Consider the following 230,686-nt stretch of genomic DNA (forward strand, 5'->3'; position numbering starts at 1 on the left):
GGGGCCGACAATGGGTACACGCCGACGGGGCAGCGGAGGGAGGTGTGGTGCGTGGCAGGCGACCCGGGGCTCTTCGGCCCCCGCTCCGTGACCTGGCAGATGCACAGTGACCCGATGATGTGGATCGCGGGCATCCGTGCGCTGTACCTCCAGGCGCTGCACCCGCGCGCGGTGCGCGGTGTCCTGCAGAACTCCGACTTCCGGCGGGACGCCTGGGGCCGGCTGATGCGGACCGCCCGTTTCGTCGGCACCCTCACCTACGACACCACCGACGCCGCCGAACGGGCCGGTGCCCGGGTCCGCCGCATCCACCGCCTGCTGTCCGCCACCGATCCCGCCACCGGCGAGCGCTACGGCGTCGACGAGCCGGACCTGCTGCTGTGGGTGCACTGCGCGGAAGTGGACTCCTACCTGCAGGTCCTGCGCCGCTCCGGCTACCCTCTCGGCGACGCCCACGCCGACGCCTACCTCGACGAGCAGCGCGAGAGCGCCCGGCTCGTCGGCCTCGATCCGGCCGCCGTGCCCGGCAGCCGGGCCGCGCTCGCCGCCTACTTCGCCCGCGTACGGCCCGAGTTGGCGCCGACCCCCGAGGCCCGCGAGGTGGACGACTTTCTGCGCAGGCCCCCGACCCCGGCCGCCCTCGTACCGGCCCGCGCCCTCCTCTGGCAGCGGGTGGCACAACTCGCCTACGGCACACTCCCGGCGTACGCCCACGAGCTCTACGGACGTCCCGCGCCCCCGCCCGCCACCGTCACCCGGCGGCTCCGGGCCACCGGCCGCCTCCTTCGCGCCATCCCGCCCACGATCCGCTGGCAGCTCCCGCCCCGGCACATCCTGCGCGCCGTCGCGCGCCTGGGTCCCGGCACCCGCCCAGCGCCCTACAAGCTCCGCCCGTCCGCCGCCATACTGGACGGGCCGAAGGACGCGCAGGGGGAACTGCGCGGCTGACCACGGGGGACGGGGGCGGCGATCCATGGTGGTGGAAAACAGACTGATCCAACGGCGGTACCGGCTGCTCGGCACCATCGGGCGCGGCGGCATGGGGGAGGTGTGGCGGGCCCGCGACGAGTCGCTGGGGCGGCAGGTCGCGGTCAAGTGCCTCAAGCCCACGGGGCCGCGGCACGAACCGTCGTTCCTGCAGGTGCTGCGCGAACGTTTCCGCCGCGAGGCCCGGGTCGCCGCCGCGCTCCAGCACCGCGGCATCACCGTCGTCCATGACTTCGGCGAGGACGACGGCACCCTCTTCATCGTCATGGAGCTGCTCAGCGGCCGTAACCTCAGCCAGCTGCTGGACGACAGCCGTCGCCAGCCGCTGCCCGTGCCCGACCTCGTCGAGATCGCCGAGCAGGTCACCGCCGCGCTCGCCTACACCCACGAGCAGGCCGTCGTGCACCGCGACCTCAAACCGGCGAACATCGTCCGGACCGCCGACGGCACGGTCAAGATCTGCGACTTCGGCATCGCCCGCCTCGGCCACGACATCGGCTTCACCGCCCGCCTCACCGGCACCGGCGTCGCCATGGGCAGCCCGCACTACATGTCGCCGGAACAGATCGGCGCCCACGGCGTCGACCACCGCAGCGACCTCTACTCCCTCGGCTGTGTGCTCTACGAGATCGCCACCGGCGTGCCCCCCTTCGACCTGGGCGACGCCTGGGCGGTGCTCGTCGGCCACCGCGACCTGGCCCCCGAGCCGCCCCGCACGCTCCGCCCCGACCTACCCGAGGTCTACGAGCGCATCATCCTCGACCTGCTCGCCAAGGACCCCGACGACCGTCCCAGGGACGCCGGCGAACTGGGCAAACGCCTCGCCGACGCCCGCCGGCCGCAGCCCGCGCGGGACGCCGCGGCCGGCCCGGACGACCTGACGGTCCCCGCCCCGCGGCTGCCCTCCTGGACCCGCGGGATGACCCTCGGCTCGCCGGCGGGCCCCGCCCGGCGGCCGTACGGACACCCGGTGGACCGGGCCACCACGGTCCTCACCGACACCTGGACCGGCGGGTGCGAGGCGCGGAGCGGCGAGGAGTCGCCGCCCGCCGGCATCGCCAGCCCGGCACCGCCGGACGACCGCCGCGCCACCCTCGCCGCGCTGGCCGGCCGGCACACCGCCGCACTGGACCTCGGCCGGCTGGGCCGCTGGGAGGAAGCGGGCGCGGCGCACCGCGCGCTCGCCGCGGAACGCGAGCGGCTCCTCGGCCCCGACCACCCCGACACCCTCACCAGCCGCCTGGAGGCCGGCCACGCCCTGGGCCGTCTCGGCCGGAGCTTCGAGGCGCACCAGATCTACGCCGAGGTGCTGGCGGGCCGCGAGCGCGCGCTGGGCCCCGACCACCCCGACACGCTGAGCTGCCGGCACCACGTCGCGCTGAACCTCGGCCGGCTGGGCCGGCTGGAGGACTGCCGGGCCATGGCCCACGAGGTGGCCGGGGCCCGCGCCCGGGTGCTCGGCGCGCACCACGCCGACACCCTCGCCACCCGCTGCGAACTCGCCCACGTCCTGGGACGGCTGGGCCTGTGGACGGAGGCGCTGCACACCTACCGGGACATCGCGGCCGCGCGCACCGCCGCGCTCGGCCCCGAGCACCCCGATACCCTCTCCGCCCGCTACGAGGTCGGCATCGGCCTCGGCCGGCTCGGCCGCAGCGGCGAGGCCCTGGCGCTCTACCGCGACCTGGCCGCCGCCCGTACCCGCGCCCAGGGCGCCGACGATCCGGAGACGCTGCGGGCCCGGCACGGCCTGGGCGTCAACCTCGGACGGCAGAACCGCTGGCAGGAGGCGCTCGCCGAGGCCCGTGAGGTCGCCGCGGCACGTGCCAGGGTCCTCGGCCCCGACCATCCCGACACCCTGGTCAGCCGCCGGGAGACGGCCGTGGCGCTCGGCTGGCTCGGCCGCTGGGACGAGGCACTGGACCGCTACCGCGAGGTCGCCGACGCCCGCGAACGGGTCCTGGGCGCCGCTCATCTCGACGCCCTGGCCAGCTACGGCGACCTGGCCCAGTGCCTGGAGCAACTGGGCCGCGCGGACGAGGCGGCGGCCCTCCACCGCCGGGTCGCGGCCCTGCGCCGGGAGCGCGCCGCCCGCCGGGGCGCCGGTCAGTCCGGGGTGACGCGGTAGAGCACCGTGCTGTGCGCGGGCACCTCACGCGCCACGATCGTGCCGTCGCTGTCCGTCCGGCGGCCGGTGACCAGATCGTGCAGCCGGTAGGAGTCGGCGTCCGGCAACCCGGCCGTGTCCGCCGTGACCGACAGCGTGCGCGGCGTGTCGCCCGAGTTGAACAGGGCGATCGCCCGGTCGCCGTTCTTCAGCGGCTTGGCCAGCACCGCGGAGCCGTCGTCCTGCTGCACGACGGTCCCCTGGATGCCCAGCGCGTCCTGGTCGACGGCGATGACCTTCTTGTTGCCCAGCACCTTGCGGGCCGCCGCGGACAGGCCGCCGACATCCGTGCTGGAGATCAGCGGCGCCGCCATCATCGCCCACAGCGACATCTGGCTCTGGATCTCCTGCCGGGTCAGGCCCGTGTCGCCGGCCAGCAGGAAGTCCGGGTCGTTCCAGCGGCCGGGGCTCTGCAGGTTCGCCAGCCGGGCGTTGTAGCGGAAGTTGTAGACGATGGACGACCACTTCGCGGCCGGGGTGCTCTTCTGGAGCGCCACGTCCCGCCCGCCCCGCCACAGGTTGCCGAGCTCGGCCGACCAGCCGATGACCCGGTGCCAGACGCTGTCGCCGGCGAACTGGAAGTAGGCCGGCGCCGACACCGAGAAGGTGATCGGGCGGCCGGAGTCCCGCAGCGCACGGCTCATCTGCCCGTACAGGTCCCGGTAGGTCTCCTCCTTGGTGTGCCCCGGGGCGACGGGCACATTGCAGCCGTCCGCCTTGACGTAGTCGACCTTCCAGCGGGCGAACAGCTCCGCGTCTTCCCGGAAATGGCCGAGACTGCCCGGATATTTCTCACAGGTGAGGGTGCCGACGTCCTCGTAGATCCCGAACTTCAGCCCCAGCCGGTGCAGCTCCCGCCCGAGGTGGGCCATGCCGTGCGGGAACTTCGCCGGGTCCGCCGTCAGCTCCCCCCGGGGGCCGCGCTGCCTGCTCATCCAGCAGTCGTCGACGGTGACGGTGCGGTAGCCGCGCCGCGCCAGACCCGAACGGACCAGCGCCCGCGCATTGTCGAGGACGACCTTCTCGTTGATGTCGCACATGTAGTACGACCAGTTGTTCCAGCCCATCGGGGGCGTCGGGGCCAGGTTCGGATAGGCCCCGGCGGCCGTCCGGGCGCCGGGCGCACGGCCCGTACCGGGGGCGGCGGAGGCGGGCGCGGGGGCCGCGAGCAGCCCGGCGGAGCAGGCGGCGACGGCGGTGAGTCCGGCGAGGGTGCGGCCGATGCGGGGTACCGACGAGTGGGACACGGGTCACCTCACGGGTGGGCGGGACGGCCTGCGAAGAGGGCGGCGACGGTGGTGCCGGGGCGGAGCACGGCCGGACGCTAGGAGCAGCCCCATGCCCGGTCAAGAAGCCGCACCGGCCCGGGTGAAGGTTTCAGCCGCCTGCACTCTGGCGACCGGGATCACCGCGTGCTACCAAGGGGCATGCCGGAACGGACTTCGTATGACGCGGTCATCGTCGGCGGCGGGCACAACGGACTGGTGGCCGCCGCCTATCTCGCACGCGCCGGGCACAGCGTGCTGGTGCTGGAGCGGCTGGACCACACCGGTGGTGCCGCCGTGTCGACCCGGGCGTTCGCCGGGGTCGACGCCCGGCTGTCGCGCTACTCCTACCTCGTCAGCCTGCTGCCGCCGAAGATCGTGCGGGATCTCGGGCTGCGCTTCGCGGTCCGCAAGCGCACCGTCTCCTCCTACACGCCCACCGTCCGCGACGGCCGCCCCACCGGTCTCCTGGTCGGCGGCGGCGAGGACCGGACCCGCGCCGCCTTCGCCGAACTCACCGGATCTGAGCGGGAGTTCGCCGCCTGGCAGCGCTTCTACGGCACCACGGCGCGGCTCGCCGAGCGCGTCTTCCCCACCCTGACCGAGCCGCTGCCGACCCGCGCCGCGCTCCGCGCCGTGGTGGACGACGACGCGACCTGGCACGCCCTGTTCGAACGCCCCCTGGGGGAGGCGGTCGAGGAGACCTTCGCCGACGACCTGGTCCGCGGGGTGGTCCTCACCGACGCCCTCATCGGCACCTTCGCCACCGCCCACGACCCGTCGCTGCGTCAGAACCGCTGCTTCCTGTACCACGTCATCGGCGGCGGCACCGGCGACTGGGACGTCCCCCTCGGCGGGATGGGCGCCCTCACCGACGCCCTCGCCGACGCCGCCCGCCGGGCCGGCGCGGAGATCGTCACCGAGTGCGCGGTGACCGGCATCGCGACGGACGGCCGCGGCGCGGAGGTGACCTGCGAACGCGGCACCGTCGGCGCCCGCCGGGTCCTCGTCAACGCCGCTCCGCGCGAGCTGGCCCGCCTGCTGGGCGAGGCCCCGCCGCCACCCGCCGAGGGCGCCCAGCTCAAGGTCAACATGCTGCTCACCCGGCTGCCGCGGCTGCGGGACACCGGAGTGGACCCGCGGGAGGCCTTCTCCGGCACCTTCCACATCGCCGAGGGCTACGATCAGCTGGAGAGCGCCTACCAGCAGGCCGCGTCCGGCGCCCTGCCCGCCTCCCCGCCCTCCGAGATCTACTGCCACTCGCTCACCGACCCCTCGATCCTCGGCGCCGACCTGGTCCGGCAGGGCTACCAGACGCTCACCCTGTTCGGCCTGCACGCCCCCGCGAGCCTGTTCACCGCCGATACCGCCGACCACGCAGCCACCCGCGACCGCCTCCTGGCGGCCACCCTCGCCGAACTGGACCGTCACCTCGCCGAGCCGCTCGCCGACTGCCTGGCCCACGACGCCGACGGCCGCCCCTGCATCGAGGCCCGCTCGCCCCTCGACCTGGACCGCGAACTCGGCCTGCCGGGCGGCAACATCTTCCACCGCGACCTGGCCTTCCCGTACGCGGACCCCTCGGACGAGGACCGCGACGGCACCCGGTCCGCGGCGGCCCGCTGGGGTGTGGCGACCACCCACCCGAACGTGCTCCTGTGCGGTGCGGGCGCGGTGCGGGGCGGGGGAGTGAGCGGCATCCCCGGGCACAACGCGGCGATGGCGGTGCTGGAGGAGGGGTGAGGGGCGGGCGCCGGCCGCTCTCCCCGGCCCGGCATGTTTCTGACGCTGCATCAGAAACTCTCTTCCCTCGTACGGCCCGCTGCGGCATCCTGCGCCCATGCAGACGGAGCTGAGCAACGCCCTGGGAGTCGAGCACGCCGTCTTCGGGTTCACACCCTTCCCCGCGGTCGCCGCGGCGATCACCCGGGCCGGCGGCTTCGGGGTGCTCGGCGCGGTCCGCTACACCGCGCCGGACGAACTCGCCCGCGACCTGGACTGGATGCAGGAGCACACCGACGGGCTGCCCTACGGGCTCGACGTGGTGATGCCCGCCAAGAAGGTCGACGGCGTCACCGAGGCCGAGATCGAGGCGATGATCCCGCAGGAGCACCGCCGCTTCGTCACCGACCTCCTCGACAAGCACCAGGTGCCGCGGCTCGCGGAGGGCGAAACATCCGGCTGGCGGATCACCGGATGGATGGAGCAGGTCGCCCGCACCCAGCTCGACGTGGCCTTCGACTATCCGATCAAGCTCCTGGCCAACGCCCTCGGCTCGCCCCCGCCCGACATCGTCCGGCGCGCCCACGACCACGGCGTCCTCGTCGCCGCGCTCGCCGGCAGCCCGCGCCACGCCCGCCACCACAAGGCCGCCGGCATCGACATCGTCGTCGCCCAGGGGTACGAGGCCGGCGGCCACACGGGCGAGATCGCCACCATGGTCCTCACCCCGGAAGTGGTGGCCGCCGTCGATCCGCTGCCGGTCCTCGCCGCGGGCGGCATCGGCACCGGCGAGCAGATCGCCGCCGGCCTCGCCCTCGGCGCCCAGGGCGTCTGGCTGGGCTCGCTCTGGCTGACCTGCGAGGAGGCCGATCTGCACTCCCGGCGGCTGACCGCGAAGCTGCTCGCCGCGGGGCCGGGCGACACCGTCCGCTCCCGCGCCCTGACCGGCAAACCCGCCCGCCAACTGCGCACCGCATGGACCGACGCCTGGGACGGGCCGGACGGCCCCGGCCCCCTCCCGATGCCGCTGCAGGGACTGCTGGTCGCCGAGGCCAACTCCCGTATCCAGCGGTACGAGGTCGAGCCCCTGCTCGGCACCCCGGTCGGCCAGATCGTCGGCCGGATGAACAGCGAACGCAGCGTAGCGGCCGTCTTCGACGACCTCACCCGCGGCTTCGAGCGGGCCGTCGACCGCATCAACCGCATCGCCGGACGTGCCTGATCCCGAGGAGGACAGCGGAATGACCCACGACTCCCCACCGCCCAACGGCTTCTGGGCGCAGGCCACCGCCGACCCGGACCGCAGGGTCCTGATCGCCCCGGACGGCGAGCAGTGGACCGCCGGGCGGCTGCACGCCGCGTGCAACCGGCTGGTCCACGGCCTGCGCGCGGCGGGGCTGCGGCGGGGTGACGCCTTCGCCGTGGTCCTCCCCAACGGCGTCGAGTTCTTCACCGCCTACCTCGCCGCCTCCCAGGCCGGTTTCTACCTCGTTCCCGTCAACCACCACCTGGTCGGCCCGGAGATCGCCTGGATCGTCGCCGACTCCGGGGCGAAGGTGCTGATCGCGCACGAGCGGTTCGCCGAGGCGGCCCGGCAGGCGGCGGACGAGGCGCACCTGCCCGCCTCCCACCGCTACGCCGTCGGGGCGGCCGACGGCTTCCGGCCCTACGCCCAACTCCTCGACGGACAGCCGGAGTCCGCGCCCGGCGACCGCACGCTGGGCTGGGTCATGAACTACACCTCGGGCACCACCGGACGCCCGCGCGGCATCCGCCGGCCGCTGCCCGGCACCGAGCCCGAGGCCGCTCACCTCGGCGGATTCCTCGCCATCTTCGGCATCCGGCCGTTCGACGACAACGTCCATCTGGTGTGCTCGCCGCTCTACCACACCGCCGTCCTGCAGTTCGCCGGCGCCTCGCTGCACATCGGCCACCGCCTCGTCCTGATGGACAAGTGGACGCCGCAGAGCATGCTGGCCCTGATCGAGGAACACCGCTGCACCCACACCCATATGGTGCCCACCCAGTTCCACCGGCTGCTGGCCCTGCCGGAGGAGACCCGCGCCGCGTACGACGTGCGCTCGATGCGGCACGCCCTGCACGGTGCCGCGCCCTGCCCCGACCACGTCAAACGCGCGATGATCGAGTGGTGGGGCGACTGCGTCGAGGAGTACTACGCGGCCAGCGAGGGCGGCGGCGCCTTCGCGACCGCCGAGGACTGGCTCAAGAAGCCCGGGACGGTCGGCAAAGCCTGGCCGATCAGCGAACTGGCCGTCTTCGACGACGACGGGAACCGGCTGCCCCCGGGCGAACTCGGCACCGTCTACATGAAGATGAGCACCGGCGGCTTCCGCTACCACAAGGACGAGGGCAAGACGGAGAAGAACCGGATCGGCGACTTCTTCACCGTCGGCGACCTCGGGTACCTGGACGCGGACGGCTACCTCTTCCTCCGCGACCGCAAAATCGACATGATCATCTCGGGCGGGGTGAACATCTACCCCGCCGAGATCGAGTCCGTCCTGCTCGCCCACCCCGCGGTCGCCGACGCGGCCGCCTTCGGCATCCCGCACGACGACTGGGGCGAGGAGGTCAAGGCCGTCGTGGAACCCTCCGAGGGCCACCTGCCGGGACCCGAACTGGCCGCGGAGATCATGGCCCACTGCGCGCGGCAGCTGGCCGGCTACAAACGGCCCAAGTCCGTCGACTTCCTCGCCGCCATGCCACGCGACCCCAACGGCAAGCTGTACAAGCGCCGGCTGCGCGAACCGTACTGGGAGGGCCGCGAGCGCGCGGTGTAACGGGCGGTCCGGGACCCGGAGCCCCGGACGGGCGGGAGGCCGCCGCCCCGGGCTCCGGTCGGGTGGCTTGACCGGCGGTGCGGGGCGGCCGAGGATCGCGCCATGACGCCAGCGCGGAGCAACACGGTCGACGGAGTCCTGCGGCGCAGCGCCCGGCGGGTGCCGGGGCGGACCGCGGTGCGGTACGCCGAACGGGCCTGGACCTACCGCGAGCTGGACGACGCGGTGAGCGCCGCGGCCCGGGTGCTGCGCGCCGACGGCCTACGGCCCGGCGACCGGGTCGCCTCCTACGGCCACAACTCGGACGCGTACCTGATCGGGTTCCTGGCCTGCGCCCGCGCCGGACTGGTGCACGTTCCGGTCAACCACGGCCTCACCGGCGAGGACCTGCGCTATCTGCTGGACCAGTCGGGCAGCGCCCTCGTCCTCACCGACACCGCCCTCGCCCACCGGCTGCCGGACACCGTCCGCACCATGCCGCTGTACGGGGCGCCGGACGGACTGCTGGAGCGGCTGGCGGCCGGCGCCGGGGCGGGCGCCGACGAGGGGCCGGCCGGCGAGGGGCCGGGTGCCGGCGGGACGGGCGCCGACGGGTCCGGTGCCGCCGGACCCGACGCCGCCGGGCCGGCGGCCGAGGTGTCCGACGAGGCCCTCGTCCAGCTCCTCTACACCTCGGGAACCACCGCCCTGCCCAAGGGCGCGATGATGACGCACCGCGCCCTGGTGCACGAGTACACCAGCGCCGTCGTCGCCCTCGACCTCAAGGAGACCGACCGGCCGCTGCACTCGCTGCCGCTCTACCACTCCGCGCAGATGCACGTCTTCCTGCTGCCCTACCTGGCGGTGGGCGCGGAGAACACCATCCTGGACGGGCCCGACCCCGACCGGATCTTCGACCTGGTGGAAAAGGGCCTGGCCGACAGCCTGTTCGCGCCGCCGACCGTCTGGATCGCGCTGTCCCGCCACCCCGGCTTCGCCACCCGGGAGCTGAGCGGGCTGCGCAAGGCCTACTACGGTGCCTCGATCATGCCGGTACCGGTCCTGGAGCGGCTCCGCGCCCGGCTGCCCGGGCTCGCCTTCTACAACTGCTTCGGGCAGAGCGAGATCGGGCCGCTGGCCACCGTGCTCGGCCCCGGGGAACACGAGGGCCGGATGGACTCCTGCGGGCGCCCGGTGCTGTTCGTCGAGGCGCGGGTGGTGGACGAGGAGGGCCGGGAGGTGCCCGACGGCACCCGGGGCGAGATCGTCTACCGCTCCCCGCAACTGTGCACCGGCTACTGGGACAAGCCCGAGGAGACCGCCGAGGCGTTCCGCGACGGCTGGTTCCACTCCGGCGACCTCGCCGTCCGCGACGCCGAGGGCTATTTCACGGTGGTCGACCGGGTCAAGGACGTCATCAACTCCGGTGGCGTCCTGGTCGCCTCGCGCCAGGTGGAGGACGTGCTCTACGAGCATCCGCAGGTGGCCGAGGTCGCGGTCATCGGGCTGCCGGACGAGCGCTGGATCGAGGCCGTGACCGCGGTGGTCGTACGGCGCACGGACGGCACGGGCGGTGCCGGGGACGCGGGTGGCGGGCAGGGCGTGGGGGAGCAGGAGCTGATCGAGGCGGCCCGCGCCCGCCTCGCGCCGTTCAAGGCGCCCAAACGGGTGATGTTCGTGGACGCGCTGCCGCGCAACGCCAGTGGCAAGGTCCTCAAGCGGGAGCTGCGGGAACGGTTCGGCGCGCCCTGAGCCGGGCGGGGCCCCGCGCGCGGAAGGGCGGTTGTCAGTGCCCCCTGCCATCCTGAGAAACGGCGGGCACCAGCCGTGCACGTCACCATCCGTGCGACGGAGGAGCACCCATGCTGACGACCCACTACGTCCCGGGCACACCGAACTGGCTGGACCTCGGGGCCCCCGACATCGACGCCGCCGTCTCCTTCTACGGCGCCGTGTTCGGCTGGACCTTCCAGTCGGCCGGCCCGGACTCCGGCGGGTACGGCTTCTTCCAGCTCGACGGCCGGACGGTGGCAGCCGTCGGCCCGCTGATGGACGAGGGTGCGCGGTCCGCCTGGACGGTGTACTTCCACACCCCCGACGCGGACGCCACGCTCACGTTGGTGGAGCAGGCCGGCGGCACGGTGCGCGTCCCCCCGATGGACGTCTTCACCGCGGGCCGGCTGGCCGCGTTCACCGACCCGACGGGCGCCGAGTTCGCCGTGTGGCAGCCGGGCGACGTCCAGGGCCTGGACACCGTCATGGAACCGAACTCCCTGTGCTGGACGGAGCTGTACACCACGGACGCGGCCGCCGCGAAGGACTTCTACCGCTCGGTCTTCTCCTGGAGCCACCAGGACATGCCGATGGGCGGGGACATGATCTATTCCGTCGTCTCCGCGCCGGGCGGCGGCAAGGGCGACGACACCGGGCACGGCGGCATCATGCAGCTGCAGAAGGAACACCTGCAGGCCGGCTCGTCCTCGGAGTGGCACCCGTACTTCGGCGTGACCGACTGCGACGCCACCTTCGCCGCGGCCACCGGCCAGGGCGCCACGGTCCTGATCCCGCCCGTGGACGCGCCGGGCGTCGGCCGGCTGGCGATGGTCAAGGACCCGGCGGGAGCCCCGTTCGCCCTGATCAAGGGGGACCCGACCCTGGCCTGAGCCGCCCCGCCGCCGGTCCGCACCTTCCCCGCCCCGAAAATGCCGGGCCCGCGACGGCCGCAACGCCTATCGTCCCCCGGGGCGGTGGCACGCGTTCCGCTTGGCGGAAGGAAGCGCATGCCGCCGCCGGGCGGAGAGCGCGCGGCGAGCAGAGCACGCCGCACGACGAGCGAGACGGCGGCACGGCCACGCCGCAGGACGGAAGAGGCAGGCGCGGTGGAAGCAGGACGGCAGGAGTGGTGGACGGCCTCGGGAGTCAGGCTGCGCCGGGTCTCCTCCGGCGCCGGGCGCGGAAACTGGCTCTTCGTGCCCGGCGGACCAGGACTCGGCTCCGAGTCCCTGCACGGCCTGGTGGCGGCGGCCCGGGTCCCCGGAACCGCCTGGCTGGTCGATCTGCCCGGCGACGGCTCCAACCGTGACGTCCCAGCGGTCCCGGCCGACCCCTACGCCCACTGGCCGTGCGCCCTCACCGAGGCCGCACGGGCGCTGGACGAGGTGGTGATGGTCGGACACTCCACCGGAGGCATGTTCCTGCTGTCCGTCCCGGAACTCGCGGACCACCTCGCGGGCCTGGCGCTGATCAGCAGCGCCCCGCACGCCGGATGGCGCCCCGCCTTCGCCCGCTACGCCCAGGACCACCCGCTCCCGGACGTCGACGCCGCGGCCGAGCGCTACGCCCGACAGCCCGATGACCGGACCCTGCGTGACCTGACCCTGGCCGCCGCGCCCTGGAACTTCACCCCGTCCGCGTCCGCCGAGGGCCGGGCCCTCCTGACCGGCCTTCCCTACTGCCATGGCGCGGTGGCCTGGGCCGACGCCCACTTCGACGACGACTACCGCGCCCGCTGGACACCACACGCCCTGCCCACCCTGATCGTCAGCGGCGACCAGGACCGCATCGTCGACCAGCGCCTCTGGCGGGACGAGCCCGGCTTCCACGGCCCGCACATCGCCCACCACCGAATCGGCGGCGCCGGCCACTTCCCCTGGATCGAGAACCCCGGCTCCGTCCGCACGGCCTTCGCCGACCTCGCCGCCCGCCTGCCCCGGACGACCTGAGCAACCACAAGGTTTCCTTCGGCTACGCGGACGAGAACGCGCCGGTGAACCAGGTCGCGACCGACCGGGCGGCCTTGGAGGCGACCACCACCTTCCACAGCTGGAGTCCCTCGTGAAATTGCCGGCGACGCGTCATCACCCGTGCTTCTAGGCGCCAGCAGAACCCTCTATTGGAGTGATGTCCGAGTCGGCGGCAGGCTGGAGCGCATGGCGAAAGCGACAGCTGGCAAAGCGAAGAAGGCCGAGGTCAGGGCCGCGATAGCGGCGGAACGGCGAGAACTGGCCGACCTGTTGGACACGCTGCGGGCCGACCAGTGGGACGGGCGGAGCCTGTGCGGGGGATGGCGGGTTCGGGAGGTCGCGGCACATATGTCGATGGGGTTCCGGCTCTCCCTGCCCGCGACGCTGGGCGAGTTGGCCAAGGCGCGCGGAAACCTCCACCGCATGACCGACCGGGTCGCGCGCCGGGACGCGGCCGCCCATTCGCCCACCGCGCTCGCCGCCTTCCTGCGGGACAACGCCGACCACTCCTGGACGCCACCGGTCGGCGGGCTCCCGGCGGCGCTCGGCCACGACGTGGTGCACGGGCTGGACATCACCGTCGCCCTCGGCCTCGACCGGCGCGTCCCCGAGGACCGGCTGCGCATCCTGCTCGACGAGATCCGGCCCAGCGGCCTGAGGTTCTTCGGCGCGGACCTCGACGGCGTGCGGCTGTGCGCCGAGGACCTCGACTGGTCGTACGGCTCCGGCTCGCCGGTGTACGGCCTCGCCCAGGACCTCCTGCTGCTGGCCTATGGCCGCAGAATCCCGGGCGGCCGGCTCCGAGGAGAACCGAGCGGCCGCTTCACCGGTCCGGCCAAGGGAGCCTGAACCGTGCGCACCCGGCTCCTCCTGGCCGTCTCCCTGCTGTCCACCGGTCTGCTCGCCGGCGCCTTCGGCTACGGCGCCGCCAACCTCGTCCCGACGTTCCACGCCGTGCCGATCGGCATGCGGCTCGACTTCCATACCGAGCTGATGGAACGCAACGGGATCACCATGCAGGCAGCGATGGCGGTCTCGGCTCTCGGCGCCCTCGCCCTGGCCGCCCTGACACGCGGCCGGGCCCGGGTCCTCGCCGCGGCGGCAGGGCTCCTGACTGTCACGTCCTTCCTGGTCACCCGGTTCGGAAACGTCCCGATCAACGGCCGTATCAAGCAGTGGGCCGCCACCTCGCCGCCCGCCGGCCATGCGGAGATCCTGCGCCGCTGGGACCTGTGGAACGACGTTCGTACCTGCACCGCCACTGCGGCGTTCGCCGTCCTGATCCGGGTGGCCCTGAGGCATGCAGGCGCACGAGCAAGCACCTCGGAACCCGCGACTGAAACGCGTCGGAACCCGTGAGGGTCGTCTCGACGACCGGTGCGTCAACGGCCCGCCTGCCCGTACGGCGGCAGGAGCCAGCCACCAGTCAACGAAGCCCGCGCCAGGCCGTCTCCGCCCTCTAGTCCCGCGGCCGGGCGTCCACGATGCGCTTGATCTTGCCGACCGAGCGTTCCAGGGTTTCCTGGTCGACGATCTCGACCTCGACCGAGACGCCGATGCCGTCCTTGACCCCGCGTGCGATGAGCCCGGCGGCGACCGTGCGGGTCTCGGGAGTGGTGTCCGGGCGGGCCTCGGCGCGTACGGTCAGGTGGTCCATCCGGCCCTCCCGGGTCAGTCTCAGCTGGAAGTGCGGGGCGACCCCGGGCGTCCGCAGCACGATCTCCTCGACCTGTGCGGGGAAGAGATTGACCCCGCGCAGAATGATCATGTCGTCGCTGCGGCCGGTGATCTTCTCCATCCGGCGGAAGGCGGCCCGCGCGGTGCCGGGCAGCAGCCGGGTCAGGTCACGGGTGCGGTAGCGGACGACCGGCATGGCCTCCTTGGTGAGGGAGGTGAACACCAGCTCGCCGTGCGCCCCGTCCGGCAGCACCTCGCCGGTGATCGGGTCGACCACCTCCGGGTAGAAGTGGTCCTCCCAGATGTGGAGCCCGTCCTTGGTCTCCAGGCACTCCTGGGCGACGCCCGGACCCATCACCTCCGACAGGCCGTAGATGTCCACGGCGTCGATGGCGAACCGCTCCTCGATCTCCCGGCGCATCTCCTGCGTCCAGGGCTCGGCGCCGAAGACACCCACCCGGAGCGAGGTCGTACGGGGATCGATGCCCTGGCGCTCGAACTCGTCCAGCAGGGTGAGCATGTAGGACGGCGTGACCATGATGATCTCCGGCCGGAGGTCCTGGATGAGCTGCACCTGCCGGCTGGTCATCCCGCCGGACGCGGGGACGACCGTGCAGCCGAGCCGTTCGGCGCCGTAGTGGGCGCCCAGCCCGCCGGTGAACAGGCCGTATCCGTAGGCGACATGGACGGTGTGTCCGGGGCGGGCGCCGGCCGCGCGGAGGGAGCGCGCGACGACGTCCGACCAGTGCGACAGGTCGCGGTCGGTGTAGCCGACGATCGTCGGCCGGCCCGTGGTGCCGCTGGAGGCGTGGATGCGGCGCACCGTGTCCTTCGGGACGGCGAACATCCCGAAGGGGTACTGGGCGCGCAGATCGTCCTTGACGGTGAACGGGAAGCGGGCCAGATCGGCGAGCGAGCGGCAGTCCCGCGGATGCACCCCGGCCCGGTCGAAGGACTCCCGGTAGAACGGGACGTGGTCGTAGGCGTGCTGCAACGAGGCGCGCAGCCGTGTCAGTTGCAGGGCGTGCAACGCGTCCGCGGAGAGCCGCTCCGCTTCGTCGAACGTCTCACTGCCCGTAGCCGCTTCCGGCATGGAGTTCACCGCCTCGTGTCCCTACCGATCATTCGGTAGCCGCATGCTGATCCAAGTAATCAGCGCGCGGCGAACACGTCAAGGGGCGTGGCGCCGGTACCTCCCGGGTAGCGTCCAGCGCATGAGTGACGTCCGGAAAGTGCAGGTCGGTGAGGTCCAGCTGGCATACCGAGTGTGGGGAGAGGAGGACGCGCCCCCGGCCGTGCTGCTGCACTGCCTCGGGGAGGACGGCGAGGACTGGCGCGGTGTCGTCGGCCGGCTCGCCGGCACCCATCGGGTCTACGCCCTCGATCAGCGCGGTCACGGGCTCAGCGACTGGCCCGGCGAGTACGGTTTCGCCCGCTGGCGCGACGATGCGGCCGGTTTCCTGGAGGCGCTCGGCCTGGCGCGGGTGACCCTGATCGGGCACTCGATGGGCGCGGTGGCCGCGCTCCTGCTGGCGGCGGAACGGCCCGAGCTGGTGGACCGCCTGGTCCTGGAGGAGGTGCCTCCGCCGCTGCCCGCCGACCCGCCGCAGGAGGTGCCGGAGCAGCCGGCCGGCCCGCCGTCGTTCGACTGGCCGGTCAAGACCGCGGTGGTGGCCGAGCGCAACGCGCCCGATCCGCGGTGGTGGGAGGCGCTCGCGAAGATCACCGCCCCGACCCTGGTCATCGCCGGCGGCGACTCCGTGCTCGCCCCGGCGGAGCAGCGCGCCGAGCTGGTCGAGCGGATCCCCGACGCCCGCCTGGTGACGGTGGAGGGCGCCGGTCATCTCGTCCACGAGGAGCGTCCCGGGGAGTTCCTCGCCGCGGTCACCTCGTTCCTCGCACCGCAGTCGTAGCCCGCCGCGCGGCCGGGGGTGCCGCCCTCGCCCGGCTCTTCTAGGGTCGAAGCCGAATGCCGTCCGCTGGATTCCCCGGAGGTTCCGGGGTTCGAGAGAGGCCGAACCGTGCAGCTGACCCGCTCGATGCGCAGCGCCCTGGCCGTCGGCGCGGCCGCGGCCGTCCTGTGCACCGGAACCGGCGCGGCCACCGCGGCGGCGCCGGTGCACCCGGTCGCCGCGGCGCCCGGCCACCCGGCCGCACCGGCCCCCGCCACCGCGCACTCCCCGAACGGCCCGCTCCGGCCGCTCGCCGCGCTGTCGGCCGGGCGGCTGGCCACCGGCGATCTGGTGGCCGCGGCGAAGTGGGGCACCGACAGCCCGATCGACGATCCGGCGCGCGAGCGGGAGGTGCTGAGCACGGTGGCGGACCAGGCCCGGCAGCTGGGCGGCGACCCTGCCGTCACGGTGCGGGTCTTCCGGGACCAGATCGAGGCCAACAAGGCCGTGCAGCGCGGGCTGTACCGCCGGTGGGACGCGAACCCGGGGCAGGCGCCCACCGAGCGGCCCGACCTCCAGGAGGTCCGCAAGGAGATCAACCGCGTCAACGGCGCGCTGGTGCGGGCGCTGGCCGGCTCCGCCCGCGCCCGCTCGGCGCCGTCCTGCGCCCCGCGGCTGGCCGCGGCCGCCGTGCGCGTACGCCAGGAACGGCACCTGGACGGACTGCACACGGCGGCCCTGGCCCGCTCGCTGCGCTCGGTCTGCGCCGGAACCTGACCGGCGGCGGCCCGCCAGGACCGGCTCGCCCGGCCCGGCCCGCCGCAGGGCCGGGCGTCGTGCCCCGTCCGTCTGCCCGTAGGCGCCCGCCCGTCGTCAGCGGCGGCCCGGCCGGGCAGGGCCCGGGGCGCCCCGCCCGCCAAGCCGCCCGACTCAGCCCGTCAGCCCGCCCGCCGCCACCGCTCTCGCCCAGCGGTAGTCCGCCTTGCCGCTGGGCGAACGGCGGATGTGGTCGGTGAAGACGACGGCACGCGGGATCTTGTACCCGGCCAGCCGGTTCCGGCAGTGCAGCTGCACGCCCGCCAGGTCCAGCGGTCCCGCGCCGGGACGCAGTTGCACCACGGCCGCCACCCGGTTGCCCCACCGCGCGTCCGGCACGCCCGCCACCAGCGCGTCATAGACGTCCGGATGCGCCTTCAGGGCCTGCTCGACCTCCTCCGGGTAGACCTTTTCCCCGCCGGAGTTGATGCACTGCGAGCCCCGGCCGAGGACGGTGACGATGCCCGCCTCGTCCACGGTCGCCATGTCGCCCAGCAGCACCCACCGGTCCCCGCGCGCCTCGAAGAACGTCTCGGCGGTCTTCTTCGGGTCGTTGTAATAGCCCAGCGGGACGTGTCCGCGCAGCGCGATCCGGCCCACCTCGCCGGGCGGGGCCGGCTCGTGGGTCGCCGGGTCCACCACCGCCGTACGGGCGTTGACGTGCAGCCGGAAGCCCTTGGCGGGGCCGGAGTCGTCGGTGGCGGTGCCGTTGAACCCGGACTCCGACGAGCCGAAGTTGTTGAGCAGCATGACCTGCGGGAGCAGCGCGGCGAACTGTGCGCGGACGGTCTCGGAGAGGATCGCGCCGGAGCTGCTGACGCTGAACAGCGAGGAGCAGTCGGTGCCCTTGAGCGGCCCGGCGAGCGCGTCCACGAGCGGACGCAGCATCGCGTCACCCACCAGCGAGACGCTGGTGACCCGCTCCCGCTCGATGGTCCGCAGCACCTCCTCGGGCACGAACTTGCGGTGGATGACGACCTTCTGGCCGAAGTGGAAGGCGATGAACGCGGTGAGGGTGGAGGTGCCGTGCATCAGCGGGGGAGCGGGGAAGAAGACGATGCCGTCGCCGCCGGCCGCGACCCGCTCGGCCAGCTCCCGCGGTCGCCGCACCGGCTCGCCGGTCGGCGCCCCGCCGCCCATCCCGGCGAAGAAGAGGTCCTCGTGGCGCCACATCACGCCCTTGGGCATACCGGTGGTGCCGCCGGTGTAGATCACGATCTGGTCGTCGGCCGAGCGCGGCCCGAAGCCGCGCGCGGGGGAGGCGGCGGCCTCGGCGTCCGCGAGCGCGACGGGCGCGATCGGCGGCTCGGGGGCGCCGGCGGGCGGGGTGCCGACCCGTACGAGGTGCCGTAGCCGGGGTGCCTGGGGAAGCGCGGCGGCCACCCGCGCGGTGAACTCCGCGTCGAAGACCAGCGCCACCAGGTCGGCGTCCCGGTAGAGGTAGACCAACTCCTCTTCGACGTACCGGTAGTTGACGTTCACCGGGACGGCCCGGATCTTCAGGCAGGCGTAGACGGCCTGGAGGTACTCGACGCCGTTGTAGAGGTGCAGCCCGACGTGCGTCCCCGGGCCGATGCCGCGCTCTTCGAGGTGGTGGGCCAGGCGGTTGGCGGCGCGGTCGAGTTCGGCGTAGGTCAGCCGCCGTTCGCCGCCGGTCCCCGGATGGTCGACGTACACCAGTGCCTCGCGGTCGGGGACCGTGTCGACGATCGACTCGAAGAGGTCGGCAAGGTTGTACTCCACGTCTCCTCCAGACCGGGCGGCGTCGGCTTGGCGGTCATTAGAGCGCCGCCGGAAGGAGCAGGGAAGGGCCGTGGCGAAGAAATCTGACTACCTGTCAGAAAGGTCTTGAAGTCGGTGTGCGGCTCCTGCAACCTGTTCTCCGTCGTGAGACGGGAGGACGGAATGGGCAGCACGGAACATCTGTCGGCGGAGCGCGCCGGCGCGACACTGGTGCTCACCCTCAACCGGCCGGAGGCGAAGAACGCGCTCTCGCTGCCGATGCTGGTGGGCCTGTACGACGGCTGGATCACCGCCGACGAGGACGACACGATCCGCTCCGTCGTCCTCACCGGCGCCGGCGGCACCTTCTGCGCCGGCATGGACCTCAAGGCCCTCGCGGGCGACGGCCTGACCGGCGAGCACTACCGCGAGCGGCTGCGCGCCGACCCCGACCTGCACTGGAAGGCGATGCTGCGGCACCACCGCCCCCGCAAACCCGTGATCGCCGCCGTCGAGGGCCACTGCGTCGCGGGCGGCACCGAGATCCTCCAGGGCACCGACATCCGCGTCGCCGGCGAGAGCGCCACCTTCGGGCTCTACGAGGTCCGGCGCGGCCTGTTCCCGATCGGAGGTTCCACCGTCCGCCTCGCCCGCCAGATCCCCCGCACCCACGCCCTGGAGATGCTGCTCACCGGCCGGCCCTACCCCGCGCGCGAGGCCGAGCGCATCGGTCTTATCGGCCATGTCGTCCCCGAGGGGACCGCGCTGGACAAGGCCCTGGAGATCGCGGAACTGATCAACGGCTGCGGCCCGCTCGCCGTCGAAGCCGTCAAGGCATCCGTCTACGAGACCGCCGAGATGACCGAGACCGACGGGCTCGCGGCCGAACTCGCCCGCGGCTGGCCGGTCTTCGACACCGCCGACGCCAAAGAGGGCTCCCGGGCCTTCGCCGAGAAGCGCCCACCCGTCTACCGGCGCGCCTGACCCAAGGAGCCCCGCATGCCAGAGGTCCTCACGGCACCCCTCGTCGTGGAATTCCCCTTCACCCGCTCGCTCGGACCCGTCCAGAGCGCCTTCCTCACCGGGCTGCGCGAGCGCACCGTCCTCGGCGTCACGGCGAGCGACGGCCGGGTGGTCGTCCCGCCCACCGAATACGACCCGGTCACCGCCGAGGAGATCCGCGACCTGGTCGAGGTCGGCACCAGCGGCACCGTCACCACCTGGGCCTGGAACCCGTCCCCCCGCCGCGGCCAGCCGCTCGCCACCCCCTTCGCCTGGGTCCTGGTCCGGCTCGACGGCGCCGGCACCGCCCTGCTGCACGCACTGGACGCGCCCGGCCCCGACGCCGTACGCACCGGCATGCGGGTCCGGGTCCGCTGGGCCCCGGAGCGCACCGGCGCGATCACCGACATCGCCTGCTTCGAGCCGGACGACGGCCCCGCGGGCGACGGCCGCCCGGTACCGCACAGCGGCGCGTTCGACGACCCCGTCACCCAGATCACCCTCCCCGCCCGGCTCGACTACACCTACGCGCCCGGCCGCGCCCAGTCCCGCTACCTCCAGGCGCTCGCCGAGCACCGGATCGTGGGCGAGCGCTGCCCCTCCTGCGACAAGGTCTACGTCCCGCCCCGCGGCGCCTGCCCGACCTGCGGCGTCGCCACCGGCACCCAGGTGGAGGTCGGCCCCCGCGGCACCGTCACCACCTTCTGCATCGTCAACATCAAGGCCAAGAACCTCGACATCGAGGTCCCCTACGTCTACGCCCACATCGCCCTGGACGGCGCCGACCTGGCCCTGCACGCCCGCATCGGCGGCATCCCCTACGACCGGGTCCGCATGGGCCTGCGCGTCGAACCCGTCTGGACCGAGGACAGCCGCTTCCCCGACCACTACCGCCCCACCGGCGAGCCCGATGCCGGCTACGACAGCTACAAGGAGCTGATCTGATGCGCGACGTCGCCGTCGTCGCCTTCGGGCAGAGCGATCACGCCCGCGACAGCGCGGAGACCTCCGAGGTCGAGATGCTGATGCCGGTGCTGCACGACGTGCTGGAGCAGACCGGCCTGGCCGCCCGGGACATCGGCTTCACCTGCTCCGGCTCCTCCGACTACCTCGCCGGCCGGGCCTTCTCCTTCACGATGGCCCTGGACGGGGTCGGCGCCTGGCCGCCGATCTCCGAGTCCCATGTCGAGATGGACGGCGCCTGGGCGCTGTACGAGGCCTGGGTGAAGCTCCTCACCGGCGAGGCGGAGACCGCACTCGTCTACTCCTACGGCAAGTCCTCGCCGGGCAGCGTCCGCGACGTCCTCACCCGCCAGCTCGACCCCTACTACGCCGCCCCGCTGTGGCCCGACGCCGTCGCGCTCGCCGCCCTCCAGGCCCAGGCCCTGATCGACGCGGGACTCACCGACCCGCAGGAGCTGGCCGGTATCGCGGCCCGCAGCCGCGCGGCCGCCGCCACCCACCCGCACGCCCAACTGCGCGGCGAGGTCCCCATGGGCGAGACGCTCGTCGCCCCGCTGCGCACCGGCGACTGCCCGCCCATCGGCGACGGCGCGGCCGCCGTCGTCCTCGCCGCCGGCGACACCGCCCGCCGGCTGACCGACCGCCCCGCCTGGATCCGCGGCCTCGACCACCGCATCGAGGCCCACGCCCTGGGCGTCCGCGACCTCACCGACTCGCCCTCCACCCGGCTCGCCGCCGAGCGCGCCGGCGCCTTCGAACGGCCGTTGGACACCGCCGAACTGCACGCCCCCTTCACCTCCCAGGAGGTCGTGCTGCGCCGCGCCCTGCGCCTCGACGCGCCGGACAGCACGGTGTGCGTCAACCCCTCCGGCGGCGCGCTGGCCGCCAACCCCGTCATGGCCACGGGCCTGATCCGCCTCGGCGAGGCCGCCGCCCGCATCCAGCGGGGCGCCTCCGACCGCGCCCTCGCCCACGCCACCTCGGGGCCGTGCCTGCAGCACAACCTCGTCGCCGTCCTGGAAGGTGAGTGATGAGCAAGGAACCCGTGGCCGTCGTCGGTGTCGGCCAGACCAAACACGTCGCCGCGCGCCGCGACGTCTCGCTCGCCGGACTCGTCCGCGAGGCGGCCCGACACGCCCTGGACGACGCCGAGTTGACCTGGGCGGACATCGACGCCGTGGTGATCGGCAAGGCCCCCGACTTCTTCGAGGGCGTGATGATGCCCGAGCTGTATCTCGCCGACGCCCTGGGCGCCGTCGGCAAACCGATGCTGCGGGTGCACACCGCCGGTTCCGTCGGCGGCTCCACCGCCCTGGTCGCCGCGAACCTCGTCGCCGCCCGCGTTCACCGCACCGTCCTGACCCTCGCCTTCGAGAAGCAGTCCGAGTCCAACGCCATGTGGGGCCTGTCCCTGCCGATCCCCTTCCAGCAGCCCCTGCTCGCGGGCGCCGGCGGCTTCTTCGCCCCGCACGTCCGCGCCTACATGCGGCGCACCGGCGCCCCGGACACCGTCGGCTCCCTGGTCGCCTACAAGGACCGCCGCAACGCCCTCAAGAACCCCTTCGCCCACCTCCACGAACACGACATCACCCTCGAAAAGGTCCAGTCCTCGCCGATGCTCTGGGACCCGATCCGCTACTCCGAGACCTGCCCGTCCTCCGACGGCGCCTGCGCGATGATCCTCACCGACCGCACCGGAGCCGCCCGCGCACCGCACCCGCCGGCCTGGGTGCACGGCGGTGCCATGCGCAGCGAACCCACCCTCTTCGCCGGCAAGGACTTCGTCTCCCCGCAGGCCGGCAAGGACTGCGCCGCCGACGTCTACCGGCAGGCCGGCATCACCTCCCCGCGCCGGCAGATCGACGCGGTGGAGATGTACGTGCCCTTCAGCTGGTACGAGCCGATGTGGCTGGAGAACCTGGGCTTCGCCGAGGAGGGCGAGGGCTGGAAGCTCACCGAGTCGGGCGTCACCGAACTCGACGGCGACCTCCCGGTCAACCCCTCCGGCGGAGTGCTGTCCACCAACCCCATCGGCGCCTCCGGGATGATCCGCTTCGCGGAGGCCGCCCTCCAGGTGCGCGGCCGGGCCGGCGACCACCAAGTCGAGGGCGCCCGGCGGGCGTTGGGGCACGCGTACGGCGGCGGCTCCCAGTTCTTCTCGATGTGGCTGGTGGGCGCCGACGCGCCGGCCACCTGACACCCGGCGGGAGCGGGCGCGCCGCGTCGGCGCGCCCCTTCCCCGACCACCACTCCACCACCACTCCACCGCCTCGCCACGTCCCCTGTCCGTCCCCGGACACTGTGGTTAGGCTGACCGCGGACGACGAACCGGGAGGAGCGGGACACGTGACCGACAGCATCACCGAGCAGCGGCTCGTGGGCGGGCCCAGGCCCGATCTCGACCTGACGCAGGCCGAGTGGCAGTCGAGCACCCAGGGCGTGGGCGGCGTCGAGATCGCCTTCGTCGAGGGCTATATCGCGATGCGCAACCGCCGAAGCCCGGAGATCCCGGCGCTGATCTTCACCCCCGCCGAGTGGCGGGCCTTCGTCCTCGACGCCCGCGAGGGCGAATTCGATCTGACCTAGAACGTTCCGGCGCCTCGTCGGGAAGACGACGGCGCCGGATGGGAGCCTCCTCGCGGCCGGGCCCGCGAGGAGGGCGCGCCTGCCACTCACCCGACCACTCCGGCGCGCGCGTCAGGTGAGCACCACACACCCGCGCCGCCGCAGCGCCGACACCGCGTCGGCCGCGTCATCCACGCGGTTCCAGCGCAGATCCAGCTTCTCCAGCGACGGCAGCCGTGCCAGCCACGGCGGCAGCGCCTCGATCCGGTTCCCGCGCAGGTCCAGCCGGCGCAGCAGCGGCAGCGCGCGCAGCGCGTCGGGCACGTGGGGGAGCGCGTTGTCCCGGAGCTCCAGCACCCTCAGCTCGCGCAGCTCCGCGACGCCCGCGGGCAGCCCGGTCAGCGCGTTGCCGCCCAGCCACAGCTCCCGCAGCCGCCCGAGCCGTCCCAGCGTGTCGGGCAGTGCGGCCAACTCTGCCTGCTGCGCGCGGAGTTCGACCAGCCCGGCCATCCCTCCGAGCGTCGCCGGCAGCACGCCCAGCGGATTCTCACCGACGTTGAGATAGCCGAGCCGGTCCAGATCGCCCAGGGTGTCCGGCAGGGCGGTGAGCCGGTTGTCGTGCAGGTAGAGGAAGCGGGTCAGTCCGGTGAGCGCACCGATCTCGTCGGGAACCGCCGTCAGCGCGTTGTGACCGAGATCGAGGGTGTGCAGCGCGCGCAGCCGGCCGAGCGCCTCCGGGACCTCGGTCAGCGCGTTGTCGGCCAGGATCAGCACCTCCCAGTCCGCACGCCGCCAGACCTCGGCGGGCACCACACGCAGGCCCGCCTTCCAGAGGTTGAGAACGGGCGGTGCGGTGGAACCGGGACGGGGCATGGAGCGGTCTCCTCGGGAATACGGTGCGGGAGCGCCGGCTAGGGCCAGGCGAGCAGTTCGGGCGGCGCTGTGTGCGGCCGGCAAGCCAGGCGGCGAGGGCTCGCTGACGGTGACCGCCGGCGCGCCCGCGTCACCGTACCGCCGGGCGAAGGCGTACGGCCTCGGCCGGTGGCGTGTGCGTGCCCGTCACGGCCACAGGAGTTCCTTGCGCCAGCCGTCGTCGTCGGTCCGGTGGTAGGCCAGCCGGGTGTGCTTGCGGTGCTTGTCGCCCTGCCAGAACTCCACCGACTCGGCGTGCACCGTGTGCAGCGTCCATCCGGGCGCCACCAGGCCGGGTTCGCGGGCGAGACGGGCCGCCGACTCCGCCACCGCCGCGCCCCTTGGTGCTGGCGCGCTGCGCGGCGAACCGCCAGCCGTCCGCGTCGATGTCCTTGAGGATCAGTGTCCGGGCCGAGGGATTGCCGTCGGCGCCGGCGGTGGCGACCGTCATCGCGTGCGGCTCGGGGACCTGCGCACGTACCGCGCCGAGCAGCCAGGCGGTGAACAGGTCCACCGGACCGTCGGGCGTCTCCAGCGGATCGAACGCGGGCAGGTCGCCCGCGAACACCGGGAGATCACGCAGGAGTTGACGCACGTCGGCCATACCGCCCCCTCAGCCGCCTAATGGTTGATCGCGACGCTACCATTAGCGCCATGACCGCAGCACGGCTCGCCCTCGAACTCGCCGTCACCCTCCGCCATGACGGCCACGGCGGCGTCGCCGACGACCTGGCCGGGCCGGAGGGTCTCGCGGTCTGGCTGCGCGAGCGGGCCGCACCGCTGGACCGCGCGCCCGGCCCCGCCCTCCCGGACGAGGCGCTGCACACCGCCGTGCGGGAGCTGCGGGCCGCGGTCCGGTCACTGTTCGCCCGCGCCGTCCGGCCGGGCCCGCCCAGCTCCGCCGACGCCCACCGGCTGCTCCCCGAGGAGGAGGCGCTGCGCCGGCTCAACGCCGCCGCCGCGCTCGTCCCCACGGTGCCCCGGCTCGCCTGGGAGCCCGGCGCACAGCCCGCCGTGCGGCACCACCCGGCGGGCTCCGCGCCGCCCGCCGACCGGATCGTCGCGGCCCTGGCCCGCGCCGCCCTCGACTTCCTCACCGGCCCCGACCTGGCGCTGCTGCGGGCCTGCCCCGCCCCGCGCTGTGTGCGCTACTTCGTCAAGGACCACGCCCGCCAGGAGTGGTGCACCCCCTCGTGCGGCAACCGCGCCCGGGTCGCCCGCCACCACGAGCGGCGCAGGGAAGGACGGACCGGCGCCCCGTAGGGTGGTGGCATGACGGGCGAACGTGATCTCCGGGCCCTGCTGAGCGGGATGCGTCCCGAGCGCAACGAGGGCCGCTTCGTCTTCGTGAGCGTGCCCGGCGCGGTCCCCGACGGACTGACGCCGGTGGTCACCGTCACCGAGCCCGAGGGCCGCACCCTCGTCGTCCACCAGGAGGAGGCCGACCGCGCGGGCCTGGCGTACGACTACGTCGCCGGCTGGATCATCCTGCGGGTGCACTCCGCGCTGGACGCCGTCGGACTGACCGCCGCCGTCGCCACCGCCCTCGCCCAGGCCGGCCTCAGCTGCAATGTCGTCGCCGGTTTCCACCACGATCACCTCTTCGTGCCGCACGCCGCGACCGACGAGGCGCTGCGCCGGCTGCGGGCACTGGCCGACCAGGCATGACGACCGGCGGCGGAGGCGGGGGCGGCCGCGCGCACGGGGCGTCGTTCACCCCGACGCCCGCGCCGTGTGCCCGGCCGGGCCACGTACGATGGCGGCATGTCCTTCCTCCGCCGCCGCAGCGCAGCCACGCCCGCCGGGCCTGACTTCGACGTCCTCGCCATGGACCCCGGGGACTGGCCGGGCAATCTCGGAGCCGGGCTGCTGCCCGCGCCCGACGGGAGCTGCCAGGGCGTCTTCCTCCGCTACGACCTGTTCGGCGGCCGCGGCCCCGCGATGATCATCGGCAATCTGCCGGAGGGGTCCCCCGCCCGCGAGCTGGAGGACGACCAGGTGCCCTTCGAGGTGGCCCAGCTGCTCGCGGCGCTCGGCAACGACGAGCCGGTGACGGTCGTCGAGAGCGAGGACACCCCCGTGATGCACGAGGACAACCTGCTGATCGTCAAGCGCATCAAGTGCTCGGAGAGCCGGATCTCCTGCGCCCAGTTCGACCGCAGCGACGGCGTCCTGGTCACCATCGCCAGCTGGGACCGGCCGATCACCGACGACCTCTACGCGCTGCTCAAGCCGCTGCCCGCGGAGCTCTTCCAGCAGGGCTGAGCCCCGGCGCGGAACCGGAGCGGACACCGTCGCGCCCGGTGGACGGGAGACCGTCCACCGGGCGCGACGCGCTCACCCGGTCGGTGTGCCCGGACGGGCTCAGGAATCCGAGCGGCGCACGTCGACGTCGGCCGCCCGCACATAGCCGACCCGGTGCCCGAGCTGGATCTCGTAGTAGACGTCCTCGCCGTGCACGATCGCGTGCTGGGAGAGGTCGAAGGTCGGCGCGTAGAAGTAGTCGCCCTTCATCCGGTCCCCGACGACGTACTTCTGGCCGGCGGCGAGCTTGTACGGCAGGGGGGAGACCGCCTGGTACGGCACCCCGGCCGGGTACGCCTCCTTCTCCGGGTACGCGCGGCCGTAGACCGGGATGTCCTCCCGGCCGGCCTTGGGCGTGGCGATCATGCCCTCGGCGTTCACCGCCGTCGGCGCGTGGTGCGGGTTGCGGAACCACGCTTTCTGCCCGAGGTACCAGATGGCCGTCCAGTCGCCGGACCGGCCCGCCACCGCGAACCGCTGCCCGGTCGAGGCACGGGCACCGGTGTCGTTCACGCCCGTGGTCGAGTCACTGCCGTTCGGGTGCAGCCCGATGTCCTTGACCAGCGGTGCGTCGGCGTCCGGCGCGGTGTGCAGCCGCACCGCCGCGGAGCCGTGCGGCGCGCAGGGGTCGCCGGCCTTCTCGCAGCCCGTGTAGACCGGCTTGTTCCCGGCGTAGTCCGGGCGGATGGTGACCAGCCCGCCGTGCGCGCCCGAGGTGGCCTTGAAGGGCTTGCCCAGCAGCGAGAAGTAGTGCGCCCAGTCCCAGTACGGGCCGGGGTCGGTGTGCATCCCGGCCACGGTGGCCGTGGTCGTGCCGGGCACGTTGTCGTGGCCCAGGATGTGCTGCCGGTCGAGCGGCACGTCGTACTTGCCGCTCAGGTACTTCACCAGCCGGGCCGAGGCGCGGTACATCGCCTCCGTGTACCAGGCGTCCGGCGCGGCGAGGAAGCCCTCGTGCTCGATGCCGAGGGAGTGCGAGTTGATGTACCAGTTGCCCGCGTGCCAGGCGACGTTCTTGGCCCGCATATGCTGGGCGATCAGGCCGTCCGAGGAGCGGATCGTGTAGTTCCAGGACACATAGGTGGGGTCCTTGATCAGCTTGAGTGTGGTCTCCCAGGACCCCTCGGTGTCATGGATGACGATGCTGCTGATCCGCAGGTCCTCGGGCCGGTCCGCCTTGTCGTGGTTGCCGTAGTCGCCGTCCCCGAACTCCTCGTACGGCGCCGGGACCGACTCGCAGGCGACGCTGTCCGGGCACTGCGGCGCGTGGCCGGCCCGCCCCGGCGCCGCCTTCGCGGCCGGCGTGCCGAGACGTTTCTGCTGCTGGGCGTCGGGGGCCAGGCCCGGCGTGGCGGGGAGCGTGACCCGCTGTCCCGCGTCGGTGGTCCGCGTCTGGCCCCGGCGCATCACGTCGTAGACCTCGTCCGCGAAGGCCCGGCCGCCGCGCGTACTGTCCTGGCCGCCGTAGCGCGCCACCGCCTCGTACCACCGCGCGGGGTCGCCGCCGGTGGCGTGCCCCAGCTTGCGCTGCTCCGCGGCGAGCAGCGCCGCCCCGCCGAGCACGTTCGCCGCCGGGTCCCTCCGCAGCCGCTCGGCCGGGAGCCCCGCCAGCGTGGCGGCCGTCGTCAACGTCCGCAGCCGGGCCGGGAGTCGGGCGGGCAGCGCGGCCCGCTTCGCCGCCGCGGACGGCACCTTCTTGCGGGGCCGCGCGCCGTCGCCGCGGGCGTCCTCGGAGCCCTGGCTGAACTCCGGCGTTCGCGTCAGCGCGGTGCGGGCATCGGTGAGGTGCATCGGACCGTAGCCCCCGGCGACGCTGGGTGCGCCGCCGTGGGCGTCCCAGCGGGACTCCAGATACGAGACGCCGAGCAGTACACCGCGCGGCACATGGAAGCGGGCGGCGGCATCGGTGAAGGCCCGCTGCAGTGCGTCCGACCGGGGCTGGCCTGCGTGCGCGGACGGCGCTCCCGACAGCGGCAGCAGCAGGGCCGCCGCCGCGACGGCGGTGACGGATCTGCGCAGGGCGGGGCGGTGGAATCTCTTCTCGTCTTCCGGGGCGGATCCTCGCAAAGCAACCTCCTCGAGCCGGCCCGAGCCGGGGCGGTGTGACGGTGGGTGCGCAAACGGCCGCACGGGCGGGACCCGAGACTAGAGCCCCCGTCGGCTTAGAGCTATACGTTTGCCGAGGGTCCGTCAATCACCGTGCCGTCTTGGGATTCCGCATGTCAGGGCATCTCCAGAGGAGCCTTCCCGGACAGCTGCCCGGCCTGCGGGGCGTCAGTGGAATGGACCAGTCACCGGACCCGGGCGGCGGGTTCGGCGTGGAGGCCCGGCCGGGAGAAGAGGACCGGGCCCGGAGGCGTACATGGGTGAGCGGCGCACCCCGTACCCGGGCGCGCCGCTCACAATCCCCCCTTGCGGTGCCGGTGGTATCCGGCACCTGTCGGCGGTCAGCGGGTGCCGACCGCCGCCCGCACCGCACGGCGCGCCATCTGGCAGTCGTCGTGCAGCCGGCGCAGGAGCAGCCGCTGCTCCTCGCCCGCCGCGGGCACACCGGGTAGTCCCGGACCGGGTGTGCCCGTCGGCGTGGGTTCGCGCATGGTGCGCTGGACCGCGGTCTCGTACCGCCGGATCTCGCGGGTGAGCACCAGCATCAGATTCACCAGGAAGGCGTCCCGCGAGGCCGGTCCCGCGTTCTGGGCGAGCTGGCTGATCTGCCGTCGGGCCACCGGGGCGTCGCCGAGGACGGACCACAGGGTCGCCAGGTCGTAGCCCGGCAGGTACCAGCCCGCGCTGTCCCAGTCCAGCAGGACCGGGCCCGCGGGGGAGAGCAGCACGTTGTTCAGCAGCGCGTCGCCGTGGCAGAACTGGCCCTGGGTGTGCGACAGACCGTGCATCAGCTTCTGCAGGTCACCCAGGTCCCGGTCGGTGAGCAGCCCCAGGTCGTGGTACCGGCCGATCCGGCCCGCGTAGTCGAGCGGGGTGTCGAACAGCCCGGCCGGCGGGCGCCAGAGGTTGATCCGGCAGATCGCGCTGAGCGCCGCCCGTACGTCCGCACGGGGCGGCGCCTCGGACGGGTGCCGGGTCAGCGCCGCGACCCGGCCGGGCATCCGCTCGACGATCAGCGTGCAGTTGTCGGGATCGGCCGCCACCAGCCGCGGCACCCGTACCGGCGGACGGTGCCGGACGAATGCGCGGTATGCGCTTATTTCCTGCCGGAACCTCTCCGCCCAGGCGGGGGACTGGTCCAGTAAACACTTGGCGACCGCGGTCATCCGGCCCGTCGTGCCGACGAGGAGGACGGACCTGCTGCTGCGGCGCAGCACCTGCACCGGGTTGAACTCGGGGCAGATGCGGTGCACCGAGGCGACGGCGGCGCGCAACTGGGCGCCCTGGGGGCCGGACAGGTCGAGTCTCCCGCTGAGCGGCTGGGAGCCCGTCGTCCCCTGCATCCGCCGGGTCCGGCCGCCGGGGAGACCGGTGACCGCCCCCGCGGAAGGCGTGGGGTCGAGATACGGCCCGCTTCCCGTGGGGTGCGGGCGGTACGGCCGGGTGGGGGCGGTCACGGCGGACGATGCTGCATACATGGGTGAAACAGATCCCTTCGTGCGCCGGCGAGTTGCGTGCGCTCCCCGGCCCGGTGGTGGGAACCCGTGAACGGGCCCCGTGCAGGAGGCCGATCCAGGGTCCCCGTGAGGGGCGCGCACCCTGGGGAATGCGGTCCCGCCACCAGGCCGGGGGCGGCATATCTACAGAACACGTGCCTGCGGGTGGCAGACCATCTGGCGCACCCTGGCGAACCCTGGCGAATGACCACAGCCCATGTCAGCGGCCGTTACTGTCAACTCAGTCGAGGAACCTGGGGGCTTGACGTGGACAGGCAGCCGAACACCCGTCTCGCGGACCTTTTCGGCCTGGCCGGCTGGTCCAAAGGAGAGCTGGCGAGAATGGTCAACCGGCAGGCGGCGGCCATGGGCCATCCGCAGCTGGCGACCGACACCTCGCGGGTACGGCGCTGGATCGACATGGGGGAGACCCCGCGCGACCCGGTGCCCAAGGTGCTGGCTTCCCTGTTCACCGAGCGCCTCGGCCGTGTCGTAACCATCGAGGACCTCGGGTTCGCCAGAACGGGTCGCTCGGGGAAGCGGCAGGCCATGGACGGTCTGCCGTGGGCTCCCGAACGGACCGCCGCGGTCCTCACGGAATTCACGGGAATGGACCTCATGCTCAACCGACGCGGCTTGGTGGGTGCGGGCGCCGCACTCGCCGCGGGCTCCGCACTCACCGGCGCCATGTACGACTGGCTGCACACCGCCCCGGCCCCGGCCGGCGCCGCAGGCCACCCCGACCCGTACTCCTCCGATTCCCTCGACGCACTCGACCAGATCGGCCTCGACCGCTACGAGGCGGCCCCGGTGGGGTCCCAGGAGATCGACGCGCTGGAGCGCTCGGTCGAGGTGTTCCGCGCCTGGGACGCCGCCCGCGGGGGCGGGCTGCAGCGCAAGGCCGTGGTGGGCCAGCTCAACGAGGTGGGCGGCATGCTCGCCTACCGCCACCCCGACCACCTGCAGCGCAGGCTGTGGGGGGTGGCCGCCAACCTGGCGGTGCTGGCCGGCTGGATGTCCCATGACGTGGGCCTGGAGCCCACCGCCCAGAAGTACTTCATCATCGCCGCCCATGCGGCGCGCGAGGGCGGCGACCGTCCGCGCGCCGGCGAGGCCCTCTCGCGTGCCGCCCGCCAGATGGTGCATCTGGGCCGCCCCGACGACGCGCTGGACCTGATGAAGCTGGCCAAGTCCGGCTCCGGCGAGGAGACCCTGCCGCGCACCCGCGCCATGCTGCACACCATCGAGGCATGGGCGCAGGCGTCCAAGGGCAACGGCCAGGCGATGCGCCGCACCCTGGGCGAGGCGGAGGACCTCTTCGTCTCGGACAAGGGCGATGTGCCGCCGCCGAGCTGGATGCAGATGTTCGACGAGGCGGATCTGCACGGCATGCAGGCCCTGGCGTTCCGTACGCTCGCCGATCACGATCCGGCGGCCGCCGGGATCGCCCAGGACCACGCCAAGCGGGCGCTGCGGCTGCGGGAGAACGGCCGCCAGCGGTCGCAGATCTTCGACTACATCTCGATGGCCTCGGCCTGCTTCATCGGCAACGACCCCGAACAGGCCGACCGCTACGCCCGGTTGGCGCTGGTGTCCATCGGGGAGAACTCCTCGCACCGCACCTGGGACCGGCTCCGCGAGATGTTCCGGCTCACGGGGCAGTACGCCGGCTACGGAAAGATCCAGGACCTGCGCGAGGAGATCCAGCATGTCCTGCCGAAGGCGAAGCCGAAGACCAAGGAGTCGGGCCTCGGACCCGGAATCGGCACGGGCCTGGGAGCGAACTTCTCGGCCTGAGGGGTGCGGACGGGGCGGGTGTGACGGTACGTCACCTCTGAGTGCGGCGTCCTCCTCCGTCTCGCCGCCTCACCCGTCGAACGCCGGTACGCCCGCCGATGCCTCCGGGGCGGCCGGCTCCGGATCCGCCGGTCCGCCCGCCGCCACCGCGGTGTGCGTCAGTCGCCGACCCTGGCGACCAGCACGCACGCGTCGTCCTCGCGCTCGGTGCCGCCGAACTCCTCGACGACGATGCGGACGCTGTCCTGCGCACTGCGGGCCGTGGCGAACCGCGGCGCCAGGGAGAGGAGCCGCTCGGTGCCCTCGTGCAGGGCGTCCGCGCCGTGCGTACGCCGCGGGACCAGGCCGTCGGTGTGCAGAACGAGCAGGTCACCGGGCTCCAGCTGCTCGGTGTGCTGGGTGTAGACCGCACCCGACGTCGCCCCGAGCAGGACACCCTCGGGCGGGTCCAGCGCGCGCCCCGTGCCGCCGCGGAACAGCAGCGGTGCGGGGTGCCCGGCCTGGGACCACTCCAGGGTCCGTGCGGCGGGGTCGAAGCGGCCGCACAGCGCGCTGCCCAGCGCCGGCTGCGCGGCGGTGTCCAGCAGTTGGTTGAGGAAGCACATCAGGGGTCCCGGATGGTGTCCGGCGACCGCCATCCCGCGCAGCGCGCCCAGCACCATCGCCATCCCGGACGTGGCGGTGGCGCCATGGCCGGTGAGGTCGCCGACGCTCAACAGGGTCGTGCCGTCCGGCAGTTGCAGTGCGTCGTACCAGCCGCCGCCGACCAGGGCACGGGTGCCGGAGGGAAGGTAGCGCCCGGCGAGGTCGAGGGCGACCGGGCCGCCCTGCGGGAACCGCAGGGAGCCGCGCCACGGGGGGAGCACGGCCTCCTGCAGTTCGACCGCAAGCCGGTGCTCGGTCTGCGCGATGTGCCGCTCGCGGTGCAGCGAGTCACGGGTCTCGCGTACCGCCTGCTGGCTGCGGCGCAGCTCGCTGACGTCCCGCAGCACGGCCCACATGCAGGCGGTGCTGCCGTCGGCGTCGAGCACCGGCTCGCCCACCATGTGCACCGTGCGCAGACTCGCGTCCGGGCGCACGATGCGGAACTCGCCGTCGATCGGGCGGCCGTCCACCAGGCAGTCGGTGACCATCGTGGCCAGCCCCTCCTGGTCGTCGGCGTGGACCAGGGACGGCAGCTCGTCGAGGGTGAGCGGGCCGTCGGACGGCGCCCTGCCGAACATCGCGAACAGCTCGTTGGACCAGCTGACCTCGTCGGTGAGGAGGTTCCACTCGGCGCTGCCGACCCGGCGCAGCAGTGAGCCGCGCTCGGGTGGCGCGCTCTCCTCGGCGGCCGGCGCGGATCCGGCCTCCGGTCCGGCCTCGTCGGCGCTCTCGGCGGGCAGGCCCTCTCTCAGCTGGTCGAGGTGGCCCCCCAGATCGTCGAGGTGATGCACGGCGAGATCGCACAGCGCCCGCTGCCAGCGCAGCTGCGGGTCGGCGGCGAGTCCCGGGTCCGCCGCGGACTCCCTGCGCACCGCGTCGAGGTCGCCGCGCAGGCGGCGGGCCTGCGTGATGAGTGACTCGACCGTGTCGCGCTCGGGGGGCCGGTCGGCTGGGTGATCCGCGAAGAGAGGGGACGGCATGACGTACTCCGTGATCAGGCGGCGCCGGGCTGAAGGGCCGGTAACGACTGTTGCACAGGCGGCGACCGTCCGTAAGGGATTTGGCACTACCCGATACGGTGGTGCACCTGGCATATGCCCCCGGCGTTCCGGGGCAATCCCGGGGCGAATCGGCGGAATGACAGCTTCCAAGCTAGGCTTCGGCCGCCGTCAGCAGGCGCTTCCGCCGATCCATGGTGGGAACGAGGCTTACGGCCCGCGGTCACCGGCAAGAATGCCGGTCAGCGGAAATCCCGTTGCCAGCCTGCCCCCCGCACCGGATGCTGACCTCATGTTCGATCCAGACATAGCGCCCAGTGGCACCCTGCTCGGCCTCCTGCAGCGAGGCCGCGGCGACGGGACCCTGCATGCCCTCGCGGCGCCGCGGGCCGAGGCGCTCGCGGCACTCAACGACAGCGTGCTGCGCGATCCCCGCCGCGACTGGCAGGTCGAGAACCGCTCGCTCTACTACGCGCGCCTCTACATGCAGCTCGACGGCGGCCTCGAAGAGATCGAACGCCACCTCTTCCACCCCGACGACCTCGTCGACACCGGCGAGGAGCGCACCGGCCTCGCCCTCGCGGTCCTCGGCCACCTCGCCGCCTACGGCAGGGACGCCGCCCGGCTGCTGCTGCGCAGCTACGCCGCGGCCGGCAGCAACTGGCGCTGGGCCCTGGACGAGCTCGCGCTGCGTGACGACGACGCCGGGCTGATGACGCTCGCCCCCGCCGTCCTCGCCCGCTTCCCGGAGACCGAGGAGGGCGACGGTGCGCTGGCCACCGCCGTCCGCGACGCCTTCGAGCCCCGGCCCTGGCGCCTGTGGGCCGAGGACCCCCGATACGGCACGCGGCTGGCCGCCGCCGGGGAACAGGGCTCCTTCGACCGCTGGCAGCGGCAGCTGCGCCCCCGCGGGCCGCGCCCCGGCTGGAGCGTGACCGAGATCCTCCAATGGGCCGAGCCGGGCCCGGAGGAGGCCCCCGAGGAGCACCGGCACGCCGCCGCCGCCCGCTGCCTGGCCGCCGTCGCCGCCCCCGAGGACCGCCCCGAGCTGCTGCGCGCCGCGCGCAGCGCGCCCGACGGGGCCCGCGCCGCCGTGCTCCATCACCTCGCCGAACGCGGCGACCCGGACGCCCTCGACCTGATCGAGGACGCGGTCGTCGACCCCTTCTCCTCCGAGCGGCTGGTCTCCGCCGCGCTCGCCGCCTTCGCGCGGATGCGCAGCGTGGCCGCCGTCGTCCGGGCCCGGGTCTGGGCACCGCGCGCCGACCTGCTGGGCTCGGCCGCCGCCGCCCTGCTCGCCCGCCGCGGCGGCCGGCGCGACGCCGAAGCGGTGCTCGCCGCGCTGCGCCGGACCGTCCGCGAGGAGGGCCCCGACGCGGACGGGCTGTGGGACCTGGTCGACGGCGCCGGACGCCTCGGCGTCGCCTGCGCCGCCCCCGTCCTGCGCCACCTCTACCGCGAGACGTCCTCCTCCCACCTCCGCGGCCGGGCCGCCGCCGCGCTCGCCGCCACCGACCCCGGCTTCGCGGCCGGCTTCGCCGTCGAGTGCCTCTGGGACTGCGAGGAGACCACCCGCGAACTGGCCGCCCGGCACGCCGCCACGGGCGACGACCGGGTCGTCGAACAACTTCGCCGGCTGGCGGCTGATCCGGCGGAGGAAGCCGAGGTACAAACGGCTGTGCGTAGCCGGATCGGCCCTGAGGCCTAGGTTTCTCCCACGTCTTTGTCTGACCCGCCGCGGGTTCCGCTGCGCTTTGCCTTGCCCCGTTTTTGGCTTTCCCGCCGTGAGGGTTTCTCTTTGTTCGCCTGCGGCGGGCGGGGTCCGCTGCGCGGGGCTGTGGGTGCGGTGACGGGCCGGAGGGGCAGGGGTGTGGGACGTAAAGCGAAGCAGTCCGGACACCCCCACCCGCGCAGGCCCGTCGCCGGCACCCGAAACGCCCCGCGCAGCGGACCCCGCCCGCCGCTGGGGGTACCTCCCACGCCCTTTAGGCAGTGGGGGAGCAACGGCGAGCGCACCGCGGTAGCGGGCGAAGATCGGCGAGCAACAACCACGGCGGGAAAGCCAAAAACGTGGGAAGACGTTCCCCCGGAGGAAAGCTCACCGTGACCCCCTCCACGCACGGCGCGTCGACAACAGCGGTATGCGTGTCGCCCTGGTCACCGAATCCTTTCCGCCCGATGTCAACGGCGTCTCCCACTGCGCCCTGGAAACCGTCCGGCACCTCGTCCGGCGGGGGCACGATCCGCTCGTGATCGCCCCGTTCGGTGGTGCGTCGCCGGCCACCGGTACGTACGAGAGTCCCTGCCCGGTGGTCCGGGTGCCGTCGATGCCGCTGCCCGGCTATCCGCAGGTGCGGATCGCGCTTCCCGGGCGCCGGCTGTCCGCGGCGCTCGACGGGCACCGGCCCGATCTCGTGCACCTCGCGAGTCCGTTCGTGCTCGGTGCCCGGGGGATGGCGGCCGCCGCCCGCCGCCGGGTGCCGGCGATCGCCGTCTACCAGACCGACCTGGGCCGCTATGCCCGCACCTACCTCGGCGGCGGCGCGGCCACCGCCTGGCGGCGCATCCGTGCGGTGCACGGGGCCGCCGACCGCACCCTGGCGCCCTCCAGCGCGGCGCTGCTGGACCTGACCGAGCACGGCGTGCCGCGGGTCCACCTGTGGCCGCGCGGCGTCGACTCCGAGCGGTTCCACCCGGGGCGGCGCGACGCGGTGCTGCGCAGCTCGCTCACCGCGGGGCGGGAGCTGCTGGTGGGGTACGTGGGGCGGCTCGCGCCGGAGAAGGACGTCGGGCTGCTGGCCGAGACCTCGCGGCTGCCGGGGGTGCGCACCGTCGTCATCGGTGAGGGCCCCAGCGCCGCCGGGCTGCGGACCACGCTGCCCGGGGTCCGCTTCCTCGGCCGCCGGACCGGCGACGAACTCGCCCGGCTCTACGCCTCGTTGGATGTCTTCGTCCACACCGGCCCGTACGAGACCTTCTGCCAGACCGTGCAGGAGGCGATGGCCTCCGGGGTGCCGGTGGTGGCGCCGCGGGCGGGCGGTCCGCTGGACCTGGTGGACCACGGCCGTACGGGGCTGCTGGTGACACCGGGTGACGGCGGGGCGTTCCGGGACGCGGTGCGGGTGCTGGCGCGCAGCGCCGAGCTGCGGGTCCGCTACGGTGCCGCGGCCCGCCGGGCGGTCGAGGACCGCACCTGGGAGGCCGTCGGCGACCAGCTCCTGGGCCACTACGAGGCCGTGCTCAGCGACCGGACGGCGGTGGCGGCATGAGCGCCCGGCGCGGCCCCGGGGCGGGTCTGCGGATCGTCCGGATCGCCAACTTCGTCACCCCGGCCTCCGGCGGGCTGCGCACCGCGCTGCACGAACTCGGCGCGGGCTACCGGGCCGCCGGGCACGAGCCGGTGCTGATCGTGCCGGGCCCGCCCGTGGCGGACGGTTCGGCCGGCCCACGCGACGAAGTCACCGCGCAGGGACGGGTGATCACCCTGCCGGGGCCGAGGCTGCCGGGCAGCGGCGGCTACCGCCTGCTGACCGACCGCCCGCGGCTCCAGCGGCTGCTGCACGCGCTGGCCCCCGACCGGCTGGAGGTCTCCGACCGGACGACGCTGCGCTGGACGGGGGAGTGGGCCCGCCGGGCGCGGGTCCCCGCGGTGATGGTCTCGCACGAGAGCGTCGACGGGGTGCTGCATACCTGGGGCGTACCGCGGCCGGTGGCCCGTGCCGCCGCGGACCGGCTCAACCGCCGTACGGCGCACGCCTACAGCCGGGTCGTGTGCACCACCGACTGGGCCGCGGCGGAGTTCACCCGGGCCGGGGTGCGCAATGTGGTGCGCGCGCCACTCGGCGTCGATCTCGCCGCCTGGCACCCGGACTGCCGCAGCGCTGAGCTGCGGCGGCGCTGGGCGGGCCGGTCGGAGGTCCTGCTGCTGCTCTGCTCCCGGCTGTCGCAGGAGAAGCGGCCGGGGCGGGCCCTGGACGCGCTGGCGGAGCTGCGGCGGCGCGGGGTGGACGCGACGCTGGTGGTGGCCGGTGACGGGCCGCTGCGGGCCCGCCTGGAGACCCGGGCGCGGACCGAGCGGCTGCCCGTGGCGTTCGCCGGGCATCTCGCCGACCGGTCCCGGCTCGCCGCGCTGCAGGCCGGTGCCGATGTGGCCCTGGCGCCGGGCCCGGCGGAGACGTTCGGGCTGGCCGCGCTGGAGGCGCTCGCCTGCGGCACCCCGGTGGTCGCGAATGCGGGGTCGGCGCTGGCGGGGCTGGTCGGCGGCGGTGGCGACACGGCGCTCGACGACGGGCCCTCGTTCGCCGACGCGGTCCAGCGGGTCCTGGCCCGGCCGGAGGCCGCCCGCCGCGCCGCCGCCCGGCGGCACGCCGAGGGCTACGGCTGGCAGCCCGCCGTCGCGGCCTTCCTGGCGGCGCACGACGCGCCGTCGCCGCTCGGCAGGCCGGTCGCCGCCCGCTCGGCGCCGTCCCCGGCCGGCCCGCTGGGCGGGTGGTGACGGTGCGTACCGAGGGGGAGGCGGAAGGAATGCGGGCGCCGGACGGTGGCCGGTTCCCGGTCCGCTTCGTGGCGCTGGGTGATTCGCTGACCGAGGGGCTCGGCGATCCCGTGCCGGGCGGCGGCTGGCGTGGCTGGGCGCCCCTGCTCGCCGGGGCGATTGGCGAGCGGCCGGGCGGCGTGGAGCTGGTGAACCTGGCGCGCAGCGGGGCGCTGGCGGCGGAGCTGGCCGAGCGGCAGCTGCCCCTGGCGCGTGCGCTCGCGCCGCGCTTCGCCTCGCTGGTCGTCGGCGCGAACGACACCCTGCGCGCGGCCTTCAGCATCGAGCGGGTCGCGGCCGCGCTGGACCGGGCGCACGGCGCGCTGAGCGCCGACGGGGCCGTGGTGCTGACGGCCTGTCTGCCCGATCCGGGCCGGATGCTGGGGCTGCCCGCGCCGCTGGCGCGCCCGCTGGCCCGCCGGATGCGCGCCGTGAACACCGTCGTCCACGTGGTGTCCGCGCGCCACCGGGGCGTGCATCTGCACCTCGCGGAACACCCGTGGGTCGCCGAGCGCGCCTGCTGGAGCGTGGACCGGCTGCACCCCAGCGAGCGCGGCCACCGGCTGCTGGCCCGCGGCTTCCACGGTGTGCTGGCCGCCGCCGGCCTGCCCGTCGGGCCGCCGCCCGCGCTCACCCTCGACGGCCCGCCGCCGACCCGCGCCGGATCCGCCCGGTGGATGGCGACCCGCGGCACCCGCTGGGTCGCCGACCGGTGCACGGACCTGCTGCCCGGCCTGCTCGGGCTGGCGCTCCAGGAGTGCCGGCACCAACTGGCGGGGTCCGGCCGGCTGCTGGACGCCGCGGCCGACCGTGCCGCGCAGGCCGCGCTCGCCGCCCTGGCCGGGCCGGACGCGGACGCCGGCCCGGCCGGGAAAGCCGCCGCCACGGCGGGGGGCGCTGCGACAATGGCGGGATGACGGGACGCTGGGAGTTCTGGATCGACCGGGGTGGCACGTTCACGGACGTCGTCGGCCGCAGGCCGGACGGACGGCTGGTCACCGGAAAGCTCCTCTCGCACCACCCGGAGCGCTACCGCGACGCCGCGGTGGCCGGCATCCGGATGATGCTGGGGCTCGGCCCGGACGAACCGGTGCCCGCCGAACGGGTCTCCGTCGTCAAGATGGGCACCACCGTCGCCACCAACGCCCTGCTGGAGCGCACGGGCGAGCCGACCGTGCTGCTGATCACCGAAGGGTTCCGGGACGCGCTGCGGATCGCCTACCAGAACCGGCCGCGGATCTTCGACCGGCACATCGTGCTGCCGGAGGCGCTCTACGACCGGGTGATCGAGGTGCCGGAGCGGATCGGCGCCCGCGGTGAGCCGGTCCGGCCGCTGGACGCCGACGCGGTCCGCCGGGCGCTGATCCGGGCCCGCGCGGACGGCCTGCGCAGCGCCGCCGTCGTCCTGCTGCACGGCTACCGCCACGCCGACCACGAGCGGGCCGTCGCCGAGCTGGCCAGGCGGGCCGGGTTCTCCCAGGTCAGCTGCTCGCACGAGGTCAGCCCGCTGATGAAGCTGGTGCCGCGCGGCGACACCACCGTGGTCGACGCCTACCTCTCGCCGATCCTGCGCCGCTACGTCGACGAGATCGCCGAGCAACTCCCCGGCATCCGGCTGATGTTCATGCAGTCCAACGGCGGGCTGCGGCAGGCCGCGCACTTCCGCGGCAAGGACGCGGTGCTGTCCGGGCCCGCGGGCGGCGTCGTCGGCATGGTGCGGGCCGCGGCCGAGGCGGGCGGCCACGACCGGGTGATCGGCTTCGACATGGGCGGCACCTCCACCGACGTGTCCCACTACGCCGGGGAGTTCGAGCGGGTCTTCGGCAACGAGGTCGCGGGCGTACGGATGCGCGCCCCGATGATGGACATCCACACCGTCGCGGCCGGCGGCGGATCCGTCCTGCACTTCGACGGCCGCCGCTACCGGGTCGGCCCCGATTCGGCCGGCGCGGACCCGGGACCGGCCTGCTACCGGCGCGGCGGCCCGCTCACCGTCACCGACGCCCAGGTGATGCTCGGCCGTATCCAGCCCGGCCACTTCCCCGCCGTGTTCGGGCCGGACGGCGACCGGCCGCTGGACGCCGAGGTGGTCCGCGCCCGCTTCGCCGAGCTGGCCCGGCGGGCCGCCGCCGAGACCGGGGACGACCGCGGCCCCGAGGAGGTCGCGGCCGGGTTCCTGGACATCGCGGTGCTCAACATGGCCAACGCCGTCAAGAAGATCTCCGTCCAGCGCGGCCACGACATCACCCGTTACGCCCTCGTCAGCTTCGGCGGCGCCGGCGGCCAGCACGCCTGCGCGGTCGCGGACGCGCTGGGCATCGGCACGGTGCTGGTCCCGCCGCTGGCCGGGGTGCTCTCCGCGTACGGCATCGGGGTCGCCGACGCCACCGCGATGCGCGAGCAGGCCGTCGAGGCGGAGTTCACCGACCCGGCGGCCGTCGCGCGGGTGCACGAGGCGTGCGAGGCGCTCGCCGGACAGACCCGGCGAGAACTCCTCGACGACGGCGTGCCGGACGCCTCGGTCACCACCCGCGCCCGGGTGCTGATCCGCTACGCCGGGACCGACTCCACCATCGGCGTCCCGCTCGCCGACGCCGCCACCATGACCGACGACTTCGTCCGGGCCCACCGCGAGCGGTACGCCTTCACCATGGACAAGCCGCTGGTGGCCGAGGCGGTGTCGGTCGAGGCGCGGGGCGCGGCCGGCGGCGCGGGCGGCCACGAGACGCCGGCGGGCAGCCGGGAAGGGGAGCCGGCGCCGGCCGCCACGGTACGGATGTACACGGCCGGCCGGTGGCGGGACACCCCCCTCCACCGCCGCACGGACCTGCGCCCCGGCGACACCCTCACCGGCCCGGCCGTCATCGCCGAGGAGGACGCGACCACGGTCCTCGAACCGGACTGGCAGGCGGCCATGGGCGAGGGCGGGCACCTCGCGCTGACCCGCGTCCGGCCGCGCACCGGCCGGACCGCGGTCGGCACCGGCGCCGACCCCGTGATGCTGGAGGTCTTCAACAGCCTCTTCATGGCCATCGCCGAGCAGATGGGCGTCCGGCTGGAGCACACCGCGCACTCCGTCAACATCAAGGAGCGCCTCGACTTCTCCTGCGCCCTCTTCGACGCCGACGGCAACCTCATCGCCAACGCACCGCACATCCCCGTGCACCTGGGCTCGATGGGGGAGTCCATCAAGGAGGTGCTGCGGCGCCGGGGCGGCGAGATGCGGCCGGGCGACGTGTACGCGATCAACGACCCGTACCACGGTGGCACCCACCTCCCCGACGTCACCGTCGTCACCCCCGTCTTCGACACCGAGGGGAGCGAGCTGCTCTTCCTGGTGGCCTCGCGCGGCCACCACGCCGAGATCGGCGGCATCACCCCGGGCTCGATGCCCGCCTTCAGCCGCACGGTCCAGGAGGAGGGCATCCTCTTCGACAACTGGCTCCTGGTGCGCGACGGCGAGCTGCGCGAGCGCGCCACCCGCGAACTGCTCGCCGCCGGCCCCCACCCCTCCCGCGCGCCCGACGCCAACCTCGCCGATCTGCGCGCCCAGATCGCCGCCAACGAGAAGGGCATCCGGGAACTGCGGCGGATGACCGACCAGTTCGGGCTGGACGTCGTCCGGGCGTACATGGGGCACGTCCAGGACAACGCCGAGGAGTCGGTGCGGCGGATCATCGCGCGGCTGTCGGACGGCAGCTGCCGTTACGAGACCGACAGCGGCGCCGAGATCCGGGTCGCGCTGACCGTCGACCGCGCGGCCCGCGGCGCCGTACTGGACTTCGCCGGCACCTCGCCCCAGCAGCCCGGCAACGCCAATGCGCCCAGCTCGGTGGTGATGGCGGCGGTGCTGTACGTCTTCCGCACCCTGGTGGCCGACGACATCCCGCTCAACAGCGGCTGCCTCAAGCCCGTGGAGGTCCGCATCCCGGAGGGCTCGATGCTCGCGCCCGTCTTCCCGGCGGCCACCGTCGCGGGCAACGTGGAGACCTCCCAGGCGGTCACGGGCGCGCTCTACGCCGCGCTCGGTGTCCAGGCCGAGGGCTCGGGCACCATGAACAACGTCACCTTCGGCAACGACCGGGTGCAGTACTACGAGACCGTCGCCAGCGGCTCGGGCGCGGGCGACGGCTTCGACGGCGCGGACGCCGTGCAGACCCATATGACCAACTCCCGGCTCACCGACCCCGAAGTGCTGGAGTGGCGCTACCCCGTCCGCGTCGACGGCTTCGCCATCCGCGCCGGCAGCGGCGGCACCGGCCGCTGGCACGGCGGCTGCGGCGTCGAGCGCCGGCTGCGCTTCCTGGAGCCGATGACCGTGGCCCTGCTGACCAACCACCGCAGAATCGCGCCGTACGGCATGGCGGGCGGCGCCCCCGGTGCGCTGGGCGCCAACCGCGTGGAGCGGGCGGACGGTTCGCGGGTGGAGCTGGCGGGCTGTGACGTGGCGGACGTCGGCGTGGACGACGTGCTGGTGCTGCGCACGCCGGGCGGCGGCGGATACGGGGCGGCGGACGAGGACTGACGGCCGCTCGCCCGCCTCCGCTAGCGCATCCGGACGAAGCGGACCGGGGTCCCCGGTACCGCCTGGGCCGCGGGGGCCAGATGGCGCTCGGGGACGACGCCGACGACCGGGTAGCCGCCGGTCGTGGGGTGGTCGTGGAGGAAGAGGACCGGCAGGCCGTCGGGCGGGACCTGGAGGGCGCCCAGGGGCATGCCCTCGCTGGGGAGTTCGCCGCCGCGGGAGCGCTCCAGGGGCGGGCCCTCGGTGCGCAGGCCGATGCGGTTGCTGGCCGGCGAGACGCGGAAGCGGCCGGTGGCGAGGGTGTGCAGACCGGCGGCCGTGAACCACGCGTCGCGCGGGCCGGGCAGGAACGGCAGGACGAGCTCCGTCACCGGGCCGGGGTGCGGCACCGCGTCGGCGCCCGCGGCCGGGCCGTACGGGGCGCCCAGCGGGAGCACCGCGCCCTCGGTGAGCGGGTCGGGGCCCAGGCCGGAGAGCAGATCGGCGGAGCGGCTGCCCAGGACCGGTTCGGTGTCGATGCCCCCGGCGAAGGCCAGGTGGGAGCGCAGGCCGTGGGTGGCGGGACCGACGTCCAGGACGGCGCCGGCCGGGACGCGCAGCGGCGCGCCCCAGGGGGCGGGGCGGCCGTCGACCGTCACCGGGCAGGGCGCGCCCGTGACGGCGACGGTGGTGGCCGTGCGGAGTCGCAGGGCGCAGCCCGTGAGGGTGGTCTCCAGAGCGGCGGCGGAGGCGGGGTTGCCGACCAGGCGGTTGGCGAGCCGGTGCGCGGGCTCGTCGAGTGCGCCGGCCCGTGGCACGCCGAGGTGGGCGTGGCCGGGCCTGCCGAGGTCCTGGACGGTGGTGAGCGCACCGGCCCGGACGACCGAGAAGGCGCGGTCGGTCATCAGGTGGTCTCCCGCGGGACGAAGCGGACACGGGTGCCGGGGGCGAGCAGCGCGGCCGGTTCGCGGCGCGGGTCCCACAGGACGGTGTCGGTGGTGCCGATCAACTGCCAGCCCCCGGGGGAGGAGCGCGGATAGACACCGGTGTACGGGCCGGCCAGGGCGACCGAGCCGACCGGGACCTTCGTACGGGGGGTGTCCCGGCGCGGTACGTGCAGCGGCTCGGGCAGCCCGGTCAGATAGCCGAAGCCGGGGGCGAAGCCGCAGAAGGCGACGCGGAACTCGGTGGCGGAGTGCCGCCGGACGACCTCGTCGGCGGTGCAGTCCCACAGGGCGGCGACATCGGCGAGGTCGGGACCGTCGTAGCGGACCGGGATCTCCACGGCGGGCCGGTCGCCGGCGCCGATCGGCGGAATGTCCCAGGCGGCGAGCTCGGCGAGGAGCCCGCGGGGGTCGGCGAGACCGTCGAGGAGCACCGTACGGGCGGCCGGCACGATCTCGCGCAGCGGCGGCAGGGCGCCGTCGGCGGCCCGGCGCAGCAGTTCGGCGTGCAGCGCCTCGACCTCCTCGGCGCTGTCCAGCTCGATCAGCAGGCCGTGTTCGCCGACCGGCAGCGGCCTCATACGAAGCTCCGGATGTGCACGCCGGCCGCGGCCAGCTCGGACCGTACCCGCCGGGCGAGGCCGGCCGCGCCGGGGGTGTCGCCGTGCAGGCACAGCGAGCGGGCGGTGATGCCGACGCGGTGGCCGTGGCGGGAGGTGACGGTGTGGTCGCGGGCCATGCCCAGGGCCCGCTTGACGACCTCGTCGGGGTCGGGGACGACCGCGCCCGGTTCCCGGCGGGGGACGAGGGTGCCCTCGTCGGTGTAGGCGCGGTCGGCGAACGCCTCGCCGACGACGGGCAGCCCGGCCCGCCGGGCGGCCTCGTGCAACTGTGAGCCGGGCAGCCCGAGGACCGGCAGGCCGCCGCCCGCGGCGAGGATGCCGTCGACGACGGCTCCGGCCTGCTCCTCGTCGTGGACGCAGCGGTTGTAGAGCGCGCCGTGCGGTTTGACGTAGCCGACGCGGGCACCGGCGGCGCGCGCGAAGACCTCCAGCGCGCCGACCTGGTAGGTGATCTCGGCGGACAGCTCGTGCGGCGGCACCTCCATCGCGCGGCGGCCGAAGCCGGCCAGGTCGCGGTAGGAGACCTGGGCGCCGATGACCACGCCGCGCCCGGCGGCCAGTTCGCACACCCGGCGCATGGTGGCCGGGTCGCCGGCGTGGAAGCCGCAGGCGACGTTGGCGCTGGTGACGACGGAGAGCAGGGCCTCGTCGTCGGTCAGCTGCCAGCGGCCGAAGCCTTCCCCGAGGTCGGCGTTGAGGTCGATGACGGGAGGGGCCGCCGGGTCGCTCATGTGGGTCCGTTCCATGGGGCTCGGGGCCTGGCCGGCGTGGGGGAGGCACCGGTGCGACGGCCCGTGCGCGGGCAGGGGGCGGGCGGGGACGTGCCGGCCGGCCCGTATCCGTAGTGGCTCTCCCCCGAGGGCACTCGGGCCGACCGGCGTCGGGGACAACGTAGAGGATTGTTCAACGATCCGACAAGAGGTGTTCGGGGCGCGATCACGGATGCGTTGTTTCGTTCTCCCATCTGGGATTGACTTTCGCTCATACGACTCCGGACGGCCCCGACTGCCGCCCGGTACGGCGCGAGAACGGGGAGCGGTATGGCGGGCGGAGCGGCGAAGAACGACCAGGGGCGGCTCACCGAGGTCGCGAGCCTGGAAGGCGACCGCGCCCTGCTGGGGCGCTCCAGCACGGCCGAGCGGGTCGCCGACATCCTGCGCGACCGGATCACCGAGGGCTACTTCCCGCCCGGCGCCCGCCTCTCGGAGGAGAGCATCGGTGGCGCGCTGGGCGTCTCGCGCAACACGCTGCGCGAGGCGTTCCGGCTGCTGACCCACGAGCGGCTGCTGGTGCACCAGCTCAACCGCGGGGTGTTCGTCCGGGTGGTGACGGTCGAGGACCTGGAGGACATCTACCGGGTGCGCATGCTCGTGGAGTGCGCCGCGGTGCGGGGGCTGGGGCCGGGGCCCCACGGTGCCGCCGTGACCGATGCCGTCGCGGCGATCGAGGCCGCCGTGCGGGCCGGTGAGGCCGCTTCCGACAGCCGGGAGTGGCAGGCGCTCTCGACCGCCAACATCCGCTTCCACCAGGGCATCGTCGCCCTGGCGGGCAGTCCGCGCACCGATGAGCTGATGCGGGGTGTGCTCGCCGAACTCCGGCTGGTCTTCCACGTCATGGCCGACCCCCGGCGCTTCCATGCGCCCTATTTGACCCGTAATCGGCAGATTGTGGAGGCGCTGCAGGCGGGCGACACGGCCGAGGCGGAGCTGCTGTTGCTGTCGTACCTGGAGGACTCGCGCAGCCAGCTCTCGGGGGCGTACGCGCAGCGCATCGCGGAGGGGTGAGGGCCCCGGGGCCGCCGTGCCGCCCCGGTGGCGTCCCGCGGGGTCGGCCCGAGATCCGCTCCCGCAGACCCCTTGTCGAATCGTTGAACAATCGCCTAGCCTCCGCTGCAATCTCTTCCTCTCCCCACGGACCTGTGGGGTTCCCCGTACGCGGAAGGCGGATCCATGATCGTGCTCCTCGGTGTGCTCGTGGTCGTGATCGGCTTCGCCACGAAGCGCAATCCCCTGCTGGTCGTGGGGGTGGCCGGCATCGCGACCGGCCTCCTCGGCGGGCTGTCCCCGGGCAAGGTGCTCGCCGCGTTCGGCGACGGCTTCGCCGGCAGCCGGGCGGTGACGATCTTCGCGATCACCCTCCCGGTCATCGGCCTCCTGGAGCGCTACGGCCTCCAGGAGCAGGCCCGCCGCCTCATCGCCCGGTTCGCCAAGCTCACCACCGGACGCTTCCTGGCGCTCTACCTCGGCCTGCGGCAGATCGGCGCCGCGGTCGGACTGACCAATGTCTTCGGCCACGCCCAGACCGTGCGCCCGCTGGCCGTCCCGATGGCCGAGGGCGCCGCCGAGCGCAAGTACGGCCAACTCCCCGAGCGGACCCGGGAGAAGGTCCGGTCGTTCTCCGCCAGCGCGGACAACGTCGGCCTCTTCTTCGGGGAGGACGTCTTCCTCGCCGTCGGCTCGATCCTGCTGATCACCGGCTTCGTCAACACCACCTACGGGACCCACCTCGAACCGCTGCAGCTCGCGCTGTGGGCGATCCCCACCGCCGTGTGCGCCTTCGTGGTCCACGGCTGGCGCCTGCTGCGCCTGGACCGCCAGTTGGAACGCGAACTGCTCACCGCCCACGTCCACGACACCGCCGCAGTGGAGGCCGCCCAGTGATCAAAGCAGAGTGGTTCTACTGGCTGGTCGGCCTCAGCTTCCTGGTGATGGCCTCCCAGATGGTCACCGACCGCAGCAACCCCAAGCGCTTCGGCACCGGCGCCTTCTGGGGCCTGATCGGCGCCGGATTCATCTACAGCAGCTGGGTCGTCACCAAGCAGGCCCCGGCCGAACCCCTGGGCGCCGCGGTGCTCGTCATGGCCTGCCTGGCCGGCTTCGGCTTCACCGGGCGCGGCACCCCGCGCACCACCACCCCCGAGCAGCGCACGGCCAGCGCCGTCAGGTTCGGCAACCGGCTGTTCGTCCCCGCGCTCACCATCCCGGCCGTCGCCATGGCCTGCGCCATCGGCGTCAAGCACCTGACCTTCGGGGGCGAACCGGTCCTCCAGGAGGGCAGCGAGACCATCCTGGGCCTGGGCATCGGCGCCGTCGTCGCCCTCGTCGTCGGCATGATCATGCTCCGCGAGAAGCGGATATCCGTGCCCGTGCAGTCCGGCCGCTCGATGCTCGAAGCGATGGGCTGGGCGATGCTGCTGCCGCAGATGCTGGCCACGCTGGGCGCCATCTTCCAGGTCTCCGGCGTCGGCGACCAGGTCGGCAAGCTCACCACCGCCGTCCTGCCCGAGGACTCCCTCTACATCGCGATCGTCGTCTACTGCGTGGGCATGTTCGCCTTCACCATGATCATGGGCAACGCCTTCGCGGCCTTCCCCGTGATGACCGCCGCTGTCGGCTGGCCGGTCCTGATAGGCCACTTCGACGGCAACCCCGCCGCCGTCCTGGCCATCGGCATGCTCGCCGGGTTCTGCGGCACCCTCGTGACGCCCATGGCCGCCAACTTCAACATCGTTCCGGCGGCCCTGCTGGAGTTGAAGGACCAGTACGGGCCCATCAAGGCGCAGTTGCCCACCGCGGGAATCCTGCTCGGCTGCAACATCCTGATCATGGCGCTCTTCGCCTTCTGACCCCCGGGCCCACGGCGCCGCACCCCGCGGCACCGTGGGCCCGCCGCATCCCGCCCCCGCCTCCGACGCCGGACGCACCCACCGCACCGCACCGAGGATGACCGTATGACCCGGGTACTGCTGACCGGATTCGCACCCTTCGACGGGGAATCCACCAACCCCTCCTGGCAGGCGGTCCGCGCCGTCGCCGACGAACCGCCCAGCGGCATCGAGGTCTTCGCCGCCGAGCTGCCCTGCGTCTACGGAGCCTCGGTGGCGGTGCTGCGCGCCGCGATCGAGGAGACCCGCCCCGAGATCGTGGTGTGCGTCGGCCAGGCCGGCGGCCGCCCCGACATCACCGTGGAACGCGTCGCCCTCAACGTCGACGACGCCCGGATCCCCGACACCGCCGGAGCCGAACCCGTCGACGAGGCGATCGTGCCCGGCGGCCCCGCCGCGTACTTCTCCACCCTGCCGGTCAAGGCGTGCGTGGCCGCCGTCCGCGCCGCCGGACTGCCCGCCTCCGTCTCCAACACCGCCGGCACCTTCGTCTGCAACCACGTCTTCTACGGCCTCGCCCACCTCATCGCCACCGAACTGCCCGACCTGCGCGGCGGGTTCGTCCACGTGCCCTACGCGCCGGAGCAGGTCGTCGACCGCGCCCAGCCCTCGCTGCCGGCCGACGCGGTCGCCCGGGCCCTGCGGGAGATCGCGGTCACCGCCGCGCACACCCGCACCGACCTGCGCATTGCCGGCGGAGCCACCCACTGAGCGCCGGCCGGGGCTCCGGCACGGGGACCCGGGACCTGGCCGCCGGCCGCCGCGGGCCACGCCGTAGACTGACGCGCCGGCCCGGCGAGCGGTCCGTCAACGGATCCACCGGCGGTTCCACCCATGAGCGGATCCGCGCCGTTTCGTCCGTTGTCAGTGCGAGCGCCTACTCTGTGCGACGTGACTTTTTCCGCCCCGGGGGCCGCTGCGCCCCAGCTCAACGGGCCGAACCGGCCCGCGCCGGGCCCGGCCGCCGACGAGGGCCTGGCCCGCCGGCTGCGTGCCCTCGCGTGCACCGCGCCGCTGCACGACCTCGACGTGCGCAAGGCCAACCTCGCGGGCGAGTACGGCGGCTACGCCATGGCGGAGGTGGCGCTCGCCGTCATCGACCTCGTCACCCTCAACATGGACTTCGACACCGGAGCCGACCATGAGGAGATAGTGGCGAAGGTGCTCCCGCGGGTCGCCGCCCAGGCGCCCCGCCGCCCCACGGGCGAGCACGAGCGGGTGGCCCGCTGGGTGCTGGAGAACCTCATCAACGTCGGCAGCGTGGACCGCGGCTTCCGGGCCGTCTACGGCACCTTCACCACCGAGGGCCAGTACGTCCGCCGCGACTACGACTTCAAGCTGATCGAGGAGGTCCCCGGCGCCGGCGGCACCGTCTTCCTGCGGGCCACCGACGAAGCGGTCAACGTCCTGGTCGGCGCGCTCGACACGGACGTCACCAGCGCCCAGATCGCCGCCGAGGTCAAGCTGGAGGTGCTGATCAGCCGCGGCCGGCTGGCCGACGCCCAGCTCGCCGCCGAGCAGGCCCGCTACCGCACCGTGCAGTACGCCGAGACGCTGCGCAGGACCCTGGACGCCACCCGCCGCAACGTCCGCGCCGTGGACTGGCTGGAGACCGTCCCCGACATGATCAACGAGGCGCTGGACCACGTCGCGGACCGCTACCGCCACGAGAACGCCATCCTCACCAACATCCGCAAGGCCCGCGACGAGACCGAGGAGCCCGAGCACAAGCGCCGCGCCGCCGAACTCGTCGACATCGTCAAGGACTGCATCCGCCGCCACACCCAGCTCCAGTCCCGGCTGCTGGAGGCCGGACCGCTCTTCCGGGCCGAACAGGACCGGCAGGCCTTCGCCACCCCCGTCGCCCGCTCCGGACTCGACCTCTACGGCCAGCTCGTCGCGCCCCTGCTGCCGCTCCCCGCAGAGCAGGCCATCCGCGTCACCGACGCCTTCTTCACCCACGGCACGGGCCTGCGCACGCCCTCCGCCGTCCGGGTCGGCGACCTCGTCGAGGTGCTGCTCACCCCGCCCGTGGAGCGCGAGCACCTCGGCGCCGAGATGCCCGAACCCGATCTGGTGACGACGCCCGACGACAGCCGCTTCAGCGAGGCCCAGCTCGACGCCGCGATGGCGCTGCTCGACCTGCCCGCCGACGCGCCCCGCAGGCTCTCCGGGCTCCTCGCCGAGGCGCGCCGCGGCGACCCCGAACTCCCCTACCTCGTCGCCCTGCTGGCGGTGCACGCCGCCAGCCCGCCGGTCGGCACCGCCTACCGCCAGGGCGAACAGCAGCTGCTGTTCGCCGTCGACGACGGCACGGAGCTGACCGACCCCGAGTTCGGCGGCGCCGACCTCATCGTCGGCACGGCCCTGCTGGACTCCGCCGGCATGGCGGCGGACCGTTCGGAGGTGGCGTGATGGCGCCTTGCCACCCCGCCGGGCGGCCCGCGAGCGGTGCGGCGCGCCCGGCCCGGCAGAGCCCCGGCGCGCCGGGCGGCGGCCCGCCGCGGTGCCGCGCAGAGATGACCGAGACCGTCCCCCGCAAGGAGCTTGTTCCGTGACCCAGTACGACGAGGCGCCGCAGCCCGACCCGGCGTCCGGGGCCGGTGAACCGGGCTGGGGCGCACCCACCGCCGACGCCGGCCCGGCCGCGGCCGGGCCCTCCCCCCACCTCTCGGCCCCGTTCGAGCAGGGGGCGCCCCCGCCCCTCAGCCCGGCCGACGCCGCCGACGCCGCACGCCTGGTCTCCTTCGGCCTCCAGCCCAAGCTGCTGCCCGCCCGCGACGCCGAGTACGGCGACCTGCTGCGCCGCTACCGCGACGAGCCGGCCTTCGCCCGCCTCGCCGACGCCGTCGCCACCGGCCTCGGCCTGGTCGTCCTGGAAGTCTCCACCCGCGCCGGGATGGCCGTCACCGCCGACGAGGACTCCGTCTTCGCCGTACGCATGGGCGACTACGCGCGTCGCGCCTCCGCCGACTCCGCCGACCGCTTCCTGCACGGCCTGGCCCATCTCGCCGTCGCCGCACTGGCCTTCCCGCGCCCCGAGGACCTCGCCGACGACGGCTACATCGGCCGGATCACCGTCAACGGCGTCGACGCCTTCGTCCGGCAGGCCTGCCGCCGCCTGGAGGAACGCGCCGAGCAGGAGGGCGAGAACACCGACCCGGCCACCGACGCCCCCGGCCTGGAGTCCGCCTGGCGGATCTACGCCCGGCGCAGCGCCACCGGCGCCACCAAGGACGCCCGCCGGCTCGCCGGTTCGACCACCGGCATCATCGCCAAGGCCGTCACCTTCCTCGTCGACTCCGGCTTCCTGCAGCGCACCGGCGACGACTCCGGCGGCGCCTACCGCACCACCGCCCGCTACCAGCTCCAGGTGCGGGACATGGCCGGCAGCGCCGCCATGGCCGAGCTGCTGGAGCTGGGCATCGTCCCGGTCGCCGACGGCGGCGCCGCGCTGCTGCCGGGCGAGGACACCGACGACCTCGACCTGGTCTCCGACGCCGGCCTCCCCTTCCACTCCGGATGACACCCCGCCCCCACGGCCACTGACTTGCCCGACCTCCCCACACGACAACGAGAGTCCGCCATGTACGAGCTGTCCCGGGTCCGCCTCTACTCCATCGGGCCCGCCGGTGCGCGCTACGCCGACACCGTGCTGGACCTGCGCGGAGTCGGCGCGCCCGTGCCCCGACCGGCCCCGGCCCAGGCGGACTTCTTCGAGGACGAACCGGTCGGCCCGCCGCGCCGCCCGGCGCCCGCCGGCGTGCTCTTCCTGGAGAACGGCGGCGGCAAGTCCGTCCTGCTCAAGCTGATCTTCTCGGTGATGCTGCCCGGCCACCGCAACACCCTCGGCGGCGCCAGCTCCGGCGTCCTGCGCAAGTTCCTGCTCGCCGACGACTGCGGTCATGTCGCCCTGGAGTGGCAGCACGTCCTCACCGGCGAGTCCGTGGTCGTCGGCAAGGTCAGCGAATGGCGCGGCCGGCAGGTCTCCAACGACCCCCGGAAGTTCGCCGAGGCCTGGTACAGCTTCCGGCCGGGCCCGGGGATGAGCCTGGACTCCCTCCCCGTCGCCGAGGCCACCGTCGTCCGCCCCCGCCAGGAGAGCGGCGAGGGCAGCTCCGGAGCCCAGGGCCGACGGCGCACCATGAAGGGCTTCCGGGACGTCCTCACCGAGGCCGGGAAGAACTACCCCAACCTGGACGTGGTCTGGGAGGAGGGCCACGAGCGCTGGAACGTCCACCTCGGCGAGCTGGGCCTGGACCCGGAACTCTTCCGCTACCAGCGGGAGATGAACGCCGACGAGGGCGAGGCGGCCGGCCTGTTCGCGGTCAAGAACGACTCGGACTTCACCGACCTGCTGCTGCGTGCCGTCACGGACACCCGTGACACCGACGGCCTCGCCGACCTCGTGCACGGCTTCGCCCACAAGCTCGGCAGGCGCGCCGAACTCACCGCCGAGCGGGACTTCACCGCCGGCTCCCTCGACCTCCTCTCCCGGATCGCCGACGCCGCCGAGCAGCGCGAACGCGCCCGCGAGGTGCACGCCGGGGCCGAGCGCCGTACCCGCGCCCTCGCCCAGCGGCTGCACGCCCGGGGCACCGAGGAGCGCGGCCGCGCCGCCGAGCTGGCCGAACAGGTCGCCGCCGCGGCCCATCGCGTCACCGACGCCGAGCGCGTCCAGGAGCGCCGCTCCCTGGTCTCCGCCGAACTCGCCTACCGGCACGCCTCGCTGGCGCTGGCCGCCGCGGAGAAGGGCGCCGCGGCCCAGCGCCGCGAACTCAACGACGCCCGGACGCTGGCCAGCGCCTGGCAGGCCGCCGAGACCGCGCTGCGCCACCGCGCCGCCGCCGACCGCTCCGCGCGGGTCGCCGCAGCCATCCGCGAGGCCGAACGCGACGCCGCCCCCGCGCTCGCCGCCCGGGCCACCGCCGCCGCCGACCTGGTGCGTGCCCTGCACGCCGCGGCCGAGGCCGGCGAGCGGGTCGCCAACGAGGAGGAGGAACGCTCCGCCGGCCTCCAGGAGGCCGGGGAGTCCGCGCACCGCGACGCCACCACGGCCGCCACCCACGCCCAGCGCGCCCGCAGCGAGGCCGACCACCTCAAGCAGCGGCTGACGGAGGTCGCGGAGGAGACCGCCGAGGCCGTCCGGGCCGGCTGGCTGGACGACAGCGCTCCCGACGCCGACCCGGCCCGGGCCGCGCTCGCCGCGTCGGACGCCGAGAAGACCGCCGTCGAGGCGTGGGACTCGGCCCGCGAGACCGCCCGGCAGGCCACCGACCGCGCCCGGGAGGCCACGGCGCGGCACTCCGCCGCCGAACTCACGGCGGCCCGCGCCGAGGACGCAGCCGAGGCCGCCGAGCGCGCCCACGACGCCGAGCGCCGCGCCGCCGAGTCGATCGGCGCCGAGCAGCGGCTCGCCGACCTCCTCGGGCTCCCGCAGTCCGAGACCAAGGCCCTGGGCGTGCCAGGACCCCGTACGGCGACCCCGGACGCCGACCGGACCGCGCCCCGCCGCCCCACCGCGGGACCGCTCACCGCCGAGGAACTGGACCGTAACGCCGACGAGCTGCACGAGCTGCTGGAGGAGGGCGTCACCGCCGCCGAACGGCAGCTGTTCGACCTGCGCACGGCCGCCGCCGACGACGCGCGGATCCTCGGCGCGCTGGGCGACGGCGGGCTGCTGCCCCCGGGGCCCGATGTGCTGGCCGCCGTGGAGTACCTCGGTGAGCACGGCGTCCCCGCGCTGCCCGGCTGGCGCTATCTCGCCCAGTCCGTCGACCCGGCCGACCACACCCGGGTGCTCGCCGCGCGGCCCGAACTCGTCGACGGCGTGATCATCACCGACCCGGACACCCATGCGCGGGCCCGCGAGGTGCTCGCCCAGGCCGCGCTGCTGCCGCGCTCCGCCGTCGCGGTGGGCACCGCCGCCGCGCTGCTCGCCCCCACGCCCGCGCCCGAGGAGCAGGACTCCGGCGTCTACGGCGTTTTCCTCGTAACGCCGAACCCGGCGATGCACGACGAGTCCGCCGCCGACGAGGAGCGGCAGGCGCTGCGGGCGCGCGCCATAGAGCGGGACGAGGAGATCCGGGCGCTGGCCGCGCGGCTCTCCGGGGACCGCGCGCTGGCCGCCCGGCTCGGCTCCTGGCGCGCGGGCTGCCCGGCCGGACGGCTCGGTGAACTGGCCGCCGCGGCGCAGGAGACCCGTACGGCTGCGGACGAGGCCGCCGCCGAGCTGGCCGAGGCCCGTGCCGCCCGCGCCGAGACCGAGGAGATCGCGGCCGAGGCCACCCGGGTGCGGGACGAGCGGCAGGAGAGCGCGCAGCGCGCCCGCCGTGCCGCGGACCTGCTGGCCGGGCTCGCCCACCGGCTGCGGGAGCGGGCCTCCTGGCAGTCCCGGATGCGCGAACTCGTCGATGAGGCGGCCGAGTTGGAGGCCCGCGCCGAGGAGTGCGTGGACCGCGCGCGGGCCGCCGACGAGGACCGCAGGGCCGCCCAGCGCGCCGCCGACGACGCCCGGCGCACCGCCCGCGCGCTGCGCGCCGAGCGCGCCGAGATCGCCGGTGTGCCGGACGAGGTGGGGGAGGCCCCGGAGGGCGCCGGCACCTCGCTGCCCGCGCTCCGCGAGGCCTACCGCGCCGCCTCCCAGCTCTACGAGAAGGTCGGCGTCGGCGCCGACCTGCGCGCCGAACAGGCCCGCGCCGAGGGCGACGAGAGCGCCGCCCTGGCCGAACTCAACCGCCTCACCAACAAGGTCCGCACCCGTGCGGAGGCCCTGCTGGAGAGCCCGGACGCCGCCGACGGCCCGTCCCGCCAGGCCGCCGCGGCCCGCGCCGAGTCGCTGGTGCACATGCTGGAGACCCGCGCCTCCGCCGCCAGTGAGCAGCTCGGCCGGCTGCGCGGCGAGGCCGAGCGCCTCGCCCCCACCGACGGCGAGGCGCACACCGAGCTGCCCGACGATCTGGTGCCCAAGGACGCCGACCGCGCCAAGGAGCTGCTGCGCACCGCCTCGGCCGAACTGGCCACCGCCAGCGAGGCGCTGGAGGCCGCCCGCGGCCGCCACGAGGAGCTGCTGCGCGGCCACCGCGCAGCCGAGGACGCCGCGAGCGGCTTCGACGAGACCGCCGCCCTGCTGCGCGACCTGCTCCGCGACCACCAGGACACCGAGGACACCGGCGACGGGCGGACCGAGCCGTACGCCGGCCGGCTGGCCGAGGCCCGGCAGGCCGCCGCGGAGTCCCGCCGCTCGCTGCGCGGCTGCGCCGCCGACCTCTCCACCGCCGAGTCCGCGGTGCGCGAGGCGAGCGACATCCTCGTCCGGCACGCCAACTCCACCCGCTACGAACAGGTCCGCACCCCCGCCCGGCAGCAGATCCGCGAACTGCCCGCCGCGGCGCTGCCGGACCACGCCGCGAAGTGGGCGGAGGCCTTCGCGCCCCGGCTGCGGGTGCTCACCGACGAGCTGGAGCAGCTGGAGCGCAACCGCGACTCCATCGTCGACCGGCTGCGCGGGCTGGTCGAGTCGTCGCTGACGACGCTGCGCTCCGCCCAGCGGCTGTCCCGGCTGCCCGAGGGGCTGGGGGAGTGGTCCGGGCAGGAGTTCCTGCGGATCCGCTTCGAGGACCCCGACCAGGCCACGCTCACCGAGCGCCTCGGCGAGGTGATCGACCAGGCGACGAGTGCGGCCGTCAAGAAGAACAGCGATCTGCGGCGGGACGGGATGTCCCTGCTGCTGCGCGGGGTCAGCGCGGCGCTGCAGCCGCGCGGGGTGGCCGTGGAGATCCTCAAGCCGGACGCGGTGCTGCGCGCCGAGCGGGTGCCGGTCGGGCAGATGGGCGATGTCTTCTCCGGCGGCCAGCTGCTGACCGCCGCCATCGCCCTGTACTGCACGATGGCGGCGCTGCGGAGCAACGACCGGGGCCGCGACAAGCAGCGGCACGCCGGCACGCTGTTCCTGGACAACCCCATCGGCCGCGCCAACGCGACCTATCTGCTGGAACTCCAGCGCGCCGTCGCCGACGCCCTGGGCGTCCAGCTGCTGTACACCACCGGCCTCTTCGACACCACGGCGCTCGCGGAGTTCCCGCTGGTGATCCGGCTGCGCAACGACGCGGACCTGCGGGCCGGGCTGAAGTACATCAGCGTCGAGGAGCACCTGCGCCCGGGGCTGCCGCAGCCGGACCCCTCCGGCGAGGCGGTGCACGGCCAGATCACGGCGACGCGGATGTACCGCCGTCCGGAGGAGCAGGCCGCCGAGGAGCCGGACCCGGCCGGCGGATGAGCCGCGGCGCGGGGGTCCTGCGGGCGGTCACACCACGACGACCGACCGCAGGACCTCGCCGCGCCGCATCTTCGCGAAGGCCGACTCGATGTCGTCGAGCGCGATGGTCTCGCTGATGAACCGTTCCAGATCGAGCTTGCCGCTCAGGAACAGGTCGATCAGCACGGGGAAGTCGCGGCTGGGCAGACAGTCGCCGTACCACGACGACTTCAGCGCGCCGCCGCGCGAGAAGAGGTCGAGGAGCGGCAGCTCGATGCGCATGTCTGGGGCGGGCACGCCGACCTGGACCAGGGTGCCGGCCAGATCGCGCATGTAGAACGCCTGCCGGTAGGTCTCGGGGCGGCCCACCGCGTCGATCACCACATCGGCGCCGTGTCCGCCGGTGAGCGCGCGGACCGCCTCGACCGGGTCCGTACCGCGGGAGTTGACGGTGTCGGTGGCGCCGAACCGCTCGGCGGCGTCCAGCTTGGCGTCGTCGAGATCGACGGCGATCACGCGCCGCGCACCGGCCCGGGAGGCGCCCGCGATGGCGGCGTTGCCGACCCCGCCGCAGCCGATCACGGCGACGGTGTCCCCGCTGCCCACACCGCCGGTGTGCACCGCGGCGCCGTACCCGGCCATCACCCCGCAGCCGATCAGTCCCGCGGCCTCCGGGCGCGCCGAGGGATCGACCTTCACCGCCTGCCCGGAGGCGACCAGGGTCTTCTCGGCGAAGGCCCCGATGCCCAGGGCCGCGCTCAACTCCGTTCCGTCCAACAGGGTCATCGGCCGGGCGGCGTTGCGGGAGTCGAAGCAGTACCAGGGGCGGGCGCGACGGCAGGCCCGGCACTGTCCGCAGGGCGCCCGCCAGGCCAGCACCACGTAGTCGCCCGGTGCCAGGTCCGTGACGCCGGGCCCGACCTCCTCGACGACCCCGGCCGCCTCATGGCCGAGGAGGTACGGGAAGTCGTCGCCGATCGCGCCGTCGCGGTAGTGCAGATCGGTGTGGCACACCCCGCAGGCCTGCACGGTCACGAGCACTTCGCCCGGGCCGGGGTCGGGGACGAGGATCGGCAGCACCTCGACGGGGGCGCCCTTCTTGAGGGCGACGACGGCGCGGGCTTCGTGCGGCATGTCTCACTCCTAAAACAGCGCCTGCGGGGCGGCAGGGGCGGGTAGCACGCGTGAGGTGGCACGGATGCCTGAGGGGGGTTGGAGTGGTGCGCGGTGCTGGGAGCCGGGAAGAGCGGGGACCTGCGGACCTGGGAGCCTGAAGACGTGGGAGAACCGGGCAAACCGGGGCAGGGGGACAGCAGTGGAGGACGGTCCACCCCTGCCACCGTGTTGCCCATAGTGCGCCGGGTTGCGCTATAGGAGACATGCTGGAAGTCGGGTCAGGGATCCGTCAAGGGGGATTTTCCGCTGGCCGCCTCAACCCGCGTAGCCCATCAGGCGGGAGAGTTCCGCGGCCGCCTTCGCCGCCCGCTCCGCGAGCTCCGGCAGCAGCTGACGCTCCATCCGGTACGCCGGGCCGGAGAGGCCGATCGCGCCGATCACCGCGCCGTCATGGGCCCGTACCGGCGCCGCCACCGCGTTCAGCCCGATCTCCAACTCCTCGCTGGTGCAGGCGAATCCGTCCTCCAGCACGGCCGTCAGCTGCTCGCGCAGACCGGCCGCCGTGGTCAGGGTGTGCTCGGTGAACCGCGGCAGCTTGCGGGTCACCAGGGTCTCCCGGCGCTGCGGCGGCAGATGCGCCAGCAGCACCTTCCCGCTGGCGGTGGCGTGCAGCGGGGTGCGGCGGCCCAGCCAGTTGTACGCGGTGACCGCGGCGGAGCCCCTGGCCTGCATGATGTTGACCGCCGCATCACCGTCGAGCACCGCGATGTTGGCGGTCTCCCCGGTGTCCGCGGCGAGCGCGCGGCACACCGGCTGGCCCTCCTGCGAGATGTCCAGCCGGATCGCGGCGGCGCCGGCCAGCCGCAGCACCCCGGCGCCCAGGTAGTACTTCCCGCGGTCCCGCTCCTGCTCCACCAGCCCGCGGTTCTCCAGCACCCCGAGGATCCGGAACGCGGTCGACTTGTGGACGCCCAGCTCCTCGGAGATCTCGGTCACCCCGGCCTCGCCCAGCTTGGCCAGGATCTCCAGCACGCTCACCGCACGGTCCACGGACTGGACGGATCCCGCCCCGCCGCGCCGCTCCTCGGACCGGTCGCCGGTCGTATCGGAAGTGTTCGACATGGGTCTTTGCGTCACCACCCGGTGGCCCCGCGGGGCACGTCTGAGGGCATCTGCCGGGAAGCCCTTGACGGCCCGCTCCCCGGCTTGGATTCTGTTGCGCATCGCGCTCTGCGATGCGTTATTCAGAACACATGATACCGATCAGCGAGAGGGGGGCCAGATGATTCCCGTCTGCCGCGTCGAGGACCTGCCCGAGGGCGAGTCCGTACGGATCGAGATCGACGGCGTCACGCCGGTCATCGCGGTCTTTCATGCCGAGGGCGGCTACTACGCCCTCGACGACACCTGCAGCCATCAGGACGCCGCGCTCTCCGACGGCTGGGTGGAGGGCTGCTTCGTCGAATGCCCCCTGCACGCGGCCCTGTTCGACCTGCGCACCGGAGCCCCGGCCTGTCTGCCGGCCCGCCGCCCCGTGCGCACGCACGAGGTCAGCGTCCTGGACGGCATGATCCATGTCCGGCCCGCCGTGAGGGAAGAGGCGGTGGCGTAGATCTCGGGTGCGGCGGGAGGCCGCCGGGCAACCGTTCCTCCCGCCCGGCCGCTTTCCGTCCGGCCGCTTTCCGTCCGGCCCTTCAGGCGGCCGCCCGGTCGATCCTCGACGGGCCCTTCCGCGCTTCCCTGCGCCGCTGCCGGCGCGCCCTGCGGCGCTCGCGGCGCAGCTCCCGGGCCGTACTGCTCGGCTGAGACTGAACCCCGTAGCGCTGCACCCACACCTGACGGGTCACCCAGACGTCCAGGACCGCCCAGGTGGCGACCACGGTGCCGGCGACCGTGCCGAGCACCGCGGGGAACGCGAACCAGGAGCCCGCCAGGGTGCACAGGAACGCCACCATCGCCTGGACCAGGGTCACCGCCACGATGATGACGGCACGCACCGCGGCGGTCCGCACCGGATCCGCCATCCGGCGCCGGACCGCCGGTTCCTCCTGCCACAACGGCTCTCTGCCGGTGTCCATGAACGCGTCACACTCCCCGTATTCTCCCCGTGTGTCCGACTCCTCGGTAGCTGCCCGGATTTCGCCGGGTACATGCCCCTGGCGTCGCACCCCGTCCCTCCTCATGGTCACGTACCCGGGCCGCATGAAGTGCCCTGGATGCAGACCAAAACCGGCCAACCGTCCGGCATTCCGCCGCGCGGTGGGAGGCGGCCCGGGGCGCCGGCGCGGGCGGGTTGTCCGGGAATCGGTGGACAACTCGGGACGATCCCGCTCCGGCCGCTTCCCCGGCGTCAGGAGAGGTCTTCGGCTTGGTCACCCGAGAGTAGTAGGCTCGCGCCGTTTGTTGACGGAACACCACCCCCGTGCGCCGGGGTTGTCGTAGGGGAGGCCATGCGCTTTCGCGGGAAGTCGGTCCGCCGGAAGATCGTGGCGTTGCTGCTCGTACCACTGGTGTCCCTGACGGCCCTGTGGGCGTTCACGACCTATCTCACCGGTCGTGAGGCGAACCAGCTGCTGGACGTCGGCAACGTCGTGAAGAATCTGGGCTACCCGGTCGAGGACGTCATCCAGACCCTCCAGCAGGAGCGCCGGCAGAGCCTGCTCTACCTCGCCGACCGTCGCGGCGCCAACGCCCTCGACGAGCTCCACCGGCGGACCAGGGCCACCGACGACGCCGTCACCCAGCTGCACGCCGACATCGACCCGGGCGACCTGCGCGAGGACCTCAGCGACTCCAACCGCGCCCGGATGAACGGCGTCCTCAAGGGCCTGGGCACCCTCGGCTCGCTGCGCTCCCAGATCGAGCACAACACCGTCTCCCGCGACGAGGCGATGGAGAGCTACAACTCCCTCGTCGACCCCGGCTACGACTTCCTCGCCGCGCTCCACGCCCTGGAGAATGTGGAGATGGACAAGCAGGCCAGGGCACTGGTCAACATCACCCGGGCCCGCGAGGCGGTCTCCCGCGAGGACGCCCTGATGTCCGCGGTGCTGCTGTCCGGCAGCATGAGCAGGCGCGATGTGCGCACGCTGTCCGACCGCGTCGCCGAGCGCCGCGTCCTCTACAGCACCAGCCTGCCCGCCCTGCCCGCCAAGGACCGCGGCCTCTACGAGGACTACTGGCGTTCCGCGAAGGCCCGCGAACTGGCCTCGTACGAGGACCGGGTGATCGCGGCCGGCGCACAGGACGGACCGCACGCGGTCAACGCCGAACGCTGGAACAGCGCGGCGCGCAAGGTGCTCGGCGACCTCCAGCGGATGGGCAAGGACGCCGCGGACCGCTACCAGGAGCGCGTCGCCCCCATCGCCATGAACGTCCTGCTGAAGGCGGCCATCGCCGGCATCCTCGGCTTCGTCGCGCTGCTGGTCTCGGTCGTCGTGTCGTTCCGTATCGGCCGCCGGCACGTCCGCGACCTCATCCGGCTGCGCAAGGCCGCCCACGACGTCGCCGGGGTGCGGCTGCCGAGCGTCATGCGCCGGCTGGCGGCCGGCGAACAGGTCGACGTGGAGACCGAGGCCCCCCGGCTCGCCTTCGGACCGGACGAAACCGGCCAGGTCGGGCAGGCGCTCCACACCCTCCAGCGGGCCGCGATCGAGGCCGCCGTCAAACAGGCCGAAATGCGCCGCGGCGTCTCCGAGGTGTTCGTCAACCTCGCCCGGCGCAGCCAGGTCCTGCTGCACCGCCAGCTGACCCTGCTCGACGCCATGGAGCGGCGCACCGAGGACACCGGCGAACTCGCCGACCTCTTCCGGATCGACCACCTGACCACCCGTATGCGCCGGCACGCGGAGGGCCTGGTCATCCTCTCCGGCGCGGCGCCCTCGCGGCAGTGGCGCAAACCGATCCAGCTGATGGACGTGGTGCGCGCGGCGGTCGCCGAGGTCGAGGACTACGAGCGGATCGAGGTGCGCCGCCTGCCCCGGCTCGCGGTGGAGGGCCCCGCGGTGTCGGACCTCACCCACCTGATCGCCGAACTCCTGGAGAACGCCACCGTCTTCTCCCCGCCGCACACCGCCGTCCAGGTCCTGGGCGAGCGGGTCGCCAACGGCTACACCCTGGAGATCCACGACCGCGGCCTGGGCATGGCCCCCGACCTGCTGCTGGAGGCCAATCTCCGGCTGGCCGAGACCCCCGAGTTCGAGCTGTCCGACACCGACCGGCTCGGCCTGTTCGTGGTCAGCCGGCTCGCCCAGCGGCAGGACGTACGCGTCTCCCTGCAGCCCTCGCCGTACGGCGGCACCACCGCCGTGGTCTTCATCCCGGCCACGCTCCTCACCGAGACCGCCGCCGGCGGCCGCGAGGACGACGGCCCGGCGCGGGACGGCCTGCCCGGCGGCCCCGTCGGCAACGAACTGGAGCACGCGGCGGGCAAGCTGGCCGCGCTCGCCCAGGAGCCGCCCCAGCGGGAGCGGCGTGTCCCGGCCGTCGTCGACGGACCGGTCGAACTGGAGGCGCCGCTCGGCCCGGACGAGCGGGGCCCGGCCGACGACGAGGACCGCCTCGTCCGCCGGCGGGACCGCGGCCGACAGTCGCCGGCCGCCCCCGACGGCCCGGCCGCCGCACCGCGCGGCATCGCACCGGTGCCGTCCGTGCCCGACGGCGAGCAGCACCAGCAGACCCGGGACCAGGCGCCCGGCGGACTGGCGCCCCTGCCGCGCCGCCACCGCCCGCCGGTGCTGGTCTCCGACCACGGCCGGACGGTCGACGACCGCGAACCGCACGGCAAGCGGGCGGCCGGGCGCCCCGGCTCCGGCTCCGGCGAGCGGGCGGCCGAGCGCGGCGACACCGCCGAGCGGGCGGGCGCCACCGAACGTGCCGACGCCGCCGACCGGACCGACGCCGCCGAGCCCTCCGGTTCCGGTGAACGCCCCGCCGGGCGTGCCGCGTCCCGGCCGTCGTCGTCCGCCGCGTCCCAGGACCCGGCCGCTGACGGCGCCGGGACCGCCGGGGACGGGGAGGCGCCCGCGCCGACCACGCCCAAGGGCCTGCCCCGCCGGGTGCGGCAGGCGAGCCTCGCGCCCCAGCTCAGGACCGACCCCGCGGGGCAGGCCGAACCGGACCGGCCGGACGCGCCGCCCGCCGACGACCGCGACGCGGAGCAGGTCCGCGCCCGGATGGCCTCGCTCCAGCGCGGCTGGCAGCGCGGCCGCCGCGACAACGGCGACGACCCGCGCGGCACCGGAACACCGCCGGGCGACGACCCGGCCGCCGGCGGCACGACGGCCGGCAGTACCGTCCCGGGCCCCGGCACGGGCCCGGACACCACAGACCGGGACAGCACAGACCCGGGTGCCCGTGACACGGCCACGCACCACGGCACCGACACGGGCGCCACAGCACCACCAGGAACCACATCGGGAGGGGACGGTCCATGACCGCACCGAAGGCAGCAGCTTCCACCGCACCGGTCTCGGGGAGGGGATCCGGTGAGCTGAACTGGCTCCTGGACGAACTGGTCGAGCGGGTCGGCTCCATCCGCAAGGCGCTGGTCCTCTCCAGCGACGGCCTGGCGACCGGGGCCTCGAAGGACCTCACCCGCGAGGACGGCGAGCACCTGGCCGCGGTCGCCTCCGGCTTCCACAGCCTGGCCAAGGGCGTCGGCCGGCACTTCGACGCGGGACACGTCCGGCAGACCATGGTCGAGCTGGACGAGGCGTTCCTGTTCGTCAGCGCGGCCGGCGACGGCAGCTGCCTGGCCGTGCTGGCCGACGCGGACTCCGATGTCGGCCTGATCGCCTACGAGATGACGCTGCTGGTCAAGCGCGTGGGCACGCACCTGGGCACCGCGCCCAGGTCCGGCCTGACCACCTGAGCACGACGAAGGCGACGTCATGAGCGAGCAGGACGGCCGGACGGCGCGGGACCGGGAGACGGCCCGCTGGTTCGACGACGACGCGGGCCCCGTCGTCCGGCCGTACGCCATGACGCGCGGGCGCACCAGCACGGCCGCCGAGGGGCGCCTCGACCTGATCGCGCTGGTGATCGCCGAGAGCCGCGCGCAGGAGACGGTCGAGGACCAGACCCTGTCGCCCGAGCATGTCGAGATCGTCGAGCTGTGCCGGCAGGAGCCGCTGTCGGTCGCCGAGCTGGCGGCCGAACTCGACCTGCCTGTCGGCGTCGTACGGGTCCTCATCGGGGACCTCCTCGATGCCGAGCTGGTCCATGTCAGCAGGCCGGTGCCGCCGGCCGAGCTGCCGGACGAGAAGGTGCTGCGCGAGGTGATCGACGGCCTGCGCGCGCTGTGACCCGCGGGGCCCGGTGGCCGCCGTCGTACGGAACGCGCTTCCGGGGCGGCGGCCACCACGCGTCGGCCCAGGGGGCTACTTCGGCCGCGCCCGCTCCCCGGGGTGGGCGCCGCCCCGAACGCCCCGGCTACGGTGCCTGTTGAGCAACCGTCAACACGAGGAGATGCGCCGCCATGGCCACGGACGACACCCCGGCACCCGTCGAACACCTGGAGATCCAGGCCGGACCGCACACCTACGACGCCCTGGCCTGCGGCCCCGCCGACGGGGAGTTCGTCCTGCTGCTGCACGGCTGGCCCGAGTTCGCCGACTCCTGGAGCGCCGTGCTGCCCGCCCTGGGCGCGGCCGGCTACCGCGCCGTCGCCGTCGACCAGCGCGGCTACTCCCCGCGCGCCCGCCCGCCCCGGACCGCCGACTACGCCGTCCCCGAACTCGTCGCCGACGCCCTCGCCTTCGCGGACTCCCAGGGCGCCGGCCGCTTCCACCTCGTCTCGCACGACTGGGGCGGCATGGTCGCCTGGGCGCTGGCCGGCGCCCACCCCGAGCGGCTGAAGTCCCTGACCGTGCTGGCCACCCCGCATCCCGACGCGCTCAACCGGGCCGCCGCCGAGGACCCCGACCAGCACCACCGCCTCGACTACGTCCGCTTCTTCCGCCGCGACGACGGCGCGGCGGAGACCGCGCTGCTCGCCGACGACGCCGCCCGGCTGCGCGCCGCCTACGCCGGCAAGGTGCCCGCCGCCCTCGTCGAGCGCAATGTCCGCCGGCTCTCCGCCCCGGGCGCGCTCACCGCCACCCTCAACTGGTACCGCGCCCCCGAGTCGGTCATCTCGGTGCCCGCCGGCCGGATCACCGTCCCCACCCTGTTCCTGTGGGGCAGCGAGGACACCGCTCTGGGCCGCCTCGCGGCCGAGTCCACGGGGGAGTGGGTGGACGGCCCGTACCGCTTCGAGGCCCTGGAGGGCGCCAGCCACTGGCTGCCCGAAGAGGTCCCGGACGTGGTCACGCCCCCGATCCTCGACCACCTCGGACGGCACCACGTCTGACGCCGCCGGCGCCGCGCGGGGCCGGGAGCGCCCCGGCCCCGCGCGGCGCCCTTTGGGGCGGCTTGGCCGCCTCTGCCCCGGCACGTCGCCCCGGGCGTGACCCATCTCAAGTGGGCGCCGTGCCGAGCACGTTGTACCGTTCCCTTGCACCTGTTGGCCCGTGCGCCGACGCGCGGGTACCAAGCGTGAGCTCCACCCGTATACACGGCAATTCAGGAGAAGAATCCCATGGCCTTCGGGCGATCCGATCGCCGCCGACGGTCCGCCGCCGTCGAGCCGGTGACGCTCAAGATCCTGGTCGCGGGCGGCTTCGGGGTCGGCAAGACCACTCTGGTCGGTGCCGTCAGCGAGATCAAACCCCTGCGTACCGAGGAGCGCCTGACCGAGGCGGGCCGGCCGATCGACGACCTCGACGGGGTGGAGACCAAGACCACCACCACCGTCGCCATGGACTTCGGGCGGATCACCGTCAACGACGAACTGGTGCTCTACCTCTTCGGCACCCCGGGCCAGGACCGCTTCTGGTTCCTGTGGGACGAACTGGCCCGGGGCGCGCTCGGCGCCGTGGTGCTGGCCGACACCCGCCGGCTGGCGGACAGTTTCTCCGCCATCGACTACTTCGAACGGCGCGGCCTGCCCTTCACGGTCGCCGTCAACTGCTTCGACGGCGCCGACCGCTACCCGCCGGAGTCCGTCCGCGACGCCCTGGACCTGGACCCCCAGGTCCCGGTGGTGCTCTGCGACGCCCGCCAGAAGGACTCCGCGCGCGACGTGCTGATCTCCGTCGTCGAGCACGCGATGGAGACCGGCGCCCGGCGCCGGGAGCCCGCGCTTCCCTGACGGGGCGCGGGCGGTACGGCCCGTACCCCGCCGTCCGGGGTACGGGCCGTACGTCTGTCCCCTAGGTCGCCGAGCCGTCCTCGGCCAGCCAGCCGAAGCTCCGCTCCACGGCCTTGCGCCAGTGGGCGAACTCGCGGTCGCGGGTCCGCGCGTCCATCCGCGGTGTCCACTGCGCGTCCTGCTTCCAGTGGGTCCGCAGCTCGTCCAGGTCCTGCCAGACGCCGGTCGCCAGCCCGGCCGCGTACGCCGCGCCCAGACAGGTGGTCTCCGAGATCACCGGGCGGATCACCGGCACGTCCAGCACATCCGCCTGGTGCTGCATCAGCAGGCTGTTGGCGGTCATGCCCCCGTCGGCCTTGAGCCGGGTGATCCGCACACCCGAGTCCTGGAACATGGCGTCCACCACCTCGCGGGTCTGCCAGCTGGTCGCCTCCAGTACGGCGCGCGCCAGATGCGCCTTGGTGACGAACCCCGTCAGACCGCTGATCACGCCGCGCGCGTCGGAGCGCCAATAGGGCGCGAACAGGCCGGAGAACGCCGGGACGACATAGGCGCCGCCGTTGTCCGGGACGCTCGCCGCCAGCGGCTCGATCTCCTCCGCCGACGCGATGATGCCCAGCTGGTCGCGGAACCACTGCACCAGCGCGCCGGTGATGGCGATCGACCCCTCCAGGCAGTAGACCGGCGCCTCGCCGCCGAGCTGGTAGCCCATCGTCGTCAGCAGCCCGTTCTTGGACGGGACCGGACGGTTGCCGGTGTTCAGCAGCAGGAACGAGCCGGTGCCGTAGGTGTTCTTGGCCTCGCCGACGCCGTAGCAGGTCTGGCCGAACACGGCCGCCTGCTGGTCGCCGAGGGCGGACGCCACGGGCACGCCGTGCAGCTGCCCCACGGCCGTGCCGTACACCTCGGCCGACGACCTGATCTCCGGCAGGATCGCGGCCGGGATGTTCATCGCCGACAGGATCGCCGGATCCCACTGGAGGGTGGAGAGGTTCATCAGCATCGTGCGGCCCGCGTTGGTCACGTCCGTGACATGCACCCCGCCGTCGATGCCGCCGGTCAGGTTCCAGATCAGCCAGGAGTCGATGGTGCCGAAGGCGATCTCGCCGCGCTCGGCACGGGCCCGCAGCCCCGGCACCTCGTCCAGGAGCCAGGCCGCCTTCGGCCCGGAGAAGTAGCTCGCCAGCGGCAGTCCGGTGGCCTCCCGGAAGCGGTCCTGGCCGTCGGCGCCGCCGAGTTCGGCACACAGCTGCGCGGTCCGGGTGTCCTGCCAGACGATCGCGTGGTGGACCGGCCTGCCGGTGGCCCGGTCCCACAGCACCGTGGTCTCCCGCTGGTTGGTGATGCCCAGCGCGCTGAGCTGGTCCGCCCGCAGCCCCGCCCTGGTGAGCGCCCCCGCCACCACGGCCTGCACCGTCGACCAGATCTCGGTGGCGTCGTGCTCCACCCAGCCCGGCTTGGGGAAGATCTGACGGTGCTCGCGCTGGTCGACGGCGACGATCGCGCCGCCGTGGTCGAAGATGATGCAGCGGCTCGACGTGGTGCCCTGGTCGATCGCGGCGACGTACTTCTCGCTGTGCTCCGTCATGCCGTCACGCCTCCTGACGTCCTGGTGAGTGGGTACAGCGGGGTCCGGTCCCGCGGGTGCCTCCGGGGGCGGGCGTCCCCCGGGGAGGTCAGAACGCCGCGTTGTAGACCAGACCGGACAGCACCGCGCCGATCAGCGGCCCGGCCACCGGTATCCAGGAGTAACCCCAGTCCGAGGAACCCTTGTTGGGGATCGGCAGCAGGGCGTGCACCAGGCGCGGCCCGAGGTCGCGCGCCGGGTTGATGGCGTAGCCCGTGGGCCCGCCCAGCGACAGCCCGATCCCGACGACCAGCAGGGCGACCAGGAGCACATTGATCCCGGAACCGTAGACCCCCACGTGCTCGCCGGGGACCTGGCCGATGCCGATTCCTTTGTTCTGGCCGAAGAACAGCAGCGGCAGCACCAGCCCGACGGTGGCGATGATCTCGGTGACGAGGTTGGCGGCCGGATTGCGGATCTCCGGGCCGGTGGAGAAGATCCCCAGCGTCGGCTGGGCCTTGTCCGCCTCCGCGTTGGCGGCGAACTGCGCGTAGTACAGCGCCCAGGCCAGCACGGCCCCGATCGCCGCACCCACCATCTGCGCCAGGATGTACAGCGGCACCTTCGACCACTCGGTGCCGCCCGCCACCGCCGAGCCGAGCGTCACCGCGGGGTTGAGATGCCCGCCGGACAGCGGGGCGGCGGTGTAGGCGCCGGCGAGCACGCCCATGCCCCAGCCGAAGGCGATCACGACCCAGCCGGCGGCCCGCGCCTTGGAGTAGTGCAGGGTGACGGCGGCGCACACACCGGCCCCGAAGAGTATGAGTACGGCGGTCCCGATCACTTCACCGACGACGATGTCCCCATTGGAATACATGGCGGCTCCTTGGCCCTCGCCCGGGGACGTCCCCCGGTCCTCCGTGCAGGGTGCGTGCCACCGGCGGGCAGCGGAGTGCCGCTGCCACCCGGCCGGGGTGCCTGAGTGCGGCGATGCCGACTGGCATCCGGAAGTGTTCACCGGTGATGAGGGGGCGTCAAGGTCGCGGACAGCGCGGGATGCCGACGGCCGGCGACCGGGGGAGCGGGACCGTGCACCGCGCCGTCAGGCCCGCCGCCCGCCGCCGCTCACCGCACCGCGACCACCGCCGACCCGTGCCCGAACAGCCCCTGGTTGGCGGTCACCCCCACCCGGGCGCCCGCCACCTGCCGCGCGCCCGCCCGCCCCCGCAACTGCCAGGTCAGCTCGCAGACCTGGGCGATGGCCTGGGCCGGCACCGCCTCGCCGAAGGAGGCCAGACCCCCGCTGGCGTTCACCGGCAGCCGCCCGCCCAGCGCCGTCGCCCCGTCCCGCAGCAGCTTCGCGCCCTCGCCCGCGCCGCACAGCCCCAGATCCTCGTACCACTCCAACTCCAGCGCGGTGGACAGGTCGTAGACCTCGGCCAGGGACAGGTCCTCGGGGCCGATCCCGGCCTCCTCGTAGGCGGTCTGCGCGATCGACGCCCGGAAGCCGGTCTCCGGCTCCGGTACGGCGGCCGCGGAGTCGGTGGCGATGTCCGGAAGGTCCAGCACCGTCCGCGGATACCGCGGGGTGGCGGTGGAGACCGCGCGGATCCGCACCGGATCCGTGACGCCGTGCCGGCGGGCGAAGTCCATGCTGGTCAGGACCAGTGCCGCGGCACCGTCGGAGGTGGCGCAGATGTCCAGCAGCCGCAGCGGATCGCACACCACGGCCGACGCGGCGACCTCCCGCGCGGTGACCTGCTTGCGGTAGCGGGCGTACGGATTGGCCGCGCCCGCCGCCGAGTTCTTCACCTTGACCCGGGCGAAGTCGTCGGTCGTGTCGCCGTACAGCTCCATCCGGCGGCGCGCGTACAGCCCGAAGTACGCCGGGTTGGTGGCGCCCAGCACCCGGAACCGCAGCCAGTCGGGATCGTCGGGCCGGTCGCCGCCCGCCGGGGCGAAGAAGCCCTTGGGCGCCGCGTCGGCGCCCACCACCAGGGCCACGTCCGCCATCCCCGAAAGGATCTGCGCCCGCGCGGTGCCGATGGCCTGCGCGCCGGACGCACAGGCCGCGTAGACGCTGGTCACCCGCGCGCCCTGCCAGCCCAGTGCCTTGGCGAAGGTCGCGCCCGCCACATAGCCGGGGTAGCCGCCGCGCACGGTGTCCGCGCCGACGATGCTCTGCACGGCGCACCAGTCGAGCCCGGCGTCCGCCAGCGCCGCCCTGGCCGCCTTCGTCCCGTACTCGACGAAGCTGCGCCCCCACTTCCCCCAGGGATGCATCCCGGCGCCCAGTACGGCCACGTCTCCGGCCATGGCCAGGTCTTGGGCCATGCCCATGTGGCCGGAGGAGGCGGTGTCAGGGTGCTCTGGGCCTCCCCCTACCCGCCGCCCACCCGCGCCCTTGGTCTTTTCCCCACCGCCCACGCCCCTTCGGGGGGTGGGCGGGCGTAGAGATGCGGTCTCCGCCCGCGGCCCGTCGCTCGCGCCCTCCGCCACACCCCCCGAACCCCGCCCGCACGGCCGCCAATGCCACGTCGTCCGCACGTCGCCGCCGTCCCCCTCGCCCCCGTCGACGGTCCCGGGAACCAGCTCGACCTCCATGCCCACGCACAGATCCGCGGCGCGGACGCCCGGCGCAGCCTGCCCGAGGACCACCATCCGTTCCTCCGTCAGCTCCACGGCGACCAGGGCGTACGGCCGCCACTCGGCCTCCGGATCGGAGACGTAGGGGGAGGGCGGACGGTAGCGCGCGTCGGTGTAGGACCAGACCGTGCCGCGCCGGGACAGCTGCACGTCCGCCAGCTCGTCACCCCCACACGCGGGGTTGCGGCAGAAGGCGTCCTCGCGGGGAAAGAACACCGCACCACAGGCTCGGCAGCGCGTCCCCAGCAGCCAGAAACCCGCCGCGTCCTGATCGAACCACCCCGGCACCACCGGCTTCCGTGTCTGTGCCACAGACCCTCCCCGGAACTTGACCGAACTGACCGAACTGACGGCATTGGCGAAACTGACGAACCGTCAGGAGTGTGACACGCTGCCGCCCCGCACGGAACCCCGGTACAGTCGCCGGGCGATCAAGCCGTTCACGAGGGGGAGCGCCCGTGACCGAAGCCGCCCGTACCGACGCCCGTCCCGCCCCCACGGCAGCCGCGCCGCCCGCCGTACGGCTCACCGCCGTCACCAAGGAATTCGGTGCGCTGCGTGCCGTCGACGGCGCCGAGCTCACCATCGGGGAAGGTGAGTTCTTCTCCCTCCTCGGCCCCTCCGGCTCGGGCAAGACCACTCTGCTGCGCTTGATCGCCGGCTTCGAACGGCCCGCCTCGGGCCGTATCGAACTCGCCGGCCGCGAGGTCACCGCACTTCCGCCCAGCCGCCGCGACGTCCACACCGTCTTCCAGGACTACGCGCTCTTCCCCCATATGACCGTCGAGCAGAACGTCGCCTACGCGCTCACTGTCGCCGGGGTGCGCAAACCCGAACGCCTCGCCCGTGCCCGTGCGGCCCTGCGTACCGTACGCCTCGACGACCACGGCCCGCGCCGGCCCGACCAGCTCTCCGGCGGCCAGCGCCAGCGCGTCGCCCTGGCCCGTGCTCTGGTCGACGCCCCCGGGCTGCTGTTGCTCGACGAACCCCTCGGCGCTCTCGACCTCCAGCTGCGGCAGGAAATGCAGCGGGAACTCCAGCGCATCCAGCGCGCCACCGGGGTCACCTTCCTCCTCGTCACCCACGACCAGGAGGAGGCGCTGACGCTCAGCGACCGCCTCGCCGTGCTCGACCGCGGCCGTATCGTGCAGACCGGCTCGCCGCTGGAGATCTACGACCGTCCGGCCACCGCGTTCGTCGCGAGTTTCATCGGTACCACCAACCTGCTGCGGGACCAGGCCGCGGTCCGTGTGATCGGCGCCCCGGGCACGTACAGCCTCCGCCCCGAGCGCATCCGGGTCGTCGCTCCGGACGACGACCCGAAAGATGGCCCGAACGGCGGCCCGGCCGTCGCCCCGGGGCCGGGGGAGCGGTGTGTGCCCGGCAGGATCACCGAGATCGCGCACGTCGGTGCCCACACGCGCGTGGTGGTCCGCCTCGACGCAGGCGACGACCAGCTCACCGCCGTGCGGCTGAACTCCACGGACCTGCCGGACGCCGCCCGTCCGGGCGCCGCCGTCCATCTGCTGTGGAACGCCGCCGACGCCCTACCGCTGCCGGACTGAGGCCGCTGCCGGGCTGAGGCCGGTGTCCGGCGGGGCTCGCTGCCAGGAGAGGCCGATTCCCCGGCTCAGGCACTTTTTCCGCCGAGGCCGGTGCCGCCTGGGGGATCGTCGTACAACGCACCGGGGCGCATCCCGGTTCCCGACGCGCTCTGGTGGCAGACGGTCAGCTTCCGGATACTGGCGGGGCTCGACAGCCGTGTGCGACAGCGGGAGTTCACCATGCGCAATGCGAATCCGTGGAAGGCCGCAGTGGCGGCCGGGGTCCTGGCGCTGGTCGCCGCCTGCGGCTCCGGCGGCGGAACGCACGACGGGGGAGTCGCCGAACAGCGGAGCGTCGGCAAGGGCGAGGGCCGCGTCGACATCATCGCCTGGGCCGGATACGCCGAGGACGGCTCCAACGACCCCAAGGCCGATTGGGTGCACCCCTTCGAGAAGCAGACCGGCTGCAAGGTCAACACCAAGACCGCCGGGACCTCCGACGAGATGGTCTCGCTGATGAAGACCGGCCAGTACGACACCGTGTCCGCCTCCGGCGACGCCACCCTGCGCCTGATCGCCGCCGGGGACGTGGCGCCCGTCAACACCCGGCTGGTACCGAACTACCGCGACATCTTCAGCGGCCTGAAGATGCGCCCGTTCAACTCCAAGGACGGGAAGATGTACGGCATCCCGCACGGCCGCGGCGCCAATCTGCTGATGTACCGCACCGACAAGGTCTCCCCGGCCCCCGACTCCTGGAAGGCTGTCTTCGACGGCGCCGCGAAGTACGCGGGCAAGGTCACCGCCTACGACTCGCCCATCTACATCGCCGACGCCGCCCTCTACCTGATGAAGACCCGTCCCGCACTCGGCATCAAGGATCCGTACGCCCTGGACCGCACCCAACTCAACGCCTCCGTGGCCCTGTTGAAGAAGCAGCGACAGCAGATCGGCGAATACTGGAGCGAATACCAGAAGGAAGTCACCGCCTTCAAGGGCGGCGACAGTGTCCTCGGCACCACCTGGCAGGTCATCGCCAACACCGCCGCCGCGGAAAAGGCCCCCGTCAAGGCGGTCCTCCCCAAGGAGGGGGCCACCGGCTGGTCCGACACCTGGATGGTGTCCGCCAAGGCCGCCCACCCCAACTGCGCCTATAAGTGGCTCAACTGGATCGTCTCCCCGAAGGTGAACGCCCAGGTCGCCGAGTACTTCGGCGAGGCACCCGCCAACCGCAAGGCCTGCAAGGAGACCGCCGACCCCCGGCACTGCGACGTCTACCACGCTGATGACGAGTCCTACTACCGCCGCGTCCACTTCTGGACCACCCCCGTCCCGCAATGCCTCGACGGCCGCAAGAACGTCAAGTGCACCGACTACGCGGAATGGACCCGCGCCTGGACGGAGATCAAGGGCTGAGCGCGGGCACCGGGTGTCCGCCACGAACCATGAGCCCCGCACCCGCGGCCGGCTCGCCGCGCTCCTCGCCCCGCCGCTCCTGTGGCTGGTCCTCGCCTACCTCGGCTCCCTCGCCGTCCTCCTGCTCTCCGCCTTCTGGACCACCGACCCCTTCACCTCGGATGTCGTCCACACGTGGACCACCGACAACTTCCGCGACATCCTCACCACCCCCGTCTACCGCACCGTCGCCCTGCGCACCCTCGGTATCGCCGTCGCCGTCACGCTCCTCGACGCCCTGCTCGCGCTGCCGATGGCCTTCTTCATGGCGCGGGTGGCGGCCGGCCGGCTGCGCCGCGCCCTGCTGGTGGCCGTGCTGACCCCGCTGTGGGCCGGCTATCTGGTCAAGGCGTACGCCTGGCGGGTGATGCTCGGCGAGCACGGCATCGTCAACGCGGCACTCGCCCCGCTCGGCCTGCACGGCCCCGGATACGGCACGGCCGCCGTCGTGCTCGTGCTCGCCTACCTCTGGCTGCCGTACATGATCCTGCCGGTCCAGGCCGCCCTGGAACGGCTGCCCGCCCACCAGCTGGAGGCCTCCGCCGACCTCGGCGCGGGCACCGTGCGGACCCTGCGCTCCGTAGTGGCCCCCGCCGTCCGTCCCGCGCTCCTGGCGGGTTCCGTCTTCACCTTCTCGCTCTCCCTCGGCGACTACCTCACCGTGCAGATCGTCGGCGGCCGCACCCAGCTGCTGGGCAATGTCATCGGGTCTCAGGTCACTCTCGATCTGCCGCTCGCCGCGGCGCTCTCCGCGGTTCCGGTCGCCCTCGTCGTCTGCTACCTCGCCGCCGTCCGCCGGGCCGGCGCGCTCGACTCGCTCTGACCGGAACCGAAGGAGGCAGCCGGATGCACCTCACCCGCACCGCCCGGATCGTCCTCGGCTGCCTCACGGCTGCCGGTCTGGCCCTGATCTACCTCCCCCTGCTCCTGGTCCTGCTCAACTCCGTCAACGCCGACCCCTCGTTCGCCTGGCCGCCCCGCGCGCTGACCGGCGAGTGGTGGAGCCGCGCCCTGCACAGCGCGGGCGCCCGCGACGCCCTGTGGACCTCGCTGCGGGCGGGCCTGGGCGCCACCGCCGTCGCCCTGCTCCTCGGCTCGCTCGCGGCCTTCGCCGTGCACCGCCACCGCTTCTTCGGACGGCAGACCGTCTCGTTCCTGATCGTGCTGCCGATCGCCCTGCCCGGCATCGTCACCGGCATCGCCCTCAACGCCGCTTTCCGCACCGTCCTCGCGCCGCTGGGCATCGGCTTCGGACTCTTCACGGTCGTGGTCGGCCATGCCACCTTCTGCGTCGTCATTGTCTTCAACAACGTCGCCGCCCGGCTCCGCCGCACCGCTCCGTCCCTGGCCGAGGCCTCCGCCGACCTGGGCGCCCGCCCCTGGCAGACCCTGCGGTACGTCACCTTCCCGGTGCTGCGCCCGGCGCTGTTCGCCGGCGCGCTGCTGGCCTTCGCGCTCTCCTTCGACGAGGTCGTGGTGACCACCTTCACGGCGGGCGCGGGCACCAAGACGCTGCCGATCTGGATCTACGAGAACCTGGCCCGCCCCCACCAGGCGCCGGTCGTCGATGTGCTCGCCGCGCTGCTGATCGCCCTGTCGGTCATCCCGGTGTACGCCGCCCAGCGGCTCTCGTCGGACACCGCGGGCGGTCGGCTCTGAGCGTACGGACCGGCGTCCGGCTCCCGGCCGGCGCGCGCACGAGGACGCTGGTTCCCCGAAAGGGTGACTCCGCGGACTTCCGTCGAACCGGACGCGGTCCGGCCGCGTCCCTCACAGCAGGGTCCGGGGCACGGGATCGACGGGGGTGATTCGGTGCCCCGGCCCGTCGGCGGCGTGCGCGCCCGGTCAGTGCCGTACGAGCGACCGCCGTGCCACCGGGAAGTCGAAGTAGGTGTCCGGGAACGTCTCCGGGGTGAAGGTGTAGTGCCACCACTCGTACGGGTAATTGACGAACCCGGCGCGCTCCATGCCCTCCTTGAGCAGCAGCCGGTGTGCCCGCTGCGGGCCCTTGATCCGCGGGTCGAGGGTGTGCGCCAGCGTGTCGAAACAGTCGAAGCCGGTGCCCATGTCCAGCCCGTTGTCCGGGAAACGGGCCGCCTTCGGGCCGTAGCACGACGACAGCGGCTCCCCGGGGACGTACGGCCGGGTGGGCAGGGCCGGCAGCCGCACCAGCGTCAGATCGAGGGTGCTGCCCCTGCTGTGCCCGGACTTCTCCGCGATATAGCCGTCCCGGAACAGCACCGACTTGTCGACCCGCGGATAGAACTCGGCCTTCATCCGCTGGTCGCCGAGGTCCTTGGCCCAGCGCACGAAGTGGTCCACCGCACGCTGCGGCCGGTAGCAGTCGTAGACCTTGAGGGAGTACCCCCGGCGCAGGAACGAGCGCTGTGCCCGGTGCAACGCGCGGGCCGCGTCCCGGGTCAACAGGCACATCGGCGCCCGGTAGCCGGTCACCGGCACCCCCATGAAGTCGTGCGGGGTGGCGTAGCGCATCTCCTGAATGATCGTGGGGTCCACGTCCCGCAACGCGACGAACTCCCGTGGCGCCTTGGGGTCGTTGGACGCGGGCGATGACGGCGACGGGCGGTGCGGGACGGTGCCCGCCGCCGCGCCCGAAGGCACGGCGGCGACGGCGATCAGCGCGGCGGCAGCGGCGGCGAGGCCGCGCAGCGCGGCAGCAAGTCTGGGCATGGACACCGTCTACCAGCGCCGCAGCCGGAGGGGAAGCCCCACCGGGCAACCGTCCGCGGCCCAAAGGGGCGCCGCAACCGCCCCTCCCCCCAACCGCTCGCCGCGCCACCGTCCGCAGAGCCGCCCCGCGGAGCGACCACCCACGGCGCCAACGGCCCTCCGTGCCCGCCCCGCAGCGCCGCCCCCGCCCCGCTACCCCTCCGCCCCGCCGTCCACCCCCCGCACCCGCACCGGATACCCCACCGCGCCCCCGTCCCGCCGCTCCACGACCACCCGGTCGTCCTCCCGCCGCGAGGTGAAGCGTTCCACCGTCGGCCGCTGCCAGCCGTCCCCGGCGTCCGGCACCACCAGCCCGCTGCCCCCGCGCCCGGCCGCCGGCGCCCACACCTCCAGCTCCGTCCCGCCGTCCGCGCCCGTCACGGGCAGCACCGCACCGGCCCGTGCCAGCACCGGAATCCGCGACAGCGGCGCCTCCACCCACACCTGCCCCGGGCCGTCGTACGCCCGCCCGGTCGCCGTGTCGTACCACCGTCCGCGCGGCAGCCGCACCGGCCGCCGGGTCACCCCCGCCGCCAGCGCCGGCGCCACCAGCAGCGCGTCCCCGAGCAGGAAGGCGTCCTCGCAGTCCCGCAGCGCCCGGTCCCGCGGCGCGCTCCACCACACCGGCCGGACGTAGGGCGCGCCGGTCAGCCGCGCCAGCTGGCCCAGCGTCCCGAAGTACGGCAGCAGCCGCTGCCGTTCGCGCAGTGCCCCACGGGTGTGCTCCAGCACCTCGTCCCCGTACTCCCACGGTTCCCGTCGCCCGGCCCCGATCGCCGAATGCGTACGGAACAGCGGCAGGAAGGCCCCCAGTTGGAACCACCGCAGATACAGCTCGGGGGACGGCACCCCGGAGAACCCGCCGATATCGGGACCGCTGTACGGCACCCCGCACAGCCCCAGCCCCAGCACCAGTGACAGCGAGGCCCGCAACCCCGCCCAGCCCGTCGCCACATCGCCCGACCAGGAGCCGCCGTAGCGCTGCATCCCGGCCCAGCCCGAGCGGGAGAAGAGGAACGGCCGCTCGGCCGGACGCAGTTCGCACAGCCCCTCGAAACCGGCCCGTGCCATGGCCAGCCCGTAGACGTTGTGCGCCTCGCGGTGGTCGCCGCCCCGGCCCTCCAGGGCGTGCCGTGCCGAACGCGGCAGCGTCCGCTCCCCGAACGCGGTGAACGAGACCGGCTCGTTCATGTCGTGCCAGACGCCCGAGAAACCCTGCGCCAGCCGCTCTCCATACAGCGCACCCCACCACTTGCGCACCCGCGCATCGGTGAAGTCCGGGTACACCGACTCGCCCGGCCACACCACCCCGCGCACCTCGCGCCCCCGCGCGTCCCGTACGAAGGCGTCCGCCGCCGCCCCGCTCTCGTACACCGCGTCCCCCGGCTCCGCCTTCACCGCCGGATCCACGATCGACACCAGCCGCACCCCGTCCGTCCGCAACTCCCGCGCCAGACCCGGCAGATCCGGATAGCGCTGCCGGTCGACGGTGAAGACCCGGTGCCGGTCGAAATGGTCGATGTCCAGATGGACCGCGGACAGCGGAAGCCCGCGCTCCCGGTAGCCGGCCACCACCCGGCGCACCTCCTCCTGGCCGCCGAAGCCCCAACGGGCGTGCTGGTACCCCAGCGCCCACCGGGGCGGCAGCGCGGGCGCCCCGGTCAGCGCCGTCCAGCCCTGCAGCACCCGGGCGGGCGTGCCCACCAGCACCCAGTAGCGCAGCGGCCCGCCGTCCATCCGCAGTTCACAGGTGCCCGGCCGGTCGTGCCCCGAGCCCGCGCCCTCCGCGCCCTCGCGCAGCGACACCCGGCCGTCCCAGGAGTTGTCGTGGAAGACCAGATGCGTACCGGCGTCCGCCACCACCAGCTGCACCGGCATCGTCAGCGACAGCGGATCGTCCCCCGGCCCGAAGGCGCCGCCCGGATCGGTGTTCCACAGCCGGTACACCCCCTCCCGCAGCCGCGGCCCGTGCGCCCGCCCGCCGAGCCCGAAGAACCGGGCGTCGGCGGCGACCTCCGCCCGCTGCACCCAGCGCGAGGCGCCGTCCCCCTCGGCCCGGCCGTCCGCGCCCTCCCCGGTGACGCGGTCCCACCAGCGCGGCGGCAACTCCCGCCGCAGCACCGCCCCGCCCGGCGTCCGCACCTCCACCGCCCCGTGCCGGGACACCACCACCAGCACCCGCTCGGAGACCACCCGCCAGCCGCCCTCGGTATCGGGCTCCAGCACCGCCCGCGCGTCCACGTCCGGACACGCCCCGGCCAGCGCGTACGACGGTTCCGGCCCGGCGCCCTCCCAGCCGCAGAACACCGCACCGCCCGAGGCCACCCGCACCCGCAGCGACGACCGGGCGAAGTGGATCACCCCGCCGCCCGGCTGGGGCTCCGCGCCGCGCGCCGCCCCCGGTACCCGCGCCCGCTCCGCGCCGCGCCGCGGCAGCGCCAGCGCGTCCGCCCGCCGCGCCCGCCACGCCGCACGCACGGACCGTAGCCCCTGCGCCGGCCCGATCGCCTTGATCATCCGTACCGACCGCACCAGATCCCGCCCGTCCATGCCGGTCAGCCTGCCATTGACGGCCGGGTGCGCGGGCACCGTTCAACTGCCGTTCACCTGCACAGGGTCACGCTCGGCCACCCTCGGGCCCGCGGATCGTCACCCGATGGCCGAATCCCGCCGAATGTCCCGCCGCGCACCGCGGAACCAGTTCCTCCGACGTGCCGCCACCACACCCGCCACCCCCCGAATGTGGGCGGCCCACCCTGGTGCCCGAGTCGATCACGTGGCATCGTCCAGGCAAGCCGTGTCACGCGCACACGCCCAGCGACTGGGCCGGGGGACCCCCACCGCTGTGCGCGCCCGACGCCCACGACGCGTACCGCCCGGGAGCCGCATCATGACCACCGCACCGCAGTCCGCCCCGCAGCCGGAACCCCTCTGGCAACCAGGCCCGGACCGGATCGCCGGCGCGCAGGTCACCCGCTTCCACACCTGGGCGGCCGCGCACCACGGCGCGCCCGCACCCACCCCCGGCGACCCCGCCACGAGCTACGCCGCCCTGCACCGCTGGTCCGTCGACGACCTCCCGGCCTTCTGGCAGGCCACCGCCGAGTGGTTCGACGTCCGCTTCGCCACCCCGTACGACACCGTCCTCGCCGACCGTGCGATGCCCGGCGCCCGCTGGTTCCCCGGCGCCACCCTCAACTACGCCGAGCACGCCCTGCGCGCCGCCCAGGACCCGGCCCGCGCCGGCGACCCCGCGCTGCTGTACGTCGACGAGACCCACGAGCCCACCCCCGTCACCTGGGCCGACCTGCGCGCCCAGGTCGGCTCGCTGGCCGCGGAACTGCGCCGCCTCGGCGTCCGCCCCGGCGACCGCGTCAGCGCCTACGTCCCCAACATCCCGCAGGCCGTCGTCGCCCTCCTCGCCACCGCTGCGGTCGGTGCCGTATGGACCTCCTGCGCCCCCGACTTCGGCGCCCGCAGCGTGCTCGACCGCTTCCAGCAGACCGAACCCGTCGTCCTGTTCACCGTCGACGGCTACCGCTACGGCGGCAAGGAACACGACCGCCGCGACACCGTCGCCGAACTCCGCGCCGAACTCCCCACCCTGCGCGCCGTCGTCCACATCCCGCTGCTCGGCACCCCCGCCCCCGAAGGCGCCCTGAACTGGTCGGACCTGACCTCGAACGACACCGAACCGGTCTTCGAACAGGTCCCCTTCGACCACCCGCTGTGGGTCCTGTACTCCTCCGGCACCACCGGCCTGCCCAAGGCCATCGTCCAGTCCCAGGGCGGCATCCTCCTCGAACACCTCAAGCAGACCGGCCTGCACTGCGACCTCGGCCCCGACGACCGGTTCTTCTGGTACACCTCCACCGGCTGGATGATGTGGAACTTCCTCGTCGCCGGCCTCCTGGTGGGCGCCACGATCGTGCTCTACGACGGCAGCCCCGGCCACCCCGACATCTCCGCCCAGTGGCGGGTCGCCGAAGCCACCCGCGCCACCGTCTACGGCACCTCCGCAGCGTACGTCATGGCCTGCCGCAAGGCCGGCATCCACCCGGCCCGCGACCTCGACCTCTCCGCGATCACCTGCGTCGCCACCACCGGCTCCCCGCTCCCGCCCGACGGCTTCCGCTGGCTGCACGACTCCTTCGCGGAAAGCGGCGCCGACCTCTGGACGGCCTCGGTCAGCGGCGGCACCGACGTCTGCAGCTGCTTCGCCGGCGCCGTCCCGACCCTCCCGGTCCACATCGGCGAACTCCAGGCCGCCTGCCTCGGCACCGACCTGCAGGCATGGGATCCCCAGGGCAAGCCGGTCACCGACGAGGTCGGCGAACTCGTCGTCACCAACCCCATGCCGTCCATGCCCACCCGCTTCTGGAACGACCCCGACGGCACCCGCTACCACGACAGCTACTTCGACATGTACCCCGGCGTCTGGCGGCACGGCGACTGGATCACCGTCACCTCCCGCGGCAGCGTCGTCATCCACGGCCGCTCCGACTCCACCCTCAACCGCCAGGGCGTCCGCATGGGCTCCGCCGACATCTACGAGGCCGTCGAACGCCTCCCCGAGGTCCGCGAATCCCTCGTCATCGGCCTGGAACTGCCCGACGGCGGCTACTGGATGCCGCTCTTCGTCCACCTCGCCCCCGGCGCCACCCTCGACGACGCCCTGCGCGACCGCATCAAGCGCACCATCCGCGAAGAGCTCTCGCCCCGCCACGTCCCCGACGACATCATCGAGGCCCCCGGCGTCCCGCACACCCTCACCGGCAAGCGCATCGAGGTCCCCGTCAAGCGCCTCCTCCAGGGCACCCCGCTCGACAAGGCCGTCAACCCCGGCTCCGTCGACAACCTCGAACTGCTCCGGTTCTACGAGAACGTGGCCCGCGACCGCGCCGCCGACCACGCGCAGTAGGCCCCCGCCGCGCCGGACCGCCGGGCCACCCACGCCCTCCGGTCCGGCGCCCGGCCGCATTGTCAGACCCCCCGATTACTCTCGGTGACAAGTGAGGTTCCGGCCGCCGGCGCGCACACCACGCCGGCGCAACGCACCCAGGGGGAGTCATGACATCCGCATCCCGGCACACCGACCCGTCCACCGCCCGCCGCGCACTACGCCGCGAAATCCCCAGCAGCGCCGCCGTCCTGGCCGACGAACGCGACTTCACGGCCATGCGCCGCTACCGCACCTTCCCGTTCGACGACCACCGCAGCTACCTCCGACAGCTGGAGACCCTGCTGCGCCGCCTCGCCGCCCAGGGCGTGCTCACCACCGTCAGCCTCTTCGACCCGGCCGCCTACGAGAAGTACTGCGCCGACCTCGCCCTGGACCCCGACCGTCCCGACAGCCGCAGCCGCTACACCGCCGAAGCCGCCCGCACCGGCGCCACCCTGACCTACCAGGGCGAACCCCTGAGCCAACTGCTCCCGTTACTCGTCGAGGAAGCCGACCGCCAGGCCACCTGGGACCACGCCTCCGGCGTCCTGGCCCGCGCCGGCCGCTGCGACGCGTGCGGCGACGACCTCGCCCACGCCGCCTTCGCCCGCGCCACCCAGGCCCTCCAGGAACTCCTGACCTCCCTCGGCGACGGCACCCACCACCTCGTCTGCTCCGTCGCGGCCGCCGAACCGCCCCTCCTCGCGGTCCTGCACGCCACCGGCGACGACGGCGCCCGGCCGCAGCTCGCCGAATCCGAGACCCTCGTCTTCTGCACGGTCCTCGCCGCCGGCTTCGCCCTGCGCGCCCCCGGCGGCCTCGTCTCCCGCACCACCACTCCTCCCGCCGCCCGCACCGCCACCAGCGACGGGCCCCGCGAAACGGTCCGCGGCTGGGCCCTCGGCGACTCCTGGCTGCGCCCCCTCGGCGCCGCCGAGGTCTTCACCGCCTACTGCACCGACGCCGAAACCGGCGAGCCCATCCCACCCGAGCACGGCGTCGACTACGCCCCCGGCCTCCCGCTCACCACCCCACCCGACCCCCACCACCACTGACCACACCACCCACCCGGCGCACCAAAGACAAGGGCCGCCCCGTCACAAAGGGCGGGACGGCCGTCACCACTCCGGCGCCGCACGGCACCGCGCCGGATCACTCCCCGGAGAGCACCGCCTGCGCGGCGGCCCGCGCGTCCTCGGCGCTGTCCGCGGCACGGGCCGCGGCCGCCGCCCGCTCGCACTGCGCCAGCGTGTGCTTGGACAGCGTCGCCCGCACATACGGAATCGACGCCGCACCCATCGAAAGGCTGGTGACACCGAGCCCCGTCAGCACGCACGCCAACAGCGGATCCGATGCCGCCTCACCGCAGACACCACAGCTCTTGCCCTCGGCCTTCGCCGCCTCGGCCGAAGCCGCCACCAGATCCAGCAGCGCAGGCTGCCAGGGATCCTGCAGCCGCGAAACCGCACCCACCTGACGGTCCGCCGCGAAGGTGTACTGCGCCAGATCGTTGGTCCCCAGCGAAAGGAACTCGACCTCCTGCAGAATCGACCGCGCCCGAAGCGCCGCGGACGGAATCTCCACCATCGCCCCGAACTTCGCCCGCAGCCCGGCCTCCCGGCAGGCATCGGCGAACGCCTTGGCGTCGGCCCGGTCCGCCACCATCGGCGCCATGACCTCGAGGTAGACCGGCAGCCCTTCGGCCGCCCTGGCCAGCGCCGTCAGCTGCGTCCGCAGCACCTCCGGATGGTCGAGCAGGGTCCGCAGACCCCGCACGCCCAGCGCCGGGTTCGGCTCGTCGGCCGGCGTCAGGAACTCCAGCGGCTTGTCGGCACCGGCGTCCAGCACCCGCACCACGACCCGCCCCTCGGGGAAGGCCTCCAACACCTTGCGGTACGCATCGACCTGCTTCTCCTCGGACGGCGCGTTCTTGCTGTCGTCCAGGAAGAGGAACTCCGTACGGAAGAGCCCGACACCCTCCGCCCCGGCCTCGACCGCCGCGGGCACATCACCGGGACCACCGACATTCGCCAGCAGCGGCACCTTGTGCCCGTCGGAGGTGGCACCCGGCCCGGACGACGCCGCCAGCGCCGCCCGCCGCTCCGCCGCGGCCTGCTCCAGCGTCGCCCGCCGCTCGGCGTCCGGCTCGACGAAGACCTCACCGGTGCTGCCGTCGACGGCGATGACCGTGCCCTCGACCAGCTCACCCGCACCCGGCAGCGCGACGATCGCCGGCACCCCCAGCGCCCGCGCCAGAATCGCGCTGTGGCTGGTCGGCCCGCCCTCCTCGGTCACGAACCCGAGCACCAGCGTCGGGTCCAGCAGCGCGGTGTCGGCCGGCGCCAGATCCCGCGCGATCAGCACATACGGCTCATCGCTGTCCGGCACACCCGGCATCGGCACACCCAGGAGCCGGGCGACGATCCGGTTGCGCACATCATCGAGGTCGGCCACCCGGCCCGCGAGGTACTCACCGGCACCGGCGAGCAGCGCCCGGTAGGCGGCGAACGCGTCGTACACCCCGCGCTCGGCCGTGGAGCCGACGGCGATCCGCCGCTCGACATCAGCCATCAGCTCGGGGTCCTGAGCCATCAGGGCCTGCGCCTCCAGTACGGCCTGCGCCTCACCGCCCGCCAGGTTCCCCCGCGCTATCAGGTCGGCGGCAACAGCTTCCACGGCCTGGCGGGCACGCCCCTGTTCGCGCTCCGCCTCGTCCGCCGGAATCTGCTTGGCCGGCGGCTCCAGGACCGCCGTGCCCATGTGCCGCACCTCGCCGATCGCCACACCGTGGCTGACGCCGACGCCTCGCAGCGTTGTCTCCATTGCACCCGTCTCCGGTTGATGCGGCGGACCGGGCCGCCGCGTTGGATGTCGTACCTGCCGTACGGGACGGCGCCCGGCTACTGCCAGGAGAAGAGCTGGTCGCCCGCCTTGATGTCGCCGGCCTCGCTCACCTCGCCGAGCGAATCGGCAGTGGCCTCCAGCGCGACGACCGGGCACACCGGCGACTTGCCGGCCGCCTCGACCGCGGCCGGGTTCCAGCGCACGATCTCCTGCCCACGAGCGACGGTGTCACCCTTGTTCACAAGCAGCTCGAAGCCCTCTCCGTTGAGCTGAACGGTGTCGATCCCGAGGTGGGTGAGCACACCGTGCCCCTCGGAGTCGACGACGACGAACGCGTGCGGGTGCAGTGATACGAGAACCCCGTCGACGGGCGAAACAGCGGTGGACGGTTCACGAACGGGGTCGATGGCGGTACCGGGACCCACCATCGCTCCGGAGAACACCGGGTCGGGCACAGCCGCGAGTCCGATGGCGCGTCCTGAAAGAGGGGACGTCACGGTGGTCATGGGAAGCCTCCCAGGGGTGGAGATTCATCAGGCCGCCGTCACTACCTGTCCTGGACGGCGCACCGTTCAGAAGCGTAAGTCATAAGAACTGACGGTTCCGCATGAGAGACGCCGGTTGCCCACCGCGCGTCATGCCGAATCGATTTGCCTCGCCCACAGCAGGGCTGTACTGTCTGAGACCTGCCCCAGACAGCCAGGACGCAATCAACTGCGTCCGGTTGAGGTGGGCGGCACTCCCAGCGTCTTGATCGCGACTCAAGAATTGCGCGCTTCTGCTTGTCTGCAGAAAAGCAGCGGTTCGAAAGCCGAAAAGGGCCTGATAGAGTGTGAAACACCGAAGGGAAGCGCCCGGAGGAAACCCGAGAGGGAATCCAAAGGAAGCGTCCGTTCCTTGAGAACTCAACAGCGTGCCAAAAGTCAACGCCAGATATGTTGATACCCCGTCCGCCGGAACATTCCGGTGGATGAGGTTCCTTTGAAAAGCCCACCACGGCCCCATGGGTCGGGGTGGCACACACAGCGAGGACGCTGTGAACGACCGGACCTATTCCGTCTGGTTGTTCCGCTCTCGTGTGTGTTGACCCGATTACGGGTAAACATTCACGGAGAGTTTGATCCTGGCTCAGGACGAACGCTGGCGGCGTGCTTAACACATGCAAGTCGAACGATGAACCTCCTTCGGGAGGGGATTAGTGGCGAACGGGTGAGTAACACGTGGGCAATCTGCCCTTCACTCTGGGACAAGCCCTGGAAACGGGGTCTAATACCGGATACGACCTCCGACCGCATGGTCTGGTGGTGGAAAGCTCCGGCGGTGAAGGATGAGCCCGCGGCCTATCAGCTTGTTGGTGGGGTGATGGCCTACCAAGGCGACGACGGGTAGCCGGCCTGAGAGGGCGACCGGCCACACTGGGACTGAGACACGGCCCAGACTCCTACGGGAGGCAGCAGTGGGGAATATTGCACAATGGGCGAAAGCCTGATGCAGCGACGCCGCGTGAGGGATGACGGCCTTCGGGTTGTAAACCTCTTTCAGCAGGGAAGAAGCGAGAGTGACGGTACCTGCAGAAGAAGCGCCGGCTAACTACGTGCCAGCAGCCGCGGTAATACGTAGGGCGCAAGCGTTGTCCGGAATTATTGGGCGTAAAGAGCTCGTAGGCGGCTTGTCACGTCGGATGTGAAAGCCCGGGGCTTAACCCCGGGTCTGCATTCGATACGGGCAGGCTAGAGTTCGGTAGGGGAGATCGGAATTCCTGGTGTAGCGGTGAAATGCGCAGATATCAGGAGGAACACCGGTGGCGAAGGCGGATCTCTGGGCCGATACTGACGCTGAGGAGCGAAAGCGTGGGGAGCGAACAGGATTAGATACCCTGGTAGTCCACGCCGTAAACGTTGGGAACTAGGTGTGGGCGACATTCCACGTCGTCCGTGCCGCAGCTAACGCATTAAGTTCCCCGCCTGGGGAGTACGGCCGCAAGGCTAAAACTCAAAGGAATTGACGGGGGCCCGCACAAGCAGCGGAGCATGTGGCTTAATTCGACGCAACGCGAAGAACCTTACCAAGGCTTGACATACACCGGAAAACCCTGGAGACAGGGTCCCCCTTGTGGTCGGTGTACAGGTGGTGCATGGCTGTCGTCAGCTCGTGTCGTGAGATGTTGGGTTAAGTCCCGCAACGAGCGCAACCCTTGTTCTGTGTTGCCAGCATGCCCTTCGGGGTGATGGGGACTCACAGGAGACTGCCGGGGTCAACTCGGAGGAAGGTGGGGACGACGTCAAGTCATCATGCCCCTTATGTCTTGGGCTGCACACGTGCTACAATGGCCGGTACAATGAGCTGCGATACCGCGAGGTGGAGCGAATCTCAAAAAGCCGGTCTCAGTTCGGATTGGGGTCTGCAACTCGACCCCATGAAGTCGGAGTTGCTAGTAATCGCAGATCAGCATTGCTGCGGTGAATACGTTCCCGGGCCTTGTACACACCGCCCGTCACGTCACGAAAGTCGGTAACACCCGAAGCCGGTGGCCCAACCCCTTGTGGGAGGGAATCGTCGAAGGTGGGACTGGCGATTGGGACGAAGTCGTAACAAGGTAGCCGTACCGGAAGGTGCGGCTGGATCACCTCCTTTCTAAGGAGCATCTAGACGGCCGCAAGGTTGTCCAGAGCCACTACGTCGGCAAACGTCCGACGGTGGATAGCTCATGGGTGGAACGTTGACTATTCGGCACACTTGATTCTCTGGAAGTTAGTACTGCTTCGGCGTGGAACGCATCCGGGAGGTCGAGTGGGCCGGGCACGTTGTTGGGTATCTGAGGGTACGGACTGTTGAGTCTGGACCTTCGCGATGCCGGCCCCAGTGAACTCAGCCTTCGGGTTGGGGTGGTGGGTGGCTGGTCGTTGCTTGAGAACTGCACAGTGGACGCGAGCATCTGTGGCCAAGTTTTTAAGGGCGCACGGTGGATGCCTTGGCACCAGGAACCGATGAAGGACGTGGGAGGCCGCGATAGGCCCCGGGGAGCTGTCAACCGAGCTTTGATCCGGGGGTGTCCGAATGGGGAAACCCGGCAGTCGTCATGGGCTGTCACCCGCTGCTGAACACATAGGCAGTGTGGAGGGAACGCGGGGAAGTGAAACATCTCAGTACCCGCAGGAAGAGAAAACAACCGTGATTCCGGGAGTAGTGGCGAGCGAAACCGGATGAGGCCAAACCAGTTACGTGTGATACCCGGCAGGGGTTGCGTGGCTGGGGTTGTGGGATCTCTTTTCTGCAGTCTGCCGGCTGTGGGACGAGTCAGAAACCGTTGGTGTAGGCGAAGGACATGCGAAAGGTCCGGCGTAGAGGGTAAGACCCCCGTAGCTGAAACATCAACGGCTCGTTTAAGAGACACCCAAGTAGCACGGGGCCCGAGAAATCCCGTGTGAATCTGGCGGGACCACCCGTTAAGCCTAAATATTCCCTGGTGACCGATAGCGGATAGTACCGTGAGGGAATGGTGAAAAGTACCGCGGGAGCGGAGTGAAATAGTACCTGAAACCGTGTGCCTACAAGCCGTGGGAGCGTCGCACAAGGACTTGTCCTTGTGTCGTGACTGCGTGCCTTTTGAAGAATGAGCCTGCGAGTTTGCGGTATGTTGCGAGGTTAACCCGTGTGGGGAAGCCGTAGCGAAAGCGAGTCCGAAGAGGGCGTTGAGTAGCGTGCCCAAGACCCGAAGCGGAGTGATCTAGCCATGGGCAGGTTGAAGCGGAGGTAAGACTTCGTGGAGGACCGAACCCACCAGGGTTGAAAACCTGGGGGATGACCTGTGGTTAGGGGTGAAAGGCCAATCAAACTCCGTGATAGCTGGTTCTCCCCGAAATGCATTTAGGTGCAGCGTCGTGTGTTTCTTGCCGGAGGTAGAGCACTGGATAGGCGATGGGCCCTACCGGGTTACTGACCTTAGCCAAACTCCGAATGCCGGTAAGTGAGAGCGCGGCAGTGAGACTGTGGGGGATAAGCTCCATGGTCGAGAGGGAAACAGCCCAGAGCATCGACTAAGGCCCCTAAGCGTGTGCTAAGTGGGAAAGGATGTGGAGTCGCAGAGACAACCAGGAGGTTGGCTTAGAAGCAGCCACCCTTGAAAGAGTGCGTAATAGCTCACTGGTCAAGTGATTCCGCGCCGACAATGTAGCGGGGCTCAAGCACACCGCCGAAGTCGTGTCAATGCAGTAATACTCCTAACGGAGGCTGTGTTGGGTAGGGGAGCGTCGTGTGCCGGGTGAAGCAGCCGTGGAAACGAGTTGTGGACGGTTCACGAGTGAGAATGCAGGCATGAGTAGCGATACACACGTGGGAAACGTGTGCGCCGATTGACTAAGGGTTCCTGGGTCAAGCTGATCTGCCCAGGGTAAGTCGGGACCTAAGGCGAGGCCGACAGGCGTAGTCGATGGACAACCGGTTGATATTCCGGTACCCGCTTTGAAACGCCCAATATCGAATCCATTAATGCTAAGGCCGTGAAGCCGGCCTGGAGTCTTCGGACGAAGGGACGTGGTGGAGCCGCCGATCCAAGGTGGTAGTAGGTAAGCGATGGGGTGACGCAGGAAGGTAGTCCAGCCCGGGCGGTGGTTGTCCCGGGGTAAGGGTGTAGGGCGCTGTCTAGGCAAATCCGGACAGCTTGAAGCCTGAGACCTGATGCCGAGCCGATTGTGGTGAAGTGGATGATCCTATGCTGTCGAGAAAAGCCTCTAGCGAGTTTCATGGCGGCCCGTACCCTAAACCGACTCAGGTGGTCAGGTAGAGAATACCGAGGCGTTCGGGTGAACTATGGTTAAGGAACTCGGCAAAATGCCCCCGTAACTTCGGGAGAAGGGGGGCCATTGCTGGTGATGAGTCTTGCACTCTGAGCTGGTGGTGGCCGCAGAGACCAGCGAGAAGCGACTGTTTACTAAAAACACAGGTCCGTGCGAAGCCGTAAGGCGATGTATACGGACTGACGCCTGCCCGGTGCTGGAACGTTAAGGGGACCGGTTAGTCGACCTTCGGGTCGGCGAAGCTGAGAACTTAAGCGCCAGTAAACGGCGGTGGTAACTATAACCATCCTAAGGTAGCGAAATTCCTTGTCGGGTAAGTTCCGACCTGCACGAATGGCGTAACGACTTCTCGACTGTCTCAACCATAGGCCCGGTGAAATTGCATTACGAGTAAAGATGCTCGTTTCGCGCAGCAGGACGGAAAGACCCCGGGACCTTTACTATAGCTTGATATTGGTGTTCGGTTCGGCTTGTGTAGGATAGGTGGGAGACTTTGAAGCAATCACGCCAGTGGTTGTGGAGTCATTGTTGAAATACCACTCTGGTCGTGCTGGATGTCTAACCTGGGTCCGTGATCCGGATCAGGGACAGTGTCTGGTGGGTAGTTTAACTGGGGCGGTTGCCTCCTAAAGGGTAACGGAGGCGCCCAAAGGTTCCCTCAGCCTGGTTGGCAATCAGGTGTTGAGTGTAAGTGCACAAGGGAGCTTGACTGTGAGACTGACGGGTCGAGCAGGTACGAAAGTAGGGACTAGTGATCCGGCGGTGGCTTGTGGAAGCGCCGTCGCTCAACGGATAAAAGGTACCCCGGGGATAACAGGCTGATCTTCCCCAAGAGTCCATATCGACGGGATGGTTTGGCACCTCGATGTCGGCTCGTCGCATCCTGGGGCTGGAGTCGGTCCCAAGGGTTGGGCTGTTCGCCCATTAAAGCGGTACGCGAGCTGGGTTTAGAACGTCGTGAGACAGTTCGGTCCCTATCCGCTGTGCGCGTAGGAGTCTTGAGAAGGGCTGTCCCTAGTACGAGAGGACCGGGACGGACGAACCTCTGGTGTGCCAGTTGTCCTGCCAAGGGCATGGCTGGTTGGCTACGTTCGGAAAGGATAACCGCTGAAAGCATCTAAGCGGGAAGCCTGCTTCGAGATGAGGGCTCCCACCCCCTTGAGGGGTTAAGGCTCCCAGTAGACGACTGGGTTGATAGGCCAGATATGGAAGCCCGGTAACGGGTGGAGTTGACTGGTACTAATAGGCCGAGGGCTTGTCCTCAGTTGCTCGCGTCCACTGTGTAGGTTCTGAAGTAACGACCTGTGTCATGTCCGGGTTGATATCTTCATAGTGTTTCGGTGGTCATTGCGTTAGGGAAACGCCCGGTTACATTCCGAACCCGGAAGCTAAGCCTTTCAGCGCCGATGGTACTGCAGGGGGGACCCTGTGGGAGAGTAGGACGCCGCCGAACAATCATTGTGGGGAGGCCCCGCACCGTATGGTGCGGGGCCTTTCTGCGTTGTCGTGGATCGGGGCCCCGCGGCACGGCCCGGCCGGCGGGGCGGGTAAGGTCAGGGTGCATCGTTGGCACATTTCCCCCACAGGAGGCCCCCGCGTGGAGGTCCAGGAGACGCGGGTCCAGACGGATCGCGTCCTCACCATCCCGAATATCCTGAGCATGGCGCGCCTCGTCGGCGTGCCGGTGTTCCTGTGGCTGATCCTGTGGCCGGAATTCGGTGGCCCGAACGCTGACCTCTGGGCACTCCTGATCCTGGCGCTGAGCGGCGTCAGTGACTATCTGGACGGCAAGCTCGCCCGGCGCTGGAACCAGATCAGCAGCCTGGGCCGTATCCTCGACCCGGCTGCCGACCGCCTCTACATCCTGTCGACGCTGGTCGGCCTGACCTGGCGCGAGATCCTGCCGCTCTGGCTCACCGGAGCCCTGCTGGCGCGGGAGCTGATGCTGCTCATCGCCGTCGGATTCCTCGGACGCCACGGCTACGGGCCTCCCCAGGTGAACTTCCTGGGCAAAGCGGCTACGTTCAACTTGATGTATGCCTTCCCGTTGCTCCTCCTGAGCGACAGGAGGGGCTGGCTTCACGAACTCGCCACGGTTTTCGGATGGGCGTTCGCAGGATGGGGTACGGCCCTCTACTGGTGGGCAGGGATCCTCTACGTGGTCCAGGTCCGTCGAATCATCAGGGCGGACGCCACGGCCGACTGAGCTCTCCGAACCGGCAGGTTGTGCCAGGGCCCGGCGCCCGTACGTACATGAGAACAGGAACAGCGGGCGCTTTGGACAAGTGAAGTCGGCAAGACCGTCGTCTCTTAGAGGAGGACGCTTCCGACATGAAGGCCGTTGTGATGGCCGGCGGCGAAGGAACACGCCTTCGCCCCATGACGTCCAGTATGCCCAAGCCTCTGCTTCCGGTCGCCAACAGGCCGATCATGGAGCATGTACTCAGGCTGCTGAAACGGCATGGTCTCAATGAGACCGTCGTGACCGTGCAATTCCTTGCCTCGCTCGTGAAGAACTATTTCGGCGACGGCGAAGAGCTCGGGATGGAGCTCACCTACGCCAATGAGGAAAAGCCACTCGGTACCGCGGGCAGCGTGAAGAACGCCGAGGAAGCCCTCAAGGACGACGCCTTCCTCGTCATCTCCGGTGACGCCCTCACCGATTTCGACCTCACCGATCTGATCAGGTTCCACAAGGAGAAGGGTGCCCTGGTCACCGTCTGCCTGACGCGGGTCCCCAACCCGCTCGAGTTCGGCATCACCATCGTCGACGAGGCCGGCAAGGTCGAACGTTTCCTGGAAAAGCCCACCTGGGGCCAGGTCTTCTCGGACACCGTCAACACCGGCATCTACGTCATGGAGCCGGAGGTCTTCGACTACTTCGAGCCCGATGTGCCCGTCGACTGGTCGGGCGATGTCTTCCCGCAGCTCATGAAGGAAGGCAAGCCGATCTACGGCTATATCGCCGAGGGCTACTGGGAGGACGTCGGCACGCACGAGAGCTATGTGAAGGCCCAGGCCGATGTCCTCGAGGGCAAGGTCGATGTGGAAATCGACGGCTTCGAGATCTCGCCGGGCGTATGGGTCGCAGAGGGCGCCGACGTCCACCCCGATGCCGAGCTCCGCGGGCCGTTGTACATCGGTGACTACGCCAAGATCGAAGCGGATGCCGAGATTCGGGAGCACACCGTCGTCGGCTCCAATGTCGTCGTCAAGAGCGGGGCGTTCCTGCACCGGGCGGTGGTGCACGACAACGTCTACATCGGGCAGCAGAGCAATCTGCGCGGCTGCGTGATCGGCAAGAACACCGACATCATGCGGGCCGCCCGGATCGAGGACGGCGCGGTCATCGGCGACGAGTGCCTCATCGGTGAAGAATCGATCGTGCAGGGCAATGTGCGGGTCTACCCGTTCAAGACCATCGAGGCCGGCGCCTTCGTCAACACGTCGGTGATCTGGGAGTCCCGGGGCCAGGCCCATCTGTTCGGCGCCCGCGGCGTCTCCGGGATCCTCAACGTCGAGATCACCCCGGAACTCGCCGTAAGGCTCGCGGGCGCGTATGCCACCACGCTCAAGAAGGGCTCCACGGTCACCACCGCGCGAGACCACTCCCGCGGCGCCCGGGCGCTCAAACGCGCCGTGATCTCCGCGCTGCAGGCCAGCGCCATCGACGTCCGCGACCTGGAGAACGTCCCACTGCCCGTTGCCCGCCAGCAGACCGCGCGCGGAAGCGCCGGCGGCATCATGATCCGGACGACGCCGGGCGTGCCGGACTCCGTCGACATCATGTTCTTCGACGAGCGGGGCGCCGACCTCTCGCAGGCCGGCCAGCGCAAGCTCGACCGGGTCTTCGCCCGCCAGGAGTACCGTCGCGCCTTCCCCGGCGAGATCGGTGATCTGATCTTCCCGGCCAGTGTCTTCGACTCCTATACGGGGTCGCTGCTGCGGGCCGTGGACATCACAGGCATCAGCGAGTCCGGACTGAAGGTCGTCGTGGACGCCTCGAACGGCAGCGCGGGCCTGGTCCTGCCCAGCCTGCTCGGGCGGCTCGGGGTGGACTCCCTGACCATCAATCCCGGGCTCGACGAGTCCCGGCCGACCGAGACGGCCGACGCGCGGCGCTCCGGACTCGTGCGGCTCGGCGAGATCGTGGCCTCGGCGCGGGCCGCCTTCGGCGTGCGCTTCGACCCCGTGGGCGAACGCCTCTCCCTGGTGGACGAGCGCGGCCGGATCATCGAGGACGACCGTGCGCTGCTGGTCATGCTGGACCTGGTGGCGGCGGAGCGGCGCACCGGGCGGGTGGCCCTTCCGGTCACCACGACCCGGATCGCCGAGCAGGTGGCGGCGTACCACGGGACGCAGGTGGAGTGGACGACGACCTCGCCCGACGACCTGACCCGGGTGGGACGCGAGGACGCCACCATCTTCGGCGGGGACGGCAGGGGCGGCTTCCTCATCCCCGAGTTCAGCAGCGTCTTCGACGGTGCCGCCGCCTTCGTCCGGCTGATCGGGCTGGTGGCCCGCACCCAGCTCACGCTGAGCCAGATCGACGCGCGCATCCCGCGGGCGCACGTCCAGCGCCGTGACCTGGCCACCCCCTGGGCGGTGAAGGGGCTGGTCATGCGGCATGTCGTCGAGGCGGCCGGTGACCGGGACGTGGACACCACCGACGGCGTACGGGTCGTGGAGCCCGACGGCCGCTGGGTGCTGGTGCTCCCCGACCCCGCCGAGGCGGTCACCCACCTGTGGGCGGAAGGGCCCGACGACGCCTCCGCCCTGCAGCTGCTGGACGAGTGGTCCGCGGTGGTGGACAGCGCGGGACGCTGACCGGGACCCCACCGGCGGGCCGTGGATCGGCGCGCCGGTGGGGCCATTGGGAGACCGCGCGGCCGACGTGCGACGATGTGCGGCATGTCGCAGCAGCGCCCCGATCGGAGCAACACGAAGACCTCGGCCGCGCGCCCCGACGCGTCCATGTCGCTGCTGACCAATGTGATGGATCACAGCCTCGACGACGGATACGCCGAGGCCGCCGCCCGGAAGTCGGAAACCGGTGTGCGCGGTCTGCCGCGTACCCTGCGGGCCAAGTTGGGCCTCGCCGCCGGTCTGGTGCTCGCCGCTCTCGTGGTGACGGTGGGGGCGGCGCAGGCGCGGATTGCGGCACCGACGCTCGCCAAGGAGCGCGAGGAGCTGATCAACCGCATCCAGAAGGGCACCGGTGAGGCGGACCGGCAGCAGCAGCGGGTCGACGCGCTCCGGGACGACGTCAGCAGGATGCAGCGCGAGGCGCTGAAGCAGCACGGCAGCGACAAGGCCGAGCTGCTGGGGCTGCTGTCCGGTTCGACCCAGGTCTCCGGGCCCGGCGTGAAACTCGTCGTGGACGATGCCAAGGACGCGGAGTCCAGCGGCGGCGGACCGCGCGAGAGCAGTGGGTTTTCGGACACGGGGCGGGTGCGCGACAGAGACATGCAGCGCGTCGTCAACGGGCTGTGGGCGTCGGGTGCGGAGGCCATCTCCGTCAATGGACAGCGGCTTACGTCACTCTCGGCGATCAGAGCCGCAGGAGACGCCATACTGGTCGACAACAAGCCACTGGTGCCGCCTTATACGGTGCTGGCGGTGGGGGACGGGCAGAGGCTGAGCACCGCTTTCCAGGACAGCGCCGACGGCCAGTACCTGCATGTGCTGCAGGAGAACTACGGCGTGCGCACCCGGATTTCCGTGGAGCACGAGGTCACGCTGACGCCCGCGCCCAGTTTGATCGTACGTACCGCAAAGCCGCAGGCCGGTGCCGCCAAGGCGGACGGCACCGACATAGGGAAGGGCACATCGTGATCGCCGTATTGGGCCTCATCGTGGGAGTCGTGGTCGGGCTTGTCGTCCGACCCGTGGTGCCGACGGTGGTCGAGCCCTACTTGCCGATCGCTGTCGTCGCGGCGCTGGACGCCGTGTTCGGTGGTCTGCGCGCGATGCTGGACGGCATCTTCGACGACAAGGTCTTCGTGGTCTCCTTCCTCTCGAATGTCGTCGTCGCCGCGCTGATCGTCTTCCTCGGCGACAAGTTGGGCGTCGGCGCCCAACTCTCCACGGGTGTCGTCGTGGTGCTGGGCATCCGGATCTTCTCCAACGCCGCCGCCATCCGTCGGCACGTCTTCCGGGCGTGAGGCCGATGCCGACGGAGGAGACCCCGGAGCCCGGGAAGAAGCAGGTACAGGCGGAGCAGACAGGGCGGCCGGAGCGGCCGACGTGGCCGCAGCCGGCGGATCGGCCGGAGTCCGCCACGCAGCCGGAGCGCCCCCGGCCCGAGCAGGAGCCGGAAGGAAAGCCCGAACTGGAGCCGGTGCCGAGACCGGAGTCGGAACCGGCGTCGAAGTCGGCACCGGCTCGGGAGCGGGAGCCGGAAGCCGAGTCGGACAGCGGCCCGGCGAGCCGGCGGCCGATGCCGCCCGAGAGCGCGAGTACCCAGGAGTGGGCCGAGGCCGAGGAAGAGACCGAGCCCCACGAACCGGACAGTGCTGGACACAAGGCCGACAAAGGGGCAGACTCCTCGACTCCGGAGGCGGTTGCCGACGGGAGCGCACAGGGCCCGAAGAGCGGCCGGGAGCGGCTGGTGGCGAGCCTGTGGCCGCCGCGGCTGACCCGGGCTCAACTGATCGTTGCGTTGCTCCTGTTCATTCTCGGCCTCGGCCTGGCGATTCAGGTACGTTCCACAAGTGACAGCAGTGCTCTGCGGGGTGCGCGTCAGGAGGACTTGGTGCGCATTCTGGACGAGCTGGACAACCGCTCCCAGCGGTTGACCGACGAACAGCGGCGCCTGGAAGGGCAGAAGACCGAGTTGGCGAACAGCTCGGACCAGGCCGAGGAGGCCCGTAAGCAGACCGTGGAGAAGGAACAGCAGCTGGGCGTGCTGGCCGGGACCGTCGCGGCGCAAGGGCCCGGCATCACCCTGACCATCGACGACCCGGCGCACTCCGTCGAGGCGGACAAGCTGCTGGACACCATCCAGGAGCTGCGGGCGGCCGGCGCCGAGGCCATCCAGGTCAATGACGTCCGGGTCGTCGCGAACACCTCTCTGTCGGATGTCAGGGGCGGCGTGGGGATCGACGGGAAGCGGGTCGTGCAGCCGTACCGTTTCAAGGTCATCGGTAAGCCGGAGGATCTGGAACCGGCGCTGAACATCCCCGGCGGAGTGGTCCAGACTCTGGAAAAGGAGCAGGCCAAGGTGTCTGTGACCCGTGAGAAGAAGATCATTGTGGACGCCTTGCGAGAGGCGAAGCGGCCTGACTACGCTCGGTCGTCATCGCAGTGAGGCGTACAGGTATGTCGAGTGCCCGACGAGGGCATGAGGTAGCGGGGGGTCGACGCATCGTGCGTGTGGTGTGTGGTGGAAACTGTCTGAAGGCCACGGACGTTCACAGGATGTCCGGATCGGCCGGTGTGTGCATCGAGGGTTCGTCCTGCCCCACGGGCGGGTCTATGTCGTTCAAGGGGAATCGCCCGTGAAGTTGTTTGGAAAGCTGTTCGGCAAGAGCGCCCGCCAGGATGGCGACAGCGGCTCCGCGCGGCACCGTGCGTCGGGAAGGCCCGACGAGAGCGGTTCCGCCGAGGACCGTCCGCTCTTCCGTGACGAGGTCAGCGGTCCGTCCGGGGGGTACGGCGCGGGTTCTGTTGACCCCTCCGGTGCCGGCCGCATAGGTTCCCAGGAACCATCAGCCGCAAGCACGGGTGGAGGGTCGGCCTTGCCGGTTTGTACGAGGTGTGGGAACCGGAATGCCGAGGCGAGCCGGTTCTGTTCCAACTGCGGAGCGCCCCTTCGCGCGGGCGCCCAGCCCGAGCGGGCGTCCGAGACGACCTCCACGATCTCCATTTCGGGGCTGGAGGCCTACGACTCGGAGGCGACCGGCCAGAACCTGGCGCCGTCGCTGTCCCCGGAGGCCCAGGCGGCCGTCGACGCCCTTCCGTTGGGATCGGCTCTGCTGGTCGTCCGGCGGGGTCCGAACTCGGGCAGCCGCTTCCTCCTGGACAGCGAGCTGACGACGGCCGGCCGGCACCCGCAGGGCGACATCTTCCTCGACGACGTGACGGTCTCGCGCCGTCACGTGGAGTTCCGCCGGGGCTCCGACGGTCTCTTCACGGTCTCCGACGTCGGCAGCCTCAACGGCACCTACGTCAACCGTGAGCGGATCGACTCCGTCACCCTCGCCACCGGCGACGAGGTCCAGATCGGCAAGTTCCGCCTGGTCTTCTACGCGAGCCAGCGAGGCGCCGGTATCTGACCGGCCGGGGAAGGCATATGCGCGATACACCGAAAGGCGGCGCCGGGTTCCCCGGCGCCGCCTCCTCGGACGGCAAGCCGGTGAGCATCGGCACGGTGCTCACCCAGCTGCGCGAGGAGTTCCCCGAGGTCACCATCTCCAAGATTCGCTTCCTGGAGGCCGAGGGGCTGGTCGAGCCGAAGCGCACGCCTTCCGGATACCGCAAATTCACGCCGCAGGACGTCGAGCGCCTGGCGGCCGTCCTGCGGATGCAGCGGGACCACTATCTGCCGCTCAAGGTCATCAGGGAGCATCTGGACGCCCTGGAGCGCGGTGAGCGGGTGCCGCTGCCGGCTCCGGCCACGCCCTCCCGTGATCTCGTCGAAGGCGTGCACGACCCCGGTGAGGAGCGTCCTACGGCTGCCCGCATCGGCCGGGCCGAGCTGCTGGCCGCCGCGGAGGTGGACGAGGCGGCGCTCGCCGACTGGGAGTCCTACGGGCTCATCGTCCCTCACGCGGAGGGCGGATACGACATCGAGGCCGTCACGATCGCCAAGCTCGTCGCGGACCTGGGCCGCTTCGGTCTGGAGCCACGGCACCTGCGTGCCGTGAAGGCGGCCGCCGAGCGCGAGGCGGGCCTGGTCGAGCAGGTCGTTGCACCCCTTCGGCGGCACCGTAACCCGCAGACCAGGGCCCATGCCGAAGCCACCGCCAGGGAGCTGGCAACGCTGTCCGTACGGCTGCACGCGGCGCTGGTGCAGAGTGCTTTGCGGGTCCGCCTTTAGCGAGCAAACGAGTGCCCGACTACCCAAACCGGCCGGGCACGTCCTAGGGTTGCTGTGTGAACGAGCTCGACGTCGTGGGTGTCCGGGTGGAAATGCCTTCCAGCCAACCGATCGTGCTCCTGCGGGAGGTGGGAGGCGACCGCTACTTGCCCATTTGGATCGGGCCAGGGGAGGCCACTGCCATCGCCTTCGCCCAGCAGGGCATGGTCCCTGCCAGGCCGCTGACGCACGACCTTTTCAAGGATGTGCTGGAAGCGGTGGGCCAGGAACTGACGCAGGTCCGCATCACGGATCTGCGCGAGGGGGTTTTCTATGCCGAACTCGTCTTCGCGAGCGGAGTCGAGGTCAGTGCGCGTCCGTCCGACGCCATAGCGCTGGCGCTGCGCACCGGAACGCCGATCTTCGGTACCGACGGTGTGCTGGACGACGCGGGGATCGCCATCCCGGACGAGCAGGAGGACGAGGTGGAGAAGTTCCGCGAGTTCCTCGACCAGATCTCGCCCGAGGACTTCGGTACCAACAGCCAGTAATACCGGCCAGACGAACCGCCTGTTTCCGGTCAAACACTTAGCCGTTCCCCGTGCGAGGTCACGAGAAACCACTCGTAGGGTGATTATCACTCGGCGTGGCGAGCGCGGCGATCGTTGACGCACCCCGAGTGACTGCATACCGTCGATGTGGCAGGTCCCGTCCGGGACGTGGAGGACGGAGGGCGGCGTGGCAATCACCGGCGACGGTATGGCGGCGGAAGGGGCGTTGCCGCTCCACTCGGGCGCAGCAGCGAACCCTGCCCCGGCACCGGCCGCGGCGGTGTCGGGGGACTGCGAGGCGCAGAACATCGGCTATCGCGGCCCGACCGCCTGTGCGGCAGCGGGCATCACCTACCGGCAGCTCGACTACTGGGCGCGTACGGGCCTGGTGGAGCCGAGTATCCGGCCTGCGTACGGCTCCGGCACCCAGCGGCTCTACAGCTTCCGGGACGTCGTGGTCCTGAAGATCGTCAAGAGGCTGCTGGACACCGGGGTGTCGCTGCAGAACATCCGCACCGCGGTCCAGCACCTCCGGGCGCGCGGGCTGGCGGATCTGACCCGGATGACGCTCATGAGCGACGGCGCGACGGTCTACGAGTGCACCTCGCCCGACCAGGTCGTGGACCTGCTCCAGGGCGGCCAGGGCGTCTTCGGCATCGCTGTGGGCGTGGTGTGGCGGGACGTGGAGGGCGCGCTGTCACAGCTCCACGGGGAGCGTGTGGACACCGGCGAGACCCTCATCGGGAAGAACCCGCACGACGAACTGGCGCGGCGGCGCAACCGGGCGGGCTGAGTCCCGGCGGCCGCACCGGACCGGCACGGGGCCGATTGTCAGTGGCATGGGGCAGCATCGGAGATGTGAGACCCGCGCCGACGATCCTGCATCTCGACATGGATGCGTTCTTCGCGGCCGCCGAGCAGGCGGCCAAGCCGAGCCTCCGCGGCAAGCCCGTGGTGGTCGGCGGGATCGGCGTGCGCGGGGTGGTCTCCACGGCGTCGTACGAAGCCCGGGTGTTCGGTGTCCGCTCCGCGATGCCGACGGCCCAGGCGCGTCGGCTGTGCCCCAACGCCGCTTATCTCGCCCCGCGCTTCTCCTTGTACCGCCAGGTGAGTGAGGTGGTGATGGAGCTGCTGCACGCGCTGTCGCCGCTGGTGGAGCCGCTGAGTCTGGACGAGGCGTTCGTCGACCTGGAGGCGGGCGGGGTGCCGCCGCGAACGGCCGCGGCGCGGGCGGTGGGCGAGCAGCTGCGCCGTGACATCCGGTCCGCCACGGGTCTGACCGGCTCGGTGGGGCTGGCCGGCGCCAAGATGCTGGCGAAGATCGCGTCCGAGGCGGCCAAGCCGAACGGTCTGGTGGTGATCGAGCCCGGTACCGAGCGCGAGCTGCTGGGGCCGATGACGGTGCGGACGCTGCCGGGGGTGGGGCCCGCGACGGCCGAGACGCTGCGCCGGGCCGGGATCCACACCGTCGCGGAGACCGCGGAGGCCGGTGAGGCCGAGCTGGTGCGGCTGCTGGGCAGGGCGCACGGCGCCGGGCTGTACACGATGGCGCTGGGCCGCGACGACCGGCCGGTGGTGGCCGAGCGGGATGCGAAGTCCATCTCGGTCGAGGACACCTTCGAGGTGGATCTGACCGACCGGACGCGGGTGCGCGGCGAGGTGCTGCGGCTGGCCGACCGCTGCGTACAGCGGCTGCGGGCCGCCGGGCGCTCGGGGCGGACGGTGGTCATCAAGGTGCGCAACTACGACTTCTCGACGCTGACCCGCTCCGAGACGCTGCGCGGGCCGACCGACGACCCCGCGGTGATACGGGAGGCCGCTGTGCGGCTGCTGGAGACGGTGGACACCACCGGCGGGGTGCGGCTGCTGGGCGTGGGGGTCAGCGGGCTGGCCGACTTCACGCAGGAGGACCTGTTCGCCCAGGCGGCGACGGAGCGCGAGGCGGAGGAGGCCGAGAGGGCCGCGAAGGCGGCGGCGGAGCTGTCCGGTGGCGGGGCGGCGGCGCCGGAGGCCGAGGAGCGGCCGCGGCGCTGGGATCCGGGACGGGATGTGCTGCACGACGAGTACGGCGCGGGCTGGGTGCAGGGGAGCGGGGTGGGCAGGGTGACCGTACGCTTCGAAACGCCGTGGTCCGCACCGGGGAGGGTGCGGACCTTTGCTGTCGAGGATCCGGCACTGCGGCCGGGGGAGCCCCTGCCGCTGGTGGGCGGGGGGCCGGCGGACGGTCAGTCGTCCGAGCCGGCGATCTTGCCGAAGTCCTGGTCACCGGAGCCGGGGGAGGACACCGGGTCGGTCGGCGAGGAGATATCCAGTCGGTAGTGGTGGTAGAGCTGGAGTTCCTGCTCGGGGGAGAGATGGCGGCCGACGCCGAAGTCCGGCGCATCCTTGATCAGCTTGCGGTCGTAGGGGATGTGCAGCCCCTCGCCGACCATCTTGCTGGGTTCGAGGGGGACGAACGCGTCCCGGCTGAAGAGTCCGGTACGCACGGCCGCCCACTCCGGTTCCCCCGTCGCGTCGTCGAGGTAGACCTCGTCGATCGTGCCTATTTTGGCGCCATTACGGTCGAACGCTTTGCGGCCGATCAGGCTCCGGGGATCGATATCGGTTTGCACGGCCCCTCCAATTGGTCGCAACTGCCCTCTGACAACTACCAAACGGCACATTTCATGCCCTGGCCACTCGAAGGATCCTTCGAGTGCCGCGCTGGTAGGCTGGCCAATGGCCGCAGACCCCGTGCGGGAGAGTCCCTGATCGTTCGCGTTCAGGGCGCCGAAGGAGCAAATCCTCCCCGGAATCTCTCAGGCACACGTACCGCGTGGGCGAGGTCACTCTGGAAAGCAGGGCGGGCCGCGGAAGGCACAGCTCCGGGACCCCTCCTCACCGACGGTGAAAGCCGGGCCGCCTCGTGCGGGCCGGTGAAGCTCTCAGGTTGAGATGACAGAGGGGGAGGCCGTCCGGGCACCCGCGCCGTGGTGCCCCTCGTAGGTCGCGTGACCAGGAGGCCCCCGCAGATGACCACCAATCGCATCTCCTTGACCGAGCTGGAAAGCGGCACTCCCTTCGAGCACCGGCACATCGGTCCCGACCACGAGGCGCAGGCCAAGATGCTCGCGCACATCGGGTTCGGTTCGCTGGACGAGCTCACCGCCACCGCCGTGCCCGATGTGATCAAGAGCGCCGAGGCGCTCGGCCTGCCGCAGGCCCGTACCGAGGCCGAGGTGCTCCAGGAGCTGCACGGTCTCGCGGACCGCAACCAGGTGCTCGCGTCCATGATCGGACTCGGCTACTACGGCACGTTCACCCCGCCGGTGATCCTGCGCAACGTCATGGAGAACCCGGCCTGGTACACGGCGTACACGCCCTACCAGCCGGAGATCTCGCAGGGCCGCCTGGAGGCGCTGCTGAACTTCCAGACGATGGTCGCCGACCTGACCGGCCTGCCCACCTCCGGCTCCTCCCTGCTGGACGAGGGCACCGCGGCCGCCGAGGCGATGGCGCTTTCCCGGCGGGTCGGCAAGGTCAAGCAGGGCGTCTTCCTGGTCGACGCCGACTGTCTGCCGCAGACCATCGCCGTGATCGAGACCCGTGCGGAGCCCACCGGCGTCGAGGTCGTGGTCGCCGACCTGTCGGACGGCATCCCGGCCGAGGTCGCCGAGCGCGGGATCTTCGGTGTGCTGCTGCAGTACCCGGGCGCCTCCGGTGCGGTCCGCGACCCGCGCGCGCTCATCGAGCAGGCCCACGAGCTGGGCGCGGTCGTCACCGTCGCCGCCGACCTGCTCGCCCTGACGCTGCTGACCTCGCCCGGCGAGCTCGGCGCGGACATCGCCGTAGGCACCACCCAGCGCTTCGGCGTCCCGATGGGCTTCGGCGGGCCGCACGCCGGCTTCATGGCCGTCCGCGACCAGTTCGCCCGCAGCCTGCCGGGACGCCTGGTCGGCGTCTCCGTCGACGCCGACGGCAACAAGGCCTACCGCCTCGCGCTGCAGACCCGCGAGCAGCACATCCGCCGGGAGAAGGCCACCAGCAACATCTGCACCGCGCAGGTGCTGCTCGCCGTCATGGCCGGCATGTACGCGGTCTACCACGGCCCCGAGGGTCTGCGGACCATCGCCCGGCGCACCCACCGCTACGCCGCGGTCCTCGCCGAGGGCCTGCGGGCCGGCGGGGTCGAGATCGTGCACGACGCGTACTTCGACACGCTGACCGCGCGGGTGCCCGGCCGGGCCGCCGAGGTCGTCGCCGCCGCCCGCGAGGCCGGGGTCAACCTCCGGCAGGTCGACGCCGACCTCGTCGGCATCGCGTGCGACGAGACCACCGGACGGGCGCAGCTGGCCGGCGTCTGGGGCGCCTTCGGGGTGCACGGCGACGTCGAGCAGCTGGACGCGGCCGCCGCCGAGGCGCTGCCCGAGGCCCTGCGGCGCAGCGACGACTACCTCGCCCACCCGGTCTTCCACCAGTACCGCTCCGAGACCGCGATGCTGCGCTACCTGCGCACCCTCGCGGACAAGGACTACGCGCTGGACCGCGGCATGATCCCGCTCGGCTCCTGCACCATGAAGCTGAACGCGACCACCGAGATGGAGCCGGTCACCTGGCCCGCGTTCGGCCAGCTGCACCCCTTCGCGCCGGCCGCCCAGGCCCAGGGCTACCTCACGCTGATCCAGGAGCTGGAGGAGCGGCTGGCCACCGTCACCGGCTACGACAAGGTCTCCATCCAGCCCAACGCCGGATCGCAGGGCGAGCTGGCCGGTCTGCTGGCGGTGCGTGCCTACCACCGTGCCAACGGCGACGAGCAGCGCACGGTCTGCCTGATCCCGTCCTCCGCGCACGGCACCAACGCCGCCAGCGCGGTGATGGCCGGGATGAAGGTCGTCGTCGTCAAGACCGGCGAGGACGGCGAGGTCGACGCCGACGACCTGCACGCCAAGATCGAGAAGCACCGTGACGAGCTCGCGGTCCTGATGGTCACCTACCCCTCGACGCACGGCGTGTTCGAGGAGCACATCACCGAGATCTGCGCGGCGGTGCACGACGCCGGCGGCCAGGTCTATGTCGACGGCGCCAACCTCAACGCCCTGGTCGGCCTCGCCGAGCCCGGCAAGTTCGGTGGCGACGTCTCGCACCTCAACCTGCACAAGACGTTCTGCATCCCGCACGGCGGCGGTGGCCCGGGTGTCGGCCCGGTCGGCGTGCGCGCCCACCTGGCGCCGTACCTGCCCAACCACCCGCTGCAGCCGGGCGCGGGCCCCGAGACGGGCGTGGGCCCGATCTCCGCCGCCCCCTGGGGCTCGGCCGGCATCCTGCCGATCTCCTGGGCGTACGTCCGCCTGATGGGCGGCGAGGGCCTCAAGCGCGCCACCCAGGTGGCGGTGCTGAGCGCCAACTACATCGCCAAGCGCCTGGAGCCGCACTACCCGGTGCTCTACACCGGCCCCGGCGGCCTGGTCGCCCACGAGTGCATCATCGACGTCCGGCCGCTGACCAAGGCGACCGGCGTGAGCATCGACGACGTCGCCAAGCGGCTCATCGACTACGGCTTCCACGCGCCGACGATGTCGTTCCCGGTGGCCGGCACGCTGATGATCGAGCCGACCGAGAGCGAGGACCTCGGCGAGCTGGACCGGTTCTGCGACGCGATGATCGCCATCCGTGCGGAAATCGAGAAGGTCGGCACGGGGGAGTGGGACAAGGACGACAACCCGCTGCGCAACGCCCCGCACACCGCGGCCGCGCTCGGTGGCGACTGGTCGCACCCGTACACCCGCGAGGAGGCGGTCTTCCCGTCCGGCGTCGAGGCCGCGGAGAAGTACTGGCCGCCGGTGCGCCGGATCGACGGTGCCTTCGGCGACCGTAACCTCGTCTGCTCCTGCCCGCCGCTGGACGCCTACGACAACTGAGTCACGGCAGCGGACCCACCGCAACAGTCAAGGGCCCTCGGCAGATCTGCCGGGGGCCCTGTGGTGCGTGCCGCGCTCGGGGTCAGGCGGCGGCGGTGGCGCGAGCGCGGTGCGGGGCGATGACCTGCCCGTCCGGCAGCAGCTCGCCGGTGTCCTCGAAGAGCAGGACGCCGTTGCAGAGCAGGCTCCAGCCCTGTTCCGGGTGGTGCGCCACCAGGTGGGCGGCCTCCCGGTCGGAGGAGTCAGCTGACGGGCATGGCGGTTGGTGCTGGCACATGGAAGTTGTCTTTCGCTGCGGTGTGGTGAACGTCGTCGTGCGGCTCGATGAGGTGTTCATGGCCGCTCCCCCGTTTCGGTCGGTGGGTCCCAGTGTTGCCCCACGGAGAGGATTCCGCAGGGATTTCGCAGCAGCGGTACTCACTCGATACGGACGCGTCACCCATGCGGGCGGTTGCTCCCAATTGCACTCCTCCCCAAGAGGGTTGGGAGTGGTAACCACGGACTAGCCCGCGTGGGTGAGCGCGACAGAGCGCCCCGTGGCCGGACGGGGCCGCGGGGCATGCTCGTGCGGGAAACGGAGCGGTGCGCCGGTTCAGGCGGGTTCGGCGAGGAGCGGGGTCGCCGGGGTGAGGCGGAGGGTGAGCCGGGGGAGCAGGTCGGCGATGCGCTGCGGACGGTGCGCGGCGATCCCCGGCGGGGCGGGCGCCAGCGGTATCAGCAGGTCACCGGGCGCGGGCAGCCCTTCGGCGCCGTCGGAGGCGGTGTCGTGGTGCAGCCACAGGGTGAGCATGTACAGCTCGGGCACGGACAGCAGCCGCGGCTGGCAGGGCGTGGCGAGTGCCTCGGCCTGCGCCAGGGCCTGCTCGGTCGCGGCGACGTAGGGGCCGCCGCAGAACCGGGCGAAGGCCCAGCCGTCCGCGGTGAGCATCGCCTCGGCGGTCGCCACGGCACGCTCCCCGCCGCGGACCAGGAAACGCCAGCCGGTCAGCCGGGTCTGCGGCATGCCCCCGCTGACGTCGTCCCAGACGTGCACGGGCAGCGCGTGGTCGGGGCTGAGCGGACCCTGATGGGCGCGCAGCGCGGGGACCGGGGCCTCGCGGACCGCGGTGGGCGAGCCGAGAGCGGCGAGCACGCTGCGCAGGGCAGGCGCGGGGGCAGGGGGAAGGTGCAGCGGCATGGTGGGTCGCCTCTCACTTCGGAGACACGGTGGAGCGTGGCAGGTGCAAACGACGCTGTCTGCGTGCGGGGTCAGAGCGTGGCCGGCCGGGGCTGCGGCCCGGCGAGGTCAGTCGCTGTGCCCCCGTGCCGGTGAGCGCACCGGGACGCGGGGCGCCAAGTCTCTGCCTCGTAAGCGGAGTTTATACGACGTATGTTCCGAAAGTGTTTCGGCTACCGGCCTTGCGGATTTCCGGCAAGAGGAAAACCAGACCCTTGCGCGAGGTGCTTTATGACGCTTTGTGCAATGTCTTTACGCCGCCACCTCGCATTGCCGCCGTGGCGCGGTAGGCCGGATCTCGCCGGTGATTCCCGCGACGGAAATGCGGAAGGCCGGCGCCATGGAGATATGCCGATGGCGAGTGCCGGAGGCCGGACCACTTCGAGCCTATCGGTACCGGAGTGCCCGCGCGGCGTTATCGATCAGATTGCCGGGGCATCATCGACCGTAGCGTGAGCCCCGGTGGAGTCGGGGAAGGCCCCAAGCGGCCCGTGGCCGCGGGTCGTTCACTCGAGGAGGGACCCGTCGATGGGGGAGAAGGTCGCCGCGGACGGGATCGACCTGGCGGACCGGGAGCGTTATCGAAGAAAGCTCCACGAGTGTCTCGCGGGATTGCGCAGGCTCCTGGCGGAGGAGCGGTTCGACCGGCCCAAAAACCTCATGGGCCTGGAGATCGAACTCAATCTGGCGGGTGCCGACGGGCTGCCCCGCATGATGAACTCGCAAGTTCTCGAACGCATCGCCAGCTGCGATTTCCAGACCGAACTCGCCCAGTGCAATCTAGAGGTGAACATCCTGCCGCACCGATTGAGCGGCAGCGTCCTGGACCAGCTCGCCGAGGAACTCCGTACGGGACTCGCCTACGCCGAGCGAAAGGCCCGCGAGGTCGCCGCCCGGATCGTGATGATCGGCATTCTGCCCACCCTGCACGCCACCGACCTCACGGCCGCCAGTCTCTCCGAGAACGACCGCTACGTCCTGCTCAACGACCAGATGCGGGCGGCCCGCGGCGAGGACTTCGCCCTCGACATCCGCGGCGTCGAGCACCTGGTCTCCCGCTCGCCCTCCATCGCGCCGGAGGCCGCGTGCACCTCGGTCCAGCTGCACCTGCAGGTGACACCGGGCCGCTTCGCCGCCGTCTGGAACGCGGCACAGGCCATCGCCGCGGTGCAGGTGGCGGTCGGCGCCAACTCGCCGTTCCTCTTCGGCCGTGAACTGTGGCGCGAGTCCCGGCCACCGGTCTTCCAGCAGGCCACCGACACCCGCGCGCCCGAGCTGCAGGCCCAGGGGGTGCGGCCCCGTACCTGGTTCGGGGAGCGCTGGATCGACTCCGCCTACGACCTGTTCGAGGAGAACCTGCGCTACTTCCCGCCGCTGCTGCCGGTCTGCGGACCGCAGGAGCCGCTGCGGGTCCTCGACGAGGGCGGGGCGCCCGACCTCGCCGAACTCGTGCTGCACAACGGCACGATCTACCGCTGGAACCGCCCCGTGTACGCGGTCGCCGACGGCGTCGCACACCTCAGGGTCGAGAACCGCGTGCTGCCGGCCGGACCCACCGTCGCCGACGTCATCGCCAACACGGCGTTCTACTACGGACTGGTGCGCGCGCTGGCCGAGGAGCCGCGCCCCATCTGGTCGCGTCTCCCGTTCGCCGCCGCGGCCCGCAACTTCGACGCCGCCTGCCGGTACGGCATCGACGCCACCCTGGACTGGCCCCGCCCCGGACGGTCCGGCGGGATCGCCGGCATCCCGGCCGTACGGCTGATCCGCGGCGAACTGCTGCCGCTGGCGGCTCGCGGACTGGACGCCTGGGGGGTGGAACCGGCCGACCGCGACCACTACCTCGGCATCATCGAGGAGCGCTGCCGGCGCCGGGTCAACGGCGCGTCCTGGCAGGCCGCGGCGTGCCGGCACGCCCGGCGCCAGGGCCTGGACCGGGATGCCGCGCTCGCCGCGATGACCCGGCGCTACGGCGAGCTGATGCACTCCGGGGAGCCGGTGCACACCTGGCCGGTGGCCTGGCCGGTCGGCGGCCGCGCCGCCGTACGGGAGCCGCAGCGGGCGGCGACCGACGGGGCGTAGCGGGCGGCGACCGACGGGCGGAGCGGAGCGGACGGCGGAGTACGTCCGGTGGGCCGGGAGGCGAAGCGGCCGGCCGGCGCGCTCAGCGCGGACGCGTGCCGCCCGCCGTCATGAGGGCCTTGATGAGCGCCTGGTGGAGCTGCGAGGGGTCGGCGACCCGGTGGGCCGAGCCGCCGGTCGGCGCCACCATGCGCCGCAGGGCCGCGGTGTCGGCCGCCGGGCCGATCGCGAGGGCGATCAGCGGGACCGGCTTTCCGGGGTCGGACAGTCCCTTGAGCTCGTCGACCAGGGCGTCGAGGCCGAGGCCCACGGCGTCGTCGTCGACGCCGTCGGTGACGATGACCAGGGCGTTGAGTTTCCCGCTCGCGTAGGTGGCGCGGGCTTGGCGGTACGCGGCGAGGGTGGTGTCGTACAGGCCGGTGGCGCCGCGCGGCACCGGTGCCAGTGAGCCGAACGCGGCGGTGAGCGCGTCACGGTGGGTGCCGCCGCCCGGGACCCGGTCGCCGAGGCGGCCGGTGGGGGACAGCTCCGCGTAGTCCTTGGTGCCGTCCAGGAGGGTGGCGAACCTCCACAGCCCGATCTCGTCCTCGGGTGTGAAGGTGGCCAGTGCCTGGAGCAGGGAGTTCCTGGTGAGGTCCATCCGCGACCGGCCGTCGCCCGGGACCGGGCCGGCCATCGACGGCGAGGCGTCCACGACCGAGGTGAGCCGGATGTTCTGGACCGTGACCGTCCACCTCCCCATCAGCGCCTGGAGTTCCTTGCCGTTCGGCGGATCGGCGGGGGACGCGGAGTACGGCTGCGGGGCGCGGCCGCCGGCGGCGTCGGTCACCTTCGGGTCCGCCGCGTCGTTCTCGGTCCGGAAGCCGTGCCCGCGCAGCGTGCGCCGGCCCTCGCGCTCGCCGAGCAGTGTCATGAAACGGCTGGCGGCGCGGGCCTGCTCGGGGCTCATCTCGGCCTCGTCGACCAGGGTGTACGGGTAGTCGAGCCGGGCCGGGCCGTCCCGGGGGTAGAACAGGTCGAGACCGGGGCCGCCGCCCGCCGCGGTGTTGTGGGCGTACGCGGCCTGTTCCGACAGCAGCAGCGCCTGGTTGCGGCGCGGATTGTCCCGCTCCGCACGGGAGCCGTTGCGCGGCAGGGTGGCCAGGGCGGGTCCGTCGCCGTCCGCGATCCGCTGGTGGAGCAGCTTGGCGGTCGCGGCGGTGCGGGTGCGGGCCTCGTCGGCGTTGCCGGTGTCCTTGGCGTCGCCGGCGCTGATCCGGGCTAGTGCGAGCAGACCGGTGGCGCTGCGGGCCGGGTCGGCGACGCCCAGGCGCGGAGCGTCGCCGGAGGTCGCCCGCCGGATCAGCCTCGTCCAGGTGTAGGTCGTGCCGGGCCAGCCCAGCGCGGTGGCGGCCGTGGGGACGGCGCCCAGCACGATCGGGGACGAGGCGACGGCGCCCGCGGCGGTCAGCGGGGTGCCGCGCTCCGCCTCGACCCGGTCCACCCACAGGCTCGAATCCGGTATCCATACCTGGAACTCGGGGTCGACCGGCCGCTGCCCGAACGCGTCGGCGAGGTCGTGGGCGGCGCGCGCGGTGACCCTGACGTCCAGACATCTGCCGTCGGTGCGCGTCGCGTCCCGGCGCGCCTGTCCGGCCACCGCTTCGAGCGCCGGGGCGATATCGGGCGAGGCGGCGACATCGAGCCGCGCCGACGGGCCGTCGCACGGCCCGCCGAATGGGAGCATGCCGCTGCGCAGCGCCACCACCGAACCCGCGGCGACGGCCAGGACGAGACCGGTGGCGAGGACGAGGGTGCGGCGGCGGGCACCGGAACGGGCCCCCGTGCGCTCCGGTGCGGAGCCGTCGGGCAAGCTGTGTCGTCCCATTGCGGTAGCGCCTCTCCTTCTCGGAGCTCGATCGGGATTCGATGGGGAGAGGGACGCGCGCCATGTGGATGGCGCCCGTCCCCGGCCTGTCGCGCGCGATCTTCGTACCTGCTGCCGAGACCCTAGCGGGGCGGTGGTGGCGACGAGGCGGTAATGCGGAAGTGGAGGAAGCGTGCAGTCGGATACAAGTCCCGTGGCCGATGCGGACGTTCCGGGGGGCGGGCCCGGACCGGGGACGGGAGCGGCCGGGGAGCCGTCCCGCAGCATCCTGCGGAGCGAGACGCTGATCGTCCTGGCCCTGTCGCTGGGCGCCAGCGCGGTGTCGGCGCTGATCAGCTTCGTCGGGTCGCTCACCAAGCCCGGCGGCCTCAAGCACCAGGCGGCGACGCTCAACGGCTCGCACGCGCCGGGCCGGCCCTGGCTCGATCTCGCCTGGCAGCTCTTCGGAATCGCGACCGCCCTGGTCCCCGTGGTGCTGGTGGCGCATTTCCTGCTGCGTGAACGGGCCGGCGGGCTGCGCGCGATCGGCTTCGACCGGCGGCGGCCCGGCTTCGACCTGAGCCGGGGCGCCGGGCTGGCGGCCGTCATCGGGGGCAGCGGTCTGCTGCTCTATCTGGGCGCGCGGGCGGCCGGATTCAATCTGACGGTGGTTCCCGAGGCGCTGCCCGCGGTGTGGTGGAAGATCCCGGTGCTGATCGCCTCCGCGGTGCAGAACGCTGTCCTGGAAGAGGTCGTCGTCGTCGGGTATCTGCTGCGCAGGCTGGGTCAGTTGGGCTGGTCCCCGATGGCGGCGCTGGCCGCGAGCGCGCTGTTGCGCGGTTCCTACCACCTCTACCAGGGCGTCGGCGGCTTCGTCGGCAACATGGTGATGGGCGTGGTCTTCGTGCTGCTGTACCGGCGGTGGGGGCGGGTCGGGCCGCTGGTCGCCGCGCACGCCCTGATCGACACTGTGGCGTTCGTCGGCTACGCGGTGCTCGCGGGGCACGTGGGGTGGCTGCCGACGGCGTGAGACGGGTGGGGCGCGGGGCACCCGCCGGTGCCTGCCGCGCCTCCCGAAGACGGCTGTTGCCGGGACCGGTTCAGCCGGTGACCAGCAGCTCGCCGTCGATGACCGTGACCGCCGAGCCGGTCAGCAGCGTCCGGTCGCCGCGCAGTTCGGTGCGGACGAAGCCGGTGCGGGCGGCGCCCTGCAGGCCGACGAGCGCGGCACGGCCCAGGCGGGCCGACCAGAAGGGGGCGAGCGCGGTGTGCGCGCTGCCCGTCACCGGGTCCTCGTCGATGCCCACCGCGGGGAAGAAGCAGCGCGAGACGAAGTCGTAGCCGTCCTCGGGGCGGTCGGCGCGCGCGGTGGCGATCACGCCCCGGCCGCCGTGCCCGGCCAGCGCCCGGAGGTCCGGGGACAGCTCCCGTACGGACTTCTCGTCGGCCAGCTCGACCAGGAGGTCCCCGACGTCTGGGCCGGTGTCGTGCGCGGAGCGGATCTCGGTGCCCAGTGCGTCCGCGACGGCCGGCGGGACCTCGACGGGCGTGAGCGGGGCGGTCGGGAAGTCCATGGTGATCGCGCCGTCGGTGTCGGCGGTCGTGGTCAGCACCCCGCTGCGCGTGCGGAAGCGGACCGTACCGGTGGCCGTCCCGGTGGCGTGCAGGACGTGCGCGGTGGCCAAAGTGGCGTGCCCGCACATGTTCACCTCGGCGGCCGGCGTGAGCCAGCGCAGCGCCCAGTCGGCGTCACCGCCCCCGGGCAGCGGGTGCGCGAAGGCGGTCTCGGAGAGGTTGACCTCGGTGGCGACCTGCTGCAGCCAGGCCGTATCGGGAAAGGCGCCGGAGTCGAGGAGCACGACTCCCGCCGGGTTGCCGGTGAACGGACGCTCGCTGAAGGCGTCGACGATACGAATCCTCATGGCCGCGAGCGTAGAGGTGCCACAAAGCCGCAGGCCAAGGCCAATCCGAGGGAATTGGCCACGGAGCGCGGGCGCAGCGGGGCCAAGGGCGGTGCGGAGGGGTCGTGCGCGGGACGTTCCGGGAGTGTCCTGTGACACTGGACCTTGACCGACTGCCGCTGAAGTTTGACCGCCTGGAGGCGCTCTACCGGCGGACCGCCGAGATCAGTCCGCCGGGCCGCTCCTCGCGCTGCGGCGGGGTGCTGATCGGGCGGCCGTAGGCGGCAGCGCGCTCGCGCAGGGTGTGACTGTCGGCCTCCCAGCCGTGCCCGGCCAGCCAGCCCACCGGGTCGTCGGGCATCTCCGAGACCCACATGGACGCCGCCGATCCCGGCTCGGCATCCGCGCCGAAGCGCTCGATCACGCCGCGCGAGCCCAACGTCAGCCCCATCCGACTGCCTGCCGCCGACTGCGCGCTGATCCGGGCCAGCAGCAGCTCCACCGCGTCCTCGGGCAGATAGATCAGCAGTCCCTCGGCGATCCACACGGTCGGCACCGCCGGGTCGTGCCCTGCGGCGGCCAGCGCGCCCGGCCAGTCCTCACGCAGATCCACCGCGACGGTGATCCGCTCGCAGCGTGCGAAGGCCCGCTCCTGGCGCAGCACCGAAGCCTTGAAGTCCAGTGGCGCGGCGGTGTCGACCTCGAACAGTCGGGTGCCCTCCGGCCAGTCGATCCGGAAGGCCCGGCTGTCCATGCCGGCGCCGAGCAGCACGACCTGCCGGACCCCGGACGCGGAGGCCTGCTGCAACAGGTCATCGAGGAACTTCGTCCTGATGACGATGGAGAACGACACGGCCAGTCGGCGGCGGCGCGCGGCCTCGTCATCGGGCAGCGGCGGCGAGGAGGGCCATAGGCCGCCGGCGGTGGCGAAGGCCTGTGCCAGTGGGTCGCGGAACAGCGCGTTCTCCCGCTCGGTCTCCAGCGCCCGAACCCGGGCCACCCCCACCGCCGTGGCCCACACTCCCGACGGCTGCACCCGCTCCTGCTCATCAGTCACCGTGCCAGCCTAGGCGGAGGCCGGCTGCGCCTTCCGCTGCCGGTATGCCTTCTCACGGCAGCGCTGTGAGCATGTCCGGCGTGCTGCTGAGAACATCGGGCCGTCGCAGACCGCGCAGACTCGTGGTCCGGATGGATCAGCCGGGGCTGCCTCGGCTCACCACTTTTCTTCGTGCTTGCGGTAGTCGGCGCGTCGGAAGGCGGATGAACACAGGCGATAGCGCCGTCCGGGCTGGATCTTCAGGCTCTTCCCGCACTCTCTGCAGGGGGCCTTCTGAACTGGAGCCCGCGGATGCCGTTTCCGGTATGCCTTCTCGCGGCACGCCTGGGAACGGCGCAGGGCCTGGCGGCCGATGACGTCGGAGGGCGGTATCTCTGCGTCGCACTCCGGGCAGCGCCTCGTTTCCCGGGTGGCCACCAGCGTCTCCGGGCGCGGCCGGCCGCGGCGGCCAGCCGTGTCCAGCTGGGAAGACCGAGATGTTCGGGCGGTTCGCAGAGGTAGGTCCGCAGGTAGCGGGGCGGAAGATGGTTGGCGTGGGCCAGGCGCCCGATGAAGGACCGGATGCCTTCGCCGGGCCGGGGCCGGACCTGGAAGGGCAGGACGCGGACGTTCTCGTGGGTCATCGGGGACCTGGGCCCGCGGAAGTGAGGCGATCCGGCGGCGACGTCCAGCGGGACGGCCTTCAGCCCGGCTTTGGTGATCTTCTCGGTGCCGTTGAAGAGAGCGTCGATCGCGGCTCCGCGGATCTGTTGGGAGAGGGCGCCGATCATGCCGCCGGTCTTGCTCGGCGAACAGTCCCGATATATCGTTGAGGTATCGCAATAGATCAACGATAGAAAGCGAGGGCGCACTGATGCGTTCCCACGGACACGATCACGGACATGAGCGCCGGCACGAGCACTGCGGACCCGGCGGATACGGCGGACGGGGCGACTTCCCGGGCGGCCGGGAGCGGCTGCGCGCGGCCTTCGGCCCGTTCGGCCCGCCCTTCGGGGGCCCGCCGTTCGGCGGCGGCCGGGGGCGCGGCGGACCGCGCGGCCGGGCGCGGCGCGGCGATGTGCGCGCCTCGATCCTGGCGCTGCTCAAGGACCGGCCGATGCACGGCTACGAGATGATCCAGGAGATCGCCGAGCGCAGCGGCGGGGCGTGGAAGCCCAGCCCCGGTTCGGTCTATCCGACCCTGCAGCTCCTGGAGGATGAGGGGCTGATCGCCAGCGCCAGTGAGGGCGGCAAGAAGCTGTTCTCGCTGACCGACGCCGGCCGCGCCGAGGCCGAGAGCGGTTCGGACGCTCCCTGGGAGGAGGCCGGCCGCGGCGTCGACTGGGAGGCGATGAACGAGATCCGCAAGGCGGGCGGCGGCCTGGTCGAGGCGTTCCGTCAGGTGTGGGCCACGGGTACTCCCGAACAGCGGGAGAAGGCCATGGCGGTGGTCAACAAGGCGCGCAAGGAGCTGTATCTGATCCTTGCCGAGGAGGACTGAGCAGAGGCTTCGGGGGGCGAGCGGGGGCTTCGGGGGTGCTTCTCCCGGAGCCCCGGGGTCCCGGCGGTGAAGGCCGGGGGCGCGCCGGGATCGGGAGCCGCGGGTTCGGGGGCGGCTGCCGAGCGGCCGGAGGGTCAGGTGGCCAGGGCGGCGAGTTTGCGCAGCGACTCGTTCAGCGCGGCGCCCGCCGAGTCCTTGAGCTTGCCGGCCATCAGGGAGACCGCGGCGCCGGTGAACGTCCCGTCGATCCGTACGTCCGTCGCCCCGCCGTCCGGTGTGAGCGCGTAGCGCATCCCCAGGCTGACGCCCATCGGGCCCTTGCCCTGGATGTCGAGCAGCCGGCCCGGCTCCAGCTCCCGCACGGTCCAGACGACCTCCGCGGGAAAGCCCATCAGCTTCATGTTCTCCTCGTAGGCCGCGCCGACCTCGAGCGATTCGGGGCCGCCTTTGGGGAAGGCGGTGTGGGTGGCGTTCCACTCCCCGTAGGAGTCGAAGTCGGTGAGCCGGTCCCAGAGCTTCTCGGCCGGTGCGTCGACGCGGGCCTGCGCGGTGACTTCGGCCATGCGATCACCCCTTCGGTGGCGGTCCCTGGCTGGTGCCGCGGAACGTAGCCCCGCGGGGGTGAAGGTTCAATACCGATGACCGACTCATTCTGATGATGCGTCAGGTTCCTGGTGAGGGGGCCGGTGGGTCGCCGGGTGAGGTGCGCGGGGGCGGCCACGACGGCCGCCCCCGGTCCGTGTCCGGCCTCCTCGGCGGCCCGCCCCGGGGTCGTATGTCCGGCCTCCACGATTCCCCCGCATCTCCTCCCCAGGGATGAGATCGCGTGCGGCCGTGCCCAACCATCGTGGGAGACGCAAATGCTCCCCGCCGGGGATGATCCGGCGTCCGGAGGCTGGTGGGGTGGAGGCTGTGCAAAACCGTACTGCGTACAGTGGCGGCGAAGGTCCCGCTCAGGAGGAGTCCGCCAGTCAGCTCACCGTCGAGCTCGCGACGGTCGTGTCCGCCGCCCGCAGGCGGGCCACCCGCGACGGAGACCGGCAGGTCGACACCGCGCATCTGCTGCACGGCCTCCTGGAATCCGACCCCGCCGTACGCGCCGCCTTCGAGGGCCCACCGCAGGTCGCGCGGCTCCTGGGCTACCTCGTCCAGCGCAGCATCGGCTACGGCCTGCGGTGGCACGGCACCGTCGAGGACTCCGGCGCGGTCCCCGTGGTCACCGAGGGGCAGGTCCCCGGATGGTCGCCGGCCGCGGCCGCCGCCATGGACGGCGCCCTGGACCGTGCCCACGCCCGCTACGCCACCCGCGCGGGCTGCCTCGACCTGCTCGCCGCGTTGGTGGACGACCCCGAGTCCCGCGCCGTCGAGGTCCTGCGCCGGGCCGCCGTCGACACCGGCCGGCTCGCCGCCCGCCTGGACGGGTGACGCCCCGGCCGGAACGGACAGGGGTCTGGGGGGTCACACTGCTGACGGCGGCTGCCATGATGACCCGATGCACGCGTCTTCGGGGAGCCCGGCCGGTCCATCGACCGGCCCGGCCCAGGGAACTCCGGGGTCCCGGGGGCCCCAGCCACCACACCCCGCCCTCGGGGCGAGCCGCAGCGAGGCGTCCCGGGGACGCGGCGCCGGCCTCGGCATCGCCCTGCTGTCGGCCCTGGCCTTCGGCGGTTCCGGCGTCGCCGCCAAGCCCCTGATATCCGCCGGCCTCGAACCGCTGCACGTCACCTGGCTGCGGGTCGCCGGTGCGGCGCTGGTCATGCTGCCGCTCGCCTGGCGGCACCGGGAACTGCCGCGCCGCCGGCCCGCGCTGCTCGCGGGCTACGGCCTGCTCGCCGTCGCGGGTGTGCAGGCCTGCTACTTCGCCGCGCTCTCCCGTATCCCGGTCGGTGTCGCGCTGCTCGTCGAATACCTGGCGCCCGCCCTCGTGCTGGGCTGGGTCCGTTTCGTACAGAAGCGGCCGGTCACCCGTGCCGCCGCGATCGGCGTGGTGCTGGCCGTCGGCGGACTGGCCTGCGTCGTCGAGGTCTGGTCCGGGCTGAGCCTCGACGCCGTCGGCCTCGCCCTCGCTCTCGGTGCGGCCTGCTGCCAGGTCGGCTACTTCGTGCTGTCCGACCACGGCGGCGACGGCGACGACACCGTGGACCCGCTCGGCGTGATCGCCTACGGCCTGCTGGTCGGCGCGGTCGTCCTCACCGCGATCGCCCGCCCCTGGGACATGGACTGGTCGGTGCTCGGCGGCGGCGCGGAGCTGAACGGCTTCCAGGTGCCCGCCGCCCTGCTGCTCGCCTGGATCGTGCTGATCGCGACGGTGGCCGCGTACCTCACCGGAGTGGTTTCGATCCGCCGGCTCTCACCGCAGGTGGCCGGGGTGGTCGCCTGCCTGGAGGCGGTCATCGCGACCGTCCTGGCCTGGGTCCTGCTCGGCGAACACCTCTCCGTGCCGCAGATCGTCGGCGGCCTGGTGGTGCTGACCGGTGCCTTCATCGCGCAGTCGGCCAAGCCGAAGACGACGGAGACGGTGCGGGTGGCGCAGGGCGGCGGTTCGGGGGACGGCGCGGGCGCCGGCGGTACGGGAGACATCCCGGCGTCCTCGGCCCCGCCGGCTCCCACCGCCCCGTCGGCGCCGTCCGGGCCGTAGCGGACCCCATGAGACCTGTCTCCCGGCTCCCGGACTACCTGGGGGCGGGTCCGAAGGTGACTTGTCGGCCGGTTCGCGGGCGACGTAGGGTGACGATCATGCATTCGACCGTGCTGCCCCCTCCCGCCGCGTAAGGCGGGCGGCGGCCTCCGAGGAAAACCCGGCCCGGGAAGGTTCCCGAGCCGTTTTGTCGCTGCCTGTACACGGGACCACGCGACCACTCCACGGCGCACCGCGCCGTCCTGGATTTCCCGGAGCACCTCTTCATGCATGCCACTCCTTCCTCCGCCCTGCCCGTGGGCCGGGGGCTGCTGTACGTGACGTTCGCAGCCACCGCCTGGGGCACGGCGGGCGCGGCCGCCGCCCTCCTCTACCGCGGCAGCGGACTCGGCCCGCTCGCCCTGACCTTCTGGCGCACCTTCGGCGGCCTGCTCCTGCTGCTCGCCGTACGGGCGCTGCTGCGCCGCCGGTCCGGCGCCGCCACCGTCCCCGCCCCGCACGAGCCGCTGCGCCGGCGGGTGACCCGGACCGTGGTGACCGGCGTCGCCCTCGCCGTCTTCCAGGCGGCCTACTTCGCGGCCGTCGAAGCCACCGGACTGGCCGTGGGCACCGTCGTCACCATGGGAGCCGGCCCCGTCCTCATCGCCATCGGGGCGCGCGTGACCATGGGCGAACGGCTCGGCGGTGGCGGTGTGCTGGCCGTCGCCGGGGCGCTGGCCGGGCTGGCGGTGCTGGTCCTCGGGGGCGGCCAGGGCGCCGCCGTCCGGCTGGCCGGCCTCGGGTACGCCCTGCTGTCCGCGGCGGGATGCGCCGCGATGACGCTGGTCAGCAGGCGGCTGGGCAAGGGTGGCGGCAGCGATCCGTACGCCTCGACGATCGGCGCGTTCGCCGTGGCCGCGCTGTGTCTGCTGCCGCTCGCCGCGGTGGAGGGGCTGTGGCCCCAGGGGCAGGATCTGGGCCGCAGCCTGGTGCTGCTCGGGTACATCGCGGCGGTGCCGACGGCGCTGGCCTACGGCCTGTACTTCGCGGGGCTGGCCGCTGTCCGCGCCGCGACCGCATCGGTGATCTCGCTGATCGAGCCGGTGTCGGCCGCGGTGATCGCGGTGCTGTTCCTCGGGGAGCGGCTCACGGCGGCGACGCTGCTCGGCACCGGTGTGCTGCTGGCGGCCGTGGCCGCGCTGGCGGTGACGGAGGCGCGCGGGGCGGTGACTGCCGCGCGGCCCGCGGCGCCGGCGGGCGGCTGAGCCCGGGTGCCCCCGGCCGGTTGTGGCCGGGGGCACCGGGCACCCGTCGCGGAACCGGCCGGGGCGGCCGGAGCGAGCGGGTCGTTCGGTTGGTGCAGTCCGTGGAGTTCAGGAGCGGGGCCGGACGGTGGCCGTGGTGGTGGCTGCCAGCCGGCGCTGCTGGTGGGTACGGGCCGCGGCGTCCCCCGGGCCGTCGCGTTCGGCGAGGCGTTCCGAGATCCGCTGCTGGACGGCCTCGCTCCGCTTGCCCCCGTACTTGAACTTGGCGCGGACCTCGTGCACTTCGAGGCGCAGGCCACGGATGCCGGACAGCTGTCGCCCGTACGGAGCCGCACCCGCGGCCACCGGGGCCGATCCGCCGCCCGGCTGGAAGTGGTCCATCTGGTGCTGCAGCAGCGCCGCCTTCTCCTCCGGATCGTCCACCACATGGGCGGTACAGGTCAGTTGGACCGCGGCGTAGAAGCTGGTGGGCACGCCGTGCTCGGACGGCTGGTCCTCGGCCGCCTGCCAGGGGCCGGGGATGAAGGTGTAGTCGTCCACCACGCTCAGCAGTACCGTCGGCCGGTCCTCCAGCGCGGCCCACAGGGGATTGGGGCGGGCCAGGTGGGTGACCGCCTCGCGGCGGGACGGGTCGTAGGAGAAGTGCAGTGGTTGCAGCAGCGGAGGCTCGCCGGGCCGTCCGTTGACGGCCAGCTGGCCGAAGTCGTGCGCCGCGAGCCACTGTTGCCACTCGGCGTCGTCGGTCGGGGCGTCCCAGGGATGGATCAGCACGGGTGCTCCTCAGCGGGCGGAGAGGTACGCCGGCTCGGGGATGCCGGGTGCCAGGTCGTCGGCGGCTATGGGAGCGCCGTGCACCGGCGCCACGGGGAGGACGCCGCTCCAGTACGGCAGCGCGAGATCCTCCGGCTCGTCGCTGGGGCCGCCGCTGCGGATCTTGGCGGAGACCTCGCGCAGGTCGAGCCGGATCACCGCGGTCGCGGCCAGCTCCTTGGCGTTCCCCGGCCGGGAGTCCGCGGCACGCCCGGGCAGCACATGGTCGACGAGCGCGTCGAGCGCGGCCTTCTTCTCCTCGGGGTCGGTCACCTGGTGCGCGGTGCCGTGCACCACGACGCAGCGGTAGTTGATGGAGTGGTGGAACGCGGACCTGGCCAGCACCAGCCCGTCGACGTGGGTGACCGTGACACACACCTCCAGCCCGGCGTCCGGTGTCTCGCCGGCCATCCTCAGCGGACGCGATCCGGTCGATCCGTGCAGGTAGAGGCGGTCCCCGACGCGGCCGTAGAGCGTCGGCAGGACGACGGGGGAGCCGTCGCGGACGAAGCCCAGATGGCAGACGTATCCCGTGTCGAGGATGGCGTGCACGGTCTCCTGGTCGTAGGCCGCGCGGTCACGGGCGCGCGTGGGGATCGTGCGCGCGGTCGGTTCGTACGCCTCGGCTCGGGCCATTGCCAACTCCATTGCACTAGTGCATAATCGTGTTTGTGCTAGGAGAGTATCGGATCGAAGGGCGGCGCGCATCGGAGATTGCCGCCAGTGTCGAGCGAGCCGTCGGTGCGGGTGAGCTCCAACCGGGCGAAGTCCTGCCCCCGCTGAGGGAGTTGGCGGTCTATCTCGAAGTCAATCCGAATACGGTCGCGGCCGCCTACCGCACGCTCCGCGATCGCGGGGTGATCGAAACGGCGGGCCGGCGCGGCAGCCGGGTGCGTCCCCGCCCGGCCAGTACCCCGCGCGAGGCGCTGCGAGTGGAGGTCCCGCCGGGCGTCCGCGACGCCTCGGGCGGAAACCCCGACCCGTCCCTGCTGCCCCCGCTCGAACGGGCGCTGGCACACGCCGCGGCGCGCAGCGCGCAGCGCCCCGTGCTCTACGGCACGCCCGCCGTGGACGACGACCTCGCAGCCCTCGCTCGCGCGGCGTTCGACGACGACGGCGTGCCGGCCGGACCGGTCGCCGTCACCAGCGGCGCGCTGGACGCCATCGAGCGGGTGCTGGCCGCCCATCTGCGGCCCGGCGACACCGTGGCGGTGGAGGACCCGGGGTGGGGCAGCCTGCTCGACCTCATCCCGGCACTCGGCCTGCGCCCCGCCCCGGTCGGGGTCGACGACGAAGGCCCGCTGCCGGAGTCGCTGGCGCGCGCGCTCCAGGACGGCGCCCGCGCCGTCGTCGTCACCGACCGGGCCCAGAACCCCACCGGGGCCGCCGTCAGCCGCACCCGCGCCACCGAACTCCGCACCCTCCTGGCCGCGCACCCCGGCGCCCTCCTGATCGAGGACGACCACGGCCACGGCATCGTCGACCTTCCGCTCCATCCGCTCTCCGGCGTCACCGACCACTGGGTCCTGGTCCGCTCGACGGCCAAGGCGTACGGCCCGGATCTGCGCCTGGCGGTGCTCACCGGAGACGCGCTGACCATCGACCGGGTGCGGGGCCGTCAGGGTCTGGGGCCGGGCTGGGTCAGTCATCTCCTCCAGGACGCGGTCGTCCACCTCTGGCGGACGTCCGCGGTGGACCCGGAAGCGGTGGCCGGGGCGTACGGGCGTCGGCGGGACGGGCTGATACGGGCACTGGCGGAGCGCGGGGTCCGTGCCCGGGGCCGCAGCGGCATGAATGTCTGGGTGCCGGTCCCGGACGAGACCGGCGCGGTGGCCCGACTCCTGCACTCCGGCTGGGCGGTGGCCCCCGGCGCCCGCTTCCGGATGGCCTCCCCGCCCGGCATCCGCATCACCGTCTCCGCCCTCTCCGACGACGACATCGCCCCGGTGGCGGGCGCCGTTGCCGCGGCCACGGGGGTGGGGGAGACGCGGCGGTATGAGTGAGGGGCGTGGAGAGGGTGGGGTGGGGGCGGGGGCGGGGCTCTGGGGGCGTCAGTCGGTGGTCGGGCCGGGCTGGGGGAGTGGCGGGGTGCTCGGGCGGGGCCTGCTCTGGGTGAGGGCGGCGCCGGCCAGGACGATGAGGGCGCCGACGGGGGTGTTCCAGCTGAGCTGTTCGTGGAGAAGGGCCACTCCGGCCGCGGTGGCGATCACGGGAATGAAGTACGTGACCATCTGGGCGGTGGTGGGGCCGATCTCGGCGACCAGCCCGTACTGGATGAGGAAGGCGAAGCCGGTGCCCAGGGCGCCGAGGGCGAAGACGGCGAGCAGCGGGATGACCGGGTAGTGGGTCGGTGCGGTGGTGAACAGGGGTGTCACCACGGCCAGTTGGGCGGTGGCCAGGAGCAGCTGGGCGCTGGACATCGACAGGTGGGAGTGCGGGACGCCCGCCAGGGTGCGGCGGACGTAGATCCAGCCGACGGCGTAGCTGAGCGAGGCGCCCAGCGCCATCGCGGTGCCCGTCAGATCCGTGCCGGCGAAACCCTGCCAGGCGCCGAGCACCGTGAGCACGCCCAGGAATCCGAGGCCCAGCCCCGCGACCCTGCGCCGGGTGGGACGGTCCTCGGAGAGCGCGACGACCGAGAGAGCCATGCCCCACAGCGGGGAGGTGGCGTTGCAGATGCCGGCCAGTGTGGAGGGGATGGTCAGTTCGGCGTAGGCGAAGAGCGAGAACGGCAGCGCATTGAGGAAGAACGCGGCAACGGTGAGATGAGCCCAGGTGCGGGGAGCACGGGGTAGCCGCTCTCGCTTGATCACGACTATGGCCAGCAGCACCAGTGCGCCGAACGCCACCCGGCCGAGCGTCACCTGCAGTGGGGCGAATCCCTCGGTGCCCACCTTGATGAAGAGGAAGCTGAAACCCCAGACGAGGGAAAGGGCGGCGAAGCGGAGTCGCCAGCCGATGGTCCGTCCGGTGGCCTTGGCGGTCCCGGTGCCGGGGGCGGAGGTGGCGAGCGGGGCGTCCGAGCGGGACGAGCCGGACGCCGTGCCGGGAGGGGAGGGCGCGGAAGCGACAGCTGTGCCGCACGAGGCGGAGGCGTCGCCCGGACGGGACGATGCGGGCGCGACCTCGCTACGGGGCGAGGTGCGCGCGGCCGTCGAGCCGTGCTCGTTCGTGATCGTGCGCACGGTTGTGGCCGGAGAGTTCGCGGTGGCGGCAGAGGCGGCAGAGGCGGTGGGGGTGCCGGTGGTGGTGCTCATGACGACTACGATGCGGCGGGCAACTTCGTAGCACAAGCGATATTTCGTGTGGGGTATCGCTTAGCATTGCTTATATGTTGAACCTTGATCGCCTGCGGACGCTGAGTGCGATTGCCCGGCACGGATCGGTAGGCGCCGCCGCCGACGGACTGCATGTGACGACTTCCGCCGTCTCGCAGCAGATCGCCAAGCTGGAGCGGGAGACCGGACAGCAACTGCTGGCGAAGAACGGGCGCGGGGTCCGGCTCACCGACGCCGGACGGCTGCTCGCCGACCACGCGGCGCGCATCCTCTCCCAGGTCGAGCTGGCACAGGCCGAACTGGAAGCGCATCGCGGGCAGGCGGTGGGCGAGCTGCGGATGAGCGCGTTTCCCACCGCGGCACGGGGACTCTTCCCGGCCGCGCTGGTCACGCTCCGTGCCGAGCACCCCCAGCTGCGGGCGCGGCTGACGGAGAGGGAACCGGACGATTCGGTACGCGGCGTGGTGCGCGGCGATTTCGATCTGGCCGTCGTCCTGGACTGGTACAACCGGCCGTTGTCCCTCCCCGAAGGGCTGGCGAAGGCCCCGCTCCTGGATGATCCGGCCGATGTGGCGATGCCGTCCACACATCCGCTCGCCGGGCGACGCTCCGTGGAGCTGGACGAATTCGCGGACGATGAGTGGATCTCCTGGCCGCAGGGGGAGTTCTGCCAGGACTGGCTGATGTTCACCCTGCGCGGCAAGGGCGTGGAGCCGCGCATCGCGCATATGGCGGAGGAGCACCACACCCAGCTGGCCCTGATCGCGGCCGGATTGGGCGTGGCGGTGGCTCCGCGCCTCGGCCGTGGGCCGGTGCCGGACGGAGTGAGCGTGGTGCCCGTCCGGCACACGATGCGCCGCCACGTCTACGCCATCTGGCGCGCCGACGCCGACCGCAGGCCCTCGATCCGTGCCGCGGTGGGGGCGCTCCGCGCGGCCGGGAAGCTCGTGGAGGGCTCCTGAGACCGGCGGGAGCGCCGCCCGCGCCCGCCCCCGTCAGGGCGGTGGGACGATGCCCTGGATGACGCCCAGCTCCAGCAAGTCCTGCGGGCGGATGCGGAGTTGGTCGGCGGTGTCGTGGACCTGCGCCTCGTCGCGTTTGAGGATGGCCGCGGCCAGCTCCGGGGCGATCACGGAGAAGTAGCTGTCCGGGGTCGCCCACAGCCGGTCCGGTGCGGCCAGGGCCAGGGCACCGCCCGAACCGCCCTCGCCGATGAGCAGGGAGGTGACCGGCACCTCGGCGGTGGCGAGCGCCGCGAAGGCATCGGCGATGGCCGCCCCCGCGCCGGCGCGTTCGGCCGCGGCGTCGTTGGCGGCGCCCGGGGTGTCCACGAGGGTGAGCACCGGTATCCGCAGCCGGTCGGCGAGCCGGACCAGTCGCGCGGCGGTACGGAAGCCGGCCGGGCGGGTGGCCGTGCCGCACTGGGCGGCGAAGGCGATCGTGCGCCCCTCGCGGTGGCCGAAACCGCAGCGTATCCCGGGGTCGACGCCGCCGCAGCGGTCGCCGCTGATCTCCTCCCGGTCGTCGAAGTACGCCCGCAGATACGCCTCGGCGCGCGGCCGCCCGGACTCGCGGGCCCGGACCACCGCATCCCAGCCGGTCTCGGGCAGTCCGGGCACGCCGAGTGCGGACGGCGGGGGTGCCGGCTCCACGGTACGGGTGCGGGCTTCCTCGGGCGGGCACAGCAGTCGCAGCCACCGCTGGAGCGTGCCCCGCAGTCGGTCGGGCGGGACGACGGCGTCGATGTGGCCGGTGGCGAGTTGGCCCTCGGCGGAGTAGGCGAAGGGATCGGCGTCCGGGGGGCGCACGCGTGAGCCCGCGAAACCGATCTGTGCCCCGGGAAGCGCGAGGATCACATCGGCGGCGGCGCCGAGAGTGGCCCAGCCGCCGCCGGTGGTCGGATCGCGCAGCACGGCGATCTGCGGCAGGCCCGCGGCGCGGTTCAGCGCCGACTGCCGTGCCACCCGCTGGAGTTGGGTGAGCGCGCGCATTCCCTCCTGCATGCGGCTGCCGCCCGTGGCGATCAGTGAAACGACCGGCAGGCCGCGCTCGCGGGCGAGGGTGTAGGCGGCCTCCAGGCGGTCGCCGGTGCGCTCGCCGAGTGAGCCGCCCAGATAGCGGAACTCGAAGGAGAGCACGACCGCTTCCCTGCCGCCTATCGTCGCGAGGGCGGTGACCACCGACTCGTCCTCGCCGGTCCGTGCGCGGGCACGGGCCCGCGCGTCGTCGTAACCGTGCCAGCCGAGGGGGCCGTCCGGTGGGGACGCTGTTGTGGGCGTGGGCGTGGGCGTGGGCGTGGGCGTGGGCGTGGGCGTGGGCGTGGGCGTGGGCGTGGGCGTGGGCGTGGGCGTCTCCGCCGTCGCCGTACGGCCGGTGGGGACGGTGGTCTCGGTGTACGCATCCGCGACCGCCGCGATGGCTTGACGTGCTGTCAGGCGAGCGCACGGGAGTGTGGCGGCAGCGTTCCCGTCCCCGTCCCCGTTCGCGTTTCCGCGTGCGGCGGTGTTCCCGTCCCCGGAACCGTTCGCGCCCCTGGCGGTGTTCCCGTCCCCGCCTCCGCCCCCGGCCGGGTCCTTGTCGCCGTTACGCATGGAGCTCACGCTTCAGGATCTTGCCCATGTCATTGCGCGGCAGGGCGTCCAGGAAATGGACCGTGCGGGGGCGCTTGTGCGGGGCGAGCTGGCCGGCGACGTGATCGGCGAGTTCCTGGGCGGAGGGGGCCGGGCCCGCGTCCGGACCGGTCTCCAGGACGATCCAGGCGACGATCCGCTCGCCGAGATCCTCGTCGGGAGCGCCGGTGACGGCCGCCTCGGCGACCCCGGGGTGGGCCAGCAGCGCATTCTCGATCTCGCCGGCGCCGATCTTGTAGCCGCCGCTCTTGATCAGGTCGGTGGCCTTGCGGCCCACGATGCGGTAGTTGCCGGCGGCGTCCCGGACAGCCATGTCGCCGGTGCGGAACCACCCCCCGTCGAAGGCGGCGGCGGTGGCGTCTGGGCGATTGAGGTACTCGACGAAGAGGTTCGGGCCGCGGACCTGGATCTCGCCGACCGTCTCGCCGTCGTTCTCCTCGATGGCCCGGCCCGCGTCGTCGACGAGCCGGACGTACACCCCTGGCAGCGGCACCCCGACCGTGCCCGTGGCGTCGGGGCCGTCCGCCCGCACGCTGGTGTTCATGAGGGTTTCCGTCATGCCGTAGCGCTCGATCACCCGTCGGCCGGAGGCCGCCGCGATCTTCTCGTGATCCGTCAGCGGTAGCGCGGCCGAGCCGGAGACCAGCAGACGGGCGCGGGAGAGCGCCTTGGCGAGCGCGGGGTCCCGGCCCGCCTCGACGGCCAGGCGGTGGTACATCGTGGGCACCCCGAACAGCATCGTGCCGTCCCCAGTGAGCGCGCGGGCCACCGCGTCGGTGCTGAAGCGGCCCAGGTGGTGCACGCTGCCGCCGCGGCGCAGCGGTCCGAGGATGCCGAGGATCAGGCCGTGGACGTGGAAGAGCGGCAGGGCGTGGACGAGGACGTCGTCGGCGGTCCACTGCCAGGCGTCCTCCAGGGCGTCAAGGGTGTGCGCGAGGGCGCGCCGGGGGAGGACGACGCCCTTGGGCGGCCCCGTCGTGCCGGAGGTGTAGACGATCAGGGCCGGCGCCTCGTCGCCCGCTTCGTACGCCGGCGGGGCCGGTACGGCGTCCTCCGGTGGCTGCGCCGCCTCGATGTCGACGCGGCGCAGCGCGGCCAGTGGCTCCGGCAGGTCGGCGTCCGGTTCCGCCAGGACGAGCGACGGCGTGCTGTCCGTCACGATGTGCGTCAGCTCGCTCTCCCCGATCCTCGGATTCACCGGCACCACGGCCACTCCGGCGAGCAGCGCGGCCACCACACCGACCGAGGTCTCCAGCGTCGGCGTCGCCCACAGCGCGACACGGGTCTCACCGGCGATCCGCTCGGCGAGCGCGCCCGCCACCGACGCCAATTGGCGATAGCTGAGGGTGCGGTCACCGAAGCGCAGCGCGGGTGCGGGCGAGGCGTCGCGCAGCGCGGGGAAGAGCACGTTCACCGGATCTCCTTCGTCCTCGGCGCCCGGCCCGTCGCGGCCGGGCCGTCCCGCTCCCGCACCCTGCCGGTACCGAAACGGGCTGACCCGTACCACTCTCGCAGAGACCACTGACAACGCGATCACATCCGGGGACACGTGAGCAGATCACGGACGGCACCCCGCCCGGCCACCGCCCCGCCCGCGCATACCCCGCCCGGCTCCCGCCCTCACCCCGGGATCTTGCGGAAGTCCCAGGAGGCGACCGATTCCGGCGTCAGGCGCAGCCACGCATGGCGGCCGTCGTGCGGCATTTCGGAGATGCCGAAGTACTTCTCCGCGAAGAGCCGCTCCGGGGCGTCGAGCCCGGGGCACGGTTCGCCGGTGCGCGGCGCCTCGCCGACGAAGTCCGCGCGGCCCGTGAGCTCCGCGCCGCGCAGCTCGCCGTACTCGTGCCCGTCGTCGACGACCACCGCGATCCGCGGATCCTTGCGCAGTTGTGCCCACCGCTTGCTGCGGGTGATCGAGTACAGCCACAGCGCCGCGCCGTCCCAGACGAACCAGAGCGCCCCGACGTGCGGTGCCCCGTCGGCGCCGACCGTCGCGACCCGGCAGGTGCGCTGCCCCGCGAGGAACGCGTCGAGCTCGCCCCGCGTCATCATGATCCGGCGCCCGCGCCGCTGTGTGTCGGCCATCGTTCCTCGCCCTCCGCCGTGTGCCCCGCTCATGGGGCACTGATCCGCCCGCCTGACACCGGCCCCTGTCGTCACCAGATCCGACCTGACTGAGTGTCAGGAAGCATGAGGGCTCTTCCTGTCATGCGCAATGCCCGGTAGCCTCACCCGGCTCGGGCCGGCCGACGGACCGGTCCGGCGGCACGTCACGACCGACGCATCACGATCGGCGCATCACATCGGACGCTTCACATCCGATGTGTCAGGTCTGATGCTTCACGTCCGAGGCGCCATGTCCGACGAGTCACATCCGACCGAGTCACGTCCGACCGAGTCACATCCGACGGAGGGGATCGCGATGTCTTCGGGTGCCGCACGGCTCGTCGAGCAACTGGATCCGGCCTCGACGGTGTTGCTCACCGTCGAGTGCCAGCGCGGCGTGGTCGGTCCGGACAGCGCGCTGCCCGAACTGGCGGACGCGGCCCGTACGTCGGGGGCGCTGGCGAATGTTGCCCGGCTGGTGGCGGCCGCCCACGACGCCGGCGTCCAGGTGCTGCACGCCGTGGCCGAACGGCGGCCCGACGGCCGCGGAGCCAGCCGTAACGCCCGCCTCTTCCGGGCCGCCGAACGGCTGCCCGTCCAGCAGCTCACCGGGTCCACGGCGGTACGCATCGCCGACCCGATACCCGTCTGGGGCGACGACCTGGTGGTGCGCAGGCTGCACGGCCTCTCGCCCCTCGCCGGCACCGACGTGGACGCGCTGCTGCGCAATTTCGGGTGCCGCACGCTCGTCGTCACCGGGGTGTCGGCGAATGTGGCCGTCCCCAATGCCGTGTTCGACGCGGTCAATCTCGGTTACGCGGCCGTGGTGCCCGCGGACGCCATCGCCGGGGTGCCTGCCGACTACGTTCCCGCGATGGTCCGCAACACCCTTGCCCTGGTCGCCACCGTCACCACCGCGGACGACGTCCTGGCGACCTGGAGGCTGCCGAGGCGGGGCCGCTGACCCCTGGGGCGGGCCCCACGGGGCACCCCGGTGTGCCCGTCGGGGCCTAGAGCTTTCTCGTCATGAACGCGCTGTTCGGGTCGGGGCGGTAGGTCGCGAAGGGGGCGCAGTACGCGAAGCCGAACTTCTCATAGAGCTTCCTGGCGGGCAGGAAGAACTCGTCCGCGCCGGTTTCGAGACTGAGGCGGGTGAAGCCCATGCGCCGGGTCTCGGCGAGGATGTGGTGCAGCAGGAGGGACGCGATGCCGCTCCGCGTGCGTGCCGGTGCCGCGCGCATCGACTTCAGCTCGGCGTGGACGGTGTCCAGCCTCTTGACCGCGCCGCAGCCCACCACGGTGTCGTCGTCCATGACCGACCAGAACGTGACCCCAGGTCCGCGAAGCGCGTCGAGATCGAGGGCGTGTTTGCTCTCCAGCGGGGTGATGGACCGCATCTCGCGCACATGCTCGTCGAGGAACTCGGCGATCCGCGGGCCGGAGAGGTCATCGACCACGATCTTCACGGGTGCTCGCCCTTCGTCGGAACCTTCAGCTCAGTGAACCAGCCCGGCTGGCGGTCGGCCGCGCCGACTGGGGCCGGTGGTTCCTCGGCGGCGGTCCCGAGGTGTGCCGGTGGCGCCCGCCCGCCGGGGTCGCGGTCCCGGCGGGCGCTGGGGTCGCGTCGTCAGCCGAGAGAGACCGAACCGCCCTTGACGTTCACCTTGGCGGGTGCCAGCCCCTTGGTGGCGGGGCCCTTCTTCACGCTGCCGTCGGTGATGTCGAACTTGCTGCCGTGGCACATGCAATTGATGGTGCCGCCGGAGACCTCGCCGACGACGCAGCCCGCGTGGGTGCAGATGGCGGAGAACGCCTTGATGTCGCCGTCCTGCGGCTGGGTGACGACGACCTTGTCGGCCTTGAAGATCTTGCCGCCGCCCTTGGGGATCTCCGAGGTCTTGGCGAGGATGGTTCCCCCGCCGGCGGCGCCGCCACCGGCCGAGCCGTCGCCCCCACCGCTTGCCCCCGAGCTGCCGGCCTGATCGCCACCACCGGCGGCCTTGGAATCGCCGCTCCCCGCGTCCGCCATGTCGCCTCCGCAGGCCGCGAGCGCCGCCGTCAGGCCGGCCGCGCCGACCGCCGCCACGACGGTCCGCCGCGCCGTCCCGCGCTCTGCCGGAGCCCGGCCGGTCTCCTCCGTAGCCGTCATCGCGTCGGTCTCCGCCTGCTGCGATGCTGCCTGTCGAGCCATGGTGTGCCTCCGGTTCATGGTGGTGCCTTCGGTGCGCGTTGTGCTCCACGGACGTTGTACAAGCTCCATACGCAGGGACGGTCCGGCGTGTTCAATGCGCGACCCGTTCCTTTGCAGAAGCGCACCGACGGCGGTGAACCGCCAGGTCGGACGGGGACGACCCGCCCCTCACTCCCCGTCGGTGCGTCGCGCCAGTGCGTCCAGCAGGAAGTCCCGCTGGAAGTGCAGCAGCTGCTCGTTCACCGCGTCGTCGGCCGGCAGGTGCGTGGCCCCGGGGAGCGGGAGCACGCTGTGCGGTTTGCCCGCCGCGAGCAGCTCCGCGGAGAAGCGCAGGGTGTGCGCGGCGGCCACGTTGTCGTCCGCCAGCCCGTGGACCAGCAGCAGCGGGCGGCGCAGCAGGTGGCCGTGGCCGATCAGGGAGGAGCGCGCATAGTTCTCCGGGTGCTCCTCCGGGTGTCCCAGGTACCGCTCCTTCCAGTGGGTGTCGTAGAGGCGCTGGTCGGTGGGCGGGGCGCCGGCGACCGCCGCGTGGAAGACGTCGGGGTGGTGCAGCACGGCGGCCGCGGCGAGGAACCCGCCGAACGACCACCCGCGGATCGCCACCCGCGTCAGATCCAGGTCCGCGCAGCGCGCCCCGGCCGCCCGCAGCGCGTCGATCTGGTCCTCCAGCGCGGGCGTGAGCTGGTCGCCGTGGATGGCCTTTTCCCAGGCCGGGCCGCGGTTCGGCGTCCCGCGCCCGTCGACCACCAGCACCGCGAACCCCTGCTCGGCGAACCACTGCGACACACAGCCGGTCCATCCGCGGCGCCGTCCCACGACCTGCAGGGCCGGACCCCCGTACGGGTCGAGGAGCACCGGCAGCTTCCCCGCACCCTCCTCGTGCCACGACGGAAGGAAGAGCGCGCCGTGCAACTGCCGCTCGCTGAGGCGGAGATGGCGCGGTCGCGGGGTGACCAACGGCTCCTCGGCGAGCGAGGGTATGACCTGATAGCGCGCGTCCTCGTCGCCGCCGGCCGCGTCCGGTCCGGTCGCCCGCAGCACTCCGACTTCATCGCCCCGCGGCGTCGCGCCCGCCAGGACGACCGTGCCGCCCCGCCCCACGGCGGTGTACCGGCCGGGGTTCCGGCTCAGCCGGCGGCAGCCGTGGCCGGGCTCATGGCGCCACACATGGGTCTCCAGTGGGTCGTCGCTCGCGGTGAACAGGACCCGCTCGCCCTCGACCCCGAGGACCGCGCACAGTTGCAGCCCTTCCGGGGTGACCCGCCGGCCGCCGACGGTCAGATACCGGGTGTCGCCGTCGTCCTCGGGGAGCACCAGGGCGCCGGACGCCGTACGCGCCGGGGTGCCGCCGACGAGTTCCACCCACGCGGGGTCGGTCCGCTCGTGCAGCACCGCGGTGGCACCGGTCGCCGGATCGACCGCGAGGGTGCGCACGGTGCGCTGGTCGCGGCTCTGCACGGCGAGGTACGGGCCGTGCGCGTCCCAGCCGGCGTCCACGAGGTACTCGTACGCCGTGCGGTCCCATGCGACGTCGACCCGTTCGCCCTCCAGCGAGACGATCTGCAGGGTCACCTCGGCGTTGGGGGTACCGGCCGCGGGGTAGGCAACGGCCCGCGGTGGCTTGGTCGGGTCGGCCGGATCGCCGAGGTAACGGCGTTCCACGGGGCCGGTGTCGACCCTGGCCAGCAGGACGTGGCGGCTGTCCGGCGCCCACCAGTAGCCGCGCGTGCGGTGCATGGACTCGGCGGCGACGTACTCGGCGAGGCCGTAGGAGATGTCCGGGCCCTCCGCGCGGGCCAGTTGGCGGTCGGTGGCGCCGCTCGGATCAGCGTGACCCGGATCAGCGTGACCCGGATCGGTGTCACCCGGATCGGCGCAGGTCGGATCGGCGCAGGTCGGATCGGCGCGGGTCGGATCGGTGCCGCTCAGCCCGACGACGTGGAACGACCGGCGGCTCACATAGGCGATGTGCCGGCCGTCGGGGGAGGGGCGGGGGTCGACCACCGGACCCGCCGCCGGGACGGAGAACGGTGTCCCGCCCTCGGTGCGCACCGCCCACAGGGCTCCGGACAGGGCGAACGCCACGAGACGGGCGGCGGCGTCGGTCGCGTAGGACACCACGCCCTCGGACCGTTCACGGGCGCGCTCCCGGCGCAGCCGCTCCTCCTCGGGGATCGCGCCCGGGGCGGTCCCCACCAGGAGTGCCGGATCGACCAGAAGCCTCTCCGTCCCCGCCTCGTACTGCCACAGCCGGCCGATGGGATCGGTGCCGGAGGCCGTACGGACGAAGAGCACCCGGCTGCCGTCGGGGGAGACGGTGAAATGCCGGGGAACGCCGAGGGAGAAGCGGCGGGTGCGGGCGAACTGGCGCGGAAATCCGGTGGAATCAGGGGAGTTCGCGGTGTGCTGGGAATCCGGGGAGTTCACATGGCGCGTGGCGTTCAGGTTTGCGCTGGGCAAGGTGCCGTCCTCCAGAGGGGTAGGGAACGAGAGAGCAGGAGAGGTAGAGAGCAGGGAGCTGGAAAGCAGGTGGTTCCGGGTGCGGCGGTCCCGGGGAAACATAGGCAGATCCGGGATTCACGGAAAAGGGCGGCCGCGACGATTTCTGGCCAGCACGGTGTGTCCGGTACCGGACCGGGTGCACAAGGGAATTCGGGAGTCTGCCTCTGCACCCTGCCGCCGGCGCATCCTGATGATCATGATGCGGGCCATCGGCGCGGCAGGTCAGGAGAGCCGCAGAGCGATCCACGGGATGATAGCGCACAGGGGGCCGTATCCCGGCAGAGTCCCGGCAACTGCTCGGCTAGGGTCGTTGCATGAGTGAGGACATCGCCGCGCTGGTACGTCAACTGGCAGCCGAGGACCGGGACGAGCGCAGGGCCGCGACGGACCGGCTGGTCGCGCTCGGCGCCCCGGCCGTGGAGCACCTGCTGCCGCTGCTCACCGGGGAGGACGGGCCGGGCCGGTCGGCGGCGGAGGCGTGCGTGCAGCGCCTCGGGACCGCGGCGATCGAGCCGCTGCGCAAGGTACGCGCCGAGGGGCCGGGACGCCTGCGGCCGGCCGCGCTCCGCATGCTCGCGAGCGTCGGCGGCGGCGATGCCCTGAGCCCCGCCGACAAGGCGGCCGTCGAGCGGCTCGTACAGATCAAGCTGCTCGACGAAACGCCCGGAGACCTTCCGTCCGACCGCTGGGTGGCGGTGCCAGGGGCGGAGGTGAAGGACATCGTCCGGGCCCTGGAGCTCCATGACGCACGCCCCGTCACCACGGCCATGGGCGTTTCGGCGGCCCTGCACCACGAGAATGCACTCGACCACCGGTCGGCCGACGGCACCACCAGCACGGAATACCGCGTGTTCATCACGCCCGAATTCGACGGCTGGCGGCTCGTCTACGGTGCCGACTATCTCAATGACAACTGGGCGCAGGTCATCGAAAAACTCAGCACCCATTGCCGGGAAGCCCACTTCTACGAGGTGGACGAATACCACGGCGCGCAGGTGTGGTGGGTGATGGAGAACGGGCAGGACAAGCGTGGCCATCGCACCTACGGCGATCCCGAATGGGTCGGCGAACCCCTGGAGTTCGAACGCGACCTGATGCAGGAAGCGGCCGAGGAGGAAGGCGAGGGAGAGGACGCGGGAGAGGGCGGCGAACTCTATGGCTCGGACGAAACCGGGGGGTACGCCGAGGGGGTCCGCGACCCGGAGGAGGCGGCGTCCTGGATCTCCATCCAGCCGTCGACCGTGGAGGTGCTCGACCGGGTGGGCCATGGCTGGCTCGCGGTGACCAGCCCGGAGGTCGGGCACGGCCGCTTCAGGGGCGCGCTGGACATCTGAGAGCCGGGAGCGGCACGGTGCCACCGCCCTGGGCGGGCGGTGGAAGCGGGGTCCGGGGCCGTCCCGGGCCGGTCACATCAGACTCGGCTGGATCTTCCGCCAGGTCTTGTCGAGGTGCTCGATGTGCCGGTCCATCTCCCGGACCATGGCCTGCTTCTCCTCCGTCGTCGAGGCTTCCTTCCGCTTGGTGTACTCGCGGTCGATGATCTTCTTGAGTTCCTTGCGCGCGTCCGCGTCGCCGAGATTCTGCGCCGCCGCGATCTCCTTGGCGGCACGTTCCGCGGACTTGTCGGTGCGTGCGTTGATGCGGTCGGCGATGTTCTGCTGCACTTCGGCCGCCGCCATCTTGTCGACCTTCTTCTTCTCCACGGTCTTCTCCGTGTCGAGCTTCTTCTTCGCAGCGACATCGGCCGGGTCGGTGCGATAGGTCGTGCTGTAGTACACCTTCGTGCCGTCGAGGGCCTTTTCCCGCAGCACCGTTGAGCACTTCGCATGGCCCTGCCCCATACCGCAGGGCTCACGCTCCGTGTAGACGGACTTGGGCGTATAGGTGTTGTCGCCCTGATTGACCCGCTTCAGCCATTCGGCGAGGTGCTTTTCCGAGTGCCGGCCCGACACGTGCTTCTCGCCCACCGGCACCGAGGAGTCGGTGACATAGTGCGTCCCGCCTCCGGGTGTCGGACCCTCGACCTCCAGCACCGCGTAATTGCGGTCCGTGAGGTCGGGGCTGTTGTTCTTCAGGCTGGACGGAATGGGGTCGAGTTTGAGGGTGTTCAGGAGCTTGTCACTGCTCTTGCGGTGCCCCCGGACGCCGAGCGACTCATCCGAATTCTTGGCCGCGCTGTCCGTCGTATCCGGTTTGGGGTCGGCCTCGCCCTTCTTGCGGTACGGCTTGTCGACGTTCTCCGGATTCTTGCCCACACCGTGCTGTTCGTGGAATCCGACGCTCAGCCGGGCCAGGGACGACACGACCGCGAGCTGCTCACCGCGCTCCAGGCCCTTGAACCCGGGCAGCCGCTGCTCCAGATCGCTCTGGGTGAAGGCGCGCGGACCCTTTCCGGCATCGGCGGAGGAGGGCGTGGCATCACCGGTCGAGGCCCGCAGGGCATCCGCGAGGTGCCCGTCCTTCGCCCAACTGTCCAGGTGGGCATGGACGTTGTCGAGCGGGACGCGGTGGACGTCGCGGTCCCGCCGGAGCTCGTTCTGCAGCTTGTCCGGCGGAATCCCGTACTCCTTGGCCCCCTCGGCCTCCGCGTCGAGGGTCCGGTCCCCCTTCTGCTCCTGCTCGGAGGTGTCGCTCTCACCACGGTCGTGCGGGTCGGAGTAGGGCGGCTTCTTGTCGACGTCCATCGCGTCGTCGTCGCTGTGGTGCGACGGCGACGGCGAATCGTCCAGTTTCAGCGCGGCGAGGCCCTCGTGGTCGGGGTCGGTCCGCGGCCTCTTGTGGCCGTTTCCCGACCCCGACGAGGAGCCGGTGCCGGAGCCCGACGGCTGGCCGTCCGTGGGCGGCGGCAGACTGGCCTTCCGCTTCCCACCGGGGGCATCGGGGGTCGGCTGCTTGGGGCGGCTGTCGGGGGCCGGCCGCTTCGTTTCCCCGTTGGACGTCGGCGACTTGGGGTTGCCGGTGGACGAGGACTGCTGCGGACGGCCGCCGGCGGGAGTCTGGTCCGGGCGGTTGCCGGGCGTGCCCGGGGGAGTGGAATCGGGCCGTGGCGGGGCGGGCCGGTTCGGGTCGTTGCTCTGGGGGCCGGCCTCACGCGACGGGGTGTCACCGGGGTTCCGGCCGGGGGCGTCGCCCGCATCAGGCCGGCTGTCGTCGTGACCATGCGGACGAGGCTGTCCACCGGCCGAGCCGTCGGCAGACGGCCCGGAAGAAAGCGAGGTGGACTGCTTGCCGTCACCCGGGTTGGTGTCGTTCGCGGGCGACGCCTGTGGGGTGTCACCGGCCGGCTGCTGGGCGGGGTCGCTCGTGTCCGCGTCCGGGGTGTTGTGGCCGGTCTGCGACGGGGCGTCGGAGTGCGGTGAGTTGGACTGCGGCGCGTTGTCCTGCTGAACGTCGCCCTGTTGCGCGTCGCCCTGCTGCGCGTCGCCCTGCTGCGCGTCGCCCTGTTGTGCGGTGTCGTGCTGCTGGTCGGCGTGCTGGGTATCGGACTGATCCGACGTGGAATGACCGTCATCCGACGAGCCGCTGTCGGCCGTCGGATCCTGCGCGGGATGGAGCGGATTCCGATCGGCGTCCAGCGGGATGTAGAAGACATCCGTGGCGCCCTCGGTGTTGATCGGCTTCTCGCTCACCTCGCCGCTCTGGGTGTCGACCCACACGATGCGGCCGTCGTGGTTGACGGCGTTGAACGCGTGGCCTCCGCCGTCGGCCCAGTTGACCTGCACGATCGCCGACGAGCCCGGACCGGCTTTCAGGAGGTCCTTGGCGATCGCGTCATGACCGTCCGGGCTGGTGCCCGCATACGAGTGCGGCGCGCCGGTCCAGTTGATGATGTTCTCGTTGGCGTCCGTCTCCGGCGACCAGTGGTCAGGGGTGCCGTCCGCGTTGAGGTCCGGCGTACGGGGCGCCGAGACCTGCGGGTTTCCGTACCAGGTCTCGAGGAACGAACGGCTGCAGTCGGCACAGTTGTTGGACCGGCCGGGAACGCCCGGACCACCGTCGTTCTGCAACTGGGCCCAGTTCCCCGACGGGTCGGGAAAGCGCTGAGGGGTGCCGTCGTCGTTACGGGGAACGGCATCGGCAAGGGCCTGCTGATCCGAGGGGTCCGGGGGCAGCAGGCCGCCCGGGGCCTCCTGGATACCGGCGCGGATGTCATCGAGGCCGGGCCGGTCGTCATGCGCGTCGGAATCGGTGTCCGAGTCGGAGTCAGAGTCCGGGTCCGGGTCCGGGTCCGGGTCGGAATCAGGGGGCGAGTCGGAGTCCGTATCGGGGTCGGAGTCCGGGGCCGAGTCCGTATCGGGGGCCGGGTCCGGATGGGAGTCGGAGTCCGGGTCGGAGTCCGAGTGGGCCTCAGAGTCTGAGTTGGCGTCCGAGTCCGAGTGCGCGTCGTGCGCATCGTGTGCGTCTGGATCCGGCTTCGAGTCCGAGTCCGTGTCGGTGTCGGTGTCCGACTTCGGGTCGGCGTCAGACGTGGCGTCCGTGCTCGGGTCCGACTCGGGCGAGTCCTTGCCGTCGGTGTCGGCATGGTCGGCCTGAGGGTGCTCGCTCTTGCCGTCGTCGCCCTTGTCGGCGCCCTCGTTGTTCTTGGAGTCGTCGTTCTTGACGTCGTTGGGCTGGTGGCTGTCCGGCTTGTTGCCGTCTGCCTGAGGGGCGTCCTGGTGGGGGGAGTCGGGGGCCGGCTGGTCCGTGCCGGGCTTGCCGTTTTCCGGGGTCTTCGCGGAGTCGGGGCCGGTGTCGGGCTTCTGCTCGGGACCGTGGTTCTCCGGTCCCTTGTCCGGGGGCGGAGTAGGCGACTGGTTCTGGGACTGGTGCGGGGTCGGCTCGTTGCCACGCGGCTGCTCGGTACGAGGCGTGTCCGCGCGCGCAGGCGTGGGCCGGGGACGCGAGGTCTGGTCGGGCGTGCCGGGGCGCTGGCGCGGGGGAGTGGCGCGGGGATCGCCGTAAGGCGCGGTGCGAGGGTCCCGGGCGGGGGTGCTGCGGGGCGGTGTCCCGTTGCCTGCCGGTGTGGAACGCGGGGGTGCGGAGGCGGGCGGAGCACCCGCTGAAGCGTGCGCTCCGGCGGGGGCACTCGGGGTGGGCACCGGGCCGCCGCCCATGGCGACGCCGGGCGCGGCCGTGGCAGCGCCGGGAGCCGTCGCCGGCTGGGAAGGGGAGGGGTCGCTCCCGGTCGTGTTCGGTATTCCGGTGGGGGGCGGCGCGAAGGTGGTCGCGCTGTCCGTGTGCATGGTGACGTCGTTGTCGTCGTGCGCCTGGTGGGGGTTGTGCTGCTGAGACCCGCCGTACGAGGAGCCGGACGAGGCATGCGACGACGCCGCATGGGGCATGGCGCCGGAGGGCATACCGACCCGGCCGCCGCTCCCGTTGGCGCTGTGGTCGCTGTCGCTGCTCGACGGTGAGGGGGAGGAGTCCGGGCCGGCGGGCGTGTTGTCGGGTGCGGGCGAGGGGGAGGGGACGTGCGTCTCCGGCCGGTTTCCCGAATCCGGTGAGGGCGAGGAAGACGGGTCCGGGGACGGGCCCGACGCCGGGGACGGATCGGAGGACGGGGAACGATCGGGAGACGGCGAGGGATCGGGCGACGAGGACGGCGAGGACGACGGAGAGTGCTGAGCCGACTGGTGGCCGTCCGGGCCCGAGTCGCCGGGGCCGGGCGCGCCGTGCTGGATCGGCCCGGAGGCGGTGCCGTCTGCAGGGGCGGGCGCGGGAGATGCACCATCGGCGTGACTGGGCGTGCTGCCGGTCTGGGCGGTCGGGCCGTCGGAGTGGTCGGGCGTCTGCGAAGGCCCGCCGTCGTGCCGTGCTCCCGCGTCGGGCGAGGGCGAGCTGTCCGTGTGCACGGGATCGGGGGACGACGTCCCGTGATCCGGTCGCGGACCTGCGTCCGGGGCGGGCGAAGCGTCGCCGTGGGACGACTCCGGCGAGTGCGTAGCGCCTGCGTCGGGCCGGCCACCCGAGTCCGGGGACGGCCCGGTGCTGGAGTCGGACCTGACGCCGGGATCCGATCCCGCGCCGGAATCCGGCCTCCCGCCGGAGTCCGGTCGCGCACCGGAGTCCGGCCCCGAATCCGCCCTGGTGTCGGCGGCGGGAGCCCCGTCCGGCCGGCCCCCGGAGTCGGAGGACGGCGATGTGTCGGGCCGGGACGTCCCGCCGTCGGAGGAGGGGCGCGCGTCGGGGGAGGAGTTCGGGTCGGAAGAGTGGTGCGAGTCGGAGGAAGGAGGCGAGTCCGGGGATGCCGAGGGCGAGTGCGTCTGCGGGGTGGAGGAAGAGGAGGCGGAGCCGTGCGAGGAGTCGGCAGAGGAGTCCGACGGCGCGTCGCCGCCGCTCTGCGATTCGCGGTACCCCGCATCGAACGGAGTCAGCCGGTCCGGAGACGGGGAGTCCGCGTGCGAAGGCCCGGAGTGCGCCCCACCGTCCGGGGAGTGCCCGCCACCGGATACGGAGTTGTCGTGAGCGCCGGCCGGTGCCCCCGAGCCGCCGGGAGCGGAGTTCGCCGTGACTCCGGCGCCGTTGTGGCCACTGCTGCCGCCAGTACCGCCGCTGTGCGAAGCGCCACCACCGGACGAGCCCTCACCGCCCGAAGCGTCACCGGAAGAACCGGAAGCGCCCGAGGTGTCCGAAGCCCCCGAGGACGACGAGCCACCGGCCGAAGAATGACCGCCCGAGGAGGAAGAACCACCCGACGACGATTCCCCGGACCCGGAAGCTCCCGCCCCTGCCCCTGCCCCTGCCCCAGTGTCCGAACTCCCGCTCTCCGGAACGCCGTTGCTCTTCCCCTCGCCGGCGCCGTCACCACCGCCGAGCCCCTTCCCATGCTTCCCGCTGGACGAGTCCGCGGCGGAATCATGGCCGGAGTCCGATTTCGAGTCCGAGCCCGAGTCCGAATCGGAGCCGTGTCCGGCGGCGGACTCCATCCCGTTGCGGACGTGGTGTCCCGCCTTGGCGCCCGCACCGTCACGCAGGGACTCCGCGAACGTCTGGCCGGAGTTCTTGAGCGCGTTGACGCCTTCCTCGGCGCCCTTCTTGACCGTACGGCCGGCGTCGAAGCCGTCCTGCGCGTCGAAGCTCATGTTCACGGACTGCGCGATGACGTCCGAGATCATGGCCTGCAGCGCCGAGACGGCAGGCTCCTTCGCCGTCTCCAGGGCCGCGTCGAGCAGCTGCTTGGCTACCTCCTTGATGATCTTCCGTACGATCGCGCGGGTCGCCGCGGTCGCTGCTGCCGCCGCCACCTCGGACAAGCCGAAGGTGAACGGTGCCGCCGCTTGAGCCGCGATGATTTCCGCGGCAAGAATCGCCAACTGGGCGATCACCGCGACTTTCATCCCGATGACGAGTCCGGCCGCGGCGTCCAGTGCGTCGGCGATGGCGGTGGCGGCGCTCCGGGCGTCGGAGAAGTAGCCCGAGCCGCCCGCGAACTTCTCCCACGTGGTGTGGAAACCGTCGATGGAGTCGCCGGAGTTCTGCGACAGCACATTGCCGGCCGCCTTGACGCCCTCGTGCTGGAGATTCTCCACCCCGGCCGCGAAATCCCGCCACTTCTGGGCGGAATCCATCAACTTGTCCTCGTCCGCCGTGGGCCAGTTGAACCCCAGCATTTCAAGAACCCACTCAAGTGCGTCCGGAAGCATCAACGACACGGCTGGGATTCCTTCGGCTGGCTGGGGTTCGGGTGCGTACGGATCAAGGACTGCTCGTTCTTCTCGTTCACCGGGTCGGTCGCCTCATCGAGCCCGGCGAGAAGGGCGCATCAAGGGGAGCAGGGGCGGCTACGAGGCCGGTGCGGCCTGGGGTCTGGGGTCTGAGGGCCTGGCCGCGGAGGGGCGTGCTGGTCTAGACGCCGGGTCGTTTGAGCTGGGCGATCCGCTGGCTCTCCGCCTCTTCGTTCGCCACATGCTGTTTCATCATCGACTCGTTGAAGTTCTCGTCGGCCTCATGGTTCTTGGCCATGTTGTTCAACCCGCCGCCGATCTCCTTGAGTTTCGACGCGAGGTGGCCCATCGACTCGTACATGCCGTCCCGCAGGCCCTCGTAGACGACGCCGAATTTCTCCCCCAGGTCGTCGTCGCCCCAAGGCGGCGTGTCCTGGCCTTCGAGGGAGGTCAACGCGCTCTGCAGCGTGTCGACGAGGGACTGGTAGTCCTTGCCGATTCGGTCGAAATCGGTGCCGCCCGTACGCAACGACCCGATGTCGGCCTTGAGTCCGTCCCCCATCGAGTTCCCCTTGTCCTGGACGTCGCCGCCGCCACGTCGATACCGAAAAGTTTAACCATCAAAGTTGACGCCACCTCAAGATGCCTCGGCGTACGGGCCTGCTCCCTCACGCGGCGCGGCGAGGGAGCTGGGCCCGTGTCGGGTGCCCCGAGCGGCGAGGTACCTGTGGAGCCCAGCAAGAGACCCCGTCAGAGACCCCGCCGGAGCCCCGACAGGGCCTCCGGCGCGGAGCCCCGGACAGGCCCCTGCAGAGCACCCAAAGGACAGACACCTGCAAAGGCGCCGGTAACGCACCTCTGCACGCATCCGGAGAGGCCCGCGTCAGTTCAACAGCTCGGCTTCCAGGACGAGAAGGGAGCGGTTCCGGTTGCGTGCGCTCTCACGAAAACGTGGTGCCACCCCGTGAACCCCTCCCTTCTGCATCGCTCCCGGCCAACTCCCGGGTCAGGGCACCAGATACGGCGCGCCCGGGTCCTTGAGGGGCTCGGGCAGCCGGATCACCGGAACCGGTTTGTTGTGCGGCCAGCCTTGGGAGGCGTCGTCGAAGCTGAGTTCTCCGCCGGCGGCCGGAACGGTGCTGGCGTCGTGCAGGTTGGTGATCTCGTTGTAGACGTCCTGGACGTCGGGTGCTTCCTTGCCGGTCTGGCCGGTGACGTTGCGGGTCGCCCAGATGGCGGTCAGCACGGCGTCGTGGTGCATGATCGCGTATCCGTCGTCCAACACGGAGTCGGGGAAGCGCAGGTCCCGCAGGGCCTGGTGGAAGGGCTTGAAGCCGGACGGGGCATGGACGCCGCGGACCCACTGATCGGGGCTGGTCGCGGAGGCGTCCAGAATGGTGATCTTGCTGTCCTTGAGCAGCGTCTGAACCTGCTTCCCCTGCGCGAACGCCCCGGTGGCCCCGGTCATCACCGTGATCGGTGTGTCGTGGCCGCACTGGCTGCGGGCCGACAGGGCACGGATGAGATCGGCGAGATCGCGGTCGCGCCCGGCGTAGAAGATCACTTGAGCCTTGGTCAGGCAGATGTTGTTGACGGCGTTGAAGAAGAGCCGGGGAACGCCCGCGGGCTTGTGGCCGGTCGCGCCGACGAACGAGGCGCGCCGTCGGCCGATGTAGTCGCCGAACTCGTCGTCGAACGCCGTGCGCAAGGTCTTGACGTAGTTGTCTTCCCGGCTGTCGAAGACCAGGTAGCCGCGGCGCCCGGCCAGCGGGGAGTGGTCGAGGTACCGGCGGAGCGCCTTGGCGTAGTCGGCGTTGGACGGCGACACCTTGAACAGCCGTGACGCGTTGAGGTCGGTGGCGGTCAGGACCGCGCCGATCGCGGGGATCTTCCGCCGGCCGAGTTCGGTGGCCGCCGCCTGGGTCTCCGGGATGCTGACCCCCAGGCCGGTGACCGCGACCAGGGGATGCTCGCCGCCGACCATGTCGGCCAGCTGCGCCACCACCGGCTTCCAATGCGTCTCGCTGCGGCCCTCGTTGGCCAGGACGAGCTGGATCAGCGGGGTCCTTCCCTGGACGCCGGTGGAACTGGTCGTGGACAGTTCGGGGCAGGCGTTCGCCCGGCACTGCGCGACGAAGGCACCCTCAAGGCTGGTGCGGATCTCCTCCAGGGGCAGCGCGCTGGTGTCGCTCTCCGTCATCGGCATCAGCACACCGACCTTGACGTACGGCAGCCGGCTCTTCCCGGACGCCGGCTTCTCCCACTGGTCGCGGACGCGTCTGTTCTCCTGCGCGATCCGGTCGGTGATGCCCTTGAGGCGCGGGTCGAAGGCGAACGCCTTCTCGTTCGTCAGGCCGACGCACTCCCGCTCCGCGCCGGTGCCGTCCCAGTACAGACCGGGCTGGTCCGCCGCGCAGCTGTTGTCCTCCTCGGCCCACCGGAAGAACCAGATGCCGCCGGCTATCAGCGCCAGCACGAGGGCGAGGGCGGCGGCTCCTCGCCACCCCTTCCACCACGGAGGGAGTTCATCGGCGGGTTGCGGGGGCAGATGCATGGGCCAGCTCCTAGAGGACGGGGTGCTGCGGTGCGCTCACACGTACTTCGCGGCCTCGTGCATGAGCCCGATCCGGCGAGGGACGGAGCGCATGGCAAGGTCCTGGAGCATCGCGTTGATGGTCCGGTTGAGTTCGGGATTCGTACCGGGCAGCCGGTTGCGCGGGTCGGACGCCAGCCACAGCCCGGTCACCAGCAGGGTCAGGGGCGTGTGCTCGGCGAACGAGCGGGGCGCGAGGTCGGCCGCCAACTGCTCCAGACGCAGCGTGGCCGACTGCTCCGGCACCACCGGATCCCGCAGGGGCGCGGCGGTGATCGTGTACAGCTCGTACAGCCAGATGTCGGTGTCGGTGAGTTCGACCAGGCGCCGGGCGAGATGCTCGACGACGTCGTCCACGCGGTGCAGTGCCAGCGAGTGGTACAGCACCTCCAGCGGGTGGCCGTGGTGGGCGTGCCAGGCCCGCAGTTGTTCGTGGACGGCCGTCCAGCGGTCCGGGCGGGCGGCCAGCTCCTGCAACAGCAGCAGGCGCAGCCACGGATGCAGTACGGAGCTGCCGCGCAGCGGGTGTGGATGGACGCCTTCCAGATACCCGGAGCCCCGGCCGCCGCGGGCCTCGGCGTCCTGGGGGACCGGATCGGTCAGCCATAAGCGGGTCGCGACCACCCGCGCCAGCGAATCGCGGGTGTGCAGCTGGAAGCGGTCGAGGAGCCCCGCGTCGCAGGCGGCGTCGAACTCGCGGGCGGCACAGCACTCGACCAGCGCACGGTGCTGGTCGTCGGTCAGATCGCGCAGCAGGTACTGCCGCGCCGCCTCCTCCAGCATCGGCCCCTCGTCGGCGCTCTCCGCGGACGGCGAGGTGCTGGAGAGCACCGCGCGCAACAGCGTCTCCGGGTACTCGCGGCCCACGAGACGGGCCGAGGCGGTGAGCAGTTGCCGGGTGCTCCACGGGTGCCCGTCGGTCAACTGGTGTGCGAGCAGGGGCGCTTCCGGCAGCCGCGCGGCGATGTTCGTACCGAGCTGGGCGGTCTCGCCCGCGGTCAGGCCGCGCAGCCGGACGCAGTACCAGCGCCAGGAGCGGTTCGGCGGCGGGTCGGGGATGGCCTGTTCCCAGTCGGCGAAACTGGCCTGCTCGGGGGCGCTGACCCGGACGCCCGCCGGCCCGTTCGCGAACATCGCCGGCACCCGGCCGACGTTCGACGCCGCGGCCACGGCCAGCAGCGGATCCGGCGCCCCGTCGGCGTCCCGCAGTTCCATCAGCAGGTCCAGGAACTCGCGGCCCCCGGGGGCGTCGATGTTGTCCAGCAGCACCACACAGTTGCGGTCGCGCTGGCGGCGCGCGTACTCGCCGCGCAGATCGGCGAGGAACGCCTCGCACAGCCGCCGGTCCACCGCGGCCCGGTCCGACGGCTCCTCGCTCTTGCTGAGCTGGTTGAGCTCGACCAGGGCGTCCAGGGCCGCCAACGGACCGGCGTACCAGGCGAATCCGGTGTGCCGGGTCACCCGCAGCGGCATGCTGGGCGGCTGCCGGATGAGGCTGGCCAGCAGGCCGACGCCCGGGATCCGCACCAGGTTGAGGTCCTGCAGCAGTCCGGCTACGGCGGCGACCCGGTCGCCCGCGGCATGCGGCTCCTGGGGCCCGCGCAGCGCCTGCCGCAACTGCTTCTTGGCCCGCTCGGGATCCGTCGCGTCCAACGACAGCTCGGGGGCCACCACGGCCAGCCCCAGCGTCAGACGAGGGAAGACCAGCGGGGTCTGCCGGGGAAAACGGTGCGACAGCCCGTACGCCAGCCGGCCGGCGACCTCATGCGGCCTGCGGGGCGCGGCGGACCCGAAGTCGAAGTACGCGTGCGGACGCCGCGACCCGAGATAGCCGAGCCAGTTCAGCGTGGTGGTCTTCCCGCTGCCCCGCGGCCCTACGAGCACGACCGTGGGAAGGCCGTGTCCGGCGTCGCCGCCCCTGCCGTCCTGCAGACGCGAGCGGCACTCCTCGTACAGGGTCTCGATCCCCCGTATTCCCAACGGACGTTCCGTCACGCTGCTCGGCCCCCCGTGAAGACAGCGGCTGTCACGACAGCAACTGATGTCGGCACCTGTGATGTCAGCGACGGCACGCGCCGGCTGATTACAGAAGGTTGGCACGCGTGCGCACAACGTGCCACCGGTTCGCGCAAGCGGTTCGCAGGAGGTGCGGACGGGGACGGCGGTCCGGGGCGCGGCTCGGGCCGGGAGCCGGGACCCTGCTGTTTCCCGGCGGGCGGGCGGTCCGACGGGCCGTCCGGACTCTCGCGGGTGCTCGCCGCCTCGCGCCCACCGCGCGCGGCGGTGCCCCGACGCGCCTACGGTGAAAGTGAGAGAGGCGCCGGAGCCCGCCTGCCCGCTCGCCAGCCGCTCGTCGTCAGGAATCTCAGGAGCGCGCGATGCCCCACACCACGCCACCGCCGCGACCGCGTCCGCCGGCCCGCCCGGGACGGCCTGGCTCTCTGCACGGCCGCACCGCCGTGGTGACCGGTGCGGCGCGCGGTCTGGGCAAGGCGACCGCCCGAGAGCTGGCCCGGCGAGGAGCGCGGGTGGCCCTGCTGGGGCGGGAGGAGACGGCGCTGTGGGAAGTGGCGTCCGCCCTTCCGTCGGAGTCGTGCTGCTGGGGCGTCGACGTCACCGACGACGACGCCATGGGGCAGGTGGCCCAGGAGGTACGCGACCGCCTGGGGCCGGCGTCCATCGTCGTGGCGAACGCGGGAATCGCCGAGGGCGGGCCCTTCGGCGGGTCCGATCCGCACACCTGGCGCCGGGTGATCGAGGTGAATCTGATCGGCAGCGCGATCACCGCCCGCTCGTTCCTGCCGGACCTGCTCGCCACGCACGGCTACTTCCTGCAGGTCGCCTCGCTGGCGTCCATCGGGGCCGCGCCCCTGATGAGCGCGTACTGCGCCTCCAAGGCCGGAGTGGAGTCGTTCGCGCACTCACTGCGCGCCGAACTCGCCCCCGAGCGCGTGGGAGTCGGCATCGCCTATCTGAACTGGACCGACACCGACATGATCAGGGACGCGGACCAGCACCCCGTGCTCCGTGAACTCCGCGCCCACATGCCCCCGCCCGCGAGAAAGGTCCACTCCGCCGGGTGGGTCGCCGCCCGCCTGGTCACCGCCGCCGAACACCGATCGGCCGCCGTCTACGTACCGGGCTGGCTCCGCGCCGCCCAGGCGGTACGCGCCGCCCTGCCGGCCGTCGTCACCCAGCTCTCCCGGCGCGAACTGCCCCGACTGGCCGCCCGCACCCCCTTCGAACCGACCGGCCTCCTGGGCGCCGGCGGCCGCGCCGACAAAGCGGGGCGGGGGTAGCCACAACCGCGACGCGAAGTCCGCACTTCGGTGAGGCGCTGAGCCTTCCGGGCCGCCGAACCCGTCCTTTCCGCGGCGCCGATTGTGAACGGCGTACTGCGCCCGTATGGCGGGAGAATCAGAAAGCGGGACGAGGGCTGTCGCGTTGTTGACGTGGCTGATTTTCGCTGCCAGCCTCCGGAGTGTGAGTCACTCGGAGAACTTCACCGCACGCCTGCACGTCGATCTGCGACGTCAGGCCAGTGCGATCTGTGCCACCAGCGCCGCTGACTGCTAGAGCCGTCGGCCGGCATCGGCTTCTGGGCGCCCCGTGATCCCGTTGCGCGTACTGGCCCGGGAATGCATGGCCGCCTGGTGATTTCGCCGCGTGCGCAGCTGGAATCTGCCGGAATGAGCGCGTGAACTGAGCCGTTTTGCTCGGCCGTTCATGTTCGTCGTTCCCTCTCCCATTCCCATTCCCATTCGATTTCCTTAACCGCCGTCGTGGTTGCCGGGAATCGAGAAGGCTCTGCGTCTCCATGTTCCCTTTCTCCCCATCGCCCTGCCCCGCCCACCACCTCGAACAGGACCCCGTAATGAGCAGGCTGATCGCCCCATCGAACCGACGCCAGTTCCTCACGCTGCTGGGCCTCTCGGCGGTCGCGGTCAGTTGTGGCGGCGGGGGCGCTGTGGCAGCCAAGGACCAGACCAGGACGCTGCGGTACCAGGGGTGGGCGGGGTCCGTCATCCTGCCCGAACTGGCCGCGGACCTCGGCTTTCTGGAGGACGTGAAGCTGAAGTGGGTCGGCAACACGATCAGCGGGCCGCAGGACATCCAGTCGGCGGCCACCGGACAGGTCGACTTCGGGGGCGCGTTCAACGGAGCCGTCGTCAAACTCGCCGCGCGGAAGGCCCCCATCACGGCGGTGATCAGCTACTACGGCGTCGACAAGGCCGCGTACAACGGCTTCTACGTCCTTGAGGACAGCCCGATCCGCTCCGCTCGTGACCTGATCGGCAAGAAGGTCGGGATGAACACGCTCGGCGCGCACTCCGAGGCGATGCTCGACATCTACCTGCAGCGCCACGGCCTGTCGCAGGCGGAGATCCAGAAGGTCGAGCCGTTGGTGGTGCCCCCGGTCAACACCGAGCAGTCGCTGCGGCAGAAGCAGATCCAGGTGGGTGTCCTCGGCGACATCCTGCGTGACAAGGCTCTGCAGACCGGCGGCATCCGACCACTGTTCACCGACTACCAGCTGCTCGGCGACTTCTCCGCCGGCACCTATGTGCTGAACGACCGGTTCCTGAAGGAGAACCCCGGCACCGCGCGCACCTTCGTCACCGGCGTCGCGCGCGCCATCGAGTGGGCCCGCGCGACCCCGCGCCAAGAGGTCATCGCCCGGCAGATCGAGATCGTCAGGAAGCGGGGCCGGAACGAGGGCACCGCTCCGCTGAAGTACTGGAAGTCCTTCGGCGTCGCCGAGCGGGCCGGGCGCGTCACCGACAAGGAGTTCCAGTTGTGGATCGACTGGCTCGCCGAGCGCGGTGACATCGGGAAGGGGCAGGTCAAGGCGTCGGATCTCTACAGCAACGAGTTCAACGCGTACCGCCGGAAGACGAAACCGTCCGCGGCCGGGGCGACGGCCACCGAGAGCGGGAGCTGATCCCATGTCCCGAACCACCACACCCAAGATCGAGTTCGAGCGGGTGCGCAAGACCTTCCCCGTCAGAAAGGGGAGCGCCCAGGGCCGCGGTCCGGCACACGGCGAGGACGGGTTCACCGCGCTGGACGGTGTCGACCTGCGCATCGACGCGGGGGAGTTCGTCGTTGTGGTCGGCCCCAGCGGATGCGGCAAATCCACGCTGCTGGACCTGCTGGGAGGGCTCGCCCGGCCGACCGCCGGACGGATCCTCCTGGACGGGGAGCCGGTGACCGGACCCGGCCTGGACCGCGGCATCGTCTTCCAGCAGTACGCGCTGCTGCCCTGGCGCACCGCCCTGGGCAACGTCGAGTTCGGCCTGGAGGCGACCGGCGTGCCACGGCGTGAGCGCGCCGCCCGTGCCCGCGAGTACCTGGACCTGGTCGGGCTCTCCGGGTTCGAGAACCGGCACCCGCACGAGCTGTCCGGCGGTATGCGCCAGCGCGTGGCCATCGCGCGCTCACTCGCCTACGATCCGGACGTCCTGCTGATGGACGAGCCGTTCGCCGCACTGGACGCCCAGACCAGGGAGCTGCTCCAGGACGAGCTGCTGCGCATCTGGCAGCGCACCCGGAAGACCGTCGTCTTCATCACGCACGGCATCGAGGAGGCCGTCTACCTGGGGGGACGGGTGGCCGTCATGACGTCCAGGCCCGGTCGCATCAAGCAGGTCGTGCCGATCGGCTTCGACTCCCGTACGGAGACCGACGACCTGCGGTCCAGCCCCGAGTTCGCACGGTACCGGCACGAGATCTGGACGCTCCTGCACGACGAGGTGACCAGGACCCACCTGCTGGAGAAGGAGGAGGTCCCCGTATGAGCATCGCCGGCGATTCCCGCACTCGGCAGCGCCCGGCCCCGGAGGAACGCCCCGCGCCGTCCGCCGCCACACCGCCGCAGGCGAACGGCACACCGTCCACAGCCCTCCCCGGCGAGCCCGTGTCCGGCCCGCCGACCGCGTCGGGTGGGCCGCGCCCCCACCGCCCTTCCGTACTGCCCCGCATCCTGCGCGCGGCGCTGACCGGCGTCACCAGGTCGGCGGCGATCGTCGCCCTGCTGCTCGCGTGGGAGCTGGCGCCCCGCTTCGGCCTGGTGAACCGGACCTTCCTGCCGCCGTTCAGCGAGGTCGCCCAGGCGTGGTGGGGACTGGTGGCGAACGGCCAGCTCGCCGACAACGCGCAGGCCAGTCTGGTGCGTTCGTTCAGCGGCTTCGGCATCGCCGTCGCCGTGTCCGTACCGCTGGGCCTGCTCATCGGCTGGTACCGGCCGGTCGCCGATCTCCTCAACCCGTTGCTGCAGGTCTTCCTCAACACCGCGGCCCTGGCCCTGCTGCCCGTGTTCGTCCTGCTCCTCGGCATCGGTGAGACGTCGAAGATCTCCATCGTGGTGTACGCCTGCGCCTGGCCGATCCTCTTCAACACCATCAGCGCGGTGCGCACCGTCGATCCCACCCTGCTGAGGCTGGCGAAGTCCATGGACCTGTCCGCCCCGCGGCTGTTCCAGAAGGTGATCCTGCCGGCCTCGGTGCCGACGATCTTCACCGGAATCCGGCTGGCGGGGGCGGTGTCCATCGTCGTCCTGGTCGCCGCCGAGATGATCGGCGCCAAGGCCGGCCTCGGCTATCTCATCAACGCGTCCCAGTACAACTTCGCCATTCCGCAGATGTACGCGGGCATCGTCACGATCTCCGTCGTCGGCGTGGCCTTCAACCAACTGCTGGTGGCCGTGGAGAAGCGGCTCAGCTCCTGGCGCGTCCCCGCGACGCGCTGACGCCCTGCTCGCTGACGCTCCTCGCGCGACCCACCGGCTCCCACCGACCTCCTGCTCCTCATCCCCTCCTTCTCACCCCCAAATTGCCGCAACCCCGGAAAGGAACACCTCCATGAGCACCAGTACAGGCTTCGACATCCGCCGGATCGGCGGACGCATCGGCGCCGAGATCGTCGGCGCCGACCTCTCCGCCGACCTCGACCCGGCGATCGTCGCCGAGATCAACGCGGCTCTGCTGGAACACAAGGCGCTGGTCTTCCGCGGCCAGCGGCTGGACGACGCCGGACAGCTGCGCTTCGCCGCCCTCTTCGGCGAACTCACCGCCGCCCACCCCACCGTCCCGTCCGTGGACGGACAGCCCAACGTCCTGCCCGTCGACGGGGACGAGGGCATCCGCGCCAACCGCTGGCACACCGACGTCACCTTCGTCCGCACGCCCCCGAAGGCATCGACCCTGCGCGCCATCGTCGTCCCGCCCTACGGCGGCAACACGCTGATCGCCAACTCGGCCGCGGCCTACCGTGACCTGCCCGGCCCGCTGCGCGAACTCGCGGACAGCCTCTGGGCGGTCCACACCAACGCCTACGACTACGCCGCCCCCAGGACCGAGAAGGCGGCCCAGCACCGCAAGCAGTTCGTCTCGCGCACGTACCGCACCGCCCACCCGCTGGTGCGCGTGCACCCCGAGACGGGGGAGCGCGGCCTGTTCATCGGCGGCTTCGCGCAGACCGTCGAGGGCCTCGGCCCCTCCGAGTCCCGGGACCTGCTGCGCATCTTCCAGTCGTATGTGACGCGCCCGGAGAACATCGTCCGGGTGGCCTGGACACCGGGTGACCTCGTCCTGTTCGACAACCGCAGCACCCAGCACTACGCCCCCGACGACTACGGCGACCTGCCCCGCCTGCTGCACCGGGTGACCGTCGCGGGGGACGTCCCGGTGGGCATCGACGGCACCTCCAGCCGCGCCCTCGAAGGCGGCGACGACACCAGCCACTACACCCCTGCCGTGGCCTGAGCACACTCGCGGGCCAGTGGGCCGCCGACGTCCAGGTGCGCCTCCTTCTCCCGGCCCTCCCCGGGAGAAGGAGGCACGGGCGCGGGGCCAGGGGACGACGCCGCTCGGGGAACTCAGGACGGCTCCGGCGCGGAATCGGTACCGGTCTCATCAGTGCCGGTACCGGCCGAGGCCAGGGGCAGGCGTACCTGGAAGCGGGTGTCGCCGGGCACGGAGTCGAACCGCAGGTCTCCGCGGTGTTTGTTGACGATGATGCGCCAGGAGATGTCCAGGCCCAGGCCCGTCCCCTCGCCCACCGGTTTGGTGGTGAAGAACGGGTCGAAGACGCGGTCGCGGATCTCCTCGGGGATTCCCGGGCCGGTGTCGCGGAACTCGACGAGCAGATGGTCTCCGTCGCGGGCCGTGCGTACGGTCAGTGTGCCGTCGGTGTCCGTGCTGTTCATCGCCGAGACCGCGTTGTCGATCAGATTCGTCCATACCTGGTTGAGTTCGCTGGGGTAGGCCGGGATCTTCGGCAGGCCGCGGTCGTAGTCCTTGACGACGGTGACGCGGGGGCCGATCTTCGTGGAGACCATCAGCAGGGTGCTGTCGAGCAGTTCATGCACGTCCGAGACCTGGTGGGGCGCCCGGTCGAGCTGCGAGTACTGCTTGGCCGCGGAGACCAGGGAGGAGACGCGGTTGGTCGACTCCTCGATCTCGTTCATCAACAGCTCGGTCTCGACGGTGTAGTTGAGCCACCGTACGGCCCCTTCGAGGGTGTCCTCGTCCACCGCCGCGGCGATCTGGTCCAGCCAGTCGGTGTCCAGGCCGGCCTGGACGAAGGTCGGCGCGAGCTGCCATCCGTCGTCGATGCCGTGGTCGTCCAGCCAGTCGGCGAGGGCGTCCTCCCGGTCCGCGGCTTCCAGCGGGCTCAGCGCGGTGGCCTTGGCGACGCGCTCGGCGGTGCGTTCCTGGACCTCTATGAGCGTCTCCAGACTGTCGCGCCGGTACGGGCGTGCCGCGATGATGCCGAGCTTGTGGCGCATCCCGGCGACGCGCTCGCGCAGCGCGGACGTGGCCCGCACCGCCGCGGTGGCGGGGTTGTTCAGTTCATGGGTCAGCCCGGCGGACAGCGAGCCGAGAGCCAGCAGCCGTTCGCGCTGGCCGACGGCCTCCTGGGTGCTCTTCACGCCGAAGAAGAGCCCTTCGAGCAGGTGCACGGCCATGGGGAACCACTCGCGCATGATGGCGGCGAAGGTCTCCGCGGGCAGCACGAAGAAGCGCGCGGGCTCGATGACACGCAGGGAGCTGTTGTACACCTGCCGCAGCCGGTCGCCCAGGTACGCCTGGAAGGCGCCCGCGTACACCCCGCGGTCGGAACTCCGGGTGATTTCCACGTCGTAGTCCCCGATCCGGCGCGAGAGCACGATGGTCCCTTCGAGCAGCACGTAGAAGCACGTGGCCTCGTCGCCCTCCCCGTACACCGGACCGGGCGCGAACTCCTCCACCCGGCCCTCGCGGCAGAGCCGGGCGATCTGGTCGGGGGCCAGCTTCTCGAACAGGAACAGCGAGCCGAGTTCCTCCCGGCTGCACGGCAGCGGACGGCCGTTCACGACTGCTCCAGATACCGGTGGGCGAGCATGACCGCCATGGCTCCCTCGCCCACGGCGGAGGCGACCCGCTTCGCGGACTCGGCGCGGGCGTCCCCGGCCACGAACACGCCCGGGACGTTGGTCTCCAAGTGGTACGGCGGCCGGTCCAGCTCCCAGCCGGCCGGCGGGCGTCCGTCCGCGGTCAGGTCGGGCCCGGTCAGGATGAACCCGCGGGAGTCCCGGAGCACCGTGCCCTCCAGCCAGTCGGTCAGCGGGGCCGCGCCGATGAAGACGAACATCCACTGGGCGTCGACGAGTTCGGTCTCGCCGGTCGTCGTGTCGCGCAGGGTGAGCTGTTCCAGTTGGCGCGAGCCGTGGGCGGCGGCGACGACCGTGTGGGTGCGGACGGAGATCGTGGGCGTCTCGTCGACCTGCTGGATGAGGTAGTGCGACATCGACGTGGACAGGGACGGCCGCCGCACCAGCACGGTGACCGACTTGGCGCTCCGGGCCAGGTAGATCGCGGCCTGGCCCGCGGAGTTCGCGCCGCCGACGATGTACACATCATGGCCCTGGCACGCGGCCGCTTCGGTCAGGGCGGAGCCGTAGAACACGCCGCAGCCGGTCAGTTCGGTCACCTGGGGCGCGTCCAGTTGCCGGTAGGACACGCCGGTCGCGAGGATCACGGAGTGCGCGGCTACGGCCGAGCCGTCCGAGAACCGCACGACGCGCGACGCGCCGTTGACCTCCAACCCGGTGACCTCCCGCGCGGTCAGGATCTCGGCACCGAACTTCGCCGCCTGGCGCCGGGCCCGGTCGGTGAGCTGCGCCCCGGACACGCCGTCCGGAAAGCCGAGGTAGTTCTCGATGCGCGAGCTCTGACCCGCCTGGCCCCCGGTCGCGGAGCGCTCCACCAGGACGGTCCGCAGGCCCTCGGACGCCCCGTACACCGCCGCCCCCAGACCCGCCGGTCCGCCGCCGATCACGACGAGGTCGTAGAAGTCGGTCGCCGGGGTCGTCGCCAGGCCGACCCGGGTGGCCAGCTCCCGGTCCTCGGGCTCGACGAGGGCCGTGCCGTCCGGAGTGATCACCAGCGGGAGCCGCAGCCCCTCCTCGCCCGCGGCGCACAGCAGCCGCTTGCCCTCCGGCTCGTCGGAGGAGTACCAGCGGTACGGCACCTGGTTGCGCGCCAGGAACTCCCGCACGGCCGACGACCGCCCCGACCAGCGGTGTCCGACGACCTTGGTGACCGCCACCGGCCGGTGGTCGGCGTCCCGCCAGGCCGACAGGAGATCGTCGAGCACGGGGTAGAGCTTCTCCTCGGGCGGCTCCCAGGGCTTGAGGAGATAGTGGTCCAGGTCGACGACGTTGATCGCGTCGATGGCCGCGTCGGTGTCCGCGTACGCCGTCAGCAGCACCCGCCGGGCGTCGGGGTAGATGTCGAGGGCCTGCTCCAGGAACTCGATGCCGTTCATCTGCGGCATCCGGTAGTCCGCCACGATCACCGCGACGGGCCCGCCGCGCAGCTTCAGCTCGCGCAGAGCGGCAAGCGCGGACTCGCCGGACTCGGCGCGCACCACCCGGTACGACGCGCCGTAGCGTCGCCGCAGATCACGGGCGACGGCACGCGACACGCCCGGGTCATCGTCCACGGTCAGGATGACGGTCCGCGCCGGACCGGTGGCCTGATCGGCCTGACCCATAGGCATCCCGCCTGATGATCCTGAGGCAACCGTCCCCGAGCCGATCGCCCGTCCGCACCGCCTCGCGCGCCTGTCCGGCACGCCGGTGCGCGGGCACTGACCATTTTATGGGCGATCGGTGTGGTTCGCCGTGGAGGTCGGGGAGGGGCACCGGCCCGCCGGCCGCCCAGCCGTATCGGCCGTCAGCCGTGTTGCCCCTCGGCCGTCAGCCGTCCGACGAGGGCTCCGCGCTCCCGGGAGCCTCGTCGGTCCCGTCGATCTCGTCCAGGAGATGCGGCCCGTTGTTGCGGACGCTGTTGACCGCGGTGGAGACGGCGCGGGTGTCCAGGTGGCCCGCGGCCGGGGCGGTGAGCAGTGCGCGGAGTTCGCCGGGGTCCTGGTGGGCGGGGTCGAGCCAGGCGCTCCAGTCGTCGGGGGCGATGGCCAGCGGCATACGGGGGTGGACGCGGCCCGCGGCGTCGGTGGCCTTGGTGGTGATGATGGTGCAGGTGGTCCACCACGCCCCGGGCGCGTCGTCGTCGGCGATGTCCGGGGCGCGCCAGAACTCGTACAGGCCGGCGAGCGCCATGGCCCGGCCGTCCTCCGGGCTGATGAAGTACGGCTGCTTGCGGGCCTTGGCCGACCCGGTCGCCGGGACCGTCTGCCACTCGTAGAAGCCGTCCGCCGGCAGCAGGCACCTGCGCTTGGCGAAGGCCCGGCGGTAGGCGGGCTTCTCCGCGACCGTCTCCACCCTCGCGTTGATCATCTTCGCGCCGATCTCCGGGCTCTTCGCCCACGACGGCACCAGTCCCCAGCGCAGCGTTCGCAGCTGCCGGGTGACCTCACCGGTGTCGCGTGCCACGCGCTCCAGCACCGACCACACCGCATCGGTGGGGGCCACGTTCCAGCTCGGTCCGAGCGCCTGGTCGGGGTCCCAGTGTGTGACGTCGAACAGGTCGACCAGGTCCTGCGGACGGCGGGTGGAGGCATATCGACCGCACATACCGTCCACCCTGCCACGCCGCCGGCCCCTGCGGGTTCTCCCGCGCCTCACCGCTTGGCGCACCGGGGCGGCGGCAGAGGGTCGGGAAACGCCCGCATGCGCGATTCCGCTGCCGCGCGCCTGTCCCGCAACCGGCGCCACAGGCACTTAAATATCGGAGCGTGACTAGAGAGCCGCGGCGCTTCACGATCTTGTTGGTCCCCGAACACGTCGAGGACCGGGGCGGTGCCTCCGTGGAGGACTCGGCCGTCCGCTCGGCGGTCGTCGAGGCGACGGGCGAGACCGGCGCCTCGGGCTACCCGCGCTACGTCGGACACGGAATCGTGGCCGACATCGACCCCCGCACCCGCACGGTCGAGGCCGTGCTCGTCGACGGCACGGAACTGGACTACGGGCTGATCGCCACGGTCGCGCCCTGACCGAGCGCCGCCGGACGGGCGGGCACCGGCAGCGCACCACAGCCCAGGGGCATCCGCCGAGGGGCGCGCGCGAGCGACCTCACCGGCCGCCCCACCAGCCATCTGCGCAACACACCCCAAAGGCGAACCCCGTTACACGGCCATGACATAGCCGACTTGAGTCACTGTGATCACACAAGTAGGTTCGCCATGAACCGAGTTCTCCTACCTACCGGCGTCCGTTCGCCGGAAGAGATGGACGCCCCCCATGGGTTCCCACGCCCGCCCCAACCGAATACACCGCACCGGAGTCCGGATCGCGATGGTCGCACTCGTCGGTGCCGCCCTGCCGATGACGGCCGGTGGTCTCGCCCAGGCCGCCACTCCCGGCGCCACGCACTCCGCCGACGAGAACGACCAGCACGCCGTCCAGGGCAAGGCAGCCGACGCGCAGGACGCGAAGCACCAGGACGCTCCCCAGATCAACGCCGATCACGCCTTCCTGCTGGACGCCCGCGACGGCAGCCAGGAGCGGGAACTGTGGGGCGGGGCCAAGGCGGACGAGAGCGTGTCGATGGCCAGCACCACCAAGATCATGACGGCCATGGTGGTGCTCAAGCACCCGGAGTGGCTGAACCGGCAGATCACGGTGAAGCAGGAGTACCGGGACTACGTCCAGAAGGTCGGCGGCAGCACGGCCGACCTCCAGACCGGCGACACGCTGACCGTCGCGCAGTTGCTGCACGCCATGCTGATCCCGTCCGGCGACGACGCCGCGATGGCCCTGGCCGACAACCTCGGCTCGGGCAGCACCACGGACGCGCGGATCGCCGACTTCGTGAACCAGATGAACATCGAGGCGCAACAACTGGGCCTGACCGAAACGCACTTCGACGGCTTCGACGGCATCTCGCACGGCAGCAACTTCAGCACCGCCCGCGACCTGGCCAAGCTCGGCCAGCGCGCCATGCTGCAGCCGGTGTTCGCCGACATCGTGAAGAACAAGCAGTTCAAGGCCGAGGCCCCGGCGGCCAACGGCCACATCCGGTACTACACCTGGGACAACACCAACAAGCTGCTGAGCAGCTACGACGGTGCCCTGGGCATCAAGACGGGCAGCGGCCCGGAGGCCGGCTACGCCCTCGTCTTCGCCGCCAAGCGGGACAACCGCACCCTGGTCGGCGCGATCCTCAAGGACGACCAGAGCCGCTTCGACGACGCCGCCAAGATGCTCGACTGGGGCTTCGCCCACTGAACCGGCAGCTCCCCAGGTGCTGAGCACGTACCTCGTGCGGCACCACCGACGCCCCTGACCCGGCCGCCACACCAACGCCCCCTGTGCGGGCCACGATGCCGGGGCGTCATACGGGCGACGAACCCCCGCCGGCTCGCTCCGGCGGGGGTTCCTGCGTGGCGGTCACGGCCCGGCCGTCCGACGGGTACACCGGCGCACCGGGGTCGGGCCGTCGAACCGCCCTCAGCCCCTCATCGAGCGCACTGCCGCGCCGGCCGCCGCCACGAAGGCGGCGATCGCCGGGTGCGTGCCGCCGCCCGCGCGGAAGGCGACCTTCGACCGGCGGAACAACGGCAGCTTGGTCAGCACCACGCCGTCGGGGCTTTGCGCGGTGGCCATCTCCGGTACGAACCCCGCCCCTTGTCCGGTGGCGGCCAGGGCCAGCACGGTGCGGAAATCGTTGACCTGATGGCGGATTCTCGGCTGGAACCCGGCTGCCTGGCAGGCGCGTACGGCCATCGCGTGACCGGTCGTGCCGTCGCGTGCGGTGATCCACGGGGCCTCGGCGTAGGGCCCGAGCAGCCCGGCCAGGGTGTCGCTGCGGCTGGACTTCCCGGGCGCGGTACCGGTGACGAGGTACATCGGCTCTTCCAGCAGGGGCACCTCGTCCACGGTGGTGTCCGGTGAGGCGGGTACGAAGTCGTAGTCGTGGACCAGGGCGGCGTCGAGCTCGCCGGCTCGCAGGCCGTCGGACACCCGGGCGGAGTCGATCTCCTGCACCATCGGCTCCAGCGCGGGATGCCGTCGGGCCAGCTCGGCCAGCGTGGCGGGCACGATGGTGTGGCCGCCGGAGGGGAAGGTCCCGATGCGCAGCGGCCCGCCGATGCCGTCCCGGGCGCTGGCCAGCTCGGCGACCGCCAGCTCCAGGCGTTCCAGCACGGCGTCGGCGTGCGCGACGAGGGACCGGCCCGCGGGCGTGAGGACGACGCGCCTGCCACTGCGTTCCAGCAGGGGCACGCCTGCCTCGCGCTCCAGCACGCCCAGCTGCTGGGAGACGGCGGAGGCGGTGAAGGTCAGCGCTTCGGCCACGGCGGCGATGGTGCCCCGCCGGTCCAGTTCGCGCAGCAGGTGAAGACGACGGAGATCGAGCATAAGCTCAGCTTAGGCATAGAGGTAGAAATCAGAAATGGATCTACCGGGTCTGGTGCGCCAGGCTTGAACCATGAACCCCGATCCGTTCTTCAGCGGCCTCTACGTCCCCTTGGTGACCCCGTTCACCACCGACCTGCGGCTGGCCCCCGACGCGCTGGCCCGACTCGCCGACGACGCGCTGTCGGCCGGCGCCTCCGGACTCGTCGCCCTCGGCACCACCGCGGAAGCGGCCACCCTGACCGCGGAGGAGCAGCAGACGGTGGTGCGCGTCTGCTCCGCCGCCTGCCGCGCACACGGCGCCCCGCTGATCGTCGGGGTCGGCACCAATGACACCGCCGCCGCCATCACGTCGCTGCGCGCGCTGGCGGCCGGCGGCGACGTGGCCGCGGCGCTGGTTCCCGCGCCGCCCTACATCCGGCCCGGCGAAGCGGCGACACTCGCGCATTTCACCGCCCTGGCCGAACACGGCGGCCTGCCGTTGATCGTGTACGACATCCCCTACCGCACGGGCCAGGCCCTCAGCGCCGGTACGATCGCCGCGCTCAGCCGCTTGCCGGGCGTCGTCGGGATCAAGCACGCGACCGGCGCGATCGACGCGACGACGGTGGAGGTGCTCGGCGCCCCCGAGCCCGGCTTCGCCGTACTCGGCGGCGACGACGTCGTCCTCTCGCCGCTCGTCGCGGCGGGCGCCCACGGCGGCATCGTCGCCTCGGCCAACCTGCGCACCGCCGACTACGCCGAACTGATCTCGCTGTGGCATCGCGGCTCCGCCGCACCCGCCCGTCGGCTCGGCGCCGAGCTGGCCCGGCTGTCCGCCGCCCTCTTCGCCGAACCGAACCCGACCGTGATCAAGGGAGTGCTGCACGCGCAGGACCGCATCCCCAGCCCGGCCGTCCGGATGCCGCTGCTGGCCGCCGCCGCCGGTCCGGTCCGCCGAGCGGCCCTCCTGGCGGGCAGCCGCACGCGTCAGGTGTCCCCGGTCTGACCTCAGGTGCCGGAGCGCGTGCGGAACGTCATGAACGGGAACCGCGCCGCCGCTCCGCGCCCCGTCCCCTCGGACGTGCGCCGCACCTCACGGTCGTTGCGAAGGGCCGGCGGCCTCCCATGCCGCCTCGATCATCTGGAAGATCTCGTCCACCGCGGCCTCCGGATCGGCCGCCTCGCGGGCCAGCGCATAGGCGTCGATCACGAACCGCGCGATCGTCCGGCAGGCCGTTGTGGTCTGCGGCAGGTCGGGATCGGCGTCGAGAGCCGTTGCCAGCGACTCCGCATGACGCAGCCTCATCGACTCCTCGTACTCCCGCAGGGCAGGTGATGCGTCGATCATGTGCCAGATCGGGGCGGCGCCGTCCGCCGTGCAATGGCGCACCAGGGCCTGGATCTCGCGGCGCAGGGCCGGGATGAGCGGCTCGTGCGGCGCCCGCTCGGTGACCGCCCGTGCGAGGCGATGCTCGAAGTCCGCGTCCTGCTCGAAGACCAGAGCCTCTTTCGAGGCGAAGTGGGAGAAGACGGTGGTGACGGCCACGTCGGCCTCGGCGGCCACGTCGCGGATGCCCACCGCGTCGTAGCCGCGTTCCAGGAACAGCCGCAGCGCGGTGTCGGCGATCTTCTGGCGGGTCGCGGCCTTCTTGCGCTCGCGACGTCCGGACTGCACGGTCATGCCCTGACGCTATCAGGAACAAAAACAGAACAGTTCCAAAACGCTAACCGTTAGTGTTACGTTCACGGCATGAAGAGAGTGAGCTTCGCCGAGTTCGGCGGTCCGGACGTTCTCCGACTCGAAGATGCCGAGGAGCCCCACGCGGGCCCCGGACACATACGCGTCGCCGTCCGGGCGGCGGGCGTGAACCCCGTCGACTGGCGGGTCCGCGAAGGCCAGATCCTGGCGGCCCATCCGGTCGCGTTGCCTGCCGGGGTCGGGCTGGACGCCGCCGGGGTGGTGGACGAGGTCGGTGAGGGCGTCGACGGGGTCGAGGTCGGCGACCGCGTGTTCGGCGAAGGGGCGCATACCTACGCCGAGTTCGCCGTGCTGTCGGCCTGGGCCCGCATGCCCGAGGGGCTGACGTTCGAAGAGGCGGCCGGGTACCCCTCCGTGGTGGAGACCGCGCTGCGCATCCTCCGCGAGGTCGGTGTGCGGCCCGGGCAGACGCTGCTGGTCAGTGGCGCGTCCGGGGGAGTCGGATCGGCGGTGCTGCAGATCGCCCGCGAGCGCGGCGTCACGGTGATCGGCACGGCCGGAGCCGCGAACCAGGACTACCTGCGCGGCCTGGGTGCCCGCGCCACGACGTACGGCGAGGGCTGGGTCGAGCGGGTGCGGCGGCTCGGCGATGTCGACGCGGCGCTCGATCTGGCCGGCTCGGGCGTGCTCCGCGAACTCGTCGAACTGACCGGGGATCCGCGGAAGGTGGTCTCCATCGCCGATCTCGCCGCGCCGGAGTTCGGTGTCCGGTTCTCCGGCGTGGCCGGGAGCGTGCCGGAGGCGCTCGCCGAGGCCGTCGACCTCATCTCACGGGGAAAGCTCCACATCCCGGTCGAGAAGTCCTACCCGCTCGCCCAGGCCGCGGCGGCGCACATCGACAGCCAGGCAGGTCACACGCGCGGGCGCCGGGTCATCGTCGTCTGAGCTGTTTGCCTGTGAATCGTCCCCTGCGAGTTGTCGTCTGCGCGACGTCGCTCGTGAGCGGATTCCCGCAGCCGTCGCCTTCCCGCAGTCATTGCTTTCCTGCAGCCGTTGCGCGGACCGGCGTGCTGGGGCCGTGACCCGGGGAGTTCTCGATCGGCGCGAGCCATCAGCCGGGCGAGAAGCCGGTCGCCCGGCCCTCGGCGAGCCGACGGAGGGTGAGGGCGGCCCCGAAGAGCTGTACGCCGTGTGTGGTGTGCGGGTCCAGGCCGGTGAGCTGGGCGGCTCGGGCGAGGCGGTTGTCGACGGTGTTGGGGTGGACGCTGAGCGCCTGTGCCGTGCGGCGCCGGTCGAGGTCGCAGTCGAGGAAGGCGGCGACGGCCTCGACCAGACCGGCGTGGCCGTCCAACGGGGCGAGGAGCGCGGCCAGTTCGGCTGCGCTGTCCTCGGATCCGGCCAGATGGTAGTCGAGCAGCACGTCCTGGAGCCGGTGCACGCCGGGGGTGCGGGCGATGGCGGCGATCCGGTGCGCCTGCCCGGCGGCCGCGGGGACGTCTGCCGGTGTGGCCGCGCGGGCGACTCCCGCGACCACCGGGCGGGGCAGACCGCCGGACAGGTGCCGGACGAGGTCGGCGTGGGGTGTGCCCAGGGGGAGCAGGATGTGGCCGCCCTGGGCGTTCGGCAGACTGAGCGCCCGGCCGTCCGCGGCCGGCGTGAGGCGGACCAGGACCTGGTGGAGGAGGCGTCGCGCGGCCACCGGCTCCTGGGGCACCGGGGCACGGACGCTGAGCACGAGATAGCCGGGTTCGAGCGGCAGCCCGTACCGGGCGGCCACCTCCTGCGGCGCGTCACCGCGGAGCAGCGCCGCGGCCAGTTCCCGTCCCGCCGCCTGCTGGTCGGCCAGCCCCAGCAGGTACGCCTCGGTGGCCTGCTCGGCCAGGGAGTTGACCGTGGTGAACAGCCGGCGGGTGAGCCACAGCAGGGCGGCCTCCTCCCCGGGGCGGGCGGCGGCCGACAGCGCGTCCGCCACCACCTCGGCGCCGACGTGGTACGCCCTGAGCAGCCCGGTCAGGTGGACGCCTTCCGCGGCACGCTGGGTGGCGCGTTCGCGGAGCACCTCGGCGTCGGGGTCCGCGTGGCCCCGCACACCGCGGAGGAAGCCGCGGAAGGTGTGACGGGCGGCCGAGGCGATCTCCAGATCCTGCATGTCGTGCGGGAGGCGGTCAAAGCCGGGGACCTCGGCCCGCTGGCGCTCGACGACCAGCCTGGCCAGTTGGTTGATCCGGGGTTCGAGACGGGCGGCCATCCGGACCACCTGTTCGCGGAGGTCCGCGCCGGGTTCCGGGGTCTCGGGCGGCGACGCGCTGCGTTGTGACACGTCACAACGATAGGTCCTCTGACGTGTCGTCCGGGCCGATTGTCCCGGGCCGTCGGTGGGACGACAGTGAGGCGATGACGACCCGGCCTTCGTGCTGCACGGTGCCGGCCCGCCGGCCCACCCGCATCAGGCCGTCCACTCCGACAACAGCCCTGTGAGGAAAAGCCCTTCATGAACGCAACGCGACGACTCCGCCGCTGGGGTGCCGCCGCCGGTGCGGGGGCGGCCATGCTCGCCCTGTCCGCCCCGCCGGCGACAGCGGCCCGGGCGCGCACGGCACACCCGGCCCCCGCGCCCGCTCCCGCCACCACCGCCGACGCGGTCAAGGCCTACGTCTACGGCTACCCGCTGGTCCTGGCGCGGGCCACCGAGCAGGCGTCCACCAACGTCCGCAAGCCCGATCCGGCGACCCTGCGGGCACCGGTCAACCAGTTCGCCAAGGCGGACCGGACCCCCGGCCCCGAGTTCCACACCGTGGTGGCCCCCAACGTCGACACCCTGTACACCTCGGCGTGGCTGGACCTGAAGAAGGGGCCGATCGTGCTCCATGTGCCGGACACCAAGGGCCGGTACTTCATGATGCCCATGCTCAACGCCTATACCGACGTCTTCGCCTCCCCGGGAACCCGCACCACCGGCAGCTCGGCGCGCGACTTCGCCATCACCGGCCCCGGCTGGCACGGCCGGCTGCCCGCCGGGGTCAAGCAGATCAAGTCGCCCACCCGGACGGCGTGGATCCTCGGCCGGACCCAGTTCGACGGCCCCTCCGACCTGCCCGCGGTGAAGGCCCTGGCGCGCCACTACACCCTCAAGCCGCTCCGCGACCACGGCCACCACCACACCCCGCGGCCGGGTCACGTCGATCCGAACGTCCCGGCCATGTCGCCGGCCGCCCGTGTCGCCGGCATGGACGCGCAGACCTTCTTCTCCCGGCTCGCCTCGTCCATGGCCACCAACCCTCCCCCGAAGAAGGACGCCCCCATGGTGGCCACCCTGGCCCGCCTGGGCATCGTCCCCGGGCGGCCGTTCGACATCAACGCCAAGGGCCCTGCCACGGCACAGGCCCTGCGCCAGGCCGTCCCCGCGGCCCAGAAGCAGATCAAGGCCGCGCTCGCCACGTCCGGAAAGAACGTGAACGGCTGGCGCGTCTCGCTCGACCTGGGCGACTACGGCACCGACTACATGCTGCGCGCGACCACCGCCTGGCAAGGGCTCGGCGCCAACCGCCCCGGTGACGCCGTCTACCCGATCGTCCGCACCGACAGCCGCGGCAAGCCGCTGACCGGAGCCAGGCGGTACGTCCTCCACTTCGCCCCCGGGCAGACCCCGCCGGTGAAGGCCTTCTGGTCCCTCACGATGTACGACCCGGACGGCTTCCTGGTGCGCAACCCGATCCACCGCTACGAGATCGGACACGGCGTCAAGCCGACCCGCAATCCCGACGGTTCCATGGACATCTACCTCCAGCACGATGCCCCGGCAGGCAAGAAGTCCAACTGGCTGCCCGCCCCGAGCGGCCGGTTCTCCATGATCCTGCGCATGTACCAGCCCAAGTCCGGCGTCCTCGACGGCACCTGGTCCCCGCCCGCGGTCACCATGACCCACTGACCCAGGCCCCCGACGGCACGCACACCTCCGTCATGTCGCAGCCGGAGCACGCCAGGGGCGCGGTCCGGACACGAGGAAGCCCCACCCCTTCCTGTTCAAGGGGCGGGGCTTCCGCCGTAGCGAACGCATCCGGAAGACCGCTGCCGACAGCCGCCAGGAGGAGTGCGGCGATCAGTACGACGACCTCGGAGCCGTGGTCTCGGCAACCGCGCACGACTTGGTTCGAGTGCCCCGGCTGTGGTCGCATGGTGGCGATGCTCTCCAACGAACCTTCCGCAGATTCCAAGGCTCGGATACCGGCGGGCCGTGCCACAACCGCCGACGCAGGCACCGCAGCCGACGCAGGCACCGACAACATGAGCACCGGGGGTGAGAAGGAGCAACCTTGGGCCGGGCGCCCGTCGCGGCGGATCGTGCGGAGGACCGCGAAGGCGCTCGCCGCGCTGGCCGTCGTGCTCGCGTTTCTCGCGCTCGGGGACCGGTGGGCCGTGCTCTACGCGGAGAACCTGGCGGCGCAGCAGGTGCAGAAGGCGCTGAAGCTGCGTGCCGAGCCCGAGGTGCACATCGACAGCGTCCCCTTCGTCGGGCAGGTGCTCGCCGGCGACATCGACCACGTCGAGGTCGACGTCCCCGATGTCGACGCCGGACCGGTCTCCGTCGCGCAGGTGAAGGGGACGGCGGACGACATCCGGATCGTCGGCAGCCTGCCGTCCTCGGTCAAGGGCGCGGTGCTGAGCCGGGTGCACGGTGACATCCTGCTGGACTTCAAGGACCTGAACCGCGAAGTCGGCGCCTCGCAGATCCACTTGAGGCCCGGCCCCGGGAAGAACACGGTGGTGGCCGGCGGCGACCTGCCGGTGGGCGGCAAGCACGCCCAGGTCCGGGGGCGTGCGCAGTTGCAGCGCACCGGGGACCGCGGCCTGCGCATGACCGTGCGGGACACCCGCGTGGTGGTGCCCGGTCTGCTCACGTACGTACCGGGCAAGGGCGGCGGCGTGCAGCTGACCGCACCCGTCGCCGACAAGCTGGACGAGGGCGAGCTGCGCCAGGCGGCCGGGAAGCCCGTCTCTCCGCGGCAGATGATGAAGGGCCATGTGCTGGACACGCTCGTGGACCATCCCGCGCTGCTGAAGCCCACCGGCATCGATCCCTCGCTCATCCAGGGTCTGCGGAAGCTCCGGGAGCCGAAGGTCGCGCAGCAGATGGAGTTCTCCGGAAAGCTGCCGGACAACCTGCCGGGCGACATCCGGCTGCGTGGCATCTCCGTGACGAAGAACGGCATCCGTGCCGAGCTGACCGGCAAGGACGTACGGGTGGGCTGAGACCACCCGCACGGGCGCCGTCGACGTCACGCCGGCGCGACGGATCTCCCGTCAGGCGCGATGGATCTCCCTTCGGGCGCGACGCTCTCCCTTCGGGCACGCGGTACCGGAGGGAGTTCGCACGTTCAGGCGTGGTGATGACCGCCCGCCCACACGGCGGGGGTGCCCGCGACATTGAACGCGGCGGTGAAGGACGAGCGGTGGAAACCTGGGGCCGGGCCCGGCCGACGGCTACGGCATCCCGCCTGGCCGTGTCCCGGCCGCGCGTTGTGCGTGAGGCGCCACAGGTGCCGAAACCGCTGCCCGGTGCTCCTTCGCGGCATTCCAGGCGGGGCGTATGCCTGCTGGTCACGGGCGGTCCGGACGTTCCCGTATCCCGGACTGCCCGTCGCCGGTGGCGGCTGGGACGGGTCGTGCCGCAGGCTCGGCGAGCCGCCTCGGCAACGGAACAGCCGGACCGCCGAGGCACATCACAGCGCAGCACGGCCCGAGCGGCCGAAGGCTGCTGCCCCGCCGGGCGTCGGCCCGATGAAAGAGCTGGAGTGCCCTGGTGGCCTTACGGATAGCGATCACCGCTGAACCGATACCTTCACACGTCTCTGCCCTGGACTACGTCATCTGCCCGGCTCGGGAACAGGGCCACCGGGTCACGCTGCACGCCCCCCTCATGTTCCGCCGCGAGGCCCGGCGGCGTGGGGTGGAGTTCTCCGTCGCCGGCACGAACTGGACGTGCGGTCCCGGCGTCCAGCAGGCGGCGAGCGAGGTCTGGCTGCGGCACGGCAACGAACTCTTCAACCGGTATGTCTTCGGCTGCCTCTGGCCCGCACAGGCCGAGGCCAAGGCTCATGACCTGCTCGCCGCGTGGACGCGGGAACGGCCCGATCTGGTGATCGCCGAGTGCAGCGACCTCGGCGCGCACCTCGCGGCCAGGGCCCTGCGACTGCCCCTGCTCGCGGCGGACAACGGCCTCGGGCCGGTGCTCCTGAACCTCTGGGACACCCACATCGCGCCCGCGCTGCGTCCCCTCCACAAGCAGCACGAGCAGGACACACCCACGCTCCCCCCGATGCTCACCCCCGCGCCGGTCCACTGGTTCCACGAGACGTCCCCGCCCGCGGCGCGCGCGGTCCGACGCACCGTCGCGGACTTCCGCGCCGTCCTCCCCGGGGGCCCGGCCCACTCCTCCCGCCCGTCGCGTCCGCTCGTCTACGTCAGCCTCGGCACCCTGACCACCGCGATGTCCGGCCTGCGCACCGCCGTCGAGAACGTCTACCGGGAGATCATGGCCGCGCTGCGCACCATCGACTGCGACGCGATCGTGTCCGCGGGAGCCCTCGCGCGGCACCTGCCGAGCGCGAGCCCCCGCATCGCGGTCGTCGAGCACGCCCCACAGCCCGCCCTCCTGCACCGGGCCGACCTGTTCGTGACGCACGGCGGCCGGGCGTCCCTGCTCGACGCGGTGCAGGGGGCAACGCCCTTCCTGGGCCTGGGTGTTCTCGCCGATCAGCCCGACAACACCGCCGCGTTCTCCCGCCTTGGTCTGGGCCGGGCGCTGGACGTCACGGCGGGACGCGACGAGATCGCCGACGCCCTGACGGAGCTCCTGGCCGCCCCGCGCTACGGTGCCGCCCTGCGCGCCGCCGGCGCCGAACTCTCCCGGCTGCCGGCCCTGAACCTCACGGAAATCCGGGACAGCCTCCAACGGGACAGTCTTTGAGAGGTGCCCGGAGGCGGGGGAGTCCGTCGTGACGCCGGCGTCATGGCCCGGAAACTCCGCCCCGGCTGTCACGCTTGGTCACTATGCTCGCTTCACGCCGGTGGCCGGACGTCAGGGACGAGTCGTCCCCGACGGACTGCCGGGGGAGGCAGTGGGGTGAGTGTGCCGGCCGGACTCCCCGGATTCTTCCCAGGGCTGAACCTGGACGATTCCCCGAGCGCACCACCTTGGAGTTGACCATGAAATGTACGACGGGCGATGGAGCCTTGGATCATGCTGAATGAAGTCATGGCGACCCGCTATGTCACGCCCTTGCGTGAGGGCGGGTCGCTGCCGGGGATCGTCGAGGCCGACGACCTCGGTACCTACATCATCAAGTTCACCGGTGCCGGGCAGGGGCGGAAGACGCTCGTCGCCGAGGTCATCTGCGGGGAGCTGGGGCGGCGGCTGGGGCTGCGGGTGCCGGAGCTGGTGCGGATGCAGCTCGACCCCGTCATCGGGCTGGGCGAGCCGGACCAGGAGGTCCAGGAACTGCTGAAGGCCAGCGGGGGGCTGAATCTGGGGATGGACTACCTCCCCGGATCGCTGGGCTTCGATCCGCTCGCCTTCGAGGTGAGCGCCCGCGAGGCGGGCCGGGTGGTGTGGTTCGACGCGCTGATCAACAACGTCGACCGGTCCTGGCGCAATCCCAACCTGCTGGTCTGGCACGGCGAACTGTGGCTGATCGACCATGGCGCGGCGATGATCTGGCACCACAACTGGCCGAGCGCGCCACAGGCTTCGGCCCGGCCGTACAACGCCTCCGACCATGTGCTGGCCACCTTCGGGCCGGATGTCGCGGCGGCGGCCGAGGAGTTCGCGCCGCAGGTCACCGAGGAGCTGCTGACCGCGATCGCGGCCGAGGTGCCGGACGAATGGCTGGCCGACGAGCCGGGCTTCGACTCCCCGGACGCGCTGCGCCGGGCGTATGTGGACACGCTGCTGGCCCGCGCCCGGACGATCAGCGACCGGATCATCCTCGGGGAGCCCACCGAGGACAAGCCCTCGCAGGCGCCGGAATGGCTGGCCGCCCGGCTGGTACGGAGGGCAGTGAAGTGAGCGGTCTGCACAACGGGCGCGATGTCTTCGAGTACGCCCTGCTGAGGGTCGTCCCCCGGGTCGAGCGCGGCGAGATGATCAATGCGGGGGTGGTCGTGTACTGCCGTGCCCGGCGGTTCGTCGAGGCCAGGACCCATCTGGACGAGGCCCGGCTGCTGGCCCTGGACCCCACCACCGACGTGGAGGGGGTGCGGGCCGCGCTCGGTGCCGTCGAGGGCGTCTGCCAGGGCGGCGAGCGGGCCGGACAGGCGGCGGGGGACGACGCGGGACGCCGTTTTCGCTGGCTGATGGCGCCGCGCAGCACCATCGTCCAGCCGGGCCCGGTGCACACCGGACTGACCGCCGATCCCGCCGCCGAGGCCGAGCGGCTGCTGGAGCTGCTGGTGCGCTGAGCGCGCGGGAGCCCCGTTCGAAGCGCCCGGAACCGCCGAGGAGCGGCTCCGGGCGCTTCGTCGTGCGACGGGATCGCGCCAGGGGCCACCCCGTTCCGCAGGTGAGGTGGGCAACGGCGCAGTGGTGGGACGTTGACAGCGCGTTGCCGGGCTTCTAGCGTCAGCCCTGCTCAGGGTACTAAGCGGTTGCTCACCCACGGGATCGGTGCGGCGGACCGCTTGTCGAGGTTTCGAGGGTGAGGAGAACCCGCATGTCCACCACCGAGCAGCGCGTTGCCATCGTGACGGGCGCGGCCCGCGGTATCGGCGCGGCCACCGCCGTCCGGCTGGCCGCCGAGGGCCGCGCCGTGGCCGTACTGGACCTCGACGAGGCGGCCTGCAAGGACACCGTCGAGAAGATCACCAAGGCCGGCGGCAAGGCCATCGCGGTCGGCTGTGACGTCTCCGACGCCGAGCAGGTCGACGCGGCCGTCGCCCGGGTCGCCTCGGAGCTCGGTGCGCCGACCGTCCTCGTCAACAACGCCGGTGTGCTCCGCGACAACCTGCTGTTCAAGATGAGCGAGACCGACTGGGACACGGTCATGAACGTGCATCTGCGCGGTGCGTTCCTGATGTCCCGCGCCTGCCAGAAGCACATGGTGGACGCCAAGTTCGGCCGGATCGTGAACCTCTCCTCCAGCTCGGCGCTCGGCAACCGCGGGCAGGTCAACTACTCGGCGGCCAAGGCCGGTCTGCAGGGCTTCACCAAGACCCTCGCCATCGAGCTCGGCAAGTTCGGCGTCACCGCCAACGCCGTCGCCCCGGGCTTCATCGTCACCGACATGACCGCCGCCACCGCCGAGCGCGTCGGCATGGGCTTCGAGGAGTTCCAGGCCGCGGCCGCCACCCAGATCCCGGTGCAGCGCGTCGGCCGCCCCGAGGATATCGCCAACGCCATCGCGTTCTTCACCGGTGAGGCCGCCGGCTTCGTCTCCGGCGAGGTCATGTACGTCGCCGGCGGCCCGCTCAACTGACCGCCCCACCGACTCCAGGAGCACACAACATGACCGAGCAGGACAGCGGGCTCCCCGCGCTCTCCGGCAAGGTGGCGCTGGTCACCGGCGCCAGCCGCGGCATCGGCTACGGCATCGCCGAGGCCCTGGTGGCCCGCGGCGACCGGGTCGTGATCACCGGCCGCAACGAGGACGCCCTCAAGGAGGCCGCCGAGAAGCTGGGCGCCGACCGGGTGCTCGGCGTCGCCGGCAAGGCGCACGACGAGGCTCACCAGGCCGTCGCCGTCGAGCGCGCGATGGAGACCTTCGGCCGGGTCGACTACCTCGTCAACAACGCCGGGACGAACCCGGTGTTCGGCCCCATCGCCGACCTCGACCTGGGCGTGGCGCGCAAGGTGTTCGAGACCAACGTCGTCTCGGCGCTCGGCTTCGCCCAGCGCACCTGGCACGCATGGCAGAAGGACAACGGCGGCGCCATCGTCAACATCGCCTCGATCGCCGGCCTCGCGCCCTCGCCGTTCATCGGCGCGTACGGCATGAGCAAGGCCGCGATGGTGAACCTGACGCTGCAGCTCGCCCACGAGTTCGCGCCGGGCGTGCGGGTCAACTCCATCGCGCCCGCGGTGGTGAAGACCAAGTTCGCGGCCGCGCTCTACGAGAACCGCGAGGAGGAGGCGGCGGCCGGCTACCCGCTGGCGCGGCTCGGCGTCCCGGAGGACATCGGCGGGGCCGCGGCCTTCCTGCTGTCCGACGCCTCGGGCTGGATCACCGGCCAGTCGCTGGTCGTCGACGGCGGCCTGTTCCTCAACGCCGGGGTCTGACGGCACCGGGCGGGCCGCGCGGCCTTGCCCTGGTGCGCACTCCAAGAGGCAGAGTCCGTGGTGCCGGTCCCTCTCGGGGCCGGCATCACGCGCGTGGGCGACCTGCCAGGGAGGCATGCCATGCACTACCGCACGCTCGGCGGTGATCAAGGGCCCCGTATCAGCGCCGTCTGCCTCGGGACGCTGCCCTTCGGCACCACCGTCGACGCACCGACCGCGTTCGCGATCCTGGACCGGTTCGCCGAGGCCGGCGGCACCTTCGTCGACACGGCGAACCACTACGCCTGCTGGGTTCCGGGCGCGCGCGGCGACGAGAGCGAGCTGCTGCTCGGCCGCTGGCTGCGCAGCAGGGACGCGGCCGGGCGCACGGTCGTGGCCACCGCGGTGGGCGCCCGCCCCGACCCGGCCCGGGGCGGGGAGTGGCCCGCGAACGCCGAGGGGCTGGGCGGCCCGGCCGTGCGCGCCGGGATCGAGGGGAGCCTGCGCCGCCTGGGCACCGACCGGGTGGATCTCCTCCACGCGCACGGCGACGACCGCGGCGTCCGCCTGGAGGACACCGTCGAGGCGCTGGCCGGCCTCGTCCGGGACGGCACCGTGGGCAGCCTGGGCGCCGGTGACTTCCGGACCTGGCGGCTCGCCGAGGCCCGGCGCACCGCCGCGGGGCGCGGCCTGCCCGGCTTCCGCGCCGTACAACGGCGGCACACCTACCTGCGGCCGCGGCGGGGCGGCCCGGCCCGGGACCGCGGGGTGGAGGCCGACGAGGAGCTCCTCGACTACGCGGCCGCGCACCCCGACCTGACGCTGCTCGGCTATGGGACGCTGATGGGAGGGGCCTACTCCGGTGCCGGCCGGCCGCTGCCGGAGCGCTACGACCATCCCGGCTCGGTGGCGCGGCTGCGGGTGCTGGCGGAGGTCGCGGCGGAGTGCGGGGCCACCGTGAACCAGGTGGTGCTGGCCTGGCTGATGGGTGGGCCGGTGCCGGTGGTGCCGGTGCTCGGCGTGAGTTCCCCGGCGCAGCTGGACGAGGCCCTGGCGGCGCTCGACCTGCGGCTGGACCCCGTCCAGCGCGCCCGGCTCGACACCGCCTGAGACCGGCCGCCCGCCGGGCCGGCGCTCCGGCCCGCGGACCGCGTTGTCAGTGGTCGCCGGTAGGTTCTTCGACGGAGAACGCAACGCACACCGGAGGTTGTTGACGTGGTGACCGAGATGCTGCCCGAGTCCTGGCGCGGGGTCCTCGGCGAGGAGTTGGAGAAGCCCTATTTCCGGGAGCTCACCGACTTCGTCGAGAAGGAGCGGGCGAACGGGCCGGTCTACCCGCCCCGTGAGGAGGTCTTCGCGGCGCTGGAGGCGACGCCGTACGACCAGGTGAAGGTGCTCATCCTGGGCCAGGACCCGTACCACGGCGCCGGGCAGGGCCACGGCCTGTGCTTCTCCGTGCAGCCCGGCGTCAAGACGCCGCCGTCGCTGCGGAACATCTACAAGGAGATGAAGGAGGAGCTGGGCCACCCGGTCCCCGACAACGGCTACCTCATGCCCTGGGCCCGGCAGGGCGTGCTGCTGCTGAACGCCGTCCTCACGGTCCGCGAGGCCGAGCCCAATTCGCACAAGGGCAAGGGCTGGGAGAAGGTCACCGACGCGGTGATCCGCGCCGTGGCCTCCCGGCCCGACCCGGCGGTCTTCGTGCTCTGGGGGAACTACGCCAAGAAGAAGCTGCCGCTGATCGACGAGGAGCGTCACGCGGTGGTGCAGGGCGCGCACCCCTCCCCGCTGTCGGCGAAGAAGTTCTTCGGCTCCCGCCCCTTCACCCAGATCAACGCGGCGGTCGCCGCCCAGGGCCATGCCCCGATCGACTGGCGCATTCCTGACCTGGGCTGAGCCCGCAGGACCGCCGGGCGGCGGGCCCCACCACCCGGTGCGTCGCGCACACCGCGCGCAGGTTCCCTCCGGCGGTTAGCGTCGGGGAAACGGCAGCGGCCATGGTGAACGGATACGGAGAGCACGGTGGTGGACGAGCGGCGGGAGGCGACGCCCGAGGACGGGGTGCTGACCCGGATCGGCCAGGCGATCATGTTGCATCGCGCGGGCGACCGGGAGGAGGCACGCAACCGTCTCTCGGCGCTGTGGCACGAGATCGGGCCGCAGGGAGACGCCTTCCACCGCTGCACCCTCGCCCACTACATGGCCGACACCCAGGACGATCCCAGGGATGAACTCGACTGGGACCTCAGGGCCCTGGAGGCCGCCGAGGGCTTCGTCACCGAGCGGCCCCCGGCCGCCGCGCCCCAGGAGCCCAGGGTCGCCGACGGCCCGGGCCCCCGCCACCCCCTCGTCGCGCTCCGGGCGTTCTTCCCCTCGCTGCATCTCAACATCGCCGCCGACTACGCCGCCCTGGACCGGCCGGCCGACGCCCGCGCCCAGCTCCGCCGCGCCCGGGCCTCGGTCAACGCCCTCGCCGACGGCGAGTACCGCCAGGGACTCCGGGACGCCATCGACCGGCTGCAGCTGCGACTCGACGGCATCGCGGGCGCCCGGTAACCCGGCGGCCCGACGACGCCGCCCGCACACCGTACGGCGCCGCAGGACGGGATCGCCGGCCGGCGGCCGCCGGCCGGCACGTATGCTTCCGGCACGCGAGGCACCAGGGCCGCGGCGCAACCCAAGGAGCACGAGTGAAGGTCGGCTGCATCGGACTCGGCGACATCGCCCAGAAGGCGTACCTCCCCGTACTGGGCACCCAGCCCGGCCTCGAACTGCATCTGCACACCCGCACCCCGGCCACCCTGCAACGCGTCGGCGCCGCCCACCGGCTGAGCGCACAGCAGCTCCACCAGGACCTCGACTCGCTGCTCGCCACCGGCCTGGACGCGGCGTTCGTGCACGCCGCCACCACCGCCCACCCCGAGATCGTGACCCGGCTGCTCGAAGCCGGGGTGCCGACCTACGTCGACAAGCCGCTCTCCTACGAACTCGCCACGTCCCAGCGCCTCGTCGCCCTCGCCGCGGACCGCGGGGTGGGCCTCGCCGTCGGCTTCAACCGCCGCTTCGCGCCCGCCTACGCGCAGTGCCGCGAGCACGCCCGCGACCTGATCCTGATGCAGAAGAACCGCATCGGCCTGCCCGAGGACCCGCGCACCCTCGTCCTGGACGACTTCATCCACGTCGTCGACACCCTGCGGTTCCTGGTCCCCGGCGAGGTCGACCACATCGATGTGCGCGCCCGGATCCGCAACGGGCTGATGCAGCACGTGGTGCTCCAGCTCTCCGGCGACGGCTTCACCGCCGTCGGCACCATGAACCGCCTCAGCGGCTCCGCGGAGGAGACCCTCGATGTCTCCGGGCAGGACACCAGGCGCCAGGTCGTCAATCTCGCCGAGGTCATCGACCACAAGGGGCAGCCGAGCATCCGGCGCCGCGGCGACTGGGTGCCGGTCGCCCGGCAGCGCGGCATCGAGCAGATCGTCCTGGCGTTTCTGGACGACGTGCGGGCCGGCCGTCAGCCGTCCGCCGAGGACGCGCTGCGCACCCACGAGCTGTGCGAACGGGTGGTCACCGACGCCCTCGCGCAGGCCGCCTGCTGAGCGCCCGCAGTCCCGTACCCGCCCCGGCGAGCACCAGCGCACCGATCGCCCCGTAGACCGCCCAGTCCCCGAAGGCGGTGTACGGGCTGGTGCCGCCGGCCAGCGGCAGGTCGTAGACGGCCGCCGCGCTGCGGTCGGTGCCCAGCCGCTCGCCGACCGGTTCGCCCCGGGGGCCGTACACCGCGCTGATGCCGGTGAGCGTGGCGTGCACCATCGGCCGCCAGGTCTCCGCGGCGCGCAGCGCGGCCAGGGACGCGTGCTGGGCCGGCGCCCAGCTGTCCTGGAAGGTCGAGGTCGAGGACTGGGCGACCAGCACTCGCGCGCCGTCGCGTGTCAGGTGGCGGCTCATGTCCGGGAAGGCGGTCTCGAAGCACACCAGCGGCCCGATGCGCAGGCCGCCCGCAGTGGCCACCGGCATCACCACCGGGTGGGTGCCGCGCACCCGGTCGCTGGTGGCCGCCTTTCCGACCCGCGTGGCCCAGCCCAGCACCGAACGCAGCGGTATGTACTCGCCGAAGGGCACCAGCCGCATCTTGGCGTAGCGGTCCCCGGTCGGCCCGTCCGGTCCGATCAGCACCGCGCTCTTGGAGATGCCCGGCCGCCCGGCGTGCGGGGAGTCGGCGTTGACCAGCAGCTCCGCGCCGGTCCGCCGGGAGAGGGCGGCGAGGCGGGCGGCCAGCGCCGGGTGGTCCGCCGGATCCTGGTAGAGGCTGCTCTCGCCCCAGACGACCAGCCGTACCCCGCGGCCCGCCAGCGACCGGGTGAGGGCCTCGCCGCGGGCCAGGCGCGCCGAGGGGGTGCCGGTCGGGCCGGGCTGGACGACCGCGACCCGCACTGTGCCCGTGGTGCGGGGGACCGGTGCCCACAGCCACGCCGCGGTGACGGCCAGCGCGCACACCAGCAGCCCGGCGACGGCGGGCAGCCGGGCCGCCGGGCGGGCGATCAGCTCGGCCACGGCGGTGTTCACCGCCACGATCAGCAGGCTCAGCAGCCACACCCCGCCGAGCGACGCCAGCCGCAGCGCGGGCGGCACCTGCCACTGACTGGCGCCGAGCAGTCCCCAGGGGCCGCCCAGGTTCTCCCACGACCGGACCAGTTCGACCATCAGCCAGCCCGACGGCACCAGCACCAGCGCGGCGGCGCGGCGGCGGCCCGTTGCCCGCCGCCGTCGGCCGGCCGGGGCCTCGCCGTGCGCCGCCCGTCCTGGCCCCTCGCGTACCGTCCCGCTCGCCGGGGGCGCGTCCCCCAGCAGAGCCCGCACCAGCACTCCCCAGGGCGCCCACAGCGCACCGAGCAGCAGGGCGAGCACGAGGATGAAGACGTGCAGGCTCGGCAGCAGCCACTGGTGGACGGCCAGGATGAAGCCGGTGCCGCCCAGCCAGCCGTCCAGCGCCGCCCGCCGGGCGGTCGGCGCCGACCGCACCAGCAGCAGCCAGGGCACCAGCGCCACATACGCCAGCCACCACCACGAGGGCGCGGGGAAGGTGAGCGCCGGCACCGCGCCGGCGAGCAGGGCGGCCGCCCCCCGGCCCCAGGGGGAGCCGAGCCACCGCGTCCGGCGGACGGACGGTCTGTCCATGCGGCCTCCCTGCTGGTGGTCCCGGCCGGTCGGAGGGCCGGTGTGCGCGGCCGGGGCGGGCGGCGGAACAGGGGTCGGCGCGACGGCCGAACCGGGCGCCGGCGGCCGGCGGAGTCGGTCACTCACCGCCGCACCACACCTCGCGCCACTTCTCGTGGACGACGACGCCGGTCAGCCGCCAGCCGTCGGCGGTGCGCCGGGCGGTGAAGTCGTAGCGGCCGCCGCAGGTGTAGTTGGGAGCGGTCGGGCCGCCCTCGTCCTCCGTCGCGGGGCCGGCGAGCCGCATCGGGTTGAGGTAGTCGGCCCGGACCGTGGCCGTGTCCCCCGGGGCGCCGTCCGGGCGGGCGAGGGTGATGCGGCGGTTGACGATCAGGTGCTGGCGCATGGCGAAGTTCCGCAGCATCTCGCCGAGCCAGGCGGCGATCTCCGCCACGCCGCCCTCGATGCCGCCCGCGGAGCGGTAGTCGGCCCGGCCGTCCGGGGTGAACAGGGCCTGGTAGCCGGGCCAGTCCCCGTCGTCCACGGCGATCGCGTACCCGGTGACCAGATCGTCGAGGGCGAGGCGGTCCATGACAGTGGAGTGTTCCGCGCGCTGCGTCATCATCTCAGTTTTCGGCATGGGGAAGGCCCCCGCCAAGAGGCGGGGGCCTTCCGGCGCGTCAGTTCACCAGCGCCGAGTCCGGCACGGCGTCCGGGCCGGCCTCCGCGCGCCGGGCCGCCACCGCGGTCTCCCGCCGCTCCTCCGCGTCGGTGAACTGGGTCCGGTACAGCTCCGCGTAGCGCCCGTCGGCGGCCAGCAGTGTCTCGTGCGTCCCGCGCTCGGCGATGTGCCCGTCCTCGACGACCAGGATCAGGTCCGCGGCCCGTACGGTCGACAGCCGGTGGGCGATGACCAGCGCGGTACGGCCCTCCAGCGCCTCGGTCAGCGCCTCCTGCACCGCCGCCTCGGAGGTGTTGTCCAGGTGGGCGGTGGCCTCGTCGAGGATCACCACCCGGGGGTGGGCGAGCAGCAGCCGGGCGATGGTCAGCCGCTGCCGTTCGCCGCCGGAGAGCCGGTAGCCCCGCTCGCCGACGACGGTGTCCAGCCCGTCGGGGAGCGCGGCGATCAGGTCCTCCAGGCGCGCCCGGCGCAGCGCGTCCCACAGCTCCGGCTCGGTCGCCTCCGGCCCGGCCAGCAGCAGGTTCGCGCGGATCGTGTCGTGGAAGAGGTGCCCGTCCTGGGTGACCATCCCCAGGACGTCGCGCAGCGAGGCGGCGGTCAGCTCGCGGACGTCCACGCCGGAGAGCCGGACCGCGCCGGAGTCGGTGTCGTACAGCCGCGGCAGCAGCTGGGCCACGGTCGACTTGCCGGCGCCCGAGGAGCCGACCAGGGCGACCATCTGGCCGGGTTCGGCGCGGAAGGAGATGCCGTGCAGGACCTCCTCGCCGCCCCGGGTGTCGAGGGTGGCGACCTCCTCCAGGGAGGCCAGCGAGACCTTGTCGGCGGACGGGTAGGCGAAGCGGACCGCGTCGAACTCCACGGACACCGGGCCCTCGGGGACCGCGCGGGCGTCCGGCTTCTCGGTGATCAGCGGTTCGAGGTCGAGCACCTCGAAGACCCGCTCGAAGCTGACCAGGGCGCTCATCACCTCGATATGGGCGCCGGACAGCGCCGTCAGCGGGGCGTAGAGCCGGGTGAGCAGCAGGGCCAGCGAGACGATCGCGCCGGCCTCCAGCTGCCCGCGCAGCGCGAGGAAGCCGCCCAGCCCGTAGACGACGGCCAGCGCCAGGGCGGATACGAGGGTGAGGGCGGTGACGAAGTACGTCTGGACCATGGCCGAGCGGACCCCGATGTCGCGCACCCGGCGGGCCCGGACGGCGAACTCGGCGGACTCGTGGGCCGGGCGGCCCATCAGCTTGACGAGGGTGGCGCCGGGCGCGGAGAACCGCTCGGTCATCTGGGTGCCCATCGCCGCGTTGTGGTCGGCGCCCTCCCGGCGCAGCGCGGCCAGCCGCCGGCCGACCCGGCGCGCGGGCAGCACGAAGACCGGCAGCAGCACCAGCGCGATCAGGGTGATCTGCCAGGACAGGCCGAGCATCACCACGAGGGTCAGCAGCAGCGTCACGATATTGCTGACGACCCCGGACAGGGTGTCGCTGAAGGCCCGCTGGGCGCCGATCACATCGTTGTTCAGGCGGCTGACCAGCGCTCCGGTGCGGGTGCGGGTGAAGAAGGCGACGGGCATCCGCTGGACGTGGTCGTACACCGTCGTCCGCAGGTCCAGGATCAGCCCCTCGCCGATGCTCGCCGACAGCCAGCGGGTCGCCAGCCCCAGCGCCGCCTCGGCGACCGCGATCACCGCGATCAGGCCGGACAGCCGGAGGACGAGGGACGACGAGCCGCCGCCCACGATCGCGTCCACCACCCGGCCCGCCAGCAGCGGGGTGGCCACCGCGAGCATCGCGGTGGCCGTGCTCAGCACGAGGAACCACACCAGGCGACGGCGGTGCGGGCGGGCGAACGCCGTGATGCGGCGCAGGGTGCCGCGGGAGAAGCGGCGCTTGCCCTGCTGCGCGGTCATCGTGCTGTGCAGCGCGTGCCAGGCGGTGACTTCCATGTCCATCGTGGCCTCCAGGTGCCGGGTCCTCGCGGGATCGCCGTGCGTGCCCGGCGACATAGCAGGAACGTAGGACCTCAACCAATGTTGAGGTCAAGTGAATCCCGCGGCATCACCCGACAGGGCGTCCCGGACCCGGCCGGGCGGCGGTGGCTCAGGCGCCGGGCCCGCCCCGGAGCGGACGCTCCCAGACCACCGGCGGGGCGTCGTCGTCCGGGCGCGCCACCGTCAGCCGGATGCCCGGCCGGCCGCCGGGGGGCGGGACGGTGAGGTCCACGGCGATCTCCACCCGGGTCGGCTCCGGCCGCGCCGCCGCCGCGGCGGTCACCGTCGCCAGCGCCTTCCTGAGCGCGGCCAGCAGCTCACGGGCGCCCATGTCGTCGACCCGGGTGTCGACCGGTCCGGTGAACCGCACCGACGGCCGGGTCCCGAGCGACGCGGTGGCCGCGGCGGCCTCCCGCAGGACGCGGGTGCGCAGCCCCGGCGGCGCCTCGGACGGCCCCTGCTGCAGCGCGATGATCGCCGTTCGGATCTCCTGGATCGTGGCGTCCAGCTCGTCGACCGCCCGGCCCACCCCGTCCCGTACCTCCGGCAGTACGGCCTTGCGCCGCGCGGTCTCCAGCAGCATCCCGGTGGCGAACAGCCGCTGGATGACCAGATCGTGCAGGTCGCGGGCGATCCGGTCGCGGTCCTCGAAGACGGCCAGCCGCTCGCGGTCACGGTGCCGGTCGGCCAGCACGAGCGCCACCGCGGCCTGGGCGGCGAACTGGGTCCCCAGCGTCCGCTCGGTGTGGCTGAAGCGGCGGTCGCCGGATATCCGGCACAGCGCGAGGGCGCCCAGCACCCGCCCGTTGCTGCGCAGCGGCAGCAGCATCGTCGGGCCGTAGTGGCGCGACATCGGGGAGATCGAGCGGGGGTCTCCGGCGAAGTCGTCGGAGAAGACCGCGAGGCCGGCGTGTATCTGGTGGACGACCGGACTCTGCGGCGGTATCCGGCCGCGGTGCGCCTCGGCCCGTACGGTCTCGGGCAGCACGGTGGAGATCGCCACCACCTCCATACCGCCCCCGGCGTGCGGCAGCAGGACCGCTCCGGTCGCCGCCTCGGCCAGCTCCCGGCCCTTCTCCGCGACGACGGTCAGGGCGTCCCTGGCCGACGAGCCGGCCTCGGGCCCGGCCAGCAGGGCCGTGGTGACGGACGCCGCGCCGTCGATCCAGCGCCGGCGCTGCCGGGCGGCGCCGTGCATCCGGGCATTGCTCAGCGCGATCCCGGCCTCGGTGGCCAGCACCCGCACCAGGTGCAGATCCGTGTCGCCGAACCCCTCGGGGCCGTCCTTCCCCGCGACGTACAGCGTGCCGAACAGCTCTCCCCGCACCTGGATCGGCACCTCCAGGCAGTCCCCGGCCGCCGGCTCACCCTCGGGGGAGGGGCCGTGGGTGACCGGCCCGCCGGGACCGTCGCCGTCCTCGTCGCGGAGGCCGACAGCGGCATGGCGGGCGCCGGTCAGGGAGGCGGCGGTCTCGGCGATACGGCCCAGCGCGCGGCGCGGATCATGGTCGGAGCCCACCGCCACCATCGCCTCCAGCAGCTGCGGAAGCCGGGAGATCGGCCCACCGGCCAGCTCGCGCAGGCTCTGCGCGGTGCGTTCGGGCAGCTCTCCCGCGGGATCCGACGGCTTCAGGGCACACCTCTCACTTTCCGGGCGGTCCGGACAGTCTAATTCGCCCGAAAGAGTGGCATTAGGGGCCCTCGGGGTGCGGATCCGGGGGAGGCGCCCCGCGGGCGATCACCGGGCAGGCCGCCGTCGGTGACCCGCCCCGGGCCGGGCCGCGACCACTTATCTCGGCCACACTCGCGAGGGGCGACTTTGAGACAACCTGAAGCTGGGGCGTGCGCCGGGACTTCGAGGGCGCGGTCGGCGGGTAAGCCGTAGTCAACTACGGGCACAGCAGCAGAAACACACGGACACGAACCGCACGCCACCGCACTACCCGACGACCCGGAAACGGGCCGAACCGCCCGGATCGCGCCGGGCGCCCCCCACACCTTCCGAACGTCTCCGCCGCAGACGCGTGGCCATATCCCGCGCCTCGGCACGAAAGTGGGCCGGGCCGATGGATGAAGGTCAGTACTACCCGAGACTCGTGGGACCCAGCCGCGCCACGGGCGGCACGACCGTGCTGGAACTCCGCGGTGAGCTGGACATTCTCGCCGTGTCGGTGCTGTCCGACCGGCTGGACGAGATCACCGGCACGCAGGGCGCCGACCTCGTGGTCGACGTACGCGCGGTCACGTTCATCGACTGCGCCGGGCTGTCCCTGCTCAGCCGCGCCCGCTTCCGGACCCGGCAGCGGGGCGGCCGGATGCGGCTGGCCGGCGTCTTCGGCGGCGGCAGCGTCGCGCGGCTGCTGCGGATGACCGGCCTGGCCGGCAGCTTCGAGATCATGTCCGACGACACCGGCGGTGGCGACGACACGGACGCGGCCGCCGGACCGTCCGGACCGGCCGGGGCCACGGACCCCGCGGGCACCGCCGTCGCCTGATCCGCCCGCCCGCGCTGCGCCGCCGCCCGCCGTTCCGCCGGGTCTCAGGCCGGCAGGGCCGCTTCGATCGCGGTGATCAGTTCCGTGGCCTCCGGCTCGGTGCGCGGCCGGAAGCGGCCCGCGACCTGCCCCTGGGCATCGATCAGGAACTTCTCGAAGTTCCACTGGACGTCGCCGGCCGCCCCTTCGGCGTCCTCGGTGCCGGTCAGTGCCGCGTACAGCGGGTGCCGGTCCTCGCCGTTGACGTCGGTCTTCTCGAACAGCGGGAAGCTCACGCCGTACGACGCCGAGCAGAAGGCGGCGATCTCCTCGGCGGTGCCGGGCTCCTGGCCCGCGAACTGGTTGCTGGGGAAGCCCAGCACACTGAAGCCACGGTCCCCGTAGCGCTGCTGCAGCCGCTCCAGGCCGGAGTACTGCGGGGTCAGCCCGCATCGGGACGCCACGTTCACCACCAGCAGGGCCCTGCCCCGGTAGTCGGCGAGCGAAGCGGGCTCACCGGTCAGGGTGCGCAGGGGGATGTCGTACAGGCTCACGGGCATGCTCCTCGTCACGGGTCCGCGGATACGGACGGCCATCATCCGTGCCAACCGCGCCGCCCGTCCCGGTCTTCCCCGGATCGTCGGCCGGCCAGGACACGACCGGCCGGATCTCGCCCGAGCGCCACTCCTTGAGCAGCTGGTCGAAGATCGGCGTTTCCTCCTGGGCCCGGCGGCGCGCCTGCCGGGCGGGGGGCGGCAGGGCCGGCGGCTGGTGGGGGAGGGCGATGCGGCGAAAAGGGTGGGAGGCGGGCTGCTTGGCGTCCATGCCCGGACTCAACCGGAAATCGGCCCCCGAGTTGCGGGACGCGGCCGGGGCGGCCCCGAGATGCCCCTGCGGTGGTGACGGGCAGAAGATACGTTCGCGCGTGACGAAGGGACCGGCGGATGTCCCACCGGTCCCTTCGTCGACGGCAGTCCTGCGTCACCGCGCCCCGGCCCCCGGCTGTGCGCACGGTACCGGGCGCGGCGGGCGGATCAGCTCCGGCACAGCAGCGCGGTGAGGACCTGCCGGAGCGCCGCCTCGGGGTCGGCCACCCGGCCCTCGGCCCGCCACGCCACGAAGCCGTCGGGGCGCACCAGCACCGCGCCCTCGGACGTCGTCCCGTGCTTCTCGGCCCAGTCGACGCCGTCCTCGGGCACCAGGTCGTCGTTCGGCCCGGTGCCGACCTGGTAGCAGTCCAGTGCGAGGGAGAACTGCTGGATGGCGCCCTTGGCGGCGGTCCGCCACATCTCGCCCTCGGAGCCGGTCAGCAGGACGAACGAGGTCTCGTACAGATCGAGGGTCGAGCGCCGCTCGCCGCCGGCCCGTACCCACATGTGCGGGGCGCGGGTGCCCGGCTCGCCCGTCAGCCGCAGCTGGTCGGGCACCACCGGCAGCCCGGGGTCGGCGCCGACGACCGCGCCCTGCGGGTAGCAGTAGCCCAGGGCGACGGTGAGCACCCCGCGCTGCCGGCCACCGCCCGCGCCGGGAGCGGGGGAGTAGCCCGGGTGGCTGTGCTCGGCCGAGCGCGCCGAGGCGCGGGCGCTGGTCTCCCGCGCCACCGGCTGCCGCTCCGCCTCGTAGGTCGCCAGCAGCTCCGGGCCCGCCGAGCCGTTGAGCACGGCGGCGAGCTTCCAGGCGATGTTATGGGCGTCCTGGATGCCGGTGTTGGAGCCGAACGCCCCGGTGGGGGACATCTCGTGGGCCGAGTCGCCGGCGAGGAAGACCCGGCCGGCCGCGTACCGCTCGGCGACCCGCTCGGCGGCGTGCCACGGGGCCTTGCCGGTGATCTCAACTGCCATGCCTGGTACGCCCGTTGCCCGGCGGATGTGCTCGATGCACCGCTCGTCGGTGAAGTCCTCCAGGGTCTCGCCCGACTCGGGGTGCCAGGGGGCGTGGAAGACCCAGTCCGCCTTGTTGTCGACCGGCAGCAGCGCGCCGTCGGCCTCCGGGTCGGTCAAGTAGCAGGCGATGAAGCGGCGGTCGCCCACGACGTCGGCGAGCTGCGGCGCGCGGAAGGTGATGCTCACGTTGTGGAACAGGTCGCCGGGCCCCGTCTGGCCGATGCCCAGCCGCTCGCGGACCGGGCTGCGGGGGCCGTCGGCCGCGATCAGGTAGTCCGCGTGCACGGTGGTGACCTCGCCGGTCTCCCGGTTCCTCAGCGTCGCGCGCACCCCGTGCGCGTCCTGCTCGAAGGAGCTCAGCTCGGTGGAGAACCGCAGGTCACCGCCGTGCTCGCGGGCACAGCGCACCAGGACGGGCTCCAGGTCGTTCTGGCTGCACAGGCACCAGGCGGAGGGGCTGATGCGGGCGAGTCCGCCGCCCGGGTCGATCTCCTTGAACAGCCACTCCTGGTCGTCGCCGGTGAGTGAACGGGCCTGCAGGATCCCGTGGTTGTCGGCGAGGACCGACGCGGCCTCGCGGATCCGCGCCTCCGCTCCGGCCACCCGGAACAGCTCCATCGTGCGGACGTTGTTGCCCCGCCCGCGCGGGTGGCGGGAGGTGTCCGCGTGCTTCTCGACCAGCAGATGTCTGACACCCAGGCGTCCCAGGAACAGCGACGCGGACAGGCCGACCAGGGACCCGCCCACGACGAGTACCGGCACCCGGTCTTCGGCGGTGGGATTCATTGCGTGCTCCAGCTCCAGGGACGCTTACGGCAGATGGAGCACGAATGCCCGGCTGAGGACCTGTTCGATCACGTTTCACCTGCATGGCTCACACATCTCGCGCCACCCGTGGGTCCCGGCCACGATCGAATCCGGGACGCCCCCGGATCACCCGGAAAAGGGCCGTCCCCACCATCCGGCTCAGTCCCCCGGATCGCACCGGAACTGACGACGCACCACTGGGGCCATCGGGCCCCGAAGGAGATGCGTAGACGATGACAACGCTGTCGGAACGAATATCCCAGTCGGCCTTCGACGGCTCCCGGCTGCGGGTCGTCCTGCTCCTGGACCTCCACGAAGGAGCCCAGCAGGACTTCCTCGAAGCCTACGAGCACCTGCGCAACCAGGTCGCGTCCGTCCCCGGACACATCACCGACCAGCTGTGCCAGTCCATCGAGAACCCCTCCCAGTGGCTCATCACCAGCGAATGGGAGAGCGCACCGCCCTTCCTGGCCTGGGTCAACAGCGAGGAACACGTCAAGATGGTCCAGCCGCTGCACGGCTGTGTCCGTGACACCCGGTCGCTGCGCTTCAGCGTCCTGCGCGAGACCTCGAACGTCGCCCGCCTCGCGCCCGAGCCTCCCAAGGGCCGCCTGCAGGCCAACCCCCGCGTCGGCGACGGGGTGGTCCGGCACGCGCTGACCTTCACCGTGAAGCCGGGCAGCGAATCGATGGTCGCGGACATCCTCGCCGGGTACACCTCCCCGGAGGCCCGGGTCGACGACACCACCCGGCTGCGCCGCACCTCTCTGTTCATGCACGGCAACCGCGTCGTGCGCGCCGTCGAGGTGCAGGGCGACCTGGTCGCGGCGCTGCGGCACATCTCCCAGCAGCCCGAGGTCCGGGCCGTCGAGGAGGCCATCAACCCGTACCTGGAGCAGGACCGCGACCTGAGCGACCCGAACTCCGCGCGGGTGTTCTTCACCCGGGCCGCGCTGCCCGCCGTGCACCACGTCGCCTCGGGCGGACAGCAGCCCGACGGCATCAAGCGGCACGCGCTGTTCTACCCCGCCAAGGAAGGGTGCGGCATGACGCTGGCCCAGATGCTCGCCCGCCAGGACGAGCTGGCCGCGGACGACCCGGCGTGCCCCATCGCCGGCAGCACCATCTTCCAGCGCGACGACGTGGTCGTCCGGCTCATCGATCTGCGGATCCCGATCGAGAGCGACCCCGTGCTGGCGCTGGGCGTGCGCGGGCCCCGCAAGACGGCCGTGCTGCGGCGTCTGCTCGACACCGATGTGGCCGGCGGTCTGTCCAACGACCGCGAGCTCGCGCGCTTCCTGGAGCGCGCCGACATGGCCCTCGTCACGGACCGCCGGGCCCCGGGCGCCTGACCGCGCCAGGCCGCGGCAGGCCCTCCCTCTCATCCACCCCCGGCCCCATGCCCCTGGAGGAAGCAGCCATGACCACGCACCGCCCACGCATCGTGGACCTCAGCGAGACCCAGCCCAACCGCCGGCGCGGAGGTGATCTGCGCGCCATGCTGACACCCAGCGCGGTGGGCGCCACGAGCGGCTTCATGGGCATGGCACTCGTGCAGCCCGGCGAGCGCATCGGCGAGCACTACCACCCCTACTCCGAGGAGTTCGTGTACGTCGTCCAAGGCGCGCTCGAAGTGGACCTCGACGGGGAACCGCACCCGCTGCGCCCGGACCAGGGGCTGCTGATCCCCCCGTACATGCGGCACCGCTTCCGCAATGTCGGCGACGTGGAGGCCCGGATGGTCTTCCACCTCGGTCCGCTCGCCCCGCGTCCGGAGCTCGGACACGTCGACACCGAGGGCACGGAGGAGAGCACACCGGCCGCACCACCGGAACGCACGGAGCCGGTGTCATGACCCGCCGTGTGGCGGTCACCGGCGTCGGGATCGTCGCTCCGGGCGGTGTGGGTGTGCCCGCCTTCTGGGACCTGCTGTCCGCAGGCCGCACGGCGACCCGCGGCATCACCCTCTTCGACCCGGAGGGGTTCCGCTCGCGCATCGCCGCCGAGTGCGACTTCGACCCGGCGGCACACGGGCTGAGCGAGGAGCAGGTGGCCCGCTCGGACCGGTACATCCAGTTCGCGATGGTCGCCGCCGAGGAGGCGCTGCGCGACGCCGGTCTCGACACGGAGTCCGAGGACCCCTGGAGGGTCGGGGTGTCCCTGGGCACCGCGGTCGGCGGCACCACGCGCCTGGAGCACGACTACGTCGCGGTCAGCGACCACGGTGCCCGGTGGGACGTCGACCACCGGCCCGCCGGCCGGTACCTGGAGCGGGCGTTCTCCCCGAGTTCGCTCGCCTCCGCGGTGGCGGAGCAGATCGGCGCCCACGGCCCGGTGCAGACCGTCTCGACGGGCTGCACCTCCGGCCTCGACGCCATCGGCTACGCCTTCCAGTCCATCGAGGAGGGCCGGGTCGATGTCTGCGTGGCCGGCGCCTCCGACTCACCGATCTCCCCGATCACCGTGGCCTGCTTCGACGCGATCAAGGCGACCTCGGCGAACAACGACGATCCGGCACACGCCTCCCGTCCCTTCGACGCCCACCGCGACGGATTCGTGATGGGGGAGGGCGGCGCCGTCCTCGTCCTGGAGGAGCTGGAACACGCCCGCGCCCGCGGCGCGACGATCCACTGCGAGATACGCGGCTACGCCACCTTCGGCAACGCGTACCACATGACCGGTCTCACCCAGGAGGGCCTGGAGATGGCCGAGGCGATCAACCGCGCCCTCGGCCACGCCAGGATCGACGCCACCCAGGTGGACTACGTCAACGCGCACGGCTCGGGCACCCAGCAGAACGACCGGCACGAGACGGCCGCGGTCAAGCGGTCGCTCGGCGCACACGCCCGCAAGATCCCGATGAGTTCCATCAAATCCATGGTGGGCCATTCGCTCGGGGCGATCGGCGCGATCGAGATCGTGGCCTGTGTGCTGGCACTCACCCACCAAGTGGTGCCGCCCACGGCCAATTACGAGACTCCGGACCCGGAGTGCGACCTCGACTACGTGCCCAAGACGGCCCGGGAGCTGCCGCTGCGTTCGGTGCTCTCGGTCGGCAGCGGCTTCGGTGGATTCCAGTCAGCGGTGGTACTGACCCGACAGGGTGGGAGGGCATCATGAGCTCCCCGGAAACACGTCGTTCCGTCGTCACCGGCATGGGTGTCATCGCCCCCAACGGGGTGAGCACCGAGACCTTCTGGAAGGCGACGGTCGAGGGCATCAGCGTCCTCGACCGCGTCACCCGTGAGGGGTGCGAGCACCTTCCGCTCAAGGTCGCCGGCGAGGTCCGCGGGTTCGATCCGGCGGATCTGATCGAGGAGCGCTACCTCGTCCAGACCGACCGGTTCACCCACTTCGCCATGGCGGCGGCCAACCTCGCGCTGGACGACGCCCGGCTCGGCCGTGCCGACTACAACGACTCGCCGTTCGCGGTGGGCGTCGTCACGGCCGCCGGATCGGGTGGCGGTGAGTTCGGCCAGCGGGAGCTGCAACGGCTCTGGGGCCAGGGCTCCCGCCACGTCGGCCCGTACCAGTCGATCGCCTGGTTCTACGCGGCGAGCACCGGACAGATCTCCATCCGCGGCGGCTTCAAGGGGCCGTGCGGAGTCGTGGCCAGCGACGAGGCGGGCGGTCTGGACGCCCTGGCGCACGCCGCCCGCACCATTCGGCGCGGCACCGACGCCGTCGTCGTGGGCGCCGCCGAGGCGCCCCTGGCCCCCTACTCGGTCGTCTGCCAGCTCGGCTACGACGATCTGAGCAAGCTCGACGATCCGGCCCGCGCCTACCGGCCGTTCACCGACGGCGCCTGCGGGTTCGTGCCCGCCGAGGGCGGCGCGATGCTGATCGTCGAGGAGGAGGCGGCGGCCGTGAGCCGCGGGGCGAGCGTCCGGGCCGTACTGGCCGGGCACGCCGCCACCTTCACCGGTGCCTCCCTGTGGGAGGCGTCCCGGGAGGGGCTCGCCCACGCCATCCGCGGCGCGCTGGCCGACGCGCGGTGCGCCCCGGAGGAGATCGATGTGGTGTTCGCGGACGCGCTCGGCGTCCCCGCGGCCGACCGGGCCGAGGCGCTGGCGATCGCGGACGCCCTGGGCCGGCACGCCTCGCAGGTCCCGGTGACCGCACCCAAGACCGGCACCGGGCGGGCGTACTGCGGCGCCCCCGTCCTGGACACCGCTGCCGCGGTGCTCTCGATGGAGCAGGGCGTCGTGCCGCCCACCCCCAACGTCGTCGACGTCTGCCACGACCTTGACGTGGTGACCGGGCGGGCCCGCCCCGCCGAGTTGCGGACGGCGCTGGTGCTGAGCCGGGGACTGATGGGCTCGAACGCGGCGATGGTGCTGCGCAAGGGCTCCCCGTCCCCCTCGTGAGAAGGAGAACTGCACATGAACGCTCAACTGACGCTCAATGAGCTGGCCGCGCTGATGAAGTCCGCCGCCGGGCTCACCGTCGACCCGAAGGAGCTGGCGAACCGGCCCGACGCGACGTTCACCGAGTTCGGCCTGGACTCGCTGGGCCTGCTCGGCATCGTCGGCGAGCTGGAGAACCGGCAGGGCCGGCCGATGCCGACCGACGCGGAACGCTGCCGGACGCCGCGCGACTTCCTCGATCTGGTCAACACCGGTCGAACCGTCCCCCAATCCGCCCAAGAGAATGTGTCTACGACAGGAGCCTGACATGTCCGGCCACACCGAGAACGACATCACCATCGCGGCACCGCTCGACCTCGTCTGGGACATCACCAACGACATCGAGAACTGGCCGCAGCTGTTCAGCGAGTACGCCTCGGTCGAGGTGCTGTCCAGGGAGGGCGACACGACCACCTTCCGGCTGACGATGCACCCGGACGACAACGGCACCGTGTGGAGCTGGGTCTCCGAGCGGACCGTCGACCGCCGCAACCGCACCGTCCGCGCCCGCCGGGTCGAGACCGGCCCGTTCCAGCACATGGACATCCACTGGCAGTACAGCGAGATCCCGGGCGGCACCTCCATGCACTGGACCCAGGACTTCGCGATGAAGCCGGACGCCCCGGTCGACGACAAGGGCATGACCGAGCTCATCAACCGCAACTCCCGGATCCAGATGGAGCTCATCCGGGACCGCATCGAACAGCGCGACCGCGAGCTGCGGTCCACCACCGTCGGCTGACGGCCCGCCAGGCCGGGTGCGGACCGCCACCCGGTGGCAACGAAGGGATCTCCCCGATGCACCACGCTCTGATCGTCGCTCGTATGGCGCCCGGTTCGGCTCCGGACATCGCCGAGGTCTTCAAGGCCTCGGACCGTACGGAACTGCCGCACCTGGTCGGCGTCTCGCGACGGACCCTCTTCCAGTTCGGTGACGTGTATCTGCACCTCATCGAATCCGACCGGCCGCCCGGCCCGGAGATCGCCAAGGTGACGGAGCACCCGGAGTTCCGCGCCGTCAGCGACAAGCTGTCCGCCTTCGTCAGCGCGTACGACCCCGAGACCTGGCGGAGCCCCAAGGACGCGATGGCCCAGCAGTTCTACAGCTGGCAGCGCGACGGCAGCGGCTGACGCGTACGGGGAACCGGGGCGATCCCCCGGCTCCCGCGCCGTCCCGGAAAAGGGCAAGGTCGCCCGGTGAGGAGAAGCCTCCACACCGGGCGACCTGCCGTGCCGGGTCATCTCACTCGGGGACGGTGCACTCGAAGGCGTGTAGGTACGGATTGACCTCCCGGATCTCGCCGACCTTCAGGCCGGCCTCCGCCATCCGGCTGACCAGGCTCGCCTTGGTGTGCTTGGCGCCACCCACGTTCAACAGCAGCAGCAGATCCATGGCGGTGGTGAACTTCATCGACGGGCTGTCGTCGACGAGGTTCTCGATGATCACGACGCGGGCTCCGGGACGGGCGGCCGCGACGACGTTGCGCAGTGTCCTGCGGGTGCTCTCGTCGTCCCACTCCAGGATGTTCTTGATGATGTAGACATCGGCCCGGACCGGGATGTCCTCGCGGCAGTCGCCGGGCACCACCCGCACCCGCGAGGCGAGCGGACCGCCCTCGCGCAGCCGGGGGTCCGGGTTCGCCACGACGGTGGGCAGATCGAGCAGCGTGCCCTCCAGAGCGGGGTACTTCTCCAGCAGACTGGCCAGCACATGCCCCTGGCCGCCGCCGATGTCCGCCACCGACGACGCGCCGCTCAGATCGAGCAGGTCCGCGATGTCCTGTGCCGACTGCTTGCTGGACGTGGTCATCGCGCGGTTGAAGACCTCGGCCGAGTCCCCGGCGTCCTGGTGCAGGTACTCGAAGAAGCTCTTGCCGTACAGGTCGTCGAAGACGTTGCGGCCGGTGCGCACCGCGTCGTCGAGCCGGGGCCAGGCCGCCCAGGTCCACGGCTCGGTGCACCACAGCGAGATGTACCGCAGGCTGTTGGGGGTGTCCTCCCGCAGCAGCCGGGACATCTCCGTGTGGACGTACGTCCCGTCGTCGGTCTCCTCGAAGATCCCGTAGCACGACAGGGTGCGCAGCAGCCGGTCCAGCGGCCGCGCCTCGGTCTTGACCGCGGCGGCCAGTTCCTCCGCGGTGGTGGGCCGGTCGCCCAGTGCGTCGGCGACGCGGAGTTGCGCCGCCGCCCGTACGGCCGCCGCACAGGCGGCGCCGAAGACGAGCTCCCTGAGCCGCATGGCCGGCTGGGGGGTGGGACTCACGGTGGTCATTCCGCCTCTATTCTCCGGTTGAAGAGGTCTGTGCGCCGTGCTCCTCCTGGCGCCGGCACAGACCCGGCGGCTGCGAGGTCCGGCAGATGTTGTGGACGAACCGGTTGCCCTTGCCCTTGGGGTCGCGGTTGGCGAGGTCCACCGGCTTGTTGCCGAGCACGAGGTTGTCGATGACGAGGTTGTGCTCGTTGGTCGCCTTCACGAAGCTGTGGAAGAGCACGATGCCGCCGGAGAGCGGGGACTTGCCGACGTTGTCGCGGATCAGGTTGCGCCGTACCAGCGTCTTCTCGGCGCCGGTGAGGACGATGCCGGACCCCTGGAGGAACGGCAGGCGCGGGGTGCGGGGGCAGTACTTGTTGTTCTTGACGACGGTGTTGTTGCGGACGGACAGCGCGCCCGCCCGGGGACGGGACTCGTCGCCGACGACGAAGATGCCGCCGCAGTTCTTGGTGACGGTGTTGTGGGCGACCGTCAGGTTCCTGACGCGGCGCACGGTGATGCCGATGCGGTTCTCCGCGAGGTAGTTCTCGGTGACCGTGGCCCCGCGGGTGTCGGTGGCCCCGGCCTCCTCCTTGACCGTGTTCGCCAGGAAGATGCCGGAGTCGCCGTTGCCGGTGACGACGTTGTCGCGGATCAGCCCGCGGACGGACCTCTCCTGGGCGATGCCCCACACCCCGTTGTGCCGCGCGGCCACGTCGTGGACGAGCAGCCGGTCGGTGCGGGACGCCCAGATGCCGTTCTTCTTGAAGCCCTTGACGGTCAGCGAACGGATGCTGACGTCCCGCAGCGGCCGGCCCGCCGGGCCGATGACGCAGATGCCGTTGCCGGCCCTCGCGCACATGTTCCCGGCCCGCTTGCCGCCCGGTTCGATCACGGTCTTGTGGCCCGCGCCGACGAGGCGGATCCGCGACTTGCGGATGACCACGCTCTCCCGGTAGAGGCCGGGCCGGATGAAGACGGTGTCGCCCGGCTTCGCTCTGTCCACCGCTCGCTGGATCGATTGTCCGGGGTGGACGACGTGTCGTTCCGCTGCGTCGCTCGGTGATGCCGCGCCCAGTCCGCCGACCAGCATCCCTGCGACACAGCCCATGTATGTCATCTGTCGAAGCGCCATGAGGCGAAGCTATGGGCGATCACTGCCGCTCGCCACATGTGGTGACCCGACGATGACGCTGTGTGCGCCGGCCCGCTGCCGACACGCCGTCAAGTCCGCTGGCCCGCCCGGCACCGGACTGCCGATCAGGGCCGGTCAGCGGGGTCCTCGCCGGTGGTGCGGGGCGCCTCGGCGCTCGGCCGGCGGGCACCCGGAGGGGTATCACCTGACCGGGTATCGGAGGGGGTGCCGGACGGAGCATCGGGCCCGGCTTCCGACGGGGCGTCAGCCGTTTCCTCCGGCCACACCTCGGTCAGGAACGCCGAGAGGCTGGTCGGCAGGAACCACGGACGGACGCGGGAAACGGTCACGGAAGACCAACGCGCCAGGACCGGCCGACGACACCCGTCCGGGGCGCTGAGCGCGCCAGATCACCCCAACGGCCCCGGGGGACGGCCGCCGAACGGGCGTCGGCCGCCCGTTCAGCGGCCGCGGCGGACCGCCGCCTCGATGCCGTCGAGGATCACCGTGAGGCCGGCCTCGAAGGTGGCCCGCGCCTCGCGCTCCAGGTAGGGCACCGAGTCGTCCGGCTCCGGTACGGCGCCCTCGGTGTCGAGCCGGACCAGCAGCGGGAAGCGTTCCGCGAAGTCGGGGACCACCTCGGTCAGCACGCCGGAGCGGGCCTGCCACCACTCCTCGTCGGACACCCCCGTCGACGCCGTGGCCAGCCGCGACTCGGCGACCGTCCGCGCGGCGCCCCGGACGCAGTGGAACAGGGTCCCGACGATCCGCCGCAGCGCCGCGGAGTCCAGCCCGGTCGCGTACAGCACGCGCAGCAGCGTCTCCAGGGAGCGGTATTCGTGCGGGCCGAGCACCGGCCGCGCCTGGGAGATCTGGAGGACCCAGGGGTGACGGAGCGAGAAGTCCCAGGTGTCCTCGGCCCAGGACGTCAGCGCGGCCCGCCAGCCCGGTGCCAGGTCGTACTCGGCGGGCAGCTCGGCCAGCACGTGGTCGTGCATCAGGTCCACCAGCTCGCTCTTGCCGGGGACGTAGGTGTAGAGCGCCATCGCCGTACGCCCCAGGCGCTCGCCGACCGCGCGCATGGACAGCGCCGCCATGCCGTCGGCGTCCGCGATCGCCACCCCTGCCTCGATGATCGCCGCCACGCTCAGCGCCGGTCTGGGCCCCGACCCCCGTGCGGCGCGCGGGGGCGCGGCGCCTTCCGCGCGCCACAGCAGGGCCATCGAACGGCGGGCGTCGCCCTGGCCCGCGAATACGACCACTTGCCACTCCTTACGGCATAAAGTAACGTCGCCGAGCGAACTCTTTACGGTGTAAAGATAGCAAGCTCCCGCGACGCCGTCGATGCGCCGACGGCGCGTCGGCCACCCGCTCCGCCCCAGGTGTCATCACGTCAGCATCCGCCCGAACCCCCTTCTGCCTCACGGAGGATCCGATGACGGCCGTTCCCGTCGCGCTCGTCCAGGTCACCGAGGTCCGGCGCCTCACCCCCCGCATGGTCCGCGTCACCTTCGCCGGGGAGGGCCTCGACGACCTCCCCACCTGGCCCGACCAGCAGCTCAAGCTGTGCTTCCCCCGGCCCGGCCAGGCGGCGCCCCGGCTGCCCGAGGGGGTCCCCGACGGCGATGCGATGGGCTGGTACCAGGCGTTCCTCGCCCTTCCCGAGGACGAACGGCCGTGGATGCGCAGCTACACCGTGCGCTCCTACGACCCCGTGCGACAGCGGATCAGCGTCGACTTCGTGCTGCACGGCACGGATCCGGCGACGGCCGGGCCGGCCACCCGGTGGGCCGCCTCCGCCGCCGTCGGCGACACCCTCGCCCGGTACGGCCCGTCGCCCGAGTACGCCAGGCCGCTGCCCCTCGACACCGCCGACTGGCTGCTGCTGGCCGGCGACGAGACCGCGCTGCCGGCCATCGGCTCCCTCCTCGAAGCGCTGCCCGCCGGCGCCCGCGCCCTGGCCTGCGTCGAGGTGGCGGACGCCGCCGAGGAACAGCGCCTCGCGACCCGGGCGGACCTCACCGTGCGGTGGGTCCACCGAACGGGCCCCGGCGCCGGGAACCCTGACGCCCTGCCGGCGGCCGTGCGCGCCCTCGCCTTCCCGGCGGGCCGGGTCTTCGCCTGGCTGGCCGGCGAGGCGGGCACGGTGCGGGCGCTGCGGCGCCATCTCGTCGAGGAGCGCGGTGTCGGCAAGGAGCAGATCGACTTCAGCGGGTACTGGCGCCGCCGGCTCAGCCAGGACGACGCCCCCACGGACGAGGACCTCGCCGAGGCACGGGAGCGCGTCGAGGCGGCCGGTTCCGGACAGGGCTGACGCCCGAGGGGTCAGCCCGCCCGCTCGGCCGCGCTGCGCTCCACGCAGAACTCGTTGCCCTCGATGTCGGCCAGCGTCGCCCACCCGGTCCCGTCGGCCCGCCGGTGGTCGGCCACCAGGGTCGCGCCGAGCGCCAGCAGCCGCTCCACCTCCTCGTCCCGGCCGCGGTCCTGCGGCCGCAGATCGAGGTGCACCCGGTTCTTCCCGGCCTTGGCGTCGGGCACCGTGACGAACAGCAGGGTCCCGCCCGCGGAGGTGACCGTGGCCTCCGGGTCGCCCGGCAGGTCGTCCTCGGCCAAGGTGCCGTCCAGCGCCTCGGCCCAGAAACAGGCCAGGCGGTAGGCGTCGGTGCAGTCGATCGTGAGGTGACGTATCAGCGAAGTCATGGGCGTCACTATGCGGTTGGGGGGTGGGAGAGTGCCAGCGGATACCCGCGGGGCGGGCCGGCTTCCGCGGGGCCGTGAGCGGTGCGGGGCCGGGCCTCTCGGTACGGGTGACGGTGCGGCAACTCAAGCCTCCCTGAAGGGAGTTCGCGGGACAGCCGTACTGCGGGCCCGGCCGGGCGGCGGGATCCGGCGGGCCGGCGGGCGGCCGGGCGCGCGGTGCCGGGCGGTCCGTGCCCGAACCGCTCCCCGGTTTGTCCGGCCCACCCGTTCAAGTCGCCCGCCCCCTCGTCTACAGTTGCAGAATTCCGCAATTCAACAGATGACGCGATGGCCGTTCGGCCTGAACGCGGAGGACATGCGTGGGCGGTTTCGCCGGATCGGTACGGAAACGGGTGCGCGCGGCGCGGTCCGCGCCCGGTCCCGGAAGCGAGGCGGGGAGGTGAACGGCGCCTGGGTTCCGCTCTGTCAGGCCAAGGCCGAATTCTTCCGGATGCTGGGCCACCCGGTCCGCCTCAGGGTGCTGGAGCTGCTCCAGAGCGGCCCGATGCCCGTACGGCAACTGCTCTCCGCGATCGAGGTGGAGCCGTCCGCGCTCTCCCAGCAGCTCGCGGTGCTGCGCCGCTCCGGCATCGTGACGGCCACCCGCAGCGGCTCCACCGTCGTCTACGAACTGGCCGGCGGCGAGGTCGCGGAGCTGCTGCGCGCCGCCCGCCGGGTCCTGGCCGAGGTGCTCGACGGGCAGCACGCGCTCCTCGCCGAGCTGCGGCAGGCCGAGACCGGCGCGGTGCCGGCGGCCGACGGGGTGGGGGCGGTCACGTGATCCGCCCGCCGCACCGCGCGCCCGCAAGCCGCCCGGGACAGGCCCGCCCCCTCACCACCGGAAAAGGGTGACGCGGATGTCCGGCACACCGCGGCGCAAGGGACCGCCGCCCTGGCGGGCGGTCCGCTCCCGCACCTGCATACCCATGGCCTCCGGGCGGGGCACCGTACGCCCCTGCCGGGGGCGCCCCCCAGGTCGGGGCCCGCTGCGCACCGCCCCCGGGCACGGCCGGGCCTGCCCGGAGAGCACCGCCCGCCCCCGCACCTCGCCGCGCTGCGGCGTCCGGCGGGCCCGTACCACCGCGGTGCGCCCCGGGACCCGGCTGGCACAGCTGCCCGGGTCGGTCCGGCTCACCCGCCGCGCCCCGCGGCGCAGCCCGTGGCGGCAGGTGCTGCTCTCCGTCCTCGTGGCCCAACTGCTGCTGGTCTTCCTGGTGCTGGTCATCTATCTGGGCCGGCACGCCGGGACGTGACCCCGGCGAGGGGCGGGCCGCCGATCGCGGCCACCGGCGGGACACCCGCCGCGACCCCGGCCCGCCACAGCCACGCGACATCACGTCCGAAGGACCACACCAGGAGCCCCAGCGCCACGGCCACCGCGGCGATCGCCGAGGCCCGCGGCAGGACTCCCGTGCCGGCCGCGACCAGCACGACGCCCTGCAGCGCCGCCACGGTCTTGCGGGCCATGCTGTGCGGCAGGGCGCCGCGCAGCCACGGCAGCACCCAGGACGCCGCGACGAAGAGGTACCGCATGAGGCCGATGGCCAGCACCCAGGCGCCCAGCGGGATCGCGACATGGACGCAGAGCACCAGGATCAAGAAGGCGTCCACCTCCATGTCGAAGCGCGCCCCCAGTGACGTCGACGTTCCGGTGCGCCGGGCCACCTGACCGTCGACCGCGTCCAGGGCCAGTGCCACGGCGGCGAACGTGACCAGCACCACAACCGGTGTCCGCCGGTCGAAGGAGTCCGCGACCAGCGCGGTCACCCCGCCGACGAGGATGGTGCGGGCCAGCGTGACGCGGTTGGCCGGACCGAACGACGTGGTCCACGTCCGGCGCAGCGCGACGGTGAGCAGCGCCCAGGTGGCCACGGCGAACAGGCACCCCGTGAACCAGCCCACGGTGCCCAGACCGCCCACCCGGCACAGCACTTCGAGCAGCAGCAGCTGGACGCCCATGCCGGCCGTGATGTCCGGTCCGAACGGCCTTGTGTCGTAGCGCTCTTGTACGGCCACCCTGCCTCCCGGGATGTGTAGCGGAGTCGAAGGGCGCCGCGTAGGGTGACGGCGTCCTGATGATCTCCAGCATCGATGAACCATCGCCGTAGCGTCCAGGAGGATCCCGATGCCGCGCGTCGCTTGTGCTTTTTGGCTAAGCGCTCCAGGTCAGGGCGAACTCCGTACGGTGCCCCTGCCGGAGCCCGCCGCCGACGAGGTTCTGGTGCGCACCGTCTGCTCCGGGGTGAGCCGCGGAACGGAGACCCTGGTCTTCCGCGGCGGCGTCCCCGAGAGCCAGCACACCGTGATGCGGGCGCCGTTCCAGGAAGGCGCCTTCCCCGCGCCGGTCAAGTACGGCTACCTCAATGTTGGCGTCGTCGAGGAGGGGCCGCACGAGCTGCTGGGCCGTACGGTCTTCTGCCTGTACCCGCACCAGACCCGCTACGTCGTCCCGGCGAGCGCCGTCACCCCGGTGCCGGACACCGTGCCCGCCGCGCGTGCCGTGCTGGCCGGCACGGTCGAGACCGCGGTGAACGCCCTGTGGGACGCCGCGCCGCTGGTCGGCGACCGGATCGCGGTGGTCGGTGCGGGGATGGTCGGCTGCAGTGTCGCCGCGGTCCTGGCCCGCTTCCCCGGCGTCCGGGTGCAGTTGGTCGACGCCGACCCCGCGCGCGCCGCCACCGCACGGGCGCTGGGGGTGGACTTCGCGCTGCCCGCGGACGCCCTGGGCGACTGCGACCTGGTCGTGCACGCCAGCGCCACCGAGCGGGGCCTGACCCGCTCGCTCGAACTGCTCGCCCCGGAAGGCACCGTGATCGAGCTGAGCTGGTACGGAGACCGGCAGGTCAGCCTGCCGCTGGGGGAGGCGTTCCACTCCCGCAGACTGGTCGTGCGCAGCAGCCAGGTGGGCACGGTCTCCCCGGCCCGGCCCCGCCGCACCTTCGCCGACCGGCTCGCCGTCGCCCTCGACCTGCTCGCCGACCCCGCCTTCGACGCGCTGATCACCGGCGAGTCGGACTTCGAGGACCTGCCGCGGGTGATGCCCCGCCTCGCCTCCGGTGATCTCCCGGCGCTGTGCCACCGCATCCGCTACGGGCCCGACGGCGGCTGACGACCCCCGGCGGACCGACCGGAATCCGCCCCCCGACGACACCCCGCATGAGACCGACATCACACCGGAGGAACGGCCTTGTTCAGCATCACCGTCCGCGATCACCTGATGGTCGCCCACAGCTTCCGGGGCGCGGTCTTCGGACCCGCGCAGCGTCTGCACGGCGCGACCTTCATCGTGGACGCCACCTTCCGCCGCGCCGAGCTCGACGCCGACAACATCGTCGTCGACATCGGCCTGGCCACCCAGGAACTCGGCGCCGTGATCGGGGAGCTGAACTACCGCAACCTCGACGACGAGCCCGACTTCGCCGGCATCAACACCTCGACGGAGGCGCTCGCCAAGGTCATCGCCGACCGGCTCGCCGCCCGCATCGAGGCGGGCAACTTCGGCGCGGGCGCCCGCGAGCTGGCGGGGATCTCGGTCACCCTGCACGAGTCGCACATCGCCTGGGCGACGTACGAGCGCACCCTGTGACCTCGACCGGCGCCACCGCGGAGGCGGAGCGGGTGGTGCACTTCGTCCTCCCCGGTGACGTCGACGATCCGGCGGTCCCCAGCGGCGGCAACACCTACGACCGCCGGGTGTGCCGCGACCTCCCGGCCGCCGGCTGGCAGGTGCGCCCGCATGCCGCGGCCGGCGGCTGGCCGCGGCCGGACGCCGCCGCCCAGACCGAGCTGGGGCGGTACCTCGCGGCGCTGCCGGACGGCGCCGTGGTCCTCCTCGACGGCCTGGTCGCCTGCGGCGTCCCCGAGGTCCTGGTCCCCGAGGCGGCGCGGCTGCGGCTCGCCGTCCTCGTCCACCTGCCGCTGGCCGACGAGACCGGACTCGACCCCGCCCTGGCGGCGGAGCTGGACGCCCGCGAACGCCGCACCCTGCACGCCGCGGGGGCCGTCGTGGCCACCAGCGCATGGGCCGCCCGCAGACTCGTCGACCACCACCGACTGGACGCGGACCGGGTCCATGTCGCCCGGCCGGGAGCCGACGCGGCGCCCCTCGCGCCGGGCACGGACGGCGCCTCCGGGCTGCTGTGCGTCGCCGCGGTCACCCCGCGCAAGGGCCAGCACCTCCTGGTGGACGCCCTCGCCACCGTCACCGAGCTGCCCTGGAGCTGCGCCTGCGTCGGCGGGCTCGACCGCGACCCGGAGTACGTCGCCCAACTGCGGCGCGGCATCGCACGGTCCGGGCTCGACGACCGGGTCGACCTCACCGGACCACAGGCCGGCGCGGACCTGGCAGCCCGCTACGCCGCCGCCGACCTGCTGGTCCTCACCTCGTACGCGGAGACCTACGGCATGGTGGTCACCGAGGCGCTGGCCCGCGGCATCCCGGTGCTGGCGACGGAGGTCGACGGGCTGCCGGAGGCGGTCGGGCGGGCCCCCGACGGCACGGTGCCGGGCGTGCTCGTCCCGCCCGGCCGGCCGTCGGCCGTCGCCGGGGCGCTGCGCGACTGGCTGGAAGACCCGCGACTGCGGGACGGGTTGAAGAATGCCGCACGCGCACGGCGTGCCATGCTGGAGGGGTGGGAGATGACGTCGCACAGTCTGGTCGGAGCGCTGGAACGGCTCCGGAACGAGAACCGGAGCGCACGGTGAACGCGACCGACAGGCCCCGATTCGCCCCGCGGTGGCTGGAGTTGCGCGAGCGCGCCGATGCCGCCGCCCGCGCCCCCGAGCTGCTGCATCCACTCCTGGAGTGGATGTCCGCGCGGGCGCCCGAAGGACCGCCCGGGGGCAAGGGCGGCCTGGTGATCCGCGACCTCGGGTGCGGCACGGGCTCGATGGGGCGCTGGCTCGCCGTCCGGCTGCCCGGACCCCAGCACTGGGTCCTCCACGACCTCGACCCCCTGCTGCTCGCGCACGCCGGCGCCCGGATGCCGGTGACCGCCGCCGACGGCACGCCCGTCGACGCCACCACCCGGCGCGGCGACCTGGCCGCCCTCACCGCCGCCGACCTCGCCGGCACCTCGCTGGTGACCGCCTCCGCGCTGCTCGATCTGCTCACCCGCGACGAGGTCGAGGCGCTCGCCGACGCCTGTGTGGACGCCGGCTGCCCCGTGCTGCTGGCCCTCTCCGTCGCCGGACGCGTCGAACTGACACCGCCCGACCCGCTCGACACCGAGATCGCCGACGCCTTCAACGACCACCAGCGGCGCACGGACCAGGGCCGCGCGCTGCTCGGACCGGACGCCATCGCGGCGGCCGTCGCGGCGTTCGAGCGGCGCGGCGCGACCGTGGTGGTGCGGCCCAGCGCCTGGCGGCTCGACTGCGCGGAATCCGCGCTGACCGCCGAATGGCTGCGCGGCTGGGTCGGCGCGGCGCACGCCCAGCGGCCGGAGCTGGCCCCGGAGGCGGTGGCCTACCTGCGCCGGCGGCTGGAGGAGTGCGCGGCCGGGGAGCTGTCGGTCGCGGTGCACCACACGGATCTGCTGGCGCTGCCCGGGCCCGCGTCCGGGAGCGCGGGATGAACCGGTCCCGCTGGGCGGCGTGGCTCAGGCTGCTCGCGGGACTGGCCATCCTGGTGGCGCTGGTGTGGCACCTGGGCTCCGCCGCCTTCCTGGACGGCCTGCGCAGGATCGACGCCGGCACGCTGCTGGCCGCCCTCGCCATCGGCGCGCTCACCACGGTGTTCAGCGCCTGGCGGTGGTGCCTGGTGGCCCGTGGCCTCGGGCTGCGGCTGCCGCTGGGCGGGGCCGTCGCGGACTACTACCGGGCGCTGTTCCTGAACGCGGCGCTGCCCGGCGGCGTCCTGGGCGATGTGCACCGCGCCGTCCACCACGGCCGGCACTCCGGTGACCTCGGCCGGGGCGTACGGGCGGTGGTCCTGGAGCGCACCGCGGGCCAACTCGTGCTGCTCGTCGCAGGGACGGTGGTGCTGCTCGTCCGGCCCTCGCCCGTGCTGGCGCCGGTCACCCGCTTCCTGACCTCGCCCGCGGTCGCCCTGACCGCGGCCGCGGCGGGCGTGCTGCTGGTGGCGGGCGCGGTCCTGCTGCGCCGGAGGCGGGGCGCCTCGCGCGCCGAACGCGCCCTGCGCACCGTGCTGACCGAGGCCCGCCAGGGCCTGCTGGCCCGCGGCGTCTGGCCCGGCGTCGCGCTCTCCTCCGTGGTGGTCCTGGCGGGCTACCTCGGGATGTTCGTGCTGGCCGCCCGGGTCGCGGGCGCCGACGCGCCGACCGCCGAACTGGTGCCGCTCGTGGTGCTGGCGCTGCTCGCGATGGCACTGCCGCTGAACGTCGGCGGCTGGGGCCCCCGGGAGGGCGCCGCCGCCTGGGCGTTCGGCGCCGCCGGGCTAGGCGCGGCGCAGGGGCTCACCACCGCCGTGGTCTACGGTGTCCTCGCCTTCGTCGCGAGCCTCCCGGGCGCCGGGGTGCTGCTCGTCCGCCGGTCCGCCGAACGGCGCACCGAACGCCCGCAGTTCGAGTTCGAAGAGCGTGTCCTCGCCGAGCAGGGCGCGTCGCAGCGGCGGGCGTAGCGCCTCCCGCATCACCGGGGTACCGGGGAAGCGCAGGCCGGGCACGCCGTCGCCGAGCAGCACCGGGGCGACGGTGACATAGAGCCGGTGCAGCGCCCCCTCCCGCAGGAAGCGCGACACGGTGACCCCGCCCCCCTCGACCAGCACCCGGCCCAGCCCGCGCCGCGCCAGCGCCGCCAGCAGGCGCGGGGGAGCGGCGGCGTCCGCGTCCGGCAGCACCAGCACGTCAACGTGGCTGCCGCGGGGCGCGGCGGTGACGTCCGGTCCCACCACCCACAGCGTCGGCGCGGCACCGTCGGTGAACACCCCGCTGTGCAGCGGCACCCGGCCCCGCGGGTCGAGCACCACCCGCACCGGACTGTCGCCCGTGCAGGCCCGTACGGTCAGCCGGGGATCGTCCGCCACGGCGGTGCCGGCCCCGACGACCACCGCATCGGCCAGTGCTCGCAGGCGGTGCAGATGGCAGCGGTCCTCCGCCCCGGTGACATAGTCGGCGTCGCCGGTACGGGTCGCGATGAAGCCGTCCAGGCTCTGCCCGAGCTGCGCGAACGCGGCCCGGGGCCCGGCCAGGCACAGCGGCAGATAGCGGGCCGCGAGCTCCACCGCCTCCGGCGTGGCGGGCCCGGCCCACCGCAGTCCGCCGTCCTCGTCGGCCACCATCCCGGCGGCCCGCGCCTGGTCGGCGGTACGGATCGTCCGCAGCCGCTCCCAGGCGGCCGCCGCGTCGAGTACCTCAGTCATGGGCTTCCGTTCCCGCGCCGGACAGCGCGGCATACTCGTCGAATGCCTCGGCCAGGCCGGCCAGCAATTCCTTCCCCTTCCGGGCGGACGCCAGCGAAGGACGCCCGATGATCCCGGATTCGGTATACGCCGACATGCCGAGCGTCAGCAGGTGCTTCCGGTCATCGGCGACCCAATCCGACGATTCGTAGCCTTCCTTGACCAATTCGGGATGGGCGTACAGCAGAATGGACGTCTCGGCCTCTCCGGCATGCATATCGGTGTGCCCGGACGTCTCCACCCCGGCCCGGCTGCGCGCCGCGTCCCAGTCGGCCGATCCGGGGAAGAGCGCCATCCGCACGCCGCTCCCCGCGGATTCCTGAACGACATTGCGCAGCACGTAATTTCCGCCGTGTCCGTTCACCAGAATCAGGGTGCCGATACCGGACCTGCGGAGCGAATCGGCGATGTCCCTGACCACCGCGTGCAGGGTGCGCGCCGAAATGCTGACGGTCCCCGGCCAGTCGGCGTGTTCGTGCGAACAGGACACGGTCAGCGGCGGCAGCACCTGGACGGGGCGGCCGGCCGCCACCTCCCTGGCGATGGTGCAGGCGATGACGGTATCGGTGGTCAACGGCAGGAAAGCGCCGTGTTGTTCGAAGCTGCCGATCGGCAGTACGGCCATCGTCGGCCGGCGTGCCCGGACGTCCTCGGTGGTGTCCGCCGGCAACAGGCCGGGCGCCGGAGTCGGGTGTCCCGAAGGGGTCATCGTGTGCTGCGGCCTTTCGTCGCTGACTCACCGAGTCATGGTTCTCGCAGCATACTTGTTGTGTTCTGAGCGAGTCCCGCCGATCCATTCCTCCCGCGGGTACGATCGCGCCATGATGGACCCCGACGACGACGTGCGCACCGACCTCCGTGTCGCAATCGATGATGCCCTCGGCCACAAACCGGGCGTGGAACAGGTGGTGACGGCCAGGCTGCCCACCACATATGGTGAATTTCTCGCCGTCGGCTATCTGGACCGCCGTACCGGCATCGAGCAAGTGGCTCTGGTCCATGGCGATGTCGCGGGAGAGCGGGTGCTGACCCGGGTGCATTCGGAATGTCTCACCGGCGATGTCTTCTCCTCCACCCACTGTGAATGCGGTGATCAATTGTCCGCCGCGCTGCGCGCGATCGTGGCGGAAGGGCGCGGCATTCTCGTCTATCTCCAGGGCCACGAGGGCCGGGGGATCGGACTGCTGGCCAAGCTCCGGGCGATGAAGCTGCAGGAGGGCGGGCTGGACACGGTCGAGGCGAACATCGCGCTCGGGCTGCCCGTCGACGCGCGTGACTACGCCGTCGCCGCGGAGATGCTGCTGGACCTCGGCGTCCGGTCCGTGCGGCTGCTCTCGAACAACCCGCGCAAGCGCGAGGCCCTGCTGCGGCACGGCATCGCCGTCGCCGAACAGGTCCCGCTGCTGATGACACCCCGTGCGGAGAACATCCGCTACCTCCGCGCCAAGCGCGAGCGCCTCGACCACGACCTGCCGCACCTGGACGGCATCCACGGTCTGTCCTGACGCGGCGGGACGCACCGCGAGGGCGGCCGTCCCGGAAACACGAGGAGGGCTCGCGACGACGGACGTCGCGAGCCCTCCTTCGTGAGTGCCGGGGTCAGGAGGCGGCGGGCGCCGCCTCGGCCGCGGTGGCCGGGGACCGGGTCGGGACGACCCGCTCCGCGAGGTGACCGAAGAGCAGCCCGAAGGAGGTCCACAGCACCAGTTGGATGGCGATCGCCGAGAGCCGGAACTGCCAGAGCAGCGTCGGCGAGAAGCCGTGCGGCACCTCGTTGATCGCCGGCAGGAACGCGTAGGCGAGGCCGATGGCGACCACGAACGCGGCGCCGGCCGCGACCGTGGCGTACCAGTTGCCCAGCTTCGGAGCCAGCCGCCGGCCGAGGATCGTGGCGGCGACGGCCAGCAGGATGCCGAGCAGCATCATCAGGAAGTACAGGGCGGTGCGTTTGCCGATGGTGTCGGGGTCACCGACGGACGGCGGGTTGGCCGGGTACTTCAGGAACGGTACGAGGTAGACGGCCAGCAGCGCCGCGCCGGAGAGCAGCGCGGCCGTGGCGCGGGCGCCGAACCCGCCGATCCGCCCGAGGGCGAAGCAGAAGGCCAGGGCGGCGATGCCGCCCAGCGCCACGCCGTACACGAGCACGCCGGTGGCCAGGCCCGCCGTGGACTGCACACCGCGGCTGACGACCTCCATCTCGTGCTCATGGCTGTGTGCTTCCTCGAACGCGATGGCGGCGTTCACCTGCGGCTCACCCAGCAGATAGGCGACCACGAGGGCCAGGACACCGGCGGCCAGACCGGCGAGCATCCCGCGCACCAGGAGGTTTCTGATGGTGACGGAGTTCATGGGTGTGCCGTCCGATCAGTGGCAGGGGAAGCCGAGGAGGTGGCGCCCGTCGTGGACCCACTCGTGGACGTCCGTGCCGGAGAGGACGGAGGTGGCGCCCTGCTCCGCGCCGATGAAGTACAGCAGAACGAGCATCAGGACGCCGACGAAGAGCGCCCACGGGGCAAGGGTCTTGAGGGGGAGCGGGGCCGGGGTGACGGCGCCGGTGGCCGGGGGTGCGATGGTCTGGGCCATGGCGGAACCTCCTGTGCGGGGAACTCGCGTCCCTGGTCGTTGGAGTGCGTAACGACATGTCGGGTCTGGCTCGCCCGGTTCCGGCCCTGCTGGGCTGGTGTCGACCGGACATACAGTGGCGCGACCGCGCCGGGATCCCACCGGCTTCCGTCATGTCATCGTCAATATCATCGGGAAGGTACCGCGAACCGACCCCCGGGCCAAGACCGTGCAGGGGGCGGAGAGGCGCGGGACAGGGCGCGTGGGCCGGGCAACTCCCTTGCTCGGGTTCGGGGTTGCCGGTGCCGGTGAACGGTGGAGGAAGAGACAGTGACGACTCGGGTGATGTTGGTCTCACCGGCCGCGGGCGAGGCCCAGCGCGAGGTGCGCTTCGACGACGACGGACCGCTCGGCGAGGCGGGGCTGCGCCGTGTCCGGGACGCGGCCGGCGCGCTCCCGGCCGCCGGCCGGATCTTCGCCTCGCCCTCCGTGCGGTGCCGGACCACGGCCGCGGAGCTGGGGCTGCCGGCGCGCGCCGCGCAGGAGGTGGCGGGCTGCGCGATGGGCGGCTGGCGCGGCCGGACCCTGGCGGAGGTCGCCGACGCCGAGCCGCTCGCGGTGTCCGCCTGGCTCTCGGACCCGGACTTCACCGGGCACGGCGGGGAGTCGCTGCGGCAGCTGTGCGACCGGGTCGAGGGCTGGCTGACGGAGATGGCCCGGGACGCGGGCCGGGTGGTGGCCGTCGTCGAACCGGATGTCGTACGGGCGGCGGCGGTCTGCGCGCTGGGGGTTCCCGTGGAGGCGTTCTGGCGGCTGGATGTGCCGCCGCTGACCGTGACCGAGCTGAGCGGCCGCGGCGGGCGCTGGAATCTGGGCCTGGGGCGGGCACCGGGCCGCAGTGACGGCGGTACGCCAGATATCCGGCAAAATTCGCTTGGCACTTCATCTACACATAAAGGCGACATAAGCGCAGAATAAAAGTGCGAGGCTCCATGCCCCGCGGAACGGCCGGAGCGCGAGTCAAGGAGGCGAGTCGCATGGCCGACGTCTCACACCACAGGGGAGATCTCGCAGGTCACCCCGATGCTTCTGAGATGCAGGCGCGGTACGAGCGGGTGCTCGGCGGGCGTGACGTGGTACTCGTCGACGGGCCGGTGTTGCTGGTCGGTCTGTACTGCGCCGTCTCGCCGTGGATCCTCCACTTCACCGCCGCACAGCCGGCGCTCGTGACGCACAACCTCATCCTCGGTATCGCGATCGCCCTCCTGGCGGTCGGGTTCACCGTGACCCCCGAGCGGATGTACGGCCTGAGCGGTGCGATGTGCGCGATCGGCGTATGGATGATCATCTCGCCGTGGATCGTCGGCAGCAGCCCGGACGCCGGCGTCATCTGGAACAACGTCGTCATCGGCGCCCTGACGTTCCTGCTGGGTGCCATGTGCGTCGCCGCGGCCTCGAAGAGCCGCCGCGGCACCTGACGCGCCCTCCCGTGAAGCGGGCGGCAGCCGCCGGCCGCTTGCCTTTCTCAGGAGGCAAGCCGGTTGGCGGCTGTGCGAACGTCACCCGTTGGCCGCGCGGGCCGCGGCCGTCCGCGGCCAGGTGGCCCCACAGCCCGGCCAGCACCAGTCCGCCCGCGAGCAGGAGCCCGTGGGCCAGGACGATGCCGGCGGTCAGGCTGCCCACCGCCGCGACCGGCGCCAGCCAGGCGAGACCGCGGAGGTACGGGCGTAGGCGGACCGGGTGGCCGGCTGACGCGGCGCGGACGCGGGCGTCCGGTCCGGTACGGAGCCGGCAGCGCGCGGCCGGCTCGCCGAACGGGTGCTCGTCATACGGGGTCAGCGTCGTCCCTCCTCCGGGTCGTGCCGACGGCCGCGCCGGAGCGGCAGGGCGAGGGCGGGCACAGCGGTGTCGCGGTGACCGCCCCGGGCCCGGGTCGCCGGACCGGAGGCGCGGGGCGGCAGCGTCATCGGATGTTGTGCCCGGCCCGGCCCCGCCCGTAACGCCGCCGAAGGGAGTGGTGCCGTGCCGCGGCGAGGACTCCTGCGGCGCGGTCCCCGGCACGGACTTCGCCGGCCGCGGGCGCCGAACGGCCGCACCGCCCGGCCGACTTCGGCACCACGACGCACCGGGCCGGAGCACCGCCCGGTGCGCCCCTCCGCGGCGGGTGCCCGCAGGCATGCGATAACCGCCCATCTTCGGTTAAATCGGTGGCATGGGTCCGTCGACTGTGGCCCGCCCCGGAGAGGGAGCGTCCCGTGACCGCTGCACCCGTGGATGACCATCAGGACTTCGCCGACGCCGACCGCGGATTCATCGCCGCGCTCGACCCGCCCCAGGTCACCGCGGACGACGGCCGGATCATCTGGGACGCCGAGGCGTACCGCTTCCTTGCCGGGAACTGCCCCGACACCGCGCACGAGGGCCTGTGGCGGCACTGCGGGCTGGTGAGCCGGCAGGGCCTGTACGAGGTCACCGACGGCATCTACCAGGCACGCGGCCTGGACCTCACCAACATGACGCTGGTCGAGGGCGACCACGGCGTCGTCGTCATCGATCCGCTCGCCTGCGCCGAGACCGCCGCCGCGGCGCTGGAGCTCTACCGCAAGTACCGCGGCGACCGGCCGGTCACCGGCTTGATCTACACCCACTCGCACGGCGAGCACTTCGGCGGCGGACGGGGCGTCCTGCCGCACGACCACCACCCCGTGCCGGTGCTCGCGCCGGCCGGCTTCCTGCGCCACGCCGTCCGCGAGGGGGCCTACGCGGGGACCGCCATGACCCGCCGCGCCGTCTACCTGTACGGCACGCAGCTCCCCAAGGGCCCCGACGGCCAGATCGGCTGCGGCCTGGGCACCACCCGCTCCACCGGCACCATGACCCTCATCCCGCCGACCGTGGACATCACCCGCACCGGCCAGGAGGAGATCGTCGACGGCGTACGCATGGTCTTCCAGCTCACCCCGGGCACCGAGGAGCCCGCCGGGATGAACTTCTGCCTCCCGGCGCACGAGGCCCTCTGCCTGCCCGATAACGCCACCCACACCCTGCACGCCGTGCTGCCGCTGCACGGCGCCCCCGTCCGCGACGCCCGTGCCTGGTCACGCCACCTCGGCGAGGCGCTCGCCCTCTTCGGCGACGAGGCGGAGGTCGCCTTCGCCTCCCACCACTGGCCCACCTGGGGCAAGGACCGCGTCCGGACCCTCCTCGCCCGCCGGCGCGACCTGTACGCGTACCTGCACGACCAGACGCTGCGGCTGCTCAACGAGGGGCACACCGCCACCGAGATCGCCGAGGAACTCCGGCTGCCGCCCGCCCTGGAGCAGGACCCCGCCCTCCACGGCTACTACGGCTCGCTCGGCCACAACGTCAGGGCGATCTGCCAGCGCTACCTGGGCTGGTTCGACGGCAACCCCGCCCACCTGTGGGAACACCCGCCGGCCGAGCAGTCCCGCCGCTATGTCGACACCATGGGCGGCCTGGAGGCCACGGTCGACGCGGGCAAGCGGTACGCGGCCGACGGCGACCTGCGGTTCGCGGCCACCCTGCTCAACCACGCCGTCTTCGCCGACCCCCACAACCTCCGCGCCCGGCGTGAACTCGCCCTCGTCTACGAACGGCTGGGCCACGGCTGCGAGAACGGCACCTGGCGGAACTTCTACCTCACCGGCGCCATGGAGCTGCGCGGCACCCTCGCCGAGGCCCGCACCCCCACCGCCGACCCCGACCTCGCCCTGGCCCCGACCGTCGACCAGCTCCTCGACTCGCTCGCCATCCGCGTCGACGGCCCCCGCGCCTGGTCCACCGCGCTCACCCTCGACCTCCACCTCCCCGACGAGGACCGGACCTGGCACCTGACGCTCTCCCACGGGGCCCTCACCCACCTCAGCTCGCCCGGCGCTCCCCCGTCCTCCGGCTCCCGTGCCGCGGACCTCACGCTCACCCTCACCAAGCCCCAGCTGCTCGGCGTGCTCGCCGGCCACGGTCCCGGCGACGCGGTACAGCACGGCGAGACCGGGGCGCTGAACCGGCTGCTGGGCCTCGTCCGCACGCCGGACCCCACCTTCCCCGTCGTCACCCCCTGACGGGGCCGGCCGTCAACCTCGCGCCCCGGCCCGCCGCAGCGGGCTCCTGCCGGGGCCGCGACTGGGGCACACTGGCCCGGTGTTGAGCAACATTCCCGAGGAGTCGACCAGCTTCATCGGCCGGCGAACCGAACTGCGCCGGATCGACGAGGAGTTGACGGTGCATCGGCTGATCACGCTGACCGGCCCCGGCGGTGTGGGCAAGACCCGGATCGCGATGCGGGCCGCACGCGCGGCGGCGGCACGGTTCCCCGACGGGGTCTGCTGGGCCGACCTGTGGCCCCTGCACGGCGCGGGACGGCTGGTGGCCAGTGTCTGCGACGCCGTCGGGCTGGCCGACCACACGGCGCGGACGCCGGTGGCGGTGCTGTGCGAAGGGCTCGCCGGCAAACGGCTGCTGCTGGTCCTGGACTCCTGCGAACACCTCGTCGACGCCTGCCGCGACCTGCTGGGGGACCTGCTGACCGCCGCCCCCGGCGTGACCGTGCTGGTCACCAGCAGACAGCCGCTGGGCCTCGTCGGCGAGTGGACCACCGAGATCGGCCCGCTGCCGTGCACCGGCGGCAACGACGCGCTGGCCCTGTTCACCGAACGGGCCAGGACCGCGGCCCCCGGCCTCCCCCTCACCGCCGCACCGCACGCGGCGGCGGCCGCCGCCATCTGCCGCCGCCTCGAAGGCATCCCCCTGGCGCTGGAGCTGGCCGGCGCGCAGCTGGCGCACACCTCCGTCGAGCGGATCGCCGAACGGCTCTCCTCCCGCTTCGACGTCCTCGACGGCGACGGCCCGGGACACCCGCCGCGGCACCGGACGCTGCGCTGCGCCATCGGCTGGAGCCATGAGCTGTGCGCCCCGCTGGAACGGCTGCTGTGGGCCCGGCTGTCCGTCTTCCGCGGCACCTTCGACGAGGAGTCCGCCGGCGCCGTGTGCGCGGGCGGCCCGCTCACCGCGCAGGGCGTGCGCCGCACCCTGGACGCCCTGGCCGCCAAGTCGGTGCTCACCCGCGAGGGCCCCCGCTACCGCATGCTCGACACCCTGCGCGAGTACGGCCGGATGTGGCTGGCCGAACTCGGCGAGACCAGGACGCTCGCGGACCGGCACGCCGCGCACTTCGCCGCCTTCGGCCGCCGCGCCGAACGGGGCTGGCTGGGCCCCGAACAGGTCGGCTGGTACGGCAGGGTCGCCGAGGCCCACGTCGACCTGTGCACCGCGCTGGACCACCTCCTGGCCACCGACCCGGAACGGGCCCAGGAACTCGGCGCCGCCGTCGGCTTCTTCTGGAGCTGCTGCGGACACCTCCACGAGGCCAGGGAGTACCTCGCCCGCGCCCTGGCCGCCCATCAGGCACCGGGCCCGGCACGCACCGGCGCGCTGTGGGCCCTCGGCGTCGCCGTGCTCCTCCAGGGCGACCTGGCCCTGGCCGACTCCCTGGGCCTGGAGTGCGCACGCGCCGCCCGCGCGCTGGACGACGGGGAGGCCGTGCTCCAGGCGGGCTACCTCCTCGGCCTCACCCACCTGATGGCCGGCCGCCCGCTGTCCGCGCACACCGTCGCCGAGGAGGCGCTCGGCCCCCCGCCGCCCGCCCCCTTCGGCTCTCCCGCCCGGCTGCGCTGCCACCTCGTCCAGCTCTTCGCGCTCACCGGCCTGGGCAGGCTCGCCGAGGCCCGCGCCGAGGCGAGCGCGCTGCGCCGGGGGTGTGTGCAGCGCGGCGAGCACTGGGCCCGCTCCTATGTCGACTACCAGCTCTCGCTGATCTCGCTGCTCCAGGGCCGGCCGGAGGAGTCGGCGGGCCACGCCCGCGCGATGCTCGCGGCCAAAGCGGGCATCGGCGACAAGTTCGGGATCGCGCTCGGCCTGGACCTGCTCGCGGCCGCGGTGGCGGCCCAGGGCCACGGCGCGGCCGCCGCCCGCGTCTACGGCAGCGGCCAGGCACTCTGGCGGACCGTCGGGCATCCGCAGCGCGGCACCCCGGAGCTGCGGGCGGTGCGCGAGGAGTGCGAGCGGCGGGCCCGCGCGGCGATCGGCGACGAGGCGTACGCGGACCACTTCCACCGGGCCAGCGAGGAGCGGCCGGGGGCCTCGCTGGCCCGGATCCTGGCGGGCGACCTGTGATCGGCGGCCATCCCGTCCCGTTCAGGCGGCGCGGTCGCCGGCCAGCGCGTACAGCAGCTCGTAGGCGGTGGTGACCATCCGGCAGGAGCGGCCGCGGCGGGTGGCCAGGGCGGCCAGCCCGGTCCGCGTCGCCGGGTGGAAGCCGAGGAACGCCTGCTGGCCGAAGGTCGCCCCGACATGGAAGAGCAACGGGCCTCGCGGGGCCGGATGCTGATACCAGGTCAGGGTGTGGGTGTGGCGCTTGCGCCAGCCGCGGCGCAGCAGCGGCACCTGGACCTCGCGCAGCGGCCCGGCCAGCGGGGTGCCGCCGGGGGAGAGGTGCGCTTCGAGGTACGTGAGCAGGTCGCCGGGGGTGGCGCGGACCGACCCGGCGGCGGTGAAGGCGCCCATGTCCGCACTGTCCACCGGCGTCACCCCGTTCGTACGGTGGCCGATGGCGTCGGTACCGGTGGTGCCCGGGCCCAGCGTGGTGTCCGTCAGCCCGAGCGGGCGCAGCACCCGGTCGGTGAGCAGGGCGGGGTAACCGGCACCCGCTGCACCGGACAGGGCCGGGCCGAGCAGCGCCAGCCCGAAGTTGGAGTACCGCCAGCGGGTGCCGGGACGGTGCCGCGGCCGGGTGCGGGCGAAGGTGCGCAGCAGCCGCTCGGTGTCGTAGCGGGCGTAGCCGTTGGCGTACGGGTGCACCAGCGCGCCGGCGATCAGGTCGGCGGGGATCCGCGGCAGGCCGGAGGTGTGGGTGGCCAGGTGCCGCAGGGTGATCCGGCGCGAGTGCGGGTGCGGCAGCGGCAGCCGCGGCAGCCGGTCCGCGAGGCGGTCGTCCAGGGACAGCACCCCGGCGCCGGCCAGTTCGGCGAGCAGCAGCACGGTGAAGGTCTTGGAGAGCGACCCCAGTTCGTAGCGCAGCGCATGGCGGGGGGTGGGCGGAGCCAGCGCCGTGCCACCGGTCATCACGGTCCGCCGTCCGCACCGGGTGACCGCCAGCACGACGTCCGGCGCGTCGATCAGGGTGACCGCGTCCGCGAGGCGGTCACCGAGCGCCGGTCCGGGGCCTTCGGCGGTCATCCGACGGCGGACAGGGCCCGGGAGGTGGCCATCGCGGAGGCGAACGCGGCGACCAGGGTGGGGTGGTGGACCAGGTCGAAGACCCGCGCCGGGTCGCCCTGCGGCATCCGGCGCTGGATGGGCATCGCGCCGGTGGGCGACTGGGCCGCCGCGTACCGCTCCCACAGGTCCGCGTCCAGCGTGGGCCGCGGCAGGCAGGCGTCGACGACGAGGAGTTCGCCGAGCAGGTCCCAGTGTTCGAGGTCCGCCCAGTCCTCCGTCCAGGCGGGCAGGTAGCGCGTGAGGTAGTCGGTGATGGCCGGCGGGATGCGCTCGGGGGCCTCGCCCCAGTTGGTGAGGTGGAAGACGGTGTGGGTGAGGTCGTAGGCGATGTGCAGCTGCACCGTCCACGGTTCGGGCAGCTGCCCCAGCCAGGTGCGCGCCACGGCCCGGTCGAAGTCGCCGCTGGGCGGCAGGCCGAGCTTGCGTTCCGCGTTGAGCACGCCGAGCCGCCGGTTGGGCATCATCTCCAGCGCCGTCCAGGTGGCGGTGTGCCGGCAGATCTCCAGCGCGGCCTCCAGCCCCGGGTGGCGGTGGCCGAGTTCGTGGAAGGTCGCGTAGACCTCCAGCGGCACGGGGGAGAGCGGCTCGTCGTGCTGCAGCCGGGCCAGCACGTTGCCGCCGTCCAGCAGCTCCCGCCAGGCGAAGTCCAGCAGCTTCCCGGCCCGCTCCTTCTGCCGGGAGCCGGCCACGCCCTCCCGGAACAGCACCCGCATGTTGAGCGCCAGCTCCCCGATGGGCTTGAGCCGTTCGACGACCGCGCCGTTGGTGGCGAAGTCGTCGGGGGTCAGCCGGAAGTGCTCGCGGTGGTCGTCGAGCCAGGTCAGGGCCCGGTCGCCGACACCGTGCAGCAGGGCGGGGGATGCGGCCGTCACGGTCACGGGGCAGTCTCGCTTTCGCAGGGGGTCCGCCCGCCCGCCATCGCCGTATCCCCGGCCGGGCGCCCGGCCTCGGCCTCGTCGGAGGCGATACGGGCGAGGGTGGCGGCGAACGCGGTCACCAGGGTGGAGTGGTAGCAGGCCGTGAACGCCTCGGCCCGGTCGCCGGACGAGGGCGCGGCGCCGATCTCGGGCACGCTGCCGTCGGCCGCCCGGGCCCCGGCCAGCCGCTGCCAGGCCCGTGCGGGGTACGGCGCCTGCGGCAGACAGGCCGTCACGGCCAGCAACTCGCCGGCCAGGTCCCACAGCTGCTCCTCCAGCCAGTTCTCCAGCCAGGAGGGGAGCCACAGCCGCAGATAGCCGGCGAGTTCGGGGGAGAGCCGCTGCCGGTTGCGGCCCCAGTCCGTGAGGTGGAAGACGTCGTGGGTCACGCCGTACGCCGCCTTGCGGTCCAGTGCCCACGGCTCCGGCAGCCCGCCGAGTCCGGTCAGGGCCAGCACGGCCCCGAAGTCGGCGTGCTGGCGCAGCCCGATCCGCCGCTCCGCGTTGAGCACGCCGAGCGTACGGGTGTGATCCTCGCGGGCCACCCGCCAGCCGCGCAGCCGGGTCGTGGTGTCCACCAGCGCGTCGGCCTCGGCATGGCGCAGCCCCGCCTGGGCGAACACCCCGTAGAGCTCGACCGGGTAGGTGGCGAACGGCTCGCCGCGGATCAGCTCGGCGAACAGCTCGCCGTCGCGGGTCTCGTTCCAGGCGAACGCGAACAGCCCGCGGGCGGTCCGCCGGAACTCCTCCCGCGGGTGCAGTACCCCGATGAGCTGGGTCAGTTCGGCGAGTTCGCCCAGCGGTTTGAGGGTCAGGTTGGGGTCGGCGTCGGTGGTGACGTCCGGGGGCAGCCGGAAGAAGTCGCGCGCCTCCTCCAGCCACCCCAGGCTGCCGTGGACCAACGAGTCCAGCAGCCCGGGGTCGCCCCGGCCCCCGGTCACCAGCCCCGTCCGTAGAATCGCCGGGCCGCCACCACGTGCAGCGTCACCCGGGGGTCGCCGCCGCCCATGTGGCGGACGAACGCCAGCCCGCTGTCGAGGCCCAGGCTCTGCGGGACGTCGGGCAGCCGGGCCAGCCAGCGGCCCAGGCCGGCCGCCTGGAGCCAGTCCCTGCGGCGCACCGCCCGGACGAAGCCGCGGGCCAGATCGTCGGTGCGCGCCGTCAACTGCTCGGCGAGACCGGGCGCCAGTCCGGGCAGCGCGAGCGCCGCGAGCTGTGACACGCGGTGGGAGAGCTTCGGCCAGGGGTCGGCATCGATCCAGCCGGTCGCGGCATCGGGCGGCGGCGGCCACTCCCGCGCGCTCCCGGGCAGCAGCGTGTGCGAGGCCTCGACCAGGCCCCGGTAGGTCCATACCGACACCTCCGAGGCGTCCGCTCCCGGCGGATAGCTGGTGAGTGCCTGGTGGACGACCTCGGCATCGTCGCCGCCGGCGGGTGCCCCGGGAACGTCCATCGCGTACGGCGCGAGGACATCGGCGCCGAGCACCCGGATGGCGGCGGGGGCCAGCACCTCGCTCTGCCGCAGTACGGCCGACAACGCATAAGGGTCGCCCTCACCCCGCAGGGCGAGGGCGACCCCGGTTGCGGCATCGGCGATCACAGCGCTCAGCGGGACTGCTCCCTGCGTCTGTTCAGCCAACGCTTTCCCCTCAGCTCAGCGAACGTCGGTCTTGGGCCGGGGGGTGGGCGGCGAGATCAGGAGCAGCGCGGCCAGCAGCAGCGCACCTCCGCACTCGCGGGTATCGCGGAAGACACCGTCGGCCTCGGCGGGTTCGAGCAGTCCCTCGACCTCGGCGGCCAGGGCGGCCGTCCCGACCGGCGCTGTGCGATCCGTAACCATGCGATCAACTCCTTCGACGAATGGGATCTTCAGATTCACATCGGGGTATTTAGCACGCAAGGTGAAAAGTGCGACAAACGGCAATCTTTCGGGTGGTGGTGAGGGTTCCTCAGTCACCCCCGCCACCCTCAACTGCCGTTCTCCGCAGGGCTGATGGCATGGTGTCCGATGTGGCGGCCAGGTGTACGGGGCGATTGCTCCGGGGCCGGCGGCGCCGCACCGATGGGGGAGCCGGCTGCTCTGTTCGGATGCACCGGCCCGGCAGGGGCGCCCGTACGGGGGAGGGAGTGCCGGGACCTCGCGAGGGGCGGCCGGGGGAGCGGTTCCGCGGGGGGCGGTGCCGCGGGGTGCCGGGGCCGAAGGTGCGGAGCGGGCGGCCGGGGTCCGTCCCGCGCTGGCCGGTCCCCGCTCCCCGGAGTTAGATTGGTTGACGTCAAGCAAGTAAATATCCCGGTGGGAGCTGGTGCCCCGTGGGACGTACTGCTGATCTTGGTGGCCGGGCCGCCGCGGGCCCGCGGGCGCGCCGTGCGCCGGGGCCGGGCTACAAGTGGGTCGCCCTGTCGAACACGACCCTGGGCGTGCTGATCGCGTCCATCAACATGTCGATCATGCTGATCGCGCTGCCCGACATCTTCCGGGGCATCGGCGTGGACCCCCTGCAGCCGGGGAACACCAGCCTGCTGCTGTGGCTGATCATGAGCTACCTGGTGGTCACCGCCGTCCTGGTGGTCAGCTTCGGCAGGCTCGGCGACATGTACGGCCGGACCCGGATGTACAACCTGGGCTTCGCCGTCTTCACCGTCTTCTCCGTCCTGCTGTCGGTGACCTGGCAGCACGGCACGGCCGGCGCCCTGTGGCTGATCGCCATGCGGGTGCTGCAGGGCGTCGGCGGCGCCATGCTGATGGCCAACTCCAACGCGATCCTCACCGACGCCTTCCCCGCCCGGCAGCGCGGCCTCGCCCTCGGCCTGAACCAGGTCGCGGGCATCACCGGCTCCTTCGTCGGGCTGGTGCTCGGCGGTCTGCTCGGGCCGGTCAACTGGCGGCTGGTCTTCCTGGTGTCGGTGCCGTTCGGGGTGTTCGGCACCGCGTGGGCCTATCTGAAGCTGCGGGACACCGGCCTGCGCACCCCGGCCCGCCCCGACTGGTGGGGCAATCTCACCTTCGCGGCCGGACTGATCGCCCTGCTGGCCGGGATCACCTACGGCATCCAGCCGTACGGCGGGCACACCATGGGCTGGGGCAACCCCGCCGTGCTCGCCGCGATGGCGGGCGGGGTGCTGCTGCTGGCCGTCTTCTGCGTCGTCGAGACCAGGGTGGCGGCGCCGATGTTCCGGCTCGGGCTGTTCCGCATCCGCGCCTTCACCGCGGGCAACCTCGCCAGTCTGCTGGCCTCGCTCGGCCGCGGCGGGCTGATGTTCCTCCTCATCATCTGGCTGCAGGGGATCTGGCTGCCCCGGCACGGCTACGGCTTCACCGAGACGCCGCTGTGGGCCGGCATCTACATGCTGCCGCTGACGCTGGGGTTCCTGGTGGCCGGGCCGGTCTCCGGATGGGCCTCCGACCGGTTCGGGGCGCGGACCTTCGCCACCGGCGGGATGCTGCTCGCGGCCGCCTCGTTCGGCGCGCTGCAGGCCCTGCCGGTCGACTTCGGCTACCCCGGCTTCGCGCTGATCCTGCTGCTCAACGGCATCGGCATGGGCCTGTTCGCGGCGCCCAACCGGGCCGCCATCATGAACAGCCTGCCGCCCGACCAGCGCGGGGTGGGCGCCGGCATCAGCACCACCTTCCAGAACTCGGCCATGGTGCTGTCCATCGGCATCTTCTTCTCGCTGATGATCACGGGCCTGGCCGGGGCCCTGCCCCGCGCCCTCACCAGCGGACTGACCGCCCAGGGCGTCCCGGCGGCCGACGCCGCCAGGGTCGCGGCGCTGCCGCCGGTGGGCGTGCTGTTCGCCTCCCTGCTGGGCTACAACCCGGTCCGGACCCTGCTCGGCCCGCAGGTGCTCGACCACCTTCCGCCCGGGCACGCGGCGTATCTGACCGGCCGGGAGTTCTTCCCCCGGCTGATCTCCCAGCCGTTCTCCGACGGGCTGGCCGTGGCCTTCGGCTTCGCCATCGCCGCCTGCCTGATCGCCGCCGTCGCCTCGCTGCTGCGCGGCGGGCGGTACGTCCACGACGACGGCCGGGTCCGGCACCCGGCGGACGCGACGACCGCGACGAGCACGACGACCGCGACGGCGGCGGTGCCGGCGCCGGCCGCCGTGGCCGGGACGCCTGGGTGCGGGGCGGCGGAGGGCCCGGCCCCGGCCGCCGGGGATGCCACCGCGGCCACCGGCCCGGGCGCGGCCACCCGCATCGATCCGCCCCCACCCTCACCCCCACCCTCGCCTCCGCCGCCCTCGCCACCCTCCAGGAGCCCGTGATGGAGCAGTCCGACGCCCCGGCCGGGCGCCCGTCGCCGCCTGGGGCCGAACCGGCGGAACTGGCCGGGCGGCTGCGCGCGGTGATCCAGCAACTGCTGCCGCTGCTCCGCGGCCGGCAACGGCACCGGAACCTCACCCCGAGCCGTACGGCCGCCCTCGCGGCCCTCGCCGCCCACGGCCCGCTGCGCATCAGCGAACTCGCCGCGCGGATGAACATCGCCCTGTCCACCACCTCCCGCATGGTGGACCTGCTGGACACCTGCGGCTGGATCGCCCGCCGCCCCGACCCCGCCGACCAGCGCGCCAGCCTGATCAGCCTCAGCGCCGACGGGCTGGCGCTGCTGCGCGCCGTACGCCGGGAGACCACCGGCGTGCTCCGCGAACGCATCGCCCTGCTGCCCCCCGACCGGCAGCGGCTGCTGCACGAGGCGCTCCCCGCGCTGGAGGAACTGGTCGAGGGGGAGCAGCCGCCGCCCCGGGGGGAGCCGTCGCGCCCGGACCGGCCCCGGGGTGCGGGAGGGGCTCGGGGCGGTGACGGCACCCTCTAGCTAGCGCATCGCTCCGGGCTCCGGTGGCTAGCGCATCGCTCCGGCCGCGCGTACCTCGGCGAGCGCTTGCCGTGCCAGCGGGCCGAAGCCCTCGCTGTTGTCGGTGTCGATCCACCGGTCGTAGGCGATCTCCCAGACGAGCGTGCCCAGTCCCGCGGCCACGCGCGCGGTCAGGCCCGGGGCTCCGCGGCGTTCGAGGGCCTCGATCATCGAGGCGGTGAGGCCGATCCTTTTCAGGGCCTCGCGTTCCCGCAGTTCCGTATGGGCGTTCAGCACGGCCTGGCGCCGGGCGCTGAACTCGCGGCGGTCGGCGGAGAAGAACGTCCGGCCTAGCGCGTCGAGGGCGTCCGCCACCGCGTCGAGCGGCCCGGCCGCCGACGGCGCCGAGGCGATCGCTTCGACGAGCAGACCGGTCACCGTGCCCCTGTCGAAGAGCACCTCGCGCTTGTCCGGGAAGTGCCGGAAGAAGGTGCTCTTGGTGAGCCCCGCGCGCTCCGCGATCTCGATCACGGTCGTGTTCTCGTAGCCGCGCTCCTCGAAGAGGTCGAGGGCGGCGGCGGCGAGTCGTCCGGGTGCGTCGGGTTGCCAGCGAGCCATGAGAGCAGTGTACGGGACTTGGTCCCGTCATTGGTGTACGGTCCATGAGACCAAGTCCCATCACTTGCCAGGAGAGGTCACCGATGAGCAGAGCTGTCCGTTACCGGCGCTTCGGAGGTCCCGAAGTGCTCGAACTGCAGGAGATGCCCGAGCCGCACGCCGCACCGGACGAGGTCCGCGTCCGGGTCACGGCCGCCGGGCTGAATCCGATGGACTGGCAGATCGCCGCGCAGCCCGACGTGGCGGCGCGGTTCGGCCTCACCTTGCCGGCCGGGTTCGGCAGTGACTTCGCCGGAGTGGTGGACGAGGTGGGCGCCGAAGCCACCGGATTCGCGGCCGGCGACCGGGTGTACGGGGCGGCGATCGGCCGGTCCGTCGCCGATTTCGTGCTGGTCAGGACACCCGCGGCACATCTGTGGCCCACCCCGGACGGCATCGGCGACGAGGTGGCGGCCACGCTTCCGGTGGCCGGTCTGACGGCCTCCGCCGCACTCGCCGCGATCGGGCTCCGCACCGGGGACACCGTCCTGATCGGCGGGGCGGCGGGCGGCGTGGGCGTCTTCGCCGTGCAGCTGGCGAAGCTCGCGGGTGCCCGGGTGCTCGGCACCGCCTCCGAGCGCACCTTCGGATTCCTGCGCGGGCTCGGCGCCGAACCCGTGGCGTACGGCCCTGGCCTGGCGGACCGGGTGCGGGCCCTGGCGCCCGAGGGGATCACCGCCGCGACCGACCTGTTCGGAAGGGAGGCGGCCGAGACCGCGCTCGAACTCGGCGCGGCGCCCGAGCGGATCTCCGTCGTGGCCGACGGCCCCGCCCTGCCGCCCGGGGTCCGCACGGCGGGCGCCCTCGACGCGGGTCCAGGCACCCTGGAACGGATCGCCGACGCGATCCGTTCCGGCCAGATCACGGTGCCGATCGCGGCGACCTTCCCCGTCGAGCGGATTCGCGAAGCCGTGACGACGCAGGCCGAGAGGCACGTGCACGGCAAGATCGTGATCGCACTGTGAACCGGTAGCCAGCGCCTGTCGTCAAGGTCCCGCCTGCCTCGCGGCGCCTGGCACGCACTCCCCGCGCCTTGAGGGCGCGGGGGCGCCCGCGAGGCCCGCCCTACGGGCGAACGAGGCGACTTCGACGACAGGCCCTAGAGTGCGGGGGTGCCGACATACAGCATTGGCCAGGCAGCCGGGCTGCTGGGCGTGAGTTCGGAGACCGTCCGCCGCTGGGCCGATGGCGGGCAGCTGCGGATGGACCGGGACGGCGCGGGGAACCGGGTGATCGACGGGGTGGGCCTGGCGGCGTTCGCGAAGGAGCGGGCCGAGGGCCTGCATCCGGTGCCGGACGAGGTGCTCACCTCGGTGCGGAACTCCTTCGCCGGGATCGTCACCAAGGTGACCCTCGACGATGTGATCGCCCAGGTCGAGATCCAGTCCGGGCCGCACCGGCTGGTGTCGGTGATCAGCCGGGAGGCCGTCGAGGAACTCGGGATCGAGGTCGGGGTGCGGGCCACCGCCCGGGTGAAGTCCACCAATGTGCACATCGACCGGGCGGCCGGGCGGAGTTGAACCCGCCGGCCCGCGGTGGGCCGCCGCCCGCCCGGCAGCCGGGGCCCCGTCGTCCCACCCGCCCCGCCGTCGTTCAGCGGCAGAGCAGCGCCGCCTGCAGATCCAGTTTGTGATCGAGCCGGGACAGCTCGCGGCCGGTGAGCGTCTCGATGCGCTGGATGCGGTAGTGCACCGTGTTCACGTGCAGATGCAGCGTTTCCGCGGTCCGCGCCCATGACCCGTGGTGGGCGAGGAAGACCTCCAGCGTCTCCAGGAGCATCCGGTGCGAGGCGCTCCCGGCGCGCGCCAGCGGGCCCAGCACCCGGCTGCTGAAGGCCGTGCGCACATCGGCCGGGATCCCGGCCAGCAGGGCGCCCAGGGTGCTGAGGTCCTCGACGGAGGTCACCCGGGCGCCGTCCGGATCCCCGGCGCGGGCCGCCGCCCGTGCGTAACGCGCCTGGTGCAGCGCCGAGTCGAGGTCTCCGGCGGTGTGGACCGGTCCGCTGACCCCGGCGTGCAGCGGCGTCCGCGGCCGGCAGGCGTGCACGCCCGGCCACGGCTCGCCGAGCGGAAGACGCTCCTCCGCCGTGGGGTGCACGCGGACGACGGCCGCCGCCTCGCCGCCCGGCAGCCGGCCCGCCGCGAACGGCTCGCCGGGGGAGTGCCGCAGCGCCTCGGCCAGCGCCCGCACCGCCTGGTCACCCTCGTCGTCGCCCGCGGTGGCCACCACCACCTGGTACGGGCCGGTGGCCGGCAGACCCGCGGCGTGCAGCGCCGCCTCCAGCGCCGCACCGTCGGCCGGGCCGGATCCGACGAGCGCCAGCAGCGCGTCCGCCGCCCGCCGTCCGGCAGCCTGCCGCCGCTCGACGCGATGGCGGTACTGCGCCATGACCTCGGCGATCTCGTGCAGCACCCGGGGCGGGGCGTCGGCCGCACCCCGCAGATACAACTGCCAGCCGTCGTACGGTCCGGCCTCCCCGTCGATCCGCAGGGCGGTGCCGGCCGCCGCCGTCAGCTCCCGGGCGGCCTGACCGGCCGGCAGATGCGGGGCGGCCGTCGTCCGGGCGATGACCCGGCCGGTCGCCGTCACCAGGTAGCAGGGCGGCCCGCCCAGGTGGGCGAAGGCCCGGTCCAGCAGCGTGTCCGGCGCCGCGTCCTCGGCGAGCAGACCGGCCAGCTCGGTGCGGACGTTCTCCGGCAGCGCGTGGTGCTCGGTGGGGCGCCGGCTCAGGTCGCCCCACTGGCGCAGGTACACCGCCTCCGTGATCGCGCGGAAGGTGGTGTGCGCGGGCACCGCCAGCAGCACGACGCCCCGCTCGCGGCAGGCGTCGACCAGCGCGTCCGGGACCGTGCCATGGGTCTCCTCGCCGGCCAGCAGCGCGGTGGCCCCGGCGGAGCGCAGCGCCGAGACGAACCGGTCGGCCTTGCTGCGGCCGTCGTCGGGCGTCCACCACACCAGTCCGCTCAGCACCAGCTCGCCCGGCTGCAGGAACCGGGCCGGGTCCTCCAGGTCGGTGGCGGTGACACCACTGACTTGCCGGGTGAGGAGGGGACCGTCGCCCCACAGCAGGGTCAGGTCGAGCGAAGCGAGCTGGAGGAGGTCTTGAACGTGCATGGGCGTGCTCCTTGGGCGGCTGCCGGGAGCGCACCCCGGCATCTCACATTCACGAGGCGAAAGCGAGTACCGGCATCGTAAATGCCAGCCGATCAAGCCCATAGCCCTCTTGGTCGATCCTCCAGTTACGGGGCGCGCCGCCGGTGTTTTTCCGTGCTGTGCACCAGTCGTGCCGCGGGGCGCGGCGTTGCTTCACTCGGCGTATGGATCTGAACATGGTGCGGGACGTACGTGACGCCCGCCGGCGCACCCCGTGGCGCAGCGGCGACGCTCCCCCAGCTAACGCTGGGCGGTGCCCCCAGGCTGGGCGGCGGCACCTACCTCTTCTCCGAACCCCAGCCGCACATCCGGCGGTTGGTGGACCTGAGCCGGATGGGATGGGAGCCGCCGACCCGGCATCCCGACGGCTCGCTGGAGATCGCGGCGACCTGCACCATCGCCCGGCTCTCCCGCTTCGCGGCGTCCTACGAGGCCCCCGCGGCGCCGCTGTTCGAGCAGTGCTGCCGCGCCTTCCTGGCCTCGTTCAAGATCTGGAACATGGCGACCGTCGGCGGCAACCTCTGCAACGGCCTGCCGGCAGGCCCGATGATCTCGCTGACCGCCGCGCTCGACGGTCGGGTGCTGCTCCGGGCGCAGGACGGCTCGCTGCGCCGCACCCGGGTCGCGGACTTCGTCACCGGCGCGGGACGCAAGGACCTCGCCGAGGGGGAACTGCTGCGCTCGGTCACCCTGCCCGCCCGGTCGCTGGTGTGCCGTACGGCCTTCCGGCAGGTCTCCCTCTACGGCCTCGGCCGCTCCGGCGCACTCGTCATCGGCACCCTCGACCCGGTCGACGGATCGCTGGCCCTCACCCTCACCGCCGCGACCGTACGGCCGTTCCGCCTCTGGTTCCCGCTGCCCCCGGACGCCGGCGCCCTGCGCGACACCGTCGACAACGCCGTCGCCGCGCACGACTGGTTCGACGACCTGCACGGACTGCCCGCCTGGCGACGGCACATGGCGCTGCGGCTGGCCGAGGAGATCCGCCGCGAACTGACCCAGGAGGCCGGGCGATGACCTTCCGCGTCCGCGTCAACACGGCCGGATTCCTGATGACCACCGCGAATCTCGACGCCGACCAGCTCACCGACCTCCCCCGCGCGCTGAAGGGCAACCTCTGCCGCTGCACCGGCTACCGGGCGATCGAGGACGCCGTCCGCGGGGTCCGGCACGTCGAGGAGCCCTGCCCGGGGCAGTCCGTCGGTCGCAACCTGGGCGCCCCGGCCGGGCCGCGGGTGGTCACCGGCACCGCCCGCTACACCTTCGACATCGAGGTCGAGGGGCTGCTGCACATGAAGCTGCTGCGCTCCCCGCACCCGCAAGCCCGGATCGTCTCCCTCGACACCGCCGACGCCCTGCGGGTGCCCGGCGTGCACGCGGTGCTCACCCACGAGGACGCCCCCGGGCGGCTGTTCTCCACGGCCCGCCACGAGCACCCCACCGAGGACCCCGACGACACCCGGGTGCTGGACGACGTGGTCCGGTTCGTGGGGCAGCGGGTGGCCGCCGTGGTCGCCGACAGCGAGGCGGCGGCGGAGGAGGGCTGCCGCCGGATCGTCGTGGCGTACGAGCACCTGCCGTACGTCCTCGACCCGGAGGAGGCGATGCGGCCCGGCGCCCCCGGGCGAGGTGCACGGCGAGATCGGCAGCGTCGAGGAGGGCTTCGCGGACGCCGACCTCGTCCACGAGGACACCTTCCGCACCCAGCGGGTGCAGCACGCCAGCCTGGAAACCCACGGTGCCCTCGCCTGGTTCGAGGAGAACGGGGACGGCGGGGAACGGATCGTGGTCCGCTCCAGCACGCAGGTCCCCTTCCTGACCCGCCGCGCCCTGCGCGACCGGGTGTGGCTGGCCCTGGAGGAGCACCGGGCGGCCGGCGGGGTGCCGGGCCGGCCGACCGGGCGGCACCCCTCCCGCGAGGGCTCGGTGTGAACGGCCCGCCCCGGCGGATCCCGGGCTTCGGACCTGCCGCCCGTAAGGCCCTATGTGCCTCACATCAGCGAGGTGACGATGGGAAACCAGCTGGCATCCGTGGTTCAGCGGCGGGCCGGTCGGGCATCACAGGGAGGCAGCCGCCGCGCGGATCACCCAAGGGGGTCTCGAATGAGCCGACCCGGCCCGCCGTCCCGCACCACCGCCGCACGCCCGGCGCCCGAGGGCGCCGTACCTCCCGACCCCCGGTGCTTCCTGATCCGCGGTCAGCTGCGGCGCCCGCTCGCGCTGACCGTCGCCCAACTGCGGGAGCGGTGGCCGCAGCGGCGCGCCGCGGTGGTCTTCGACTGCGCCACGAACGGGCCGCAGCACCACACCTTCGAGGGACCCCTGCTCCGGGAGGTCATCGACGCGGCGGAACCGGCCTTCGACGTCCGCCGGCGCAAGGACCGCTCCCGCTACGTCCTGGCGATCACCGGCCGGGACGGCCACCACGCCGCACTGTCCTGGGCGGAACTCGACGCGGACTTCGGCGACGCACCGGTCCTGCTGGCCACGGCCATGGACGGCCGGCCGCTCGACGCGTCGGGCAGCCAGCTCGTGGTCCCGTCCGACCGCTGCGGGGCCCGCTACATCAGCGCCGTCACCGGCATCTGGTTCGGGACCTGCGCCCCGCCCGAGGCCGACGGGTTCCGCGCCGGCGGGCCGGGGCCGGACGCGTCCTGACGGCTCTCGGAAGCACCGAAGTCCCCTGCTGCGCGGGGGACTTCGGCAGGCACCGCGCTCAGACCGCGGCGAGCGCGATCTCGGTCGACTTGACCAGCGCGGTGACCTCGGCGCCGGGCGCCAGGCCCAGGTCCTCGGCCGCGTCCCTGGTGATCGCGGCGGTCAGCTCCCCGCCGGCGACGGCGACCTTGACGCCCGCCATCGCGCCGCCGGTGGTGACGTCGGTGACGGTGCCGGGGAGCCGGTTGCGGATGCTCAGCCCGTCCACCGCGCCGGTCGCGAGCGCGACCTCGGTGGACTTGACCAGGGTGCGCACCGCGGCGCCCTCGGCGAAGCCCAGTTCCTTCACCGCCTCCAGGGTGATCGCGGCGGTGATCTCCTGGCCGCCGTCCAGCCGGACCCTGACGGTCGCCATGACCTCGCCGGGGGTCACGGAGAGAACGGTGCCGGAAATCTGGTTACGGATGCTCAGGCTCATGGAAATGCCTCACCGGGGGAGTGGAAAGCGAAGGGTGGAATGTCGCGTTTTCCCTGCTCTGATATCTGCACCCTAACCACACAACGCGCCGCGCTCCGGGCACGCATGGCAGATGCCGGGCGGATATCCGAATGCTCCTGGCACAACAGCGGAGCGTGGAGAATTCCCCTGGGCATTCGGTCCGCGCACCGCTCGGCGGGCCGCCTTTCGTTCCTTCCTCCAGGCGGCCTGGCATCTGCCATATAGCTTCGCCCGATGAATTGCAAATGCGAGCCGATGCGGCATATCTTGTCGCACATGCAGTCCTACACGATCGGCCAGGCGGCGCGGCTGCTGGGCGTCAGCCCGGACACCGCCCGCCGCTGGGCGGACGCCGGGAAGGTCGCGACCCATCGCGACGACGGCGGCCGCCGCCTCATCGACGGCCGTGACCTGGCCGCCTTCTCCATCGAGGTGGCGCAGAACGGCACCGGTGAGGACGACGCCTCGTACACCTCCGCCCGCAATGCCTTCCCGGGCATCGTCACCGCCGTCAAACTCGGCGATGTCGCCGCCCAGGTCGAGATCCAGGCCGGTCCGCACCGCCTGGTGTCCCTGCTGACCCGGGAAGCGGTGGAGGAACTGGGCCTGGAGGTCGGCATGCAGGCCACCGCCCGCGTGAAGTCCACCAGCGTGCACATCGACCGCACCTGACCCACCGCGGCAGCACCCCCAGCCGATTTCGCGACCACCGTCCCCCACCGGCCGGCTGCCCCATACCAGCGGCGTCGCCCCGTCCACGGCGCGGCTTTTCCCATCCGCTCGGGCGACGCCCGTCGTCCCGCGTTCCAAGGAGTCCCGCCCCATGTCCCAGCACTTCACCGGACGCCGCGCCGCCGCCGCGCTCGTCACCGCCGCCCTCCTGCTGCCGCTCAGCGCCTGCGGCGGCAACGACGACAGCACGAAGGACCAGGGCGCCGAGAAGTCCGGCGGCAGCGCGGCCCCCAAGGCGGACCTCACGGTGCTCGCCGCCTCGTCGCTGACCGACGTCTTCAAGAAGGCCGGCGCGGTGTACGAGAAGGAGCACCCCGGCACGAAGGTGAACTTCTCCTTCGCCGGCTCCCAGGAACTGGCCGCCCAGGTCAGGGAGGGCGCCCCCGCCGACGCCGTGGTCACCGCCGACACCAAGACCATGGACGGGCTCAAGGCCGACGTCGCCGCGCCCACCGTCATCGCCAAGAACCGTCTGGTCATCGCCACCGGCGAGGGCAACCCCAAGAAGATCGAGAACCTCAAGGCGCTCACCGACAGCAAGCTGAAGGTCGTCCTCGCCGCCTCCGAGGTGCCCGTCGGCCGTTACGGCCAGCAGGTCCTGGACGCCCAGAAGCTGAAGGTCAAGCCGGTCTCGCAGGAGCCCAACGTCCGCGCGGTGCTCAGCAAGGTCGAACTCGGCGAGGCCGACGCCGGCCTCGTCTACAAGACGGACGCCGCCACCGCGCCGAAGAAGGTCGACGCCGTCGACATCCCCGACGCGCAGAACGCCGTCGCCTCCTACCCGGCCGCGACCCTGAAGGCCTCTCAGCACCAGGCCGCCGCAGCCGCGTTCGTGAAGTGGCTGAGCACCCCCGAGGCGCAGAAGATCCTGCGGCAGGCCGGCTTCCAGAAGCCGTGACCCGGTGCGGCGCGTACGGACCGGCCGGCCCCGGGCAGCGGGCCGGCCGGTCCGTACGCGCCGCCGTACACCGGCCCGGCCCGCTGCCCCGACCCCAGGAACGCCGATGACCCGCCCCCGCACCCCCGCCCTGCCCCGCGCGGGCCGGAGCCGCGCGCCCGGCGGCCGTGCCCCGGTCGCGCTGGCCGTGCCCGCGCTGGTGGCCGTCGCGTTCCTGCTGATGCCGCTGCTCGGCATCCTCGCCCGCACCGCCTGGAGCGACCTCGGCACCCATCTGACCAGCCCCGGCGTCCTCGAAGCGCTCCGGCTGTCGCTGCTGGTGTCCTTCTCGGCACTGGGGCTCTCGCTGCTGCTGGGGGTACCGCTGGCCTGGCTGCTGGCCCGGGTCGACTTCCCCGGCAAGGCGCTGGTCCGTTCGCTGGTGCTGCTGCCGATGGTGCTGCCGCCGACCGTCGGCGGTGTCGCCCTCCTCATGGGCTTCGGCCGCCGCGGACTCCTCGGCCCCTGGCTGGAGGGCACCTTCGGCATCGTGCTGCCGTTCCACACCTCCGGCGCGGTGGTCGCCGCCACCTTCGTCGCGATGCCGTTCCTCGTCATCAGCCTGGAGGGCACGCTCGCCGGACTGCGCACCAGCTACGAGGAGACCGCGGCGTCCCTCGGTGCCTCACCCGTACGGGTCTTCCGGACCGTCACCCTCCCCATGGTCGCCCCCGGCCTCGCCGCCGGCGCCGCACTGACCTGGGCCCGCGCGCTCGGTGAGTTCGGCGCGACGATCACCTTCGCCGGCAACCTGCCCGGCACCACCCAGACCCTGCCGCTCCAGGTCTACCTGCTGCTCCAGGGAGCCCCGGAGGCCGCCACCTCGGTCTCGCTGCTGCTGCTCGTCATCGCCATGGGCGTGCTGGTCTGCCTGCGCGGCCGCTGGACCGGCGCCACCGCCGCCCGCACCGCCCGTACGGTCCGCACCGGCGACGACACCGACCTCGCGCCGCCCCCCGCGCCGCGCACCGAGGAGCCCGGCACCCCACAGGCCGGCCCCGGGGACCGCTGGCCGCTGCACGCCGACGTCACCGGCTTCAACCAGCTGACCCTGGACGCCGACCCCGGCACCACCCTCGCCGTCGTCGGCCCCAATGGCGCCGGGAAGACCACCCTGTTGCGCGCCCTGCTCGGGCTCACCCCGCGCGCCCGCGCCACGCTCCGCCTCGGCGGCACCGACGTCACCGCCCTGCCCCCGCACCGCCGCGGCGTCGCCTGGGTCCCCCAGGACGGCGCGCTCTTCCCCCACCTGACGGCCCTGGCCAACACCGCCTACGGGCTGCGCGCCCACGGCACCCCGCGCGCCGAGGCCCGCCGCACGGCACAGCTCTGGCTCGACCGGCTCGGCGTCGGCCCCTTCGCGCACCGCAAGCCCGCCCAGCTCTCCGGCGGCCAGGCACAACGGGTCGCCCTCGCCAGGGCGTTGGCCGCCCGGCCCCGGCTGCTGCTGCTCGACGAACCGCTCGCCGCCCTCGACCAGACCACCCGCGCCCACGTCCGGCACACCCTGCGCCGCCATCTCGCGGGCTTCGGCGGCGTCTGTCTGATCGTCACCCATGACCCCGTCGAGGCGGTCTCGCTCGCCGACCGCGTCCTGGTCCTGGAGGACGGCCGCGCCCTCCAGGACGCCCCGCCCGCCGAGGTCACCCGGCACCCGCGCTCGCCCTGGGTGGCCCGGATGCTCGGCCGCAACGCCTGGCCGGGCACCGCAACCGAGGACGGTCTCGCGCTCACCGGCGGCGGCCGTCTCGTCGCCGCCGACCGGCTCCCCGGCGGGGCCAGGGCGCTGGCGATCATCGCCCCGGAGGCTGTGTCCCTGCACCTCGACCGGCCCACCGGCAGCCCCCGCAACGTCTGGCCGGGCACCGTCCGGGAGATCACCTCGGCGGGCAGCCGGCTGCGGGTCCTCGTCACCTCGCCCGAGGCCCCCGACCTGGTGGCCGAAATCACCCCCTCGGCGGCCCTCGAACTCGGCCTCGCGGACGGCGTGTCCGTGTGGACCAGCGTCAAGGCCACGGAGGTCTCCCTCGTGACGCTCTGAGCGCCACGAGGGAGGCGGGTTCAGTGCGCCGTGGCCGCCGGCTCCAGGACGAACACCGGAATCTGCCGGTCCGTCTTCTCCTGGTAGGCCGCGTAATCGGGGTACGCCTCGACGGCCCGGCCCCACCACAGGGCCTTCTCCTGGCCGGTGACCTCACGCGCCGTCATGTCCCGGCGCACCGGACCGTCCTGCAGCTCCACCCGGGGGTCCGCCACGACGTTGTGGTACCAGACCGGGTGCCGGGGCGCGCCGCCCATGGAGGCCACCACCGCGTACGCCCCGTCGTGCTCCACCCGCATCAGCGGGCTCTTGCGGATCTTCCCGCTCTTCGCACCCCGGGTGGTCAGCACCACGACGGGCAGGCCCCGGATCGTGGTGCCTTCGGTGCCGCCGGAGCTCTCGTACTCCTCGACCTGATCGCGGACCCACTGCTCCGGGCTCGGCTCGTACTCACCCTGAAGAGGCATACCGTCCGTCCCCTCGACGACGTCAAGCGTGGCGCCGGCCGCGCGCCTGGCACGGCCGGCCTGGCTTTCGCACAACACCGGTGACGAGGGGAATCTTCCCGGTCCCGCGGCCCGGCCGTACGGTGCGGTGACCGTACCGCCGGGCGGCCGGGGGATCAGGAACGGATCAGGACACCAGCTCCACGGCCCGCCGGGTACGGCGGTGCTGCTCGGCCCAGTTCGTCAGCGCGGCGCCGCACGCGTGGTCGAGGTGGCGCAGCCCGGTCAGGTCGAGCTCCACCCCCCGGTCGGCGGGCAGTGCCTCCAGCTGGTCGAGGATCTTGGGCAGCCGCAGGAACGTGGCGTTGCCGACGGCACGCACGCGCACCGGCTCGTCCTCGTCCTCCGGGGTGTCGACTTCGAGGTGCACATGGGAGGTCTCCCACGCCGTCTTCGCGACCGCCAGCAGCAGACCGATCAGGACGCCCTCGAACATGTTGACCGTCACGATCGCGAGGGCCGTGACCAGCAGAACCACCGCCTCGCCCCGGTGCTCGCGCCACAGCGGCGGCAGCTCGCGCAGCGGGATGAGCTTGCAGCCCGCGTGGACCAGCACACCGGCCAGCGCGGCCACCGGCACCACACCCAGCGCGGCCGGGAAGGCCGCGGCGAACACCAGCAGCCAGACACCGTGCAGCACCCGCGCGGCCCTGGTCTTCGCGCCCGCCTGGACATTGGCCGCGCTGCGGACGATGACGGCGGTCATCGGCAGGGCGCCGAGCAGCCCGCAGACGGTGTTGCCCGCGCCCTGCGCCATCAGCTCCTTGTCGTACTCGGTGCGCGGCCCGTCGTGCAGCCGGTCGACCGCGGCGGCGCTGAAGAGCGACTCGGCGGACGCGATCAGCGCGAAGGCCAGGACCGTGCCGAGCACCCCGATCTCGGTGAGCCGGCCGAGGTCGCCGAGGCCGGGCGGCTGGATCGCGTCCAGCAGCCCGCTGACCTCGACGCGCGCGACGGGCAGATCCAGCGCCCACACGGCGGTGGTGGCGAGCGCCACCGCGGCCAGCGGTGCGGGCAGCACCCGCGCGGCGCGCCGCCAGCGCGGCCACAGCACCAGGACGGCGATGGTGCCGGCGCCGACCGCGAGCGCGGACAGCGCCGTGGCCGATCCCGCCGTGGCGGAGACCAGGCCGGGCAGCCCGCCGACGTTGGCGAGTCCGCTGCCCGGCGCCTTGGCGTCCGCGAGGGCGTAGAGCTGTCCGGCGATCAGGACCAGGCCGATGCCGGCCAGCATGCCCTGGACCACGGCGACCGAGATCGCCCGGAACCAGCGGCCCAGCTTCAGCGCGCCCATGGCCAGTTGCAGCACACCGGCGGCCAGTACCAGCGCGCCGAGCGTCCCGAGGCCGTACTCCTTGACAGCCTCGAAGACCAGCACCGTCAGACCGGCGGCCGGGCCGCTGACCTGGAGGCTGCTGCCCGGCAGCAGACCGGTGAGCAGCCCGCCCACCACACCCGTGACGAGCCCCAGTTCGGCCGGGACCCCGGAAGCGACGGCCACCCCGACACACAGCGGGACGGCCACGAGGAACACGACGAGAGAGGCGGTGAAGTCCGCCCGGAAGGAGGTGAAACGCTTCATGAGGTCCCCACCCGCCTTCACAGCGGGAGGAACAGGTCGGTGGCCGGGTGGTGCGCGGCCACCAGGCCGGTGTGCACCTCGTAGAACCAGCCGTGCAGGTTCACCTCGCCGGCGTCCAGCCGCTCCTGGACGCAGGGGTAGCCCCGCAGCCGGTCGAGCTGTTCGCGGACATGGTGCTGGACCGCGGCGGCGACCGTCGGCTCCTCGTCCTTGGGCAGCTGGTCGGAGAGCTGCTGCGCAAGCCAGTCGCGCACGGCGGGGGCGCCGGTCAGGTCCTCGCCACGCGCCTTGGCACCGACCGCGCCGCAGTGCGAATGACCGCACACCACGATGTCGGCCACGCCCAGGACGCGCATCGCGTACTCGATGGTGGCCGCCTCCGCGCAGGCCGTCATGTCCTCGCGGTAGACGGGCACGGCGTTGCCGGCGGTGCGGAGTTCGAAGAGTTCGCCGGGCCGGGCACCGGTGATCAGGGAGGGGACGACCCGCGAGTCGGAGCAGGTGATGAACAGGGCGAGGGGGGACTGGCCGGCCGCGAGCCGGCCGTAGGTCTCCTGCTCGTCCCCGCGGTCGGCGATACGGGCCATCAGGCCCCGGGCATGCTGAATGAAGGTCTCCACGAGGAGGTCTCCCGTTGTCGAGTGGTGCCACTGTGGGGGTGGTGGCGGAAACGTGCGTCGTGCGGGGGTGGTGCGAGCCACCACACCGCTCTCAGCAGCGGAAGACGCAGTGCAGGACGGAGAGGGCGGCCGGTCTCGACGCGGCCTTGGTGGAGCTGCCGGCCGCCGGCTTCCCGGCGGCCGGGGCGGCGGCGGGCGACACGGCGCCGGCGCTGAACGGCGGCAGCGGCCGGCCGGTGTGCTGGGGAACGCCGACGGAGGTCCGGGCGGTGCGCCGCGGCTGGCCGCGCTCGGCCTCGCGCTTGGTCTTCTCCTCGTTGCCGTCACCGCCGCACTTGGCGGACGGCGCGGCGCTCGCGGACTTCGCGGCGGACGGGGCGGTGAACGCGGCCCTCGCCGCACCGGGCGCCGACGCCGCCCCGCTCAGCAGGAAGGCGAGGACCACCAGCAGGGCGGTCGCCGACATGCGGCACAGGCGCGGCACGGATATTCCCGTGGCCGAGGTGTCCCTCCGCATCATCGCCCCCCGTGGCTCGTCCACACGGTTCCACCCTGCCCTCACAGTGCAGCATCCAGGTTTCGGGCGGGATAACGAGAAATGACGCCAAGTTTCAGCAATTCCTGGAAACGGCGCCGGGAACATGCTTCCGGCGAAGGCGTGTTCATGTCTGTTCCGGTGTCGTGGCGGCGACCGCGGGCGCCGGGACGGGGTGCGACGGCCGGCGGGCCGCCCACAGGACGACGGGGACGACCGCCAGCGCGAGGATGCCGCCGGCCAGCGCCAGCGTCGGGTAGCCGCCGAGGACGACGACGAGTCCCGAGGACATGCCGCCCGCGGCACCCGCGAGGGCGATGCCGACGTCCACCAGCCCCTGCGCCGAGGCCCGGCCGGCGGGCGGCAGCGCGTCGGTGACCAGCGCGGTGCCGCTGACCAGGCCGAAGTTCCAGCCGAGGCCGAGCAGGACCAGGGCCGCGGCGAGCGCGGGAACGGAGTCCGGCGACGTGGCGGCGACCACCCCGGCGGCCAGCAGCAACGGACCGGACGCGCCGGCGATCCACCGCCGGCCGATCCGGTCGACCAGCAGACCGGTGAGCGGGGAGGGCAGGAACATCGCCCCGACGTGGAGGGCGATGACGAGTCCGGCCGCCTGCGTGCCGTGGCCGTGCGCCCGCATGTGCACCGGCGTCATCGTCATGACCGCGATCATCACGAACTGGGTGAGGACCATGACCAGGGTGCCGGTGGCCACCCCGCGCCGGTCCGCCCGGTCGGCCGGCAGGACTTCGGCCCCGTCCGCGGGGCGCCCGGCCGCCGTGTCGGCCCGCGCGGCGGCCAGTTTCTCGGCCAGCCGCAGCGGATCGGGCCGCAGCAGGCAGGCCAGGGCCACCGCGGCCGCCCCGAACGCGGCGACCGCGAGCAGGAAAGGACCGGCCAGACGGGGGATGCCCCAGGAGTGTGCGACCTGCCCGGTCAGCGTCACCAGGTTGGGGCCGATCACCGCGCCGAGGGTGGTGGCGAACAGCACGGTGCTCACGGCCCGTCCGCGCCGCGCCGGCGAGGCCAGGTCCGCACCCGCGTACCGTGCCATCAGGTTCGTCGCGGTCCCGGCTCCGTAGACCACCAGGGACGTGAACAGCAGCAGCGCACTGCCCAGGGCGGCCGCCACCACGACCCCCAGGCTGCCGAGCGCCCCGACGGCGTACCCGAGCGCCAGGCCGGGACGCCGGCCGTGGCGCCGGCAGAGCTGGCCGATGCCGACGGCGCCGAGCGCGGCCCCGGCGGTGAACAGCGCGCTGGGCACGCCCGCCAGGCCGGTCGAGCCGAGCATCTCCTCGGCGAGCAGCGCGCCGACGGTGATTCCCGCGGCGAGGCCCGCTCCGCTGAGGATCTGGGCGAAGACCAGGACGGCCAGGATCCGCCGCTGTTCGGGTATCGCGCGGTCGGCGGGGGCGGCGTGGGGTGCGCTCATCATTCTCCGTTCGGACCTGTGCTACGTCGGCATGGGTTCCAGCGCCGCGATGGCCGCGAGCGACAGTCCCATCTGCTCATGGAGGAAACGCACCATGGTCCAGTGCGGCAGCGCGCCCTCGTCGTACGGGCCGAACTCCCGGCAGTACAACGGGATCCAGCGCAGCGCCTCTTCGAGCGCCTGCTCGCGGCCCGGTTCCTGCTGGTAGTCCTCGTAGGCGATGCTGCGGTGCTCGATGAAGAAGTGTCCGGGCAGCCGTTCCTCGCACAGCGCACGGTATTCGCGGGTCTGCAGGATGAGGTAGTGCCAGATTTCGTCGATGTCCTGCTCGACGGGCAGGAAGAGGCCGCTGAGCCGGTCGCGGTACCGGGAGACGAGGTAGAGGTAGCGCAGGCACTCGGTGACCTGGCGCGCCACGAACTCCCGCGGCGCGGCGCTCTTGCCGTCGAAGTGCGTGACCACCTCGGTGTACAGCGCCGCACCGAGCAGGTCTTCGAGGTCTTCGGGAGATATCCGCGCTGCGGTGGTCATGCTTCTCCTGTCCGGGTGGGGAGGTGGTCGGGGCGGGCGTCCGGCCGGTTCAGCGGCCGGTCGTGAGCCAGGCGTACTTTCCCGACCTCCCGATGGGGAGGTGGGCACGGTGGTCGAGCCGGCAGCGCCGCCCGGTCAGGGCGCTGACGCTGTCGGCCAGCACCTCGGCCTGCTCGGGCTCGACGGGTGTGCCGCCGAACGTCGTGTACTCCAGCCGTGCCGTCTCCTCGCCGGTCAGCCGCAGCTGGTACACGAAGACGTGCGGGGACGCCTCGCCGATGCACCGGTCGAGGTCGCCCTGTGCGACGGGGCCGTGCGGCGTGCCGAGCAACTCCTTTTCCCGCCCGCAGAACTGGGAGATCTTCCCCGGGTCCGGCGTGCCGTCCAGGGTGCGTACGCAGTCGCCCGAGCGGTAGCGGACCAGCGGCATGAAGGGATTGCGCACGCTGGTGACGATGAGCTGGTAGATCGTGCTGCCGTCGGCCACCGGGTGGAGCTCGACGCTCATCTTGTCCAGGTGCGGCCGGTAGGTGCCGCGGCGGTCGCTGAAGTAGAGGTAGCCCAGCTCGGTGCTGCCGAACAGGTCGATGACCGGGCAGGCGAAGTGCTGGTGCAGGAAGCGCCGGACGTTCACCGGGGTGTACTCGTAGGCGTGGATGATGCTGGCGGGCGGCGGGAAGTCGTCCCACAGCCCGAATTCGGCGACCTTCCGCAGCAGATGTGCCAGGTGGTAGCCGGAGCAGTCGAGGTGGTACCAGCCGCGCGGATGCGCTCGCGCGGCGTCCCGGATCTCCTGGAGCATCCGCACCACCTCGTCGCGTTCCCACCGCGCCGGGTCGAGCCGCAGATTGAGATAGCGGGTGCGGTCGTCGAGCCGCCGGTCGGCGGGGGAGGGCACCGGCTCCGGCGGGGTGCCGCGCCGTGCGGCGTTGACCCGCGCCACGTGTTCCGTCGCCAGGACCGTGGTCAGCGAGACCCGGCGGCAGCCCGATTCCCAGGTGTCGGCGATGTCGGGGTGCTCGCTCCA

Annotated in this window: 194 protein-coding genes, 3 rRNA genes, 4 pseudogenes and 2 riboswitches (1 of these 203 only partly in view); of the genes and pseudogenes, 122 read left to right on the forward strand and 79 right to left on the reverse strand. The window is 72.7% G+C overall.

What is annotated here, in order from left to right:
- Positions 1–99: 99 nt before the first annotated feature.
- Together K7396_RS31100 and K7396_RS31105 are read left to right on the forward strand one after the other, a co-directional pair.
- Positions 100–948 carry an oxygenase MpaB family protein gene (locus tag K7396_RS31100; RefSeq protein WP_223660437.1) on the forward strand — a complete coding sequence of 283 codons (849 nt, stop codon included), beginning with the start codon at positions 100–102 and terminating at the stop codon, positions 946–948.
- 28 nt (positions 949–976) lie between these two features.
- A complete protein-coding gene (locus K7396_RS31105; RefSeq protein ID WP_152105072.1) occupies positions 977–3,115 on the forward strand; it encodes a serine/threonine-protein kinase in 2,139 nt (712 codons plus the stop codon).
- On the opposite strand, the gene K7396_RS31110 is transcribed toward K7396_RS31105, so the two are convergent.
- Positions 3,094–4,401 (reverse strand): glycoside hydrolase family 27 protein, encoded by a 1,308-nt coding sequence (locus tag K7396_RS31110; protein WP_086717921.1) that lies wholly within the window; start codon positions 4,399–4,401, stop codon positions 3,094–3,096. The two genes, K7396_RS31105 and K7396_RS31110, sit on opposite strands and share 22 nt — an antisense overlap.
- Positions 4,402–4,581: 180 nt before the next feature.
- On the opposite strand from K7396_RS31110, the gene K7396_RS31115 reads away from it, so the two are divergent.
- The 8 genes from K7396_RS31115 to K7396_RS31150 all read left to right on the forward strand — a co-directional run bounded on the left by K7396_RS31115 (position 4,582) and on the right by K7396_RS31150 (position 14,023).
- On the forward strand, positions 4,582–6,162 hold the full coding sequence (locus K7396_RS31115; protein ID WP_086717919.1) for a phytoene desaturase family protein: 1,581 nt from the start codon (positions 4,582–4,584) through the stop codon (positions 6,160–6,162).
- 97 nt (positions 6,163–6,259) lie between these two features.
- Complete coding sequence (locus K7396_RS31120; RefSeq protein WP_086717917.1) at positions 6,260–7,363, forward strand: NAD(P)H-dependent flavin oxidoreductase; 1,104 nt, start codon at positions 6,260–6,262, stop codon at positions 7,361–7,363.
- 19 nt (positions 7,364–7,382) lie between these two features.
- Positions 7,383–8,942, forward strand: coding sequence for an acyl-CoA synthetase (locus K7396_RS31125; RefSeq protein WP_086717915.1), 1,560 nt, complete (start codon positions 7,383–7,385; stop codon positions 8,940–8,942).
- Between the two features lie 102 nt (positions 8,943–9,044).
- Positions 9,045–10,673 (forward strand): fatty acyl-CoA synthetase, encoded by a 1,629-nt coding sequence (locus K7396_RS31130; RefSeq protein ID WP_086717912.1) that lies wholly within the window; start codon positions 9,045–9,047, stop codon positions 10,671–10,673.
- Positions 10,674–10,783: 110 nt separating this feature from the next.
- Positions 10,784–11,584, forward strand: coding sequence for a VOC family protein (locus K7396_RS31135; RefSeq protein WP_086717910.1), 801 nt, complete (start codon positions 10,784–10,786; stop codon positions 11,582–11,584).
- 216 nt (positions 11,585–11,800) lie between these two features.
- Positions 11,801–12,643: an alpha/beta fold hydrolase gene (locus K7396_RS31140; protein ID WP_086717908.1), complete on the forward strand. Its 843-nt coding sequence runs from the start codon at positions 11,801–11,803 to the stop codon at positions 12,641–12,643.
- Positions 12,644–12,850: 207 nt separating this feature from the next.
- The gene (locus K7396_RS31145) at positions 12,851–13,513 is read left to right on the forward strand and encodes a maleylpyruvate isomerase family mycothiol-dependent enzyme (RefSeq protein WP_086717906.1); all 663 of its coding nucleotides are present in this window, start codon (positions 12,851–12,853) and stop codon (positions 13,511–13,513) included.
- Between the two features lie 3 nt (positions 13,514–13,516).
- A complete protein-coding gene (locus tag K7396_RS31150) occupies positions 13,517–14,023 on the forward strand; it encodes a DUF1772 domain-containing protein (RefSeq protein WP_086717904.1) in 507 nt (168 codons plus the stop codon).
- Between the two features lie 100 nt (positions 14,024–14,123).
- Here the strand turns inward: K7396_RS31150 and paaK are convergent, their stop codons facing one another.
- Positions 14,124–15,434: a phenylacetate--CoA ligase PaaK gene (paaK, locus tag K7396_RS31155; RefSeq protein WP_086717925.1), complete on the reverse strand. Its 1,311-nt coding sequence runs from the start codon at positions 15,432–15,434 to the stop codon at positions 14,124–14,126.
- A 121-nt stretch (positions 15,435–15,555) separates the two neighbouring features.
- Here paaK and K7396_RS31160 point away from each other — a divergent pair, with 121 nt between their 5' ends.
- Positions 15,556–16,254 (forward strand): alpha/beta fold hydrolase, encoded by a 699-nt coding sequence (locus K7396_RS31160; RefSeq protein WP_086717902.1) that lies wholly within the window; start codon positions 15,556–15,558, stop codon positions 16,252–16,254.
- A 108-nt stretch (positions 16,255–16,362) separates the two neighbouring features.
- Positions 16,363–17,010, forward strand: a complete 648-nt coding sequence (locus K7396_RS31165; RefSeq protein ID WP_086717900.1) for a chorismate mutase — start codon at positions 16,363–16,365, stop codon at positions 17,008–17,010.
- A 153-nt stretch (positions 17,011–17,163) separates the two neighbouring features.
- On the opposite strand, the gene K7396_RS31170 is transcribed toward K7396_RS31165, so the two are convergent.
- The gene (locus K7396_RS31170; RefSeq protein WP_086717898.1) at positions 17,164–18,792 is read right to left on the reverse strand and encodes an acyl-CoA synthetase; all 1,629 of its coding nucleotides are present in this window, start codon (positions 18,790–18,792) and stop codon (positions 17,164–17,166) included.
- Positions 18,793–18,954: 162 nt separating this feature from the next.
- Between K7396_RS31170 and K7396_RS31175 the strand changes: the two genes are divergently transcribed.
- The 5 genes from K7396_RS31175 to K7396_RS31195 all read left to right on the forward strand — a co-directional run bounded on the left by K7396_RS31175 (position 18,955) and on the right by K7396_RS31195 (position 23,322).
- Entirely contained in the window at positions 18,955–19,755 is an 801-nt protein-coding gene (locus tag K7396_RS31175) for a crotonase/enoyl-CoA hydratase family protein (RefSeq protein WP_086717896.1), read from the forward strand.
- A gap of 15 nt (positions 19,756–19,770) precedes the next feature.
- Complete coding sequence (locus tag K7396_RS31180; RefSeq protein ID WP_086717895.1) at positions 19,771–20,718, forward strand: Zn-ribbon domain-containing OB-fold protein; 948 nt, start codon at positions 19,771–19,773, stop codon at positions 20,716–20,718.
- A complete protein-coding gene (locus K7396_RS31185; RefSeq protein WP_086717893.1) occupies positions 20,718–21,767 on the forward strand; it encodes a thiolase domain-containing protein in 1,050 nt (349 codons plus the stop codon). The genes K7396_RS31180 and K7396_RS31185 overlap by 1 nt, the downstream gene beginning before the upstream one ends.
- The gene (locus K7396_RS31190; protein WP_086717891.1) at positions 21,767–22,933 is read left to right on the forward strand and encodes a thiolase domain-containing protein; all 1,167 of its coding nucleotides are present in this window, start codon (positions 21,767–21,769) and stop codon (positions 22,931–22,933) included. Before K7396_RS31185 ends, K7396_RS31190 begins: the two co-directional genes overlap by 1 nt.
- A gap of 149 nt (positions 22,934–23,082) precedes the next feature.
- The gene (locus K7396_RS31195; protein WP_086717889.1) at positions 23,083–23,322 is read left to right on the forward strand and encodes a DUF397 domain-containing protein; all 240 of its coding nucleotides are present in this window, start codon (positions 23,083–23,085) and stop codon (positions 23,320–23,322) included.
- A gap of 111 nt (positions 23,323–23,433) precedes the next feature.
- On the opposite strand, the gene K7396_RS31200 is transcribed toward K7396_RS31195, so the two are convergent.
- Entirely contained in the window at positions 23,434–24,174 is a 741-nt protein-coding gene (locus K7396_RS31200; protein ID WP_086717887.1) for a leucine-rich repeat domain-containing protein, read from the reverse strand.
- A gap of 186 nt (positions 24,175–24,360) precedes the next feature.
- Positions 24,361–24,543 carry a pyridoxine 5'-phosphate oxidase C-terminal domain-containing protein gene (locus tag K7396_RS36020; RefSeq protein WP_373866962.1) on the reverse strand — a complete coding sequence of 61 codons (183 nt, stop codon included), beginning with the start codon at positions 24,541–24,543 and terminating at the stop codon, positions 24,361–24,363.
- A 124-nt stretch (positions 24,544–24,667) separates the two neighbouring features.
- On the opposite strand from K7396_RS36020, the gene K7396_RS31210 reads away from it, so the two are divergent.
- The 4 genes from K7396_RS31210 to K7396_RS31225 all read left to right on the forward strand — a co-directional run bounded on the left by K7396_RS31210 (position 24,668) and on the right by K7396_RS31225 (position 26,478).
- Entirely contained in the window at positions 24,668–24,838 is a 171-nt protein-coding gene (locus K7396_RS31210) for a hypothetical protein (RefSeq protein ID WP_223660465.1), read from the forward strand.
- A gap of 29 nt (positions 24,839–24,867) precedes the next feature.
- Positions 24,868–25,476 (forward strand): CGNR zinc finger domain-containing protein, encoded by a 609-nt coding sequence (locus K7396_RS31215; protein WP_086717885.1) that lies wholly within the window; start codon positions 24,868–24,870, stop codon positions 25,474–25,476.
- 9 nt (positions 25,477–25,485) lie between these two features.
- The gene (locus K7396_RS31220) at positions 25,486–25,881 is read left to right on the forward strand and encodes an ACT domain-containing protein (protein ID WP_086717884.1); all 396 of its coding nucleotides are present in this window, start codon (positions 25,486–25,488) and stop codon (positions 25,879–25,881) included.
- Between the two features lie 96 nt (positions 25,882–25,977).
- A complete protein-coding gene (locus tag K7396_RS31225) occupies positions 25,978–26,478 on the forward strand; it encodes a hypothetical protein (RefSeq protein ID WP_018090673.1) in 501 nt (166 codons plus the stop codon).
- A gap of 99 nt (positions 26,479–26,577) precedes the next feature.
- Here K7396_RS31225 and K7396_RS31230 read toward each other — a convergent pair whose 3' ends face one another.
- Both K7396_RS31230 and K7396_RS31235 read right to left on the reverse strand, forming a co-directional pair.
- Positions 26,578–28,584: an N-acetylmuramoyl-L-alanine amidase gene (locus K7396_RS31230; RefSeq protein WP_086717882.1), complete on the reverse strand. Its 2,007-nt coding sequence runs from the start codon at positions 28,582–28,584 to the stop codon at positions 26,578–26,580.
- Positions 28,585–28,964: 380 nt separating this feature from the next.
- A complete protein-coding gene (locus K7396_RS31235) occupies positions 28,965–30,101 on the reverse strand; it encodes an aminoglycoside phosphotransferase family protein (RefSeq protein ID WP_086717881.1) in 1,137 nt (378 codons plus the stop codon).
- A gap of 285 nt (positions 30,102–30,386) precedes the next feature.
- On the opposite strand from K7396_RS31235, the gene K7396_RS31240 reads away from it, so the two are divergent.
- Positions 30,387–31,916, forward strand: coding sequence for a DNA-binding protein NsdB (locus K7396_RS31240; RefSeq protein ID WP_086717879.1), 1,530 nt, complete (start codon positions 30,387–30,389; stop codon positions 31,914–31,916).
- A gap of 158 nt (positions 31,917–32,074) precedes the next feature.
- On the opposite strand, the gene K7396_RS31245 is transcribed toward K7396_RS31240, so the two are convergent.
- Positions 32,075–33,541: a PP2C family protein-serine/threonine phosphatase gene (locus K7396_RS31245; RefSeq protein ID WP_086717877.1), complete on the reverse strand. Its 1,467-nt coding sequence runs from the start codon at positions 33,539–33,541 to the stop codon at positions 32,075–32,077.
- A 310-nt stretch (positions 33,542–33,851) separates the two neighbouring features.
- On the opposite strand from K7396_RS31245, the gene K7396_RS31250 reads away from it, so the two are divergent.
- The 5 genes from K7396_RS31250 to K7396_RS31270 all read left to right on the forward strand — a co-directional run bounded on the left by K7396_RS31250 (position 33,852) and on the right by K7396_RS31270 (position 42,618).
- The gene (locus tag K7396_RS31250; protein ID WP_086717875.1) at positions 33,852–35,267 is read left to right on the forward strand and encodes a hypothetical protein; all 1,416 of its coding nucleotides are present in this window, start codon (positions 33,852–33,854) and stop codon (positions 35,265–35,267) included.
- A gap of 433 nt (positions 35,268–35,700) precedes the next feature.
- Positions 35,701–36,828 carry a glycosyltransferase family 4 protein gene (locus tag K7396_RS31255; RefSeq protein WP_086721454.1) on the forward strand — a complete coding sequence of 376 codons (1,128 nt, stop codon included), beginning with the start codon at positions 35,701–35,703 and terminating at the stop codon, positions 36,826–36,828.
- Complete coding sequence (locus tag K7396_RS31260) at positions 36,825–38,054, forward strand: glycosyltransferase (protein WP_086721453.1); 1,230 nt, start codon at positions 36,825–36,827, stop codon at positions 38,052–38,054. The genes K7396_RS31255 and K7396_RS31260 overlap by 4 nt, the downstream gene beginning before the upstream one ends.
- A 29-nt stretch (positions 38,055–38,083) precedes the next feature.
- The gene (locus tag K7396_RS31265) at positions 38,084–39,010 is read left to right on the forward strand and encodes an SGNH/GDSL hydrolase family protein (RefSeq protein WP_086721452.1); all 927 of its coding nucleotides are present in this window, start codon (positions 38,084–38,086) and stop codon (positions 39,008–39,010) included.
- Entirely contained in the window at positions 39,007–42,618 is a 3,612-nt protein-coding gene (locus K7396_RS31270; protein ID WP_152105266.1) for a hydantoinase B/oxoprolinase family protein, read from the forward strand. The genes K7396_RS31265 and K7396_RS31270 overlap by 4 nt, the downstream gene beginning before the upstream one ends.
- Before the next feature lie 20 nt (positions 42,619–42,638).
- Here K7396_RS31270 and K7396_RS31275 read toward each other — a convergent pair whose 3' ends face one another.
- From K7396_RS31275 to K7396_RS31285, 3 genes are read right to left on the reverse strand one after another with little or no spacing between them, the layout of a single operon-like run.
- Positions 42,639–43,502, reverse strand: coding sequence for a 5-oxoprolinase subunit C family protein (locus K7396_RS31275; RefSeq protein WP_086721971.1), 864 nt, complete (start codon positions 43,500–43,502; stop codon positions 42,639–42,641).
- Positions 43,502–44,122, reverse strand: coding sequence for a 5-oxoprolinase subunit PxpB (pxpB, locus tag K7396_RS31280; protein ID WP_086721972.1), 621 nt, complete (start codon positions 44,120–44,122; stop codon positions 43,502–43,504). The genes K7396_RS31275 and pxpB overlap by 1 nt, the downstream gene beginning before the upstream one ends.
- Positions 44,119–44,895, reverse strand: coding sequence for a LamB/YcsF family protein (locus tag K7396_RS31285; RefSeq protein WP_152105267.1), 777 nt, complete (start codon positions 44,893–44,895; stop codon positions 44,119–44,121). The genes pxpB and K7396_RS31285 overlap by 4 nt, the downstream gene beginning before the upstream one ends.
- 309 nt (positions 44,896–45,204) lie before the next feature.
- Here K7396_RS31285 and K7396_RS31290 point away from each other — a divergent pair, with 309 nt between their 5' ends.
- The 7 genes from K7396_RS31290 (at position 45,205) to K7396_RS31320 (ending at position 56,106) form a co-directional block, all read left to right on the forward strand.
- Positions 45,205–45,948 carry a GntR family transcriptional regulator gene (locus K7396_RS31290; protein ID WP_086721249.1) on the forward strand — a complete coding sequence of 248 codons (744 nt, stop codon included), beginning with the start codon at positions 45,205–45,207 and terminating at the stop codon, positions 45,946–45,948.
- A gap of 165 nt (positions 45,949–46,113) precedes the next feature.
- Positions 46,114–46,824 (forward strand): DUF969 domain-containing protein, encoded by a 711-nt coding sequence (locus tag K7396_RS31295; protein ID WP_086721248.1) that lies wholly within the window; start codon positions 46,114–46,116, stop codon positions 46,822–46,824.
- Positions 46,821–47,789 (forward strand): DUF979 domain-containing protein, encoded by a 969-nt coding sequence (locus K7396_RS31300; RefSeq protein WP_086721247.1) that lies wholly within the window; start codon positions 46,821–46,823, stop codon positions 47,787–47,789. The genes K7396_RS31295 and K7396_RS31300 overlap by 4 nt, the downstream gene beginning before the upstream one ends.
- A 105-nt stretch (positions 47,790–47,894) precedes the next feature.
- Entirely contained in the window at positions 47,895–48,539 is a 645-nt protein-coding gene (gene pcp / locus K7396_RS31305) for a pyroglutamyl-peptidase I (protein ID WP_152105268.1), read from the forward strand.
- Between the two features lie 180 nt (positions 48,540–48,719).
- Positions 48,720–50,243, forward strand: a complete 1,524-nt coding sequence (locus K7396_RS31310; protein WP_174887043.1) for a hypothetical protein — start codon at positions 48,720–48,722, stop codon at positions 50,241–50,243.
- 139 nt (positions 50,244–50,382) lie between these two features.
- Positions 50,383–51,354: a hypothetical protein gene (locus tag K7396_RS31315; RefSeq protein ID WP_086721179.1), complete on the forward strand. Its 972-nt coding sequence runs from the start codon at positions 50,383–50,385 to the stop codon at positions 51,352–51,354.
- A 60-nt stretch (positions 51,355–51,414) separates the two neighbouring features.
- Positions 51,415–56,106, forward strand: coding sequence for a coiled-coil domain-containing protein (locus K7396_RS31320; protein WP_086721178.1), 4,692 nt, complete (start codon positions 51,415–51,417; stop codon positions 56,104–56,106).
- A 27-nt stretch (positions 56,107–56,133) separates the two neighbouring features.
- On the opposite strand, the gene K7396_RS31325 is transcribed toward K7396_RS31320, so the two are convergent.
- Together K7396_RS31325 and K7396_RS31330 are read right to left on the reverse strand one after the other, a co-directional pair.
- The gene (locus tag K7396_RS31325) at positions 56,134–57,219 is read right to left on the reverse strand and encodes an S-(hydroxymethyl)mycothiol dehydrogenase (RefSeq protein ID WP_086721177.1); all 1,086 of its coding nucleotides are present in this window, start codon (positions 57,217–57,219) and stop codon (positions 56,134–56,136) included.
- A gap of 297 nt (positions 57,220–57,516) precedes the next feature.
- Positions 57,517–58,323 carry an IclR family transcriptional regulator gene (locus tag K7396_RS31330; protein ID WP_086721176.1) on the reverse strand — a complete coding sequence of 269 codons (807 nt, stop codon included), beginning with the start codon at positions 58,321–58,323 and terminating at the stop codon, positions 57,517–57,519.
- 160 nt (positions 58,324–58,483) lie between these two features.
- Between K7396_RS31330 and K7396_RS31335 the strand changes: the two genes are divergently transcribed.
- Entirely contained in the window at positions 58,484–58,813 is a 330-nt protein-coding gene (locus tag K7396_RS31335) for a bifunctional 3-phenylpropionate/cinnamic acid dioxygenase ferredoxin subunit (protein ID WP_086721175.1), read from the forward strand.
- A gap of 82 nt (positions 58,814–58,895) precedes the next feature.
- Here K7396_RS31335 and K7396_RS31340 read toward each other — a convergent pair whose 3' ends face one another.
- On the reverse strand, positions 58,896–59,405 hold the full coding sequence (locus K7396_RS31340) for a hypothetical protein (protein ID WP_373866980.1): 510 nt from the start codon (positions 59,403–59,405) through the stop codon (positions 58,896–58,898).
- Positions 59,406–59,651: 246 nt separating this feature from the next.
- Between K7396_RS31340 and K7396_RS31345 the strand changes: the two genes are divergently transcribed.
- From K7396_RS31345 to K7396_RS31365, 5 genes are all read left to right on the forward strand, one after another.
- Positions 59,652–62,636, forward strand: a complete 2,985-nt coding sequence (locus tag K7396_RS31345; RefSeq protein WP_152105269.1) for a sensor histidine kinase — start codon at positions 59,652–59,654, stop codon at positions 62,634–62,636.
- The gene (locus K7396_RS31350; RefSeq protein WP_086721801.1) at positions 62,633–63,073 is read left to right on the forward strand and encodes a roadblock/LC7 domain-containing protein; all 441 of its coding nucleotides are present in this window, start codon (positions 62,633–62,635) and stop codon (positions 63,071–63,073) included. The genes K7396_RS31345 and K7396_RS31350 overlap by 4 nt, the downstream gene beginning before the upstream one ends.
- Before the next feature lie 19 nt (positions 63,074–63,092).
- On the forward strand, positions 63,093–63,506 hold the full coding sequence (locus K7396_RS31355; RefSeq protein WP_086721800.1) for a DUF742 domain-containing protein: 414 nt from the start codon (positions 63,093–63,095) through the stop codon (positions 63,504–63,506).
- A gap of 173 nt (positions 63,507–63,679) precedes the next feature.
- The gene (locus K7396_RS31360; RefSeq protein ID WP_086721799.1) at positions 63,680–64,552 is read left to right on the forward strand and encodes an alpha/beta fold hydrolase; all 873 of its coding nucleotides are present in this window, start codon (positions 63,680–63,682) and stop codon (positions 64,550–64,552) included.
- Positions 64,553–64,780: 228 nt separating this feature from the next.
- Positions 64,781–65,392: a GTP-binding protein gene (locus tag K7396_RS31365; protein WP_086721798.1), complete on the forward strand. Its 612-nt coding sequence runs from the start codon at positions 64,781–64,783 to the stop codon at positions 65,390–65,392.
- A gap of 61 nt (positions 65,393–65,453) precedes the next feature.
- Here K7396_RS31365 and glpK read toward each other — a convergent pair whose 3' ends face one another.
- The 4 genes and pseudogenes from glpK to K7396_RS31385 form a co-directional block, all read right to left on the reverse strand.
- Complete coding sequence (gene glpK, locus K7396_RS31370) at positions 65,454–66,980, reverse strand: glycerol kinase GlpK (protein WP_086721797.1); 1,527 nt, start codon at positions 66,978–66,980, stop codon at positions 65,454–65,456.
- A gap of 88 nt (positions 66,981–67,068) precedes the next feature.
- Positions 67,069–67,836, reverse strand: coding sequence for an MIP/aquaporin family protein (locus K7396_RS31375; protein ID WP_152105270.1), 768 nt, complete (start codon positions 67,834–67,836; stop codon positions 67,069–67,071).
- A 248-nt stretch (positions 67,837–68,084) separates the two neighbouring features.
- Positions 68,085–69,275 (reverse strand): lipid-transfer protein, encoded by a 1,191-nt coding sequence (locus K7396_RS31380; protein ID WP_176605159.1) that lies wholly within the window; start codon positions 69,273–69,275, stop codon positions 68,085–68,087.
- 198 nt (positions 69,276–69,473) lie between these two features.
- Positions 69,474–69,896 (reverse strand): annotated as a pseudogene (locus tag K7396_RS31385) (Zn-ribbon domain-containing OB-fold protein); the annotation flags it as partial.
- A gap of 167 nt (positions 69,897–70,063) precedes the next feature.
- Between K7396_RS31385 and K7396_RS31390 the strand changes: the two are divergent.
- From K7396_RS31390 to K7396_RS31405, 4 genes are all read left to right on the forward strand, one after another.
- A complete protein-coding gene (locus K7396_RS31390; RefSeq protein ID WP_086716475.1) occupies positions 70,064–71,170 on the forward strand; it encodes an ABC transporter ATP-binding protein in 1,107 nt (368 codons plus the stop codon).
- 219 nt (positions 71,171–71,389) lie between these two features.
- The gene (locus tag K7396_RS31395) at positions 71,390–72,565 is read left to right on the forward strand and encodes an ABC transporter substrate-binding protein (protein WP_086716476.1); all 1,176 of its coding nucleotides are present in this window, start codon (positions 71,390–71,392) and stop codon (positions 72,563–72,565) included.
- A 13-nt stretch (positions 72,566–72,578) separates the two neighbouring features.
- Positions 72,579–73,427, forward strand: a complete 849-nt coding sequence (locus K7396_RS31400; protein ID WP_086716477.1) for an ABC transporter permease — start codon at positions 72,579–72,581, stop codon at positions 73,425–73,427.
- A gap of 23 nt (positions 73,428–73,450) precedes the next feature.
- Positions 73,451–74,263 carry an ABC transporter permease gene (locus K7396_RS31405; protein WP_086716478.1) on the forward strand — a complete coding sequence of 271 codons (813 nt, stop codon included), beginning with the start codon at positions 73,451–73,453 and terminating at the stop codon, positions 74,261–74,263.
- A gap of 186 nt (positions 74,264–74,449) precedes the next feature.
- On the opposite strand, the gene K7396_RS31410 is transcribed toward K7396_RS31405, so the two are convergent.
- Positions 74,450–75,295 (reverse strand): M15 family metallopeptidase, encoded by an 846-nt coding sequence (locus tag K7396_RS31410; RefSeq protein WP_086716479.1) that lies wholly within the window; start codon positions 75,293–75,295, stop codon positions 74,450–74,452.
- A gap of 192 nt (positions 75,296–75,487) precedes the next feature.
- Positions 75,488–77,884 (reverse strand): glycoside hydrolase family 31 protein, encoded by a 2,397-nt coding sequence (locus K7396_RS31415; protein ID WP_152105277.1) that lies wholly within the window; start codon positions 77,882–77,884, stop codon positions 75,488–75,490.
- Positions 77,885–78,224: 340 nt separating this feature from the next.
- Between K7396_RS31415 and K7396_RS31420 the strand changes: the two genes are divergently transcribed.
- Positions 78,225–80,255: an acetoacetate--CoA ligase gene (locus K7396_RS31420; RefSeq protein ID WP_086719208.1), complete on the forward strand. Its 2,031-nt coding sequence runs from the start codon at positions 78,225–78,227 to the stop codon at positions 80,253–80,255.
- Positions 80,256–80,404: 149 nt separating this feature from the next.
- Positions 80,405–81,331: a hypothetical protein gene (locus K7396_RS31425; RefSeq protein ID WP_152105272.1), complete on the forward strand. Its 927-nt coding sequence runs from the start codon at positions 80,405–80,407 to the stop codon at positions 81,329–81,331.
- Between the two features lie 97 nt (positions 81,332–81,428).
- On the opposite strand, the gene ptsP is transcribed toward K7396_RS31425, so the two are convergent.
- Positions 81,429–83,099, reverse strand: coding sequence for a phosphoenolpyruvate--protein phosphotransferase (gene ptsP / locus K7396_RS31430; RefSeq protein ID WP_152105273.1), 1,671 nt, complete (start codon positions 83,097–83,099; stop codon positions 81,429–81,431).
- Between the two features lie 77 nt (positions 83,100–83,176).
- Complete coding sequence (locus K7396_RS31435; protein ID WP_152105274.1) at positions 83,177–83,626, reverse strand: PTS sugar transporter subunit IIA; 450 nt, start codon at positions 83,624–83,626, stop codon at positions 83,177–83,179.
- 599 nt (positions 83,627–84,225) lie between these two features.
- Between K7396_RS31435 and K7396_RS31440 the strand changes: the two genes are divergently transcribed.
- The 13 genes from K7396_RS31440 (at position 84,226) to K7396_RS31500 (ending at position 99,805) form a co-directional block, all read left to right on the forward strand.
- Positions 84,226–85,754, forward strand: a 16S ribosomal RNA gene (locus tag K7396_RS31440).
- 305 nt (positions 85,755–86,059) lie between these two features.
- A 23S ribosomal RNA gene (locus tag K7396_RS31445) occupies positions 86,060–89,179 on the forward strand.
- A 73-nt stretch (positions 89,180–89,252) separates the two neighbouring features.
- Positions 89,253–89,369, forward strand: a 5S ribosomal RNA gene (rrf, locus tag K7396_RS31450).
- Together the 16S, 23S and 5S rRNA genes form the textbook arrangement of a ribosomal RNA operon.
- Before the next feature lie 144 nt (positions 89,370–89,513).
- Positions 89,514–90,122 (forward strand): CDP-alcohol phosphatidyltransferase family protein, encoded by a 609-nt coding sequence (locus K7396_RS31455; protein ID WP_086719138.1) that lies wholly within the window; start codon positions 89,514–89,516, stop codon positions 90,120–90,122.
- Positions 90,123–90,247: 125 nt separating this feature from the next.
- Positions 90,248–92,743 carry a mannose-1-phosphate guanyltransferase gene (locus K7396_RS31460; protein ID WP_086719137.1) on the forward strand — a complete coding sequence of 832 codons (2,496 nt, stop codon included), beginning with the start codon at positions 90,248–90,250 and terminating at the stop codon, positions 92,741–92,743.
- 75 nt (positions 92,744–92,818) lie between these two features.
- Positions 92,819–93,751 (forward strand): DUF881 domain-containing protein, encoded by a 933-nt coding sequence (locus K7396_RS31465; protein WP_174886901.1) that lies wholly within the window; start codon positions 92,819–92,821, stop codon positions 93,749–93,751.
- Complete coding sequence (locus tag K7396_RS31470) at positions 93,748–94,080, forward strand: small basic family protein (RefSeq protein ID WP_003984969.1); 333 nt, start codon at positions 93,748–93,750, stop codon at positions 94,078–94,080. The genes K7396_RS31465 and K7396_RS31470 overlap by 4 nt, the downstream gene beginning before the upstream one ends.
- A 275-nt stretch (positions 94,081–94,355) precedes the next feature.
- On the forward strand, positions 94,356–95,225 hold the full coding sequence (locus K7396_RS31475; RefSeq protein ID WP_308686902.1) for a DUF881 domain-containing protein: 870 nt from the start codon (positions 94,356–94,358) through the stop codon (positions 95,223–95,225).
- Positions 95,226–95,343: 118 nt separating this feature from the next.
- Positions 95,344–96,192 (forward strand): FHA domain-containing protein, encoded by an 849-nt coding sequence (locus tag K7396_RS31480; protein WP_223660438.1) that lies wholly within the window; start codon positions 95,344–95,346, stop codon positions 96,190–96,192.
- 17 nt (positions 96,193–96,209) lie between these two features.
- Positions 96,210–96,956 carry a transcriptional regulator FtsR gene (gene ftsR, locus K7396_RS31485; RefSeq protein WP_086719133.1) on the forward strand — a complete coding sequence of 249 codons (747 nt, stop codon included), beginning with the start codon at positions 96,210–96,212 and terminating at the stop codon, positions 96,954–96,956.
- A gap of 56 nt (positions 96,957–97,012) precedes the next feature.
- Positions 97,013–97,486 carry a bifunctional nuclease family protein gene (locus K7396_RS31490; protein WP_006606439.1) on the forward strand — a complete coding sequence of 158 codons (474 nt, stop codon included), beginning with the start codon at positions 97,013–97,015 and terminating at the stop codon, positions 97,484–97,486.
- A gap of 187 nt (positions 97,487–97,673) precedes the next feature.
- Positions 97,674–98,279 (forward strand): MerR family transcriptional regulator, encoded by a 606-nt coding sequence (locus K7396_RS31495; protein ID WP_086719132.1) that lies wholly within the window; start codon positions 97,674–97,676, stop codon positions 98,277–98,279.
- Positions 98,280–98,344: 65 nt separating this feature from the next.
- Positions 98,345–99,805, forward strand: coding sequence for a DNA polymerase IV (locus K7396_RS31500; RefSeq protein ID WP_086719131.1), 1,461 nt, complete (start codon positions 98,345–98,347; stop codon positions 99,803–99,805).
- On the opposite strand, the gene K7396_RS31505 is transcribed toward K7396_RS31500, so the two are convergent.
- Complete coding sequence (locus K7396_RS31505; protein WP_170314272.1) at positions 99,712–100,098, reverse strand: PRC-barrel domain-containing protein; 387 nt, start codon at positions 100,096–100,098, stop codon at positions 99,712–99,714. The genes K7396_RS31500 and K7396_RS31505 overlap by 94 nt on opposite strands.
- Before the next feature lie 114 nt (positions 100,099–100,212).
- A riboswitch (glycine riboswitch) is annotated at positions 100,213–100,310 on the forward strand.
- A riboswitch (glycine riboswitch) is annotated at positions 100,311–100,437 on the forward strand.
- Positions 100,438–100,497: 60 nt separating this feature from the next.
- On the opposite strand from K7396_RS31505, the gene gcvP reads away from it, so the two are divergent.
- The gene (gcvP, locus tag K7396_RS31510; RefSeq protein WP_086719129.1) at positions 100,498–103,383 is read left to right on the forward strand and encodes an aminomethyl-transferring glycine dehydrogenase; all 2,886 of its coding nucleotides are present in this window, start codon (positions 100,498–100,500) and stop codon (positions 103,381–103,383) included.
- 82 nt (positions 103,384–103,465) lie between these two features.
- Here gcvP and K7396_RS31515 read toward each other — a convergent pair whose 3' ends face one another.
- Together K7396_RS31515 and K7396_RS31520 are read right to left on the reverse strand one after the other, a co-directional pair.
- Positions 103,466–103,660: a DUF5999 family protein gene (locus K7396_RS31515; protein ID WP_279627945.1), complete on the reverse strand. Its 195-nt coding sequence runs from the start codon at positions 103,658–103,660 to the stop codon at positions 103,466–103,468.
- Positions 103,661–103,975: 315 nt separating this feature from the next.
- Positions 103,976–104,560: a hypothetical protein gene (locus K7396_RS31520; protein ID WP_086719127.1), complete on the reverse strand. Its 585-nt coding sequence runs from the start codon at positions 104,558–104,560 to the stop codon at positions 103,976–103,978.
- Positions 104,561–105,127: 567 nt separating this feature from the next.
- On the opposite strand from K7396_RS31520, the gene K7396_RS31525 reads away from it, so the two are divergent.
- The gene (locus K7396_RS31525; RefSeq protein ID WP_086719126.1) at positions 105,128–106,681 is read left to right on the forward strand and encodes a glutamate-cysteine ligase family protein; all 1,554 of its coding nucleotides are present in this window, start codon (positions 105,128–105,130) and stop codon (positions 106,679–106,681) included.
- Positions 106,682–106,763: 82 nt separating this feature from the next.
- On the opposite strand, the gene K7396_RS31530 is transcribed toward K7396_RS31525, so the two are convergent.
- Positions 106,764–108,548 carry a substrate-binding domain-containing protein gene (locus K7396_RS31530; RefSeq protein WP_086719125.1) on the reverse strand — a complete coding sequence of 595 codons (1,785 nt, stop codon included), beginning with the start codon at positions 108,546–108,548 and terminating at the stop codon, positions 106,764–106,766.
- A 193-nt stretch (positions 108,549–108,741) separates the two neighbouring features.
- On the opposite strand from K7396_RS31530, the gene K7396_RS31535 reads away from it, so the two are divergent.
- Complete coding sequence (locus tag K7396_RS31535) at positions 108,742–109,557, forward strand: CPBP family intramembrane glutamic endopeptidase (RefSeq protein WP_223660257.1); 816 nt, start codon at positions 108,742–108,744, stop codon at positions 109,555–109,557.
- A gap of 70 nt (positions 109,558–109,627) precedes the next feature.
- Here the strand turns inward: K7396_RS31535 and K7396_RS31540 are convergent, their stop codons facing one another.
- A complete protein-coding gene (locus tag K7396_RS31540) occupies positions 109,628–110,449 on the reverse strand; it encodes a PhzF family phenazine biosynthesis protein (protein ID WP_086719123.1) in 822 nt (273 codons plus the stop codon).
- A 184-nt stretch (positions 110,450–110,633) separates the two neighbouring features.
- Positions 110,634–111,449, reverse strand: a complete 816-nt coding sequence (locus K7396_RS31545) for a class I SAM-dependent methyltransferase (RefSeq protein WP_167392790.1) — start codon at positions 111,447–111,449, stop codon at positions 110,634–110,636.
- 889 nt (positions 111,450–112,338) lie between these two features.
- Here K7396_RS31545 and K7396_RS31555 point away from each other — a divergent pair.
- Positions 112,339–112,965, forward strand: a complete 627-nt coding sequence (locus K7396_RS31555) for a PadR family transcriptional regulator (protein ID WP_086719120.1) — start codon at positions 112,339–112,341, stop codon at positions 112,963–112,965.
- 134 nt (positions 112,966–113,099) lie between these two features.
- Here the strand turns inward: K7396_RS31555 and K7396_RS31560 are convergent, their stop codons facing one another.
- Positions 113,100–113,528, reverse strand: coding sequence for a type II toxin-antitoxin system Rv0910 family toxin (locus K7396_RS31560; RefSeq protein WP_086719119.1), 429 nt, complete (start codon positions 113,526–113,528; stop codon positions 113,100–113,102).
- Between the two features lie 349 nt (positions 113,529–113,877).
- Between K7396_RS31560 and K7396_RS31565 the strand changes: the two genes are divergently transcribed.
- From K7396_RS31565 to K7396_RS31575, 3 genes are all read left to right on the forward strand, one after another.
- On the forward strand, positions 113,878–114,390 hold the full coding sequence (locus K7396_RS31565; RefSeq protein WP_086719139.1) for a Clp protease N-terminal domain-containing protein: 513 nt from the start codon (positions 113,878–113,880) through the stop codon (positions 114,388–114,390).
- A 67-nt stretch (positions 114,391–114,457) separates the two neighbouring features.
- Positions 114,458–115,603 (forward strand): EamA family transporter, encoded by a 1,146-nt coding sequence (locus K7396_RS31570; RefSeq protein WP_086719118.1) that lies wholly within the window; start codon positions 114,458–114,460, stop codon positions 115,601–115,603.
- 266 nt (positions 115,604–115,869) lie between these two features.
- A complete protein-coding gene (locus K7396_RS31575) occupies positions 115,870–116,847 on the forward strand; it encodes a DMT family transporter (protein ID WP_086719117.1) in 978 nt (325 codons plus the stop codon).
- Between the two features lie 108 nt (positions 116,848–116,955).
- Here the strand turns inward: K7396_RS31575 and K7396_RS31580 are convergent, their stop codons facing one another.
- Both K7396_RS31580 and K7396_RS31585 read right to left on the reverse strand, forming a co-directional pair.
- Positions 116,956–117,618 carry an FMN-binding negative transcriptional regulator gene (locus K7396_RS31580; protein ID WP_086719116.1) on the reverse strand — a complete coding sequence of 221 codons (663 nt, stop codon included), beginning with the start codon at positions 117,616–117,618 and terminating at the stop codon, positions 116,956–116,958.
- A gap of 9 nt (positions 117,619–117,627) precedes the next feature.
- Positions 117,628–118,293: a pyridoxamine 5'-phosphate oxidase family protein gene (locus K7396_RS31585; RefSeq protein ID WP_086719115.1), complete on the reverse strand. Its 666-nt coding sequence runs from the start codon at positions 118,291–118,293 to the stop codon at positions 117,628–117,630.
- A gap of 35 nt (positions 118,294–118,328) precedes the next feature.
- On the opposite strand from K7396_RS31585, the gene K7396_RS31590 reads away from it, so the two are divergent.
- A complete protein-coding gene (locus K7396_RS31590; protein ID WP_152104524.1) occupies positions 118,329–119,660 on the forward strand; it encodes an aminotransferase class I/II-fold pyridoxal phosphate-dependent enzyme in 1,332 nt (443 codons plus the stop codon).
- Positions 119,661–119,708: 48 nt separating this feature from the next.
- Here the strand turns inward: K7396_RS31590 and K7396_RS31595 are convergent, their stop codons facing one another.
- Entirely contained in the window at positions 119,709–120,914 is a 1,206-nt protein-coding gene (locus K7396_RS31595; RefSeq protein WP_223660258.1) for a DMT family transporter, read from the reverse strand.
- A gap of 74 nt (positions 120,915–120,988) precedes the next feature.
- On the opposite strand from K7396_RS31595, the gene K7396_RS31600 reads away from it, so the two are divergent.
- Positions 120,989–121,897: a LysR family transcriptional regulator gene (locus K7396_RS31600; protein ID WP_086721887.1), complete on the forward strand. Its 909-nt coding sequence runs from the start codon at positions 120,989–120,991 to the stop codon at positions 121,895–121,897.
- Positions 121,898–121,930: 33 nt separating this feature from the next.
- On the opposite strand, the gene K7396_RS31605 is transcribed toward K7396_RS31600, so the two are convergent.
- The 3 genes from K7396_RS31605 to K7396_RS31615 all read right to left on the reverse strand — a co-directional run bounded on the left by K7396_RS31605 (position 121,931) and on the right by K7396_RS31615 (position 125,650).
- Positions 121,931–123,526: a carboxyl transferase domain-containing protein gene (locus K7396_RS31605; protein WP_263296025.1), complete on the reverse strand. Its 1,596-nt coding sequence runs from the start codon at positions 123,524–123,526 to the stop codon at positions 121,931–121,933.
- Positions 123,519–124,979 (reverse strand): acyl-CoA synthetase, encoded by a 1,461-nt coding sequence (locus K7396_RS31610; protein WP_152104523.1) that lies wholly within the window; start codon positions 124,977–124,979, stop codon positions 123,519–123,521. Before K7396_RS31610 ends, K7396_RS31605 begins: the two co-directional genes overlap by 8 nt.
- Before the next feature lie 206 nt (positions 124,980–125,185).
- Positions 125,186–125,650, reverse strand: a complete 465-nt coding sequence (locus K7396_RS31615; RefSeq protein ID WP_152104522.1) for a pyridoxamine 5'-phosphate oxidase family protein — start codon at positions 125,648–125,650, stop codon at positions 125,186–125,188.
- A 337-nt stretch (positions 125,651–125,987) separates the two neighbouring features.
- Here K7396_RS31615 and K7396_RS31620 point away from each other — a divergent pair, with 337 nt between their 5' ends.
- Positions 125,988–126,635, forward strand: coding sequence for a cysteine hydrolase (locus K7396_RS31620; protein ID WP_086718589.1), 648 nt, complete (start codon positions 125,988–125,990; stop codon positions 126,633–126,635).
- 46 nt (positions 126,636–126,681) lie between these two features.
- Here the strand turns inward: K7396_RS31620 and K7396_RS31625 are convergent, their stop codons facing one another.
- From K7396_RS31625 to K7396_RS31635, 3 genes are all read right to left on the reverse strand, one after another.
- Positions 126,682–127,137: a GNAT family N-acetyltransferase gene (locus K7396_RS31625; RefSeq protein ID WP_086718588.1), complete on the reverse strand. Its 456-nt coding sequence runs from the start codon at positions 127,135–127,137 to the stop codon at positions 126,682–126,684.
- Positions 127,138–127,298: 161 nt separating this feature from the next.
- A complete protein-coding gene (locus tag K7396_RS31630) occupies positions 127,299–127,820 on the reverse strand; it encodes a Rieske (2Fe-2S) protein (RefSeq protein WP_086718587.1) in 522 nt (173 codons plus the stop codon).
- Positions 127,821–128,030: 210 nt separating this feature from the next.
- Positions 128,031–130,289 carry a S9 family peptidase gene (locus K7396_RS31635; protein ID WP_086718586.1) on the reverse strand — a complete coding sequence of 753 codons (2,259 nt, stop codon included), beginning with the start codon at positions 130,287–130,289 and terminating at the stop codon, positions 128,031–128,033.
- A gap of 389 nt (positions 130,290–130,678) precedes the next feature.
- Between K7396_RS31635 and K7396_RS31640 the strand changes: the two genes are divergently transcribed.
- Positions 130,679–131,698, forward strand: coding sequence for a HEAT repeat domain-containing protein (locus K7396_RS31640; protein WP_086718585.1), 1,020 nt, complete (start codon positions 130,679–130,681; stop codon positions 131,696–131,698).
- 72 nt (positions 131,699–131,770) lie between these two features.
- Here the strand turns inward: K7396_RS31640 and K7396_RS35735 are convergent, their stop codons facing one another.
- From K7396_RS35735 to K7396_RS31660, 4 genes are all read right to left on the reverse strand, one after another.
- Entirely contained in the window at positions 131,771–137,986 is a 6,216-nt protein-coding gene (locus K7396_RS35735; protein WP_263296026.1) for a toxin glutamine deamidase domain-containing protein, read from the reverse strand.
- Between the two features lie 202 nt (positions 137,987–138,188).
- Positions 138,189–138,569: a hypothetical protein gene (locus tag K7396_RS31650; protein ID WP_086715340.1), complete on the reverse strand. Its 381-nt coding sequence runs from the start codon at positions 138,567–138,569 to the stop codon at positions 138,189–138,191.
- 444 nt (positions 138,570–139,013) lie between these two features.
- Positions 139,014–140,561, reverse strand: a complete 1,548-nt coding sequence (locus K7396_RS31655; RefSeq protein ID WP_143589004.1) for an ABC transporter substrate-binding protein — start codon at positions 140,559–140,561, stop codon at positions 139,014–139,016.
- Between the two features lie 36 nt (positions 140,562–140,597).
- The gene (locus K7396_RS31660; RefSeq protein ID WP_223660260.1) at positions 140,598–142,580 is read right to left on the reverse strand and encodes a P-loop NTPase family protein; all 1,983 of its coding nucleotides are present in this window, start codon (positions 142,578–142,580) and stop codon (positions 140,598–140,600) included.
- 398 nt (positions 142,581–142,978) lie between these two features.
- Between K7396_RS31660 and K7396_RS31665 the strand changes: the two genes are divergently transcribed.
- The 6 genes from K7396_RS31665 (at position 142,979) to K7396_RS31685 (ending at position 148,363) form a co-directional block, all read left to right on the forward strand.
- Positions 142,979–143,899 carry an SDR family oxidoreductase gene (locus K7396_RS31665; RefSeq protein WP_086715335.1) on the forward strand — a complete coding sequence of 307 codons (921 nt, stop codon included), beginning with the start codon at positions 142,979–142,981 and terminating at the stop codon, positions 143,897–143,899.
- A 106-nt stretch (positions 143,900–144,005) separates the two neighbouring features.
- Complete coding sequence (locus tag K7396_RS36030; protein ID WP_359490480.1) at positions 144,006–144,176, forward strand: putative leader peptide; 171 nt, start codon at positions 144,006–144,008, stop codon at positions 144,174–144,176.
- Between the two features lie 298 nt (positions 144,177–144,474).
- Positions 144,475–145,542 (forward strand): ABC transporter substrate-binding protein, encoded by a 1,068-nt coding sequence (locus K7396_RS31670; protein WP_086715333.1) that lies wholly within the window; start codon positions 144,475–144,477, stop codon positions 145,540–145,542.
- A 4-nt stretch (positions 145,543–145,546) separates the two neighbouring features.
- Positions 145,547–146,398 carry an ABC transporter ATP-binding protein gene (locus tag K7396_RS31675; RefSeq protein ID WP_086715332.1) on the forward strand — a complete coding sequence of 284 codons (852 nt, stop codon included), beginning with the start codon at positions 145,547–145,549 and terminating at the stop codon, positions 146,396–146,398.
- A complete protein-coding gene (locus K7396_RS31680; RefSeq protein ID WP_208629089.1) occupies positions 146,395–147,348 on the forward strand; it encodes an ABC transporter permease in 954 nt (317 codons plus the stop codon). The genes K7396_RS31675 and K7396_RS31680 overlap by 4 nt, the downstream gene beginning before the upstream one ends.
- 112 nt (positions 147,349–147,460) lie before the next feature.
- The gene (locus tag K7396_RS31685; protein ID WP_086715330.1) at positions 147,461–148,363 is read left to right on the forward strand and encodes a TauD/TfdA dioxygenase family protein; all 903 of its coding nucleotides are present in this window, start codon (positions 147,461–147,463) and stop codon (positions 148,361–148,363) included.
- Positions 148,364–148,476: 113 nt separating this feature from the next.
- Here K7396_RS31685 and K7396_RS31690 read toward each other — a convergent pair whose 3' ends face one another.
- From K7396_RS31690 to K7396_RS31700, 3 genes are all read right to left on the reverse strand, one after another.
- Entirely contained in the window at positions 148,477–149,955 is a 1,479-nt protein-coding gene (locus K7396_RS31690) for an ATP-binding protein (protein WP_086715328.1), read from the reverse strand.
- Positions 149,952–151,637 (reverse strand): FAD-dependent oxidoreductase, encoded by a 1,686-nt coding sequence (locus K7396_RS31695; RefSeq protein WP_086715326.1) that lies wholly within the window; start codon positions 151,635–151,637, stop codon positions 149,952–149,954. Before K7396_RS31695 ends, K7396_RS31690 begins: the two co-directional genes overlap by 4 nt.
- A gap of 205 nt (positions 151,638–151,842) precedes the next feature.
- A complete protein-coding gene (locus K7396_RS31700; protein ID WP_086715325.1) occupies positions 151,843–152,619 on the reverse strand; it encodes an SOS response-associated peptidase in 777 nt (258 codons plus the stop codon).
- A 161-nt stretch (positions 152,620–152,780) separates the two neighbouring features.
- On the opposite strand from K7396_RS31700, the gene K7396_RS31705 reads away from it, so the two are divergent.
- Together K7396_RS31705 and K7396_RS31710 are read left to right on the forward strand one after the other, a co-directional pair.
- Positions 152,781–153,038, forward strand: a complete 258-nt coding sequence (locus K7396_RS31705; protein ID WP_086715324.1) for a hypothetical protein — start codon at positions 152,781–152,783, stop codon at positions 153,036–153,038.
- 247 nt (positions 153,039–153,285) lie between these two features.
- Positions 153,286–154,272: a D-alanyl-D-alanine carboxypeptidase family protein gene (locus tag K7396_RS31710; RefSeq protein WP_086715322.1), complete on the forward strand. Its 987-nt coding sequence runs from the start codon at positions 153,286–153,288 to the stop codon at positions 154,270–154,272.
- A gap of 222 nt (positions 154,273–154,494) precedes the next feature.
- Here the strand turns inward: K7396_RS31710 and K7396_RS31715 are convergent, their stop codons facing one another.
- On the reverse strand, positions 154,495–155,403 hold the full coding sequence (locus K7396_RS31715) for a LysR family transcriptional regulator (RefSeq protein WP_086715320.1): 909 nt from the start codon (positions 155,401–155,403) through the stop codon (positions 154,495–154,497).
- A gap of 70 nt (positions 155,404–155,473) precedes the next feature.
- Between K7396_RS31715 and K7396_RS31720 the strand changes: the two genes are divergently transcribed.
- The gene (locus K7396_RS31720; RefSeq protein WP_086715317.1) at positions 155,474–156,388 is read left to right on the forward strand and encodes a dihydrodipicolinate synthase family protein; all 915 of its coding nucleotides are present in this window, start codon (positions 155,474–155,476) and stop codon (positions 156,386–156,388) included.
- A gap of 87 nt (positions 156,389–156,475) precedes the next feature.
- On the opposite strand, the gene K7396_RS31725 is transcribed toward K7396_RS31720, so the two are convergent.
- On the reverse strand, positions 156,476–157,063 hold the full coding sequence (locus K7396_RS31725) for a TetR/AcrR family transcriptional regulator (protein ID WP_086715314.1): 588 nt from the start codon (positions 157,061–157,063) through the stop codon (positions 156,476–156,478).
- Between the two features lie 69 nt (positions 157,064–157,132).
- On the opposite strand from K7396_RS31725, the gene K7396_RS31730 reads away from it, so the two are divergent.
- Positions 157,133–158,026 carry an NADP-dependent oxidoreductase gene (locus K7396_RS31730; protein ID WP_086715312.1) on the forward strand — a complete coding sequence of 298 codons (894 nt, stop codon included), beginning with the start codon at positions 157,133–157,135 and terminating at the stop codon, positions 158,024–158,026.
- A gap of 166 nt (positions 158,027–158,192) precedes the next feature.
- Here K7396_RS31730 and K7396_RS31735 read toward each other — a convergent pair whose 3' ends face one another.
- The gene (locus K7396_RS31735; protein ID WP_086715309.1) at positions 158,193–159,401 is read right to left on the reverse strand and encodes a PucR family transcriptional regulator; all 1,209 of its coding nucleotides are present in this window, start codon (positions 159,399–159,401) and stop codon (positions 158,193–158,195) included.
- A 171-nt stretch (positions 159,402–159,572) separates the two neighbouring features.
- Here K7396_RS31735 and K7396_RS31740 point away from each other — a divergent pair, with 171 nt between their 5' ends.
- The 11 genes from K7396_RS31740 (at position 159,573) to K7396_RS31790 (ending at position 170,929) form a co-directional block, all read left to right on the forward strand.
- Positions 159,573–161,009 (forward strand): DUF1254 domain-containing protein, encoded by a 1,437-nt coding sequence (locus K7396_RS31740; protein ID WP_208629088.1) that lies wholly within the window; start codon positions 159,573–159,575, stop codon positions 161,007–161,009.
- 356 nt (positions 161,010–161,365) lie between these two features.
- Positions 161,366–162,331, forward strand: coding sequence for an LmeA family phospholipid-binding protein (locus tag K7396_RS31745; RefSeq protein WP_223660261.1), 966 nt, complete (start codon positions 161,366–161,368; stop codon positions 162,329–162,331).
- Positions 162,332–162,998: 667 nt separating this feature from the next.
- The gene (locus tag K7396_RS31750; protein ID WP_223660262.1) at positions 162,999–164,048 is read left to right on the forward strand and encodes a glycosyltransferase; all 1,050 of its coding nucleotides are present in this window, start codon (positions 162,999–163,001) and stop codon (positions 164,046–164,048) included.
- 273 nt (positions 164,049–164,321) lie between these two features.
- Positions 164,322–165,146 carry a HipA family kinase gene (locus tag K7396_RS31755; RefSeq protein ID WP_086718341.1) on the forward strand — a complete coding sequence of 275 codons (825 nt, stop codon included), beginning with the start codon at positions 164,322–164,324 and terminating at the stop codon, positions 165,144–165,146.
- A complete protein-coding gene (locus K7396_RS31760; protein WP_086718342.1) occupies positions 165,143–165,538 on the forward strand; it encodes a DUF3037 domain-containing protein in 396 nt (131 codons plus the stop codon). The genes K7396_RS31755 and K7396_RS31760 overlap by 4 nt, the downstream gene beginning before the upstream one ends.
- Before the next feature lie 251 nt (positions 165,539–165,789).
- Positions 165,790–166,551, forward strand: a complete 762-nt coding sequence (gene fabG / locus K7396_RS31765; RefSeq protein WP_086718343.1) for a 3-oxoacyl-ACP reductase FabG — start codon at positions 165,790–165,792, stop codon at positions 166,549–166,551.
- A gap of 29 nt (positions 166,552–166,580) precedes the next feature.
- The gene (locus K7396_RS31770) at positions 166,581–167,351 is read left to right on the forward strand and encodes an SDR family oxidoreductase (RefSeq protein WP_086718344.1); all 771 of its coding nucleotides are present in this window, start codon (positions 166,581–166,583) and stop codon (positions 167,349–167,351) included.
- 120 nt (positions 167,352–167,471) lie between these two features.
- On the forward strand, positions 167,472–168,440 hold the full coding sequence (locus K7396_RS31775; RefSeq protein ID WP_086718345.1) for an aldo/keto reductase: 969 nt from the start codon (positions 167,472–167,474) through the stop codon (positions 168,438–168,440).
- 117 nt (positions 168,441–168,557) lie between these two features.
- Positions 168,558–169,226 (forward strand): uracil-DNA glycosylase, encoded by a 669-nt coding sequence (locus K7396_RS31780; protein WP_086718353.1) that lies wholly within the window; start codon positions 168,558–168,560, stop codon positions 169,224–169,226.
- Between the two features lie 129 nt (positions 169,227–169,355).
- Positions 169,356–169,886, forward strand: coding sequence for a hypothetical protein (locus tag K7396_RS31785; protein WP_086718346.1), 531 nt, complete (start codon positions 169,356–169,358; stop codon positions 169,884–169,886).
- Between the two features lie 134 nt (positions 169,887–170,020).
- Entirely contained in the window at positions 170,021–170,929 is a 909-nt protein-coding gene (locus tag K7396_RS31790) for a Gfo/Idh/MocA family protein (protein ID WP_086718347.1), read from the forward strand.
- On the opposite strand, the gene lnt is transcribed toward K7396_RS31790, so the two are convergent.
- From lnt to K7396_RS31810, 4 genes are all read right to left on the reverse strand, one after another.
- Positions 170,898–172,508: an apolipoprotein N-acyltransferase gene (lnt, locus tag K7396_RS31795; RefSeq protein ID WP_086718348.1), complete on the reverse strand. Its 1,611-nt coding sequence runs from the start codon at positions 172,506–172,508 to the stop codon at positions 170,898–170,900. The two genes, K7396_RS31790 and lnt, sit on opposite strands and share 32 nt — an antisense overlap.
- A 118-nt stretch (positions 172,509–172,626) precedes the next feature.
- Positions 172,627–173,109, reverse strand: a complete 483-nt coding sequence (locus K7396_RS31800) for a nuclear transport factor 2 family protein (protein ID WP_086718349.1) — start codon at positions 173,107–173,109, stop codon at positions 172,627–172,629.
- 58 nt (positions 173,110–173,167) lie between these two features.
- A complete protein-coding gene (locus K7396_RS31805; protein WP_086718354.1) occupies positions 173,168–175,111 on the reverse strand; it encodes an ABC transporter ATP-binding protein in 1,944 nt (647 codons plus the stop codon).
- A gap of 148 nt (positions 175,112–175,259) precedes the next feature.
- Positions 175,260–176,678 carry a GAF domain-containing protein gene (locus K7396_RS31810; protein WP_223660264.1) on the reverse strand — a complete coding sequence of 473 codons (1,419 nt, stop codon included), beginning with the start codon at positions 176,676–176,678 and terminating at the stop codon, positions 175,260–175,262.
- Positions 176,679–177,246: 568 nt separating this feature from the next.
- Here K7396_RS31810 and K7396_RS31815 point away from each other — a divergent pair.
- A complete protein-coding gene (locus tag K7396_RS31815) occupies positions 177,247–177,645 on the forward strand; it encodes an STAS domain-containing protein (RefSeq protein ID WP_086718351.1) in 399 nt (132 codons plus the stop codon).
- A gap of 44 nt (positions 177,646–177,689) precedes the next feature.
- Here the strand turns inward: K7396_RS31815 and K7396_RS31820 are convergent, their stop codons facing one another.
- The 3 genes from K7396_RS31820 to K7396_RS31830 all read right to left on the reverse strand — a co-directional run bounded on the left by K7396_RS31820 (position 177,690) and on the right by K7396_RS31830 (position 180,293).
- Positions 177,690–178,178, reverse strand: coding sequence for a glutathione peroxidase (locus K7396_RS31820; RefSeq protein ID WP_086718352.1), 489 nt, complete (start codon positions 178,176–178,178; stop codon positions 177,690–177,692).
- Positions 178,138–178,449: a hypothetical protein gene (locus tag K7396_RS31825; RefSeq protein ID WP_218039125.1), complete on the reverse strand. Its 312-nt coding sequence runs from the start codon at positions 178,447–178,449 to the stop codon at positions 178,138–178,140. The genes K7396_RS31820 and K7396_RS31825 overlap by 41 nt, the downstream gene beginning before the upstream one ends.
- A gap of 209 nt (positions 178,450–178,658) precedes the next feature.
- Positions 178,659–180,293, reverse strand: coding sequence for an FAD-dependent oxidoreductase (locus K7396_RS31830; RefSeq protein ID WP_086719603.1), 1,635 nt, complete (start codon positions 180,291–180,293; stop codon positions 178,659–178,661).
- Between the two features lie 254 nt (positions 180,294–180,547).
- Between K7396_RS31830 and K7396_RS31835 the strand changes: the two genes are divergently transcribed.
- The 7 genes from K7396_RS31835 (at position 180,548) to K7396_RS31865 (ending at position 185,851) form a co-directional block, all read left to right on the forward strand.
- Positions 180,548–181,666, forward strand: a complete 1,119-nt coding sequence (locus K7396_RS31835; RefSeq protein ID WP_086719604.1) for a SchA/CurD-like domain-containing protein — start codon at positions 180,548–180,550, stop codon at positions 181,664–181,666.
- Positions 181,667–181,734: 68 nt separating this feature from the next.
- The gene (locus K7396_RS31840; RefSeq protein ID WP_030083353.1) at positions 181,735–182,169 is read left to right on the forward strand and encodes a cupin domain-containing protein; all 435 of its coding nucleotides are present in this window, start codon (positions 181,735–181,737) and stop codon (positions 182,167–182,169) included.
- Entirely contained in the window at positions 182,166–183,434 is a 1,269-nt protein-coding gene (locus tag K7396_RS31845; RefSeq protein WP_086719605.1) for a beta-ketoacyl-[acyl-carrier-protein] synthase family protein, read from the forward strand. The genes K7396_RS31840 and K7396_RS31845 overlap by 4 nt, the downstream gene beginning before the upstream one ends.
- The gene (locus tag K7396_RS31850; protein ID WP_086719606.1) at positions 183,431–184,681 is read left to right on the forward strand and encodes a ketosynthase chain-length factor; all 1,251 of its coding nucleotides are present in this window, start codon (positions 183,431–183,433) and stop codon (positions 184,679–184,681) included. Before K7396_RS31845 ends, K7396_RS31850 begins: the two co-directional genes overlap by 4 nt.
- A gap of 15 nt (positions 184,682–184,696) precedes the next feature.
- The gene (locus K7396_RS31855) at positions 184,697–184,987 is read left to right on the forward strand and encodes an acyl carrier protein (protein WP_086719607.1); all 291 of its coding nucleotides are present in this window, start codon (positions 184,697–184,699) and stop codon (positions 184,985–184,987) included.
- Between the two features lies 1 nt (position 184,988).
- Positions 184,989–185,462 carry an SRPBCC family protein gene (locus tag K7396_RS31860; RefSeq protein ID WP_086719608.1) on the forward strand — a complete coding sequence of 158 codons (474 nt, stop codon included), beginning with the start codon at positions 184,989–184,991 and terminating at the stop codon, positions 185,460–185,462.
- A gap of 56 nt (positions 185,463–185,518) precedes the next feature.
- Positions 185,519–185,851, forward strand: a complete 333-nt coding sequence (locus K7396_RS31865) for a TcmI family type II polyketide cyclase (protein WP_030083343.1) — start codon at positions 185,519–185,521, stop codon at positions 185,849–185,851.
- Positions 185,852–185,963: 112 nt separating this feature from the next.
- On the opposite strand, the gene K7396_RS31870 is transcribed toward K7396_RS31865, so the two are convergent.
- From K7396_RS31870 to K7396_RS31880, 3 genes are all read right to left on the reverse strand, one after another.
- A complete protein-coding gene (locus tag K7396_RS31870; RefSeq protein WP_086719609.1) occupies positions 185,964–186,992 on the reverse strand; it encodes a methyltransferase in 1,029 nt (342 codons plus the stop codon).
- 7 nt (positions 186,993–186,999) lie between these two features.
- Positions 187,000–188,106 carry a right-handed parallel beta-helix repeat-containing protein gene (locus tag K7396_RS31875; protein WP_373866906.1) on the reverse strand — a complete coding sequence of 369 codons (1,107 nt, stop codon included), beginning with the start codon at positions 188,104–188,106 and terminating at the stop codon, positions 187,000–187,002.
- A gap of 461 nt (positions 188,107–188,567) precedes the next feature.
- Complete coding sequence (locus tag K7396_RS31880; protein ID WP_086719611.1) at positions 188,568–189,368, reverse strand: TetR/AcrR family transcriptional regulator; 801 nt, start codon at positions 189,366–189,368, stop codon at positions 188,568–188,570.
- Between the two features lie 173 nt (positions 189,369–189,541).
- On the opposite strand from K7396_RS31880, the gene K7396_RS31885 reads away from it, so the two are divergent.
- Positions 189,542–190,420 carry a siderophore-interacting protein gene (locus K7396_RS31885; protein WP_086719612.1) on the forward strand — a complete coding sequence of 293 codons (879 nt, stop codon included), beginning with the start codon at positions 189,542–189,544 and terminating at the stop codon, positions 190,418–190,420.
- 11 nt (positions 190,421–190,431) lie between these two features.
- Here K7396_RS31885 and K7396_RS31890 read toward each other — a convergent pair whose 3' ends face one another.
- On the reverse strand, positions 190,432–190,806 hold the full coding sequence (locus tag K7396_RS31890; RefSeq protein ID WP_086719613.1) for a VOC family protein: 375 nt from the start codon (positions 190,804–190,806) through the stop codon (positions 190,432–190,434).
- A 439-nt stretch (positions 190,807–191,245) separates the two neighbouring features.
- Here K7396_RS31890 and K7396_RS31895 point away from each other — a divergent pair, with 439 nt between their 5' ends.
- Positions 191,246–191,626: an ArsR/SmtB family transcription factor gene (locus K7396_RS31895; RefSeq protein WP_263295975.1), complete on the forward strand. Its 381-nt coding sequence runs from the start codon at positions 191,246–191,248 to the stop codon at positions 191,624–191,626.
- 76 nt (positions 191,627–191,702) lie between these two features.
- The gene (locus K7396_RS31900; RefSeq protein ID WP_086719614.1) at positions 191,703–192,098 is read left to right on the forward strand and encodes a hypothetical protein; all 396 of its coding nucleotides are present in this window, start codon (positions 191,703–191,705) and stop codon (positions 192,096–192,098) included.
- Here the strand turns inward: K7396_RS31900 and K7396_RS31905 are convergent.
- Entirely contained in the window at positions 192,067–192,861 is a 795-nt protein-coding gene (locus K7396_RS31905) for a CDP-alcohol phosphatidyltransferase family protein (protein WP_373866905.1), read from the reverse strand. The genes K7396_RS31900 and K7396_RS31905 overlap by 32 nt on opposite strands.
- Before the next feature lie 109 nt (positions 192,862–192,970).
- On the opposite strand from K7396_RS31905, the gene K7396_RS31910 reads away from it, so the two are divergent.
- The 5 genes from K7396_RS31910 to K7396_RS31930 all read left to right on the forward strand — a co-directional run bounded on the left by K7396_RS31910 (position 192,971) and on the right by K7396_RS31930 (position 197,425).
- A complete protein-coding gene (locus tag K7396_RS31910; protein ID WP_086719615.1) occupies positions 192,971–193,954 on the forward strand; it encodes a zinc-dependent alcohol dehydrogenase in 984 nt (327 codons plus the stop codon).
- A 78-nt stretch (positions 193,955–194,032) separates the two neighbouring features.
- Positions 194,033–194,431, forward strand: coding sequence for a 6-pyruvoyl trahydropterin synthase family protein (locus tag K7396_RS31915; RefSeq protein ID WP_086719616.1), 399 nt, complete (start codon positions 194,033–194,035; stop codon positions 194,429–194,431).
- Positions 194,428–195,549 (forward strand): glycosyltransferase family 4 protein, encoded by a 1,122-nt coding sequence (locus K7396_RS31920; protein ID WP_086719617.1) that lies wholly within the window; start codon positions 194,428–194,430, stop codon positions 195,547–195,549. The genes K7396_RS31915 and K7396_RS31920 overlap by 4 nt, the downstream gene beginning before the upstream one ends.
- Entirely contained in the window at positions 195,546–196,421 is an 876-nt protein-coding gene (locus K7396_RS31925) for a class I SAM-dependent methyltransferase (protein WP_086719618.1), read from the forward strand. The genes K7396_RS31920 and K7396_RS31925 overlap by 4 nt, the downstream gene beginning before the upstream one ends.
- On the forward strand, positions 196,418–197,425 hold the full coding sequence (locus K7396_RS31930; RefSeq protein ID WP_174886900.1) for a lysylphosphatidylglycerol synthase transmembrane domain-containing protein: 1,008 nt from the start codon (positions 196,418–196,420) through the stop codon (positions 197,423–197,425). Before K7396_RS31925 ends, K7396_RS31930 begins: the two co-directional genes overlap by 4 nt.
- A gap of 102 nt (positions 197,426–197,527) precedes the next feature.
- On the opposite strand, the pseudogene K7396_RS31935 reads toward K7396_RS31930, so the two are convergent.
- Positions 197,528–198,199 (reverse strand): annotated as a pseudogene (locus tag K7396_RS31935) (RibD family protein); the annotation flags it as partial.
- On the reverse strand, positions 198,159–198,914 hold the full coding sequence (locus K7396_RS31940; protein ID WP_086719619.1) for a creatininase family protein: 756 nt from the start codon (positions 198,912–198,914) through the stop codon (positions 198,159–198,161). The pseudogene K7396_RS31935 and the gene K7396_RS31940, both read right to left, overlap by 41 nt.
- Before the next feature lie 187 nt (positions 198,915–199,101).
- On the opposite strand from K7396_RS31940, the gene ribA reads away from it, so the two are divergent.
- Positions 199,102–199,710 (forward strand): GTP cyclohydrolase II, encoded by a 609-nt coding sequence (gene ribA, locus K7396_RS31945; protein WP_174886902.1) that lies wholly within the window; start codon positions 199,102–199,104, stop codon positions 199,708–199,710.
- A 94-nt stretch (positions 199,711–199,804) separates the two neighbouring features.
- Here ribA and K7396_RS31950 read toward each other — a convergent pair whose 3' ends face one another.
- Positions 199,805–200,554, reverse strand: a complete 750-nt coding sequence (locus tag K7396_RS31950; protein WP_152104519.1) for a CbtA family protein — start codon at positions 200,552–200,554, stop codon at positions 199,805–199,807.
- Positions 200,555–200,569: 15 nt separating this feature from the next.
- On the reverse strand, positions 200,570–200,788 hold the full coding sequence (locus tag K7396_RS31955) for a CbtB domain-containing protein (protein ID WP_152104518.1): 219 nt from the start codon (positions 200,786–200,788) through the stop codon (positions 200,570–200,572).
- 324 nt (positions 200,789–201,112) lie between these two features.
- Between K7396_RS31955 and K7396_RS31960 the strand changes: the two genes are divergently transcribed.
- From K7396_RS31960 to K7396_RS31975, 4 genes are all read left to right on the forward strand, one after another.
- Positions 201,113–201,745 carry a histidine phosphatase family protein gene (locus tag K7396_RS31960; RefSeq protein WP_174886899.1) on the forward strand — a complete coding sequence of 211 codons (633 nt, stop codon included), beginning with the start codon at positions 201,113–201,115 and terminating at the stop codon, positions 201,743–201,745.
- Between the two features lie 59 nt (positions 201,746–201,804).
- Positions 201,805–202,245: an SPW repeat protein gene (locus K7396_RS31965; protein WP_086719010.1), complete on the forward strand. Its 441-nt coding sequence runs from the start codon at positions 201,805–201,807 to the stop codon at positions 202,243–202,245.
- A gap of 777 nt (positions 202,246–203,022) precedes the next feature.
- Positions 203,023–204,849, forward strand: coding sequence for an alkyl/aryl-sulfatase (locus K7396_RS31970; protein ID WP_086719009.1), 1,827 nt, complete (start codon positions 203,023–203,025; stop codon positions 204,847–204,849).
- A 79-nt stretch (positions 204,850–204,928) separates the two neighbouring features.
- A complete protein-coding gene (locus tag K7396_RS31975) occupies positions 204,929–206,959 on the forward strand; it encodes an ATP-binding protein (protein ID WP_152104517.1) in 2,031 nt (676 codons plus the stop codon).
- A 21-nt stretch (positions 206,960–206,980) separates the two neighbouring features.
- Here the strand turns inward: K7396_RS31975 and K7396_RS31980 are convergent, their stop codons facing one another.
- The 5 genes from K7396_RS31980 to K7396_RS32000 are packed head-to-tail and all read right to left on the reverse strand — an operon-like array spanning position 206,981 to position 210,820.
- Positions 206,981–208,021, reverse strand: a complete 1,041-nt coding sequence (locus tag K7396_RS31980) for a serine hydrolase domain-containing protein (protein WP_086719008.1) — start codon at positions 208,019–208,021, stop codon at positions 206,981–206,983.
- Positions 208,018–208,941, reverse strand: a complete 924-nt coding sequence (locus tag K7396_RS31985) for a DUF6895 family protein (RefSeq protein WP_086719007.1) — start codon at positions 208,939–208,941, stop codon at positions 208,018–208,020. Before K7396_RS31985 ends, K7396_RS31980 begins: the two co-directional genes overlap by 4 nt.
- Positions 208,938–209,921, reverse strand: a complete 984-nt coding sequence (locus K7396_RS31990; RefSeq protein WP_086719006.1) for a DUF6895 family protein — start codon at positions 209,919–209,921, stop codon at positions 208,938–208,940. Before K7396_RS31990 ends, K7396_RS31985 begins: the two co-directional genes overlap by 4 nt.
- Positions 209,918–210,619, reverse strand: a complete 702-nt coding sequence (locus K7396_RS31995; protein WP_223660265.1) for a hypothetical protein — start codon at positions 210,617–210,619, stop codon at positions 209,918–209,920. The genes K7396_RS31990 and K7396_RS31995 overlap by 4 nt, the downstream gene beginning before the upstream one ends.
- Positions 210,620–210,634: 15 nt before the next feature.
- Positions 210,635–210,820: a hypothetical protein gene (locus K7396_RS32000; protein WP_086719004.1), complete on the reverse strand. Its 186-nt coding sequence runs from the start codon at positions 210,818–210,820 to the stop codon at positions 210,635–210,637.
- Between the two features lie 470 nt (positions 210,821–211,290).
- Between K7396_RS32000 and K7396_RS32005 the strand changes: the two genes are divergently transcribed.
- Together K7396_RS32005 and K7396_RS32010 are read left to right on the forward strand one after the other, a co-directional pair.
- The gene (locus tag K7396_RS32005; protein ID WP_152104516.1) at positions 211,291–213,246 is read left to right on the forward strand and encodes an MFS transporter; all 1,956 of its coding nucleotides are present in this window, start codon (positions 211,291–211,293) and stop codon (positions 213,244–213,246) included.
- A complete protein-coding gene (locus K7396_RS32010) occupies positions 213,246–213,794 on the forward strand; it encodes a MarR family winged helix-turn-helix transcriptional regulator (protein WP_152104515.1) in 549 nt (182 codons plus the stop codon). The genes K7396_RS32005 and K7396_RS32010 overlap by 1 nt, the downstream gene beginning before the upstream one ends.
- A 27-nt stretch (positions 213,795–213,821) precedes the next feature.
- Here the strand turns inward: K7396_RS32010 and K7396_RS32015 are convergent, their stop codons facing one another.
- Positions 213,822–214,391 carry a TetR/AcrR family transcriptional regulator gene (locus tag K7396_RS32015; RefSeq protein WP_086719056.1) on the reverse strand — a complete coding sequence of 190 codons (570 nt, stop codon included), beginning with the start codon at positions 214,389–214,391 and terminating at the stop codon, positions 213,822–213,824.
- Between the two features lie 83 nt (positions 214,392–214,474).
- Here K7396_RS32015 and K7396_RS32020 point away from each other — a divergent pair, with 83 nt between their 5' ends.
- On the forward strand, positions 214,475–215,395 hold the full coding sequence (locus K7396_RS32020) for an NADP-dependent oxidoreductase (protein WP_086719055.1): 921 nt from the start codon (positions 214,475–214,477) through the stop codon (positions 215,393–215,395).
- Between the two features lie 147 nt (positions 215,396–215,542).
- Positions 215,543–215,950: a TOBE domain-containing protein gene (locus K7396_RS32025; RefSeq protein ID WP_152104514.1), complete on the forward strand. Its 408-nt coding sequence runs from the start codon at positions 215,543–215,545 to the stop codon at positions 215,948–215,950.
- 73 nt (positions 215,951–216,023) lie between these two features.
- Here the strand turns inward: K7396_RS32025 and K7396_RS32030 are convergent, their stop codons facing one another.
- A complete protein-coding gene (locus K7396_RS32030) occupies positions 216,024–217,544 on the reverse strand; it encodes a PucR family transcriptional regulator (RefSeq protein WP_152104513.1) in 1,521 nt (506 codons plus the stop codon).
- A 203-nt stretch (positions 217,545–217,747) separates the two neighbouring features.
- Here K7396_RS32030 and K7396_RS32035 point away from each other — a divergent pair.
- The 3 genes and pseudogenes from K7396_RS32035 to K7396_RS32045 all read left to right on the forward strand — a co-directional run bounded on the left by K7396_RS32035 (position 217,748) and on the right by K7396_RS32045 (position 220,241).
- Positions 217,748–218,600: pseudogene (locus tag K7396_RS32035) on the forward strand (FAD binding domain-containing protein).
- Positions 218,601–218,617: 17 nt separating this feature from the next.
- Positions 218,618–219,473: pseudogene (locus tag K7396_RS32040) on the forward strand (molybdopterin cofactor-binding domain-containing protein); the annotation flags it as partial.
- A gap of 213 nt (positions 219,474–219,686) precedes the next feature.
- Positions 219,687–220,241, forward strand: a complete 555-nt coding sequence (locus tag K7396_RS32045) for a molybdopterin-dependent oxidoreductase (RefSeq protein WP_086721973.1) — start codon at positions 219,687–219,689, stop codon at positions 220,239–220,241.
- Between the two features lie 58 nt (positions 220,242–220,299).
- Here K7396_RS32045 and K7396_RS32050 read toward each other — a convergent pair whose 3' ends face one another.
- A complete protein-coding gene (locus K7396_RS32050; protein ID WP_086721974.1) occupies positions 220,300–220,719 on the reverse strand; it encodes a TOBE domain-containing protein in 420 nt (139 codons plus the stop codon).
- A gap of 297 nt (positions 220,720–221,016) precedes the next feature.
- Between K7396_RS32050 and K7396_RS32055 the strand changes: the two genes are divergently transcribed.
- The 3 genes from K7396_RS32055 to K7396_RS32065 all read left to right on the forward strand — a co-directional run bounded on the left by K7396_RS32055 (position 221,017) and on the right by K7396_RS32065 (position 224,450).
- On the forward strand, positions 221,017–221,412 hold the full coding sequence (locus tag K7396_RS32055; RefSeq protein WP_030983527.1) for a TOBE domain-containing protein: 396 nt from the start codon (positions 221,017–221,019) through the stop codon (positions 221,410–221,412).
- Positions 221,413–221,563: 151 nt separating this feature from the next.
- The gene (gene modA, locus K7396_RS32060; RefSeq protein ID WP_086721975.1) at positions 221,564–222,370 is read left to right on the forward strand and encodes a molybdate ABC transporter substrate-binding protein; all 807 of its coding nucleotides are present in this window, start codon (positions 221,564–221,566) and stop codon (positions 222,368–222,370) included.
- 106 nt (positions 222,371–222,476) lie between these two features.
- A complete protein-coding gene (locus tag K7396_RS32065) occupies positions 222,477–224,450 on the forward strand; it encodes an ABC transporter permease (RefSeq protein WP_152104512.1) in 1,974 nt (657 codons plus the stop codon).
- A gap of 20 nt (positions 224,451–224,470) precedes the next feature.
- On the opposite strand, the gene K7396_RS32070 is transcribed toward K7396_RS32065, so the two are convergent.
- The 7 genes from K7396_RS32070 to K7396_RS32100 all read right to left on the reverse strand — a co-directional run.
- Positions 224,471–224,917: a nitroreductase family deazaflavin-dependent oxidoreductase gene (locus K7396_RS32070; protein WP_086716676.1), complete on the reverse strand. Its 447-nt coding sequence runs from the start codon at positions 224,915–224,917 to the stop codon at positions 224,471–224,473.
- A 166-nt stretch (positions 224,918–225,083) separates the two neighbouring features.
- Positions 225,084–226,538, reverse strand: a complete 1,455-nt coding sequence (locus K7396_RS32075) for a SulP family inorganic anion transporter (RefSeq protein WP_086716675.1) — start codon at positions 226,536–226,538, stop codon at positions 225,084–225,086.
- 17 nt (positions 226,539–226,555) lie between these two features.
- A complete protein-coding gene (locus K7396_RS32080; protein WP_086716674.1) occupies positions 226,556–227,158 on the reverse strand; it encodes a carbonic anhydrase in 603 nt (200 codons plus the stop codon).
- A 91-nt stretch (positions 227,159–227,249) separates the two neighbouring features.
- Positions 227,250–227,699 (reverse strand): hypothetical protein, encoded by a 450-nt coding sequence (locus K7396_RS32085; protein WP_143589055.1) that lies wholly within the window; start codon positions 227,697–227,699, stop codon positions 227,250–227,252.
- A gap of 121 nt (positions 227,700–227,820) precedes the next feature.
- Positions 227,821–229,128, reverse strand: coding sequence for an MFS transporter (locus K7396_RS32090; protein WP_086716672.1), 1,308 nt, complete (start codon positions 229,126–229,128; stop codon positions 227,821–227,823).
- A 21-nt stretch (positions 229,129–229,149) separates the two neighbouring features.
- Complete coding sequence (locus K7396_RS32095; protein WP_086716671.1) at positions 229,150–229,659, reverse strand: glycine-rich domain-containing protein; 510 nt, start codon at positions 229,657–229,659, stop codon at positions 229,150–229,152.
- Positions 229,660–229,708: 49 nt separating this feature from the next.
- Positions 229,709–230,686: the 3' portion of a phenylacetate--CoA ligase family protein gene (locus tag K7396_RS32100; RefSeq protein WP_086716670.1), read on the reverse strand. The gene runs 261 nt beyond the window's last position; 978 of the gene's 1,239 nt are visible here — the last part of the coding sequence; the start codon falls outside the window, past its right edge; it ends in the stop codon at positions 229,709–229,711.

It is taken from the genome of Streptomyces angustmyceticus (assembly GCF_019933235.1).
GTDB lineage: Bacteria > Actinomycetota > Actinomycetes > Streptomycetales > Streptomycetaceae > Streptomyces > Streptomyces angustmyceticus.

Coding starts and splice junctions, on each gene's coding strand:
- K7396_RS31285 (WP_152105267.1), bottom strand. CDS start 44,895: ATGAGCGACCCGGCGGCCCCTCCCGTCATCGACCTCAACGCCGACCTC.
- K7396_RS32055 (WP_030983527.1), top strand. CDS start 221,017: ATGCAGTCCTACACGATCGGCCAGGCGGCGCGGCTGCTGGGCGTCAGC.
- K7396_RS31575 (WP_086719117.1), top strand. CDS start 115,870: ATGCATGCCACTCCTTCCTCCGCCCTGCCCGTGGGCCGGGGGCTGCTG.
- K7396_RS31830 (WP_086719603.1), bottom strand. CDS start 180,293: ATGAATCCCACCGCCGAAGACCGGGTGCCGGTACTCGTCGTGGGCGGG.
- K7396_RS31845 (WP_086719605.1), top strand. CDS start 182,166: ATGACCCGCCGTGTGGCGGTCACCGGCGTCGGGATCGTCGCTCCGGGC.
- K7396_RS31630 (WP_086718587.1), bottom strand. CDS start 127,820: ATGACGGCTACGGAGGAGACCGGCCGGGCTCCGGCAGAGCGCGGGACG.
- K7396_RS31465 (WP_174886901.1), top strand. CDS start 92,819: ATGTGCGGCATGTCGCAGCAGCGCCCCGATCGGAGCAACACGAAGACC.
- K7396_RS31725 (WP_086715314.1), bottom strand. CDS start 157,063: ATGACCGTGCAGTCCGGACGTCGCGAGCGCAAGAAGGCCGCGACCCGC.
- K7396_RS31275 (WP_086721971.1), bottom strand. CDS start 43,502: ATGACCGACCGCGCCTTCTCGGTCGTCCGGGCCGGTGCGCTCACCACC.
- K7396_RS31680 (WP_208629089.1), top strand. CDS start 146,395: ATGAGCATCGCCGGCGATTCCCGCACTCGGCAGCGCCCGGCCCCGGAG.
- K7396_RS31190 (WP_086717891.1), top strand. CDS start 21,767: ATGAGCAAGGAACCCGTGGCCGTCGTCGGTGTCGGCCAGACCAAACAC.
- K7396_RS31560 (WP_086719119.1), bottom strand. CDS start 113,528: ATGGCCGAAGTCACCGCGCAGGCCCGCGTCGACGCACCGGCCGAGAAG.
- K7396_RS31710 (WP_086715322.1), top strand. CDS start 153,286: ATGGGTTCCCACGCCCGCCCCAACCGAATACACCGCACCGGAGTCCGG.
- K7396_RS31885 (WP_086719612.1), top strand. CDS start 189,542: ATGACGGCCGTTCCCGTCGCGCTCGTCCAGGTCACCGAGGTCCGGCGC.
- K7396_RS31520 (WP_086719127.1), bottom strand. CDS start 104,560: ATGCCGCTGCACCTTCCCCCTGCCCCCGCGCCTGCCCTGCGCAGCGTG.
- K7396_RS31420 (WP_086719208.1), top strand. CDS start 78,225: ATGACCACCGCACCGCAGTCCGCCCCGCAGCCGGAACCCCTCTGGCAA.
- K7396_RS31340 (WP_373866980.1), bottom strand. CDS start 59,405: ATGCGGCCCGGGTACGTGACCATGAGGAGGGACGGGGTGCGACGCCAG.
- K7396_RS31325 (WP_086721177.1), bottom strand. CDS start 57,219: ATGCCGCACGAAGCCCGCGCCGTCGTCGCCCTCAAGAAGGGCGCCCCC.
- K7396_RS31145 (WP_086717906.1), top strand. CDS start 12,851: ATGGCGAAAGCGACAGCTGGCAAAGCGAAGAAGGCCGAGGTCAGGGCC.
- K7396_RS31755 (WP_086718341.1), top strand. CDS start 164,322: ATGCTGAATGAAGTCATGGCGACCCGCTATGTCACGCCCTTGCGTGAG.
- K7396_RS31875 (WP_373866906.1), bottom strand. CDS start 188,106: ATGGCGCTTCGACAGATGACATACATGGGCTGTGTCGCAGGGATGCTG.
- K7396_RS31260 (WP_086721453.1), top strand. CDS start 36,825: ATGAGCGCCCGGCGCGGCCCCGGGGCGGGTCTGCGGATCGTCCGGATC.
- pxpB (WP_086721972.1), bottom strand. CDS start 44,122: ATGAGGCCGCTGCCGGTCGGCGAACACGGCCTGCTGATCGAGCTGGAC.
- K7396_RS31200 (WP_086717887.1), bottom strand. CDS start 24,174: ATGCCCCGTCCCGGTTCCACCGCACCGCCCGTTCTCAACCTCTGGAAG.
- K7396_RS31360 (WP_086721799.1), top strand. CDS start 63,680: ATGGCCACGGACGACACCCCGGCACCCGTCGAACACCTGGAGATCCAG.
- K7396_RS31675 (WP_086715332.1), top strand. CDS start 145,547: ATGTCCCGAACCACCACACCCAAGATCGAGTTCGAGCGGGTGCGCAAG.
- K7396_RS32030 (WP_152104513.1), bottom strand. CDS start 217,544: ATGCACGTTCAAGACCTCCTCCAGCTCGCTTCGCTCGACCTGACCCTG.
- K7396_RS31860 (WP_086719608.1), top strand. CDS start 184,989: ATGTCCGGCCACACCGAGAACGACATCACCATCGCGGCACCGCTCGAC.
- K7396_RS31745 (WP_223660261.1), top strand. CDS start 161,366: ATGAGCACCGGGGGTGAGAAGGAGCAACCTTGGGCCGGGCGCCCGTCG.
- K7396_RS31475 (WP_308686902.1), top strand. CDS start 94,356: ATGCCGCCCGAGAGCGCGAGTACCCAGGAGTGGGCCGAGGCCGAGGAA.
- K7396_RS31965 (WP_086719010.1), top strand. CDS start 201,805: ATGGCCGACGTCTCACACCACAGGGGAGATCTCGCAGGTCACCCCGAT.
- K7396_RS31175 (WP_086717896.1), top strand. CDS start 18,955: ATGGGCAGCACGGAACATCTGTCGGCGGAGCGCGCCGGCGCGACACTG.
- K7396_RS31125 (WP_086717915.1), top strand. CDS start 7,383: ATGACCCACGACTCCCCACCGCCCAACGGCTTCTGGGCGCAGGCCACC.
- K7396_RS31530 (WP_086719125.1), bottom strand. CDS start 108,548: ATGGGACGACACAGCTTGCCCGACGGCTCCGCACCGGAGCGCACGGGG.
- K7396_RS31650 (WP_086715340.1), bottom strand. CDS start 138,569: ATGGGGGACGGACTCAAGGCCGACATCGGGTCGTTGCGTACGGGCGGC.
- K7396_RS31825 (WP_218039125.1), bottom strand. CDS start 178,449: ATGGACGCCAAGCAGCCCGCCTCCCACCCTTTTCGCCGCATCGCCCTC.
- K7396_RS31715 (WP_086715320.1), bottom strand. CDS start 155,403: ATGCTCGATCTCCGTCGTCTTCACCTGCTGCGCGAACTGGACCGGCGG.
- K7396_RS31320 (WP_086721178.1), top strand. CDS start 51,415: ATGTACGAGCTGTCCCGGGTCCGCCTCTACTCCATCGGGCCCGCCGGT.
- K7396_RS31900 (WP_086719614.1), top strand. CDS start 191,703: ATGTCCGGCACACCGCGGCGCAAGGGACCGCCGCCCTGGCGGGCGGTC.
- K7396_RS31890 (WP_086719613.1), bottom strand. CDS start 190,806: ATGACTTCGCTGATACGTCACCTCACGATCGACTGCACCGACGCCTAC.
- K7396_RS31960 (WP_174886899.1), top strand. CDS start 201,113: ATGTTGGTCTCACCGGCCGCGGGCGAGGCCCAGCGCGAGGTGCGCTTC.
- K7396_RS31740 (WP_208629088.1), top strand. CDS start 159,573: ATGAACGCAACGCGACGACTCCGCCGCTGGGGTGCCGCCGCCGGTGCG.
- K7396_RS31980 (WP_086719008.1), bottom strand. CDS start 208,021: ATGACCGCCGAAGGCCCCGGACCGGCGCTCGGTGACCGCCTCGCGGAC.
- K7396_RS31415 (WP_152105277.1), bottom strand. CDS start 77,884: ATGGACGGGCGGGATCTGGTGCGGTCGGTACGGATGATCAAGGCGATC.
- K7396_RS31135 (WP_086717910.1), top strand. CDS start 10,784: ATGCTGACGACCCACTACGTCCCGGGCACACCGAACTGGCTGGACCTC.
- K7396_RS31405 (WP_086716478.1), top strand. CDS start 73,451: ATGCACCTCACCCGCACCGCCCGGATCGTCCTCGGCTGCCTCACGGCT.
- K7396_RS31265 (WP_086721452.1), top strand. CDS start 38,084: ATGCGGGCGCCGGACGGTGGCCGGTTCCCGGTCCGCTTCGTGGCGCTG.
- pcp (WP_152105268.1), top strand. CDS start 47,895: ATGACCCGGGTACTGCTGACCGGATTCGCACCCTTCGACGGGGAATCC.
- K7396_RS32070 (WP_086716676.1), bottom strand. CDS start 224,917: ATGCCTCTTCAGGGTGAGTACGAGCCGAGCCCGGAGCAGTGGGTCCGC.
- K7396_RS31910 (WP_086719615.1), top strand. CDS start 192,971: ATGCCGCGCGTCGCTTGTGCTTTTTGGCTAAGCGCTCCAGGTCAGGGC.
- K7396_RS31555 (WP_086719120.1), top strand. CDS start 112,339: ATGCGTTCCCACGGACACGATCACGGACATGAGCGCCGGCACGAGCAC.
- K7396_RS32095 (WP_086716671.1), bottom strand. CDS start 229,659: ATGACCACCGCAGCGCGGATATCTCCCGAAGACCTCGAAGACCTGCTC.
- ftsR (WP_086719133.1), top strand. CDS start 96,210: ATGCGCGATACACCGAAAGGCGGCGCCGGGTTCCCCGGCGCCGCCTCC.
- K7396_RS31160 (WP_086717902.1), top strand. CDS start 15,556: ATGAGTGACGTCCGGAAAGTGCAGGTCGGTGAGGTCCAGCTGGCATAC.
- K7396_RS31865 (WP_030083343.1), top strand. CDS start 185,519: ATGCACCACGCTCTGATCGTCGCTCGTATGGCGCCCGGTTCGGCTCCG.
- K7396_RS31115 (WP_086717919.1), top strand. CDS start 4,582: ATGCCGGAACGGACTTCGTATGACGCGGTCATCGTCGGCGGCGGGCAC.
- K7396_RS31780 (WP_086718353.1), top strand. CDS start 168,558: ATGCTGCCCGAGTCCTGGCGCGGGGTCCTCGGCGAGGAGTTGGAGAAG.
- K7396_RS31540 (WP_086719123.1), bottom strand. CDS start 110,449: ATGAGGATTCGTATCGTCGACGCCTTCAGCGAGCGTCCGTTCACCGGC.
- K7396_RS32020 (WP_086719055.1), top strand. CDS start 214,475: ATGAGCAGAGCTGTCCGTTACCGGCGCTTCGGAGGTCCCGAAGTGCTC.
- K7396_RS32045 (WP_086721973.1), top strand. CDS start 219,687: ATGAGCCGACCCGGCCCGCCGTCCCGCACCACCGCCGCACGCCCGGCG.
- K7396_RS31600 (WP_086721887.1), top strand. CDS start 120,989: ATGTTGAACCTTGATCGCCTGCGGACGCTGAGTGCGATTGCCCGGCAC.
- K7396_RS31585 (WP_086719115.1), bottom strand. CDS start 118,293: ATGGCCCGAGCCGAGGCGTACGAACCGACCGCGCGCACGATCCCCACG.
- K7396_RS31570 (WP_086719118.1), top strand. CDS start 114,458: ATGCACGCGTCTTCGGGGAGCCCGGCCGGTCCATCGACCGGCCCGGCC.
- K7396_RS31425 (WP_152105272.1), top strand. CDS start 80,405: ATGACATCCGCATCCCGGCACACCGACCCGTCCACCGCCCGCCGCGCA.
- K7396_RS31750 (WP_223660262.1), top strand. CDS start 162,999: ATGTTCCGCCGCGAGGCCCGGCGGCGTGGGGTGGAGTTCTCCGTCGCC.
- modA (WP_086721975.1), top strand. CDS start 221,564: ATGTCCCAGCACTTCACCGGACGCCGCGCCGCCGCCGCGCTCGTCACC.
- gcvP (WP_086719129.1), top strand. CDS start 100,498: ATGACCACCAATCGCATCTCCTTGACCGAGCTGGAAAGCGGCACTCCC.
- K7396_RS31800 (WP_086718349.1), bottom strand. CDS start 173,109: ATGACGCAGCGCGCGGAACACTCCACTGTCATGGACCGCCTCGCCCTC.
- K7396_RS36030 (WP_359490480.1), top strand. CDS start 144,006: ATGGCGGGAGAATCAGAAAGCGGGACGAGGGCTGTCGCGTTGTTGACG.
- ptsP (WP_152105273.1), bottom strand. CDS start 83,099: ATGGAGACAACGCTGCGAGGCGTCGGCGTCAGCCACGGTGTGGCGATC.
- K7396_RS31515 (WP_279627945.1), bottom strand. CDS start 103,660: ATGTGCCAGCACCAACCGCCATGCCCGTCAGCTGACTCCTCCGACCGG.
- K7396_RS31640 (WP_086718585.1), top strand. CDS start 130,679: ATGAGTGAGGACATCGCCGCGCTGGTACGTCAACTGGCAGCCGAGGAC.
- K7396_RS31930 (WP_174886900.1), top strand. CDS start 196,418: ATGAACCGGTCCCGCTGGGCGGCGTGGCTCAGGCTGCTCGCGGGACTG.
- K7396_RS31460 (WP_086719137.1), top strand. CDS start 90,248: ATGAAGGCCGTTGTGATGGCCGGCGGCGAAGGAACACGCCTTCGCCCC.
- K7396_RS31685 (WP_086715330.1), top strand. CDS start 147,461: ATGAGCACCAGTACAGGCTTCGACATCCGCCGGATCGGCGGACGCATC.
- K7396_RS31870 (WP_086719609.1), bottom strand. CDS start 186,992: ATGACCACCGTGAGTCCCACCCCCCAGCCGGCCATGCGGCTCAGGGAG.
- K7396_RS31245 (WP_086717877.1), bottom strand. CDS start 33,541: ATGCCGTCCCCTCTCTTCGCGGATCACCCAGCCGACCGGCCCCCCGAG.
- K7396_RS31375 (WP_152105270.1), bottom strand. CDS start 67,836: ATGTATTCCAATGGGGACATCGTCGTCGGTGAAGTGATCGGGACCGCC.
- K7396_RS31225 (WP_018090673.1), top strand. CDS start 25,978: ATGTCCTTCCTCCGCCGCCGCAGCGCAGCCACGCCCGCCGGGCCTGAC.
- K7396_RS31120 (WP_086717917.1), top strand. CDS start 6,260: ATGCAGACGGAGCTGAGCAACGCCCTGGGAGTCGAGCACGCCGTCTTC.
- K7396_RS32065 (WP_152104512.1), top strand. CDS start 222,477: ATGACCCGCCCCCGCACCCCCGCCCTGCCCCGCGCGGGCCGGAGCCGC.
- K7396_RS31295 (WP_086721248.1), top strand. CDS start 46,114: ATGATCGTGCTCCTCGGTGTGCTCGTGGTCGTGATCGGCTTCGCCACG.
- K7396_RS32010 (WP_152104515.1), top strand. CDS start 213,246: ATGGAGCAGTCCGACGCCCCGGCCGGGCGCCCGTCGCCGCCTGGGGCC.
- K7396_RS31700 (WP_086715325.1), bottom strand. CDS start 152,619: ATGTGCGGTCGATATGCCTCCACCCGCCGTCCGCAGGACCTGGTCGAC.
- K7396_RS31380 (WP_176605159.1), bottom strand. CDS start 69,275: ATGGCCGGAGACGTGGCCGTACTGGGCGCCGGGATGCATCCCTGGGGG.
- K7396_RS31655 (WP_143589004.1), bottom strand. CDS start 140,561: ATGCATCTGCCCCCGCAACCCGCCGATGAACTCCCTCCGTGGTGGAAG.
- K7396_RS31835 (WP_086719604.1), top strand. CDS start 180,548: ATGACAACGCTGTCGGAACGAATATCCCAGTCGGCCTTCGACGGCTCC.
- K7396_RS31940 (WP_086719619.1), bottom strand. CDS start 198,914: ATGACCCCTTCGGGACACCCGACTCCGGCGCCCGGCCTGTTGCCGGCG.
- K7396_RS31840 (WP_030083353.1), top strand. CDS start 181,735: ATGACCACGCACCGCCCACGCATCGTGGACCTCAGCGAGACCCAGCCC.
- K7396_RS31720 (WP_086715317.1), top strand. CDS start 155,474: ATGAACCCCGATCCGTTCTTCAGCGGCCTCTACGTCCCCTTGGTGACC.
- K7396_RS31335 (WP_086721175.1), top strand. CDS start 58,484: ATGATTCCCGTCTGCCGCGTCGAGGACCTGCCCGAGGGCGAGTCCGTA.
- K7396_RS31955 (WP_152104518.1), bottom strand. CDS start 200,788: ATGGCCCAGACCATCGCACCCCCGGCCACCGGCGCCGTCACCCCGGCC.
- K7396_RS31805 (WP_086718354.1), bottom strand. CDS start 175,111: ATGGACATGGAAGTCACCGCCTGGCACGCGCTGCACAGCACGATGACC.
- K7396_RS31255 (WP_086721454.1), top strand. CDS start 35,701: ATGCGTGTCGCCCTGGTCACCGAATCCTTTCCGCCCGATGTCAACGGC.
- K7396_RS31620 (WP_086718589.1), top strand. CDS start 125,988: ATGTCTTCGGGTGCCGCACGGCTCGTCGAGCAACTGGATCCGGCCTCG.
- K7396_RS31775 (WP_086718345.1), top strand. CDS start 167,472: ATGCACTACCGCACGCTCGGCGGTGATCAAGGGCCCCGTATCAGCGCC.
- lnt (WP_086718348.1), bottom strand. CDS start 172,508: ATGGACAGACCGTCCGTCCGCCGGACGCGGTGGCTCGGCTCCCCCTGG.
- K7396_RS31855 (WP_086719607.1), top strand. CDS start 184,697: ATGAACGCTCAACTGACGCTCAATGAGCTGGCCGCGCTGATGAAGTCC.
- K7396_RS31770 (WP_086718344.1), top strand. CDS start 166,581: ATGACCGAGCAGGACAGCGGGCTCCCCGCGCTCTCCGGCAAGGTGGCG.
- K7396_RS32015 (WP_086719056.1), bottom strand. CDS start 214,391: ATGGCTCGCTGGCAACCCGACGCACCCGGACGACTCGCCGCCGCCGCC.
- K7396_RS31220 (WP_086717884.1), top strand. CDS start 25,486: ATGACGGGCGAACGTGATCTCCGGGCCCTGCTGAGCGGGATGCGTCCC.
- glpK (WP_086721797.1), bottom strand. CDS start 66,980: ATGACGGAGCACAGCGAGAAGTACGTCGCCGCGATCGACCAGGGCACC.
- K7396_RS31730 (WP_086715312.1), top strand. CDS start 157,133: ATGAAGAGAGTGAGCTTCGCCGAGTTCGGCGGTCCGGACGTTCTCCGA.
- K7396_RS32000 (WP_086719004.1), bottom strand. CDS start 210,820: ATGGTTACGGATCGCACAGCGCCGGTCGGGACGGCCGCCCTGGCCGCC.
- K7396_RS31350 (WP_086721801.1), top strand. CDS start 62,633: ATGACCGCACCGAAGGCAGCAGCTTCCACCGCACCGGTCTCGGGGAGG.
- K7396_RS31525 (WP_086719126.1), top strand. CDS start 105,128: ATGGGGGAGAAGGTCGCCGCGGACGGGATCGACCTGGCGGACCGGGAG.
- K7396_RS31345 (WP_152105269.1), top strand. CDS start 59,652: ATGCGCTTTCGCGGGAAGTCGGTCCGCCGGAAGATCGTGGCGTTGCTG.
- K7396_RS32075 (WP_086716675.1), bottom strand. CDS start 226,538: ATGAAGCGTTTCACCTCCTTCCGGGCGGACTTCACCGCCTCTCTCGTC.
- K7396_RS31950 (WP_152104519.1), bottom strand. CDS start 200,554: ATGAACTCCGTCACCATCAGAAACCTCCTGGTGCGCGGGATGCTCGCC.
- K7396_RS31605 (WP_263296025.1), bottom strand. CDS start 123,526: ATGCGTAACGGCGACAAGGACCCGGCCGGGGGCGGAGGCGGGGACGGG.
- K7396_RS31665 (WP_086715335.1), top strand. CDS start 142,979: ATGCCCCACACCACGCCACCGCCGCGACCGCGTCCGCCGGCCCGCCCG.
- K7396_RS31695 (WP_086715326.1), bottom strand. CDS start 151,637: ATGGGTCAGGCCGATCAGGCCACCGGTCCGGCGCGGACCGTCATCCTG.
- K7396_RS31365 (WP_086721798.1), top strand. CDS start 64,781: ATGGCCTTCGGGCGATCCGATCGCCGCCGACGGTCCGCCGCCGTCGAG.
- K7396_RS31810 (WP_223660264.1), bottom strand. CDS start 176,678: ATGGTGGCGGTGGGCTCCGACCATGATCCGCGCCGCGCGCTGGGCCGT.
- K7396_RS32050 (WP_086721974.1), bottom strand. CDS start 220,719: ATGAGCCTGAGCATCCGTAACCAGATTTCCGGCACCGTTCTCTCCGTG.
- K7396_RS31410 (WP_086716479.1), bottom strand. CDS start 75,295: ATGCCCAGACTTGCTGCCGCGCTGCGCGGCCTCGCCGCCGCTGCCGCC.
- K7396_RS31330 (WP_086721176.1), bottom strand. CDS start 58,323: ATGTCGAACACTTCCGATACGACCGGCGACCGGTCCGAGGAGCGGCGC.
- K7396_RS31670 (WP_086715333.1), top strand. CDS start 144,475: ATGAGCAGGCTGATCGCCCCATCGAACCGACGCCAGTTCCTCACGCTG.
- fabG (WP_086718343.1), top strand. CDS start 165,790: ATGTCCACCACCGAGCAGCGCGTTGCCATCGTGACGGGCGCGGCCCGC.
- K7396_RS31130 (WP_086717912.1), top strand. CDS start 9,045: ATGACGCCAGCGCGGAGCAACACGGTCGACGGAGTCCTGCGGCGCAGC.
- K7396_RS31180 (WP_086717895.1), top strand. CDS start 19,771: ATGCCAGAGGTCCTCACGGCACCCCTCGTCGTGGAATTCCCCTTCACC.
- K7396_RS31290 (WP_086721249.1), top strand. CDS start 45,205: ATGGCGGGCGGAGCGGCGAAGAACGACCAGGGGCGGCTCACCGAGGTC.
- K7396_RS31850 (WP_086719606.1), top strand. CDS start 183,431: ATGAGCTCCCCGGAAACACGTCGTTCCGTCGTCACCGGCATGGGTGTC.
- K7396_RS31395 (WP_086716476.1), top strand. CDS start 71,390: ATGCGCAATGCGAATCCGTGGAAGGCCGCAGTGGCGGCCGGGGTCCTG.
- K7396_RS31270 (WP_152105266.1), top strand. CDS start 39,007: ATGACGGGACGCTGGGAGTTCTGGATCGACCGGGGTGGCACGTTCACG.
- K7396_RS31355 (WP_086721800.1), top strand. CDS start 63,093: ATGAGCGAGCAGGACGGCCGGACGGCGCGGGACCGGGAGACGGCCCGC.
- paaK (WP_086717925.1), bottom strand. CDS start 15,434: ATGCCGGAAGCGGCTACGGGCAGTGAGACGTTCGACGAAGCGGAGCGG.
- K7396_RS31615 (WP_152104522.1), bottom strand. CDS start 125,650: ATGGCCGACACACAGCGGCGCGGGCGCCGGATCATGATGACGCGGGGC.
- K7396_RS31435 (WP_152105274.1), bottom strand. CDS start 83,626: ATGACCACCGTGACGTCCCCTCTTTCAGGACGCGCCATCGGACTCGCG.
- K7396_RS31250 (WP_086717875.1), top strand. CDS start 33,852: ATGTTCGATCCAGACATAGCGCCCAGTGGCACCCTGCTCGGCCTCCTG.
- K7396_RS31595 (WP_223660258.1), bottom strand. CDS start 120,914: ATGAGCACCACCACCGGCACCCCCACCGCCTCTGCCGCCTCTGCCGCC.
- K7396_RS31235 (WP_086717881.1), bottom strand. CDS start 30,101: ATGTATGCAGCATCGTCCGCCGTGACCGCCCCCACCCGGCCGTACCGC.
- K7396_RS32090 (WP_086716672.1), bottom strand. CDS start 229,128: ATGAGCGCACCCCACGCCGCCCCCGCCGACCGCGCGATACCCGAACAG.
- K7396_RS31100 (WP_223660437.1), top strand. CDS start 100: ATGCACAGTGACCCGATGATGTGGATCGCGGGCATCCGTGCGCTGTAC.
- K7396_RS35735 (WP_263296026.1), bottom strand. CDS start 137,986: ATGCTTCCGGACGCACTTGAGTGGGTTCTTGAAATGCTGGGGTTCAAC.
- K7396_RS31215 (WP_086717885.1), top strand. CDS start 24,868: ATGACCGCAGCACGGCTCGCCCTCGAACTCGCCGTCACCCTCCGCCAT.
- K7396_RS31185 (WP_086717893.1), top strand. CDS start 20,718: ATGCGCGACGTCGCCGTCGTCGCCTTCGGGCAGAGCGATCACGCCCGC.